Origin of the sequence: Citrobacter sp. R-1.5.2 (assembly GCF_035064245.1) — a bacterium.
In the GTDB taxonomy this organism is placed as follows: domain Bacteria; phylum Pseudomonadota; class Gammaproteobacteria; order Enterobacterales; family Enterobacteriaceae; genus Citrobacter.
The window spans coordinates 287,253-517,938 of sequence record NZ_JASEYC010000002.1 but is presented as its reverse complement, the minus strand read 5'-3'; the positions used below and the strand labels follow the sequence as shown (position 1 = coordinate 517,938).

At 50.0% G+C, this 230,686-nt stretch carries 221 protein-coding genes, 5 tRNA genes, 1 other RNA gene, 3 pseudogenes and 2 riboswitches; of the genes and pseudogenes, 104 read left to right on the top strand and 126 right to left on the bottom strand.

Going from position 1 to position 230,686, the window contains the following annotated elements; genetic code table 11:
* Positions 1-50 precede the first annotated feature (50 nt).
* Genes pgsA through uvrY form a run of 3 tightly spaced genes read right to left on the bottom strand, consistent with a single transcriptional unit; the run spans position 51 to position 3,140 of the window.
* Positions 51-599, bottom strand: a complete 549-nt coding sequence (pgsA, locus tag QMN38_RS06485; RefSeq protein WP_003030490.1) for a CDP-diacylglycerol--glycerol-3-phosphate 3-phosphatidyltransferase — start codon at positions 597-599, stop codon at positions 51-53.
* 55 nt (positions 600-654) lie between these two features.
* Complete coding sequence (gene uvrC, locus QMN38_RS06480) at positions 655-2,487, bottom strand: excinuclease ABC subunit UvrC (protein ID WP_271457146.1); 1,833 nt, start codon at positions 2,485-2,487, stop codon at positions 655-657.
* Positions 2,484-3,140: a UvrY/SirA/GacA family response regulator transcription factor gene (uvrY, locus tag QMN38_RS06475; RefSeq protein WP_137381533.1), complete on the bottom strand. Its 657-nt coding sequence runs from the start codon at positions 3,138-3,140 to the stop codon at positions 2,484-2,486. Before uvrY ends, uvrC begins: the two co-directional genes overlap by 4 nt.
* Positions 3,141-3,533: 393 nt before the next feature.
* Between uvrY and QMN38_RS27195 the strand changes: the two genes are divergently transcribed.
* Entirely contained in the window at positions 3,534-3,581 is a 48-nt protein-coding gene (locus QMN38_RS27195) for a hypothetical protein (protein ID WP_418222342.1), read from the top strand.
* Between the two features lie 19 nt (positions 3,582-3,600).
* Positions 3,601-3,825, top strand: coding sequence for a DUF2594 family protein (locus tag QMN38_RS06465; protein WP_005127733.1), 225 nt, complete (start codon positions 3,601-3,603; stop codon positions 3,823-3,825).
* 66 nt (positions 3,826-3,891) lie between these two features.
* Here the strand turns inward: QMN38_RS06465 and sdiA are convergent, their stop codons facing one another.
* The 9 genes from sdiA to QMN38_RS06420 form a co-directional block, all read right to left on the bottom strand.
* Positions 3,892-4,614, bottom strand: coding sequence for a quorum-sensing transcriptional regulator SdiA (sdiA, locus tag QMN38_RS06460; RefSeq protein WP_137381532.1), 723 nt, complete (start codon positions 4,612-4,614; stop codon positions 3,892-3,894).
* Positions 4,615-4,844: 230 nt separating this feature from the next.
* Positions 4,845-5,597: an L-cystine ABC transporter ATP-binding protein TcyN gene (gene tcyN, locus QMN38_RS06455; RefSeq protein WP_271442797.1), complete on the bottom strand. Its 753-nt coding sequence runs from the start codon at positions 5,595-5,597 to the stop codon at positions 4,845-4,847.
* Entirely contained in the window at positions 5,594-6,262 is a 669-nt protein-coding gene (gene tcyL, locus QMN38_RS06450) for a cystine ABC transporter permease (RefSeq protein ID WP_048211320.1), read from the bottom strand. Before tcyL ends, tcyN begins: the two co-directional genes overlap by 4 nt.
* A gap of 21 nt (positions 6,263-6,283) precedes the next feature.
* Positions 6,284-7,270, bottom strand: coding sequence for a D-cysteine desulfhydrase (gene dcyD, locus QMN38_RS06445; RefSeq protein WP_115643231.1), 987 nt, complete (start codon positions 7,268-7,270; stop codon positions 6,284-6,286).
* Positions 7,271-7,425: 155 nt separating this feature from the next.
* Positions 7,426-8,226, bottom strand: coding sequence for a cystine ABC transporter substrate-binding protein (gene tcyJ / locus QMN38_RS06440; RefSeq protein ID WP_119174357.1), 801 nt, complete (start codon positions 8,224-8,226; stop codon positions 7,426-7,428).
* Positions 8,227-8,440: 214 nt separating this feature from the next.
* Positions 8,441-8,992 carry a flagella biosynthesis regulatory protein FliZ gene (fliZ, locus tag QMN38_RS06435; protein WP_040232441.1) on the bottom strand — a complete coding sequence of 184 codons (552 nt, stop codon included), beginning with the start codon at positions 8,990-8,992 and terminating at the stop codon, positions 8,441-8,443.
* A gap of 57 nt (positions 8,993-9,049) precedes the next feature.
* The gene (fliA, locus tag QMN38_RS06430) at positions 9,050-9,769 is read right to left on the bottom strand and encodes an RNA polymerase sigma factor FliA (RefSeq protein ID WP_005127740.1); all 720 of its coding nucleotides are present in this window, start codon (positions 9,767-9,769) and stop codon (positions 9,050-9,052) included.
* A 195-nt stretch (positions 9,770-9,964) separates the two neighbouring features.
* Positions 9,965-11,161, bottom strand: coding sequence for a flagellin lysine-N-methylase (fliB, locus tag QMN38_RS06425; RefSeq protein ID WP_271450225.1), 1,197 nt, complete (start codon positions 11,159-11,161; stop codon positions 9,965-9,967).
* Between the two features lie 80 nt (positions 11,162-11,241).
* A complete protein-coding gene (locus QMN38_RS06420; protein ID WP_271450224.1) occupies positions 11,242-12,459 on the bottom strand; it encodes a FliC/FljB family flagellin in 1,218 nt (405 codons plus the stop codon).
* 255 nt (positions 12,460-12,714) lie between these two features.
* On the opposite strand from QMN38_RS06420, the gene fliD reads away from it, so the two are divergent.
* From fliD to amyA, 4 genes are all read left to right on the top strand, one after another.
* Positions 12,715-14,115: a flagellar filament capping protein FliD gene (gene fliD, locus QMN38_RS06415; protein ID WP_271450223.1), complete on the top strand. Its 1,401-nt coding sequence runs from the start codon at positions 12,715-12,717 to the stop codon at positions 14,113-14,115.
* Positions 14,116-14,130: 15 nt separating this feature from the next.
* Positions 14,131-14,538 carry a flagellar export chaperone FliS gene (gene fliS / locus QMN38_RS06410; RefSeq protein ID WP_222186500.1) on the top strand — a complete coding sequence of 136 codons (408 nt, stop codon included), beginning with the start codon at positions 14,131-14,133 and terminating at the stop codon, positions 14,536-14,538.
* Complete coding sequence (gene fliT / locus QMN38_RS06405) at positions 14,538-14,909, top strand: flagella biosynthesis regulatory protein FliT (protein ID WP_005127745.1); 372 nt, start codon at positions 14,538-14,540, stop codon at positions 14,907-14,909. Before fliS ends, fliT begins: the two co-directional genes overlap by 1 nt.
* Positions 14,910-14,977: 68 nt before the next feature.
* Entirely contained in the window at positions 14,978-16,465 is a 1,488-nt protein-coding gene (gene amyA, locus QMN38_RS06400; RefSeq protein WP_323604719.1) for an alpha-amylase, read from the top strand.
* Between the two features lie 40 nt (positions 16,466-16,505).
* On the opposite strand, the gene yedD is transcribed toward amyA, so the two are convergent.
* The gene (gene yedD / locus QMN38_RS06395; RefSeq protein ID WP_271450236.1) at positions 16,506-16,919 is read right to left on the bottom strand and encodes a lipoprotein YedD; all 414 of its coding nucleotides are present in this window, start codon (positions 16,917-16,919) and stop codon (positions 16,506-16,508) included.
* Between the two features lie 137 nt (positions 16,920-17,056).
* Between yedD and yedE the strand changes: the two genes are divergently transcribed.
* Together yedE and yedF are read left to right on the top strand one after the other, a co-directional pair.
* Positions 17,057-18,310 carry a selenium metabolism membrane protein YedE/FdhT gene (gene yedE / locus QMN38_RS06390; protein ID WP_323604746.1) on the top strand — a complete coding sequence of 418 codons (1,254 nt, stop codon included), beginning with the start codon at positions 17,057-17,059 and terminating at the stop codon, positions 18,308-18,310.
* On the top strand, positions 18,307-18,540 hold the full coding sequence (gene yedF / locus QMN38_RS06385) for a sulfurtransferase-like selenium metabolism protein YedF (protein WP_000790504.1): 234 nt from the start codon (positions 18,307-18,309) through the stop codon (positions 18,538-18,540). The genes yedE and yedF overlap by 4 nt, the downstream gene beginning before the upstream one ends.
* Positions 18,541-18,594: 54 nt before the next feature.
* Here yedF and fliE read toward each other — a convergent pair whose 3' ends face one another.
* Positions 18,595-18,909 (bottom strand): flagellar hook-basal body complex protein FliE, encoded by a 315-nt coding sequence (gene fliE, locus QMN38_RS06380; RefSeq protein WP_271442390.1) that lies wholly within the window; start codon positions 18,907-18,909, stop codon positions 18,595-18,597.
* A gap of 216 nt (positions 18,910-19,125) precedes the next feature.
* Between fliE and fliF the strand changes: the two genes are divergently transcribed.
* The 14 genes and pseudogenes from fliF to rcsA all read left to right on the top strand — a co-directional run bounded on the left by fliF (position 19,126) and on the right by rcsA (position 30,622).
* Positions 19,126-20,796: a flagellar basal-body MS-ring/collar protein FliF gene (gene fliF / locus QMN38_RS06375; protein WP_271454258.1), complete on the top strand. Its 1,671-nt coding sequence runs from the start codon at positions 19,126-19,128 to the stop codon at positions 20,794-20,796.
* Entirely contained in the window at positions 20,789-21,784 is a 996-nt protein-coding gene (gene fliG, locus QMN38_RS06370; RefSeq protein WP_135322317.1) for a flagellar motor switch protein FliG, read from the top strand. Before fliF ends, fliG begins: the two co-directional genes overlap by 8 nt.
* Entirely contained in the window at positions 21,777-22,484 is a 708-nt protein-coding gene (fliH, locus tag QMN38_RS06365; RefSeq protein WP_271442392.1) for a flagellar assembly protein FliH, read from the top strand. The genes fliG and fliH overlap by 8 nt, the downstream gene beginning before the upstream one ends.
* Positions 22,484-23,854: a flagellar protein export ATPase FliI gene (gene fliI / locus QMN38_RS06360; protein ID WP_005127755.1), complete on the top strand. Its 1,371-nt coding sequence runs from the start codon at positions 22,484-22,486 to the stop codon at positions 23,852-23,854. Before fliH ends, fliI begins: the two co-directional genes overlap by 1 nt.
* Before the next feature lie 21 nt (positions 23,855-23,875).
* Positions 23,876-24,319, top strand: coding sequence for a flagellar export protein FliJ (gene fliJ, locus QMN38_RS06355; RefSeq protein WP_323604718.1), 444 nt, complete (start codon positions 23,876-23,878; stop codon positions 24,317-24,319).
* Entirely contained in the window at positions 24,316-25,533 is a 1,218-nt protein-coding gene (gene fliK, locus QMN38_RS06350; protein ID WP_323604717.1) for a flagellar hook length control protein FliK, read from the top strand. Before fliJ ends, fliK begins: the two co-directional genes overlap by 4 nt.
* Positions 25,534-25,637: 104 nt before the next feature.
* Positions 25,638-26,105 (top strand): flagellar basal body-associated protein FliL, encoded by a 468-nt coding sequence (gene fliL, locus QMN38_RS06345; protein ID WP_048211308.1) that lies wholly within the window; start codon positions 25,638-25,640, stop codon positions 26,103-26,105.
* Between the two features lie 4 nt (positions 26,106-26,109).
* Positions 26,110-27,114, top strand: a complete 1,005-nt coding sequence (gene fliM, locus QMN38_RS06340) for a flagellar motor switch protein FliM (protein WP_003030434.1) — start codon at positions 26,110-26,112, stop codon at positions 27,112-27,114.
* Positions 27,111-27,524, top strand: a complete 414-nt coding sequence (gene fliN, locus QMN38_RS06335) for a flagellar motor switch protein FliN (RefSeq protein WP_005127761.1) — start codon at positions 27,111-27,113, stop codon at positions 27,522-27,524. Before fliM ends, fliN begins: the two co-directional genes overlap by 4 nt.
* A gap of 2 nt (positions 27,525-27,526) precedes the next feature.
* Positions 27,527-27,901 (top strand): flagellar biosynthetic protein FliO, encoded by a 375-nt coding sequence (gene fliO, locus QMN38_RS06330; protein WP_323604716.1) that lies wholly within the window; start codon positions 27,527-27,529, stop codon positions 27,899-27,901.
* The gene (gene fliP, locus QMN38_RS06325; protein WP_323604715.1) at positions 27,901-28,638 is read left to right on the top strand and encodes a flagellar type III secretion system pore protein FliP; all 738 of its coding nucleotides are present in this window, start codon (positions 27,901-27,903) and stop codon (positions 28,636-28,638) included. The genes fliO and fliP overlap by 1 nt, the downstream gene beginning before the upstream one ends.
* Before the next feature lie 9 nt (positions 28,639-28,647).
* Positions 28,648-28,917 carry a flagellar biosynthesis protein FliQ gene (gene fliQ / locus QMN38_RS06320; protein ID WP_003030425.1) on the top strand — a complete coding sequence of 90 codons (270 nt, stop codon included), beginning with the start codon at positions 28,648-28,650 and terminating at the stop codon, positions 28,915-28,917.
* 8 nt (positions 28,918-28,925) lie between these two features.
* Positions 28,926-29,718, top strand: a pseudogene (gene fliR, locus QMN38_RS06315) (flagellar biosynthetic protein FliR); the annotation flags it as partial.
* A 280-nt stretch (positions 29,719-29,998) separates the two neighbouring features.
* Positions 29,999-30,622 carry a transcriptional regulator RcsA gene (gene rcsA, locus QMN38_RS06310; RefSeq protein WP_040232455.1) on the top strand — a complete coding sequence of 208 codons (624 nt, stop codon included), beginning with the start codon at positions 29,999-30,001 and terminating at the stop codon, positions 30,620-30,622.
* A gap of 54 nt (positions 30,623-30,676) precedes the next feature.
* Here rcsA and dsrB read toward each other — a convergent pair whose 3' ends face one another.
* The gene (dsrB, locus tag QMN38_RS06305; RefSeq protein WP_323604714.1) at positions 30,677-30,865 is read right to left on the bottom strand and encodes a protein DsrB; all 189 of its coding nucleotides are present in this window, start codon (positions 30,863-30,865) and stop codon (positions 30,677-30,679) included.
* A gap of 162 nt (positions 30,866-31,027) precedes the next feature.
* On the opposite strand from dsrB, the gene yodD reads away from it, so the two are divergent.
* Positions 31,028-31,255, top strand: coding sequence for a YodD family peroxide/acid resistance protein (gene yodD / locus QMN38_RS06300; protein ID WP_137381521.1), 228 nt, complete (start codon positions 31,028-31,030; stop codon positions 31,253-31,255).
* A gap of 206 nt (positions 31,256-31,461) precedes the next feature.
* On the opposite strand, the gene QMN38_RS06295 is transcribed toward yodD, so the two are convergent.
* Positions 31,462-31,644, bottom strand: coding sequence for a YodC family protein (locus QMN38_RS06295; RefSeq protein ID WP_061068109.1), 183 nt, complete (start codon positions 31,642-31,644; stop codon positions 31,462-31,464).
* 77 nt (positions 31,645-31,721) lie between these two features.
* Positions 31,722-32,633 carry a DUF808 domain-containing protein gene (locus tag QMN38_RS06290; protein ID WP_271450217.1) on the bottom strand — a complete coding sequence of 304 codons (912 nt, stop codon included), beginning with the start codon at positions 32,631-32,633 and terminating at the stop codon, positions 31,722-31,724.
* A gap of 178 nt (positions 32,634-32,811) precedes the next feature.
* Between QMN38_RS06290 and yedA the strand changes: the two genes are divergently transcribed.
* Entirely contained in the window at positions 32,812-33,732 is a 921-nt protein-coding gene (gene yedA / locus QMN38_RS06285) for a drug/metabolite exporter YedA (RefSeq protein WP_323604713.1), read from the top strand.
* Here yedA and QMN38_RS06280 read toward each other — a convergent pair.
* From QMN38_RS06280 to QMN38_RS06270, 3 genes are all read right to left on the bottom strand, one after another.
* The gene (locus tag QMN38_RS06280; protein ID WP_271442397.1) at positions 33,724-34,191 is read right to left on the bottom strand and encodes a very short patch repair endonuclease; all 468 of its coding nucleotides are present in this window, start codon (positions 34,189-34,191) and stop codon (positions 33,724-33,726) included. The genes yedA and QMN38_RS06280 overlap by 9 nt on opposite strands.
* Positions 34,172-35,602: a DNA cytosine methyltransferase gene (locus QMN38_RS06275; RefSeq protein WP_416348254.1), complete on the bottom strand. Its 1,431-nt coding sequence runs from the start codon at positions 35,600-35,602 to the stop codon at positions 34,172-34,174. Before QMN38_RS06275 ends, QMN38_RS06280 begins: the two co-directional genes overlap by 20 nt.
* A gap of 73 nt (positions 35,603-35,675) precedes the next feature.
* Positions 35,676-36,371: a phosphohydrolase gene (locus tag QMN38_RS06270; protein WP_271454264.1), complete on the bottom strand. Its 696-nt coding sequence runs from the start codon at positions 36,369-36,371 to the stop codon at positions 35,676-35,678.
* Between the two features lie 442 nt (positions 36,372-36,813).
* On the opposite strand from QMN38_RS06270, the gene ompC reads away from it, so the two are divergent.
* Positions 36,814-38,025, top strand: coding sequence for a porin OmpC (gene ompC, locus QMN38_RS06265; RefSeq protein WP_323604712.1), 1,212 nt, complete (start codon positions 36,814-36,816; stop codon positions 38,023-38,025).
* 170 nt (positions 38,026-38,195) lie between these two features.
* On the opposite strand, the gene QMN38_RS06260 is transcribed toward ompC, so the two are convergent.
* Positions 38,196-38,285 (bottom strand) — tRNA-Ser (locus QMN38_RS06260).
* Positions 38,286-38,378: 93 nt separating this feature from the next.
* On the opposite strand from QMN38_RS06260, the gene mtfA reads away from it, so the two are divergent.
* Positions 38,379-39,176 (top strand): DgsA anti-repressor MtfA, encoded by a 798-nt coding sequence (mtfA, locus tag QMN38_RS06255; protein WP_121584795.1) that lies wholly within the window; start codon positions 38,379-38,381, stop codon positions 39,174-39,176.
* Positions 39,177-39,275: 99 nt separating this feature from the next.
* Positions 39,276-39,351 (top strand) — tRNA-Asn (locus QMN38_RS06250).
* Between the two features lie 42 nt (positions 39,352-39,393).
* Here the strand turns inward: QMN38_RS06250 and cbl are convergent.
* Complete coding sequence (gene cbl / locus QMN38_RS06245) at positions 39,394-40,344, bottom strand: HTH-type transcriptional regulator Cbl (protein ID WP_005127780.1); 951 nt, start codon at positions 40,342-40,344, stop codon at positions 39,394-39,396.
* 101 nt (positions 40,345-40,445) lie between these two features.
* Positions 40,446-41,363, bottom strand: a complete 918-nt coding sequence (nac, locus tag QMN38_RS06240; protein ID WP_271441749.1) for a nitrogen assimilation transcriptional regulator NAC — start codon at positions 41,361-41,363, stop codon at positions 40,446-40,448.
* Positions 41,364-41,689: 326 nt separating this feature from the next.
* On the opposite strand from nac, the gene QMN38_RS06235 reads away from it, so the two are divergent.
* The 4 genes from QMN38_RS06235 to QMN38_RS06220 all read left to right on the top strand — a co-directional run bounded on the left by QMN38_RS06235 (position 41,690) and on the right by QMN38_RS06220 (position 46,663).
* Positions 41,690-41,765 (top strand) — tRNA-Asn (locus tag QMN38_RS06235).
* Positions 41,766-41,979: 214 nt separating this feature from the next.
* Complete coding sequence (shiA, locus tag QMN38_RS06230; protein WP_271454559.1) at positions 41,980-43,296, top strand: shikimate transporter; 1,317 nt, start codon at positions 41,980-41,982, stop codon at positions 43,294-43,296.
* Positions 43,297-43,414: 118 nt separating this feature from the next.
* A complete protein-coding gene (locus tag QMN38_RS06225; protein WP_323604711.1) occupies positions 43,415-44,869 on the top strand; it encodes an AMP nucleosidase in 1,455 nt (484 codons plus the stop codon).
* Positions 44,870-44,884: 15 nt separating this feature from the next.
* The gene (locus tag QMN38_RS06220; protein ID WP_323604710.1) at positions 44,885-46,663 is read left to right on the top strand and encodes an aminopeptidase P family protein; all 1,779 of its coding nucleotides are present in this window, start codon (positions 44,885-44,887) and stop codon (positions 46,661-46,663) included.
* Positions 46,664-46,717: 54 nt separating this feature from the next.
* Here the strand turns inward: QMN38_RS06220 and ptsG are convergent, their stop codons facing one another.
* The 14 genes from ptsG to yceD all read right to left on the bottom strand — a co-directional run bounded on the left by ptsG (position 46,718) and on the right by yceD (position 59,335).
* Positions 46,718-48,151 carry a PTS glucose transporter subunit IIBC gene (ptsG, locus tag QMN38_RS06215; RefSeq protein ID WP_137383018.1) on the bottom strand — a complete coding sequence of 478 codons (1,434 nt, stop codon included), beginning with the start codon at positions 48,149-48,151 and terminating at the stop codon, positions 46,718-46,720.
* 421 nt (positions 48,152-48,572) lie between these two features.
* Positions 48,573-49,370 carry a metal-dependent hydrolase gene (locus QMN38_RS06210; protein ID WP_323604709.1) on the bottom strand — a complete coding sequence of 266 codons (798 nt, stop codon included), beginning with the start codon at positions 49,368-49,370 and terminating at the stop codon, positions 48,573-48,575.
* Positions 49,371-49,380: 10 nt separating this feature from the next.
* Positions 49,381-50,385: a DNA polymerase III subunit delta' gene (holB, locus tag QMN38_RS06205; RefSeq protein WP_271450144.1), complete on the bottom strand. Its 1,005-nt coding sequence runs from the start codon at positions 50,383-50,385 to the stop codon at positions 49,381-49,383.
* On the bottom strand, positions 50,382-51,023 hold the full coding sequence (gene tmk / locus QMN38_RS06200; RefSeq protein ID WP_271441744.1) for a dTMP kinase: 642 nt from the start codon (positions 51,021-51,023) through the stop codon (positions 50,382-50,384). Before tmk ends, holB begins: the two co-directional genes overlap by 4 nt.
* Positions 51,013-52,035 (bottom strand): cell division protein YceG, encoded by a 1,023-nt coding sequence (yceG, locus tag QMN38_RS06195; RefSeq protein ID WP_271456772.1) that lies wholly within the window; start codon positions 52,033-52,035, stop codon positions 51,013-51,015. Before yceG ends, tmk begins: the two co-directional genes overlap by 11 nt.
* Positions 52,036-52,037: 2 nt before the next feature.
* Positions 52,038-52,847: an aminodeoxychorismate lyase gene (gene pabC / locus QMN38_RS06190; RefSeq protein WP_271441742.1), complete on the bottom strand. Its 810-nt coding sequence runs from the start codon at positions 52,845-52,847 to the stop codon at positions 52,038-52,040.
* A 130-nt stretch (positions 52,848-52,977) separates the two neighbouring features.
* A complete protein-coding gene (gene fabF / locus QMN38_RS06185; protein ID WP_005129014.1) occupies positions 52,978-54,219 on the bottom strand; it encodes a beta-ketoacyl-ACP synthase II in 1,242 nt (413 codons plus the stop codon).
* A gap of 86 nt (positions 54,220-54,305) precedes the next feature.
* Positions 54,306-54,542: an acyl carrier protein gene (acpP, locus tag QMN38_RS06180; RefSeq protein ID WP_000103754.1), complete on the bottom strand. Its 237-nt coding sequence runs from the start codon at positions 54,540-54,542 to the stop codon at positions 54,306-54,308.
* Positions 54,543-54,697: 155 nt separating this feature from the next.
* Positions 54,698-55,432 (bottom strand): 3-oxoacyl-ACP reductase FabG, encoded by a 735-nt coding sequence (gene fabG / locus QMN38_RS06175; protein ID WP_003036255.1) that lies wholly within the window; start codon positions 55,430-55,432, stop codon positions 54,698-54,700.
* Between the two features lie 12 nt (positions 55,433-55,444).
* Positions 55,445-56,374 (bottom strand): ACP S-malonyltransferase, encoded by a 930-nt coding sequence (fabD, locus tag QMN38_RS06170; RefSeq protein WP_286629218.1) that lies wholly within the window; start codon positions 56,372-56,374, stop codon positions 55,445-55,447.
* A 15-nt stretch (positions 56,375-56,389) separates the two neighbouring features.
* Complete coding sequence (fabH, locus tag QMN38_RS06165) at positions 56,390-57,343, bottom strand: beta-ketoacyl-ACP synthase III (protein WP_271441740.1); 954 nt, start codon at positions 57,341-57,343, stop codon at positions 56,390-56,392.
* A gap of 78 nt (positions 57,344-57,421) precedes the next feature.
* A complete protein-coding gene (plsX, locus tag QMN38_RS06160) occupies positions 57,422-58,501 on the bottom strand; it encodes a phosphate acyltransferase PlsX (protein ID WP_271441739.1) in 1,080 nt (359 codons plus the stop codon).
* 122 nt (positions 58,502-58,623) lie between these two features.
* The gene (gene rpmF, locus QMN38_RS06155) at positions 58,624-58,797 is read right to left on the bottom strand and encodes a 50S ribosomal protein L32 (protein WP_003036242.1); all 174 of its coding nucleotides are present in this window, start codon (positions 58,795-58,797) and stop codon (positions 58,624-58,626) included.
* Between the two features lie 16 nt (positions 58,798-58,813).
* Entirely contained in the window at positions 58,814-59,335 is a 522-nt protein-coding gene (gene yceD, locus QMN38_RS06150; RefSeq protein WP_003036239.1) for a 23S rRNA accumulation protein YceD, read from the bottom strand.
* Between the two features lie 197 nt (positions 59,336-59,532).
* Here yceD and QMN38_RS06145 point away from each other — a divergent pair, with 197 nt between their 5' ends.
* Positions 59,533-60,117, top strand: a complete 585-nt coding sequence (locus QMN38_RS06145) for a Maf family protein (RefSeq protein WP_271441738.1) — start codon at positions 59,533-59,535, stop codon at positions 60,115-60,117.
* An 82-nt stretch (positions 60,118-60,199) separates the two neighbouring features.
* Here the strand turns inward: QMN38_RS06145 and rluC are convergent, their stop codons facing one another.
* Entirely contained in the window at positions 60,200-61,153 is a 954-nt protein-coding gene (gene rluC / locus QMN38_RS06140; protein WP_170974373.1) for a 23S rRNA pseudouridine(955/2504/2580) synthase RluC, read from the bottom strand.
* Between the two features lie 698 nt (positions 61,154-61,851).
* On the opposite strand from rluC, the gene rne reads away from it, so the two are divergent.
* Positions 61,852-65,094 carry a ribonuclease E gene (gene rne, locus QMN38_RS06135; protein WP_323604708.1) on the top strand — a complete coding sequence of 1,081 codons (3,243 nt, stop codon included), beginning with the start codon at positions 61,852-61,854 and terminating at the stop codon, positions 65,092-65,094.
* A 41-nt stretch (positions 65,095-65,135) separates the two neighbouring features.
* Here the strand turns inward: rne and QMN38_RS06130 are convergent, their stop codons facing one another.
* On the bottom strand, positions 65,136-66,071 hold the full coding sequence (locus QMN38_RS06130) for a LysR family transcriptional regulator (RefSeq protein ID WP_323604707.1): 936 nt from the start codon (positions 66,069-66,071) through the stop codon (positions 65,136-65,138).
* 111 nt (positions 66,072-66,182) lie between these two features.
* Here QMN38_RS06130 and QMN38_RS06125 point away from each other — a divergent pair, with 111 nt between their 5' ends.
* Entirely contained in the window at positions 66,183-67,382 is a 1,200-nt protein-coding gene (locus QMN38_RS06125; RefSeq protein ID WP_271441734.1) for an MFS transporter, read from the top strand.
* Between the two features lie 78 nt (positions 67,383-67,460).
* Here the strand turns inward: QMN38_RS06125 and flgL are convergent, their stop codons facing one another.
* The 11 genes from flgL to flgB all read right to left on the bottom strand — a co-directional run bounded on the left by flgL (position 67,461) and on the right by flgB (position 77,312).
* A complete protein-coding gene (gene flgL, locus QMN38_RS06120) occupies positions 67,461-68,414 on the bottom strand; it encodes a flagellar hook-associated protein FlgL (protein WP_271441733.1) in 954 nt (317 codons plus the stop codon).
* A gap of 14 nt (positions 68,415-68,428) precedes the next feature.
* On the bottom strand, positions 68,429-70,087 hold the full coding sequence (gene flgK, locus QMN38_RS06115) for a flagellar hook-associated protein FlgK (protein WP_271441732.1): 1,659 nt from the start codon (positions 70,085-70,087) through the stop codon (positions 68,429-68,431).
* 64 nt (positions 70,088-70,151) lie between these two features.
* Positions 70,152-71,102 (bottom strand): flagellar assembly peptidoglycan hydrolase FlgJ, encoded by a 951-nt coding sequence (gene flgJ / locus QMN38_RS06110; protein ID WP_271441731.1) that lies wholly within the window; start codon positions 71,100-71,102, stop codon positions 70,152-70,154.
* The gene (locus QMN38_RS06105; protein WP_137383046.1) at positions 71,102-72,178 is read right to left on the bottom strand and encodes a flagellar basal body P-ring protein FlgI; all 1,077 of its coding nucleotides are present in this window, start codon (positions 72,176-72,178) and stop codon (positions 71,102-71,104) included. Before QMN38_RS06105 ends, flgJ begins: the two co-directional genes overlap by 1 nt.
* 33 nt (positions 72,179-72,211) lie before the next feature.
* Complete coding sequence (flgH, locus tag QMN38_RS06100; protein ID WP_003836756.1) at positions 72,212-72,910, bottom strand: flagellar basal body L-ring protein FlgH; 699 nt, start codon at positions 72,908-72,910, stop codon at positions 72,212-72,214.
* A gap of 57 nt (positions 72,911-72,967) precedes the next feature.
* The gene (gene flgG / locus QMN38_RS06095; protein WP_005129045.1) at positions 72,968-73,750 is read right to left on the bottom strand and encodes a flagellar basal-body rod protein FlgG; all 783 of its coding nucleotides are present in this window, start codon (positions 73,748-73,750) and stop codon (positions 72,968-72,970) included.
* A gap of 13 nt (positions 73,751-73,763) precedes the next feature.
* Complete coding sequence (locus QMN38_RS06090) at positions 73,764-74,519, bottom strand: flagellar basal body rod protein FlgF (protein ID WP_045441661.1); 756 nt, start codon at positions 74,517-74,519, stop codon at positions 73,764-73,766.
* Between the two features lie 20 nt (positions 74,520-74,539).
* Positions 74,540-75,751: a flagellar hook protein FlgE gene (gene flgE, locus QMN38_RS06085; protein WP_323604706.1), complete on the bottom strand. Its 1,212-nt coding sequence runs from the start codon at positions 75,749-75,751 to the stop codon at positions 74,540-74,542.
* A 26-nt stretch (positions 75,752-75,777) separates the two neighbouring features.
* Positions 75,778-76,476: a flagellar hook assembly protein FlgD gene (gene flgD, locus QMN38_RS06080; protein WP_271441729.1), complete on the bottom strand. Its 699-nt coding sequence runs from the start codon at positions 76,474-76,476 to the stop codon at positions 75,778-75,780.
* An 11-nt stretch (positions 76,477-76,487) separates the two neighbouring features.
* Positions 76,488-76,892 carry a flagellar basal body rod protein FlgC gene (gene flgC, locus QMN38_RS06075; protein WP_045441655.1) on the bottom strand — a complete coding sequence of 135 codons (405 nt, stop codon included), beginning with the start codon at positions 76,890-76,892 and terminating at the stop codon, positions 76,488-76,490.
* A 3-nt stretch (positions 76,893-76,895) separates the two neighbouring features.
* Complete coding sequence (gene flgB, locus QMN38_RS06070; protein WP_003036189.1) at positions 76,896-77,312, bottom strand: flagellar basal body rod protein FlgB; 417 nt, start codon at positions 77,310-77,312, stop codon at positions 76,896-76,898.
* Positions 77,313-77,469: 157 nt separating this feature from the next.
* Between flgB and flgA the strand changes: the two genes are divergently transcribed.
* The 3 genes from flgA (at position 77,470) to flgN (ending at position 78,942) form a co-directional block, all read left to right on the top strand.
* Entirely contained in the window at positions 77,470-78,129 is a 660-nt protein-coding gene (flgA, locus tag QMN38_RS06065; protein ID WP_061068834.1) for a flagellar basal body P-ring formation chaperone FlgA, read from the top strand.
* Positions 78,130-78,222: 93 nt separating this feature from the next.
* The gene (gene flgM / locus QMN38_RS06060; protein ID WP_005129057.1) at positions 78,223-78,516 is read left to right on the top strand and encodes a flagellar biosynthesis anti-sigma factor FlgM; all 294 of its coding nucleotides are present in this window, start codon (positions 78,223-78,225) and stop codon (positions 78,514-78,516) included.
* A gap of 3 nt (positions 78,517-78,519) precedes the next feature.
* Positions 78,520-78,942, top strand: coding sequence for a flagella biosynthesis chaperone FlgN (gene flgN / locus QMN38_RS06055; RefSeq protein WP_271441727.1), 423 nt, complete (start codon positions 78,520-78,522; stop codon positions 78,940-78,942).
* 88 nt (positions 78,943-79,030) lie between these two features.
* Here flgN and murJ read toward each other — a convergent pair whose 3' ends face one another.
* From murJ to rimJ, 4 genes are all read right to left on the bottom strand, one after another.
* Positions 79,031-80,566, bottom strand: a complete 1,536-nt coding sequence (murJ, locus tag QMN38_RS06050; protein ID WP_271441726.1) for a murein biosynthesis integral membrane protein MurJ — start codon at positions 80,564-80,566, stop codon at positions 79,031-79,033.
* 221 nt (positions 80,567-80,787) lie between these two features.
* On the bottom strand, positions 80,788-81,711 hold the full coding sequence (locus QMN38_RS06045; protein ID WP_271450133.1) for a Gfo/Idh/MocA family protein: 924 nt from the start codon (positions 81,709-81,711) through the stop codon (positions 80,788-80,790).
* A gap of 1 nt (position 81,712) precedes the next feature.
* Positions 81,713-82,360 (bottom strand): YceH family protein, encoded by a 648-nt coding sequence (locus QMN38_RS06040; protein WP_323604705.1) that lies wholly within the window; start codon positions 82,358-82,360, stop codon positions 81,713-81,715.
* A gap of 35 nt (positions 82,361-82,395) precedes the next feature.
* The gene (rimJ, locus tag QMN38_RS06035; RefSeq protein WP_005129064.1) at positions 82,396-82,980 is read right to left on the bottom strand and encodes a ribosomal protein S5-alanine N-acetyltransferase; all 585 of its coding nucleotides are present in this window, start codon (positions 82,978-82,980) and stop codon (positions 82,396-82,398) included.
* Positions 82,981-83,240: 260 nt separating this feature from the next.
* Here rimJ and mdtH point away from each other — a divergent pair, with 260 nt between their 5' ends.
* The 9 genes from mdtH (at position 83,241) to QMN38_RS05990 (ending at position 90,128) form a co-directional block, all read left to right on the top strand.
* On the top strand, positions 83,241-84,449 hold the full coding sequence (mdtH, locus tag QMN38_RS06030; protein WP_323604704.1) for a multidrug efflux MFS transporter MdtH: 1,209 nt from the start codon (positions 83,241-83,243) through the stop codon (positions 84,447-84,449).
* Between the two features lie 116 nt (positions 84,450-84,565).
* Positions 84,566-85,126 (top strand): lipoprotein, encoded by a 561-nt coding sequence (locus QMN38_RS06025; protein WP_061068127.1) that lies wholly within the window; start codon positions 84,566-84,568, stop codon positions 85,124-85,126.
* A 105-nt stretch (positions 85,127-85,231) separates the two neighbouring features.
* Positions 85,232-86,278 (top strand): dihydroorotase, encoded by a 1,047-nt coding sequence (gene pyrC, locus QMN38_RS06020; protein WP_323604703.1) that lies wholly within the window; start codon positions 85,232-85,234, stop codon positions 86,276-86,278.
* 74 nt (positions 86,279-86,352) lie between these two features.
* Positions 86,353-86,598, top strand: a complete 246-nt coding sequence (gene dinI, locus QMN38_RS06015; RefSeq protein WP_323604702.1) for a DNA damage-inducible protein I — start codon at positions 86,353-86,355, stop codon at positions 86,596-86,598.
* A 339-nt stretch (positions 86,599-86,937) separates the two neighbouring features.
* Positions 86,938-87,192: a biofilm formation regulator BssS gene (gene bssS, locus QMN38_RS06010; protein ID WP_003036154.1), complete on the top strand. Its 255-nt coding sequence runs from the start codon at positions 86,938-86,940 to the stop codon at positions 87,190-87,192.
* Positions 87,193-87,438: 246 nt separating this feature from the next.
* On the top strand, positions 87,439-88,557 hold the full coding sequence (gene solA, locus QMN38_RS06005) for an N-methyl-L-tryptophan oxidase (protein WP_323604701.1): 1,119 nt from the start codon (positions 87,439-87,441) through the stop codon (positions 88,555-88,557).
* Positions 88,558-88,609: 52 nt separating this feature from the next.
* Entirely contained in the window at positions 88,610-88,723 is a 114-nt protein-coding gene (locus QMN38_RS06000; RefSeq protein ID WP_003846814.1) for a YceO family protein, read from the top strand.
* A gap of 261 nt (positions 88,724-88,984) precedes the next feature.
* The gene (locus QMN38_RS05995; RefSeq protein WP_271442812.1) at positions 88,985-89,551 is read left to right on the top strand and encodes a cytochrome b; all 567 of its coding nucleotides are present in this window, start codon (positions 88,985-88,987) and stop codon (positions 89,549-89,551) included.
* Between the two features lies 1 nt (position 89,552).
* Positions 89,553-90,128 carry a YceI family protein gene (locus QMN38_RS05990; RefSeq protein WP_061068131.1) on the top strand — a complete coding sequence of 192 codons (576 nt, stop codon included), beginning with the start codon at positions 89,553-89,555 and terminating at the stop codon, positions 90,126-90,128.
* Between the two features lie 47 nt (positions 90,129-90,175).
* On the opposite strand, the gene trhO is transcribed toward QMN38_RS05990, so the two are convergent.
* The gene (gene trhO / locus QMN38_RS05985; RefSeq protein ID WP_271442813.1) at positions 90,176-91,228 is read right to left on the bottom strand and encodes an oxygen-dependent tRNA uridine(34) hydroxylase TrhO; all 1,053 of its coding nucleotides are present in this window, start codon (positions 91,226-91,228) and stop codon (positions 90,176-90,178) included.
* 219 nt (positions 91,229-91,447) lie between these two features.
* Here trhO and QMN38_RS05980 point away from each other — a divergent pair, with 219 nt between their 5' ends.
* Positions 91,448-92,368, top strand: coding sequence for a Kdo(2)-lipid IV(A) acyltransferase (locus QMN38_RS05980; protein ID WP_005129093.1), 921 nt, complete (start codon positions 91,448-91,450; stop codon positions 92,366-92,368).
* A gap of 154 nt (positions 92,369-92,522) precedes the next feature.
* A complete protein-coding gene (gene mdtG / locus QMN38_RS05975) occupies positions 92,523-93,743 on the top strand; it encodes a multidrug efflux MFS transporter MdtG (RefSeq protein WP_323604700.1) in 1,221 nt (406 codons plus the stop codon).
* 145 nt (positions 93,744-93,888) lie between these two features.
* Here mdtG and QMN38_RS05970 read toward each other — a convergent pair whose 3' ends face one another.
* On the bottom strand, positions 93,889-95,220 hold the full coding sequence (locus QMN38_RS05970; protein ID WP_323604699.1) for a sensor domain-containing diguanylate cyclase: 1,332 nt from the start codon (positions 95,218-95,220) through the stop codon (positions 93,889-93,891).
* A gap of 674 nt (positions 95,221-95,894) precedes the next feature.
* Between QMN38_RS05970 and QMN38_RS05965 the strand changes: the two genes are divergently transcribed.
* On the top strand, positions 95,895-96,275 hold the full coding sequence (locus QMN38_RS05965; RefSeq protein ID WP_323604698.1) for a MysB family protein: 381 nt from the start codon (positions 95,895-95,897) through the stop codon (positions 96,273-96,275).
* On the opposite strand, the gene QMN38_RS05960 is transcribed toward QMN38_RS05965, so the two are convergent.
* The 3 genes from QMN38_RS05960 to mdoG all read right to left on the bottom strand — a co-directional run bounded on the left by QMN38_RS05960 (position 96,276) and on the right by mdoG (position 100,634).
* The gene (locus QMN38_RS05960; protein WP_202927478.1) at positions 96,276-96,515 is read right to left on the bottom strand and encodes a YceK/YidQ family lipoprotein; all 240 of its coding nucleotides are present in this window, start codon (positions 96,513-96,515) and stop codon (positions 96,276-96,278) included. It abuts the gene before it with no gap.
* A gap of 62 nt (positions 96,516-96,577) precedes the next feature.
* The gene (gene mdoH, locus QMN38_RS05955) at positions 96,578-99,106 is read right to left on the bottom strand and encodes a glucans biosynthesis glucosyltransferase MdoH (protein ID WP_137383209.1); all 2,529 of its coding nucleotides are present in this window, start codon (positions 99,104-99,106) and stop codon (positions 96,578-96,580) included.
* Positions 99,099-100,634 (bottom strand): glucans biosynthesis protein MdoG, encoded by a 1,536-nt coding sequence (gene mdoG / locus QMN38_RS05950; RefSeq protein ID WP_137383216.1) that lies wholly within the window; start codon positions 100,632-100,634, stop codon positions 99,099-99,101. The genes mdoH and mdoG overlap by 8 nt, the downstream gene beginning before the upstream one ends.
* 271 nt (positions 100,635-100,905) lie before the next feature.
* Here mdoG and mdoC point away from each other — a divergent pair, with 271 nt between their 5' ends.
* Positions 100,906-102,066, top strand: a complete 1,161-nt coding sequence (gene mdoC, locus QMN38_RS05945; protein ID WP_323604697.1) for a glucans biosynthesis protein MdoC — start codon at positions 100,906-100,908, stop codon at positions 102,064-102,066.
* A gap of 20 nt (positions 102,067-102,086) precedes the next feature.
* Here mdoC and QMN38_RS05940 read toward each other — a convergent pair whose 3' ends face one another.
* The 6 genes from QMN38_RS05940 to csgB form a co-directional block, all read right to left on the bottom strand.
* Complete coding sequence (locus QMN38_RS05940; RefSeq protein WP_323604696.1) at positions 102,087-103,574, bottom strand: phospholipase D family protein; 1,488 nt, start codon at positions 103,572-103,574, stop codon at positions 102,087-102,089.
* Positions 103,510-104,052, bottom strand: coding sequence for an O-acetyl-ADP-ribose deacetylase (gene ymdB / locus QMN38_RS05935; protein WP_271442730.1), 543 nt, complete (start codon positions 104,050-104,052; stop codon positions 103,510-103,512). The genes QMN38_RS05940 and ymdB overlap by 65 nt, the downstream gene beginning before the upstream one ends.
* A gap of 100 nt (positions 104,053-104,152) precedes the next feature.
* Positions 104,153-104,473, bottom strand: a complete 321-nt coding sequence (locus tag QMN38_RS05930) for a type 1 fimbrial protein (RefSeq protein ID WP_271442729.1) — start codon at positions 104,471-104,473, stop codon at positions 104,153-104,155.
* 151 nt (positions 104,474-104,624) lie between these two features.
* Positions 104,625-104,957: a curli assembly chaperone CsgC gene (gene csgC / locus QMN38_RS05925; protein WP_137383204.1), complete on the bottom strand. Its 333-nt coding sequence runs from the start codon at positions 104,955-104,957 to the stop codon at positions 104,625-104,627.
* A 60-nt stretch (positions 104,958-105,017) separates the two neighbouring features.
* The gene (gene csgA / locus QMN38_RS05920) at positions 105,018-105,470 is read right to left on the bottom strand and encodes a curli major subunit CsgA (protein ID WP_137383203.1); all 453 of its coding nucleotides are present in this window, start codon (positions 105,468-105,470) and stop codon (positions 105,018-105,020) included.
* 41 nt (positions 105,471-105,511) lie between these two features.
* Positions 105,512-105,967, bottom strand: a complete 456-nt coding sequence (gene csgB, locus QMN38_RS05915; protein ID WP_048211206.1) for a curli minor subunit CsgB — start codon at positions 105,965-105,967, stop codon at positions 105,512-105,514.
* Between the two features lie 760 nt (positions 105,968-106,727).
* On the opposite strand from csgB, the gene csgD reads away from it, so the two are divergent.
* From csgD to csgG, 4 genes are read left to right on the top strand one after another with little or no spacing between them, the layout of a single operon-like run.
* Positions 106,728-107,378 (top strand): biofilm master transcriptional regulator CsgD, encoded by a 651-nt coding sequence (gene csgD, locus QMN38_RS05910; protein WP_005129125.1) that lies wholly within the window; start codon positions 106,728-106,730, stop codon positions 107,376-107,378.
* 4 nt (positions 107,379-107,382) lie between these two features.
* Positions 107,383-107,781, top strand: coding sequence for a curli production assembly/transport protein CsgE (gene csgE / locus QMN38_RS05905; RefSeq protein WP_271442620.1), 399 nt, complete (start codon positions 107,383-107,385; stop codon positions 107,779-107,781).
* Positions 107,782-107,806: 25 nt separating this feature from the next.
* A complete protein-coding gene (gene csgF, locus QMN38_RS05900) occupies positions 107,807-108,220 on the top strand; it encodes a curli production assembly/transport protein CsgF (RefSeq protein WP_005129126.1) in 414 nt (137 codons plus the stop codon).
* A gap of 25 nt (positions 108,221-108,245) precedes the next feature.
* Complete coding sequence (gene csgG / locus QMN38_RS05895) at positions 108,246-109,079, top strand: curli production assembly/transport protein CsgG (protein ID WP_005129128.1); 834 nt, start codon at positions 108,246-108,248, stop codon at positions 109,077-109,079.
* A gap of 45 nt (positions 109,080-109,124) precedes the next feature.
* On the opposite strand, the gene QMN38_RS05890 is transcribed toward csgG, so the two are convergent.
* The 4 genes from QMN38_RS05890 to ghrA form a co-directional block, all read right to left on the bottom strand.
* Entirely contained in the window at positions 109,125-109,607 is a 483-nt protein-coding gene (locus tag QMN38_RS05890; RefSeq protein ID WP_271450548.1) for a DUF1097 domain-containing protein, read from the bottom strand.
* A 101-nt stretch (positions 109,608-109,708) separates the two neighbouring features.
* Positions 109,709-110,263, bottom strand: coding sequence for a TorD/DmsD family molecular chaperone (locus QMN38_RS05885; protein WP_005129133.1), 555 nt, complete (start codon positions 110,261-110,263; stop codon positions 109,709-109,711).
* A 23-nt stretch (positions 110,264-110,286) separates the two neighbouring features.
* Entirely contained in the window at positions 110,287-111,024 is a 738-nt protein-coding gene (locus tag QMN38_RS05880) for a phosphatase (RefSeq protein ID WP_271450547.1), read from the bottom strand.
* Positions 111,025-111,140: 116 nt separating this feature from the next.
* Entirely contained in the window at positions 111,141-112,079 is a 939-nt protein-coding gene (gene ghrA, locus QMN38_RS05875) for a glyoxylate/hydroxypyruvate reductase GhrA (protein ID WP_323604695.1), read from the bottom strand.
* A 236-nt stretch (positions 112,080-112,315) separates the two neighbouring features.
* Here ghrA and QMN38_RS05870 point away from each other — a divergent pair.
* The 3 genes from QMN38_RS05870 to yegS all read left to right on the top strand — a co-directional run bounded on the left by QMN38_RS05870 (position 112,316) and on the right by yegS (position 113,768).
* Positions 112,316-112,403, top strand: a tRNA-Ser gene (locus tag QMN38_RS05870).
* A gap of 44 nt (positions 112,404-112,447) precedes the next feature.
* Positions 112,448-112,586: non-coding RNA, RtT sRNA (locus QMN38_RS05865), on the top strand.
* A 282-nt stretch (positions 112,587-112,868) separates the two neighbouring features.
* The gene (yegS, locus tag QMN38_RS05860; protein ID WP_271442616.1) at positions 112,869-113,768 is read left to right on the top strand and encodes a lipid kinase YegS; all 900 of its coding nucleotides are present in this window, start codon (positions 112,869-112,871) and stop codon (positions 113,766-113,768) included.
* A gap of 21 nt (positions 113,769-113,789) precedes the next feature.
* Here the strand turns inward: yegS and fbaB are convergent, their stop codons facing one another.
* Complete coding sequence (gene fbaB, locus QMN38_RS05855) at positions 113,790-114,842, bottom strand: class I fructose-bisphosphate aldolase (protein ID WP_271450544.1); 1,053 nt, start codon at positions 114,840-114,842, stop codon at positions 113,790-113,792.
* A 252-nt stretch (positions 114,843-115,094) separates the two neighbouring features.
* Here fbaB and QMN38_RS05850 point away from each other — a divergent pair, with 252 nt between their 5' ends.
* The 3 genes from QMN38_RS05850 to QMN38_RS05840 are packed head-to-tail and all read left to right on the top strand — an operon-like array spanning position 115,095 to position 118,335.
* Positions 115,095-116,372 carry a nucleoside permease gene (locus tag QMN38_RS05850; RefSeq protein WP_323604694.1) on the top strand — a complete coding sequence of 426 codons (1,278 nt, stop codon included), beginning with the start codon at positions 115,095-115,097 and terminating at the stop codon, positions 116,370-116,372.
* The gene (locus QMN38_RS05845) at positions 116,369-117,373 is read left to right on the top strand and encodes an ADP-ribosylglycohydrolase family protein (RefSeq protein ID WP_323604693.1); all 1,005 of its coding nucleotides are present in this window, start codon (positions 116,369-116,371) and stop codon (positions 117,371-117,373) included. The genes QMN38_RS05850 and QMN38_RS05845 overlap by 4 nt, the downstream gene beginning before the upstream one ends.
* Complete coding sequence (locus QMN38_RS05840) at positions 117,370-118,335, top strand: PfkB family carbohydrate kinase (protein ID WP_323604692.1); 966 nt, start codon at positions 117,370-117,372, stop codon at positions 118,333-118,335. Before QMN38_RS05845 ends, QMN38_RS05840 begins: the two co-directional genes overlap by 4 nt.
* Here QMN38_RS05840 and QMN38_RS05835 read toward each other — a convergent pair.
* The 5 genes from QMN38_RS05835 to QMN38_RS05815 form a co-directional block, all read right to left on the bottom strand.
* On the bottom strand, positions 118,309-119,055 hold the full coding sequence (locus QMN38_RS05835) for a GntR family transcriptional regulator (RefSeq protein ID WP_271450541.1): 747 nt from the start codon (positions 119,053-119,055) through the stop codon (positions 118,309-118,311). The two genes, QMN38_RS05840 and QMN38_RS05835, sit on opposite strands and share 27 nt — an antisense overlap.
* A gap of 51 nt (positions 119,056-119,106) precedes the next feature.
* Complete coding sequence (thiD, locus tag QMN38_RS05830; protein WP_323604691.1) at positions 119,107-119,907, bottom strand: bifunctional hydroxymethylpyrimidine kinase/phosphomethylpyrimidine kinase; 801 nt, start codon at positions 119,905-119,907, stop codon at positions 119,107-119,109.
* Positions 119,904-120,692, bottom strand: a complete 789-nt coding sequence (thiM, locus tag QMN38_RS05825) for a hydroxyethylthiazole kinase (protein ID WP_323604690.1) — start codon at positions 120,690-120,692, stop codon at positions 119,904-119,906. The genes thiD and thiM overlap by 4 nt, the downstream gene beginning before the upstream one ends.
* 31 nt (positions 120,693-120,723) lie before the next feature.
* Positions 120,724-120,820: riboswitch (TPP riboswitch) on the bottom strand.
* Between the two features lie 277 nt (positions 120,821-121,097).
* On the bottom strand, positions 121,098-122,558 hold the full coding sequence (locus tag QMN38_RS05820; protein ID WP_048221071.1) for a DEAD/DEAH box helicase family protein: 1,461 nt from the start codon (positions 122,556-122,558) through the stop codon (positions 121,098-121,100).
* Positions 122,559-122,659: 101 nt separating this feature from the next.
* Complete coding sequence (locus QMN38_RS05815; protein ID WP_008324553.1) at positions 122,660-122,866, bottom strand: hypothetical protein; 207 nt, start codon at positions 122,864-122,866, stop codon at positions 122,660-122,662.
* Positions 122,867-123,125: 259 nt separating this feature from the next.
* On the opposite strand from QMN38_RS05815, the gene QMN38_RS05810 reads away from it, so the two are divergent.
* Entirely contained in the window at positions 123,126-123,629 is a 504-nt protein-coding gene (locus tag QMN38_RS05810; protein WP_323604689.1) for a hypothetical protein, read from the top strand.
* 764 nt (positions 123,630-124,393) lie between these two features.
* Here the strand turns inward: QMN38_RS05810 and QMN38_RS05805 are convergent.
* Positions 124,394-124,618, bottom strand: a complete 225-nt coding sequence (locus QMN38_RS05805; protein ID WP_046275908.1) for a hypothetical protein — start codon at positions 124,616-124,618, stop codon at positions 124,394-124,396.
* 171 nt (positions 124,619-124,789) lie between these two features.
* On the opposite strand from QMN38_RS05805, the gene QMN38_RS05800 reads away from it, so the two are divergent.
* From QMN38_RS05800 to QMN38_RS05785, 4 genes are all read left to right on the top strand, one after another.
* Positions 124,790-125,137 (top strand): hypothetical protein, encoded by a 348-nt coding sequence (locus QMN38_RS05800; RefSeq protein ID WP_008324549.1) that lies wholly within the window; start codon positions 124,790-124,792, stop codon positions 125,135-125,137.
* 9 nt (positions 125,138-125,146) lie between these two features.
* Complete coding sequence (locus QMN38_RS05795) at positions 125,147-125,461, top strand: hypothetical protein (protein ID WP_046275909.1); 315 nt, start codon at positions 125,147-125,149, stop codon at positions 125,459-125,461.
* Positions 125,462-125,676: 215 nt separating this feature from the next.
* Positions 125,677-126,249: a recombinase family protein gene (locus tag QMN38_RS05790; RefSeq protein WP_180836850.1), complete on the top strand. Its 573-nt coding sequence runs from the start codon at positions 125,677-125,679 to the stop codon at positions 126,247-126,249.
* 238 nt (positions 126,250-126,487) lie between these two features.
* A complete protein-coding gene (locus QMN38_RS05785) occupies positions 126,488-128,227 on the top strand; it encodes a DUF262 domain-containing protein (RefSeq protein WP_323604688.1) in 1,740 nt (579 codons plus the stop codon).
* Positions 128,228-128,546: 319 nt separating this feature from the next.
* Here the strand turns inward: QMN38_RS05785 and QMN38_RS05780 are convergent, their stop codons facing one another.
* From QMN38_RS05780 to QMN38_RS05770, 3 genes are all read right to left on the bottom strand, one after another.
* Entirely contained in the window at positions 128,547-129,362 is an 816-nt protein-coding gene (locus QMN38_RS05780) for a hypothetical protein (protein ID WP_180836856.1), read from the bottom strand.
* Positions 129,359-130,084, bottom strand: coding sequence for a hypothetical protein (locus QMN38_RS05775; protein WP_323604687.1), 726 nt, complete (start codon positions 130,082-130,084; stop codon positions 129,359-129,361). The genes QMN38_RS05780 and QMN38_RS05775 overlap by 4 nt, the downstream gene beginning before the upstream one ends.
* Positions 130,085-130,165: 81 nt before the next feature.
* Positions 130,166-131,467, bottom strand: coding sequence for a tyrosine-type recombinase/integrase (locus QMN38_RS05770; protein WP_180836860.1), 1,302 nt, complete (start codon positions 131,465-131,467; stop codon positions 130,166-130,168).
* Between the two features lie 68 nt (positions 131,468-131,535).
* Positions 131,536-131,629, bottom strand: a riboswitch (TPP riboswitch).
* Between the two features lie 235 nt (positions 131,630-131,864).
* Between QMN38_RS05770 and QMN38_RS05765 the strand changes: the two genes are divergently transcribed.
* A complete protein-coding gene (locus tag QMN38_RS05765; protein ID WP_137382311.1) occupies positions 131,865-132,197 on the top strand; it encodes an RcnB family protein in 333 nt (110 codons plus the stop codon).
* Positions 132,198-132,253: 56 nt separating this feature from the next.
* On the opposite strand, the gene QMN38_RS05760 is transcribed toward QMN38_RS05765, so the two are convergent.
* From QMN38_RS05760 to apbC, 6 genes are all read right to left on the bottom strand, one after another.
* Positions 132,254-133,219 carry a fimbrial protein gene (locus tag QMN38_RS05760; protein ID WP_271457479.1) on the bottom strand — a complete coding sequence of 322 codons (966 nt, stop codon included), beginning with the start codon at positions 133,217-133,219 and terminating at the stop codon, positions 132,254-132,256.
* A gap of 13 nt (positions 133,220-133,232) precedes the next feature.
* Positions 133,233-135,719 carry a fimbrial biogenesis outer membrane usher protein gene (locus tag QMN38_RS05755; RefSeq protein WP_323604686.1) on the bottom strand — a complete coding sequence of 829 codons (2,487 nt, stop codon included), beginning with the start codon at positions 135,717-135,719 and terminating at the stop codon, positions 133,233-133,235.
* Positions 135,720-135,733: 14 nt separating this feature from the next.
* A complete protein-coding gene (locus QMN38_RS05750) occupies positions 135,734-136,417 on the bottom strand; it encodes a fimbria/pilus periplasmic chaperone (protein ID WP_271455815.1) in 684 nt (227 codons plus the stop codon).
* Between the two features lie 63 nt (positions 136,418-136,480).
* The gene (locus QMN38_RS05745) at positions 136,481-137,068 is read right to left on the bottom strand and encodes a fimbrial protein (protein WP_323604685.1); all 588 of its coding nucleotides are present in this window, start codon (positions 137,066-137,068) and stop codon (positions 136,481-136,483) included.
* A gap of 268 nt (positions 137,069-137,336) precedes the next feature.
* Positions 137,337-137,621: a DUF2574 family protein gene (locus QMN38_RS05740; RefSeq protein WP_271455266.1), complete on the bottom strand. Its 285-nt coding sequence runs from the start codon at positions 137,619-137,621 to the stop codon at positions 137,337-137,339.
* A gap of 276 nt (positions 137,622-137,897) precedes the next feature.
* Positions 137,898-139,007, bottom strand: coding sequence for an iron-sulfur cluster carrier protein ApbC (gene apbC, locus QMN38_RS05735; protein ID WP_040230634.1), 1,110 nt, complete (start codon positions 139,005-139,007; stop codon positions 137,898-137,900).
* Positions 139,008-139,171: 164 nt separating this feature from the next.
* Between apbC and metG the strand changes: the two genes are divergently transcribed.
* Positions 139,172-141,205, top strand: a complete 2,034-nt coding sequence (gene metG / locus QMN38_RS05730; RefSeq protein WP_323604684.1) for a methionine--tRNA ligase — start codon at positions 139,172-139,174, stop codon at positions 141,203-141,205.
* Positions 141,206-141,321: 116 nt separating this feature from the next.
* On the opposite strand, the gene QMN38_RS05725 is transcribed toward metG, so the two are convergent.
* The 3 genes from QMN38_RS05725 to QMN38_RS05715 are packed head-to-tail and all read right to left on the bottom strand — an operon-like array spanning position 141,322 to position 144,240.
* Complete coding sequence (locus QMN38_RS05725) at positions 141,322-141,792, bottom strand: YehS family protein (RefSeq protein ID WP_323604683.1); 471 nt, start codon at positions 141,790-141,792, stop codon at positions 141,322-141,324.
* 46 nt (positions 141,793-141,838) lie between these two features.
* Positions 141,839-142,558 carry a two-component system response regulator BtsR gene (gene btsR, locus QMN38_RS05720; protein WP_005129174.1) on the bottom strand — a complete coding sequence of 240 codons (720 nt, stop codon included), beginning with the start codon at positions 142,556-142,558 and terminating at the stop codon, positions 141,839-141,841.
* The gene (locus tag QMN38_RS05715) at positions 142,555-144,240 is read right to left on the bottom strand and encodes a sensor histidine kinase (RefSeq protein ID WP_286629167.1); all 1,686 of its coding nucleotides are present in this window, start codon (positions 144,238-144,240) and stop codon (positions 142,555-142,557) included. The genes btsR and QMN38_RS05715 overlap by 4 nt, the downstream gene beginning before the upstream one ends.
* 225 nt (positions 144,241-144,465) lie before the next feature.
* On the opposite strand from QMN38_RS05715, the gene mlrA reads away from it, so the two are divergent.
* Both mlrA and QMN38_RS05705 read left to right on the top strand, forming a co-directional pair.
* Positions 144,466-145,197: an HTH-type transcriptional regulator MlrA gene (gene mlrA, locus QMN38_RS05710; protein WP_271440051.1), complete on the top strand. Its 732-nt coding sequence runs from the start codon at positions 144,466-144,468 to the stop codon at positions 145,195-145,197.
* A 51-nt stretch (positions 145,198-145,248) separates the two neighbouring features.
* The gene (locus QMN38_RS05705; protein WP_003027354.1) at positions 145,249-145,356 is read left to right on the top strand and encodes a protein YohO; all 108 of its coding nucleotides are present in this window, start codon (positions 145,249-145,251) and stop codon (positions 145,354-145,356) included.
* On the opposite strand, the gene QMN38_RS05700 is transcribed toward QMN38_RS05705, so the two are convergent.
* The 5 genes from QMN38_RS05700 to bglX form a co-directional block, all read right to left on the bottom strand.
* Positions 145,337-146,068, bottom strand: coding sequence for an ABC transporter permease (locus tag QMN38_RS05700; protein ID WP_271440052.1), 732 nt, complete (start codon positions 146,066-146,068; stop codon positions 145,337-145,339). The genes QMN38_RS05705 and QMN38_RS05700 overlap by 20 nt on opposite strands.
* Positions 146,052-146,999 carry an ABC transporter ATP-binding protein gene (locus QMN38_RS05695; RefSeq protein ID WP_271449631.1) on the bottom strand — a complete coding sequence of 316 codons (948 nt, stop codon included), beginning with the start codon at positions 146,997-146,999 and terminating at the stop codon, positions 146,052-146,054. The genes QMN38_RS05700 and QMN38_RS05695 overlap by 17 nt, the downstream gene beginning before the upstream one ends.
* Positions 146,992-148,185 carry an ABC transporter permease gene (locus QMN38_RS05690; protein ID WP_271455269.1) on the bottom strand — a complete coding sequence of 398 codons (1,194 nt, stop codon included), beginning with the start codon at positions 148,183-148,185 and terminating at the stop codon, positions 146,992-146,994. The genes QMN38_RS05695 and QMN38_RS05690 overlap by 8 nt, the downstream gene beginning before the upstream one ends.
* Complete coding sequence (gene osmF, locus QMN38_RS05685) at positions 148,173-149,090, bottom strand: glycine betaine ABC transporter substrate-binding protein OsmF (RefSeq protein WP_323604682.1); 918 nt, start codon at positions 149,088-149,090, stop codon at positions 148,173-148,175. Before osmF ends, QMN38_RS05690 begins: the two co-directional genes overlap by 13 nt.
* 231 nt (positions 149,091-149,321) lie before the next feature.
* A complete protein-coding gene (gene bglX, locus QMN38_RS05680) occupies positions 149,322-151,619 on the bottom strand; it encodes a beta-glucosidase BglX (protein ID WP_271440056.1) in 2,298 nt (765 codons plus the stop codon).
* A gap of 232 nt (positions 151,620-151,851) precedes the next feature.
* On the opposite strand from bglX, the gene dld reads away from it, so the two are divergent.
* Positions 151,852-153,564 carry a D-lactate dehydrogenase gene (gene dld / locus QMN38_RS05675; RefSeq protein ID WP_137382297.1) on the top strand — a complete coding sequence of 571 codons (1,713 nt, stop codon included), beginning with the start codon at positions 151,852-151,854 and terminating at the stop codon, positions 153,562-153,564.
* 64 nt (positions 153,565-153,628) lie between these two features.
* Here the strand turns inward: dld and pbpG are convergent, their stop codons facing one another.
* Positions 153,629-154,576, bottom strand: a complete 948-nt coding sequence (pbpG, locus tag QMN38_RS05670; RefSeq protein WP_048211180.1) for a D-alanyl-D-alanine endopeptidase — start codon at positions 154,574-154,576, stop codon at positions 153,629-153,631.
* 179 nt (positions 154,577-154,755) lie between these two features.
* Positions 154,756-155,343, bottom strand: coding sequence for a Yip1 family protein (locus QMN38_RS05665; protein WP_005129189.1), 588 nt, complete (start codon positions 155,341-155,343; stop codon positions 154,756-154,758).
* Positions 155,344-155,505: 162 nt separating this feature from the next.
* Here QMN38_RS05665 and QMN38_RS05660 point away from each other — a divergent pair, with 162 nt between their 5' ends.
* Entirely contained in the window at positions 155,506-156,081 is a 576-nt protein-coding gene (locus QMN38_RS05660; protein WP_271440058.1) for a DedA family protein, read from the top strand.
* Positions 156,082-156,111: 30 nt separating this feature from the next.
* Here QMN38_RS05660 and mdtQ read toward each other — a convergent pair whose 3' ends face one another.
* Together mdtQ and dusC (QMN38_RS05650) are read right to left on the bottom strand one after the other, a co-directional pair.
* A complete protein-coding gene (gene mdtQ / locus QMN38_RS05655) occupies positions 156,112-157,545 on the bottom strand; it encodes a multidrug resistance outer membrane protein MdtQ (RefSeq protein ID WP_323604681.1) in 1,434 nt (477 codons plus the stop codon).
* 241 nt (positions 157,546-157,786) lie between these two features.
* A pseudogene (gene dusC, locus QMN38_RS05650) lies at positions 157,787-158,452 on the bottom strand (tRNA dihydrouridine(16) synthase DusC); the annotation flags it as partial.
* A gap of 118 nt (positions 158,453-158,570) precedes the next feature.
* On the opposite strand from dusC (QMN38_RS05650), the gene QMN38_RS05645 reads away from it, so the two are divergent.
* Positions 158,571-160,799 (top strand): retron Eco8 family effector endonuclease, encoded by a 2,229-nt coding sequence (locus tag QMN38_RS05645; protein WP_323604680.1) that lies wholly within the window; start codon positions 158,571-158,573, stop codon positions 160,797-160,799.
* A 159-nt stretch (positions 160,800-160,958) separates the two neighbouring features.
* A complete protein-coding gene (locus tag QMN38_RS05640) occupies positions 160,959-162,032 on the top strand; it encodes a reverse transcriptase domain-containing protein (RefSeq protein ID WP_323604679.1) in 1,074 nt (357 codons plus the stop codon).
* A gap of 288 nt (positions 162,033-162,320) precedes the next feature.
* Here the strand turns inward: QMN38_RS05640 and QMN38_RS05635 are convergent.
* From QMN38_RS05635 to QMN38_RS05620, 4 genes and pseudogenes are all read right to left on the bottom strand, one after another.
* A protein-coding gene (locus tag QMN38_RS05635) for an IS3 family transposase (RefSeq protein WP_323604678.1) occupies positions 162,321-163,432 on the bottom strand; the annotation gives its coding sequence in 2 pieces (ribosomal slippage) (positions 162,321-163,171 and positions 163,171-163,432; 1,113 coding nt in all).
* A gap of 171 nt (positions 163,433-163,603) precedes the next feature.
* Positions 163,604-164,542, bottom strand: a complete 939-nt coding sequence (gene dusC / locus QMN38_RS05630; RefSeq protein WP_323604677.1) for a tRNA dihydrouridine(16) synthase DusC — start codon at positions 164,540-164,542, stop codon at positions 163,604-163,606.
* 49 nt (positions 164,543-164,591) lie between these two features.
* Positions 164,592-165,452 (bottom strand): hypothetical protein, encoded by an 861-nt coding sequence (locus QMN38_RS05625; protein ID WP_323604676.1) that lies wholly within the window; start codon positions 165,450-165,452, stop codon positions 164,592-164,594.
* A 133-nt stretch (positions 165,453-165,585) separates the two neighbouring features.
* Positions 165,586-165,876: pseudogene (locus QMN38_RS05620) on the bottom strand (tRNA-dihydrouridine synthase); the annotation flags it as partial.
* Positions 165,877-166,090: 214 nt separating this feature from the next.
* Here QMN38_RS05620 and QMN38_RS05615 point away from each other — a divergent pair.
* From QMN38_RS05615 to preA, 7 genes are all read left to right on the top strand, one after another.
* Entirely contained in the window at positions 166,091-166,489 is a 399-nt protein-coding gene (locus tag QMN38_RS05615; protein ID WP_005129194.1) for a CidA/LrgA family protein, read from the top strand.
* Positions 166,486-167,181, top strand: coding sequence for a CidB/LrgB family autolysis modulator (locus QMN38_RS05610; protein ID WP_202038276.1), 696 nt, complete (start codon positions 166,486-166,488; stop codon positions 167,179-167,181). Before QMN38_RS05615 ends, QMN38_RS05610 begins: the two co-directional genes overlap by 4 nt.
* Positions 167,182-167,329: 148 nt before the next feature.
* Positions 167,330-168,214 carry a cytidine deaminase gene (gene cdd / locus QMN38_RS05605; RefSeq protein WP_137382291.1) on the top strand — a complete coding sequence of 295 codons (885 nt, stop codon included), beginning with the start codon at positions 167,330-167,332 and terminating at the stop codon, positions 168,212-168,214.
* Positions 168,215-168,400: 186 nt separating this feature from the next.
* A complete protein-coding gene (gene sanA / locus QMN38_RS05600; RefSeq protein ID WP_137382290.1) occupies positions 168,401-169,120 on the top strand; it encodes an outer membrane permeability protein SanA in 720 nt (239 codons plus the stop codon).
* Between the two features lie 2 nt (positions 169,121-169,122).
* Positions 169,123-169,362, top strand: a complete 240-nt coding sequence (locus QMN38_RS05595) for a DUF2542 family protein (RefSeq protein WP_137382289.1) — start codon at positions 169,123-169,125, stop codon at positions 169,360-169,362.
* A gap of 233 nt (positions 169,363-169,595) precedes the next feature.
* Entirely contained in the window at positions 169,596-170,837 is a 1,242-nt protein-coding gene (locus QMN38_RS05590) for an NAD(P)-dependent oxidoreductase (RefSeq protein ID WP_323604675.1), read from the top strand.
* Positions 170,831-172,066 carry an NAD-dependent dihydropyrimidine dehydrogenase subunit PreA gene (preA, locus tag QMN38_RS05585; protein WP_323604674.1) on the top strand — a complete coding sequence of 412 codons (1,236 nt, stop codon included), beginning with the start codon at positions 170,831-170,833 and terminating at the stop codon, positions 172,064-172,066. The genes QMN38_RS05590 and preA overlap by 7 nt, the downstream gene beginning before the upstream one ends.
* Before the next feature lie 58 nt (positions 172,067-172,124).
* Here the strand turns inward: preA and mglC are convergent, their stop codons facing one another.
* The 6 genes from mglC to folE all read right to left on the bottom strand — a co-directional run bounded on the left by mglC (position 172,125) and on the right by folE (position 179,044).
* Positions 172,125-173,135 (bottom strand): galactose/methyl galactoside ABC transporter permease MglC, encoded by a 1,011-nt coding sequence (mglC, locus tag QMN38_RS05580; protein WP_005129205.1) that lies wholly within the window; start codon positions 173,133-173,135, stop codon positions 172,125-172,127.
* Positions 173,136-173,150: 15 nt separating this feature from the next.
* Positions 173,151-174,671 carry a galactose/methyl galactoside ABC transporter ATP-binding protein MglA gene (mglA, locus tag QMN38_RS05575; RefSeq protein ID WP_048211171.1) on the bottom strand — a complete coding sequence of 507 codons (1,521 nt, stop codon included), beginning with the start codon at positions 174,669-174,671 and terminating at the stop codon, positions 173,151-173,153.
* Positions 174,672-174,742: 71 nt separating this feature from the next.
* Positions 174,743-175,741 carry a galactose/glucose ABC transporter substrate-binding protein MglB gene (gene mglB, locus QMN38_RS05570; protein WP_043016958.1) on the bottom strand — a complete coding sequence of 333 codons (999 nt, stop codon included), beginning with the start codon at positions 175,739-175,741 and terminating at the stop codon, positions 174,743-174,745.
* A 295-nt stretch (positions 175,742-176,036) separates the two neighbouring features.
* A complete protein-coding gene (galS, locus tag QMN38_RS05565) occupies positions 176,037-177,059 on the bottom strand; it encodes an HTH-type transcriptional regulator GalS (protein WP_271440065.1) in 1,023 nt (340 codons plus the stop codon).
* 144 nt (positions 177,060-177,203) lie between these two features.
* Positions 177,204-178,361: a DUF418 domain-containing protein YeiB gene (yeiB, locus tag QMN38_RS05560; protein WP_323604673.1), complete on the bottom strand. Its 1,158-nt coding sequence runs from the start codon at positions 178,359-178,361 to the stop codon at positions 177,204-177,206.
* A gap of 14 nt (positions 178,362-178,375) precedes the next feature.
* On the bottom strand, positions 178,376-179,044 hold the full coding sequence (gene folE, locus QMN38_RS05555) for a GTP cyclohydrolase I FolE (RefSeq protein ID WP_003027410.1): 669 nt from the start codon (positions 179,042-179,044) through the stop codon (positions 178,376-178,378).
* A gap of 321 nt (positions 179,045-179,365) precedes the next feature.
* Here folE and fghA point away from each other — a divergent pair, with 321 nt between their 5' ends.
* Both fghA and QMN38_RS05545 read left to right on the top strand, forming a co-directional pair.
* Positions 179,366-180,202, top strand: a complete 837-nt coding sequence (gene fghA / locus QMN38_RS05550; protein ID WP_323604672.1) for an S-formylglutathione hydrolase — start codon at positions 179,366-179,368, stop codon at positions 180,200-180,202.
* Between the two features lie 274 nt (positions 180,203-180,476).
* Entirely contained in the window at positions 180,477-182,462 is a 1,986-nt protein-coding gene (locus QMN38_RS05545) for a ligand-gated channel protein (protein ID WP_323604671.1), read from the top strand.
* A 710-nt stretch (positions 182,463-183,172) separates the two neighbouring features.
* Here QMN38_RS05545 and lysP read toward each other — a convergent pair.
* Together lysP and yieE are read right to left on the bottom strand one after the other, a co-directional pair.
* Entirely contained in the window at positions 183,173-184,642 is a 1,470-nt protein-coding gene (gene lysP, locus QMN38_RS05540; RefSeq protein WP_137383673.1) for a lysine-specific permease, read from the bottom strand.
* A gap of 195 nt (positions 184,643-184,837) precedes the next feature.
* Complete coding sequence (gene yieE / locus QMN38_RS05535; protein WP_048211165.1) at positions 184,838-185,719, bottom strand: DNA-binding transcriptional regulator YeiE; 882 nt, start codon at positions 185,717-185,719, stop codon at positions 184,838-184,840.
* Between the two features lie 133 nt (positions 185,720-185,852).
* Here yieE and QMN38_RS05530 point away from each other — a divergent pair, with 133 nt between their 5' ends.
* The 3 genes from QMN38_RS05530 to QMN38_RS05520 all read left to right on the top strand — a co-directional run bounded on the left by QMN38_RS05530 (position 185,853) and on the right by QMN38_RS05520 (position 189,110).
* Entirely contained in the window at positions 185,853-186,902 is a 1,050-nt protein-coding gene (locus QMN38_RS05530) for a YeiH family protein (protein WP_137383674.1), read from the top strand.
* Positions 186,903-187,161: 259 nt separating this feature from the next.
* Complete coding sequence (gene nfo / locus QMN38_RS05525) at positions 187,162-188,019, top strand: deoxyribonuclease IV (RefSeq protein ID WP_323604670.1); 858 nt, start codon at positions 187,162-187,164, stop codon at positions 188,017-188,019.
* Positions 188,020-188,021: 2 nt separating this feature from the next.
* Positions 188,022-189,110, top strand: a complete 1,089-nt coding sequence (locus QMN38_RS05520) for a sugar kinase (RefSeq protein WP_323604669.1) — start codon at positions 188,022-188,024, stop codon at positions 189,108-189,110.
* 129 nt (positions 189,111-189,239) lie between these two features.
* Here the strand turns inward: QMN38_RS05520 and QMN38_RS05515 are convergent, their stop codons facing one another.
* From QMN38_RS05515 to hypT, 4 genes are all read right to left on the bottom strand, one after another.
* Positions 189,240-190,490, bottom strand: coding sequence for a NupC/NupG family nucleoside CNT transporter (locus QMN38_RS05515; protein ID WP_040230612.1), 1,251 nt, complete (start codon positions 190,488-190,490; stop codon positions 189,240-189,242).
* 95 nt (positions 190,491-190,585) lie between these two features.
* On the bottom strand, positions 190,586-191,521 hold the full coding sequence (locus QMN38_RS05510) for a pseudouridine-5'-phosphate glycosidase (protein WP_048211160.1): 936 nt from the start codon (positions 191,519-191,521) through the stop codon (positions 190,586-190,588).
* On the bottom strand, positions 191,509-192,450 hold the full coding sequence (locus tag QMN38_RS05505; protein ID WP_271449617.1) for a pseudouridine kinase: 942 nt from the start codon (positions 192,448-192,450) through the stop codon (positions 191,509-191,511). Before QMN38_RS05505 ends, QMN38_RS05510 begins: the two co-directional genes overlap by 13 nt.
* 301 nt (positions 192,451-192,751) lie before the next feature.
* Positions 192,752-193,663: a hypochlorite stress DNA-binding transcriptional regulator HypT gene (hypT, locus tag QMN38_RS05500; RefSeq protein WP_323604668.1), complete on the bottom strand. Its 912-nt coding sequence runs from the start codon at positions 193,661-193,663 to the stop codon at positions 192,752-192,754.
* Positions 193,664-194,015: 352 nt separating this feature from the next.
* Between hypT and cuyB the strand changes: the two genes are divergently transcribed.
* Entirely contained in the window at positions 194,016-194,735 is a 720-nt protein-coding gene (cuyB, locus tag QMN38_RS05495) for a cysteate racemase (RefSeq protein ID WP_323604667.1), read from the top strand.
* Between the two features lie 76 nt (positions 194,736-194,811).
* Complete coding sequence (locus tag QMN38_RS05490; protein ID WP_271440072.1) at positions 194,812-196,110, top strand: anaerobic C4-dicarboxylate transporter; 1,299 nt, start codon at positions 194,812-194,814, stop codon at positions 196,108-196,110.
* A 68-nt stretch (positions 196,111-196,178) separates the two neighbouring features.
* Here QMN38_RS05490 and QMN38_RS05485 read toward each other — a convergent pair whose 3' ends face one another.
* From QMN38_RS05485 to fruB, 4 genes are all read right to left on the bottom strand, one after another.
* Positions 196,179-196,415, bottom strand: coding sequence for a YgdI/YgdR family lipoprotein (locus QMN38_RS05485; protein ID WP_323604666.1), 237 nt, complete (start codon positions 196,413-196,415; stop codon positions 196,179-196,181).
* A 145-nt stretch (positions 196,416-196,560) separates the two neighbouring features.
* Positions 196,561-198,249 (bottom strand): PTS fructose transporter subunit IIBC, encoded by a 1,689-nt coding sequence (fruA, locus tag QMN38_RS05480; RefSeq protein ID WP_323604665.1) that lies wholly within the window; start codon positions 198,247-198,249, stop codon positions 196,561-196,563.
* 16 nt (positions 198,250-198,265) lie between these two features.
* Complete coding sequence (gene fruK, locus QMN38_RS05475) at positions 198,266-199,204, bottom strand: 1-phosphofructokinase (protein WP_003834544.1); 939 nt, start codon at positions 199,202-199,204, stop codon at positions 198,266-198,268.
* On the bottom strand, positions 199,204-200,334 hold the full coding sequence (gene fruB, locus QMN38_RS05470; protein ID WP_323604664.1) for a fused PTS fructose transporter subunit IIA/HPr protein: 1,131 nt from the start codon (positions 200,332-200,334) through the stop codon (positions 199,204-199,206). The genes fruK and fruB overlap by 1 nt, the downstream gene beginning before the upstream one ends.
* Positions 200,335-200,702: 368 nt before the next feature.
* On the opposite strand from fruB, the gene setB reads away from it, so the two are divergent.
* Positions 200,703-201,884 carry a sugar efflux transporter SetB gene (setB, locus tag QMN38_RS05465; protein ID WP_323604663.1) on the top strand — a complete coding sequence of 394 codons (1,182 nt, stop codon included), beginning with the start codon at positions 200,703-200,705 and terminating at the stop codon, positions 201,882-201,884.
* Here the strand turns inward: setB and QMN38_RS05460 are convergent.
* Positions 201,881-202,135: a YkgJ family cysteine cluster protein gene (locus tag QMN38_RS05460; protein WP_005129254.1), complete on the bottom strand. Its 255-nt coding sequence runs from the start codon at positions 202,133-202,135 to the stop codon at positions 201,881-201,883. The genes setB and QMN38_RS05460 overlap by 4 nt on opposite strands.
* A gap of 235 nt (positions 202,136-202,370) precedes the next feature.
* Here QMN38_RS05460 and yeiP point away from each other — a divergent pair, with 235 nt between their 5' ends.
* Positions 202,371-202,943, top strand: a complete 573-nt coding sequence (gene yeiP / locus QMN38_RS05455; protein WP_005129255.1) for an elongation factor P-like protein YeiP — start codon at positions 202,371-202,373, stop codon at positions 202,941-202,943.
* A 55-nt stretch (positions 202,944-202,998) separates the two neighbouring features.
* On the opposite strand, the gene torD is transcribed toward yeiP, so the two are convergent.
* Genes torD through torC form a run of 3 tightly spaced genes read right to left on the bottom strand, consistent with a single transcriptional unit; the run spans position 202,999 to position 207,262 of the window.
* A complete protein-coding gene (gene torD, locus QMN38_RS05450) occupies positions 202,999-203,631 on the bottom strand; it encodes a molecular chaperone TorD (protein WP_323604662.1) in 633 nt (210 codons plus the stop codon).
* Positions 203,621-206,119: a trimethylamine-N-oxide reductase TorA gene (gene torA, locus QMN38_RS05445; protein WP_271449610.1), complete on the bottom strand. Its 2,499-nt coding sequence runs from the start codon at positions 206,117-206,119 to the stop codon at positions 203,621-203,623. The genes torD and torA overlap by 11 nt, the downstream gene beginning before the upstream one ends.
* A 12-nt stretch (positions 206,120-206,131) precedes the next feature.
* A complete protein-coding gene (gene torC / locus QMN38_RS05440; protein WP_271449609.1) occupies positions 206,132-207,262 on the bottom strand; it encodes a pentaheme c-type cytochrome TorC in 1,131 nt (376 codons plus the stop codon).
* Positions 207,263-207,429: 167 nt separating this feature from the next.
* On the opposite strand from torC, the gene pdxR reads away from it, so the two are divergent.
* A complete protein-coding gene (gene pdxR / locus QMN38_RS05435) occupies positions 207,430-208,911 on the top strand; it encodes a MocR-like pyridoxine biosynthesis transcription factor PdxR (protein WP_323604661.1) in 1,482 nt (493 codons plus the stop codon).
* Between the two features lie 70 nt (positions 208,912-208,981).
* Here the strand turns inward: pdxR and uxuA are convergent, their stop codons facing one another.
* Positions 208,982-210,172, bottom strand: coding sequence for a mannonate dehydratase (gene uxuA / locus QMN38_RS05430; protein WP_271440082.1), 1,191 nt, complete (start codon positions 210,170-210,172; stop codon positions 208,982-208,984).
* A 202-nt stretch (positions 210,173-210,374) separates the two neighbouring features.
* Between uxuA and QMN38_RS05425 the strand changes: the two genes are divergently transcribed.
* The 9 genes from QMN38_RS05425 to yejF all read left to right on the top strand — a co-directional run bounded on the left by QMN38_RS05425 (position 210,375) and on the right by yejF (position 222,046).
* Positions 210,375-211,841, top strand: coding sequence for a mannitol dehydrogenase family protein (locus tag QMN38_RS05425; RefSeq protein WP_323604660.1), 1,467 nt, complete (start codon positions 210,375-210,377; stop codon positions 211,839-211,841).
* A 119-nt stretch (positions 211,842-211,960) separates the two neighbouring features.
* On the top strand, positions 211,961-212,947 hold the full coding sequence (locus QMN38_RS05420) for a CobW family GTP-binding protein (protein WP_271440084.1): 987 nt from the start codon (positions 211,961-211,963) through the stop codon (positions 212,945-212,947).
* Between the two features lie 34 nt (positions 212,948-212,981).
* Positions 212,982-213,695, top strand: coding sequence for a phosphatase PAP2 family protein (locus tag QMN38_RS05415; RefSeq protein WP_271440085.1), 714 nt, complete (start codon positions 212,982-212,984; stop codon positions 213,693-213,695).
* A 413-nt stretch (positions 213,696-214,108) separates the two neighbouring features.
* The gene (gene mepS / locus QMN38_RS05410; RefSeq protein WP_121584825.1) at positions 214,109-214,678 is read left to right on the top strand and encodes a bifunctional murein DD-endopeptidase/murein LD-carboxypeptidase; all 570 of its coding nucleotides are present in this window, start codon (positions 214,109-214,111) and stop codon (positions 214,676-214,678) included.
* Between the two features lie 182 nt (positions 214,679-214,860).
* Positions 214,861-216,420, top strand: a complete 1,560-nt coding sequence (locus QMN38_RS05405; RefSeq protein WP_323604659.1) for a cyclic di-GMP phosphodiesterase — start codon at positions 214,861-214,863, stop codon at positions 216,418-216,420.
* Positions 216,421-216,520: 100 nt separating this feature from the next.
* Positions 216,521-218,335: an extracellular solute-binding protein gene (locus QMN38_RS05400; protein ID WP_323604658.1), complete on the top strand. Its 1,815-nt coding sequence runs from the start codon at positions 216,521-216,523 to the stop codon at positions 218,333-218,335.
* Entirely contained in the window at positions 218,336-219,430 is a 1,095-nt protein-coding gene (locus tag QMN38_RS05395) for a microcin C ABC transporter permease YejB (protein ID WP_323604657.1), read from the top strand.
* The gene (locus QMN38_RS05390; RefSeq protein ID WP_323604656.1) at positions 219,430-220,455 is read left to right on the top strand and encodes an ABC transporter permease; all 1,026 of its coding nucleotides are present in this window, start codon (positions 219,430-219,432) and stop codon (positions 220,453-220,455) included. The genes QMN38_RS05395 and QMN38_RS05390 overlap by 1 nt, the downstream gene beginning before the upstream one ends.
* Position 220,456: 1 nt before the next feature.
* Entirely contained in the window at positions 220,457-222,046 is a 1,590-nt protein-coding gene (yejF, locus tag QMN38_RS05385) for a microcin C ABC transporter ATP-binding protein YejF (RefSeq protein WP_323604655.1), read from the top strand.
* Between the two features lie 3 nt (positions 222,047-222,049).
* Here yejF and QMN38_RS05380 read toward each other — a convergent pair whose 3' ends face one another.
* The 3 genes from QMN38_RS05380 to rsuA all read right to left on the bottom strand — a co-directional run bounded on the left by QMN38_RS05380 (position 222,050) and on the right by rsuA (position 224,641).
* On the bottom strand, positions 222,050-222,394 hold the full coding sequence (locus QMN38_RS05380; RefSeq protein ID WP_137384093.1) for a YejG family protein: 345 nt from the start codon (positions 222,392-222,394) through the stop codon (positions 222,050-222,052).
* Positions 222,395-222,727: 333 nt separating this feature from the next.
* Complete coding sequence (locus QMN38_RS05375) at positions 222,728-223,918, bottom strand: Bcr/CflA family multidrug efflux MFS transporter (RefSeq protein WP_271440090.1); 1,191 nt, start codon at positions 223,916-223,918, stop codon at positions 222,728-222,730.
* Between the two features lie 15 nt (positions 223,919-223,933).
* Positions 223,934-224,641, bottom strand: a complete 708-nt coding sequence (rsuA, locus tag QMN38_RS05370) for a 16S rRNA pseudouridine(516) synthase RsuA (RefSeq protein WP_137384095.1) — start codon at positions 224,639-224,641, stop codon at positions 223,934-223,936.
* A gap of 151 nt (positions 224,642-224,792) precedes the next feature.
* Between rsuA and radD the strand changes: the two genes are divergently transcribed.
* Together radD and rplY are read left to right on the top strand one after the other, a co-directional pair.
* Positions 224,793-226,553: a DNA repair helicase RadD gene (gene radD, locus QMN38_RS05365; RefSeq protein ID WP_323604654.1), complete on the top strand. Its 1,761-nt coding sequence runs from the start codon at positions 224,793-224,795 to the stop codon at positions 226,551-226,553.
* 124 nt (positions 226,554-226,677) lie between these two features.
* Positions 226,678-226,962 (top strand): 50S ribosomal protein L25, encoded by a 285-nt coding sequence (gene rplY, locus QMN38_RS05360; RefSeq protein ID WP_137384097.1) that lies wholly within the window; start codon positions 226,678-226,680, stop codon positions 226,960-226,962.
* A 119-nt stretch (positions 226,963-227,081) separates the two neighbouring features.
* Here rplY and yejK read toward each other — a convergent pair whose 3' ends face one another.
* Entirely contained in the window at positions 227,082-228,089 is a 1,008-nt protein-coding gene (gene yejK / locus QMN38_RS05355) for a nucleoid-associated protein YejK (RefSeq protein WP_271440092.1), read from the bottom strand.
* Between the two features lie 134 nt (positions 228,090-228,223).
* Between yejK and QMN38_RS05350 the strand changes: the two genes are divergently transcribed.
* From QMN38_RS05350 to QMN38_RS05340, 3 genes are all read left to right on the top strand, one after another.
* On the top strand, positions 228,224-228,451 hold the full coding sequence (locus QMN38_RS05350; protein WP_003027506.1) for a YejL family protein: 228 nt from the start codon (positions 228,224-228,226) through the stop codon (positions 228,449-228,451).
* Between the two features lie 31 nt (positions 228,452-228,482).
* Complete coding sequence (gene yejM, locus QMN38_RS05345) at positions 228,483-230,243, top strand: LPS biosynthesis-modulating metalloenzyme YejM (protein ID WP_271440093.1); 1,761 nt, start codon at positions 228,483-228,485, stop codon at positions 230,241-230,243.
* A 75-nt stretch (positions 230,244-230,318) separates the two neighbouring features.
* Positions 230,319-230,395, top strand: a tRNA-Pro gene (locus QMN38_RS05340).
* Positions 230,396-230,686 lie beyond the last annotated feature (291 nt).

The following is a 230,686-nucleotide window of genomic DNA, read 5'->3' as shown; positions in this document are numbered from 1 at the left end:
CGATATTTTTCACCACTGACGATCGTTTGCTGAAATTTGCGGCGAAACGATCACTGATCAAGCAAATCTCCCCGTGCAGCGCTCAAATACTGGAACATTGACCATAAAGTCAGAATCGCGGCGACAAAGAAAAGTGCAATCCCGGCATACTCTACCCAGATATTTGGACGCCACAGCAGCCATGCCAGTGCCGCCATTTGCGATGTCGTTTTGACTTTACCGATCCACGACACCGCCACGCTACTACGCTTGCCAAGTTCTGCCATCCATTCACGCAGTGCTGAAATGATAATTTCACGCGCGATCATCGTGGCGGCAGGCAATGTCACCCACCAGCTGTGGTAGTGCTCCGTCACCAGCACCATCGCGATAGCCACCAGGACCTTATCTGCCACCGGATCGAGGAACGCCCCGAAACGTGTGCTTTGGTTCCAGCGGCGCGCCAGAAAACCGTCAAACCAGTCGGTAACGGCTGCGATACAGAAAATCAGCGCACAAACGAAGGGAGCCCAGGTGAATGGCAGATAAAACGCCAATACAAAGAATGGGATCAGAATGACGCGAAACAGCGTGAGCAATGTAGGGATATTAAATTGCATATGACGGATAACTATCTGTTGTCAGTGAAATTACCCCTATGTTGCTACAGAGGGCCTAATGTTTCAACGAGTAGAAGATCTTTTCTGCCAGAGCTTGCGAAATACCCGGCACTTTTGCAATTTCTTCGACACTGGCGTTACGAAGCCCTTGCAAACCCCCCATATACTTCAGCAACATTTGTCGGCGCTTAGGTCCAACGCCTTCGATGGTTTCCAGCGTGCTGGTGCTTTTCACCTTCGCCCGTTTTTTACGGTGTCCACTGATGGCGTGATCGTGAGACTCATCGCGGATATGCTGAATCACGTGCAACGCAGGGGAATCCGGCGGCAGGCTAAACCCCTCACCTTCCGGTTCAAAGAACAGAGTTTCCAGGCCGGCTTTGCGATCTGCCCCTTTTGCCACCCCCAGCAACAGAGGGTGCTGTTTATCCCAGGACACGTCCAGTTCAGCAAAAACAGCTTTCGCCTGCCCTAGCTGGCCTTTACCACCGTCGATCAAAATAACATCCGGGATCTTACTTTCTTCTATTACCTTACCGTAACGCCGACGTAGTACCTGGTTCATCGCCGCGTAATCATCACCCGGCGTAATACCCGTAATGTTATAGCGACGATACTCTGCGCGCAGCGGCCCGTTAGCGTCAAAAACCACGCAGGAGGCAACGGTCTGCTCCCCCATCGTGTGGCTAATGTCAAAACACTCCATGCGTTTCACCGCAGGCAGTTTCAGCACGGATGCCAGCGCCGTCAGACGTTGGGTAATCGTGGACTGCTGGGAAAGTTTGGTGGTTAACGCCGTAGCCGCATTAGTACGCGCCAGCTTCAGATATCGGGCGCGATCGCCTCGCGGCTTCGTCTGGACGTTAATCTTCCTCCCGGCCAGCTCAGACAAAGAGTCAGCCAACAGCGTCTTATCGCTAAGATTGAAATCAAGCAGGATCTCACCAGGCAAGGTACGCACCTGGCTACCCTGTAAATAGAACTGCCCAACGAAGGTTTCAACCACCTCGCCCAGCTCCGTTCCCCCGGGCACTTTAGGAAAATAGCTGCGACTGCCTAACACTTTGCCCTGACGAATGAACAATACATGTACGCAGGCCATCCCGGCATCAAATGCCACGCCGATGACATCCAGATCATCGCCAGTATTGGAAACAAACTGTTTTTCAGTGACACGGCGAACCGCCTGAATTTGGTCGCGGATACGCGCGGCCTCTTCAAACTCAAGGTTCTGACTGGCCTTCTCCATCCGGGCGATCAGTTGCGTTAACACCTGATCGTCTTTGCCGGATAAAAACAGCCGTACATAGTCAACCTGCTGCGCGTACTCTTCTTCACTCACCAGGCCGGCGACGCATGGCCCAAGGCAACGGCCAATCTGATATTGCAAACAGGGGCGTGAACGGTTGCGATAAACGCTATTTTCGCACTGACGTATTGGGAAAATTTTCTGCAACAGCGCCAGTGTTTCACGGACGGCATAACCGTTAGGAAATGGTCCAAAGTATTCACCTTTAGCATGCTTCGCACCGCGATGCGTCGCCAGACGCGGATGGGTATCGCCACTCAGGAAAATAAAGGGATAGGATTTATCGTCGCGCAGTAATACGTTATAGCGCGGTTGATACAGCTTGATGTAATTGTGCTCAAGCAATAATGCTTCAGTTTCGGTGTGTGTCACCGTGACATCAATCTGCTGAATTTGTGCCACCAGCGCTTCGGTTTTACGCGACGCGAGGTTGCTGCGGAAATAGCTGGAGAGCCGTTTTTTCAGGTCTTTCGCTTTACCGACATAGATAACCGTCCCGGCGGTATCGTACATACGATAGACGCCAGGCTGGCTGGTCACAGTTTTCAGAAACGCTTTAGCATCGAACTGATCGGTCACAGGCTTGTTAATGTCTCCGCATTACACAGGCCATGGCGAATTGCCAGGTGAGTCAGCTCCACATCACCATGAATGTTTAATTTACTGAACATTCGATAGCGATAGCTGTTCACTGTTTTGGGACTAAGATTCAGTTGCTCTGAGATCTCATTGACCTTCTGGCCTTTGGTGATCATCAGCATAATCTGCAACTCGCGTTCAGACAAACTGGCAAACGGGGTTTCCGTTTTCTCTGGCTCAATCTGGCTAAGCGCCATTTGTTGAGCAATATCGGAAGCAATGTAGCGCTGTCCGGAAAAAACCGAACGAATCGCACTCACGACTTCCTGAGGGGCTGCCCCCTTACTGAGATAGCCCGCGGCTCCCGCCTGCATAACTTTTGCCGGCAGCGGGTTTTCGGTATGAACAGTCAACATGATCACTTTAATGTCAGCCGAGGAACGCGCAATTTTGCGGGTTGCCTCCAGACCGCCAATACCGGGCATATTCATGTCCATCAGCACAACATCGACGGCGTTAGCGCGGCACCATTTGACCGCATCTTCGCCGCAGCACGCCTCGCCGACAACTTTAATGCCTTTTATATCTTCCAGAATGCGTCGTATCCCTGCGCGCACCAGTTCGTGGTCATCAACAAGAAAAACGTTGATCAAAGGAATATCTCCAGAATAGGGATAACGCTACCGATAGTTAATCGGTCCTATGTTAACGGGTTTTATCTCAACTTTGAAATCTAAAAAACACCCGACTTTCGATTTTGCTCTCGTTTTTGGAAATTAGATTGTACGAACCGTGGAAACTTTCATGGCTGAAGGGCTTTTGCCAGCGGTTATATCTGCATAGCTGTTTCAGAATAGTGACAAAAAATTCATATTCTTACGCCGAATGCTAAATAGGAAGGTAAGCTTGTAACAATAATTAACGAGTAAAATACTCGGAATAAACAAAGAGTGGAGAAAATATATGCACTGCAACATCTTGTTTATTTTAATCTCATTGGGTTTTGTTTGCGCAAAAAACAACCTCAGATATTTTTAGCCGAGCTTATGGTATACTCCGCCGCCTTGACGTTTGCCATCGCACTTTTTCATTGAAACATAACGAGGAAAATAAATGAGTACGCCTGATTTTTCCACTGCTGAGAATAATCAAGAACTGGCTAATGAAGTCACCTGCCTGAAGGCCATGTTAACGCTGATGCTGCAGGCAATGGGACAAGCCGATGCAGGACGCGTGATTCTTAAAATGGAAAAACAGATCGCGCTGATTGAGGACGAAACACAGGCCGCGGTATTTACCAGCACTGTTAAACAAATTAAACAGGCCTATCGTCAGTGATAAGAAACCGGCTGACAGCGATGCTCTCAGCCGGTTTTGCGTCTGACACTCAGAACGACATTTTATTCAGATAAGCCCCGTTGCGGCGGCATAACAGGCAATCTGTGTTTTGTTTGGTGCGTTAAACTTCTTCTGCATATTCTTCTGATGAAAGTTAACGGTATTTTCAGAGATCGACAGAATCATTGCTATCTCGGAAGAGGTTTTCCCCTCAGCGGTCCATTTCAGAATCTCTTTTTCGCGCTTACTAAAACGCATCTCCGGCGCCATGACCATGTCATCTTCCAGCCGCATAAGTACTGACAGACTTTCTCGTACCAGCAGTTGCATCCTGAGCTCGACTTCATCCTGCGCAAAGCGGCCATTACGCAAACTTGCGCGAGACACAGACAAAAAGCCTAGTGCCCGGTTTGGCAACATCAAGCACTGCGTCATCCCCTTGCGCAGACCGTGATTACGCGCGGCGTCCCACAACGGCTGTGCGTCACGGAACAAGGTATCATCCCACGGTAAGTGGCCCTGACTGAAGTTTTCGGGTTTCAGTACCGGATCGATAGCGAAATAATTTTCTGATTGATAATGTGCGACCCATGCTTTGGGATACGTCGTATGAAGTACCGTTTTAGGTCGGGTAAAGGGTACGGGATGACGGACACAGAGCGCATAAAAGTCGAACTCTAAGTGCTGCGTCTGATGTTGTAATTCGTTATAGACATCCTCTGCCGCCGCCATTTCCTGAAAGCGTAACAGCATGCTCCGTCGCCAGGTGAAGAAATCATGATCCTGCATACTAAGTGGTAATGCCCCTGAGATTGATAATCATCCAAATGTATGAAACAAGCTAACACATAAATGTATTTTATATATGCAAATTATCGGACAAATAAGAAATTACTTGAGTGTAACGTAACAGCCCACAATGCTGGCAGGATGAAGCAATAATAATAAAGCAGTAATTATAAATAGTTATGCAATGAGCACTCACCAAAAAACTATTTCGATGAGTGCTCTCTAACCTTTTATTGCATCAGGAACTTTTCAAGAAACTGACGGGTTCGCGGTTGCTGCGGATGAGTAAATAAGGATTTTGCAGGCCCCTGCTCCACTATCTTGCCCTGATCCATAAATATCGCCCGGTCAGCAACGTCACGCGCAAAGCTCATTTCATGTGTCACAATGACCATGGTGCGTTTTTCCTGCGCCAGCTGACGAATTGTATTAAGTACTTCGCCAACCAGTTCCGGGTCAAGTGCGGAGGTAGGTTCATCAAAAAGAATCACTTCCGGACGCATAGCCAGCGCCCGGGCAATGGCGACACGCTGCTGCTGACCGCCCGATAACCGCCGTGGATAGCTGCTCTCTTTACCCGCAAGCCCAACCTTTGTCAGAAGTTCACGCGCGCGCGCTGTCGCTTCCGCCTTCGGTTCTCCCTTCACAATGACCGGACCTTCAATAATGTTTTCCAGTACTGTGCGATGTGGAAATAAATTAAAGTTCTGGAACACAAACCCCACATGCTGGCGCAACTGGCGAATCAGTCCTTTCTGCTGGCTTAAGGAACGTGCGGTATCAATGGTAATGTCTCCGACCTTGATGGTGCCCGCCTCTGGTTGTTCCAGCAAATTAATACTGCGCAGCAACGTAGTTTTGCCTGAACCGCTCGGCCCAATAATCGCCACAACTTCACCAGGCTTAACGTCCAGATCAATGCCGTGCAGTACCGTTTGCCCGTGAAATTTTTTCACCAGGTTTCTGACTTCAATAGCACTCATTTCGGATCTCTCTCCTGGCGGTTGAGCTGTTCTTCAAAATAGTTCTGCAGCGCAGAAAGCACCGTCGCCATGACCCAGTAAATCAGCGAGGCTGCCAGATACATGGTAAACACCTCCAGCGTGCGTGAAGTAATCAGCTGCGCCTGGCGGAACAGTTCCGGTACCTGGATGGTCGCGGCCAGTGAGGTGTCTTTCACCAGACTGATAAAACTGTTGCTCAGCGGCGGCAATGCCACGCGTGCCGCCTGCGGTAGAATCGCCCTGCGCATCGTCTGCCACGGTGTCATACCGATACTCGCCCCAGCTTCCCACTGCCCTTTGTCAATGGAGGAGATGGCCGCACGCAGCGTTTCTGCCGCGTAAGCCGCGGTATTCAGCGACAGACCGATCATTGCAGCCGGGATCGGGTCCAGCTCAATACCAAACTGCGGCAGACCGTAGTAGATCATAAACAGCTGGGCAATTAACGGCGTACCGCGAAAGACCGAGATATAAAAGCGCGCCAGCCAGCGCACAGGTAACAGTGATGACAAACGCATTAGCGCCAGGATGAACCCCAGCACCAGGCCAAAAAACATCCCGCCGATACTCAGTTGGAGCGTAAATACCGCCCCTTTCAGCAGATACGGCAGCGAATCAATGACCAGTTGGATACTTTCTTGCATTAGTATTTTTCTACCTGGTTGTCATACATGTGGATGGTAGGCAAATAACGCAGGTGCCCCACCGGTATGAATAAAGAGGATTGGCCCTTCATCTTTAAAGCGTTTCTGGCTGATACCGTCAATCAGGCCTGCCATCGCTTTACCGGTATACACCGGGTCCAACAAGATGCCTTCCAGACGTGCCAACAGTTTTACCGCCTCCATGCCTTCTTCATTTGGCGTACCGTAACCCGGCGCAAAATAATCATCCCACAGTAAAATATCTGCCGCCGCGGTCAGTTCCAGCTCACTGGCAATCGCCTGCTGAAGCGCAACGACTTTTGGTTTTTGGTCAGCAACGCTACGTGAAACGGTGACACCGATAAGCTCAACGTTCGGCATCAATTGTTCCAGCCCTACTGCCAACCCGGCGTGCGTTCCTGCGCTGCCCGACGCCACCACGACGGATGAAAGTTCTACTGCACCTTCACACTGCTGAGCAATTTCCAGCGCGCTTTCGACATAACCCAATGCGCCCAACGCGTTAGAACCGCCAACCGGGATCACATACGGGCGGAACCCCTGCGCTTCAATCCGTGTCGCCAGTTCCTGAAGCTGCGCATTCGGATCGGTCAGCGCATCACACATTTCAATCTGGGTATTGAACAGATCGAGCAGCAGGCGGTTACCGTTACTGAGGTAATTTTCCGCAGTCGTGCCGATCGGGTTTTCCAACAGCGCCACACAGTGAAGCCCCAGCTTCGCCGCGACCGCCGCCGTCTGACGCACGTGGTTCGACTGGATAGCCCCTGCGGTGATCAGTGTGTCTGCGCCTTCACGCAGTGCATCCGCCGCCAGGAATTCCAGTTTGCGCAGTTTATTGCCGCCCATCGCCATCGGCGTGACGTCATCACGTTTAATAAAAATATCGCGACCGAGATAATCAGAGAAACGCGGGAGATATTCGAGCGGCGTTGGCGCACCAATAAATTCCAGACGGGGAAAGCGCGTTAAGTTATGCAGTGGCATAGAGCCTCCGGTGTTTACTCATCATCCTGTGGGCGACAAGCAGCCCAAAAGCCTGAGAGTAGAAGTTGTTGTGATGTTCTTTTTATTATGCACGTTCAGGCGCAATGGAATAAAAAAAGGCGCTGTTAAAGGCGCCTTTTTTATCCGAATGATGATTATTTCGTCACATCCGCTCCAAACCATTTTTCGGACAGGGCTTTCAGCGTACCGTCTTTTTGCATCTCGGCAATGGCGGCATCCACAGCTTTCAGCAGATCTTCATTGCCTTTACGCAGCGCCACACCAGATTCCTGGCGGGAGAAAGCTTCACCGGTCACGGCCAGTGTGTCTTTGGTTTTCTTCACCAGATCCAACGCGGCCAGACGGTCAACCAGAATGGCATCGATACGGCCTACGCGCAGATCCTGGTATTTGGTCGGGTCATCATCATAGGTACGAATATCTACGCCCTGCACGTTCTGACGCAGCCACTCTTCGTAGTTGGTCCCCAGACCAACACCGACTTTTTTACCTTTCAGGTCCGCGGCGGTCTTAATCACGCCTTCGTTACCTTTCTTCACCAGCGCCTGGATACCAGAAACCGTATATGGGGTAGAGAAATCGTATTTCTTCTTACGTTCGTCAGAAATGGTTACCTGGTTTATCACCACATCGATACGTTTGGAATCTAACGACGCCAGCATACCGTCCCATTTGGTCGGCTTGAGCGAGGCTTTCACACCCAGATGTTTAGCCAGCTCCTCGGCAAATTCCACTTCAAAACCGGTCAGTTTGCCGTCGTCACCCTGGAAACTAAACGGGGGATAAGTCCCTTCCAGCCCCACCAGCAGCGTGCCGCGCTCTTTCACTTTATTTAGCAGACCTTCGTCCGCAAATGTTTTTGCGCTCATACCCGCGACAAGTGCAACAGCCATTACACCCATCAGCGCCTGACGTCCCAGAAGTGCTAATTTCATAGTTACCCCGAATATTGTCATTAGTGACTGCTATTTATCCACAAAATCATTCGAGTTGCATCAAGGCGGCAAGCGAGTAAGTCCCCAGGAGCTTACTAAAGTAAGTAACTGGGGCGCCAACGCAGAGACAGCTTGAAGGATGACGTGTGTATGAGCGTAGTGTAGAACGTTCGCCGTAATTCACAAACACGACTCTGTTACACCTTATTCGTTTTTAATATATATCAGAACTGGCTGTCCAGGCGGATTTCTGCATATGCCCCATATGTGTATGGGCTTTAAACTGCTCATACTTACGTAGCGCAATGCGGTAGTTATTGGTGCTGGTTTCTGGCAGCCACGGAGCGAGGTTTTCGTCGAGGAACCCTTCCTGCAGCAGGTCGTGGGAAATTTTTTGTTCGGTCAGATGATTGCCAAGCCGACGCAGGCGAACAACATATTCGCGCACCGTACCGTGGCTCATTTCGGTTTGCTCAAACAAAAATTGTTTAAAGCCGATAATGTCAAAGAAGTCGCTTTGCTCTTTGCAATGCAAATCACCGCAGAAACGGCACAACGCCACCCACTCTTTTTTCTCTTGCGCCCATTCAGCATCATCAAGCAACGTGTCCAGGCGGGAGATGGCTATCTTATTCACAATCTGCCCGCGACGAACCAGCGTGATCCTGTCGAGCAACTTAAAGCAATGGGCGCAATGCGTCTGGCTGTGTTTGAAATCTTTGAGGTAGCGGCTTAGTGGCCGTCTTTTTGATTGCTGCACCGTCATGAGAACTCCTGGTAGTCAATACGTTATGCGGCATTGTTCAGGGGCAAAGATTACCCCTTATAGCTTACCCAGCTTGGTGCGTAGACGTTTGATAGCCTGGCTGTGCAACTGACTGACCCGTGATTCGCCCACTTCCAGAACAGCACCAATCTCTTTCAGATTCAGCTCTTCCTGATAGTACAGCGTCAATACCAGCTTCTCGCGCTCCGGCAATGCATCAATAGCATCCATCACGCGCTGACGGAGGTTCCCCTCAAGAAGCTGTTGTAACGGGTTTTCTTGCTGATGTTCTTCTGTCACCAGCTCAATACTATCGCCATGCTCTTCCCGCCACTCGTCGTATGAGAAGAGTTGGCTGTTATTGGTATCAAGCAACATCTGACGATACTCTTGTACAGGGATCCCCAGACGCTCCGCCACTTCTGTTTCCGTCGCGTTGCGCCCTAATTCCTGCTCCAGTTGCCCCATCGCCTGTGCCACTTCGCGGGCATTGCGCCGAACGCTACGCGGCACCCAGTCCCGGCTGCGTAGTTCATCCAGCATAGCCCCACGAATACGCTGCACTGCGTAAGTGGTAAATGCCGTTCCTTGCAAAGCGTCATATCGGTCAACTGCATTCAATAACCCGATGCCGCCCGCTTGTAGCAGGTCATCCAGTTCCACGCTCGCCGGCAAGCGCACCTGAAGGCGCAATGCTTCGTGACGCACCAACGGTACATAACGCTGCCACAGCGAGTGTTTATCCATTACACCTTCAGCGGTATACAGTGAATTCACGATAAACAGCCCTGCGTTAAATGAGTTATCGGCATGATTATCCGTTTCTGCAGGGGGTTCTATCGGAGGAATAAGGCTATAAAAGAAGGGTTATTTGACTTTTGTAACGCTACAAACAAAGCCCAGGAATGCAAAACCATTAAAAATCAAACGATTAAGCCGAGAAGCTTCTGTCTAATGCTTCCCGGCAACATGCTATACCAGCAAAGAGACCAGAGACAAATCATCTCCCATTCTCACATTCTCAATGTAGCGATAAAAGTCCTCTGTCACTGACTTGTTATGCTGGCTTGAAGAGTGAAAGCTATAAATGACGTTGATCAGATCATCCAAATGCACCGCCCCCTGCTCTTTGGCATGGCCCGCCACCAGCAGTTTGATGAAATAATATTCCGCCACGATAATATACAGGCTGCGCAGCGGTGTTCCCGAGGTCATATCAGGAAAATCATTTTGCCAGAATTTGTAAAGTATATAGTTTTTAAGCGCAAACTGTGTTTTCCCTAATTCGGGCAGAACAATATTTCTCCACACCTGTTCGAGACTGGCAGTTTTTTCTTCAAACGTCAGCGTATTGTCTGCCGCCAATACCCTCAGCAGAGAATCAATATATTGTGTTAATACTTTTCCACCACGAGAAAGACGTTTCGTACGGAAATAATTTTGCATCAGAACGGTCATCGACGCTTTAACACGATAATCGCCCGTAATATCGCCCATCATCTCGCCATTTTGCAATTGTTGTACCAGTTGTGCATGAACAGATTCAATCTGCCCAATTGTTGATTCATCAACCGTTTCAACTTTTTCCAGGAACAGCAGGAACTTCACCACGGCGAAAAGTGCGGGTTCAACCTCAACTTCGGCCCGTCCAATCAGATCCAGGCAAAACAGGCTCAGTACCCGGTGCACTGCCGAAAGCGGTTTCGCGGCATTGGACTTTTGTTGCAACGTAAGGCGCTCATTAAATTTCATCGCATCCGGTTCACTGAGCAATAACCTGACCACTTCCGGGCATGAAATATTCAGTGAATGGTGTACATCATTCTTATAGGTACGATAAAAACGGGGATAAATAGCGCAGGTTTTACTCAGTGCATTCGCCCCTAACCGTTTATGCACCATACATAGCTTATCATCACCAAAATATGGACAGTTGTCGGATTCAGGTGGAAATACCATCTTTCCCCAGTTGAGCGAATCCTTTTTTACCAGTTGGATGCTTTCTTTCGCAATGGTCTGGATTAATAGATCTTTATTCGTTAGATATTTTTTTACCGTTGGCTTATCAACTGCGATTTCCCACTCTTTACAGCAATGGTCGCGACAATCGCTTCCCACACAATTGAACGCCGCGACAAAGGCAGGTTCAGTAATTATAATTTCTTTCATTACGTTTGCTCCGGTAAAAAAAATCAAGGTGACTTTCGCCACCTTGATTGTACTCACTGACTTGAAAAGCTATCGTCAGATTAACGCAGTAAAGAGAGCACGTTTTGCGTGGTCTGGTTAGCCTGGGCCAGAACGGAGGTACCCGCCTGCTGCAGGATCTGCGCACGAGACATGTTAGACACTTCGGTCGCGTAGTCGGAGTCTTCGATACGGCTACGAGCGGCGGACAGGTTGTTTACTGTATTACCGAGGTTGGTGATTGCAGATTCAAAACGGTTTTGTACCGCACCCAATGAGCTACGCTGTTTGTCAACCTCAGCCAGCGCCTTATCAATTGCTTTCAGTGGGTCTGCTGTACTACCAGTTTTCATGGTCTTAGCATCAAGGTTTGCACCATCAAGGGTAAATGTTGCTTTTCCTGTAGTCATATCAACGACTGCATCTGAAGGATTCAATGCAATATAAACTTTCTGCGCTTTACCTTCCTCAAGCGTTAAACCGTTCTTCGCAGCAGCCTCTACATCTGCTTTAGTTAAGCCAGCCTTAAACGAAACCTCTGCGAACAAATTACCATTTTTGTCTACAACTGCTTTTGACGCTGCTGCCGACGGGTCATCAATATTAGCAACAGCTACGCCCGTTGCTTTTGCTACTTGAGCATCAGACAAACCTTTAATTTCAGTATCTGCGACTTTAGTTGTTTTACCCCAAATATCAGCGTATCCAGCATAATCAGCAGTGCCAATAGCGGCTGTATCACCGTTCGGGCCAGAGACGTTAAAACCAGCCAGTTTCAATGTACTTGCTGTAACTTCGCTCAGTTTGATATCAATGGTTTCATTATCATTAGCACCAACCTGAATCGACAGGGTCTGGTTTTTCGACAGAACATTGGTACCGTTGAACTGGGTTTGAGCAGAAACGCGGTCAATTTCAGCCAGACGCTGTTTGATTTCATCCTGAATGGAGGACAGGTCAGAACTGGAGTTGGTGCCGTTCTGAGACTGCACAGTCAGTTCACGCACACGCTGAAGGTTGTTGTTGATTTCGTTCAGAGCGCCTTCAGTGGTCTGCGCGATAGAAATACCGTCGTTGGCATTACGGGATGCCTGAGTCAGACCTTTGATGTTAGCGGTGAAACGGTTGGCAATCGCCTGGCCAGCAGCATCGTCTTTCGCGCTGTTGATACGCAGACCAGAGGACAGACGTTCGATAGCGGAGCCCAGAGCGGACTGAGATTTGTTCAGGTTGTTTTGGGTCAACAGCGACAGGCTGTTTGTATTGATGACTTGTGCCATGATCTTTTCCTTATCAATTACAACTCGATGTTATTGGGCTGTTGCCCACGGTTTCTGACCGTAACCCATGTATCGGCACCGTAAATTCGAACTTTAGAAAATTTTTAGTTTCTGTCGTTTTTTTTCTTAGCCCGCGAAATACCCTCTATATGCACCACTATTCTGCGCATTATTTTCACCAAACTATCATTAAACTTTGCGCGCAGATTGCCGATAACCCGCATAACAATTGTTTGCAATTACAAGGAATCGGGCATGGCTTCATTTACATCATTGGGCGTAGGCTCAGGCTTACCACTGGATACGTTGCTAAACAACCTGACTATTGCTGAGAAAAAACGTTTAAATCCAATTACTCAGCAACAGAGCGATAATAACGCCCGCCTGACGGCCTACGGTACGTTAAAGAGTGCGCTGGAAAAATTCCAGACGGCCAATACGGCATTAAATAAACCGGAACTGTTCAGAAGCAGTAATGTCACCAGCAGCACCGAAGACCTGAAAGTCACTACAGAAGCCGGCGCGGCTCCAGGTATTTATACCATCAGCGTTACACAGCTGGCGCAGGCACAATCTTTAAGTACTGCAACGGTTGACTCAAGCAAAGACGCTCTCGGTGACGGTTCTGCCACCCGTACCATTAAAATTGAGCAGCCGGGCCGCAAAGAGCCGCTTGAAATTAAACTGTCGCAGGACAAAACCACGCTGGACGATATCAGTAAGGCGATCAACGATTCCGATAGCGGTATCTCTGCCAGTATCGTCAAGGTGAAAGACGGCGAGTTTAAACTGGTACTGACCGCCGCCGAAGGTCTGGACAGTAAGATGACCATCTCGGTAGACGGCGACAGCAAGCTTAGCGACCTGCTGGCTTATGACAGCAATACCGGTACCGGTAAAATGAGCGAGTTAGTAGTCGCGCAAAACGCTCTGTTAACAATGAACGGGATCCCGATTGAGCGTCAGAGCAACAAAGTGACCGATGCGCCGCAGGGCGTGACGCTGCAATTGACCAAAAAGGTCACTGATGCCCGCGTAACCGTGACCAAAAGCAATGACAAAGCGACAGAAGCCATTAAAGGCTGGGTTGATGCTTATAACTCGCTGATTGATACCTTTAATTCGTTGACCAAGTATAAGGCAGTCGATGCCGGGGCTGAAGGTCAGGATAAAGATAACGGCGCGCTGGTGGGCGATAGCGTGGTACGTACCATTCAGACCGGTATTCGCGCTCAGTTTGCCAACTCCGGTAGCGAAGGGGCCTTTAAAACCCTGAATGAAATCGGCATCAAGCAAGATGGCACAACCGGCAAGATGACCATCGATAATACCAAGCTGAAAAAAGCACTGGACGAAAATACCGCTTCAGTACGTGAACTGTTGGCGGGCGACGGTAAAGAAACCGGTATTACCACCAAGATTGCCGCTGAAGTGAAAAGTTATCTGGCTGATGACGGTATTATCGACAGCGCACAAGACAGCATTAATGCCACGCTGAAAAAACTGACCAAACAGTACCTGTCCGTGAGCGCCAGTATCGACGACATGGTTGCGCGTTACACCGCCCAGTTTACCCAGCTGGATAGCATGATGAGCAAGCTGAATAACACCAGTACCTATCTGGGTCAGCAATTTACTGCGATGAATAAATCCTGATAACACGAGGTAAGCATGTATACCGCGAGCGGTACCAAAGCCTATGCACAGGTCAGTGTGGAGAGCGCCGTAATGAGCGCCAACCCGCATCAGCTGATCGAAATGTTGTTTGATGGCGCGAACAGCGCCCTGGTGCGCGCTCGCCTGTTTATGCAACAGGGCGATATTGTCGCCAAGGGTGAAGCCCTCAGCAAAGCTATTAACATTATTGATAATGGTCTTAAAGCGGGCCTGGATCAGGAAAATGGTGGTGAAATCGCCACTAATCTGTCATCGCTGTATGACTATATGATCCGCCGTCTGCTGCAAGCGAATTTGCGTAATGATTGTCAGGCGATTGAAGAAGTCGAAGGGTTACTCGGAAACATTGCGGATGCCTGGAAACAGATCTCACCAAAAGCGTCGTCCCAGGAGTCCCGTTAATGACCTCAGCCGTGGAGTTTATCAACCGTTGGCAGCGCATTGCGCTGCTCAGTCACTCGCTGCTGGAACTGGCACAGCGAGGTGAATGGGACCTTTTACTGGAACAGGAAGTTACCTATCTGCAAAGTATTGAAGTGGTCATGGAAGAACAAACTCCATCAGGCATTACGCGAAGCGTTCAGGATTTGATTGCCGGGTATATTAAACAGACGCTGGATAACGAACAGTTGCTCAAAGCATTACTGCAGCAGCGTCTGGATGAACTCAGCACACTGATCGGTCAGTCAACCCGCCAGAAGACGCTAAATAACGCCTACGGCCGGCTTTCCGGTATGTTGCTGGTTCCGGATGCCCCAACTGCCCCACAATAATTTCCCGTTACGTCTGAATAATCTTCCATACTCCAGAGGTCGGCCAAACGGCTTCTGGAGCACGGAAGATGAAAAATCCCACCCTATTGCAGTACTTCCACTGGTATTACCCTGATGGCGGCCAGCTCTGGCCGGAACTCGCCGCACGCGCGGACGGACTTAATGATATCGGCATCAATATGGTATGGCTGCCTCCCGCCTATAAAGGTGCGTCCGGCGGGTACTCCGTTGGCTATGACTCCTACGATCTGTTTGATTTAGGCGAATTCGACCAGAAAGGTACTATTGCCACCAAATACGGCGATAAAAATCAGTTACTGGCGGCAATCGACGCGTTAAAGCACAACGATATCGCGGTACTGCTGGATGTGGTGGTCAACCACAAAATGGGTGCGGATGAGAAAGAGCACATTCAGGTTCAGCGCGTCAACGCCGATGACCGCACGCAGATTGACGATGAGATCGTCGAATGCGAGGCCTGGACCCGCTACACCTTCCCCGCCCGTGCGGGTCAGTACTCTCAATTCATTTGGGATTACAAATGCTTCAGCGGCATCGATCATATTGAAAATCCCACCGAGGACGGCATTTTTAAAATCGTTAATGATTATACTGGCGAAGGCTGGAACGACCAGGTCGATGACGAACTGGGCAACTTTGACTACCTGATGGGCGAAAATATCGATTTTCGCAATCATGCCGTCACCGAAGAGCTCAAATACTGGGCACGCTGGGCGATGGATCAAACCCATTGCGATGGTTTTCGCCTGGATGCCGTCAAACACATCCCGGCATGGTTCTATAAAGAGTGGATCGAGCACGTCCAGGAAGTCGCCCCGAAGCCGCTGTTTATCGTGGCGGAATACTGGTCCCATGAGGTCGATAAACTGCAAACCTATATTAACCAGGTCGAGGGGAAAACCATGCTGTTTGATGCCCCTTTGCAAATGAAGTTTCACGAAGCGTCCCGCCAGGGGCGCGATTATGACATGAGCCAGATTTTCACCGATACGCTGGTGGAGGCCGATCCCTTTCATGCGGTGACGCTGGTTGCGAACCATGACACCCAGCCGTTACAGGCGCTGGAAGCCCCGGTCGAGGCATGGTTTAAGCCGCTGGCCTACGCGCTGATCCTGCTGCGCGAAAACGGCGTGCCGTCGGTATTCTACCCCGATCTCTACGGTGCACATTATGAAGATACTGGCAGTGATGGCAAAACCTACACCATTGATATGCCGATTATTGAACAACTTGATGAATTGATCCTGGCCCGCCAACGCTTCGCCCACGGTGTACAAACGCTCTATTTTGATCATCCAAACTGTATCGCCTTTAGTCGCAGCGGTACGGATGACGATCCCGGGTGCGTCGTCGTGCTGTCCAATGGCGATGATGGTGAAAAGAGCATCGCGCTTGGCACAAATTACGGCAATAAAACCTGGCGTGACTATCTGGGTAATCGTGAAGAAAGTGTAGTGACCGATGAAAACGGCGTGGCGACGTTTTTCTGTGATGGCGGCAGCGTTAGTGTGTGGGTGATTGAAGACGTGTTGTAGCACTTAACCCCGGTAGCGACAGGCTACCGGGGCGCAACGCTTATGGCAGTGGGGTGGCTAACGGCGTTTTCTTTAACACCTCGGCACACTCCAGCGTCGGGCGATCTACCCGTTGCAGCGTCATACCGTCATAATCCAGCGTATTGCCATCGCGATCAATTTCATACAGCTCACGTTTCACCGTCACGTTGGTGAGATCACCAGAGAGCATGGTCAATTTCCCGGGGACGGCAATCACTCGCTGCCACTGACGGCAATCCAGCGTATCCCCCTCTTTGGTGACAATCAGACTGGCGATCGCTTCCGGGCTCACCAGCGCGCGCTGCGGACCTTTCGACTGCCAGTAACCTGCCAGACCGGCAGGGGCTGGTGTTTTCACCACGTCATTATAATTTTGTACTTCGGCGCAGCCGGCAAGCACCAACAATGCACCAACGATTGCTAATTTTTTCATCATTCATCCTGCATGCGAAGAAAAGGGGATTGTGGCATTAAAGCCCTGATGTCGCCAGCCTTTCGGCAGCCCGGAGAAAGATTGATCCAGACGGTGTTACCTCTTATTACTCATAGTCAAAAATTCTGACAGGTGTAATATCCACGCTTCTTGTTACATACCTTCTGAGTTCAGAGGCACAACGCATGTCATGGCAACACTTCAAACAGGCCTGGTTAATTAAATTTTGGGCCCCTGCCCCTGCGGTTATCGCAGCGGGTATTCTCTCCACTTACTATTTCGGCATTACGGGAACCTTCTGGGCCGTTACCGGCGAATTTACCCGCTGGGGTGGGCAAATCCTGCAACTGTTTGGCGTGCACGCCGAAGAGTGGGGATACTATAAACTGATCCACCTCGAAGGCTCGCCCCTGACCCGTATCGACGGGATGATGATCCTCGGTATGTTCGGCGGCTGTTTCGCTGCCGCGCTGTGGGCCAACAACGTCAAATTACGTATGCCGCGCAGTCGGATCCGCATTCTGCAGGCGGTGGTCGGCGGGATGATCGCCGGTTTCGGCGCCCGTCTGGCAATGGGCTGTAACCTGGCCGCGTTTTTTACCGGCATTCCACAGTTCTCGCTGCATGCCTGGTTCTTCGCGCTGGCAACGGCAATGGGCTCATGGTTTGGCGCCCGCTTTACCCTGCTGCCAATGTTTCGTATTCCGGTCAAAATGCAGAAAGTTTCCGCCGCCTCCCCGCTGACGCAAAAACCGGAACAAGCGCGTCGTCGTTTCCGCCTCGGTATGCTGGTATTTATCGGTATGATCGGCTGGGCGCTACTGACCGCAATGGACAAGCCGAAGCTGGGTCTGGCCATGTTGTTTGGCGTTGGGTTCGGCCTGCTGATTGAACGGGCGCAAATCTGCTTTACCTCAGCCTTCCGCGATCTGTGGATTTCCGGGCGTACCCATATGGCAAAAGCCATCATCTTCGGCATGGCGGTGAGCGCCATTGGTATCTTTAGCTATGTGCAACTGGGCGTTGAGCCGAAGATTATGTGGGCCGGTCCAAATGCAGTGATCGGCGGCTTACTGTTTGGTTTCGGTATCGTGCTAGCGGGCGGGTGTGAGACCGGCTGGATGTACCGTGCGGTTGAGGGCCAGGTGCATTACTGGTGGGTGGGACTGGGTAACGTTATCGGTTCGACCATTCTGGCGTACTACTGGGATGACTTTGCCCCTGCCCTGGCTACTCGTTGGGATAAAGTGAATCTGCTCGACACCTTTGGGCCGCTCGGCGGGCTACTGGTGACTTATCTGCTGTTGTTTATCGCGTTGATGCTCATCATCGGTTGGGAAAAGCGTTTCTTCCGCCGGGCCGGGCTGACGCCAGCTAAGGAATCCGCATGAAAAATATCGTCCCTGATTATCGCCTCGACATGGTCGGTGAACCGTGTCCTTACCCGGCTGTTGCCACGCTGGAAGCCATGCCGCAGTTGAAGAAAGGTGAAATTCTGGAAGTGGTCAGCGATTGCCCGCAGTCAATCAACAATATTCCGCTGGATGCGCGTAACCATGGATATACGGTGCTGGATATTCAGCAGGATGGGCCAACTATTCGCTATCTGATTCAAAAATAAGTGTAAGCCGGATAGCGCTGCGCTTATCCGGCAAACATTCTTTGCACGTTACACCTACACCTGCATCGACATGACTTCCTGGTAGGCTGATACCAGTTTGTTACGCACCTGAATGCCCATCTGCATCGAAACCGACGCTTTCTGCATATCGGTCATCACGTCATTTAGCGCAATGCCTGGCTCACCCAGGGTAAATTTTTCAGCCTGAACGCGAGAGGCGGTTTGCACCTCGCTGATTCTGTCCAATGCCGCGTGCAGCTGTCCGGCAAAACTCACGGTCGATTGTGGCTGCACATCCTGCATTTTTGCTGACATCGCCGTGGCCTGTAGCTGGCTGATAACCCCTTCAATCCCCTGTATTGCCGACATTCTGATCCCCTGGATGATTTTTTACTTAGCAGAGATTACCAGTTCGTCAATAAGATAAAGGCGCTAAATAACGATAAAAAACCTCGGTTTTTAACGCATAGAAAAATTCGAAACCGCAAATAATGAGACCGTCAATTTTTCGAGTTTGCTGACCCGGGAGTGAGTCTTGTTCCACTTTGCAAAAAACGCCGTCCACGATAAGCCACGAGGTGCGAGATGAGTGCGACAGCATCGACTGCAACCCAACTGAAACCTCTCGAGTGGTTAAATCGCCTGCGCGCGAATCCCAAAATCCCTCTGATTGTGGCAGGTGCCGCTGCCGTCGCTATCATCGTTGCGATGGTCCTGTGGGCCAAAACACCTGACTACCGCACACTGTTCAGCAACCTATCCGATCAGGACGGTGGCGCGATTGTCACGCAGCTGACGCAGATGAACGTTCCTTATCGTTTCACTGAGGGAAGCGGTGCCATTGAAGTCCCTGCAGATAAAGTTCACGAACTGCGTTTACGTCTGGCACAGCAAGGGCTACCGAAAGGTGGCGCGGTAGGCTTTGAGTTACTGGACCAGGAAAAGTTTGGCATCAGCCAGTTTAGCGAGCAGGTCAATTACCAGCGAGCTCTGGAAGGTGAATTAGCCCGTACCATTGAAACCCTGGGGCCGGTAAAACGCGCCCGTGTCCATCTTGCGATGCCCAAGCCGTCACTGTTCGTACGTGAACAAAAGGCCCCTTCTGCCTCCGTCACGGTAAACCTGGAACCGGGTCGAGCACTGGACGAAGGTCAGATTAGCGCGGTAACGCATCTGGTCTCCAGCGCTGTCGCAGGCTTGCCGCCGGGCAACGTGACGCTGGTCGATCAGGCAGGACATCTGTTAACCCAGTCGAACACCAGCAGCCGCGACCTGAACGATGCGCAACTGAAATATGCCAGCGATGTTGAAGGTCGCGTTCAGCGCCGTATTGAATCAATCCTGTCGCCAATTGTCGGTAACGGCAACGTACATGCGCAGGTTACTGCACAGCTGGATTTCGCCAACAAAGAGCAAACCGAAGAGAAGTACAGCCCAAATGGCGACGATTCACAGGCTGTACTGCGTTCACGCCAGCTTAACGTGAGCGAGCAGATAGGAAGCGGAGCGCCTGGCGGCGTACCGGGCGCACTGTCTAACCAGCCCGCCCCGGCGAATACAGCCCCGATTAATACGCCCCCGGCAAATCAGCAGAATGCGCAAACCACGCAAACGGCGAATAACGCCAATACCGGCCCGCGCAGCACGCAGCGTAATGAAACCAGCAACTATGAAGTTGACCGTACCATTCGTCACACCAAGATGAATGTGGGTGATGTACAGCGCCTGTCGGTGGCGGTAGTGGTCAACTATAAAACGTTACCGGATGGCAAACCGCTGCCATTAACCGCTGACCAAATGAAACAAATTGAGGACCTGACCCGCGAGGCCATGGGCTTCTCTGAAAAACGCGGCGATACCCTGAATGTCGTGAACTCACCCTTCACCGCAAGTGATGACACGGGTGGAGAGCTTCCGTTCTGGCAACAGCAGTCCTTTATTGAACAGCTGATGGTAGCCGGTCGTTGGTTATTGGTTCTGCTGGTGGCCTGGATCCTGTGGCGTAAAGCGGTGCGTCCACAGTTGATGCGTCGCAGCGAAGAGGTCAAAGCCGCTCAAGAACAAACACGTATTCGCCAGGAAACGGAAGAAGCAGTTGAAGTTCGCCTCAGCAAAGACGAGCAGACCCAGCAGCGCCGTAACAACCAGCGTCTGGGTGCTGAAGTCATGAGCCAGCGTATCCGTGAAATGTCTGATAACGATCCGCGCGTCGTGGCGCTGGTCATTCGCCAGTGGATAAATAACGAACATGAGTAATCTTAGCGGCACCGATAAAAGCGTCATCTTGTTGATGACCATTGGCGAAGATCGCGCGGCGGAGGTCTTTAAGCACCTTTCCACGCGCGAAGTGCAGACCCTCAGTACGGCAATGGCTAACGTGCGTCAGATTTCCAACAAGCAGTTGACGGAGGTTCTGGCCGAATTTGAACAAGAAGCCGAGCAGTTTGCCGCACTGAACATCAACGCCAACGAATACCTGCGCTCCGTGCTGGTAAAAGCGCTGGGCGAAGAACGTGCCTCCAGCCTGCTGGAAGACATTCTGGAAACCCGCGATACCACCAGCGGCATTGAAACGCTCAACTTTATGGAGCCACAGAGCGCCGCCGATCTTATTCGCGACGAGCACCCGCAGATTATCGCTACCATTCTGGTTCACCTCAAACGGGGCCAGGCGGCCGATATTCTGGCGCTGTTCGACGAGCGTTTACGCCACGATGTCATGCTGCGTATTGCTACTTTCGGCGGCGTACAGCCTGCCGCGCTGGCAGAACTGACCGAAGTGCTGAACGGATTGCTCGACGGCCAGAACCTCAAGCGCAGCAAAATGGGCGGCGTGAGAACAGCAGCAGAAATTATCAACCTGATGAAGACGCAGCAGGAAGAAGCGGTTATTACCGCAGTGCGCGAATTCGACGGCGAGCTGGCGCAGAAAATTATCGACGAGATGTTCCTGTTCGAAAATCTGGTGGATGTCGACGATCGCAGCATCCAGCGTCTGTTGCAGGAAGTGGATTCCGAATCGCTGCTGATAGCCCTGAAAGGTGCCGAGCAACCATTGCGCGAGAAGTTCCTGCGCAACATGTCGCAGCGTGCCGCCGATATCCTGCGCGACGACCTTGCCAACCGCGGTCCGGTACGTTTGTCGCAGGTGGAAAACGAACAGAAAGCGATTCTGCTTATCGTACGTCGTCTGGCCGAAACCGGCGAGATGGTGATCGGCAGCGGCGAGGATACCTATGTCTAACGATCTGCCATGGAAAGTCTGGACGCCTGACGACCTCGCCCCGCCAATGGCGGAGTTCGTACTGGCCGATCATACCGACGATCAGCCGTCCGACGAGACAGAAGAGCCACAGCTATCTGCTGAACAGCAGCTTGAGCAGCAGCTGGCACAACTGCAGCTCCAGGCCCATGAGCAAGGATATAACGCCGGCCTGGCTGAAGGTCGGCAAAAAGGACACGAACAAGGTTATCAGGACGGACTGGCCCAGGGACTGGAACAAGGCCAGAACCAGGCTCGCGCCCAACATGCGCCGATTCATGCCCGCATGCAGCAACTGGTCAGTGAGTTTCAGAATACACTGGATGCCCTGGACAGCGTCATTGCATCGCGCCTGATGCAAATGGCACTGGAAGCGGCGCGCCAGGTTATCGGCCAGACACCCATCGTGGATAATGCTGCACTCATTAAGCAAATCCAACAGCTGTTGCAACAGGAACCGCTGTTTAGCGGTAAACCGCAGTTGCGCGTCCATCCGGACGATCTTCAACGAGTGGAAGAGATGCTGGGGGCGACCCTCAGCCTGCACGGCTGGCGACTGCGCGGCGATCCAACGCTGCATCATGGTGGCTGTAAAGTCTCTGCTGACGAAGGCGATCTGGACGCCAGTGTTGCCACCCGCTGGCAAGAGCTCTGCCGTCTGGCAGCGCCGGGAGTCGTGTAATGACCACTCGCCTGACTCGCTGGCTCAACACGCTGGACAACTTCGAAGAGAAAATGTCGCTGCTGCCTGCGGTGCGCCGTTACGGGCGTCTGACCCGCGCCACCGGGCTGGTCCTTGAAGCCACGGGCCTGCAGTTACCGTTGGGTGCCACCTGCGTTATTGAGCGTCAGGATGGCAACGAAACCCAGGAAGTCGAAAGCGAAGTGGTTGGCTTTAATGGTCAACGCCTGTTTCTGATGCCGCTCGAAGAGGTCGAAGGCGTGCTGCCAGGTGCGCGCGTTTACGCGAAAAACATCGCCGGCGAAGGGCTGCAAAGCGGGAAACAATTACCGCTGGGCCCTGCCCTGCTGGGGCGTGTTCTCGATGGCAGCGGGAAGCCGCTTGATGGGCTGCCTGCTCCCGACACCACAGAAACAGGGGCACTAATCACACCGCCGTTTAACCCCCTGCAACGAACCCCGATTGAACACGTACTGGATACTGGCGTACGGCCTATCAATGCGCTGTTAACCGTCGGTCGCGGTCAGCGAATGGGTCTTTTCGCCGGTTCCGGTGTGGGTAAAAGCGTTCTGCTCGGTATGATGGCACGCTATACCCAGGCTGACGTCATTGTTGTCGGTCTGATTGGCGAGCGTGGGCGCGAAGTTAAAGATTTTATTGAAAATATTCTTGGCGCCGAGGGACGTGCACGCTCGGTAGTGATTGCCGCCCCGGCGGACGTTTCCCCGCTGTTGCGTATGCAGGGTGCCGCCTACGCCACGCGCATCGCCGAAGATTTTCGCGACCGCGGTCAGCACGTGCTGCTGATTATGGACTCCCTCACCCGTTATGCGATGGCGCAGCGTGAAATTGCACTGGCGATCGGCGAACCTCCTGCAACGAAAGGCTATCCGCCGTCGGTGTTTGCTAAATTACCCGCACTGGTTGAACGGGCCGGCAACGGTATTCATGGCGGCGGTTCCGTGACCGCATTTTATACCGTACTGACCGAAGGCGATGACCAACAGGACCCTATTGCTGACTCCGCCCGCGCCATTCTCGACGGCCACATAGTCCTGTCCCGTCATCTGGCAGAAGCGGGTCACTATCCAGCCATTGATATTGAAGCCTCAATCAGCCGCGCAATGACCGCCTTAATCAGCGAGAAACATTATGCGCGGGTACGCAACTTTAAGCAGCTACTGTCCAGTTTCCAGCGTAACCGCGATCTGGTCAGCGTAGGCGCCTACGCCAAAGGCAGCGATCCCATGTTGGATAAAGCCATTGCCTTATGGCCACAGCTGGAAGCATTTTTACAGCAAGGCATCTTTGAACGAGCCGACTGGGAAGACTCCCTGCAGGCTTTGGATCTGATTTTCCCTGGTGTGTGATTAAGCAGGAGAGCATAGGTCATGGCACAACATGGTGCGCTGGCAACACTTAAAGACCTGGCTGAAAAAGAAGTCGATGATGCGGCAATCTTATTAGGCGAGATGCGCCGCGGATGTCAGCAGGCGGAAGAGCAGTTGAAGATGCTGATCGATTATCAGCATGAATATCGCAACAACCTTAATAGCGATATGGGTCAGGGTATTACCAGTAATCGCTGGATTAACTATCAACAATTTATTCAGACGCTGGAAAAAGCGATTGAGCAACATCGCCAACAACTCAACCAATGGACGCAGAAAGTAGACCTGGCGTTGAGCAGTTGGCGCGATAAAAAGCAGCGACTGCAGGCATGGCAGACTCTGCAGGACAGGCAAACAACAGCCGCTTTACTGGCTGAAAACCGTCTGGATCAGAAAAAAATGGATGAATTTGCTCAGCGTGCAGCTATGAGGAAACCCGAATGATTACGTTACCCCAACTGATTACCACCGACACCGACGTAGCCGCAGGTCTTCAGTCAGGCAAAGCGGTAGATTCCCCTGAGGATTTTTTAGCGTTGCTGGCAGGTGCATTAGGTGCAGGCGATGCACAGGGTAAAGGTGCCCCGCTATCGCTGGCCGATTTACAGGCGGCTGGTAGCAAACTGCAAAAAGGGTTATTGCAAAAGAATGGTGATACCGCGCAGACGGTAAAATTAGCCGATCTGCTGGCACAAAAAGAGGTCCAAACCGAGGCGTCGCTAGCCGACCTGACTGATGCACAACAGTTGCTGTCTGCGCTCACGCCCTCACTGAAGGTTAATGCCCTGACGACACTGGGCAAAACCGCACAGCAGGATGAAAAAATAGCCCATCTGAGCGATGACGATCTCGCTAACCTGAGTGCGCTGTTCGCTATGCTGCCGGGGCAACAGGTAACCACTCCGGCTGTTGATGCTACTCCAGCACCGGCGGATGCGACTCTGTCGGTACTGTTACGTGGTAATACCGCCAACACGACCGCCGATAGCGCCAGTGAATTACTGACCGGTGAAGGGAAAAAAGGTAAAGCAGATGCCGCGATGCATGCCAGTGGCGCGGATCAGACCAACAATGCGGGTTTAACCCCATTAACCGCAGCGGCAGCCACGCGTGCGGAGATTGAAAGTTCACCGTCCCCAACCAGTGTTGGCGCAACAATAGCTCCGCTGGCTGGCACACAGACACATGCGCAGCCGTTACCAACTGCCGCGGCACCGGTATTGAGCGCCCCGCTGGGAAGCCATGAATGGCAGCAATCACTGAGTCAGCACGTCACGCTGTTCACCCGTCAGGGTCAGCAAAGTGCGGAACTGCGCTTGCATCCGCAGGATCTGGGGCAAGTGCAGATTTCCCTCAAGCTCGATGACAACATGGCGCAACTGCAGATGGTCTCGCCTCATAGCCACGTTCGCGCGGCGCTGGAAGCGGCATTACCCATGCTGCGCACGCAGTTGGCTGAAAGCGGGATCCAACTGGGGCAAAGCAGTATCAGTAGCGAAAGCTTCGCGGGTCAGCAACAGTCGTCTTCACAGCAACAACAGGCTGGGCGTGCGCATGGACAAGATATTTTTGCTCCCGAAGATGATGCTGTTCTGGTCACACCTGCTGCACTGCAAGCCGTGGCTCGCGGTGATGGTGCAGTAGACATCTTCGCCTAACGCCAGAGGTAGCATGATTATCCGCGTCTTTTCCACGCTTTGTCGTGGCCAGGACACGGGATAATCAGCCTATAAGCTGTACCGAAACAGGAAGCCCGTATCTGATGACTGACTCCGCGATTAACAAAAAGAGTAAACGCGCTATTTGGATCCCTCTGCTGGTGTTAATTACGCTCGCCGCCCTCGCTACTGCGGGCTATAGCTACTGGCGCATGCAACAGCAGCCGTCCGCCAGCGTAAAAGCGGAACCGGCTCCACCACCAGCCCCAGTGTTCTTTGCACTGGATACGTTTACCGTCAATTTAGGTGATGCGGATCGCGTGCTGTATATCGGTATCACTCTGCGCATGAAGGACGAGGCGACACGCTCGCGTCTTAACGAATATCTGCCAGAAGTGCGCAGCCGTCTGCTGTTATTGTTCTCTCGCCAGAACGCCGCCACGCTCGCAACAGAAGAAGGCAAACAGCAACTGATTGCCGCTATCAAAGAGACGCTCGCGACTCCGCTCGTTGTCGGGCAGCCGAAACAGGTTGTCACCGACGTTCTTTATACAGCTTTTATTCTGCGGTAAAGACATGGGCGACAGTATTCTTTCTCAGGCTGAAATCGACGCATTGCTTAACGGCGATAGCGAAACTAAAGACGAACCCATTTCCGGTATCGCAAAAGAAAGCGATATTCGTCCTTATGATCCCAACACTCAGCGCCGCGTCGTTCGTGAGCGTTTGCAGGCGCTGGAGATCATTAACGAACGCTTTGCGCGCCAGTTCCGTATGGGGTTATTTAACCTGCTACGCCGCAGCCCGGATATTACCGTGGGCGCGATCCGTATCCAGCCATACCACGAGTTTGCGCGTAACTTACCGGTTCCGACCAACCTGAACTTAATCCACCTGAAACCGCTACGCGGGACAGGTCTGGTGGTGTTCTCACCGAGTCTGGTGTTTATCGCCGTTGATAACCTGTTCGGCGGTGATGGTCGTTTTCCGACGAAAGTCGAAGGCCGTGAATTTACGCACACTGAACAACGCGTGATCAACCGCATGCTGAAACTGGCGCTGGAAAGCTACAGCGACGCGTGGAAGGCTATCAACCCGCTGGAAGTGGAATATGTCCGTTCCGAGATGCAGGTGAAGTTTACCAATATCACCACTTCCCCGAACGACATCGTGGTGAACACCCCATTCCACGTTGAAATCGGCAACCTGACCGGTGAATTTAACATCTGTCTGCCATTCAGCATGATTGAACCGTTGCGCGAACTGCTGGTAAACCCACCGCTGGAAAACTCGCGTAATGAAGATCAAAACTGGCGCAATAATCTGGTGCGTCAGGTTCAGCATTCTGAGCTGGAACTGGTAGCAAACTTTGCTGACATTCCGTTGCGGCTGTCCCAGATTTTGAAGCTGAAACCCGGCGATGTACTGCCGATTGAAAAACCCGACCGCATTATTGCTCATGTGGACGGCGTACCTGTGCTGACCAGCCAATATGGCACCGTAAATGGTCAGTATGCGTTACGCGTAGAACATTTGATAAACCCGATTTTGAATTCGCTGAATGAGGAACAGCCCAAATGAGTGACATGAATAATCCGTCCGATGAAAACACTGGTGCATTGGACGATCTGTGGGCTGACGCGTTAAACGAGCAAAAAACAACGACCACCAAAAGTGCGGCCGATGCGGTATTCCAGCAGCTAGGTGGCGGCGACGTCAGCGGTGCGCTGCAGGATATCGACCTGATCATGGATATTCCGGTCAAGCTGACCGTTGAATTGGGCCGCACCCGCATGACCATCAAAGAACTGCTGCGCCTGACGCAGGGTTCGGTCGTCGCGCTGGACGGTCTGGCGGGCGAGCCGCTGGATATTCTGATCAACGGTTATTTGATTGCTCAGGGTGAAGTTGTGGTAGTCGCAGATAAATACGGTGTCCGTATTACCGACATTATTACCCCATCTGAACGTATGCGCCGTCTGAGCCGTTAACGATGAATACCCAGGCCACCGTCTCTCAGCCCGCTGCTGTACCCGGTTCACCGTTAGTGCAGGTCAGCGGCGCGCTGCTGGGGATTATTGTGTTGATCCTGGGAGCCGCCTGGCTGGTTAAGCGCCTGGGATTTGCCCCCAAAAGCGTCAGTACGCGTGGACTGAAAGTTTCGGCCAGTACCTCATTAGGTCCACGTGAGCGGGTGGTGATTGTTGAGGTCGAAGACGCGCGTCTGGTGCTGGGCGTTACAGCGTCGCAGATCAACGTCCTGCATACCCTCCCCCCGGCACCTGCCAGTGCAGAAGAAAAAGCGGCCTCCCCTGCGGATTTCCAGGCCATGATGAAGAGTTTGCTGAAGCGTCCTGGGAGATCCTGATGCGCCGTTTGTTATCCCTCACGCTGACGGGTCTGTGGCTTTTCAGCCCAGCCGCCCTGGCCCAACTACCGGGTCTGGTTAGCCAACCGCTACCCGGTGGCGGACAAAGCTGGACGTTGCCCGTCCAAACGCTGGTATTTATCACCTCGCTGACGTTCCTGCCGGCTATTTTGCTGATGATGACCAGCTTCACCCGCATCATCATCGTTTTTGGTCTGTTACGTAATGCGCTGGGAACACCGTCAGCACCGCCGAACCAGGTTTTACTTGGACTGGCGCTGTTTTTGACTTTCTTCATCATGTCGCCGGTGATCGACAAAATCTACGTTGATGCGTATCAACCCTTCAGCGAAGAGAAGATTTCCATGCAGGAAGCCATGGAGAAAGGCGCACAGCCGTTGCGTGAGTTTATGCTGCGCCAGACCCGCGAAGCCGATCTGGCCCTGTTCTCCCGCCTGGCAAACAGCGGCCCGTTACAGGGACCTGAAGCAGTGCCGATGCGCATTTTGCTGCCGGCTTATGTCACCAGTGAGTTGAAAACGGCATTCCAGATAGGTTTTACCATTTTTATTCCATTTCTGATAATCGATCTGGTCATCGCCAGCGTCCTGATGGCGCTCGGGATGATGATGGTGCCACCAGCTACCATTGCACTCCCATTCAAGCTGATGCTGTTTGTGCTGGTTGACGGCTGGCAGCTGCTTGTCGGCTCGCTTGCACAAAGCTTTTACAGTTAGAGGCGCGAAATGACTCCTGAATCGGTCATGATGATGGGCACTGAGGCGATGAAAGTTGCCCTTGCCCTTGCCGCACCTTTGTTGCTGGTTGCCCTCGTCACGGGTCTTATCATCAGTATCCTGCAGGCAGCAACCCAGATTAACGAAATGACGCTGTCCTTCATTCCGAAAATTGTCGCGGTCTTTATTGCCATCATCGTTGCCGGTCCGTGGATGCTTAACTTGCTGCTCGACTACGTGCGTACGCTGTTCAGCAATATCCCCTACATCATCGGGTAAACGACGCTATGTTGCAGGTGACCAGCGTTGATTGGCTCCACTGGCTGAATCTTTACTTCTGGCCCCTACTGCGCATACTGGCGCTCATTTCAACGGCGCCGATACTCAGCGAACGCGCCATCCCCAAGCGAGTAAAACTGGGGCTGGGGTTGATGATTACCATGGTTATCGCGCCGCTGCTTCCTCCCGTAAACGTGCCTATCTTTTCTGTCGGTGCGATATGGCAGGCGATGCAGCAAATCCTGATCGGCATCGCGTTAGGGTTCACCATGCAATTTGCGTTTGCCGCAGTGCGTACCGCCGGGGAAATCATCGGGCTGCAAATGGGTCTCTCCTTCGCAACTTTCTTCGACCCGGGCAGCCGCCTGAATATGCCCGTTCTGGCACGTCTGATAGATTTGCTGGCGATGCTGCTGTTCCTCACCTTTAATGGCCACTTGTGGCTTATCTCGCTGTTGGTGGATACCTTCCATACTCTGCCTATCGGTGGCCATCCGGTGAATAGCAATGCCTTTCTCGCACTGGCGCGGGCGGGCGGGCTCATCTTCCTCAATGGCCTGATGCTGGCTCTGCCGGTGATGACGCTGCTGCTCACACTCAACCTCGCACTCGGTTTGTTAAACCGTATGGCGCCACAGCTATCGATATTTGTCATTGGTTTCCCACTCACCCTGACCGTGGGTATTTCATTAATGGCTGCGCTCATGCCATTAATTGCCCCCTTCTGTGAGCGTTTATTCAGTGAGATTTTTAATTTGTTGGCTGACATCATCAGTGAAATGCCTTCAAAATAATAACCCTTATTTTTTATCCTGTTTTACTAAGGATTGTCCTAAATTCAAATACAGGCAACATCCACCAGGATAACGCTGTCGCGGTTTATTTGTTTTTGCCTCACTCACATAACGCAACATTTACTTTACTTTAAGATGTTTCCTGGCAAATTATACGCAACTTTACGGGATAGTAAATTCGCCTGAAAACAGCGAAAGCGTCATATTGGGTCGTTATTATTCCGTTTAGTTGTGATGAAATAATCAGGTAAGGGGAATTATCGTTACGCATTGAGTGAGGGTATGCCATGTCAACGATTATTATGGATTTATGCAGTTACACCCGGCTAGGGTTGACCGGATATCTGGTAAGTCGGGGGGTGAAGAAAAGGGAAATCAACGATATTTCAAGCGTTGATGAACTCAGCATCGCCTGTGTCTCACTGCAGCCGTCTGTGGTGTTTATTAATGAAGACTGCTTTATTCACGATCCGGATAACAGCCAGAGAATTAAGCAAATCATTAATCAACATCCCAGTACTTTATTTATTGTATTTATGGCAATTGCCAATGTCCATTTTGATGAGTATCTCTTAGTAAGAAAAAATTTATTAATCAGCTCTAAGTCGATTAAACCAGATTCACTGGATGAACTTCTTGGCGATATTCTGAAAAAGGAAGTGGATATTGTCATTGATGTGAACCTGCCAACACTATCATTAAGCCGTACCGAATCCAGCATGCTACGTATGTGGATGGCCGGTCAGGGAACAATACAGATATCCGATCAAATGAATATCAAGGCGAAGACAGTCTCATCCCATAAGGGGAATATAAAACGAAAGATCAAGACACATAATAAGCAAGTTATCTATCACGTTGTACGACTCACAGATAACGTCACCAATGGTATCTTTGTGAATATGCGTTAGGACGTTCTGACTGGTGGGTTCGCCACCAGTCAGAATCAGCACCTGGAACCTGGATTACTCCACTTTCTCCACAAAGATACCATCCTGATGGCCTGACTCATTAAAGAACCAGATACCGAGCGGGTAGTCTTCCAGAGAAACCAGGTACATGGTGCCTTCACTAAACTCTTCAATCGCCAGTACCAGGCCTGGCCGACGCGGCCCGCCGTCCGTTTTGACTGTAACCCGATCATTCACCTTCATCGTTTTCCTCCTGTGGCTTTGTGCCAGTGTAGAACAAATTCCTTTTCCTGGCAGCGCCCTGCGCGCGTGATTGCAGGTTTTCTCGACGGTCTATACTTAACTTGTACGCATCAGAGATTCTGATACGTGCCCCGGTATCCTTAACGGTTGAGAGGTATGAGGATGAAAACCGCGAAAGAGTACAGCGATACGGCCAAACGTGAAGTCAGCGTCGATGTGGACGCGCTATTGAAAGCTATCAACGAAATCTGCGAGAGCGAAATTCACCGCAGCCATGATGACCCCGATCGCGTCAGCGTTGATGGCCGGGATTATCATACATGGCATGAGCTGGCCGACGCGTTCGAGCTTGATATCCATGATTTTAGCGTGACGGAGATCAATCGCTGACTTTGGGCGAAAAAAATCCCGGCCCTTATCGGGTCGGGATCAAGCTTGCTTATGCAAGAAGCACTTGAAAATTCGTTACACCAGGAAATCTGATGCGAAACCAACCTTATCTGCAATTTTTTTGCCTGACAAGTAAATAATTCTCACCAAAATGATAAATATAACTAATGGTTGAGAGATCACCAGGTTACGCCAGCCAGTGATATTCAGGCATCCTGGCGTAGCGGACTGCGTTCGCCAGGAACCAGTTCATCTTCACGAAATGCCTCCCGTTTGACGCCAAAACCGTCATACCAGCGGCACTCCACCATTCCGCTGGCATACCCGGTAACGATCATGCGTGGGCCACCCTCTTTCGCGGTGACTTCCTCACTGACAGAAAAGACCATACCTGCCTCCTGTATCAAGAGAAACCTTTTCACCTTAGACGACAAAGAGACGTTTTGCGTAATCTACCACGCGACAATTAGTGCGAAACTCCGCGTAATCTGGCAACCATGTTTACCAGCATTACCACGATCCCACCGATAATAAAGCCGAGCACCAGATTAAGCAGGGTCGGAAGCATGAAGGCAATGAATGAACTCTGTTGCTGGGCAAAGTGCTCAATCGCATGATGCAGGGGTGCAATGCCATGTACCACAATGCCGCCGCCAACTAAAAACATCGCCAGCGTACCAACCACGGAAAGTGATTTCATGAGCCAGGGAGCCACCACCAGCAATCCCTTACCCAGCGCCTGAGCAAGTGCGCTGCGCTTTTCTGCCAGCCAGTAGCCAATATCGTCGAGCTTCACAATAATACCGACCAGACCATACACACCAACGGTCACCACCAAAGCAATACCCGACAAAACCAGTACCTGATTCAACAACGGCGCATCCGCCACAATACCCAACGTAATGGCCACAATCTCCGCAGATAAAATAAAGTCGGTACGTACCGCCCCTTTGATTTTATCTTTCTCAAACGTCAGCGGGTCCTGTGCGGCAAGAGATGTCAGACGCTGCTGTCGTTCTTCCGGTGTTTCCTGGTGTTTTCGCGCTTCCAGGGTGTGAAGCACTTTTTCCACGCCCTCAAAACAGAGGAATGCCCCACCAATCATTAATAAGGGCGTGATCGCCCATGGAATGAAGGCGCTGATCAATAGCGCCAGCGGCACCAGGATAACTTTGTTGACGAAAGATCCTTTGGCCACACTCCAGACCACCGGAAGCTCGCGGTTCGCCCGCACGCCCGACACCTGTTGCGCGTTAAGCGACAAATCGTCTCCCAGCACACCCGCCGTTTTTTTCGCGGCCAGTTTTCCCATCACTGAGATATCGTCCAGAAGCGTGGCGATGTCATCAAGCAAGGTGAGTAAGCTACTTCCTGCCAAAATTTTAATCCTCAATATTATTTTTTTGCAGTCATAAGTATGAAGTAAAACACGCCATGCTGAAACTGACCTTTCTGGTCAACAAATATTTAACAACGGCAGGCAATTATAAATCTCGCCAGCATGATAGTTTTGACGTTTACTATGTTGCACCTTTTTATTTCCACCGTGAGGGATTATGCGTTTCAGGCAATTGTTACCACTTTTCAGTGCGCTCTTCGCGCTGTACATCATCTGGGGTTCCACGTACTTCGTTATTCGCATTGGTGTTGAAAGTTGGCCGCCGTTGATGATGGCTGGCGTGCGCTTTCTCTCTGCAGGCATTTTATTAACCGCATTCTTACTTATTCGCGGACATAAGCTGCCACCACTGCGCCCGCTCCTGAATGCTGCACTGATTGGTATCCTGCTATTGGCGGTAGGCAATGGCCTCGTTACCGTCGCAGAACATCAAAACGTCCCTTCCGGCATTGCCGCTGTGGTGGTTGCTACCGTCCCGCTGTTTACCCTGTGCTTTAGTCACTTTTTTGGCATCAAAACACGCAAACTGGAATGGATAGGGATCGCAATTGGGCTCGCCGGGATCATCATGCTTAACAGCGGGAGTAACTTAAGTGGTAATCCCTGGGGGGCGGTACTAATCCTGATTGGTTCAATGAGCTGGGCGTTTGGCTCCGTGTACGGCTCACGCATTACCTTGCCCGTTGGCATGATGGCCGGTGCTATTGAAATGTTAGCCGCGGGTATTGTGCTGATGTGCGCATCGCTGCTCTGTGGAGAAAAGCTGACCGCGATGCCAACCTTCTCCGGTTTTATGGCGGTGGCATACCTCGCTCTGTTCGGCTCAATTATTGCGATTAACGCTTATATGTTCCTTATTCGTAATGTAAGCCCGGCTTTGGCCACCAGCTATGCCTACGTCAACCCGGTGGTGGCGGTTCTGTTAGGTACGGGCCTGGGAGGTGAAAGCCTGGCGTTGATTGAGTGGCTGGCACTCGGGGTCATTGTTTTTGCCGTGGTATTGGTGACGCTAGGAAAATACTTATTCCCTGTTAAAGCGGACGCGGTCGCAACCCCATCGGAAAAATCATTACAGTAAATGAATGCCCTGAGAGTCGATCTGCGCGGTGGCTCCGCCGCCGCAGATCCATTCGATAACCCGCTCAGACAGTGCCTCGTCACCCAGTTTCTCACGCCCACGCAGGGCGCATTCCCAGACAATCAAGACTCGCCATCCCAACGACTGCAATTTTTCGCAGTCCCGCTTATCACGTACCACGTTTTTTCCTATCTTCTCCAGCCAGAACGCCGTGCGGGTTGCCGGAACTTTAAAGAGGTAACAATTGTGCTGATGCCAGAAACAGCCGTGGGTAAAGAGAACACAGCGATAATCATCCACCACAAAATCGGGTCGACCGGGCAACGTTGCATCCTGCACGCGAAACGTTACCCCCTGCTCCGTCAGGATGTCGGCCAGGCGTTTTTCGATCGCCGTATCGCGGGTCCCTATCGCCCGCATATTTTTACTGCGTGTCGCCTTATCGTGAACGTCTGCCATGCTGCTGTTCTTTCTCGCGTAGCGCAACAGCCTGTTTGATCTTCGGCTCCAGCAGTTTGGCTACCGCCGCAAATGCCGGGACGACCACCGAATTACCGAACTGGCGGTAAGCCTGGGTATCGGATACCGGAATGCGAAACTGGTAACCCTGAGGAGACTCAAACCCCATCAGGCGCGCACACTCTCTTGGTGTTAATCGACGAGGGCGATGTCGCTGATTGGCAGGATCATCGAAATCCTGTTCACCCAGCGCCATATCCCAGCCACGGTCTATCAAAATTTCTGCCCCATCCTTATAGTAACGTGCGGATAATGTGCGCGTTACGCTATCGGGGTTGCCGGGATAGACCATACCGTAACCAAATCCATTGCCCCGTGCCTGATGCTTTTTCGCATAACGATACAGGTATTTCCACAGAACCGGTGTCAGCACATATTTTGCATCAACGGTCGGTTCAAGCAGCTCTGCGAGCGTTGTTCGGCGATGAGGGTAGCGGCTGACAATATCACGCAACGTAAAGTCTGACTTCAGGTTCAGATCCCGCCGAAAACCGACGAGCACAATACGTTCACGATGCTGGGGTAAAAAATGTTGCCCATCGATAATCTTCGGGTCATCCGGGCCATTATCTGCTGCATCTGCCACGTCGTAGCCCAGTTCATCCAGCGTTTGCATGATGATACGAAAGGTTTTTCCCTGGTCATGACTCTTCAGATTTTTGACGTTTTCGAGCACAAATATAGCCGGTCGCCGCGCGTCGATAATTCGCACCACGTCAAAAAAAAGTGTGCCTTGCGTATCGCAGGCAAAACCGTGGGCGCGTCCTAACGCGTTTTTCTTTGATACCCCCGCCAGAGAAAATGGCTGGCAAGGGAAGCCGGCCAGCAGGACATCATGCTCGGGAACGTGTTGACGAATATGCTCAGCAGCCTGCTCGTCACTCACCCCCTCATGATGGCTGAGGGTGATATCGCGAATATCTTCATTAAAATGGTGCTGCTCAGGAGAGCAATAATTGTTCGCTTTATAGGTGCGAACAGCATGTTTGTTCCATTCACTGGTGAACACGCACTGCCCACCTATCGCTTCGAAACCACGGCGAATCCCGCCTATTCCGGCAAAAAGGTCGATAAACCGAAAGGCATAATGCGGATGGTGTGCAGGCGGCGTCGGGAGTAAAGAATACAGGTGAGCAAACTCACGATCGCTAAGGCGATGCCATGTTTCATTGGCGACCACACGCTTAAAGATGGCCGGGCTCCAGTGGTTTTCGCCGACGCCATTGAGATGAGCAACCAGCGTTTTCACATCATATATTTCAAGCAACTTAGCCAAAATCACCTGAACGGTAACTCCGGTATCATCTGTCATTGGTTTCATGGAGCCTGCTACTGAAAAATTATCCTGCATACGTTTAACCGGCCGAAATGGATAGTCGACAGGTTAACATAAATTGGTGCAATTGACGTTTCAGCAATGACGACTACTGATATGCTTTAAGGGGTTGAATCGCCGCAAAATCCAACATCTCATATTCTCCTTTTAATTCTGCGCTGAGTTTCGCCATATACGTCAGTAAGAAGTCAGCATTATGCTGCGCCAGATGCCGCCCTTGTTCGGTTTGCATTGTCAGTGGCAACGTCAGCAGTTTGGTCTGGAAATGATCGAGCGCGTACTGTTTATCATCCAGGTTGCGCTGCCGGGCAAACGGATCCTCCGCGTCAAACAATGCCACACCCAGCGAGCCAGAAACGGCAAACACACGCGCCAGACCGATGGCACCGAGCGCCTCAAGTCGATCGGCATCCTGAACGATTTTGGCTTCAAGGGTCGTGGGCGTAATTTTTGCGCTAAAACTATGCGCAGCGATAGCATGACTCACCGCATGTAGCCGATCCTGAGGAAATTCAGGAAAGTCCTGTGACAGTACGCGACAGGTTTCCTGTGCGGCCAGTACCGATGAACGATGACGTTCCGGATGATTTTTCGGTAAGCTGACAAGATCGTGGAAATAACACGCAGTCAGTACGACCAGCCAGTCAATACCTGCAGCAGTGCTCAGCTTTTGCGATGTCATCCACACGCGGCGAAAATGAAAGATGTCATGGGCGGCATCTTGCCCTGAATGCTTCTCACGCAGCCATGCTTCAAATTGTGACTGCCAGTATTGTAGTTTCACGCTTATTCTCTGTGCAGAAAGAGAACCACCTTAGCAACAATTTTCATCACAGACCACTGCCAGTCTCAGATTCACCATTATTATAAATGTTTCAATCTCTTTTGATATAAGAGTCCGTCAGTTGTCAATTCAAACAACCAAACCACCCGTTAATTACACACACCATCCAAAACACATAAATTACGCCAATTTAATATATTTATATGTATATATAAGCAAAATCCATAAAGTGATGATAAACATACATTTATAATAAAAATGAAATTTAATTAATCATACTCACTGCATTATAAAAAGCCGTTATAGAAACATTTTGAAATTCTTTATATATAATTGTTACACGTTATATTTAAAATTAAATGAACTTCATAGATAGTATCAAAATGTAGTTTTTTGGATGCACTACATATTCATATAAATTATTATCATAAGGAAATACATAATGAAAAGAAAAGTACTGGCAATTATTGTCCCCGCCTTATTAGCGGCCGGCGCTGCAAATGCAGCTGAAATCTATAATAAGAACGGCAATAAATTAGATCTGTACGGTAAAGTAGATGGCTTACATTATTTCTCTGATGACGCGAGCAATGATGGCGACCAGACTTACGTTCGTGTTGGCTTCAAAGGCGAAACTCAGATCAATAACATGCTGACGGGTTACGGCCAGTGGGAATATAACGTTCAGGCCAACAGCACCGAAGGTGAAGGCGCAAACTCCTGGACTCGTCTGGGCTTCGCTGGTTTAGGCTTTGGCGAATATGGCACCTTCGATTACGGTCGTAACTATGGCGTGGTATACGATGTAGAAGCGTGGACCGATATGCTGCCAGAATTCGGTGGCGATACCTACACCCAGACCGACGTTTATATGACAGGCCGTACCAACGGTGTTGCCACTTATCGTAACCACGGCTTCTTTGGTCTGGTTGACGGTCTGAACTTCGCTCTGCAGTACCAGGGTAATAATGAAAATGAAGGTGACATCTGGAGCAATCAGGAGGGTACTGGTAATAGTGCAAACCGTAAACTGGCTCGTGAAAACGGCGACGGGTTCGGTATGTCCACCTCCTATGACTTCGACTTCGGTTTAAGCCTGGGTGCGGCGTATTCTTCATCTGACCGTACCGATAATCAGGTCGCCCGCGGTTACAACGATGGCATTAATAGCCGTAACAGCTATGCTGGCGGTGACAAAGCTGATGCCTGGACCATCGGTGCGAAATATGATGCCAATGATATCTACCTGGCTGCGATGTATGCAGAAACCCGCAATATGACTGCATACGGCAAAGGTACTTATAAAAATGCTGCTGGTGACGATGTTGATAAAGGCGGTATCGCAAACAAAACGCAAAACTTTGAAGTTGTGGCTCAGTACCAGTTCGATTACGGTCTGCGTCCGTCCGTATCTTATCTGCAGTCCAAAGGCAGTGATTTAGGCGGTCAGAGAGTCAGCCATGGTAATTGGCGTTACGTTGACAAAGACCTGGTAAAATATGTTGATGTCGGTGTGACTTATTACTTCAACAAAAATATGTCCACCTACGTTGATTACAAAATCAACCTGCTGGATGAAGATGACAGCTTCTATGAAAGCAATGGCATCGCAACCGACGATATTGTTGCCGTTGGTTTAGTCTACCAGTTCTAATTTTGCACAAGACGTATCAGGCCTGCTTCATATGAAGCGGGCTTTTTGTTTATTTGAAGCGGATTTTTATGTCGCGAAGGCAATAGACTGACAAACTTGTGAGGATACTCAAAGAAAAAAACATCTGTAGCTGCTGACGTTGAAAGCAAGGCGTGCAAGTGTTTGAATAGTGGCGGAGAGAGGGGGATTTGAACCCCCGGTAGAGTTGCCCCTACTCCGGTTTTCGAGACCGGTCCATTCAGCCGCTCTGGCATCTCTCCGTTCTGGTGGTTGCCATGATGCCAGGTAATTTGGCATTTTAACAGACCCAGTTCCGTCAATTTCGTTCAAGTGACGAGTTTGCGAGCAAAACGATGATTAAGTGGCCCTGGAAAGAGCAAGAAACAGCCCGGAATGATGACTGGCCCTGGGATGATGCCCTGGCAATTCCTCTTCTGGTGAATCTTACTGAACAAGAACAAGCCAGGCTTATTGCCCTGGCCGAGCGTTTTTTACAGCAAAAAAGATTGGTTGCACTACAAGGATTTGAACTGGACGCACTAAAAAGTGCACGAATTGCTCTGCTTTTCTGTTTGCCTGTTCTGGAATTAGGCATCGAGTGGCTTGATGGTTTTCATGAAGTCCTCATTTACCCTGCCCCGTTTGTCGTGGATGACGAATGGGAAGATGATATTGGGCTGGTGCACAATCAACGGATTATTCAGTCAGGCCAAAGCTGGCAACAGGGTCCTGTGATCCTGAACTGGCTTGATATACAGGACTCCTTCGATGCTTCCGGCTTTAATCTGATTATTCATGAAGTGGCACATAAACTTGATATGCGTAATGGCGATCGCGCCAGCGGCGTTCCGGCTATCCCGCTGAGGGAAATTGCGAACTGGGAGCACGATCTCCATGCCGCGATGAACAATATCCAGGATGAAATCGATCTAGTGGGTGAAACGGCCTGCAGTATAGATGCCTACGCAGCAACCGATCCTGCAGAATGCTTTGCGGTATTATCCGAGTATTTCTTCAGCGCCCCCGAGTTGTTTGCACCACGTTTCCCGGCATTGTGGCAACGCTTTTTCCAGTTCTATCGCCAGAACCCAATGCTTCGGTTGCGCGATAGCCAGGAAGAAGACCATTTTCGCTCATCAAATGTGCATTAATACTGAATTTGAAGATTAATTAACCAATTGATATGGCGTGTTAATTTTACTGTTGACACGTCATGGTGAGGTCAGTAATATGCGCCTCGTTCACACGATTCCTCTGTAGTTCAGTCGGTAGAACGGCGGACTGTTAATCCGTATGTCACTGGTTCGAGTCCAGTCAGAGGAGCCAAATTTAAAAAGCCTGCTTAGGAAACTAAGCAGGCTTTTTGCTTTATATCTGATAATCAATCATCACTTCATCAGGCTCCATTGCCTGGCGTTTAATCTCTTCCACAGATAAACCTGCGTTGCATAGCTCGATGAATCGCCAGACGTAATTGCGCTGCAACTGACCACGTTTGAGCCCCAGCCAAACGGTGTTCGCATCAAATAAATGCCGGGTATCAAGGCGAGTTAACGTCCCCTCCTCCTGCTCGCCACTGGATTGCTCCGCCACCAGCCCGATTCCCAGCCCCAGCGCTACATACGTTTTAATCACATCCGAGTCCTGTGCACTGAGGATAATATCCGGCACCAACCCTTTACGCGCAAATGCCTCATCAATACGTGAGCGCCCCGTAATACCCTGCCGATAGGTAATGAGCGGCCAGTGAGCAATAGACTCAAGCGTAAGCGGGGAAGCCTTAACTAATGGATGATCATGTGGAACGAGCAGGCTGTGCTGCCAACGAAACCAGGGAAACGCCACCAACAGCGGATCGCTGCTGAGTCGTTCACTGGCAATACCAATGTCAGCGCCACCATTTTGCAGAAGAACGTCAATTTCTTGCGGTGTCCCCTGGATAAGCTCCAGGCGAACCTCCGGGAAGAGTTCACGAAATGCTTTGATCACCGCAGGCAGGCTATAGCGGGCCTGTGTGTGTGTGGTCGCAATGGTCAGCACACCAGACGTGTCATTGGTAAACAGGTCCGCCAGTCGGCGAACATTGCTGGCTTCATTAAGAATACGTTCAGCGATCACCAGCAGCGCCTTCCCCGGTTCGGTCATGCCAAGTAAACGCTTACCACGGCGAATAAAAATTTCGATGCCAAGTTCATCTTCAAGTTCGCGAATATGCCGACTTACCCCCGACTGCGAGGTATAAAGAATATTCGCGACTTCCGTCAGGTTGTAATCCTGGCGGGCCGCCTCGCGGATTATTTTAAGTTGCTGGAAATTCACTTTTCGCTCCGGGTACATCAGACATTACGCTATTGTTAAAGTCTGATGCCCGGCATAACAAATAATAAAAACCTGCATCTTATTCCTGGCTGGAATAAGGTTTAACTCACCAACTGTAGCTCACGATTGTCCAGAGCCGGACGGCTAACCAGCGACAACAGAATTTCTTTCACCGCCTGAGCCTGTGGTGTCAAACTGCCTCTGGCTGACATATTAAGCGAGAGGGGCAGATTCATTGAGGGCGTTGTAATCCGCGCCATCCAGCCATTCGCTGCATGACATAATGCCCGGGCTGCTGATTCAGGCAAAACCGTCACCCCCATACCGCTGGCAATCGCGGCCGTTAGGGTAGAGATAGAATCAATTTCACCTATTACTTTGGCCGTTAAGCGGCGCAGTGAGAAGGCTTCGTCAACACGGAGGCGAACCGCACTGTAATCCCGTGGCAGAAACAAATTCATCTGCGCGACTGCCGTTAAATCGACACTTGGCCCAGGACATTCACGCGTCCCCACCAGGAAAAGATCCTCTTTGAGTAACGGTTGACTGGAAATACCCGCGATCGGCGAGCGCTCGTAGAGCACCGCCATATCTAATTGACCACTGAGCAATTTATCGTTCAGCACCGCCCCGCTGTTTTCATGCAAATAGACCAGTACATCGGGCAGCTCGGCGCGAACGGTCTGTAATAACGGCATGGTAATTGATGATGCTGCAGTGCCAGGTGCCAGGCCAATAGAGACGTGTCCACTCAGGGTCTGCCCTACATTATTGACCGCAAGCTGTGCCTGTTCACACTGACGTAATATCGTCCGGGCGTGCGTATACAACACTTTCCCCGCCTCCGTCGGCGTCACCCCGCGTTTAGTGCGGATCAACAACTGTTGATCCAGTTCCCCCTCCAGCGTAGCAACCTGCTGGCTCAGCGCGGGCTGAGCGATATGCAATACTTCCGCTGCCTGGGTCAGGCTACCAATATCGACGATTTTCACGAAGTATTTCAGTCGTCTGAAGTTCATTTTGCCTCCTGTCGGAATACCAGAACCCATGCTGGCAGTCATGAAACTCAGGATTGCAAGATACTTGCCAGTTTCATCTGTAGACGAGTATTTAATGTTAAGCTCCCGTTAAGTAAGGGATGGCGCAGGAAAGGGATAGCCTCTCCTGATTCCGCCTTTTCCCGGACTGCCCCACAAGAGGTAGACACGCACCAGAATGGGGCAAATGCCTAAAAAGCATGAAAGATCGCCGCTTTGTTGAATTTGTCAGCAAACGAACACACAATTTCATTTACCCCTTTGACAACCCCCATCGCCCCCGCTAATATGCGCCTCGTTCACACGATTCCTCTGTAGTTCAGTCGGTAGAACGGCGGACTGTTAATCCGTATGTCACTGGTTCGAGTCCAGTCAGAGGAGCCAAATTTAAGAAGCCTGCTTAGGAAACTAAGCAGGCTTTTTGCTTATTAATTTCTTCAATCGTCTTATTTTTCATCTTGCCCTCTTGTAAGGGATAAAATCGTTTTATCTTCTCGTCTGTCGCGGTAGTCTCATTACAATCGTTTATATCTCGACTGCAATGTGCGTAACCTAACTCCAATACTAATAATTAAAAAACAGTACAGACAGGATAACTATGGATTCCACCCTCACCTCCACGGGTCCCCAGCAGGACACCTCATCGCTTAACCGTGCCCGACGCGCCGCACTCGGCAGCTTCGCGGGTGCCGTGGTCGACTGGTATGACTTTCTGCTTTATGGCATCACCGCCGCGCTGGTATTCAACCGCGAATTTTTTCCGCAGGTTAGCCCAGCAATGGGGACGCTCGCTGCCTTCGCCACCTTTGGTGTCGGGTTTCTGTTCCGCCCACTAGGCGGAATCATCTTCGGCCACTTTGGCGATCGCCTGGGCCGCAAACGAATGTTGATGCTTACCGTCTGGATGATGGGGATTGCAACTGCACTGATTGGTATCATTCCCTCTTTCGACACCATCGGCTGGTGGGCACCTGTCCTGCTGGTGACGCTACGTGCCATTCAGGGTTTCGCCGTCGGCGGCGAGTGGGGTGGCGCGGCGTTACTCTCTGTTGAAAGTGCCCCGAAAAATAAAAAAGCTTTCTACAGTAGCGGCGTTCAGGTCGGTTACGGCGTCGGGCTACTGCTCTCTACGGGGCTGGTCTCGTTGATTAGCTCGCAAACAACCGATGAGCAGTTCCTGAGCTGGGGCTGGCGTATTCCGTTCCTGTTCAGCATTGTGCTGGTTCTGGGCGCGCTGTGGATGCGCAACAGAATGGATGAATCGGCTGAATTTGAACAGCAAAAACAGGAACCCCAACCGGTGAAAAAGCGACTGCCGGTTATCGAGGCACTCACCCGTCACCCAGGGGCATTTCTGAAAATTATCGCCCTGCGTCTGTGTGAGCTCCTGACGATGTACATCGTCACCGCGTTTGCTCTCAACTACTCCACACAAAACCTGGGGCTGCCGCGCGAACTGTTTCTGAATATCGGGTTACTGGTTGGTGGGCTGAGTTGTTTGACCATCCCCTGCTTTGCCTGGCTTGCCGATCGCTTTGGCCGTCGGCGCGTTTATATTACCGGAGCACTGGTCGGTACACTCAGCGCCTTCCCGTTCTTCATGGCCCTGGAAGCGCAGTCCATCTTCTGGATAGTGTTCTTCGCGATTATGTTGGCCAACATTGCGCACGATATGGTGGTCTGCGTACAGCAGCCTATGTTTACCGGCCTGTTTGGCGCAAGCTATCGCTACAGTGGCGCGGGCGTGGGCTATCAGGTTGCCAGCGTTGTCGGCGGTGGTTTTACGCCTTTTATTGCCGCTGCATTAGTGACTTTCTCCGGCGGCGACTGGCACAGCGTTGCCATTTACCTGATGGCCGGATGCCTTATTTCGGCCGTCACCGCAATGCTGATGAGAGATAAGCAACACGCGTAAACCTTTATGCGAAGGCCATCGGGTCTTCGCATAATCTTCCTCAACGTCTGACTTTTGTTTCACATTCCTGTGACATACTATCGGGAGAGCAGTACATTTGTGGAACAAGGAGACAGACATGAACAATAAGGGCTCCAGCCTGACACCCGCTCAGGCACTGGATAAACTGGACGCGCTGTATGAGCAGTCGGTAAAGGCTCTGCGTAGTGCCATTGGTAAGTATATTGAAACAGGGACGCTCCCTGACGACACCGCCCGCCAAAACGGTCTTTTTGTTTACCCATCGCTTTGTGTCACCTGGGATGGCAGTGCCACAAACCCACCGAAAACGCGCGCATACGGACGTTTTACCCATGCAGGCTGCTATACCACGACCATCACCCGCCCGTCGCTTTTTCGCCCTTATCTTGAAGAACAACTGACGCTGCTGTATCAGGATTATGATGCGCATATTTCCGTCGAGCCATCACAGCATGAAATCCCCTATCCGTATGTAATTGACGGTTCTGAACTCACGCTCGACCGCTCGATGAGTGCCGGGTTAACGCGCCATTTCCCTACTACCGAACTCTCACAAATTGGTGACGAAACGGCAGATGGTACCTACCATCCGGCAGAGTTTTCTCCGCTGTCGCACTTCGACGCCCGTCGGGTCGATTTTTCTCTGGCGCGCCTGCGTCATTACACAGGAACACCGGTTGAGCATTTTCAGCCCTTCGTGCTGTTCACCAACTACACCCGCTACGTGGATGAATTCGTCCGTTGGGGCTGTAGTCAAATCCTTGACCCGGACAGTCCCTATATTGCGCTGTCATGCGCAGGGGGGATCTGGATCACTGCAGAAACTGAAGCACCGGAAGAGGCCATCTCCGATCTGGCGTGGAAAAAACACCAGATGCCTGCCTGGAATTTAATTACCGCCGACGGTCAGGGGATCACGCTGGTTAATATCGGCGTCGGCCCCTCTAACGCCAAAACCATTTGCGATCATCTGGCCGTGCTACGTCCTGACGTCTGGTTGATGATTGGCCACTGTGGTGGCCTGCGCGAAAGTCAGGCAATTGGTGATTATGTTCTGGCTCATGCCTATCTGCGCGACGACCATGTACTGGATGCCGTGCTGCCGCCGGATATTCCGATTCCCAGCATCGCCGAAGTTCAGCGCGCACTGTATGACGCCACCAAAGAAGTCAGCGGCATGTCGGGTGAAGAGGTTAAACAGCGGCTACGTACCGGCACCGTCGTCACCACCGACGATCGTAACTGGGAATTACGCTATTCCGCTTCTGCGCTGCGTTTTAACCTCAGTCGTGCCGTCGCTATTGATATGGAGAGTGCCACCATTGCAGCCCAGGGCTACCGCTTCCGCGTCCCTTATGGCACGTTGCTGTGTGTTTCCGACAAGCCACTGCATGGCGAGATCAAACTGCCAGGTCAGGCCAACCGTTTTTATGAAGGGGCTATTTCTGAGCACTTGCAAATTGGCATCCGGGCTATCGACCGACTGCGTGCTGAAGGCGACCGGCTGCATTCCCGCAAATTACGTACATTCAACGAACCGCCGTTCCGTTAAGGCCTGAAGGTAACTATGCACAACTCAACTCCCCTTTCCGCCCTGCGCAGTCTGCTATTAGCTCAGGGACTGGATGGCATGATTGTCCCCCGTGCCGATGCTCATCAGAGCGAAGATTGCACACTGCACGACAATAAACTGGCCTGGCTCACCGGCTTTAGCGGTTCCGCTGGTCTTGCATTGGTACTTCGCGATCGCGCGCTGATGTTTGTCGATGGGCGCTATCAGGTCCAGGTGCGTAACGAAGTCTCTCTCGATGATTTTGAAATCCATCATTTGCACGATGAACCTCTGGCCGACTATCTGCAGGCTTACGTCACCTCTGGTGCGCGTATCGGCTTTGAACCTCTGCTGATGGTCAACAGTCAATTTGAAGCACTGTCGGCTACTCACTGCAAACTGGTTCCGATGGAACGCGATCCCTTCGACCAGATCTGGCTCGACCGTCCAGCTGCCCCCTGTGGTGTTATTCGTGAAATGCCCATTGAGATAAGCGGTGAAAGTAGCGCGCATAAGCGCGTACGAATAGTGGAGCAACTGACTCAGCATCAGGCCGACGTGCTGGCGATCACGCTACCGGATAACATCGCATGGCTACTCAATGTACGTGGAGCCGATCTTGCGATGGTTCCGGTTCCTTTTTCGTTTGCCCTGCTCCATCGCAGCGGCGAACTGGAGTGGTTTGTTGATAATAATAAGACGCAGCAACTGCCTGCATCATTGCTGGAGACGGTCACGCTGGCCCCACAAGAGAACTTTCTCCCACGCTGCCAGCAACTTGCCCAAGGTAAGCGTTTCCTGGTTGATAAAGACTATGCGCCAGTCGCGCTGCGGTTCGCCATTGAGCAAAACGGGGGAGAGGTTCTCTGGGCCCCCGATCCCATCACATTAATTAAAGCGCATAAAAATGATGTTGAACTGTCAGGGTATCGGGAATGCCATGAACAGGATGGTGCCGCATGGGTAAACTTTCTGGCCTGGCTGGCGCATGAGGTCCCGCTGCGCGAGGCAGCAGGTAATCCTGTCACTGAACTGGAAGCACAGGCCAAACAGCTGGCGTTTCGCCAGCAGCAGCCAGGATTTATAGAACAAAGTTTCAGTACTATTTCCGCCTCTGCCAGCAATGCGGCGATGTGCCATTACCATTCCAGTGAGAAAACAAATACGCCCATCACCACACAGGCAATGTATCTGAATGATTCCGGCGGCCAGTATAAAAATGGTACTACGGATACAACAAGAACACTCGCCTTTGGTCCACAGGATCCGCAGCGACGACTGCATTACACCGCCGTGCTGAAAGGGTTTTTATCACTGATCTCATTGCAATTCCCCAGCGGCACGCAGGGTCATCAATTGGATGCGTTTAGCCGCCGGGCGCTTTGGGAGTTGGGTCTGGATTTTGACCACGGCACAGGACACGGTGTAGGCCACCAGCTACTGATCCATGAACAACCCCATCGAATTGCAAAAAAAGTAAATCCCTGGCCTTTGGTGGCGGGTAACATTATCACCATCGAACCCGGTTATTATCTGGCTGGACAATATGGCATCCGCATTGAAAATCAGGTGGAGATTATCAATAGCCGACCCGGTTTTTGCCGCTTCTCTACCTTGACACTGGTCCCCATCGATCTGAACCTTGTGGAATTGCATCTGCTGAGTGATGCAGAGAAACAGTGGATTGATGATTATCATCAACAGGTAAGAGAAACGCTATCGCCACGCGTGGGCAGCGACGCGCGCCCATGGCTGTTCGCTGCAACGGCGCCGATTCGCGTTCAAGCTAATTAAAACATAAAAAAGGCAGCCCGCAGGCTGCCTTAGTTCTCCCCAACTTCTTACTGCTTAGCTGTTACGGATGTACTCATCCATTTCAGTTTTCAGGTTATCGGACTTGGTACCGAAAATCGCCTGAACACCAGAGCCCGCAACCACAACGCCTGCCGCACCCAGTTTCTTCAGGCCAGCCTGATCCACTTTGGCAACGTCAGCAACGCTGACGCGCAGACGCGTGATGCACGCATCGAGGTTAGTGATGTTTTCTTTACCACCGAACGCGGCAACCAGGGCCGGAGCCATTTCGCCAGTCGCGCCCGCTTTGTTGTCTTCAGTCGCATCTTCACGACCCGGAGTTTTCAGGTCCAGCGCTTTAATCAACACACGGAAAATGGTGTAGTACACGATCGCATAACCGATACCGACAATCGGGAACAACCACAACTTGCTGCTGTTACCGGACAGAACGATAAAGTCGATCAGACCGTGGGAGAACGATGTACCGTCGCGCATACCCAGCAGAATACAGATTGGGAATGCCAGACCAGCCAGAATCGCGTGGATGATGTACAGGATCGGTGCCACGAACATGAAGGAGAACTCGATCGGCTCGGTAATACCGGTCAGGAACGAGGTCAACGCAGCGGAGATCATGATACCGCCCACTTTCGCGCGGTTTTCCGGTTTAGCAGAGTGCCAGATTGCAATAGCAGCAGCAGGCAGACCGTACATTTTAAACAGGAAGCCACCAGACAGTTTGCCCGCAGTTGGGTCACCTGCCATATAGCGAGGGATGTCGCCGTGGAATACCTGACCCGCAGCGTTGGTGTATTCACCGATCTGCATCTGGAATGGAACGTTCCAGATATGGTGCAGACCAAACGGCACCAGGCAGCGTTCGATGAAACCATAGATACCGAATGCGACAACTGGGTTCTGGTACGCCGCCCACTGGGAGAACGTCTGAATAGCAGTACCGATCGGCGGCCAAATGAAGGACAGGACCACACCGGTGAAGATGGCGGCCAGACCAGAAATAATAGGAACGAAGCGCTTACCGGCAAAGAAGCCGAGGTACTCAGGCAATTTGATTCGGTAGAAGCGGTTGAACATATACGCTGCGATCGCACCGGAGATAATCCCCCCGAGAACACCCGTATCTGCCAGGTGTTTCGCTGTGATCTCTTCAGCAGGTAAATGCAGAACCAACGGCGCAACAACAGCCATGGTCTTGACCATGATGCCGTAGGCAACAACTGATGCCAGAGCAGATACGCCGTCGTTGTTGGTGAAGCCTAACGCAACACCGATAGCGAAAATCAGCGGCATGTTCGCAAAAACAGAACCGCCTGCTTCTGCCATTACGTGCGATACAACGGCTGGCAGCCAGCTGAAGTTAGCGGAACCGACACCCAGCAGGATACCTGCAATCGGGAGTACGGATACCGGCAGCATCAGCGATTTACCGACCTTTTGCAGGTTAGCAAATGCATTCTTAAACATAATTAGGAGTGCTCCTGAGTATTTGTGCTTTTATACACTTCATCCTGCAAGCCGCCTCGGCGCTGGCTGCGTTCATTTACCCCAGTGGCTTACCCACGTAAGCTCCTGGCGATTCACTCACTTGCCGTCTTGACGCAAGCTTGCATGATATTGTGTATTTCTACGTTCTCACGCATTGGCGAGGGGGGAGAACCTCGCCGTGGACAGGGCATCTAAGTACCCTTTATTTATTACACAGAGTAAAATAATTCAGTTCATTTTTGTTTGACGGCTATCACAATTCAGCTGTGGATGGCCGAAAAACTCGCACATTCTGATAAAATGAGTATCTGAATGTTTCCAACTGGTTATTCACCGCCCATTTTGTGGCGGTGAACTTTACTCGCTTTATTTATTAATTACGAGCTTTAAAAAAACTCAGTTAGCGGACTGATTGCAGGCGAGAAGCGTCGATGTGAAACAGGCGGGCAAAGTTATCTGTGGTGATTTGCGCCAGTTCTTCAACGGCAACACCTTTCAATACGGCCATGTACTCTGCGACATCACGAACCATGGCGGGCTGATTCTCTTTTCCGCGATGCGGTACAGGCGCAAGGTATGGGGAATCAGTCTCAACCAACAAACGATCCAGAGGAACATAACGCGCGGCATCACGGAGCTGTTCGGCATTGCGGAACGTGACGATGCCAGAAAATGAAATATAAAATCCGAGATCCAGCAATTTACCCGCAGTTTCCCTGTCCTCTGTAAAACAGTGTAGTACGCCGCCACAATCCGTCACTTTTTCTTCGCGCAGAATCGACAGCGTATCGGCACGCGCATCGCGGGTATGAACGATAACTGGCTTGTGTAACTCACGGCCAATCTGGATATGGTGGATGAATGATTCCTGCTGGCGAACTTTAGTTTCCGGAGTGTAAAAATAGTCTAACCCCGTTTCACCCATCGCAACGACGCCCTCTTCGGCGGCAAAACGACGCAAATCCTCGACCTCATAGGTTTCATCCTGGTTTAGCGGATGAACACCACATGAGAAAACCACATTGTCACGCTCACCAACCAGTTCGCGCATACTGCGGTATCCTGGTAGTGTGGTGGCAACAGCAAGACAGAACTTCACATCACGCGCGGCCGCTTTCGCCAGCACGTCATCCACGTCCTTATGCAGAGATTGATAATCCAGACCATCAAGATGGCAGTGTGAGTCGACTAAGAACATAATGTCTCTCTCAAAGATGGGGAACAGGCAGTATGGTGCCTGGTTGCAGATAATGCTCAGTACGGAGAATAAGATCGGTTAATACCAGTTCACGGTTTACGCCGGTCACATTTAGCAATTGCTGACGACAGTGACAAACATCACCGAGTATCGCCTGTATCTGCGCAACGGATAACCGCTCAGCGATTGACGATATCAACGCCAGAGCGTCAGGATTGGTTAAATGGGCCACACCATACGGGCGTTTGAGGGCATCTGTAAACAACGTTGCCAGCCAGTGTAAACGGGTCGCAGCTTGCTCATGATTAAGTGCCGCCAACAGGATATACCAGTCGCCGGATTGCAATGTGTTCGCCAGTGCCACACAGAAGTCAGTCCGGTGCGCCCAGCTTTCAGCTTGTAGCAACGTTAATGCCGCTCCGGGCGACCCGGCACTCAGCCGTAATGCGCTCAGTAGCGCCTCCTGAGATGCCGTCACTTCGCGGGCAAGCCAGGAAATGGCATACGATTCAGGCGGGGGAGCAAGATGATGTAACCGACAGCGGCTGCGTAGCGTCGCCAATAATCTTGCCGGCTCTGTGCTGGCGAGGAAAAACCAGGTCTGTGCCGGTGGCTCTTCCAGCGTTTTCAGCAAAGCATTGGCTGCCGCATCGGTCAACTGAGCAGCATCGGGGATCCATACCACCTTTGCCCCTCCCAGCCGTGAGTGCTCGTAGAGCTTCTCACTGACTTCACGTACCGCATCAACACCCAGCGTACTTTTTCCTTTTTCTGGCAGCAGCGAATAGTAGTCAGGGTGTGTACCTGCCTGCATCAACTGACAGCCACGGCAGTGCCCGCAGCTTTTGTGTCCTTCCGGCTGCTGGCACATTAAATAGCGGCTAAGAGCGTAAATCAGCGCGTCGTCACCCATTCCGGGTAACGCCTGAATCAGTAGCGCATGGTGACCACGACCCGCCTGGTAGCTGGCTACCAGTTTTTCAAAATCTGGTCGTAACCATGGATACCATTTCATGCGCCCTGCTCCTTCACCCACTCGGTGATGGTATTGCGGATATCCTCCATCACGACATCAAGCGGCTGTGTTGCATCAATCGTACGAATACTGGCGTCTTTGGCAGCCAGTTCAAGGTAGCGTGCGCGGGTGCGATTGAAGAAATCGAAAGACTCCTGTTCAATACGATCCAGTTCACCACGTGCTCGAGCACGTTTTAACCCTACCTCGGGTGTCACATCCAGATACAGGGTCAGGTCAGGGCGAAAATCGCCGAGCACGGCATCACGCAGTGTTGCCAGCATGTTTTGATCGATGCCACGGCCGCCGCCCTGATAGGCCTGAGTCGACAGATCGTGACGATCGCCAATAACCCAGCGGCCTTTTGCCAGCGCTGGCTTAATCACGGTTTCAACCAGCTGTACGCGCGCGGCATAAAACATCAGGACTTCGGCTTTATCGGTAATCACTTCATCGCCGACCGATTTGATGTCCAGCACCAGACTTCTTAATTTCTCCGCAAGCTGGGTCCCACCGGGTTCGCGGGTAAATACCATGTCGCGAATCCCAAGCTGCTCAAGTGTCTCGACCACTACGTCACGCGCAGTGGTTTTTCCGGCACCTTCCAGGCCCTCGATGACGATGTAATTACTGCCCATTTTTTTCCTTAAGCACTTTCAGATAATCCTGCACGGAGCGGTTGTGGCTGACAAGATTAGTGTTAAACGTGTGCCCGCCTTTACCGTCAGCCACGAAATAGAGATACGGGGTCTTTGCCGGATGTGCGGCCGCCTGCAGCGAAGCCTCACCAGGCATGGCAATCGGACCCGGCGGCAAACCTGTGATGGTATAAGTGTTATAGGCGGTCGGCATTTCCAGATCTGCACGCGACAATTTACCATTATACCGTGCCCCCATACCGTAAATCACGGTCGGATCGGTCTGTAAGCGCATACCGATACGTAAGCGGTTAATAAAGACTGAGGCCACCTGGTCACGCTCGCTGGCAACAGCGGTCTCTTTCTCAATAATTGAGGCCATCGTCACCAGTTGATTTTTGTCTTTATACGGCAGGCCATCAGCGCGCCCTTCCCAGACCGTATCCACGGCTTTAACCATCTTTTGATTCGCACGCTTCAGCAACGCCACATCGGTAGTATTCGCGGTATACATCCAGGTATCTGGCCAGAACCAGCCTTCCACCCATTCCGGGTTTTCCAGCTTCAATGCCCTGGCGACGGTTTCGTAGCTATCATCGCTCAGCGTATGCTTGATATACGGCGCATCGCGCAATTGTTTCAGGTAATCGCTCAGGCGCATCCCCTCGACCAGACGTAACGGAAACTGTGCTTCTTTGCCGCTTTCCAGCAATTGCAGCATCTCGCGTACGGTCATATCAGGCGTTAAACGGTAGGTTCCGGCTTTAAAATGCGAAAGATCGGGTTCAACACGTAACAACCACTGGAATACCCGCGGACGATTAATAACCTTGTCCGTATACAGTTGTTCCCCCAGCGCCAGACGGCCCGTCCCCGCTTTTAGCGTAAAAATAGTCTCTTCTTTGATCAATAACTTACTGTCCGCCAGATGGCGAACTTTCCACATTCCCACTCCCGCGGCAATGCCCAGCACAACCAGCAATAACAGGACAACGAGTAACAATTTTTTCATGACTAATTTGGGTGCTCACAAAGTGGGGCTAAAAAATTGAATAACAAACGTGAAGACAACGGCCTGTCATCACAGGTACGCACGGGGAGAACAGGCATTAATGCATTGCAGACGACGATTTCTTCAGCCTGCATAACCTCCTCCAACCCGGCATACACTTCGACAACCCTGAAAGGCGATTGTGCCAGCATACGTATACAGAATTGTCGCATAATGCCATTCACACCAGCCTGATCCAGCCGCGGCGTATAAACCACGTCGTCTTTTCGCCAGAACAAATTAGCCGCACAGCATTCCGTAACCCATCCCTCGCTGTCAAGCACCAGCGCTTCATCGGCATCCGTCTGTTCAAGATGAGAGCGGATCAGCACCTGCTCCAGCCGATTCAGGTGTTTAAGCCCGGCAAGCATCGGATTGCGTCCCAGACGAACAGGACTTAACGCCAGCACGATGCCTTGCTTTCGCCAGCTATCATAATGTGCAGGGTAAACAGAAACGGAGAGGATACGAGTCGGCTCAAGACAGCTTGCCCCACTGTAACCACGACCGCCACTGCCACGACTGATAATCACTTTCAGTACGCCACGTGCATGGCCTGCAGCCAGTTTTTCCATTTCAGCTTGCAGTTCTGACCACTTATCGAAGGGGATAAACAATGCTTGGCATGCGTCCTGTAAACGCTGGAGATGCGCTGCAAAAAAACAAATTTTTCCGTCGGTAATACGCGCAGTGGTAAAGCATCCATCACCAAACTGCGTCGCCCGATCGCTGGCAGCCAGCATTTCCTGCTCACGGCCATTAATTAAGAACATAGTGGCTCCTTATTCGTGGTCCGCTAGTTTGGCAGGATGAGTCACCCAGGACAAGGACTGAAAATTGAATAAAAAAAGGCCCGACAAGCGGGCCTTTTCTCTTAGAGCCTGGTAGGTCACCTTCGGGTACTTAGATCTTTTTGAAGATCACAGAACCGTTGGTACCACCGAAGCCGAAGGAGTTGCACAGTGCATATTCCATACCGCTAACCTGACGCGCCTCGTGCGGAACGAAGTCCAGGTCACAACCTTCATCCGGGTTATCCAGGTTGATGGTTGGCGGAACTGCCTGATCGCGCAGCGCCAGAATAGAGAAAATAGACTCTACCGCGCCCGCAGCACCCAACAGGTGTCCGGTCATGGATTTGGTTGAACTGACCATCACGCTACGTGCAGCATCACCAAACACCGATTTCACGGCCTGGGTTTCTGCTTTATCACCTGCTGGTGTGGACGTACCATGCGCATTGACATAGCCAATACGTCCAGGTTCAATCGCCGCATCGCGCAGTGCATTGACCATCGCCAGTGCAGCACCTGCACCGTTTTCCGGAGGTGATGTCATATGGTAAGCATCGCTGCTCATACCAAAGCCAACCACTTCAGCATAGATTTTTGCGCCACGTGCTTTCGCATGCTCGTACTCTTCCAGTACCACCATACCTGCGCCGTCGCCCAGCACAAAACCGTCACGCTCTTTGTCCCACGGACGGCTTGCCGCTTGCGGGTTATCGTTACGCGTAGACAGCGCACGTGCTGCGCCAAAGCCACCCACACCCAGCGGCGTACTGGCTTTTTCTGCTCCACCCGCAACCATCGCGTCTGCATCGCCGTATGCAATGATACGCGCGGCATGACCGATGTTGTGCACGCCTGAAGTACAGGCCGTGGCGATGGAGATGCTTGGCCCTTGCAGGCCGTACATGATGGTCAGATGACCCGCCACCATGTTAACAATCGTCGACGGAACGAAGAACGGGCTGATCTTACGCGGTCCACCATTTACCAGAGAGGTATGGTTTTCTTCGATAAGACCGAGACCGCCAATACCGGAGCCGATAGCGGCGCCAACACGGTGAGCGTTCTCTTCCGTAATTTCGAGGCCAGAATCCTGCATGGCCTGAACGCCAGCGACAATTCCATATTGAATGAAGGCATCCATCTTGCGCTGTTCTTTGCGCGAGATAATGTCGTCACAGTTAAAATCCTTTACTAAGCCAGCAAATTTCGTTGCATAGGCGCTAGTATCGAAATGGTCGATCAGGCTGATGCCACTCTGACCGGCAAGGAGAGCTTTCCAGGTAGACTCTACGGTATTGCCGACAGGAGACAACATGCCCAGTCCGGTCACAACTACACGACGCTTAGACACGGTTGTCCTCCAGGGAGGGAAAAATAATTCAAGTGGGAAAAAAAGATAAAACTCAGGCGGTCGAATGACCGCCTGGAGATGTTCACTTACGCCTGGTGGCCGTTGATGTAATCAATGGCAGCCTGAACGGTAGTGATTTTCTCAGCTTCTTCGTCCGGAATCTCAGTATCAAACTCTTCTTCCAGAGCCATTACCAGCTCAACGGTGTCAAGAGAATCCGCGCCCAGGTCTTCAACGAAGGAAGCATTGTTGGTAACTTCTTCCTGCTTAACGCCAAGCTGTTCGCCGATAATTTTCTTAACGCGTTCTTCGATAGTGCTCATACTCTTAAATTTCCTATCAAAACTCGCTTTCGCGATGGTTTTCGTAGTGTATAAAATGTTGAAAAATTTGCAACTAAATCCCGGCAGGTCTTACCACGATTTTACGTTATTTTGAGGCCATTCGCCCTAATAACGCAAATATTTTTCAATCGTGGTTAAACCATGTACATCCCGCCGTTGACGTGCAAAGTCTCACCAGTGATGTAACTTGCTTCGTCGGAAGCTAAAAATGCAACCGCGCTGGCGATTTCCTGAGCGCCACCAAGGCGACCCGCAGGAACCTGCGCCAGAATACCCGCACGCTGATCATCAGACAGCGCACGCGTCATGTCCGTTTCAATAAAGCCCGGAGCAACAACGTTTACAGTAATACCACGGGACGCGACTTCACGCGCCAGTGATTTACTGAAGCCAATCAGACCCGCTTTCGCCGCAGCGTAGTTAGCCTGACCCGCATTTCCCATGGTACCAACCACAGAACCGATAGTGATAATACGACCATGACGCTTTTTCATCATAGCTCGCATTACCGCTTTTGACAGACGGAAAACAGATGACAGGTTGGTTTCGATGATATCGTTCCACTCGTCATCTTTCATGCGCATTAACAGGTTATCACGAGTAATCCCGGCATTATTGACCAGGATATCGACTTCACCAAATTCTGCACGAATATTTTCCAGAACAGATTCGATAGATGCAGGATCGGTCACATTCAACATCAGACCTTTACCATTTGCACCTAAGTAATCGCTAATGGCCTGCGCGCCGCTTTCGCTTGTTGCAGTACCGATCACTTTCGCGCCACGGGCAACGAGTGTCTCAGCAATTGCGCGGCCAATGCCACGGCTTGCACCGGTAACCAGCGCGATTTTTCCTTCAAAACTCATGGTTTTCCTCTTTTATTGCTCTAGCGCCGCAGACAACGCCGCCGGCTCATTCAGTGCCGAAGCAGTCAGGGTGTCAACAATACGTTTCGTCAAACCGGTGAGGACTTTACCCGGACCGACTTCATACAGGTGCTCTACGCCCTGAGATGCCATAAATTCAACGGTCTTAGTCCACTGAACCGGGCTGTAAAGCTGACGAACCAGCGCATCGCGAATAGCATCGGCTGTGGTTTCGCACTTCACGTCAACGTTGTTCACAACGGAAACAGTCGGCGTGTTAAAGGTAATTTTCTGCAGTTCAATAGCCAGTTTCTCGGCTGCAGGCTTCATTAGCGCGCAGTGAGATGGAACACTCACTGGCAGCGGTAACGCACGCTTAGCACCAGCAGCTTTACAGGCCGCGCCTGCACGCTCTACAGCTTCTTTGTGCCCGGCGATAACTACCTGACCCGGTGAGTTAAAGTTTACCGGTGAAACCACCTGACCTTCAGCAGACTCTTCGCACGCTTTCGCGATAGCGGCATCATCCAGACCGATGATAGCAGACATGCCACCTGTGCCTTCCGGAACAGCTTCCTGCATAAATTTGCCGCGCAGTTCAACCAGGCGCACGGCATCAGCAAAATTGATAACACCTGCACACACCAGCGCAGAGTATTCACCCAGACTGTGACCCGCCATCAGCGCAGGCGTTTTACCACCCTGCTGCTGCCATACGCGATACAACGCGACAGATGCCGTCAACAGTGCTGGCTGCGTCTGCCAGGTTTTATTCAGTTCTTCTGCCGGACCTTGTTGAGTCAGAGCCCAAAGATCATAGCCCAGCGCCGCTGAAGCTTCAGCAAAAGTTTCTTCAACAATTGGGTAGCTTGCTGCCATATCCGACAACATTCCAACGGTTTGAGAACCCTGACCTGGGAACACAAATGCAAATTGCGTCATGTTAAAATCCTTATACTAGAAACGAACCAGCGCGGAGCCCCAGGTGAATCCACCTCCGAAGGCTTCAAGCAATACCAACTGCCCTGCTTTAATTCGCCCGTCGCGGACGGCTTCGTCCAACGCGCACGGTACGGAAGCAGCTGACGTATTGCCGTGTCTGTCCAGCGTGACGACGACATTATCCATCGACATACCCAGCTTTTTCGCTGTCGCGCTGATAATGCGAAGGTTTGCCTGATGTGGCACCAGCCAGTCCAGCGCAGAACGGTCGAGATTATTTGCTTCCAGCGTTTCATCAACGATATGAGCAAGTTCGGTAACCGCAACTTTAAATACTTCGTTACCCGCCATCGTCAGGTGAATCGGGTTTTCCGGATTCACGCGATCTGCATTTGGCAGCGTCAGCAGTTCGCCATAGCTACCATCAGCATGCAGATGGGTGGAGATAATACCCGGCTCTTCTGATGCGCTCAGTACAACCGCACCGGCGCCATCACCAAAAATAATGATCGTCCCGCGATCGGTTGGATCACACGTGCGCGCCAGCACATCCGATCCGACAACCAGCGCATGTTTGACCGCGCCAGATTTTACATACTGATCGGCAACGCTAAGTGCATAGGTAAAACCAGCACAGGCTGCTGCAACATCAAACGCTGGACAGCCTTTGATCCCCAGCATACTTTGGATCTGGCACGCCGCGCTTGGAAATGCGTGGGTTGATGACGTGGTAGCAACCACAATCAGACCAATTTGCTCTTTGTCGATGCCGGCCATTTCAAGTGCACGGTTAGCGGCAGCAAAGCCCATCGTCGCAACTGTTTCATTTGGCCCAGCAATATGGCGCTCGCGGATACCTGTACGAGTGACGATCCACTCATCAGACGTCTCGACCATTTTTTCCAAATCGGCGTTAGTACGCACTTGTTCAGGCAGATAGCTGCCAGTACCAATAATCTTCGTATACATGTACGCTCAGTCACTTTTTGGTTATATACCGCCACGAGCAAATCACTGGTACGTTGACAGCACCCTCAGCCGGCACTGTTACCTGTGCACTCGTGAGTTGATACTTTCGCCACCGTCCAGCAGTTCGAATCCAGCTGGGTATACAGATTCCAGGCGAGCGGCAATTCGCTGAGGAACTTGTCGCTGCACCGCCTGCACTGCCTGTTCAATCGCGACTTCAAATGCTCGCTGATTGGCAGCACCATGACTCTTAATCACCGTGCCGCGCAATCCTAACAGACAGGCGCCATTATACTGGTCGGGGTTGAGGTGACTAAATCGCCTTGTCAGGCTTTTTTGTAACCAACGTTTTAATAACAGCAGCCACCACGACCGTTTTTTGCCCTCACCCTGAGATTTCAGCAGTGAAAGGAACATTCTGACAACACCTTCCATCGTCTTTAATGTGACATTACCTGTAAAGCCGTCGCAGACCAACACATCAGTTTTGCCAGTCAGCAACTCATTGGCTTCAAGATAGCCGATATAATTGATGGAAGGGATTGTTTTTAGCACAGCAGAAGCATCCCGAATACTGTCGAGACCCTTAGTTTCTTCTTCACCGATATTGAGTAACGCAACGCGAGGATTGGCAATCCCAACCACCTCTTCTGCCAACACGGAACCCATGACGGCAAATTGCACCAACATCGTACTGTCGCAATCCACGTTGGCACCCAAGTCCAGTACCACCGTTTTGCCCTTTTGCTGATGCGGTAAAACCGTGACCAGCGCAGGACGCTCAATACCCTCAAGGGGTTTGAGCAAGAGTTTCGCAAGCCCCATTAGTGCGCCCGTATTACCAGCGCTGACACAGGCTTGCGCTCGACCTTCTTTCACGAGCTCCAGGGCGACACGCATTGAGCTTCCACGACTGGCGCGGATTGCTTGCGAGGGCCGGGCATCACTGGCAATAACTGACTGAGCAGGGATAATCTGCAGACGTGAACGTTGTTCGAAGTCAGCTTTGGCAAGTAATGGCGTGATTGTATCGGGATCCCCGACTAAAAGAAGAGTGAGTTGCGAATTAGAATTCAGTGCCTGCAATGCTGCAGGCACTGTCACGGTAGGGCCAAAATCTCCCCCCATGACATCTAACGCCAGGGTTAGACGTGTCAAGGTATCGTCGCTGCCCGGTTAGGTATTTCCCCAGTTACCCGGGGAAAGCCTCACTAAGCTTCATCACGCGTGTGCTCTCTGTCTTTCTCACCGAAGTGGGAAATCCATTGAGCCATGCGTGATTACTTAGCGATTACCTTACGGCCACGGTAGAAACCGTCGGCAGTGATGTGGTGACGCAGGTGTTGTTCACCAGAAGTTTTGTCTACAGACAGGCTGGTGACTGCGGTCAGAGCGTCATGAGAACGACGCATGCCACGTTTGGAACGGGTTGGTTTATTCTGTTGTACGGCCATGGACCTTACTCCTCAATTACTTACGCTTTAAGCTGGCTAATACGGCAAATGGGTTTGGTTTTTGCGCTTCATCAGGCAATTCGCCAAAGACCATGTCCGCCTCGGACACTTCACAGTGTTCAGAATCATGCACCGGAACTACCGGCAAGGAGAGGATAATCTCATCTTCAACCATTGCAAGCAGATCGATTTCACCGAATTCGTTTACCTCAATCGGCTCATACGCTTCCGGGAGTGCTTCAGCCTGCTCGTCAGAACGGACAGGACTAAAACAATATGTTGTGTGAACATGAAGTGGGAACGGTTTCCCGCAACGCTGACACTCGAGCGTGACCGAAACCTTCGCATCACCGGTTATAACGGCAAGGCGCTGGTTATCGATAGCGAACGACATGGAGCATTCCACATCACTGTCCACACTGACTACAGAATCGGCGACGCGCTCAACCAGATCAGAAGTATAGATACCTTCATAATCGAGGCGTTTTTGAGCCGTACGAACCGGATCAAGAGTCAGGGGTAATTTTACCTTTTGCATAGGGCGCGCATATTAACTTTGTAACGTCATATAGTCAAAGAAAAAGGCAGCCTGTGGTTGCCTTTTGCCAATAATTCGCACACATTGCGGGTCATCGACTTAAAATCGATCACGACAAGCCATCGCAGCCAGCTTGAAGGACGAAGTCCATAGTTTAAAATGGCTCTCATCATTACGCTATATGCGGGGGAAAAAATATGCCTCAACTTATTCTTGCGTCCACCTCTCCCTGGCGTCGCGCTTTGCTCGAAAAATTGGCCATCCCGTTTGAATGCGCAGCCCCAGAGGTTGATGAAACCCCCTTACCTGGCGAAACACCTCGGCATTTAGTGTTACGCCTGGCACAGGAAAAAGCGCAATCCCTTGCCCATCGGTTTCCATCACATTTGATAATTGGGTCTGATCAAATTTGTGTTCTTGATGGCGAAATAACCGGTAAGCCATTAACAGAAGAAAATGCCAGACGACAATTAACCAAAGCCAGTGGAAATATTGTCACTTTTTACACAGGACTGGCGCTTTATAATTCAGCTAACGGTCATCTACAAACCGAAGTTGAACCGTTCGACGTCCATTTCCGCCATTTAAGTGAAATGGAAATTGAAGATTACGTGCGTAAAGAACGCCCGTTACATTGCGCAGGTAGCTTTAAAAGTGAAGGATTAGGTATAGCGCTCTTTGAGCGTCTGGAGGGCCGCGACCCTAACACACTGATTGGCTTGCCGCTGATCGCGTTGTGTCAGATGCTGCGCCGGGAAGACATGAACCCGTTAAAAGCCTAGTTAATCTACCTGATGGCGACGCGGTGCGTCTTATCAGGCCTACGGCGCATTGCGCGGTTGTAGGCCTGATAAGCAACGCGTATCAGGCTTTGCTGCGCAATACCTCAAGGCAGCGTTTCAGCTGATTATCCATCGGCGCTTCAATACGCATAACCTCACCCGTACCGGGATGAGTAAACTTCAGCGCAGCAGCATGCAGGAACAGCCGGTTCAACCCCGTACCCGCCAGTTGCTTATCAAACTCACGGTCACCATAGCGGTCATCAAAAGCAATCGGATGCCCGGCAAATTGCGTATGAACACGGATCTGGTGAGTACGACCGGTTACCGGGCTACAGCGTACCAGCGTGGCAAACGCATAGCGCTCTTCCACTTTAAAACGGGTTTCCGACGGTTTCCCTTCCTGATTCACCCGCACGATACGCTCACCGCTTTGCAGAATGTTCTTTAGCAAAGGTGCCTGCACAGTTTTGACATGCGATTGCCACTGACCCCTTACCAGCGCCAGGTAGTCTTTTTGCATCCCTTTTTCACGCAATTGTTCATGCAGTGAACGCAGCGCCGAGCGCTTTTTGGCGACCAGCAACACACCGGAGGTATCACGGTCCAAACGATGCACCAGTTCAAGGAAACGCGCTTCCGGACGTAAGGCGCGTAAACCTTCGATCACCCCAAAGCTTAATCCGCTGCCACCATGAACGGCAGTGCCAGAAGGTTTGTTGAGCACCAGAATATGGTCATCTTCATACAAAATGACATCAGTCAGCGCAGCGACCTTCTGCAAATTCGGAGAAATCGCTTCTTCTTCACGCTCAGCGACACGCACAGGCGGAATACGCACAATATCCCCGTCTTCGAGTTTGTACTCGGGTTTGATGCGTTTTTTATTCACCCGCACTTCGCCTTTACGCAAAATGCGATAAATCATACTTTTCGGCACGCCTTTGAGCTGGGTGCGCAAAAAGTTGTCGATGCGTTGCCCTGCTTCATCGGCAGTAATGGCAACTATTTTTACGGCTGGAGTCTCTGTTTTCATGGGGGCCGATTTTAAATAGCCATCAAGATTCGCGCCACACATTTTTCTATGCTTATATTAACTGCTATACCCTATTACTTAAGTTTGACATAACCGATTTGGTGGTTATTAAAGCAATCACCAGGCGGAAGTGTAAAAACTGTGAGTAACCGGGTGATAAATGGCAAAAGTCATCTTGCTATAACAAGGTTAGCAGTGGAATAATGAGCTTGTTTCCGTGTTGAATCTTGTTAAAACAAGAACTTTTCCGGAATGACCCAATTTTGCCCGACCGATCATCAACGCAGCAATGGCGTAAGACGTATTGATCTTTCAGGCAGTTAGCGGGCTGCGGGTTGCAGTCCTTACCGGTAAGTGCTCTATGGATTTCGCGTTGTAGGAAGGCGGCAAGTCTGGAATTCCCAGCAGCTTACTCCCGTAAGTAGCTGGGGTTAGAAGATGAAGCCAACGCACCAACAGCGTGAAAGACGACAAGCACAATGGAAGCTTCTCTGGAGAGTAATACCCAGACTGTTCCCCTGATAATTGCGCTGTGTTTCCGTATGAAATACAGGCAACCGACACTCTGCGCCTCTTTGAGCTGACGATAACCGTGAGGTTGGCGACGCGAATAGACACGAGGCCATCGGTTCACACCCGGAAAGGCATTTCTCTGCCCGCAGCTTAGTCGTCAATGTAAGAATAATGAGTAAGTTACGATGAAAAGAATGTTAATTAACGCGACTCAGCAGGAAGAGTTGCGTGTCGCCCTTGTAGATGGGCAACGTCTGTACGATCTGGATATCGAAAGTCCTGGACACGAGCAGAAAAAAGCCAACATCTATAAAGGTAAAATTACCCGTATTGAACCGAGTCTGGAAGCTGCTTTCGTTGATTACGGCGCTGAACGTCACGGTTTCCTCCCGTTAAAAGAAATTGCCCGCGAATATTTTCCTGCAAACTACAGTTCCCATGGCCGTCCCAACATTAAAGATGTGTTGCGTGAAGGTCAGGAAGTTATCGTTCAGATAGATAAAGAAGAGCGCGGAAATAAAGGCGCAGCACTGACAACCTTTATCAGTCTGGCAGGCAGCTATCTCGTTTTGATGCCAAACAACCCGCGTGCGGGCGGCATCTCTCGTCGCATTGAAGGCGACGACCGTACCGAATTAAAAGAAGCGCTGGCAAGCCTTGAACTGCCTGATGGCATGGGGCTTATTGTACGTACCGCGGGTGTCGGCAAATCCGCCGAGGCGCTGCAGTGGGACCTGAGCTTCCGTCTGAAACACTGGGAAGCCATTCAAAAAGCGGCTGAAAGCCGCCCTGCTCCGTTCCTGATCCACCAGGAAAGCAACGTCATCGTTCGTGCTTTCCGTGACTATTTACGTCAGGATATTGGTGAAATCCTTATCGATAACCCGAAAGTGATGGAGATGGCGCGTCAGCACATCGCTGCGCTGGGGCGTCCGGATTTCAGCAGCAAAATCAAACTGTACACTGGCGAAATCCCGCTATTCAGCCACTACCAAATTGAATCCCAGATTGAATCTGCCTTCCAACGTGAAGTGCGTCTGCCTTCCGGCGGGTCAATCGTTATCGACAGCACTGAAGCGCTGACTGCTATCGATATCAACTCCGCACGCGCAACCCGCGGCGGTGATATTGAAGAAACGGCGTTTAACACCAACCTCGAAGCTGCCGATGAAATTGCACGTCAGTTGCGTCTGCGTGACCTTGGCGGCCTGATCGTCATCGACTTTATCGATATGACCCCGGTTCGCCACCAGCGTGCGGTAGAAAACCGTCTGCGTGAAGCCGTTCGCCAGGACAGAGCGCGTATTCAGATCAGCCATATTTCTCGCTTCGGTCTGCTGGAAATGTCCCGTCAGCGTCTGAGCCCGTCCCTGGGTGAATCCAGTCACCACGTCTGCCCGCGTTGCTCCGGCACCGGTACCGTGCGTGACAACGAATCGCTGTCGCTCTCCATTCTGCGTCTGATCGAAGAAGAAGCGCTGAAAGAGAATACACAGGAAGTTCACGCGATCGTCCCGGTACCCATTGCGTCTTATCTGCTCAACGAAAAACGTACTGCAGTCAATGCCATTGAGACACGTCAGAATGGTGTGCGCTGTGTGATCGTGCCAAACGATCAGATGGAAACGCCGCACTATTCCGTACTGCGTGTACGCAAAGGGGAAGAGACGCCAACCCTGAGCTATCTGCTGCCGAAACTGCACGAAGAAGCAATGGCATTACCGACGGAAGAAGAATACGTCGAGCGTAAGCAACCTGAGCAACCGGCACTTGCAACGTTTGCGATGCCTGATGTTCCGCCTGCCCCGGCGCTACAAGAACCTGTTGCTAAACCTTCCGTTGCGCCAAAAGTTGCCGCAACAACTGCCGCAACAGCCGCACAGCCTGGTTTGATTAGCCGTTTCTTCGGCGCGCTGAAGTCTATCTTTAGTGGCAGCGAAGAAGTGAAACCAGTGGAGCAACCTGCACCGAAAGCCGAAGAAAAGACTGAACGCCAGCAGGATCGTCGTAAGCCGCGCCAAAACAATCGTCGCGACCGCAACGAACGCCGTGATAACCGCGACAACCGTGGCGATCGTGACAACCGCAACGAACGTTCTGAAAATGGCGAAAACCGCGATGAAAATCGTCGTAACCGTCGTCAGGCGCAACAGCAGAATGCTGAAACTCGTGACAACCGCCAGCAATCCAGCGATGTTGCAGATAAAGCGAAATCCGGCGACGAGCAGCAGGCTCCACGTCGCGAGCGCAACCGCCGTCGCAACGATGATAAGCGTCAGGCGCAGCAGGAAGTTAAAGAGCTGAACCTGGCTGAACAGCCTGCACAGGATTCCGAGCAGGAAGAACGCGTGCGTCAGCCGCAGACTCGTCGTAAACAGCGTCAGTTGAATCAGAAAGTTCGATTCACCGACAGTGCGCCGGTTGAAGCCGAAGTGGCCACTGCAACCATCGTTGCTGAAACCGCCGTTGCTCAACCTGTTGAACAGTCCGCACCGGCTCAACGTACCGAACTGGCTAAAGTCGATTTACCTGCAGTTGTTGCACCAGAGCAAGAAGACAACAACGAAGCACGTGATAACAACGGTATGCCTCGTCGCTCGCGTCGTTCTCCTCGCCATCTGCGTGTAAGCGGGCAGCGTCGTCGTCGCTATCGTGACGAACGTTATCCGGTTCAGTCGCCGATGCCGTTAACGGTCGCCTGTGCTTCTCCTGAATTAGCATCCGGCAAAGTCTGGATTAGCTACCCTGTTGCCCGTACTCAGGACATGCAGGTTGAAGAACAGCGCGAACAGAAACTGGATCAGGAACAAAACACGCCTGTGGCAGTAGAGCCTCAAGTCGCTGCTGCTGTCGTTGAGCACATTGCGGATATCCCTGTACAGGAAAACGTCGTGCAACCTGATGTTAGCGTAGAGGAAACGCAGACTGTTGTGGCTGAAACAGCACATCCGGAAGTGATTGCCACTCCGGTTGCTGAACAACCGCAGATTATCGCCGTCGCTGATGCACCTGTTGCCGAAGAGATTGCCGCACAAGCTGAGCCTGTTGCTGAAGCTGCACAAACAGCAGTAGTCGAAGAGCCTGTTGAAACCGTGGTTTCCCAGCCAGAAGTGGTTGAAGAGGTTATTGAGGTTGCACCGGTTGTTGAGACAGCCCCCATTGTTGAAGCGCCGAAGGATGTGATGAGTGCCGTAGTGCCAGTCACAGTGGCCGACGTTGCGACAGCCAGTGTGGACGCTGAACTGATTCACAGCCATGCGACCGCGCCGATGACTCGTGCACCAGCACCGGAATATGTACCAGAAGCGCCGCGTCATAGCGACTGGCAGCGTCCTGCTTTTGCCTTTGAGGGTAAAGGTGCGGCAGGCGGACACAGTGCCAGCCATCAGGCAACCGCGCCAGCAACACGCCCGCAGCCTGTTGAGTAAATCATAAGCAATGAAAAAGCCGACCTCTGGGTCGGCTTTTTTTATACGTCGTGAACGCCCCTCATCCCCGTTACCTGTGGCATAACCTCTTTCATTAATGCCAGAAATTTGCGCAAGCGGGTTGGGTAATAACGAGCCCAGGGATAAACCAAATGCACAGGCAATGACGCCGCATGCCAGTCAGGTAATAGCGTAATCAATCTTCCGCAGGCGATATCGTCTTCCACCATCCAGCTTGAGACAAGGGTAACCCCCAGCCCCGCAAGTGCAGCATTTCTGGCGACGTAAATACTGTCGGTACTTAATCTGGGAGAAATATTCAGCGTGATAGCTTCTTTACGCCTGTGGTGAAGTAACGACACGCTGTGCTGATAAAATGTATTTACCGCGATCCAGGGCAGCGCCGATAACTGTTCAGGGTGAGTCAAAATCCCAAATTGCGCGAGAAGCTCGGGACTGGCCACCATACTTCGCGGGACTTCAGCTAACAATACCGAAACCGTTGCCGGATCGACCTCAGCCCCAACCCGGATAGCGCAGTCGATATTGTCGCTGAGAAAATCAACGGTCTTATCATTCAGCATCCACTCAACGGATAACTGTGGATAGCGGGAAAGAAATTGCAGAAGTGGTTCAAGGAGTTGCTGTTGGCCGAACGCATGCGGTGCCCGAACCCGCAACGTCCCCACTGGCTCATCCTCCGTGACGTTCAACCCGTCCTCCAGCGCCAGCCAGGCATCGATAATGTGTTTGGCGTGCTGATACCCCCGTTCACCATCATCAGTCAGTTTCATTGCATGGGTGGTACGCATAATCAGCTTAACGCCCAACAGCGTCTCAAGGGATTGCAGTCGTCGACTGACGGTTGCCTGAGTGGTGCCCATTTGCTTTGCCGCCGCTGAAAGCGAACCAGCCTCAACGATGCGCACAAACGTGCGCATCAACTCCACCCTATCTATACGTTCAGTTTTTATCATTTAGTCATTATTCATACGTGTAGCGTATAACTGTTTTACCACTGCGCTCGCTACCGTGCCACCGGTTGAAGGATAAAAATAGCCGCACATCCCGTGATTGAGGAATCATTTGTGAACACACACACCGCACTTTCCCGTTGGGTTATTTTTGTTCTGGCACTGGGCGCTGGGTTCAGCGTTGCAGCAATCTATTATGCCCAGCCTCTTTTACCATTAATGGGCCAGGACCTGGCCTTAAGCATCACCGGCATGGGTCTGGTGCCAACGCTCACCCAGGCAGGATACGCACTGGGCATTTTATTTTTGTTGCCGTTGGGCGACCGTTATGACCGTCGGACATTAATCCTGCTAAAAAGCGTCTCTCTTGCCGCACTGCTGTTGGCCTGCAGTTTTACCGGGCAGCTACATTCGCTACTGCTGGTTAGCTTAATGATGGGAATGGCAGCGACCATGGCTCAGGATATCGTGCCGGCCGCAGCCATCCTGGCGCCTGAAGGCAAACAGGGAAAAACGGTGGGTACCGTCATGACCGGTCTTCTACTGGGGATCTTACTCTCACGGACCATCAGCGGGCTGGTAGGTGAAGCCTATGGCTGGCGGGAAATGTATCAACTTGCCGCCGTCAGTATTGCCGTGATTACCGTGCTGATGTGGAAAATGCTGCCCCGCTTTACGGTCCATTCCACGCTGAGTTATCCGGCATTAATGCTGTCCATGGCGCAACTGTGGCGACGTTATCCTCCACTGCGCCGGGCGGCGTGGGCACAGGGCTTCCTGTCTGTTGCCTTCAGTGCCTTCTGGTCAACACTGGCGGTTATGCTCTCTGAACATTACCACATGGGCAGCGCGATGGCGGGAGCATTTGGTATTGCAGGGGCAGCCGGAGCGCTGGCAGCCCCTATGGCAGGTCATCTGGCAGATAAAGTAGGTGCCGGACGGGTAACACAGTTGGGTGCGCTGTTAGTCACGCTTTCTTTTGCACTTATGTTCTTGCTTCCAGCCCTGCCAGTACAGGGGCAGTGGCTGCTGATTGCCCTGTCGGCGATAGGCTTTGATCTCGGGCTGCAATCCAGCCTGGTCGCCCACCAAAACCTGGTTTATAGCCTGGAGCCTCAGGCAAGAGGTCGTCTGAATGCGTTGCTATTTACCATGGTGTTTATCGGCATGGCGCTGGGTTCCGTACTCGGAAGTCAGGTCTATGCGCTGGCAAACTGGGAAGGCGTGGTGACGCTGGCCACTTTCTGCGGTGTTGTTGCACTGGTAATTAGACTGACCGGTAAATTGCCTGTTAGCCAGACAACTGCAGCCTAAAAAAATGCCCGCTCCGGGGTGTATGTGGAGCGGGCAGACAAACATATCCAGTTTCATGATATGTTTCAAAAAGGGTCGTTACCGGTTGAGCTGGAACAGTGACATTCCCTGCATATCGGTAAACGTTTTATACGATGCCTGTAGCGCAGCCTGCTGCATAACATACGAAGAAATCGCCGCATTCCAGTCAACGTCAACCAGATTGCTCATCTGCTGGGTTTGGCCTAATGCGCGATCGGCACCCAGTGAATCAAGCGAGCTTAATTCACTAAGCTGCGTACCTAGTTCTGCACGGACGCTCAAAACATTATTGAGTGAATTCTTTAAACCTCGGTTGGTTTTATCAATGGCAGCAGCGGCGGTAGCTTTTGCCACGTCATCACCCTCAATAGGGGTTTTGAGCGCATCAATAGCAGTATCCAGCATTTTAAACAGGTTCTTTTCCTGAGTACCGCCACCCGGTTCCGGCACGGCATTGCTGGTGACGTTGGCAAACACCTTATCCCCAGTATGACCAATAACCATAGTGCGCGAGGCATCGACCTGTTGGGTAACGTTTGTTGTACCGCCACTGTAAGCGCCATCTGCCTGGGCAAACGGTGCCGATTCTGTTTTATATCCACCGAAAATATAGCGACCATTACCATCGGTACTATTTGCCAGGTTCATCAGCTGATCGCGAATCCCCTGCAGATCGGTGGCCAGCGATGCACGGTCGTCATCGCTTAACGTTCCGTTCCCGGCATAAACAATTTTTTCCTGCGCAGCCTGAATTGCCGTCGTCACCTGGCTCAATACGTTCTCTTCCAGCGAGACTTTTTGCGTTGCAAACGAGCGTGCCAGCGTATATTGCGTGTTCTGTGCCTGAGCCTGCGAAAGGACCACGGCCTGTGATGCGGCAATCGGATCGTCAGACGGGTTGTTCACGCGTTTCCCCGTTGACATCTGCTCGCCAAATTTCATCCATTCAGCCTGAGAGTTGGTGATGCCACGCATGTTCTGCTGGTACATCATCTGAGTACTGATACGCATTGAGTTCCTCTCCCTTAGCGAATATTCAGCAGTGCATCAAAGAGCGAATTCGCCGTTTGCAGCACCTGAGCGTTGGCCAGGTAATACTGCTGATAACGCTGCAAATTCCCGTACTCTTCGTCGAGGTTAACCCCGGAAATAGACTGTTGCTGATTTGAAAGCTGCGTGACCACGTTGTTTTGCGTAGTGCTGCTGGTTTTTAAGGTCGCCGTTTTGTTGCCGACATCGCTCACCAGCGTAGCGTAAGCATCGTTAAAGGTTTTATTCCCGATGGTTGCCTTGGTTTGCAGATCCAGCAGTTTCTGGCCGTTACGGTTATCGCTTTTTCCTTTATCAACATTGGGATCAGCGTCATTTTTGGACACTTCAGCCATGGCGATTTTCGACTCATCGGTCACCGCCACTTTCATATTAATAATGGCGTCCCCCACGGGTTTCACCGTAAAGCTGTCATTTGCCACCGCACCATTTTTGACGGTGATTTCCAGCCCATCAAACGACATTTTTCCGCCAGTGACCGTCGGCTTAAAGCTGGTATTGTCAGCCAGACGGGTCACCTGCCAGTCAGTACCATCAAACGTAATTTTATAGTCTGTGGCTTGTACCGACGAGCTATCCGTCATTTTTACATCAAGCGCACCGGTCCCTTTATTCTTCGTATTGCTAAGGACTGCCGGGCCACCAATATCGAAAAAGTTTTTGCCCGGGTCGCCGTTGGCATCAAAACCTTCTTTGTGCTGCGTGTTAAACGCATCAGCAAAAGCGAGAGCCAACTGACCAAGGGTATTACGCGTTTGGTCGAGTTCCTGCGAACGGAACGTCAACAGCCCGCCCAGCGAACCGGTCGTGATCAACTTTTCCGGGATGGCAACTTCTCCGGCCACACCGTCAACATAAGCGACAGTCGTGCGAGAGGGATCATCGCTGGAAGGTACAGCGGCCAGTTGGCGAGCATTGCTGCCTTGCACCAGCGAATAGCCATTCGCCATGGTCACGTTATAGGTGCCGCCGTCCTGAATACTGACTTCCACGCCGACAATCTTGTTCAGCTCACTCACCAGTTGATCGCGCTGATCGAGCAGATCGTTAGGTGATGCACCCGCGCCAACGCCCGTCAAACGGGAGATTTGGTCGTTAAGGCTGGCAATTTGCTTCGAATAGTTGTTGATTTGATCGACGCTGGCTTTAATCGCAATATTGACCTGCTTATCCTGATCGCGCAGATATTGGTCCGTCGTTCTGAACTGATTGACTAAGCCATCAGCTTTACCGATAAGTGCCTGACGTGCCGCCGGATCTTCTGCGTTACTCACCAACGTCTGCAGACTGGTAAAGAAACCCTGCATCGACGTTGAGATCGAACTGGTTTTGCTGGCGAGCAGGTTGTCGATTTTTGACATTTGCTCATAACGTGTCGTCAGACCGCTGCTCTGGTTCTGCGCCGCACGTAACTGATTAGTGATAAATGAGTCATACTCACGCTGTACGCCAGAAACATAGACACCATTGCCGACCCAGCCCCCCGCACCCAGCGTGCTGTTCGCTTGCGCCATAATTGTCGTTTGTCGGGTATATCCGGCAACGTTATAGCTGGAGATGTTATTACTGGCAGTGTTCAACGCGGCCTGCGCTGCGCTGAGTCCACTCATCGCGTTATTAATCAAGCTGGACATGGAGGTTCCTTGTAATCCTTCAATACTCGGTATTATCGGCAGCAGGTCAGCAGACTTGAGCTATTTAAAAGAGATTATCGAGATTCGTACTGTAGGTTTTACTCACCTTTTCGCTCATCGATTTTAGCTGCTGGATCATGCTGGTTAATTTACGCGCATAGTTAGGGTCAGTGGCGTAACCGGCATTCTGCAATGCCTGGGCACCCTGCTCAGCGGTCGCAGCACCGGTCACTGCGGCGTAACGCGGATTGCGAGATATCAGACCGACATAATCCGACAGAGCTTCAAGATAGGAGCTATAAACACGGAATTTCGCTTTCACTTTTTTCGCCTCACCGTTTTCGTATTCGGTGGTGGTGATTTCAGTGGTCGGCCCTTTCCAGCTTCCCGAGGCTTTTACCCCAAAAATGTTAAAGCTCGGCTCGCCGTTCTCTCGTCGAATTTGTCGTTGCCCCCATCCGGACTCCAGCGCAGCCTGCGCCAGAATCAGATGATGAGGAACCCCACTCTGTTGACTGGCCAGTTTTGCCGGCAACGAAAGTTGAGCGAGGAAGTCTTTGCTGTCACCCGACAGCGGTTCATCACTGCTTTCTGTGGTTCTGGGCATCGCTTTACGCACCAGTTGCGTCAGCGTCTGATTTTGATAGCTGGTCACCGTTTCCAGCGAGAACTTCATCGGCACCTGCGGCGCATCATCCGCAGGTTGCCCCTGTCCTTGCGTCATCTGCTTGACCATCATTTCTGCCAGTCCCAGTCCTTTTCCTGCCGTCATCTGCTGGGCGATCTGTTGGTCATACATGCTGGTGTATAAACGCGTGGAGTCGCTGCTAAACACACCGTCTTTGGGTAGCGCCTCGCGCATGCTTTTCAACATCATCTGCACGAACATCCCTTCAACCTGGCGGGCGACCGGGCGGATATTGGCCGCCGGGTCCTGACCCGCTTTCGCTTTCAGTTCGTTCAGTGATTGTGCATCCCAGGCTGCGCTGGTCAGCAGTTTGCTATCACCAATCATCAGATGATTTCCAGTTTGGCGCGCAGACAACCTGCACTTTGCATGGACTGCAGGATAGACATCAGATCCATCGGTGTTGCCCCCAGCGCATTCAATGCTCGTACGACGTTGTTCAGGTTGGCACTGGAACGAACGCTCTGCAACGAACCACCGCTCTGGCGCAGATCAATCTGCGTTTGTGGCGTCACCACGGTTTGTCCACCACCAAACGGTGTATCCGGCTGGCTGACATTCGCCTGGCGGTTAACCGTAATCGACAGGTTGCCTTGTGCTACAGCGCAACTATCCAGTGTCACTTCACGGTTCATTACCACCGATCCCGTACGGGAGTTAATAATCACCTTCGCGTCCTGCGGTGTGACGTTCACTTCCATATTCTGGATATCTGCGAGGAAACGTACCTGCGAGCTATTACCACTCGGGACACGTACCTGAATCGTGCGTGCATCCAGCGCAGTCGCACTGCCAAATCCGCGAGAACGGTTGATGGTGTCGGTTATCTGCTGTGCCATGGTGAAATCTTCATTATTCAGCTGCAGATTAATGGTATTACCACCACCAAACTGGGTGGGTAGCTCACGTTCAATAATGGCACCGTTGGTGATACGTCCACCATTGAGCTGGTTCACCTGGACACTACTTCCACCCGCTGCGGCACCTGCACCACCGACCAGAATATTCCCCTGCGCCAACGCATATACCTGGCTATCGACCCCTTTCAGCGGCGTCATCAGCAACGTCCCGCCACGCAGGCTTTTGGCGTTCCCCATTGAAGAGACCACCACATCGATGGTTTGTCCCTGACGGCCAAACGCCGGGAATGACGCAGTCACCATCACCGCCGCCACGTTTTTCAACTGCATATTGGTGCCCGTCGGCACGGTGATCCCCAGCTGAGAGAGCATGTTATTCAGCGTTTGCGTAGTAAACGGTGTCTGGGTAGTCTGGTCACCCGTACCGTCCAGCCCCACCACCAGCCCGTAGCCTATCAGTGAGTTTTCACGCACCCCCTGAACACTGGTCAGATCACGAATGCGATCGGCATGCGCAAAAGTGGTAGCCAGGACCAGTACCATTCCAACAAGAGTTTTAAACACTGGATACCTCGCTTACATCGGCGATAAATTAAGGAAGAAACGCTGCAACCAGCCCATATTCTGTGCTTCATTGATATAGCCGTTACCGACATATTCAATACGCGCATCCGCAACCTGCGTTGACGGTACAGAGTTGCTGCCGCTAATGGTGCGCGGGTTAACAACCCCAGAGAAGCGAATGAATTCAGTGCCCTGGTTAATGGCGATCTGTTTTTCACCCACGACATGTAAATTGCCATTCACCAGTACCTGATCAACCGTCACGGTCAACGTACCACTGAAGGTGTTTCTGGCGTTCGCGCCGCCTTTACCGTTAAACGAGTTGCCGCCAGAAGCCTCTACGTCGGCACGCTCGTTGCCAAACAGCCCCTGCAGGTAACGGGGTACCGTGTCAAAACCAAAGTTAGTTTTGCCATCACGACTGGCATTCGCCGAGGAGCTTTTGCTCGCACTGACGTTTTCCTGCAATACGATAGTCAGCGTATCGCCAATATTGCGCGGACGGCGGTCTTCAAATAACGGCTGGTAGCCATAATTAATCGGCTGCGCAGACTGAAATATTGATCCATTCGCCACCGGCGTCGGGCCTGGAACTGGCTGGGCAGTCGTCGCGCCCTGCACGAGCGGAGTAGCCGGGATCCAGGCACATCCTGTCAGTGAAACCACCAGCAGGGCCAAAATCGGGTATGGGTGAAGCGCGTATTTTCGCATTGCCTTCATCTTCAAAATCAGTGCGCCGGTGAGGCTTTCACCCCACCGGACGTCACTTTAGAGTTGCGTCAGTTTCTGCAGCATCTGATCGGTGGTCGATACCGCTTTACTGTTGATTTCATAAGCACGTTGAACCTGGATCATGTTAACCAGTTCTTCCGCCACGTTGACGTTAGAGGTTTCCACATAACCCTGGTACAACAGGCCCGCGCCGTTCAGCCCCGGCGTGCTTTCGTTCGGTGCGCCGGACGATTGCGTTTCGGTGTACAAATTCTCACCAATACTTTCCAGACCGGTATCATTCATGAAGGTCGTCAGGTTGAGCTGTCCCACCTGAACAGGCGCAGCCTGGCCCTGCTGAGTCACACTGACAATACCGTCTCGTCCAATGGTGATGCTCAGCGAGTTAGCCGGGATAGTGATTGCAGGCTGCACCTGAAAACCACCCGCCGTGACCAGCTGACCGTTCTGATCCACCTGGAAAGAGCCATCACGTGTATAGGCTGACGTCCCATCCGGTAACATGACCTGGAAAAAACCCTGGCCTTTAATCGCCACATCTTTGCTGTTATTGGTCTGCGACAGGTTACCCTGGCTGTGCAAACGTTCGGTCGCAACCGGACGCACACCAGTACCAATCTGCAAACCAGACGGCAGCGTTGTCTGTTCAGAAGACTGAGCTCCCGGTTGACGAATTGTCTGGTACAGCAGATCTTCAAACACCGCACGCTGGCGTTTAAAACCATTCGTACTGACGTTTGCCAGGTTGTTGGCAATCACATCCATGTTGGTTTGCTGCGCGTCCAGGCCGGTTTTGGCGATCCATAATGAATTGATCATAAAATGTCCTGTATTAACTCATCGACAGCAGTTGGTTGGCGCGGCCCGCGTTATCATCCACGCTACTGATAATCTTCATCTGCATTTCGAAGCGGCGAGCGCTGGCAATCATATCGCTCATCGCCGCAACTGGTTTGACGTTACTGCCTTCCAGTACGCCCGACATCACGCGGATGCTGGGGTCGGCTTGCAGTGTCGGCCCGCGGGTAGCCTGCGCTGCCGCATTCAGACGGAACATCCCGTCATCACCACGTTGCACTTCACTTCCCGTCGCTTTAACCAGCTTCAGACGTCCTACTGGCGCCACCGTATTTGCGGGATCGCCTGGGTTGAGCGCCGAAATCGTTCCGTCAGCGGCGATAGTCACTTCCGACCCTTCCGGTACCGCTATCGGCCCAGCTTCGCCGATCACCGGATGTCCCTGAATAGTCAGCTCACCGGTTGGACTCACCTGAATAGCGCCATTGCGGGTGTATCCTTCGCTGCCATCAGCGGTCTGCACAGCTAACCAGCCATCCTGCTGCAAGGCCACATCCAGCGGACGGGAGGTATAATCCATCTGGCCTGGCGTCATATCGGCCCCAGGCGTGGAAGCAACTACCAGCGTACGCGTCGGTAGTGAAAGCCCTTCTACGGGAACCGCACGCAGCGCGTTGAGCTGAGCACGAAAACCCGGTGTGGAGGCATTTGCCAGGTTGCTGGCCGTCACCGCTTGTTGATTCAACGTCTGACTGGCCGCGCCCATGGCGGTATATATTGCGTGATCCATTAAGCCATCCCGTCAGGCGCTTAGCGCAGGTTGACCAGTGTGTTAAGGATCTGATCCTGGGTTTTGATGGTCTGCGCATTCGACTGATAGTTACGCTGAGCGACGATCATATTCACCAGTTCTTTACTCAAATCCACGTTAGAGGCTTCCAACGCACCGTTGGTCAGCTTGCCGAAGTTACCCGTACCCGCGGTACCCAGCAGCGCCACACCGGAGGCCTGAGTTGCCGCCCAGACGTTATCGCCCTGAGATGCCAGACCTTCGTTGTTGGCAAAGTTTGCCAGCACGATCTGTCCCAGAACCTGTTTCTGTTCGTTGGAGTAGTTACCGACTACGGTACCGTCATTGTTAATTTGGTAGCTCACCAGATCGCCTGGTTTGTAGCCGTCCTGGTTAGTGGCAACAATGTTGTTTGCACCGGTGTTCTGCTGCATGGAGTTCTGGAAACTCATTGCGAAGGTGACGGCCGGGGCGCCATTGAGCGCGGCGGTAGTGATATCGAATGTACCGCCGCCGATTAACGCCCCATTGGTATCAAATTCCAGCGTGGACGTCGGTGCGGTTGGCACAGCAGCCTTAGGATCGCTGCTATCAATGGTATAGACAGCCCATTTGTTATCAGGCTGTTTTACAAAATAGGCGTTAACTTCGTGGGCATTGCCCAGGCTGTCATAAACGGTGACTGGGCCTTTTTTGTTATAGCTGTCAGCATCTTTCGGATCGAACGTTGTCGTTGTCGGGATTTTATCCGATGAGTTCAGGTTGATCTGCATTGAGGCCTTGCTGGTTGCCTGTGCCGCCATCAATGTATTAGGGATCGTGATCGGCCCTGGGTTCGCACCCTGCTGAACGGTCGGCGGCGTACCGGTTGCCGGATAGCCCGTCAGTTTCAGTCCCTGCATGTTAACGATGTTGCGGTTTTCATCGAGTTTGAACTGACCGTTACGGCTGAAGAAAACGGAACCATTGCTGTCAACCATACGGAAAAAACCGTTCTGGCTGATAGCCACATCCAGCCCACGTCCGGTGTTGGTGGTGGTACCATCGGTAAAGTCCTGGGTAATACCCGCAACTTTAACGCCCAGACCCACTTTAGAACCGGCGAACATATCGGCAAAGGATGCCGTACCGGATTTAAAACCGTAGGTGGCGGAGTTGGCGATGTTGTTACCAATGACATCGAGGTTGGTCGCTGCAGCGTTCAGACCGCTGACCGCTTGTGAAAAGGCCATGACTTACTCCTGATAAGTGTGAAGGCTTAGATTATCTGCCGTACTTCGTCGAGGGTGGTGGTTCCATAGGTGCCCAGATCCAGCGTGTTACCTCCGTTACTGCGGATAACACCCTGCACCAGCGCAAACTGTAGAGGCTGCGCCACAAGCTGCGTTCCGCCATTACTGGCCGCAATCGAGACATTATACGAACCGCTCGGTGCATCCGTGCCGTCCGTCATCGTGCCGTCCCAGGTAAAGGTATGCACACCCGCTTTCAACCCGCCAATATCGATGGTGCGTACCACCTTGCCGTCTTTATCGGTAATGGTTGCGGTAACCTTATCTGCCGGTTGCTGCAGCTCAACGCCAAACGGTGTCGTGGTCGTCGTTGCCCCTTCTTCCGCACCCTTACCGGTCAGAATGGTGGTCCCCGGGATCATGACGCCATGGCCAATCAGCGTACTGGCCTGCAACGACTGGCTGCTATCGATCTGTCCGGAGATCGATCCCAGCGTGGTATTCAATTTTTCAATGCCGCTTACGGTACTGATTTGCGCTAACTGGGTAGTCAACTCATTGTTTTGCAGCGGGTTGGTCGGGTCCTGGTTTTTTAACTGCGCAACCAGAAGCGTCAAAAAGCTGCTTTGCAGATCAGCCGCGTTGCTCCCTGTCAGCGAACTGTTGCCAGTGGCAGCATTAACACCCGACGTACTCGGGTCATTCATTTTTACAGCAACGGACATATGCGCCTCCTTTACTGGCCCAGCGTCAGCGTTTTAAGCATCAAGCTTTTCACGGTATTGAGCACTTCAACGTTTGCCTGATAGCTGCGTGAAGCTGACATGGTGTTAACCATCTCGCCAACCACGTCGACATTCGGCATTTTTACGTAGCCATTCGCATCCGCCAGCGGATTGCCCGGTTCATAAACCAGCTTGTCCGGTGCCTGACTTTCAATGACGTCAGCAACTTTTACGCCACCGGTTGCTGCGCCTGGTGCTGCATCAACCTGAAAAACAACCTGCTTTGCGCGATACGGCTGACCATCAGGTCCGGTCACGCTATCGGCGTTCGCCATGTTGCTGGCAGCCACGTTCAGACGCTGAGACTGAGCCGTCAGCGCAGAACCTGCGATATCAAAAATATTGAGCAACGCCACGGGTTAGTTCCCTCCTTGCAGCACGTTCATCATGCCCTTGATTTGCCCACCTAACGCGGTAAGCCCCATCTGGTACTTCAGGCTGTTATCCGCAAACTGCGTACGCTCCCTGTCCATATCCACCGTGTTGCCATCCAGAGACGGCTGGTCAGGAATGCGATAGAGCAACTCCGTCGAAGGAGCCGAGACAGTCTGGGCAGGAATGTGTTGTGCAGAGGTCAGCGTCAACGAAACACCGCCTGTTTCTTCCCGCCCTCGCACCATGACTTTTTTTAATTCACTGGCGAAATCCAGGTCGCGCGCCTGATACCCCGGCGTGTCGGCATTGGCAATGTTGGCCGCTAATATTTCCTGGCGTTGGGCGCGCAAATTCAGCGCTTCCTGTTGAAAACGTAAGGCGGCATCGAGCTTATCGAGCATATCTCCTCCGCAAATGACAAAATTCAGCCGACAGCTTAAATCCCATCACGCGCGCGTTATCGCCGGAATAAACGCAAAATGCGTCGCTATTTGTTGCGTTGATGACTGCGTCACACAGGTAGAATCCTGCCACTACCTGAAAAAGCGCGAGGTTTTGATGCAAACGTTTAAACGTGGAATAGTCGTGGCAGCACTGCTGTTCAGCCCTATGACGCTGGCACAAGACCTGAATTCGCAGTTAACCGCGTGGTTTTCCCAGCGCCTGGCCGGGTTTAGCGATGAGGTGGTCGTCACTGTCCGTACGCCGCCAAACTTGCAGCCCAGCTGCGATCAGCCTGCGCTGAGCGTGTCCGGCAGTGCGAAACTGTGGGGTAACGTGAACGTGCTGGCCCGCTGCGCCAATGAAAAACGCTATCTGCAGGTCACTGTGCAAGCCACCGGCAACTATGTTGTCGCAGCGGCCCCTGTTGCCCGCGGAAGCGCACTGAACGCGGCCAGCGTAACGCTAAAACGTGGTCGTCTGGATCAACTGCCGCCACGCGCCGTACTGGACATTAACCAGGTTCAGGATGCCGTGAGCCTGCGCGACCTGGTTCCCGGTCAGCCAATCCAGCTCACAATGTTGCGCCAGGCGTGGCGGATAAAAGCGGGTCAACGCGTGATGGTTATCGCCAACGGAGACGGCTTTCGGGTCAATGCCGAAGGTAAAGCGCTCAACAATGCAGCCGTCGCGCAAAACGCCCGAGTGCGGATGATTTCTGGCCAGGTGGTGAGTGGAATCGTCGATTCTGATGGGAATATTCTTATTAACCTATAATAGGTTAAAGATTTTTTAGCGAGTGCCGATAGATAATCAACCAATGATTAAAGCGGGCCGCTATAGCGTAACCCCTCGATGAGGATAGAAAAAATGAGTATTGATCGTACCTCACCATTGAAGCCAGTAAGCACTGTCCAGCCACGCGAAACCAGCGACTCGCCGGTACAAAAAGCGCGGAAGGAAAAAACAGCGACGACAAACAGCACCAGCGTAATGCTGAGTGACGCTCAGGCCAAATTGATGCAGCCCGGCACCAATGACATCAATATGGAACGTGTCGAAGCGCTGAAAACCGCGATCCGCAACGGCGAGCTGAAAATGGATACCGGAAAAATTGCCGACTCGCTGATCCGCGAGGCACAGAGCTACCTACAGAGTAAATAAAGTATGACTCGTTTGTCAGAAATACTTGATCAGATGACGACCGTCCTCAATGACCTAAAAACGGTGATGGATGCTGAGCAGCATCAGCTTTCTGCAGGGCAGATCAACGGTAGCCAGCTACAGCGAATTACAGAAGAAAAAAGTTCTTTGCTGGCCACCCTCGATTATCTGGAACAGCAGCGCCGCCTGGAGAATGACGCCACGCGCAGCGCCAACGATGAGATTGCCGAGCGCTGGCAGACAATCACGAAGAAAACACAGCATTTGCGCGATCTCAACCAGCACAATGGTTGGCTGCTGGAAGGGCAAATCGAACGCAATCAACAGGCAATTCAAGTGCTGAAACCGCACCAGGAGCCGACGCTGTATGGCGCGAACGGCCACACATCTGCGGCACATCGCGGCGGGAAAAAATTCTCTATTTGATCATTGCCTGATGGCATTGTGCTTATCAGGCAACGCTATTCTGCTGGCCGGATGCGGCGTGGTACCGCCATCCGGCATAGGATGTCCATTACGCCGTCCGGCGAACGAACTCTTTCACTTTAAAGCCCAGCGCAGCAAGAGCGGCGAAGTAGGCCACGATTCCCACGACCACCACCGCCAGCAAACGCATCACACGCCACACCATTGTCCCTTGTGACCAGTCCGGCATCATGTAAAGCATCCCTACCAGCGCAGCAGACATCACCAGCACTGAAATCACCAGACGCGTCAGGAACCAGGCCCATCCTGCCTGTGGGGTGAATATTTTCTGTTTGCGCAGTTGCCAATAGAGCAGTGAAGCATTCAGACACGCCGCCAAACCGATCGACAACGACAGTCCGGCATGCTTCAACGGCCCGATAAACGCCAGGTTCATCACCTGGGTCAGAATCAGCGTCACAATGGCAATTTTTACCGGCGTTTTAATATCCTGACGCGAGTAAAAACCAGGCGCCAATACTTTCACGATGATAATGCCAATCAGACCGACCGAATACGCCACCAGCGCACGCTGGGTCATCGCCGCATCAAACGCGGTAAATTTTCCATACTGGAACAGCGACACCGTCAGCGGTTTCGCCAGGATACCCAACGCCACGGCACTGGGTAACGCCAGCAGAAAACACAGGCGCAGCCCCCAGTCCATCAGGCGACAATACTCATCATGATTACCGCTGGAAAAACTTTTGGACAGTGACGGCAGCAGGATTGTCCCCAGCGCCACCCCCAAAACACCGGAGGGAAACTCCATCAGACGGTCGGCATAGTACATCCATGACACTGAGCCGGAGGCCAGAAACGAGGCAAAAATCGTGTTAATAATCATTGAAACCTGGCTGACGGAAACCCCAAGGATCGCCGGCCCCATTTGCTTCACGACGCGCATCGCACCTTCATCACGAAAGTTGACTCGCGGCAGTACCAGCATGCCAATTTTCTTCAAATGCGGAAGCTGATAAACCAGTTGCAGCACACCGCCCACGGTGACAGCCCACGCCAGCGCCAGCACCGGCGGATGGAAATAAGGCGCGGCAAACAGCGCAAAACCAATCATGCTGATATTCAGAAACGTCGGCGCAAACGCGGGAATGGAGAAGCGATTCCATGTGTTAAGGATTGCACCTGCCAGTGAGGCCAGCGAAATCAGCAGAATATAAGGAAAAGTTATCCGCAGCAGTTGGGTAGTCAGTGTGAACTTATCTGCAGTATCAGCAAACCCTGGTGCGGTGACCATTATCACCCACGGCGCAGCAAGCATCCCGGCCACCGTGACGACGGCCAGCGCCAGCGTCAATAGACCAGAAACATAGGCGACAAACACGCGGGTGGCGTCTTCGCCCTGCTTACTTTTGTATTCGGCAAGAATCGGTACGAACGCCTGAGAGAACGCGCCCTCAGCAAAAATGCGGCGCAGCAGGTTAGGAAGTTTGAATGCCACAAAAAAGGCGTCGGTCGCCATCCCTGCGCCAAAGATTCTGGCGACAATCGCGTCACGCGCAAAACCCAGCACACGTGAGAACATCGTCATCGAGCTGACGGCTGCCAGCGATTTTAATAAATTCATCTATGTTGTATTCCAGACTCTGAGGCAGAACCCCGTATAGCCAGTCCATTGGCCGGAGAAGGCGTTGAGTCCTCATCCGGCAATGTCGCAGAGCCTGATGCCGACGCTAAAGCGTCTTATCAGGCCGACAAACTGGTCTATAGCTTGAAAAGAGGTGTTTTTTGAGTGGGCATATAGTACCTGGATTACCGTGAATTACTACCGCCAGATGTTACAGGGGGTTATTCCTCCATCGCCTCCCGCCACAGTTTTTCAACCACACGCTGCGCCAGAATCGCCTGCTCGCCCGCCGTCTCAGGAACCGTCTGATTTTGTACGCAGGCTATAAAATGACGTGCGCATCCGGCAAACCCACGTTGTTCTAACGTCGTTTGCCATCCTGCAATGGGCTTATGTACCACACCCTGCCCGCGTTCCTCGCGCCATTCCCGCATATCCGTCACATCAATCAAGCCCCCTTCCGTCACGGCCTGGATACACTCGCGCTGGCTACCTGCACGGCGGTGCATACTGGTGGTTATCTGTAGCTGGTCGGCAGAAAAATGATGTTCAGCATATAGCATCTCACCAGTGTCATTTGTTAACAGCGTGCCGCCATTAAGTTGAACCTGTCCTCCTGCCAGCCACAGCGCGGTGTCTACCACGTGCAGATAATCATCCAGCAACGTAAAACGCAGATCGTGCGGCCCGACGCTGTCCGTACGGTGCTTGTCCATACGAACAGACGCCGCATTACGCAACTGCGCCTTTAGATCCTGATACAGCGGCGCAAAGCGACGATTAAACCCAACCATTAGTGTCAGTTTTTTCCGCGCCGCCAGCTCCACCAGTTGTTCAGCTTCGCGCAGATTTTCTGCCAGCGGCTTGTCCACGCAAACATGAACGCCGGCATTCAGCAACTCACTCACTACAGCGTAGTGGGTGGCAGTACTGGAATGAACGAAAACGGCATCGCAGGTTGCCGCTAAATTCTGTACGGAATCAACGTATGGCATTCGCCAGGTTTCACAAATACGCAGCGCTTTTTCCCGCGAGGGCGACCATGCACCCTGCAGCGTCCAGTCTGCAGATGCGCCCAACACAGGCAACCATGCCTTTTGCGCGATACCCCCTAACCCGACCACGCCAATACGCAATTTTCCCACGTCAGTCTCCCAGGTGTGCCAATAATGAATCGAGCCGCTGTTTCAATTCTGCCACTTCGGTTTCCAGCGCTTCAACGCGCGCCTGCAAATCTCCAGACGCCGCCTGCGGTTCATCTGCCGCAGCGAGTGACTCATCAACCTCGCCACAAAACAGGTGCATATAACGACTTTCTCGTTTTCCAGGTTCACGCGCCAGGCGGACCACATAAGGGCCATCTTCCCGGGTAGCCAGTTTCTCCAGCGTCGACTCTACTTCCGCCATATCGCTGAACTCATACATTCGGGATGCGCGGCTACGCAATTCGCCCGGTGTTTGAGCGCCACGGAGTAACAGCGTGGTGATCAATGCCACTTCACCCGCGCTAAGCTTAAGATTGCCAAACTCTGAATTACAGAACCGCTGTTCGTATTTGGTCACGCGATTACCAAAGCCGCTCACCGTCCGCAGAAAATGCCTTTTTACCAGGTTATCAAGCAGGTCCTGCACGTCGGCTTCCGACAGATTCATCACCGGTTCACGGTTGGTTTTTTGATTACACGCGGTCACCACACCATTCACGGAAAGGGGATATTGTTCCGGTGTAGTAACCTGTTTTTCTAATAAGCAGCCAATCACTCGGGCTTCAGTGGCGGTTAATTCGTATTTCATCGTCTTCTCCATTATTCAGGCCGCGCGCCTGAAACTTAGCGACCGGGGGTCCATTCTGATGTTGTCAACGCCGTCAGCACATGATCGCGCCACTGCCCATCAATCAGCAGATAGTCTTTTGCATACCCTTCTTTCTCAAAGCCGAGTCGCGCCAGCAAATCGCCGCTACGCTTATTGTGTGGCATGTAGTTCGCCATAATGCGGTGAATATGTTGCGTCCGCTGTACATAACGAATTGCGGCGGTCAGGGCTTCGTACATCAGCCCCTGCCCTTGCCACTTCTGCGCAATGGAATAACCGAGATAACAGGCGTGGAAAGATCCGCGCACCACGTTCGAGAAGTTCGCAACGCCGATAATTTCTTTTTCGTCGGGATCGAGCAGCGCGAAATACCAGGCTGTACCTTGTTTATGGAATTCAGAGATCATGCTCAGACGCGCCTGCCAGCCAGAGGGGTAGCAGTGGCTTTCATCGCGGATAGGTTCCCAGGGCTTTAAGAAATGACGATTCTCTGCGTAATAATCTGCCAGACGCCAGGCATCACGCTCATGCACCAAACGCACGACCAGGCGGTCCGTGGTTAAGCGCACTTTTGGCACGTTACTGCGATAGCCAAACATTCTATACCTACTCCTTCCCGTAACGTCTTCAATACGCAATTCGCATTACTATACCTGTGCAAATACACCCTGTGAAAAGAGCAAAATGCCATTTTTTGAATTATTCACACATTTTGATGAAAACTCTCTATCAAGACGGACTTTTGATAAAAAAATATTGTCCCGCCAAGGGTGGGAAAAGCGCAAACGACACCGCAGAATAGAAGGTGCTTATCTTTTAAACTCTCCACCGAGTGACGAGTTTTTTCCCTGGAGGGGAAATGTCGCAAGTCTCGCAGGCAAGGAACCTGGGTAAATATTTCCTGCTCATCGATAATATGCTGGTCGTGCTGGGTTTCTTTGTCGTTTTCCCACTGATCTCTATCCGTTTTGTCGACCAAATGGGCTGGGCCGCCGTGATGGTCGGTATCGCACTTGGATTGCGCCAATTTATTCAGCAAGGTCTGGGGATTTTTGGCGGCGCAATTGCTGACCGCTTTGGTGCCAAACCCATGATTGTGACCGGCATGCTGATGCGTGCCACCGGGTTCGCCACGATGGGGATTGCGCACGAACCCTGGCTATTGTGGTTTTCCTGTTTCCTCTCCGGCTTAGGCGGTACATTATTCGACCCGCCCCGTTCGGCACTGGTGGTCAAACTGATCCGCCCGGAAAAGCGCGGGCGCTTTTTCTCCATCCTGATGATGCAGGACAGTGCCGGTGCCGTTGTTGGCGCATTACTCGGCAGTTGGCTGTTACAGTACGATTTCCGTCTGGTCTGCGCTACGGGTGCGATTTTGTTCGTTTTGTGCGCTGCGTTTAACGCCTGGCTGCTTCCGGCATGGAAGCTGTCCACCGTGAAAATTCCCGTGCGCGAAGGCATGAGCCATGTGATGCATGACAAACGATTTGTCACCTATGTCCTGACGCTGGCGGGGTATTACATGTTGGCGGTACAGGTTATGTTGATGCTGCCAATTATGGTTAATGACATTGCCGGTTCGCCGGCCGCCGTGAAGTGGATGTATGCCATCGAGGCGTGTCTCTCTTTAACGCTGCTCTACCCTATCGCCCGCTGGAGTGAGAAACGTTTTCGTCTTGAGCATCGGCTGATGGCAGGCCTGCTGATCATGTCTCTTAGCATGATGCCCATCGGTCTGGTCGGAAATTTACAGCAGCTTTTCACCCTGATTTGCACCTTCTATATCGGTTCTATCATTGCGGAACCGGCACGCGAAACGCTGAGCGCATCGTTGGCAAATGCGCGTGCACGGGGCAGTTACATGGGCTTTAGCCGTCTCGGGTTAGCCATCGGCGGTGCCATCGGTTATATCGGTGGCGGCTGGCTGTTTGACATGGGTAAAGCATTGTCACAGCCAGAACTCCCGTGGATGATGCTCGGCATTATCGGCTTTATCACCTTCCTCGCGCTGGGCTGGCAGTTTAGCCATAAACGCCCGTCACGCGGCATGCTGGAACCTGATGCCTGATAGCTGACCAGACGTCCCGGACTCAATTTCAGTTTTTTCTGCTGGTGTCCGGGTCGCTGGTGCTTGATGCTGCTTTGTGTCACGATTACGCCACAAGCATCATGTTGAGGAACCCCATGAAAAAGATTTTTTTTGCTGCTGCACTGATTGTCAGCGGCCTGTTGGTTGGTTGTAATCAACTCACACAATACACGGTTAGCGAGCAAGAGATTAATCAGGCACTGGCTAAGCATAACGACTTCTCGAAAGATATTGGTCTGCCTGGCGTTGCTGAAGCCCACATCGTACTGACCAATCTCGCCAGCCAGATTGGTCGCGAAGAACCGAATAAAGTGACGCTGACAGGCGATGCCAATCTGGATATGAATTCCCTTTTTGGTAGCCAGAAAGCGACCATGAAATTGAAGTTAAAAGCATTGCCAGTCTTCAATAAAGAAAAAGGCGCGATTTATCTACAAGAAATGGAAGTGGTCGATGCGACCGTCACACCAGAGAAAATGCAATCAGTGCTGCAAACGCTGATGCCCTACTTAAATCAGTCGCTGCGCAATTACTTTAACCAGCAACCGGCCTATATTCTGCGTGAAGACAGCAGCAAAGGCGAAGCGCTGGCGAAAAAACTGGCGAAAGGGATTGAGGTTAAACCGGGCGAAATCATTATCCCATTTACCGATTAATCAACATCAGGGCGCGAATGCGCCCTTTTTTTTCGTGCAAACGAAAACGTTTCCGCTTATCCTTTGTTTCCGGCAAAAAAGACTATCCTCAGCCGGAGCATATTGATGACTGCACCATCCCAGGTTTTAAAGATCCGCCGCCCAGACGACTGGCACCTTCACCTTCGCGATGGCGACATGTTGAAAACTGTCGTGCCTTATACCAGTGAAACTTATGGTCGCGCGATTGTTATGCCAAACCTCGCTCCGCCGGTCACTACCGTTGATGCGGCCATTGCGTACCGTCAGCGCATTCTGGACGCTGTACCCGCCGGACATCACTTTACGCCGTTGATGACCTGCTACTTAACGGACACGCTGGATCCTAATGAACTTGAGCGTGGATTCAACGAAGGCGTCTTCACCGCCGCGAAACTTTATCCCGCCAATGCAACAACCAACTCTACACACGGTGTAACCTCGGTCGATGCCATTATGCCGGTACTGGAGCGCATGGAAAAATTGGGGATGCCACTGTTGGTGCATGGTGAAGTGACGCACGCTGAGATCGATATTTTCGATCGCGAAGCACGTTTCATCGAAACGGTGATGGACCCCTTACGTCAGCGTTTAACCGCGCTAAAAGTGGTGTTTGAACATATCACAACCAAAGATGCCGCCGACTACGTTCGCGAGGGCAACGAGCTTCTTGCCGCAACCATCACACCGCAGCATTTAATGTTTAACCGCAACCATATGCTGGTCGGCGGAATTCGTCCGCATCTGTACTGTTTGCCGATACTCAAACGTAATGTTCACCAGCAGGCGCTGCGTGAACTGGTTGCCAGTGGATTCAGTCGTGCATTCCTTGGCACCGACTCCGCACCGCATGCGCGTCATCGTAAGGAGTCCAGTTGCGGCTGTGCGGGCTGCTTTAATGCGCCGACCGCGCTGGGCAGCTATGCTACCGTGTTTGAAGAGATGAACGCTCTGGACCATTTCGAAGCCTTCTGCTCACTCAATGGCCCGCAGTTCTATGGTTTGCCGGTGAATGAGACCTTTATTGAGCTGGAACGCGTGGAGCACCAGGTCCCGGAGAGCATTGCGCTGGAAAACGATACGCTGGTGCCTTTCCTTGGCGGTGAAACGGTACGCTGGTCAGTAAAACGCTAAAAAAGTGTAGCCCACTGTTGTCAACTGGCGCAGTTAACTGTATAAATAACCAGTATATCCAACAGGGGGCTATTATGCGTATTGAAGTCACTATTGCCAAAACTTCACCTTTACCAGCCGGTGCTATCGACGCGCTGGCAGGTGAACTCTCCCGCCGTATTCATCATCATTTTCCGGATAACGAAGGTAACGTTACCGTTCGTTATGCCAGGGCCAACAATCTGTCGGTTATTGGCGCATCAAAAGAGGACAAAGAACGCATCAGCGAAATCCTACAGGAAACCTGGGAAAGCGCGGATGACTGGTTCATCAACGAATAAAAAATGATATGCAGTGATGTTTGTTTGCCGGGTCGCCCCGGCTTTTTTATACGTGAATCCTTTAAATCAATCTTGCATTCACCACGCTGGCAGATAATTTATATTAAACACCTTGATTATCTTTTAATCAAATCACCAAAATAATTGCACAACATGCTAAAAAAAAATGAATAACATGTTGTTTTATTAGTCAGATAACACTGAAAACAAAAAATTTATGCGCTGCCCTCTTTAAATTTTCAATGAATACCCTTATTTATTGATATACTGAAGTTGCTTCAGAAAAAAACGCATTGAACCTCGAAAACCGTTGTCTAGTAACACGAATTAGGGGGCATGATGGAAAAGAATAATGAAGTCATTCAGACTCATCCGCTTGTAGGGTGGGACATCAGCACTGTTGATAGCTACGATGCGCTGATGCTGCGTTTGCACTACCAGACCCCGAATCGTCCGGACCCGGATGGGACTGAAGTCGGTCAAACGCTCTGGTTAACCACTGATGTTGCCAGGCAATTTATTTCGATATTAGAAGCCGGAATCGCCAAAATTGAATCTGGCGATTACCAGGTAAATGAGTATCAGCGACATTAAACCTGATACATCACACCATCAAAAGGCACCTTCGCGGTGCCTTTCTTATTTGCAGGTTGAATATTCCGGTTCAGTTATTTACCCTGCTATACCTGTCTTACTTCAAGTTGCATGTGCGTTGGCTTTACTCGGCCTTTGGCCTCGCCCCTTTGGGGCCAGCGTAAGCGCTGTTCAAAACCGCCAGGGCGTTTTGTCCTGCAACTCGAATTATTTAACGTATGCTATCGCGATTGCAGAGAGAAGCGGATGAAATACGACTTAATCATTATTGGCAGCGGTTCCGTGGGCGCCGCAGCCGGATACTACGCCACTCGCGCTGGTCTCAACGTTTTGATGATCGATGCGCATATGCCACCGCATCAACAGGGCAGCCATCACGGCGATACACGATTAATTCGTCATGCGTATGGCGAAGGTGAAAAATACGTTCCACTGGTGCTACGTGCGCAAACATTGTGGGATGAACTTTCCGCACAAAATGAAGAGCCTGTTTTTGTTCGCTCTGGCGTTATCAACCTGGGCCCAGCAGATTCAACCTTCTTAGCGACCGTGGCGCAAAGTGCCAAACAGTGGCAGCTCAATGTCGAACAGCTGGATGCAGCAGCCATCATGGCTCGCTGGCCAGAAATTCGCGTGCCTGAAAACTATATCGGGCTGTTTGAAGCCGAATCCGGTTTTTTACGCAGTGAGTTAGCCATTAAAACCTGGATTCGCCTGGCTGAAGAGGCGGGTTGTGCACAGCTGTTTAAATGCCCCGTCACGGCGATTCATCACCACGATGATGGCGTAACGGTTGCAACAGCCGATGGTGACTACCACGCGAAAAAAGTCGTCGTTAGCGCCGGTACCTGGGTCAAGGCATTGCTGCCGGAACTGCCGATACAACCGGTGCGTAAAGTATTCGCATGGTATCAGGCTGACGGGCGCTACAGTGTCAAAAACAAATTCCCGGCATTTACCGGTGAACTGCCTAATGGCGATCAATACTATGGTTTTCCGGCTGAAAATGACGAGTTAAAAATTGGCAGGCATAACGGCGGACAGGTCATTCATTCACCTGAAGAACGTAAACCGTTTGCCGCTGTCGCCAGCGATGGTTCTGAGGCGTTCCCATTCCTGCGCACTATTTTGCCTGGCATTGGCTGTTGTCTGCATGGCGCATCCTGTACTTACGATAACTCGCCAGATGAAGACTTCATTATCGATACGTTGCCAGACCATGACAACACGCTGGTGATTACCGGACTCAGCGGACACGGTTTTAAGTTTGCTTCCGTACTGGGCGAAATTGCGACTGATTTTGCCCAAGGTAAACCGTCAGCCTTTGACCTGACGCCATTCAGGCTGTCCCGTTTTAAGCGATAATTGATCAATGGCCTCGTTGGTGAGGCCATTTTTAATGACAGGAATAACATTGATGCGCCGCATCTTTCACTATCTGGTTAATAATATTCGCGAGCATTTCATGCTCTACATTATTTTATGGTCGCTGCTGGCGATTATGGACGTCATATATATTATGTTCTTCTAATCGATATGCGCTGACATTAATTGACAAAAACTGATAATTACTTAATTTCATTGCAATAAACTGAATAACATAATTCTCATCCCTCCTTGTTTTCAAGCCCTTCTCCTTGTTCACTCACACTAACGATTTGATGATTGCGCCTTTAATTAATCAATTTTATTGAAATAAGAATAAATATCATCACCATTGTTATTTATTAGTTGCATTAATGTCTTTTACACGCCATTTTCATTCACTTCTGAAATATCTAACGGTGTGTTTATGCAATTCAATAATAGTCCACAGCGCTATGGCGTGGTGTCTGCCGCATTACACTGGCTGGTCGCTATTGCCGTCTATGGCATGTTTGCTCTGGGTTTATGGATGGTAACACTCAGTTATTACGATGGTTGGTATCACCAGGCGCCTGAACTGCATAAAAGTATCGGTGTGTTGCTGATGATGGGACTGGTTGTCCGCATTGTCTGGCGGGTTGTTTCCCCTCCCCCTGCCGCGCTGAAAAGCTATTCCCGTCTAACCCGCATTGCGGCGGCATTGGGCCACCTCACGCTATATACCCTGCTTTTTTCTATTGTCATCAGCGGCTATCTGATCTCTACCGCAGACGGTAAAGCAATCAGCGTATTTGGTTGGTTCGATGTTCCCGCCACGTTTGCCAACGCAGGCGTACAAGCCGACATCGCCGGTAACGTGCACTTATGGCTCGCCTGGACCGTGGTGGTTTTATCACTTCTGCATGGGCTAATGGCCCTGAAACATCACTTTATCGATAACGACGATACCCTTAATCGCATGTTGGGAAAATCGTCATCTGACTATGGAGCTTAAAATGAAAAAAAACCTGCTGGGACTCACACTCGCCTCTTTATTATTCACGACCGGCTCTGCCATCGCGGCGGATTACAAAATTGACAAAGAGGGACAGCATGCCTTTGTTAATTTCCGCATTCAGCATCTGGGATACAGCTGGCTGTACGGCACATTTAAAGATTTCGACGGTACATTTACCTTTGACGAGAAAAATCCGGCTGCCGATAAAGTCAATGTCACCATCAACACCAACAGTGTTGATACCAATCATGCCGAGCGTGACAAACACCTGCGTAGTGCAGAATTCCTCAATGTGAGCAAGTTCCCGCAGGCCACCTTTACGTCCACCAGCGTGAAGAAAGAGGGCAACGATTTGGATATCACCGGTAACCTGACCCTGAACGGTGTCACCAAACCGGTAACATTGGACGCGAAGCTGATGGGTCAGGGTGGCGATCCATGGGGTGGCACACGCGCCGGTTTTGAAGCTCAAGGGAAAATAAAGCTGAAGGATTTCAACATTACCACCGATCTCGGTCCCGCTTCTCAGGAAGTTGAATTAATTATCTCGGTGGAAGGCGTACAGCAGAAATAACGTCCTATTGATGCCGGATGAGGCTTTTGCCACCATCCGGCATCGTGTTATTGCGCAGGATCGGGAATACCGAGCTTAGTATTTAAACGCCCCCGCGATTTATTAAAGATCTTATTGCCGTTCTCACGCCCGGCGCGACGACGACGCTGCTCTTCTTCTGGCAGTTCGCTCTCTTCACAACACAGTTCGCTACAGCAGCCTTTATACTTTTGCGCACAGGCTGGACACTGAATAAACAACAGATGGCAGCCATCGTTTTTGCAATTAGTATGGCTGTCACATGCAGTACCGCACTGGTGACAATGCGAAATCACATCGTCAGAGATCCTCTCCCCCATGCGTTCATCGAAAACAAAATTTTTGCCGATAAAACGCACAGGCAACCCCTGCTCGCGCGCTTTGCGGGCATACTCAATAATGCCGCCTTCGATGTGCCAGACTTTGCTAAATCCGTTATGTTTCATCCATGCACTGGCTTTCTCACAACGAATCCCCCCAGTACAATACATAACGATTTTTTTATCCTTATGCTCCTGCATCATTTCTACCGCTTTCGGCAGCTGATCGCGGAAGGTGTCTGCCGGGATCTCCAGTGCATTTTCGAAGTGACCCACTTCATATTCGTAGTGGTTGCGCATATCAATAAACACCGCATCCGGATCGTCCAGCATAGCATTCACTTCAGCAGCTTTCAGATAATCACCCACGTTGCTGGCGTCAAAATCAGGATCATCAATGCCATCCGCGACAATTCGCTCACGGACCTTCATGCGCAGAACCCAGAATGATTTGCCGTCATCATCTAATGCAATATTGAGACGCAACCCGGATAATGCAGGATCAAATGCGTATAACTGTTGGCGAAACGCATCAACGTGACTTTGCGGTACACTGATTTGTGCGTTAATGCCTTCCCGTGCAAGATATACGCGGCCAAACACATTCAGTGTAGTGAACAGTTGATACAGTGCATCACGCGTTTGCTGAGGATCAGCGATGGTAAAATATTTATAGAATGAAATCGTCGTACGCGGCTCAGATTCCGCCAGCATTTTAGCTTTGAGCGCGTCATTCGAAATGCGGTTGTGTAACACTGGCATGGTGTACGTATCCTGCAATCAGTAAAAATGAAAATCGGCCGGCATGATAAAGCAAACATCGCCAATTTACATCCACACATTTTACGCTACATTTCATACTTCACGATAAAAACGCAACAACAATTGATGGTTTAATCACCGTTCTCCCGTCGTAAATTTTAGATACGCGCAAAAAAATGCGACAATACAGGGAATTGGTCGTTAGAAGACAGGATAGACATGACGAATTTACCCAAGTTTTCGGCTGCACTACTGCATCCGCGTTATTGGTTAACCTGGCTGGGTATTGGCATCCTTTGGTTAATCGTGCAGTTACCCTACCCAGTGCTCTATAAATTGGGATGTGCACTAGGCCGTCTGGCATTGCGTTTGATGAAACGTCGGGCAAAGATTGTTTCCCGCAATCTGGAACTGTGCTTCCCGCAAATGAGCGAGCAGGAACGCCAGCAGATGATGGTAAAGAACTTTGAGTCTGTCGGTATGGGCGTAATGGAAACCGGCATGGCCTGGTTTTGGTCTGACAGGCGAATATCACGCTGGACTGAAGTTATCGGAATGGAGCATATCCGGGACGTTCAGGCACAAAAGCGTGGGATCCTGTTAGTTGGTCTGCACTTTTTGACGCTCGAGTTGGGCGCACGCCAGTTTGGCTTACAAGAGCCGGGAATTGGTGTGTATCGTCCTAACGACAATCCGCTGCTCGACTGGCTACAAACCTGGGGGCGTATGCGCTCCAATAAATCAATGCTCGATCGTAAAGACCTGAAAGGGATGATTAAGGCGTTGAAAAAAGGTGAAGTGGTGTGGTACGCGCCGGATCACGACTACGGCCCTCGCGCCAGTGTATTTGTGCCTTTGTTCGCCGTTGAACAGGCTGCAACGACGTCCGGAACCTGGATGCTGTCACGAATGTCGAATGCCTGTCTGGTGCCATTTGTTCCCCGCCGTAAACCTGACGGCAAGGGGTATCAATTGATTATGCTGCCACCGGAGTGTTCACCACCGCTGGACAATGCTGAAACAACGGCGGCCTGGATGAACAAAATCGTTGAAAAATGCATCATGATGGCCCCCGAGCAATACATGTGGCTACATCGCCGCTTTAAGACACGTCCTGAAGGCTCCCCCTCTTTGTACTGAGTCTTTGTTGCAGTCCTGTGGACTGCAACACCTTCTCTCCCCTTTTAGGTTTAACTGCTATCCGCATTGCAGCAACTATCAACCAGGCGCATAATTAGCCTGCTTATTTATATTTAATCGATAGCGCAAACAGCGCATCACACTGCGGATCGCTATGTCACCCTCTGATGCCCCCATAAACTGGAAACGCAACCTTACCGTTGCCTGGCTGGGCTGTTTTTTAACCGGTGCAGCATTTAGCCTGGTCATGCCATTTTTACCCCTTTACGTCGAGAGTCTTGGCGTGACGGGTCACAGCGCCCTGAATATGTGGTCAGGGCTGGTATTCAGCATCACTTTCCTGTTTTCAGCGATTGCCTCGCCTTTCTGGGGTGGGCTGGCCGACCGTAAAGGCCGGAAAATTATGCTCTTACGCTCGGCGCTGGGCATGGCCATCGTCATGCTGCTGATGGGGCTGGCGCAAAATATCTGGCAGTTCTTGATCCTGCGCGCCCTGCTGGGTTTGCTCGGTGGATTTATTCCTAATGCCAACGCACTGATCGCAACCCAGGTGCCACGCAATAAAAGCGGCTGGGCGTTGGGGACACTTTCCACTGGCGGCGTCAGCGGTGCTTTACTTGGGCCATTGGCGGGCGGGTTACTCGCCGATCAGTATGGTCTGCGCCCCGTATTTTTCATCACAGCCCTGGTGCTGTTGATCTGTTTTATTCTGACACTCTTTTTTATCCGTGAACGCTTCCAGCCAGTGAGTAAGAAAGAGATGCTGCACGTTCGCGAAGTCGTGACGTCGTTAAAGAATCCAAAGCTGGTGCTGAGCTTGTTTGTCACTACCCTGATAATTCAGGTTGCAACCGGCTCCATTGCGCCAATCCTGACGCTGTATGTACGGGAGCTTGCGGGCAATGTCAGTAATATCGCGTTTATCAGCGGGATGATTGCCTCTGTACCCGGCGTTGCGGCCTTAATCAGCGCACCAAGGCTCGGCAAATTGGGCGACAGGATTGGTCCGGAGAAGATCCTGATCGTGGCATTGGTTATCTCCGTACTGTTGTTGATCCCAATGTCATTCGTCCAGACACCCTGGCAGCTAGGCGTGCTGCGCTTTTTACTGGGTGCCGCTGATGGTGCATTGCTGCCTGCCGTACAGACCTTGCTGGTGTATAACTCAACCAACCAAATCGCCGGGCGCATCTTTAGTTACAACCAGTCATTTCGTGATATCGGCAACGTGACTGGGCCGTTAATGGGAGCTGCTATATCGGCAAATTATGGCTTCCGTGCCGTCTTCTGCGTCACCGCGGGTGTTGTGTTATTCAACGCGATCTACTCATGGAACAGTCTGCGCCGCCGCCGGGGATCTCAGGTCCCGGGATGATTTGCGTACTCATTCTCAATGGTCCCCCAACATATCGATTGGCTTAATGTGGGGGGATACGCAGAGTGAACTCAATTACAATTCTGATCGTACTGGCTACACACTTTTTTAAACGTCATAACACGCAATAACGCTTAATATTATTCTAGCTGTTATAGTAAACCACTTTATTTCTACCTGAGTTTTTCGCTTCATACAACGCAGCATCAGCATATGATACGACTTTATCAGCAGAATAATCATCAGATTTACTACAATATACACCGATGCTGATTGTCATTTTCTCTTTCAAGCCATATATATTAGGTACCGCTGTTTCAGTCTCAACATTTTTTCTTATTCTTTCCGCAACAAACATTACTTCAGCTTTATCTTTACACTTAATCAGGATCCCAAACTCTTCCCCACCAATTCTCGCAAAGATATCGGAGTCCCTGATCGATTTATTGACAATATCAACAATACTCTTTATAACGCGATCGCCTTCCTGATGGCCATAAGTATCATTGATGCGTTTGAATTTATCTATATCCAGTATCATTATACAAACAGCACCTTTTACTAAAGATGACTTCAGTGCCTTATAGAATAATTTTCGATTATATATCTTAGTCATCGCATCTTTTATTGCTGAATCCGTCTCTCTCTTAAGAATAATGAACGTATTGTACATTAATATAGATATGATACATAAGGCACTGATAACTTCGATTCCCCTACTGACATACCAAATATACATACTATATTCATCCAGACTTAACAGCAGAACATTCGTCAGGATTGCAGAACAACACAGTAACGCGATGCTTTTCCATAAGATACTGTGCAGTTTGGTTTTCACTGCCAGATACAATAAGACCGTTCCCCATGCGATAATCAGTGAATATATGTAGCCAATATGCCAGTGCATCGTTTTATTGTCAGCTTTGAGACTGGTAATTTCAATCGTGACATCAGTATTATAACTGGATAAGTTATGCGAAATGAATGCAATTGCCAGCATAATCAGCAATGCTATAATGATGTAACATGGTTCTCTTTCTTTAGTCTCAATAACGGTGGAAGTCGCTTTATACGCTGTCAATGATACAAAAAGCAATACAATAAAACTCACCTGCCTAAAATAATAGAAGATAGCGATATCATTTGTACGTTTTTCTATCAAAACACTATCGTTAATTAAATTCTGAACGATATATATGGTTTCTATAAAATAGAAATTATTACTGAGAAATGCCATTCCTAATATCATCAGATATGTTAGATCTTTCCTGCAAAGGTATTGAAATAACATAAAGAGAAAAATAGTGCCGTACAGAAAAAACAACCCAACGATGATAATTAAATATGTTGTTTGAGGTACACTCTGCACTTCTAACTGATACTGAGAAAGGCACACGCCAGCAAGAAGATAGCTGACTAAGCAAACTATGTAATAACGCATCAACCTGCTATTGTTTGAATTACTATTATCCATAACAGCCCTGGCAAGAATCCCTTTTAGCATTTTATATATTAAGTTATTACTTTTTGCAAATTAATAATTCAACCCATAACACAACATTATTTATTCATCTTTTAATGATAAATAGCTTATCTATAACTTCTGTTATTATTCATTAAATATGATGAATTCATTTTTATGCAAACCAGGAGTTTACATACGAGTTACAAATTAAATGATTGGCGATATTATCCACATTACTAAATGTTGATGATTTCAGATGTTATCTATATCTGCTTCTTGATATCATTCTCCTTTAATTTCATGCCGTTAATTAATGTTTATCTCATCTGCCCATTGTGTTTTTTTCATTGTAAGCTGTCGCAAGCTTGCTATTCAATCACCCCCTTTAAACTATAATATCCTCACGTATTGTGCTCCAGTCATAACCGCTTGAGTTTAATACATTACACCCCATTCTTAGATACTTAAGGTTTATTGTTCATGAATCGTATTGGCGGCAGAGTTCAACCCGTATTTTTGTTGTTCCAGGAAGCACCACAACCGTGTGGTTAGGGTGAGAAACACCCGATGCTTCAAGTCGTTGCATACCTGAAACTTCGCGATAAACGAATGCTTTGACAGTTTTCACCACACCACCTATATCTTTTTATTAAGCCAATCACCCATGCGATCAGGATGCGAATATGAATGCCTTGTACCCCACCCTTGAAGAAGCCATTGATGCAGCCCGTGAAGAGTTTCTGGCCGATAATTCAGGCCTTGAATCTGCCGAAGCCAGTGTCCAGCAACTGAACGTACAAAAGTACGTGCTACAGGATGGCGATATCATGTGGCAAGCTGAGTTCTTTGCCGACGAAGATGATGGTGAAGGCGAATGTTTGCCCATGCTGAGCGGTGAAGCGGCACAAAGCGTTTTTGATGGTGACTATGATGAGATTGATATTCGCCAGGAGTGGCAGGAGGAAAATACGCTCCACGAATGGGATGAGGGTGAATTTCAACTGGAGCCTCCCCTTGACACAGAGGAAGGCCAGACCGCAGCCGATGAATGGGATGAACGATAGTTATTCGTAAGGCCCATGATGTATATCGAGCGGTAATAGCAACGTATCAAACACCAGCGAAAACGGCAGATCCAGGATGGTGACATAACGCCACGCAGAGTCCCGGACATCCCACTGCACGCCGGGATAGTATTGATTTCCGTGTCCTTGTCCGGGGATCGTCCGGCTAATAATGCTGCCGCATCCGCTCAGAAGAAAGACCATCATTCCCACAGCCAGTATTCGCACTGGATACCTCATGACTTTTATATTCAGTATAAAAAAATACCGGCTCCAGGCCGGTATTTTTACGTTTCACACGCTTATTTTTTCCTGAGCGCCAGTGGGTTCAGGGTTATCCCCTGATAATAATTAACCCATGAGGAATACTTATCTGGTGAATTCCAGACGCGATAATGTAAACGCGCCATGGTCACCGGGTCGCTCAACAGAACCAGGCGGCGATCGCGATTCAGTTTCTCCGGCGTTTCATTCAGCGCCTGCTCGACATGGCGATCGCGTGCGATTTCAAGCACGTTACTCGCACGATGGCGCGCAGTAGCCATTGCCGTTGCCAGCGCGTTAAACGACGGGTTAAACACGGCGTGCATGAAACCGTCATCCAGCGAACGATTACGGTTCAGCTCCAGATAGTTATCCGTGTCCACCAGCACCTTCGGCGGAGAATACTCTTCCGGGATCAGGAACAGTTTCCAGCGTTTGGTACGTAACCCAACCGTTGAGCGGCTGGAAATGACGGAAACAAACGGCGACAGGATTAGTGAAAAGACAATCGGAGCCAGCCAGAACAGGAAACGCAGATCCAGCCAGGCCATCCCTACTGCCCACACCAGACCCAGCAACAGCTGAGAGCCGTGACGCATAAACGCCTCGCCCCACGGAGTGGAGTCGTCATCGCGTTGCGGCGAGTTCCACACCACCTCCCATCCGAGGAAGGCACTCACTACGAAAACAGTGTGGAACAGCATACGCACCGGCGCCAGCAGCACGGAGAACAGAACCTCCAGCAGCAGCGACAGCGTGACGCGAATAAATCCACCGTACTCTTTCGTGCCTTTGCACCAGATAAGCAAAATACTTAGCAGCTTCGGCAGGAACAGCAGCACCATCGTTGAGGCAAACAACGCGATAGCCAGCTCAGGACGCCACTGCGGCCAGACCGGGAACAGCTGACGTGGTTGCAGGAAGTACTGCGGTTCCGTCAGCGCATGGACCACCTGTAAGGCAGTAGAAAGTGCAAGGAACATGAACCATAACGGTGCTGACAGATAGGACATCACACCGGTCAGGAACACCGCGCGATGAACCGGGTGCATTCCTTTAACCAGGAACAGACGGAAGTTCATCAGGTTACCGTGGCACCAGCGGCGGTCACGCTTGAGCTCATCCAGCAGGTTCGGTGGCAGCTCTTCATACGAGCCCGGCAGATCGTAGGCAATCCACACGCCCCAGCCCGCACGACGCATCAATGCCGCTTCCACGAAGTCATGGGAGAGGATCGATCCCGCAAACGAGCCTTCGCCCGGTAGCGGTGCAAGCGCACAGTGCTCAATAAACGGTTTCACACGAATAATCGCGTTATGACCCCAGTAGTGCGACTCACCCAACTGCCAGAAGTGAAGTCCGGCGGTAAACAGTGGTCCATAAACGCGGGTAGCAAACTGCTGGCAGCGCGCGTACAGGGTGTCCATACCAGACGCTTTCGGTGAAGACTGGATAATCCCGGCATTCGGATTCGCTTCCATCAGGCGTACCAGACCAGTCAGACAATCTCCACTCATCACGGAGTCAGCGTCCAGTACCACCATATAGCTGTACTGGTTGCCCCAGCGACGGCAGAAGTCATCGATGTTACCGCTTTTACGCTTCACACGGCGACGGCGGCGACGGTAGAAAATCTGTCCTTCGCCCTGCACTTCAGCAATCAGCTCCATCCACGCCTTTTGTTCCGCGACGCAGATATCGGGGTTGTAGCTGTCACTCAGAATGTAAACATCGAAATGCTCCGCATTCCCCGTGGCTTTAACCGACTCCCACGTAGCGCGCAGGCCCGCAAATACGCGGTCAACGTCCTCGTTACAGATAGGCATGATTAGCGCGGTACGATGCTCGGGATTCAGCGGTTCATCCCCTACCGTTGAGGCAGAAATACTGTACTTGTCACGCCCAATCAGCAACTGCAGGAAGCCCATCAGTGCGGTCCAGAAACCGGCTGATACCCAACAAAAAAGCACGGCAAACAAAATGAGGATACCGGTCTGTAGCACATAAGGCAGCAACTGCATAAAGGAAACCCACAGGTTCTGCCCCATCATATCCGCCGGATTAATGAACGCCCATCCCTGATAAGGGAGGATCGTCTTCATATACCAGGTCGCTACGACCGTTTGCGCCAACGTTAAGATCAACAGCGTATAACGGCGGATCGTGCCAACGGTACGCCATTTCTGCTCACTCTCTTGTTCTTCTTTCGTCAAACGAGAAAGATAACGCGGTGTGACATCGCGCCCGCGCAGGCGATCCCAAAAACGACCAACCGGGTTAGTACGCCAGGGATCGGGAAACATTGAGGTACGTGTTGCTTTCGGCATTGCCTGCAGCTGGTCACGCCCTTCATCATCCTTTATCAACTGATCTTTGGCCAGAGAGTCTGGCCAGGCTTGCTCAAGGCGAGCTTTTACAGAACCCTGCGGTGAATCATCTTCGCGCGAGTAAGTACGGTGCTCGGCATCCAGCGCCTGATGAACGGCGCGGATGTCAGTTTTCGGCAGTGCCGCTTTTTCGATATCCGAAAGCGGCATTGCGTCAATATACTCAGTTGTCTTATTCATTGGCAGGTAACTGGTAGCTCCAGGTTTCACTCAACGGCTGATCGGCATTGGCCAACGCAGCACGCATTTCAGTGGTTTTCTTCGCATCTTTCACTTTCACGCGCAGCATCAAACGCCAACCTTTCGTAACCGGGTTGTAACGCACAGTGCTTTCCACGATTTCACCGTTGTCGCCAATGCTGGTTTGCGCGGTAATCGGGGTGTCCTGCGGCAGCTTTTTCATCTCGGTGCCGGTGAAATCCACCACAAACGCGATAGTGCCGTCAGGCTGGCGAATGAGATTGGATTGTTTGACATCCCCTGTGGAACGGCGAGTCTGCTGCACCCAGGCATTTTCTGGCGCATGAAGCTTATCTTCATCACGCGTAAACGTCAGTGTGTACTTAAAGTTCATCTCTTTGCCTGCTTCCGGCAGTTGATCCGGCGTCCAGTAGGCAACGATGTTATCGTTTGTTTCGTCGTTAGTGGGGATCTCAACTAATTCAATTTTGCCTTTACCCCAGTCACCTTTTGGCGTGATCCAGGCACTTGGGCGCAGGTCATAACGATCGTCGATATCTTCGAAACGGGAGAACTGACGTCCACGTTGCAGCAGGCCGAATCCCTGCGGGTTTTCCATCGCAAAGCTGCTCACCGCGAGATGTTTCGGGTTATTCAGCGGACGCCAAATCCACTCGCCGTTACCAGCATGGATAGACAATCCGTTTGAGTCGTGCAGCTCAGGACGATAATTTGTCGTCGGAGAAGGCTGGTTCGGCCCGAACAGGAACATACTGGTTAACGGAGCTACGCCCAGTTTGCCCACTTTATCGCGCAGATAGACTTTGGACTGAACATCCACAACCGTGTCACGGCCAGGAATAATCACAAAGCGATACGCCCCGGTCGCGCGCGGGGAATCCAGCAAAGCATAAATGGTTAAACGTTTATCAGTTGGTTTTGGACGTTCGATCCAAAACTCACGGAAGCGGGGAAATTCTTCGCCAGAAGGCAGAGCGGTATCTATCGCGAGACCGCGCGCAGACAGACCATAGACCTGGCCTGCACCAAGTACGCGGAAATAGCTGGCACCGAGCATGCTGACGATTTCGTCGTTTTTATCTTTGCTGTTGATCGGATACAGCACTTTGAACCCGGCGAAACCGAGATCTTTTACCGTGTCTTTATCATGCTGAACATCGCCAAAATTAAAGTAATCCGGGCTGTATTTGATTCTTTTCACCGCAGTGGCGGTGACTTCGTTAATCTTGACCGGCGTGTCGAAGTACATACCCTGGTGGTAGAATTCGAGCTTAAATGGGGTCTTGAGATTGCTCCAGTATGCTTTGTCGCGATTAAACTGGATCTGCTGATAATCCGCATATTTCATGTCGCGGAAAACGGAGGGCAAGTTACTTTTTGGCGCCTCGTAGCCTTTATCGGCTAAGGATTGAGCTTGCTTTGCAACATCATCAATACTGAACGCCCAGCTCGATGATGTGTACAGCGTTAACATTACTGCTGCACCCAACCAACGCATTTTCATCATTTGTAGTTTATGTTTCATAATTAGTAAGCACTTCCCCCTTTGTGTGCTTATATTGATCCGATCCATTTTAATGGATAATCGGGTATTCCGACAACTGAATCCCTGTATTGTTCGCGTGCTGGCTCATGGTTTAAGCAGGTTCGCCTACCTGTTTTCACTTTGAGTGCTTATCCTGGAGACAGGTTGTTGGACTTCGTGTAGGGTTGCCTTCGAATGTAACCATAATTCGTCTTAGGGATAAGACGAAAAGTCTGAGAATACGTAACTGTCTATGAGCTCTGTATCTCCACCGCGTGAATATTTCCTGGATTCCATCCGTGCCTGGCTGATGTTGTTGGGAATTCCCTTCCATATCTCGCTGATCTACTCCACACATACCTGGCATGTGAACAGCGCGGAACCGTCATGGATATTGACCCTCTTTAACGACTTTATTCATGCATTTCGCATGCAGGTCTTCTTTGTTATTTCGGGTTATTTTTCATACATGCTGTTTTTGCGCTACCCCTTAAAGCGGTGGTGGAAAGTGCGTGTTGAACGCGTGGGGATCCCTATGCTGACCGCGATCCCGCTACTCACGCTGCCGCAATTTATCATGCTGCAATATGTGAAAGGCAAAGCCGACAGCTGGCATACTCTCAGCGGATACGATAAATACAACGCTCTGGCATGGGAGCTGATTTCTCATCTGTGGTTTTTACTCGTCCTTGTCGTTTTAACAACCGTGAGTATGTGGGTGTTTAGCCAAATGAAACACCGGTTGACGAGCCCCGATGGCGCCAGCACTTCCACGGTATCGATGACGAAACTGACGTTGATATTTTTGTTGCTTGGCGTCGGATATGCCGCCGTCAGAAGAACAATTTTTATCGTCTACCCTTCTATTCTCAGCGATGGCATGTTTAATTTCATCGTCATGCAAACACTGTTCTATGTGCCGTTCTTTATGCTCGGCGCACTGGCGTTTATCAATCCGAAGCTGAAAGCACTGTTCACAACGCCCTCGCGCGGCTGCACGTTCGGCGCGGCATTCGCTTTTGTGGCTTATCTGCTCAATCAACGCTATGGAAACGGCGATGCCTGGATGTATGAAACCGAATACGTGATAACGATGGTGATGGGACTGTGGATGGTTAACGTCGTCTTCTCGCTCGGCCACCGTTTATTGAATTTCCAGTCAGCCCGCGTCACCTATTTTGTCAATGCATCACTGTTTATCTATCTGGTGCATCATCCGTTAACGCTGTTTTTCGGTGCCTATATCACACCGCACATCACATCAAATCTGCTGGGTTTTCTCTGTGGGCTTCTGTTTGTGGTCGGGATTGCGGTAATATTGTACGAAATCCACTTGCGGATACCGGTGCTGAAGTTCCTCTTTTCCGGGAAACCCATCGCTAAGCAGGATAAAAACAAAGCCATTGCCGGATAGCAGGGCTGTGATTGCATGGTTCAAAGCAGCCATTCAATCGGTAATACAGAGGCAAGCCTCACCAAAACCCGCTTCCAGAATCCTGTGGCGGGTTCTTTTTTCACTACCCGTTCACAGCCGCCAGGACAATCTACCCAGTTTATCCGGCCCCAGCGATCCAGGCGCAATTGCCAGGCCACATCACGCTGACTTTGCATAAAGCGTTTATGAATCAATGACGCCAGCACTTCACTCTCAATCACAAATCCCATTTCCGTGTTGAGCAACGTTGAGCGCGGATCAAAATTAAGCGAGCCGATGAAGACTTTGCGGCCATCAATACTGAAGGTTTTCGCATGCAGGCTGGAGCCTGAATTCCCGGTCAACCCGCGATCGTGCACCACTGCACCGCGATCGCGGGTTGGTTTTAGCTCATACAGTTCTACACCATAGCGCAGTAATTTTTTCCGCCAGCGCGCATATCCTGCATGCACAATTGCCACATCATTCGCTGCCAACGAGTTAGTTAAAATAGCAATCTTTACCCCTTTTCTGACCAGGCGCAGGAGCTGTGCGACTCCGGCACGTGTCGGCACAAAGTAAGCAGAAATTATATCAATGCGCTCAGTGGGTGAACCCATGATGTCAAACAAACGCTGCGGTAATAGCGAGTGACGCGGAGCCTTCCCCTCTCCTTTTGCTGGATCGTCACTGAGCAGTCGCGTTTTGGCCCAAATCAGCGACAGTGATCCCTGATCGAGATGCGTCATAAACTGGCTGGTCTCCAGTTTGTGCAAATAGCGTCGGGTAATATCGTCGTTATACCAGGATTCAGGCAGTTCAATGCGTTGGAGCGTTTCTGACTCAGACAACGCCAGGACTTTTTGTAACGTTGAAACTGACTGACATTGCCAGTATCGCTCAAAATCGTCCGCGACCTCTTTCACCACCGGTCCGATGGCCATCACGTCAAGATCGGAAAACAACGGTTCTTCACCCGCACCAAAATAGGCATCTCCGATATTACGCCCACCAACCAGCGTCACTACACCGTCCGCGGTATAACTTTTATTGTGCATGCGGCGATTGAGCCGGGCAAAATCGGTTAAATACCCCACCGCGCGAAGGATGCGAAATGAGAAGGGATTAAACAGGCGGACTTCAATATTCGGATGGTTATCCAGCAGACGCAGCGTGTCATCAAGGCCCGGCGTGTTGTTATCATCCAACAGCAAACGAACCCGTACCCCACGTTTTGCTGCTGCCAGCAGAACAGAAAACAGCAGCAGCCCGGACATGTCGTTTTCCCAGATGTAATACTGCACATCCAGCGTTCGTTCCGCCATTTCTGTCAGCCGATAACGGGCTGCGAAAGCATCCAGACTGTCATCCAGTGCCAGAATGCCGCACTGGTCAGGATGGCTTACGCACAATGGGGTAATGGCACGCTCAAGTCGCGTCATATCAGGCCGTGTTATCATCGCCTTGTTGGGTGAGTAATCTCTTGTATAGTCTGGCATTTTCCTCATCAAAACACACGAAGTAGATTTGATCAGGTAGCGCACGGCGGATGATAAATTTCAGCACCGTATTCACCGCTATCTCCGCCGCCGCCGCACGTGGATATCCATAGGCTCCGGTGCTGATAGCCGGAAACGCAATAGATTGATAACCATTGGCCAGTGCCAGTTGTAATGAATTGAGATAGGCCTCTTCAAGGCGTTCAGCTTCATGATGATTGCCGCCCTGCCAGACCGGCCCAACAGTGTGGATCACCGCTTTGGCGGGAAGATTTCCCGCCAGGGTGATAACCGCATGACCGGTTGGGCATTCGCCCTGTTGCTGTAATACCTGCTTGCAGGCTTCCAACAGTGCAGGTCCAGCTGCGCGATGAATCGCTCCATCAACGCCGCCGCCGCCCAGCAGCGAGGAGTTGGCTGCATTGACAATCACATCAACGGCGATTGTCGTAATGTCGCCCTGTAAAACATGAACACGCGATTGCATAAGTTCCCCCTGACAAAACACTCTCTGTTAAGTGTACAGCAGGGTTTTCTATGAAATCTCACTTTTTAACCATACAGGTGCATATCTACTCCAGAACGATTCATTTATATTCAATATTAAGAATCGCCAGATTTTTCTGTTCATTAAGGTACTGCATTTTCACACTGGCAATCTGCTGGAGGCTTTGAGGGGCCATCGCTATCTGTTGTGTGTTATAGCGACTACTCCGTAACTTGCCGTCACGTATACATGACAATTCAATCTGTTGTTGTTGCGAGTTCACCTCGCAAGGTGATTCAACTATTGCGCCACGGAAATGGATAATTCCGCCAGGTGTGATTTGCTGCGCCGTTGCGGAGAACATAAAAAAAGAAGTAACACATAAACTGGTACTTAAAATACGTTTTAATAAGGTGCTCATAAGGGTTCCTCAATGATAAACCATCCTTGAGGGATCGAAGTGATCCTTCACCGCTGCGATTAATGACCAAATAAAAACGTTTTCACGTCTCTATATTCATAGAACAGCACCGCTGTCCCAGCCACACCCTTAAAGCAAATACAGTAAAAAATCATGAACGACTGCTTGAATCAGGCCACTGCTGGGACAGATGCAATGACTGCCCATCCGAAACGGTAACAACAATGTTGACCGTATCCTCAGGTGAAATATTAAAGCTCAGTTTTGTTAATTCAATCGGCCGATTAGCAGGGATCGACAGGCTTGTTTTCTGTTGTGTTTGGCTTTGTCCCCCCGACCCTTTACGTATGGCAAGAACTTGAACCTGACACACGCAGGGTTGAGATAACGTCACCTGCGGAATAATGGTATACATCTCACCTTGCTGGGTTGTATTAAAGGTTATTTGATTTGAAAGCGCGGCAATAAGTAATAGCGTATGCATAATATGCTCCCGAAAAAAAACAGGGCTTTCGCCCTGTTTATTATCAGTCATAAAACTGAATTAGTGCTGGTTAGCTGTCGCATTGTTGCCATAACCAACCTGCTGAATCAGAACATTCGAGTCAGATGCAGTCTGATTAACCACCGCACCGTTACGACCACCGAACTGAGTTACACTAATGTCAGCATTTTTTGCATTCCACTGATTAATATCAGCGCTGTTCTGGAAGCCAGTCTGTTTCAGGCTAATGGTACTGTCATCAGCACCTTGCCCGACGGTAGCACCGTTACCATGTCCGTGTTGTGTGATGGTCACGTCTGATTTACGTGCATCACTTTGCAGCGCATTCGCAACGTTACTTGACCCATATTGGTAAATACTCAATGAAGAGTCCGGGCCATAATTACTGCCACCGTTATGGTGACCATTGCTGTTCAATTGCGGAACAAGGCCTGCCAGAGCACTGCCAGAAACTACGATTGCTGCGAATGCTGCCACTTTTAAAAGTTTCATGGTAAAACCCCCATCGGATTGATTTAAACGTCGTTCACGGATTAGCGTTGAGTAACGCGAATTGCCATTTGCGACTGTCTCTGCACCACAACTGCTGTTTTTTGTGTACCGTACTGGGTAATATTTGCTTTATTACCAGAACCTTTCTGGATAATCATCGCTGTATTACCGTAAGAACTTTGTTTAATACTCGCATCATTGGAGCTGCCCGTTTGATCAATATATGCAAAATTATATGATCCTGTCTGATCTGTTCTCGCCCGGTTACCTGAACCTTCTTGCGAAATGACCGACAATAACTTGCTGCCCTCCTGGCGAGTATTTGCACTGTTAGCAGTGCCAACCTGACCAATAATGGCTGCCTGATTAAATGAAGACTTACTTAATTCATTTACCGCAAAGTTATATTCTGAATTAGCTAAATCATAACTGGTTGCGGATGCAATCCCAGGCACACCCAGTATTGTAAACATCATAAATAACAACTTGTTTTTCATGCTGTCACCCTGGAACTGGTCGTACATGAAGTTAAATTAATTACCACTCAAATTGTTGTTAACATGACTTACATTTGTTAACGCCACGTTACGATGAAGAGTATGTCCGTTGAAACATTTTAAATAACTCACCCGCGAGTGGTATTTTTATATCCAGATTCACACCAAAGTACTAATTAACAGTGAATAACACCGCTACAGGTATAGGTTTTATTTTTATTTCACCATTGGGGATGAATTTCTATGCAGTCGCTAACAACGTGCACTTTCCACGATTTCAGGGCTTCGCAGCACCGCGTCGCGATAGTCATCGATGCAAGTCGTGACAAAGGTCAGTTTTTTCCGCCTAAAATTGTCCAACGTAAAGTGGGACAAAGAATTTTGAATTCATTAGAAATCTAAAACTCGATGATTATAAATTAAAACATTATAAATCAATGAATTACTATAATTTGTATGATTTTTTAAATCTATGCAGCAACGGTAAAATGTACAACTTTCCTATCAAATCTAAACTCCAACAAAACCCAAAAATCACATTTAAATATATAATTTTACATCTTGTTACATGTTTAACACTTGCTTTAAGATTTGTAATAGCTAGATTGAAATCAGTTGAAGTCCATTTGTTTTAATATTTTCACCCCTTTGGGTCGATATTTTATTTCTACGCAGCAGTGCAACATCTGTCAGTACTTCTGGTGCCTCTATTTTAGTAGAGACAGCTGTCAGGTGTGCGACTAAAAAGTGGAGTTTCATCATGTTTAATGAAGTCCATAGCATTCATGGTCATACATTATTGTTGATCACGAAACCTTCTTTGCAGGCAACTGCATTATTACAACATTTAAAACAATCACTGGCGCTAACCGGAAAACTACATAATATTCAACGTTCTCTGGATGATATTTCCTCCAGCTGCATTGTTTTACTGGATATGATGGAGGCAGATAAAAAACTGATCCATTACTGGCAAGATAATTTGAGCAGAAAAAACAACAATATAAAGACGTTATTGTTGAACACTCCTGATGACTACCCTTATCGGGATATCGAAAACTGGCCACATATCAATGGCGTGTTTTACGCAACTGAAGACGAACAGCGTGTCGTTAGCGGCTTGCAGGGTGTCTTACGCGGTGAATGTTACTTCACGCAAAAGCTTGCCAGTTATCTGATCACGCATTCTGGAAATTATCGTTATAACAGCACGGAGTCGGCGTTACTGACACACCGTGAAAAAGAAATACTTAATAAATTGCGTATCGGCGCCTCAAATATTGAAATCGCCCGCTCACTATTTATCAGTGAAAATACGGTAAAAACGCATCTTTATAATCTTTTCAAAAAGATAGCTGTCAAAAATCGTACGCAGGCGGTCTCATGGGCCAATGATAACCTCAGGCGATAAAGCCATGAAACGCTATTTGACCTGGATTGTGGCAGCAAATTTATTCTTTGCTGTCGGGAATCTGCACGCAGCTACAAGCGTAGAGGTGGAGGTTCCCGGACTGTTAACTGATCACACTGTCTCTTCAATCGGGCATGATTTTTATCGTGCATTTAGTGACAAGTGGGAAAGTGAGTACACAGGAAATTTAACTATCAATGAAAGACCCAGTGCGCGTTGGGGAAGTTGGATCACCATAACGGTCAATCAGGACGTTATCTTCCAGACTTTTTTATTCCCCACGAAAAGAGACTTCGACAAAATTGTCGTCTTCGCATTGGCACAAACTGAGGAAGCATTAAATCGCCGGCAAATAGATCAAACACTATTAAGCACGAGCGATTTAGCGCGCGATGAATTCTAAAACATGATTTTGTCCGGAGGCTTTCATGCGTGTCAAACATGCAGTGGTTTTGCTCATGCTAATTTCACCATTAAGTTGGGCCGGAAACATGACGTTCCAGTTCCGAAACCCAAACTTTGGTGGCAACCCGAATAACGGGGCTTTTTTGTTGAACAGCGCTCAGGCGCAGAACTCCTATAAAGATCCGAGCTATAGCGATTACGGAATTGAAACACCGTCAGCGCTGGATAACTTTACTCAGGCGATTCAGTCACAAATTCTCGGCGGCCTGCTCACCAACATTAATACCGGTAAGCCGGGAAGAATGGTGACCAATGATTTTATCATTGATATCGCTAACCGGGACGGGCAGCTGCAATTGAATGTTACCGACAGGAAATCGGGAAAAACATCGACGATCGAAGTGTCGGGTTTACAAACACAGTCAACCGATTTCTAAGCCATAGCCACGAAAGGAAAAAATCATGCAGCGCTTACTTATAATGGTTGCAGTATTTTTACTCAGCGGATGCTTAACGTCCCCACCGCAAGAAGCCGCTAAACCGACATTAATGCCTCGCGCCCAAAGTTACAAAGACTTGACGCATCTCCCGATGCCTACGGGTAAAATCTTTGTATCGGTTTACAATATCCAAGATGAAACGGGTCAGTTTAAACCTTATCCGGCAAGTAACTTCTCCACTGCCGTACCGCAAAGTGCCACGGCAATGCTGGTTACCGCACTGAAAGATTCGCGTTGGTTCATCCCGCTGGAGCGTCAGGGATTACAGAACTTACTGAACGAGAGGAAAATCATCCGTGCGGCACAGGAAAACGGCACGGTTGCCATTAACAACCGAATTCCGCTGCAATCATTAACCGCGGCTAACGTAATGGTTGAAGGTTCAATCATCGGCTATGAAAGCAACGTTAAATCAGGTGGTGTCGGCGCGCGTTATTTCGGTATTGGTGCAGATACGCAATACCAACTCGATCAGATTGCGGTAAACCTGCGTGTGGTTAACGTCAGTACCGGTGAGATCCTTTCTTCGGTAAACACCAGTAAAACCATCCTGTCTTATGAAGTGCAGGCAGGGGTATTCCGTTTCATTGACTACCAACGGCTTCTGGAAGGGGAAATTGGTTATACCTCTAACGAACCGGTCATGCTTTGCCTGATGTCAGCCATTGAAACTGGCGTTATCTTCCTGATAAATGACGGTATCGATCGCGGCTTGTGGGATTTGCAGGATAAGAAACAAGTTGATAACGACATTCTGGTCAAATACCGCCATATGTCGGTACCTCCAGAGTCCTGATAATAAACCGAGAGAAAAAAGCGTGAGGGAAGCCTCACGCTTTTTTTATTTACTGGTCAGTGTGGATGAAGCCGGGTTTTCGCGACGTGATGCCAGCCACAGCCCACTGTTTTTCATCGCATAACCAAACACCAAGCCCAGCCCCAGAGAAGGCAGAACCAACTGCCAGTCTCCCTGCCCTGCAAATGTTGCACATGCCCCCATAAATGTGCCCGGGACAAATGAAAGCAACCATTGCTTTGCCTGGATACACATCATAAATGCGACAATTCCCGTTATGACATAACCAAGGATGTCCATATGCGGAGCAAGTGCACTACCATTAATAATCACCAACGCCCACACCACGCCGCTTAGCAGCGTACACGCCGAGATCCACAGCCCTTTCAGTCCACCTTGCGGGCAGGCAAAATAAGCCGTACAGCCCAGGAAGCCAGCCCAACTGAGTAAACCAAGAGAAACGGCCACCCATCCCCAGAGTCCGGAGAGAATGCCCGTTGTGATTGCAATAGAGAGAAGTATGTTCATGCCGCGCATCTTAGCAGAAAAACGGCATAGTAATGAGATCGTGCACACAATTTATGCAAGATGATAAATTGTGTTGCAGTATATAGTGATCTAAATCACATTTATTCGTCGGTATCTTCCTGCAATTCGTCCCACATTGCGCTAATGGCATCGCGCGTCAGCGGTGCCATAGTTCGCCAGAAAGCGGTATTCGCATGCGCCTCAACTTTACCAAGGAACGTGTCGCACCAGGGAAGCAGGTAGTCAACAAACAAGGTTTCCAGTGCTTCACTCTCATCTTCTGCGGACTGGTCTTCAAGCCAGGATGCCGCCAGCAACAAGGTACCAATATGATCGGCTGGTGTATCCGCCAGCGGCATTCCACGTGCTGAAAGGAATGCACGAACATCTGCTTCCTTCGCCCCTTCTACCCAGGCGCTACGATAAGGCGGCACGGAACACTCTTTCCCGACAAACAGCGCGTTGTAATCTGCAGCAAGCTGGGGCATATCACAGCTTTTCTGCAAACGGGCCAACAGCTCATCCTGTTCCAGTGGCCAGTTAGCAGACAGTTTACCTTCGCTAATCAGGGTAAACAGGGGAACCAGTAAAGGGTCCTGCGGTTGGCGGTAAAACAGCGAGCCCAGTACACGGCACAGGATAGAAAACTCGTTCATTGATATATTCCAGTTAGTAACAATTAAAGTTCAGCAAATTCCGCGATAGGCTCCATGCCCCGCGATTCCAGAAACGTCAGCAAGCGTTTTGGTGAAACGTTCAGAATTCGGTCTTCCGGGAAGCCCACATCATCCAGAATCTTACGGCATTCACCGAACTCTCCCAACGTAAATGCGGTATGGGAATCTGAACCCAGGGCAACCCAGCCACCAGCATCACGTACTGCAGCAGCGACAGCGCGACAGTTATCTTCACTGCCCTTACGCGAATGCAAAAATGAGGAATTATTGATTTCCAGTGCGACCTGATATTTTGCCGCCGCCTGTGCAATTGCGGTGATATCGACGGGATATTTGGGATTTCCTGGGTGGCTGATAATATGTACATTGCCACTCGCCATCGTGGCGATCATCGCCTGAGTATTGGTTTCTTTATCGTGAGGGGCAAAAACCGGCTCATGGAAGCCCGCAATAATCAAATCAAGTGAGTCAAACATCGGCCCTGAACAGTCGATCTCACCTTCAATATTCTTAATGTTTGCTTCTATCCCGCGCAGGATCCCCACGCCGTTCACCACGCGCGGCCAAATACGCATGTTAATAAAATGCCAGTGGTGTGGCGCATCCGCCATGTCCGGTCCATGATCGGTGATGGCAAACAGTTTGATACCTTTGCGATGGGCTTCAGCGATATAATCACTCAAAGTGCTGTAAGCGTGGGTGCTGGCAACGGTATGCATATGCAGGTCAACGGGATACATAACTCTCTCCTGTAGTCGTTTTCCGTCAAGGATAGCAGGTATCGCCGCCTTTAATACCCTAAATAATTCGGGGTGTATTGAGTCGAAACCCGGCGCGGGCCGGGTTGATATTGATATCAATAGCCCCGAACGCGATCGACCTGACCGGTAACCGCTTTTCCATTTTCCAGGCTAAGGATTGTACGAGAGATATAATCCACCGCTTCCGCCGGGCGCGTTACCGCTGCAATGTGCGGCGTCATAGCCACACGCGGGTGTTTCCACAATGGGCTGTCTTCCGGTAGCGGTTCTCGGCTATAAACATCCAGCATCGCACCTTTCAGTTTTCCGCTATTCAACGATGCCAGAAGATCGTCTTCATTGAGATGAACGCCACGCGCCAGGTTAAGCACATAGGCGCCATCCTGTAATTGATTCAACAGCCCGGCATTAATAATGCCCACCGTTTCTGCCGTATTGGGCAGAAGATTAATCAGCACACGCGTCTGGCTTAAAAACGCACTCAACTCTTCGGTGCCTGCAAAACTTTCCACACCAGGCCAGGATTTATGAGTACGGCTCCAACAGCGTAACGGGAAGCCCCATGCCTGCAGACTCTCTGCCACTTTAGCCCCTAATACACCAGCGCCCATGATTCCGATGGTAAATTCATCACGGGTATACTCTTGCAACGGCTGCCACTTCGCCTGGGTTTTTAATGCCTGATAGTCATCAAAGCGGCGGAACCAGTGCAACACCTGACTCACCGCATACTCCTGCATTTGCAGACCCATACCGGTATCTTCCAGACGGAAAAGTGGAATCGAGGTATCCAGCATCTCCGGGTGCGCTTTTAGCTTACTGAGGATGGAGTCCACTCCGGCTCCTAATGCAAAGACGGCTTTCAATTTTCGTCCTGCCAGCATTTCAACCGGCGGATGCCAGACCAGCGCATAGTCGGCATGGGCGTTATCACCCGCTTTCCACTCGCGAACGTTAGCGCCAGGGATGGCTTTCGCCAGCGCCTTTAACCACCAGGCCGTATCAAATGTAGGGTGATAGAAAATTATTTCCATATTGTCTCCTGAATATTGTTATGCGGAACGTTCTCGCACTTATTATCATCATTTTCCGAGGGAATATCAGATTAGCAAATTTTAGGATGCTGGCAAAAAAAACAATTCCCGCTCATTTAAGCCCCATGTTGCTTGAAGTTTGTGTAAATGCACGTTTTTTTGAAAAAGTAGATTGACGCCGGGGCGGTATTTCCCCTACATTAGCGCCCGTTCCAGCAATACAGGAACAACAATATGGTGAGGTGTCCGAGTGGCTGAAGGAGCACGCCTGGAAAGTGTGTATACGGCAACGTATCGGGGGTTCGAATCCCCCCCTCACCGCCATATTCGGGAAAGAGCTCGTACGCAAGTACGGGCTTTTTTTTCGCATATTGCACACCTCCGGGGGGATGAGAAGCCCCGACCGGGGTTCGACTGCTGGCGTTGCCAGCTGGACAGACCGAGAGCATCGCGAACGGGCTGCCCCGTAGGGGCGAGCAAAGCGAGTCAATCCCCCCCTCACCGCCATATTCGGGAAAGAGCTCGTACGCAAGTACGGGCTTTTTTTTCGCATGTTGCACATCTCCGGGGGGATGAGAAACCCCCGACCGGGGTTCGACTACTGGCGCAGCCAGTTGGACAGACCGGGAGCGCAGCGAACGGGCTGCCCCGCAGGGGCGAGCAAAGCGAGTCAATCCCCCCCATATCTCCCTCAGAACCCGTCGATGGGTCTTCGCTTTCAGTCAGTTCCTACGCCATAAACGCATTCCTGGCATACACTAGTTAAAACGATAAAAGTGAGGCAACAGGATGATAGCATTCCCGGCCAGCTTACTGATCCTGAATGGGAAAAGTGCTGATAACCTTCCCCTGCGTGACGCTATTGCTCAACTGCGCAACGAAAGTGTCGAAATCCATGTTCGCGTGACCTGGGAAAAAGGTGACGCGCAACGTTACGTTGATGAAGCGCTCCGATTGGGCGTGGCAACGGTGATTGCCGGCGGTGGTGACGGTACCATCAACGAAGTATCCACAGCGCTGATCCACTGCCAGGGGGAGAATGTTCCCGCACTCGGGATTTTGCCATTGGGAACGGCAAATGATTTTGCTACCAGCGTTGGCATTCCTGAAGCGCTGGACAAGGCATTAAAGCTGGCTATTGCCGGGAACTCGGTAGAGATTGATATGGCGCAGGTCAACGATAAAACCTGCTTTATCAATATGGCGACCGGAGGGTTCGGTACGCGGATCACCAGCGAAACACCGGAGAAACTCAAAGCCGCCCTGGGCGGTGTGTCGTACTTTATTCACGGGTTAATGCGCATGGATACGCTGAAGCCAGACAGTTGCGACATTCGCGGCGAAAACTTTCACTGGCAGGGGGATGCGCTGGTGATTGGTATTGGCAACGGGCGTCAGGCCGGTGGCGGACAGCAACTTTGCCCGACCGCGCTCATTAATGACGGTCTGCTGCAACTGCGAATCTTTACCGGTGAGGAGCTGATTCCGGCACTGCTATCGGCGATAACTCAGTCCGAAGACAATCCGAATATCATCGATGGCGCATCATCATGGTTTGATATCCGTGCGCCACATGAAATTACCTTCAATCTGGATGGTGAACCGCTCAGCGGGCAAGAGTTTCATGTTGAAATCCTGCCCGCAGCCCTGCGTTGCAGGCTACCGCCGGGTTGCCCATTATTGCGCTAATCCGACGGTACTCTACTGACATCAGGCAATCGTGACTTTGTTATCCAGATAAACATCCTGCACGGCGTTAATCAGCTTCACGCCGTCAGCCATGGTTTTCTTGAACGCTTTACGTCCAAGAATTAACCCCATACCACCGGCTCGTTTATTAATCACCGCTGTACGCACCGCATCGCTGAGATCGGTTTCTCCACCAGCCGCCCCCCCGGAGTTAATGAGTCCGGCGCGTCCCATATAGCAGTTCGCCAGTTGATAACGCACCAGATCAATCGGGTTATCACTGGTCAGCTTGGTATAGACACGATCGTCGGTGTAGCCGAAGTTAACCGCTTTATACCCGCCGTTATTCTCTGCCATTTTCTGTTTAACGATATCCGCGCCGATAGTCGCCGCCAGATGGTTTGCCTGCCCGGTCAAATCAGCCGAAACATGATAATCCACACCGTCTTTCTTAAACGCAGAGTTGCGCAAATAGGCCCAAAGTACCGTCACCATGCCCAACTCATGGGCACGTTCAAAGGCCGCAGAAATCTCTTCAATCTGGCGGCGAGACTCCTCAGAACCGAAATAAATGGTTGCCCCCACCGCGACCGCGCCCATATTGAACGCTTGCTCCACGCTGGCATACAGCGTCTGGTCAAAGGTATTCGGGTAGCTGAGCGTTTCGTTATGGTTAATTTTCACAAGGAATGGAATGCGATGAGCATAACGACGCGAAACAGACGCCAGCACGCCATAGGTTGACGCGACGCAGTTGCAGCCCGCTTCAATTGCCAGCTCAACAATATTTTTGGGATCAAAATACAGCGGGTTTGCGGCAAACGATGCCCCAGCAGAATGTTCCACCCCCTGGTCTACAGGCAGAATCGACAAATAACCGGTCCCGGCGAGCCGTCCGGTGTTGTACAGCGTCTGCATATTACGCAGCACGGCGGGTGGACGGTTATTGTCAACCATCACGCGGTCGACGTAATCATGTCCTGGCAGGTAAAGTTGGTCAGAAGGAATGGTCATACAACGATGCTGTAAAAGGTTGTCGGCATCTTTGCCAAGCAACTGCGCAATATCAGTCATAGCTATGCTCCCGTAAGTTCCGATTTGATATCGGAAGTGGATTGTCCTGACCCGCCTGGTTGCGGGCAGCAATAAGCCTGGTACTGACTGCGTATTTTTTCCATCTTTAGCGCACTTTTCAGCGATTTCCGCTGGCTCGATTCAGGCATCAAAAAATGATACAACGGTCAAATTCAGAGCATAAAGGTATTTAAAAGGTATTATCAGATGGTACTATCCAGCCGTACCTTACCTGTCATGAAGGATTTAAAGATGAAAACTACAGTTAAGCTGTCGTTCATGATGTTTGTAGAGTGGTTTATCTGGGGCGCCTGGTTTGTACCGCTGTGGCTGTGGCTGAGTAAAAGCGGCTTTAGCGCCGGGGAGATCGGCTGGTCCTATGCCTGTACCGCCATTGCGGCGATCCTGTCGCCCATTCTGGTCGGTTCAATCACTGACCGCTTTTACTCCGCGCAAAAAGTGCTGGCGGTGTTGATGTTCGTCGGCGCTATTCTGATGTACTTCGCCGCCCAGCAAACCACCTTCAGCGGATTCTTCCCGCTGTTACTGGCCTATTCGTTGACCTATATGCCGACGATTGCGCTGACCAACAGTATCGCTTTTGCCAACGTACCGGACGTTGAGCGTGATTTCCCACGCATCCGCGTGATGGGGACGATTGGCTGGATCGCCTCTGGTTTAGCCTGCGGTTTCTTACCGCAAATGCTGGGCTATAGCGATATCTCACCGACTAATATTCCCTTGCTGATCACGGCCGGAAGCTCCGCGCTGTTGGGCATCTTTGCTTTCTTTTTACCAGATACGCCGCCGAAAAGTACCGGCAAGATGGATTTCAAAGTCATGCTGGGTCTGGATGCGCTGATCCTGCTGCGTGATAAGAACTTCCTGGTCTTTTTCTTCTGCTCTTTTCTGTTTGCCATGCCGCTGGCGTTCTATTACATCTTCGCCAACGGCTACCTGACAGAAGTTGGGATGAAAAATGCGACCGGCTGGATGACGCTGGGCCAGTTCTCTGAAATTTTCTTCATGCTGGCACTGCCGTTCTTCACCAAACGCTTTGGCATTAAAAAGGTATTGTTGCTTGGTCTTATCACTGCCGCGATCCGTTACGGATTTTTTGTTTACGGCGGCGCGGAAGAATATTTCACCTACGCCCTGCTATTTCTCGGCATTCTGCTACATGGCGTTAGCTACGATTTCTACTACGTTACGGCCTACATCTATGTCGATAAAAAAGCGCCTGTGCACATGCGCACCGCGGCGCAGGGGTTAATCACTCTCTGCTGTCAGGGATTCGGCAGCCTGCTCGGCTACCGCCTGGGTGGGGTGATGATGGAAAAAATGTTTGCTTATAAAGAGCCGGTTGATGGTCTCACCTTTAACTGGGCTGGCATGTGGGGATTTGGCGCGATCATGATTGCCGTCATCGCCGTGCTGTTTATGATTTTCTTTCGCGAGTCAGACAAAGAAATCACCGCCATTAAGGTGGACGATCGCGATATCGCATTGCAACAAGGGGAAGTAAAATGAAAGCAGAACGTATTCTCGGTGCTCTTTATGGGCAGGCGTTAGGGGATGCGATGGGTATGCCGTCGGAACTGTGGCCAAGAACCCGCGTTAAGGCACACTTTGGTTGGATCGATCGCTTTTTACCGGGCCCTGAAGAAAATAATGCAGCGTGTTACTTTAATCAGGCTGAGTTTACTGATGACACCTCCATGGCACTGTGTCTGGCTGATGCTCTGTTAGAGTGCGATGGAGAGATTGTTCCGGACGTTATTGGCCGCAATATCCTCGCCTGGGCTGAACGTTTTGATGCTTTCAATAAAAACGTGCTGGGGCCCACCTCAAAGATTGCGCTCAACGCCATCCGCGACGGTAAGTCTGTTGCTGAGCTGGAAAACAACGGTGTCACCAATGGGGCTGCTATGCGTGTGTCGCCGTTGGGATGCCTGCTACCGACAGGGAATCTTGATGCGTTTATTGACGACATCGCGTTGGCCTCTAGTCCGACACATAAGTCGGATTTAGCGATTGCGGGCGCGGTGGTCATCGCCTGGGCGGTGTCTCGTGCTATCGACGGAAGAACATGGCCTGAGATTGTCGGCGCACTTCCCGCGATTGCCCTCCACGCTCAGCAAAAACGGATCACTACGTTTAGCGCATCGCTTGCAGCCCGCCTCGAACTGGCATTGAAAATCGTTCGCGAGGCCAACGGTGCGGAATCTGCCAGCGAGCAGCTGTATCAGGTGATTGGCGCCGGGACCAGCACCATCGAATCCGTGCCCTGCGCCATCGCGATGGTCGAACTGGCACAAACCGATCCTAACCGCTGTGCCGTACTGTGTGCGAACCTCGGCGGCGACACTGACACCATCGGGGCAATGGCAACCGCTATTTGTGGTGCGCTACACGGCGTAAGCGCGATTAATCCGACGTTAAAACAGGAACTGGATGCGGTGAATAAGCTCGATTTCACCCGCTATGCCAGTGCGCTAGTGCGACTGCGCGAGCAACGGGAGGCGCTATGAGTGCTACGCGTCTGCAAATGCTTCTCCCACAGTTGCACAGCCAGCGACCGGTAACGGTAGTCGGTGCGGCGGTTATTGATGTGATTGCCGATGCGTATGCTCTTCCCTGGCGCGGCTGTGATATTGAGCTTAAGCAGCAGGGCGTGAACGTGGGCGGTTGTGCGCTCAACATTGCCGTCGCTCTGAAGCGTCTGGGCATCGAGGCCAGTAATGCTTTACCGCTGGGTCAGGGCGTGTGGGCCGATATTATCCGCAACCGTATGGCGAAAGAAGGATTGCACAGCCTGATCGACAATGCCGAAGGCGATAACGGCTGGTGTCTGGCATTGGTAGAGCCGGACGGTGAACGCACATTTATGTCCTTTAGTGGCGTCGAAAATCAGTGGAATGCCGACTGGCTGGCACAGCTGAATATCCCGCACGAGAGTTACGTCTACCTTTCCGGCTACCAGTTGGCCTCGCCCTGTGGTGAATTGCTGGTGCAATGGCTGGAAGGTCTGGAAGAGGTGACGCCATTCATCGATTTTGGTCCGCGAATTGGTGATATTCCCGATGCTCTGATGGCGCGGATCATGGCCTGCCGTCCGCTGGTGTCACTTAATCGCCAGGAGGCGGAAATTGCCGCCGAGCGGTTTGCATTAAGCCATGATGTAGAAGGTTTTGGCGCAGAATGGGTACAACGCTTCGCCGCGCCGGTAGTGGTACGTCACGATAAAGATGGGGCATGGTATTTTACTGAGCATTCATCCGGTTGCGTGCCCGCCTTTCCGACCTCAGTCGTTGATACCATCGGTGCGGGAGACAGTCACGCAGGCGGTATGCTGGCCGGGCTGGCATCGGGCTGGTCGCTGGGCGATGCCGTCCTGCTTGGGAATGCGGTAGCATCCTGGGTGGTGGGTCACCGCGGCGGCGACTGCGCCCCCTCACGCGAGGCGTTACTCCTCGCACACAAAGACGTATAGGTCGCTTCGACAGTAACTGATACTGTATTCAATAGGCCGTTGCTGCTGATCAAGCGCTACCTGCTTGATCACCAGTACCGGTACTTTGCTGTCCATCTGAATATGTGACTGGAACTCTGCGTCCGGCATCCGCGCACTGACGCGTGAGCGTGTACGCTGTGGAAAGATATGCTGGCTGCGTAAATACTCGTACAGTGAAACGCCAATGGCATCCACGTCATGGATAAGATGGGCGGGTACCCATGATTCTTCAATAGACACAGCATCTTCATCAACATAGCGAATGCGCTTAAGCAGGAAGACCTCACTGCCGACAGCAATGGCCAACTGCTGAGCCACCTCTTCCGGGCAGGGCACCACGCGTTTATTCACCCACAGCGTATCCGGCTTTTTACCGCGTAACACCACCTGTTGTGAAAAACCGCGCGCTTCTTTGAGCGAATACTCGAAGATGTTATTGATTTGCGTCCCGTAGCCACGCGCACGCGTCACCACCCCCTCTTCTTCCAGCGCCTGCATCGCTTTTCGCACCGTAATGCGTGAAACGCCAGTCAACTGGCTGAGGTCGCGCTCGCCAGGCAGGATATTACCATGCTCCAGGATCCCACTGCGCACAGCGTTCTTAACCGTTTGAGCGAATTTCATATACAGCGGCGTGTTGTCCGCCGCTGAAATACGTTCATTCAGTTGCGCGATAAGCTGGGTATGCGCTTGTTCCATTTATCTTTTTCCTGGCAGCCGTTTCTGTAGCCAGTATACCATTTCTGCTCATCACCACCACGCGTGGAAATGATGCACCGGACCAATCCCCTCGCCCACTTCCAGTGTATCCGCCTGCGCCAGCGCCGCAGAGAGCCACGACTTAGCTTCCTGTACCGTATCAGCCCAGTTAACATGACGTGGACGCAGTGCCGCCAGCGCCGCCGACAGCGTACAACCTGTTCCGTGCGTATTTTTGGTTGCCACTCTTGGCGCGGTGAAGCGCTGTTCGCCATCACGGGTAAAGAGCCAGTCAGGGCTTTGTGCATCATCCAGATGACCGCCCTTCATCAACACTGCCTCGCAGCCCAGCGCCCGTAGCGCCCTTCCCTGCTCTAACATCTCCTGCTCAGTCTGCGCATGCGATGCCCCGAGCAGTGCAGCAGCTTCGGGTAAATTAGGGGTGATAATCGAAACCTGCGGCAGCAAACGGGTACGCAGTGTTTCTACCGCCGAGGGCGATAGCAACGGATCGCCGCTCTTCGCCAGCATCACCGTATCCAGTACGACATTTTGCACCCGATGGCGACGCAAACGTTCGGCGACCGCTTCAACAATATCGGTTTCTGCCAGCATGCCGATTTTGGTGGTATCGATGCGCACATCATTGAACACAGAATCCAACTGCGCGGCGACAAAATCAGGTTCAATGCGATACACCGACTGCACCCCACGCGTATTTTGTGCCACCAACGCCGTGATAACGGAACAGCCGTAAGCGCCCAGCGCCGAGAAGGTTTTTAAGTCGGCCTGAATTCCTGCGCCACCGCTCGGATCGGTTCCGGCAATGGTTAAGGCGTTAATCCGTTTCATGCGTGCTCCTGGGGGTTCAGATTATAGAGGGCGTCGAGAAATGCCGGGACAAAACTGCCCGGTCCGGTTGATTGTTGTGTGGCTGTTTGCCCGGCCTGTTTCATCCAGCTACAGGCGGAAGCGACGTTATCAAGCCGGTCACCGGGCAGTGCGCAACTGGCGGCGACTACCGCTGACAGTGCGCATCCGGTGCCCACCACGCGAGTCATCAACGGGTCACCACCGTCTACGCAAACGGTACGCTGACCATCGGTGACGTAATCCACTTCGCCGGTAACCACGACAATGGTCCCAATCTGACGAGCCAGCGCCTGCGCTGCCGGAAGCGCAGCGACAGCCGTATCGGTTGTATCCACGCCGCGTCCCCCACCGTTCATGCCGGCCAGAGCAAGTATTTCCGAAGCGTTGCCACGAATAGCCGCAGGCTGTAGTGACAATAATTCCAGGCAGAAGCGGCGGCGAAACTCAAGCGCGCCTACGGCAACGGGATCGAGCGTCCACGGGGTTTTAGCATGATGAGCCTGCTCAACTGCGGCACGCATCGCCGTGGCCCGTTCCCGAGTTAAGGTGCCGACATTAACCAGCAATGCACTGGCAATAGCGGCGAATTGGCTGGCTTCCTCAGGTTCAATCACCATCGCAGGGGATGCCCCTAAAGCCAGTAGCGTATTGGCGGTAAAACTCTGCACAACGTCATTAGTCATACAGTGTGTCAGTGGGGAAAGCGTTCTAAATTGCTGTAAGGTGTGAGCCGCAAGGGTACGGCTGTGCAGGTCAGGCTGCATGGTTCAACTCCTGCCCGCGTGAAGAAGGGACACGAGCAGTGTCAGACTTCCCTACGCTGGCATTATCCAGATCAGGTGGTACGGGTATTTCTCAGCCCATCAGCGATGGGGCACCCCGAGTCATGAAAATTGAATCTCTATACTTTTTGCCAGCTTAGGGGAAGTTGCTTGCTGAAGCAAGCCCGCCCTTCCGGTTATCGCTTCTTCACGCTGTACCCCAGCTTGTACCTCAGTTTGTACCCCACCACAGAAACAAAAAAAGGAGCCGTTAAGCTCCTTTGTGACATAACCCAAGATCTCATGGATTCCGAGATTCAGTTTTGCGTTCTGTTTTTCTACGTCGTTCAAAGGTGCGGATTACACCCCAGATAAACAGGAACAGCACATACCAGTAAAGCGCGGTGATCATACGCGAGTGTCCTGGTTCCAGTAGGTTGCTACCGTCCTCAGAGACACCGCCATTTCTTCCGCAGCCTTTTTCTGAGTTAGTCCTTGCGCCTTGTATTCCAGAACCTTCAAACGCGTTTCATGCTGCTTTCCAGCTTTCTTGATTCCAAGGCATTCGATGGTTGAGCCAGGGAAGTAATGGTTTTTGAGGTATTCCGCTGCCGCCATGTCGGGAACGACAAACACGAGAGGGTGATCGGTATCAGTGTTGCGAATGGATGTTCGGCTAAGAAACTGGTAGCACCGTTCAAAATACATTGCCTGCCGCTTCTTCTCCATCACCGTTTCAAAATCCCAACCGATACGTTCGCAATAGTCTGCCCATCGCTTACGGTCTTTATCGCCCAGATTTGCACATCCGAGGAACACGGCACAATGAATGCTCTGATAGCTGTTTATCCCGTAGCTGGACATTGAAACGTCAACACCACCCATGCGATCACCAAGTTCAGTGAGTCCAATGGTCTTAAAATCGCAGATAGCTTTGTCGTTGTTGGTTGCAAAGATAAAATCCTTTCCGACGATTTGGCGTATTTCCCTCAAGTGGTTGTTAAAGATATTAGCGAGTTCTGACTGCCCCGCTCTTTTGATATCTTCTGAGAGGACAGCAACGATTTTGATAGGCACGTTTTTATGTTTGCGTCTCTCGGGATCAGGCTGAAGGTGTTCACCCGCTTCCTGAACCGCCATCTGAGCGACGTTCTCTGCCATCCAGACAAACCCACTGCGATTCACGCCAGCGCCGAGCACAGTGAAGCTCTTCGCCCATGTTGCGGCCTTCAGTATCGGATTATAGGTGTAGGCAAAGAAGCTGTATGACGAATCACATTCGGTGTGCATCACACCACAACCGTCGAGCGCCACGTAAAGAACCTTCTTCAAGTTATCACTGTTAGCGTGCTTCTCGTGGTAATACTTGTACAGATTGTCGTAGTGCTCTTCGCGCAGGTACAGAAGCCCGTTTCGTTCTTCCAGCCATTCCAGGAATGGGAAGTTTTCTGCCGTCCTGTCAGCATGACGGATCGTTGCTTCTGCTCCAAACCAGCCATCAGGGATCTCGTCAATCACCACATTGTGTTCTGCCAGTAGAGAACGCATCTCAAGATTGAACGTAGCGAGGTGGCAGTAGTTGGTGAAACATTCATGGGTTGTTATCACAACATTTATCTGGAAGCTATCAGCCAAAGTACTTTTCAGGTTGAGAGTCGCCCCTTCAACGAAAATGTGATGGTTTGAGATTCTAAAATGATTCAGATCTTGCTTGAACTGATCGGCTAAAGCGTGGGTTGGTACTACGATTAAGAACTTTTCTGGGACAGCTTCGTTCTTGAAGCTCAGGATGTACTCTTTCAGACGGTGGCTCTTTCCTGAGCCGCAAATCGCATTAACGAAGTTTACTACTGGTTTCTTTTCGGTCATTCGGTTCCTCTCGGTTTAGGACTGCTGTTATTAATTCACTCACCAGCGCAGCGGCTGACTTGTCTTCACGGTTGGCACGTTCAACAAGCGCCTTGTGGGTTTCATCGGTGAATCGGATGTTCATTCGGTTGTTCCTCGTTACGTAAACTCTCTTGAAGCTGCTCAATGCGGTAGCTGATCAAGGCCACCCTGAACATCTTGCGTCGTTCGTCGGAGAGATTTTTGTTGTGGGAGTATTGCTGGCAAATCTTGGGAAGGAGCTTTCCGCTACGCAGAGCTTCGAGCACATCAGTTTTCGTTTGGTACATGTACCTCCTTATTATTACGATTGTTAACTACCTACTATTCATTGTACATCAAATCGGTTGCAAAGTCAACTATTTTATGATCATTTTCAACACGTTAATAAAACAAGCACGATTTGAGATTGCATTTAACATAAATAAATGTTAGTTTCGCCAACCTTTATTTGAACGCTTCTTTTTAAAAAAACAAGCAAATAAAAAATGAACGTTAACAACTCAACTATGAGGATTTATTGACTACAAAACATACAGGAGGATTAATATGACAGATAACCAGGGACTTTCCCCAACCGAAGTTGAAGCACTCTTCACAGAGACATTTACCACCCACTCCAGCACTACCCCAACGCTAGTAACGAACACCATCGAACAGATGTTTGATAGTCTCGTGCCGTATTTCACCGAAGTAACGCATCCACAGAAACGCAGCAGACACCCCAAGGTGCTGACTTTCACCACCGATCATAAACAGATGTGGGCATACCTCAGAAGCCAACAGAGCGAGATAGCCGGATGTGTGATGTTCGACCTAAGTTGTGCGGCCCGTGACCTCGGTATGACGCAAAAACGAGTGATTACCGTCATTGGCGATCTGGAAAATGCGGGCTGGATAATCTGTCGGGACATTGGCAACCCCGGCACTGGAACCTATCAGATCACCATCCAGGACATTGAAACCATCGTTTCATTATGTAGCTCCATTACTTACGCCCAGCCGACTACCCTAACGATGGATGCGTTAAGAGGCGCTCGCCTGCTCCATTAAGTCGCTAACGCGGCGGCAGCTCCGATAATGTTAGCAATGAGATTTCCGGCTTATTATGCAAGTAAGCCGATCTTATGGCTATGCCATTTGCACAAGTAACCTGATACAGAGGGTGCAGAAAAGTCTAAAGTCTCTTTAGAGTTATTTGCATCTTCGGTAAAAGTGAAGGCTTACAATGGAACACTATCGGTGTGGAGTGGTTGCATAAACTCATTTTTTTAAGCGTATCTTGCACAGTTAACGCATGGGCGAGTTGTACGAGCACATAAAATGGAATCAATAACTGTTTATTATTTAAACAGTAGTTAGCGGTTTTGTTGGTTTTAATGTTCATTATGTGAGCAATGCGAGCATAGCAGATTACTTTTACAGGAGAATCACTCCTTAAAATCGCTTCTGGTGCAAAGGTTGCTCTCCTGTAATTGATATCTTTCATGCTCCGCATTACATGCTACTCATGCAGCATACTTTTCATGGTCGCAGTGCTCACCATGAAACAACTCTCCATAGAGCCGGAAAAGTTGACTAAATTACAAGCGATAATCAACTAATAAATGATGATTATTAATAGGTTTAATCTATGCTAATTCTACTCATATTAACCAGTCTATAACACTCTTACAGCGCTTTAACCTATTGATGAAAATCCCTCCTCCCCTTATTCTATAAGGGTTTCAGCACAATCGAAGAAAAAAACATGATTCTTTTGCTAAGCAACTCCACCTAACTTGGAAATTTAAACAAACCTATATTTTAAGCCCCCTTCACTCTGAATCTACAGTATCAAACGTCTTCGCATACGGGCATTTTCCTTTGGTAACGTAGGTGAACAGATAGATGCTGTTTTCGTAGGTGCAAAGCGTCTTACCATTCTCGGTCGTATCCTGCTGGGGATCGGTCATTGTGATCTGTCCTGCTGCTGCCATCTGTGAAACCAGTAACCCAAATATCACTATCAGTGCTCTTCTCACTGCATTTCTCCTGTGCATGCTCTTTCGTCTATCAAGACTCATCCATAGCGAAGAACTGTGCAAGACATTATAGTTTCAACATTGATCAATTTTATCGATCGATAAATGATAAACCGATCGTTTTTATCAATTGATGGTTTTATACTGATTCCCGATGAATGTCTAACACCAATCGAAAAAAGGAACGCTATGAAGGGGATAACTCTTGCTGCACTCTTACTGCTGCCTCTGTCAACTTATGCAAGCTCCTATCAATGTGAAGCTCTTCAGCAAGGGCAACTGGGTAGCAATGGGAAGACAGTCACAGCACAATCCAGCATTGAAATTGATGGTTCTCAGATGCACTTCAGTTTAAATAACGCAAGCTGGGATCTCTCGTACATCGGGGAGAAGCAAATTGCCAAGCTCTATAGCACCGACAACGGCAGTGTCGCCGTGTCTTTCATTGACGGCAACCCGCTCATTTTTGTTCTGCATCTGGTTAATGATGACGGTAGAAAAGGCACTTACAACCTCAGCGAATGCTCTGAGCTATAAGGGGCGGTAATGAAAAAACTATTCGCAGCCGCCATATTTTTGTCAGTGATACCGAACGCTTATGCATTGAGTCATGGAGATACCGCCACCCTAAAAGAAGGAACATTTAACTGTAAGAAGCTGACCGACTTTTACGAGATGATCAGTTACATCCAGGACAAAGACCAACAGGGTATGATGGGCCTCATCACTTCCGGTAAATGCCGTCTCCTAAAAGAATCGATGACAGTTGAGATTCAGAACGTAGACGATAAGGGGTTTGTTTTCTTCATTACCCCAGGTGGTCATGGTGGATGGTCAGCCACACAGTTCTTCAAAGAATAATCATCTCATGCAACGACTGGCGTGTGTGATCACGCCATTTTCATCTTCGCTCGTCAAAACGAATTCAACTCCTCGTTTCAAGTCTCAAAACCATCTCCTTTTAAGACCACACCGACGCAACGAAAGAATGCGGCTTCGCCTTGTCTCAAAAGGTTGATATTTAATTTTGGGACAGCTATTATTTTGATACTACCTTTTGAGACTTAGAGAACATCATGACAACTGTGATCGGATATGTGCGAGTTTCCACCAGCGACCAAAACGTTGAAAACCAGAAGCAACAGATAGCCGATGCTGGTTATAGCGTTACTCGCTGGTTCAGTGATGAAGCGGTGAGTGGTGCAATCAAGGCGGGAGAGCGTCCAGGGTTTGGTGAACTACTCAGTTATGTACGAGAAGGCGATACATTGATCGTGATTGCTATAGACCGCCTGGGGCGTAACACGATTGATGTTCTTTCCACCGTGGAAAAGTTGCAGACGAAAGGCGTGAAAGTTGTCAGCTTGCGTGAAGGGTTCGACCTGTCAACGCCAGTTGGTAAAGCGATGCTCACTATGATGGCAGGACTTGCCAGCCTGGAAAAAGATCTGATCGCAGAGCGTAGAGCAGCAGGTATCAAGCGTGCTCAGTCTGAAGGTAAGCATTGCGGCAGACCTATCAAAGCAACTATGGAACAGGTACGAGAATTGTTAGCGCAAGGTTTAGCACCAGCAGAAGTTCAGGATAGGTTAGAGATCAGCAAAGCAACTTTCTACCGACTAAAACATCTGAGCTTCTTTGATATTTGAAGATTCCGGCTCCTCAGAGAGTAGGGACAGAAAAAATTAGCGCTTAAAGGTTCAACCAACCGCGCTCCAAGAGGCACACATCACAATTGTATCATGATGCGTTAGACACTTGGTCAAATGTTGCAGATCATGGTATATCCCCCTGATTCTCCGTGATTAATGAGTGACAAACAACGCGTATATGAAGTAACGTTAATCAAAGCCAATATAACATTACCGTACTGAACTCGAGGTTTCCATGGAACTACACGCGTATACCAGAACCATTTCCGAATTACTTTCAGTCAATAGAAAATATGTTGTTCCAAGATTCCAAAGAGAATATTCCTGGATGAAAGAACAAATTAATGAACTTTGGTATGATATCATTTCCAACATTGAATCTAATGAACACGGAGAATATAAAAACAATGAATATTTTATTGGTTCTTTAGTTCTTGTAGGTGATGAAACAGGTAAAGAAATGCAAATTGTTGACGGGCAACAACGCTTGACTACCATTACAATTTTCCTCTCTGTGTTGTGTGACCGATTTTTGTTTATTGGGAAACCAGACCTCGCAAATGCCATTTTCGAAAATTATATAGAAGGCAAAGATGATGATGGACAAAAGTTTTTCAAGTTAATAAATGAAACACCAAAACCATATTTCCAAAGAAACATACAGTATCTAAACAAAGAAGAAGAAACACCCAACACGCCCGAAGAAAAAAACCTTCTCGCCGCATATAAAGAAATAAGTGTTCTCGCTACGCAAGAGCGGCTAAACAAACATTTCTCGAATTCAATCCAAAGCAATGATGAGTATGAAGCATGTTTAAAATCTATACGCGATCAAGTTCTACGCTATCTGAAAATAATATTTATAACGGTAAGTGAAGAGGACGAAGCTTATACCATATTCGAAACATTAAATGCGAGAGGTATGAATTTAAGTTATGTGGATTTGATAAAAAACAAACTTTTCAAATCCCTAAATGGAGATCATCCAAGCGATGTAGCTAAAGATAACTGGAGACAAATAAGAACTATAATCTCTCAACGTCAAGGCGTTGGAACTATTGAGAATTTCATTCGCCACTGGTGGGTATCAAAATACGCATATGTGAGTGGTGAAAATCTATATAAGTCATTTATATCGAAATGGCGTAAGGGTGAGATTGAGCCTAAATCGTTCATAAAAGAAATCAGAGAAGACGCTCAGCTATATGCTCTCATTTCTGCACCGAACGAGAGCGAATTTCCTCAGATGCAGGATAAGCCCATTTATCATTCCTTGAATGCTATACGTCTTTTTGGCATCACCCAATGTCGACCATTCTTGTTAGCATTATTAAAAGCTCATAACAATGGCAAGGTTCGACATGCTGATTTATTAAAAGCATTACGAATAGTTGAAAGATTTCACTTTGTATTTAATGCCATTTGTTCTCTCAGGCCATCAGGTATTGAAGGTGCCTACTCTAAAGCTGCAAGACTAATAAGTGTAGATAGTTCAACTAAACAAAGCAATGGCAAAGCCATTGATCAGTTATGTGATATACTGGTTAACAGGAAGCCTGAAATAAGTATTTTCATTGAGAAGTTTAGAGATGTGACATTTACTAATGAACAGACCAAACAGAAAAAATTAATTCAGTATATACTTGGCGAGTTTGAAATGTCTCGCCACAATACAATGGATTTTAAACCAGATCAGATAACCTTGGAGCATATAAAAAGCCAAAGTTCAGGGACATGTCGAGAGATAGGAATGATTGGTAATTTGTTGCCATTATCTAAAGAAACAAATGAAAAAGCCGGGAATAAATCTATTGATGACAAGATAGCTGTTTATGAAACATCAGAATTTAAACTTACAGAAGAATTTATTCATGCATTTCACCATGAATATGGATCAAACTGGAATGAAAGTACTATTTTAGACAGGACAGACAGAATGGCTGGCGAAGCATATTCTTCAATTTGGGAGATTTAGCTCAGACTTCCTATCTATAATATCAAAAGCAAAAGGGTAACATCAGCTGCCCTTTTAGAAGTTTCAACACATTTTTATTTCGCATAGAAGTCATAATACTTCCGCTTAAACCTTAAATTGTATCTACTAACTCAACAAACCATGAACCATGAACTCCTTTCCTATATCATTTATATGTATGTGACGTGTTCGAGTGTCAAATCGCGTGAGAGGTAAATTGTCAGGGAAACCATTTCACTTAACATTACGTCAGCGTATTAATTAACAAATAATATTCAAGTAAAACAACATGACAATTACTGTTATCTACTTAATCCAATCAATCTTTCAACGGAATTAATTTCTTCCCTGTATCTTCAAAAAATCTGTATTCATCCCAATAGACTGTATATAACCGCATTATACCATTTGGTTTTCGATCAAGAATACTTTTTAAATATGATTTTGTTTTTTTATCTTGAGGGTAATCAGAATTATAAATTACGATACAACGTGCATTTATCCCTCCGCCACCTCTCATGAAGAGTGATAGATCTTTAAACGTTAACGAATTGAAATGAGCACAATTTTCCACATCATTATCTAATTTAACCACTATTCCCTTTAGCTTATCATATAAACAAATCATTTCATTAAACAATCCATTATTTGCCAAGTTAGCATTTCTTTCATTTATTGCTTTTACGTAAAGTTCATCTTTTATCACCCCTATCGGATACCTGGCTTGCTGTACTATATCTTGAGACAAAAGACCCAATAGATTCAAATCGTAATCAGACAAAGACAACTCTAAATCCTGAATCATTGATTGCAAATCATGACCATAGAACTTGAATTTTTGTGCGATTGTATTTTTTGTAGCGCCGTAGTTCATAAGTAACACTGCTGATTTCAATAGCAATTCAAAAGCATATCCCAATAAAAGACGGCTACTTTTATCCGTTGCGACAGAAATATCAATTAAATCATAGGCATATTTTTCTGTTTTGTTTACATTAGAGAATGCTTTTTTACTCTCATCACCTTGGCTACGTAGCAATTTTGCAGACAAATAAAGACTTTTGGATTCCTTGATCCATTCATCTCGTTTAAAAATTCCTTTTCCTTTTTTATTCGTCACCACTGAATTAGTCATTTATTATTTTCCTCGGAATAAATGAATTCAATTTCGTAATACATACTTATAATATTTGTAATGATGAAAATCAATTTCACGACATCCACTTGGGAGGCATAGTATTGTTGTCTTCCATGGGCAAATGCGTGCCTATTTAATAAGTTGAATGTTTCAAAATCAACACTGATAAAGTATTTATCTAAAAACTTTCTTATTAAATAACAACTCTGCACAAACTGATAAGGCATTTCGTTATCAGTTTCAATGAATTTATCATCCCTGTCATTTTCAACCCAAACTTTTCTTGCCAAGCCCATGCCATATCTAATATTATTTAAATCGCCATCATTGGAAAGGTCAGCCAAATACCTTTCTAAAACTGCGAACAATGAAGGAATACAGATCTGATAAAGTTCTTGTTTGTATGCTTGAAAAATCTCTAACAACGTTCGATGGATAAAAGGATTTTGTTCCACTTCAAGATTTATTATTTTTAAAAATATACTTTCAAAATTACACTCGAAAAACTCCATGAACCCTATTTCGATTTCGGTGTCGGTTAATTCCGATGAGGGACATCGAAAATAATCGTAACAATCAAAAGCTAATGGCGGAACCCATCCATTTTCAGATAAGCGATTGATAAAATCCCATGAGCGATAATCATCATCCATTAATCTCTCAAGAATACTATCCATTAGCGCATGAAATTTTTCAGCCGTTATCTGATCTAAAAACACCTAAAACCTCAAAAATTAGACGTCCACAGGTAAATCATCATCTCTGAAAAAACAATGTTATACAAGCTAATAACCCAGGGATCATTGCCAATCAATCCCATCAATCACATAAGAAATTGAAGACAAGGGAAACATGTGCAAATAGCGCTTGGTAATCCCACCGCTCTTCTCATGTCCGACCGTCTGTTGCAGATGTAGGATGTTTGATACCCAACCAGCCATTGCCGCAGAACAGACCGAGTGACGGATGGAATGCAACAATCGCCGTTGCCCATAGTCATCAAGATATGGAATACCAAGCTGATCACGCAGATCCGCAAACACTTTGCCGATCTTTGTCATGTTCGTACCTGCCACTTCTGAGAATATCCGCTCTTTCCACTGGCGATCAACGTACTCCATGAAACCCCATTCGATTAACTTCGGGTGGATGACTACCTGCCTTGTAGCGTTCTCAGTTTTCCCCTGCCCTCCTTCGGCAATCAAGAAATAGTAACGCTGACTATCTTCGTCGAATTTGATTTGTGACTTCTCCAACTTTCCTATCTCGCCTCTTCTTGCCCCCGTGTATGCCAGTAACAACGTGATCCATTTTTGCCAGCTATCGGGCTGCTTAAGCGCCCACCCTACAAATTTTTTCATCTCTGCTGTGCTGTAAGCACCGAATCTCGCTTTTGAAGGTGCAGCCACTACGCCATCAGTTGGCGACTTAGACAAAATGTCTTTGCTTTCTGTGAGGAAGGTTTTGAAGAGTGATTTATACAGCTTGAGATGCTTATGGATGGCCTCAACGCCTACCAGTTGATCCGGTGGAACATCATCACACTCAATCAGTTGCTGGATGGTCATTGAGCGGTAAGGCTGAACAACGCGCTTAGGGAGATTTTCAACCACTTCCATCACCTGCTTAATGTCCTGCTTGGTGATCGCCGCTACATCAGTCTCCCCTCTCAAAACAGTTAGCAACACTTCCATGTAGCGCTCATTCGCCATTGAGATCGATTTCGTCCAGTTTCTCCCCTTTTCGGCTTTGTACATAGCCCACGCATCCGAGAGGGTTAGCACTTTTCCCGGTTCGGCTGGCGGTTGAGATTCCACGATTTCAACAGGAGTAGCTATCTGCTGGTGGGGCAAAAGTGGATTTCTCGCAGCCTTACGTTCTGACGTAATCAGATTAGACACAAATGATTCGAACAAGAGGATCGGCGTAGCTAATGATTTAACAAAAGGAATATGCGGAGTAACACCAATCATCAAAGCAGATGCCTCACGATAGCTGTCAGTGAGGAGGGATTTCTTATATATCCTGCCATTGGAAAGCCGGATTTGCAGGTAGTAGTTGCCGTTTCGCTGAAACGTGTATGGAAGAGTTTTGTACCCCATGAATACACCCTTTTTGTACCTCAAGTGCATTACGCACCGACAAAAAGAGAGTCAATCTCATGATAAGCAGGCCGAATTTAGGCCCCCTACGCTGGCATTATCCAGATCAGGTGGTACGGGTATTTCTCAGCCTTCACCAGAAGGGCACCCCGAGTCGTTGAAACACAAATATGATATTCAGGTTTCGGCAACAGGATACTGCCTGCGATTAACGATGTAAATTGGTGCGGAACAGGCTTTGGCGGTGAAACCGCTGGGTCACGGTTGCCGGATTTCTGCACTTTCATTTACACTTTTTACGAAATGACTGGAGTAATCACAAAATAGTGCTTGTCAGATGTCCTGTTAGCCAGGAATCATACAGGGCTAATTTTGATGACCCGAACAGGTAGAGAGGATGGGTATGAAGAAGAAAATGTTGCTGGGTGCACTACTGCTCGCAAGCAGTGCGGTCTGGGCCGCGCCGGCTGCAACCGCAGCTCCCACAGGTATTGATAAATATGAGTTGAGCAGTTTCATTGCCGACTTTACCCATTTCAAGCCCGGTGACAAGGTTCCACCACTGTATCTCACCGAAGAATACACCATTAAGCAGTGGAATCTGCGCAACCTGCCCGCACCAACGGCAGGCACCCACTGGACCTATATGGGCGGCGCGTATGTGCTGGTCAACGATGCCGATGCTAAGATCATTAAAGCCTACGACGGCGAGATTTTTTATCACCGGTAAAAAAAACGCACCCAGTATGTTATTGGGTGCGTAAGCTTCATGCCGAACTTCTCTTTTTAGTTGTAATCTACAACGACTTTTACCCGACTCATTGTCTCCCCAGCGGTGACTTTGCCTGCATACGTTCTGGTACGAGCATAGATATTAATCGGCACTATATTCCCTGTCACAGCATCAGATTGATACAGGTTACTCCTGCCATACCCAATACTGGTCGAACCATTCATTGATAACTGAAATCCTACCGACCCTGCGCTATTTGCCGCTGTACCGTAGTCATTGGTCAGGGTCATCGAATCCTCCGCCAACGGACTCATCGGTTCAAAGTAAAATAACAGATTATCAGGTGTAAATTTTAGGCTCCCGGCACCACTGGCCTGGCAGGTGAATTTTACCGGATGAAGTTCAAATGCTTTCTTATCCAGATCATTAATATTTATCACCCCCAGATCAATTTCCTGATTACCAAAATAGCAGGTTGTGATATCGACCATAATCGTGACATTTAGATTATAATTGAATTTTTTAAAACTACAGTTTTTCTCATTTCCCTGACAGTACTCAAGATTCAGCTCAGTAACGAGGGGGATCGTTGCACCAGGGGCGATAATCGTTGCCGCCCCAGGGTCTGATGCCTCAACAATGGAATAATTCAGTGCTAATCCTGCCATATTAAAAAAATCTGATAACGTATATTCTGCTTTATTTGCAACAGTACCTTTTTCCTCGTAACTAACGGAGAAAGAAACAATATAATATTTACTGCCGACCTTAAAAGCATATTTATTGCTATGCAGGAAGGCCATTGCCGCCTTCAACCATACTTGTTCCTGTGCACTACATTTCAGTACAGCAGCACCATCCAGGCCAGAAGCAAAAATACCACCAGTAAGCGTACCGGACATTGCATCGGGAGTGAAAGAATATGCGCCCATAATATTTTCTGAGGGAACAGAATTACATTTATCTGCCTGCGCCGCAAACGAGCAGAATGTTAATAGTGTTAAGAGTAACCATCTCATCATCATTATCCTTTTACTGGCAAGCGTATGTCTTACTTACATCAATTCCCTTACTGAAAGAGATTGTGCAGTAACGTCCTTGTTGTTTATCAATGGCAACTTTGATTTTTGCAGGTACATCATTGGTACGAATAAACAACATACTGCCCTGCCCAACCAGGCCAATATTTTCGCCCTGCTCGCTTTCCACTTCATAACCAAAGGTTAATGGGGAACCATCCGGACGCAGTGCTTTAAAATACCAGGGTTTGCGTTGGTCTGTATCAAAGCGTGCCTTGACCACAGCTCCGCGGTATGGCGCAACACTTTTACGGTTACCTTGTAACTCCGTTTCACTGTGCGAATTAGACACATCCAGGGTCAGCATATTCTCGCGATACGGTGTCATGCCGTCATATACCACGGTGCCTTTGCTGTTTGTTACCCGATATTTTTGTCCATTGATATATGCGCCTTCAAGTCCAGGGGCCTCCACTATCGCAATAGTATCCGAGAGTGTATTTGCCAGATTAATCCCTCCAGACCACGCCACAATCCCGCCAGACAGGCTTCCGCTGCTCTGTTTATATTTTGACGATTGGCTATAACTCCCATTGACCGTTGCCACTGGTGCTCGCCATGTCAGATTTGCTCCGGCCGTTGTCTCGCTATCCTGGCGCTGGTGACTCAGGTTGACGCCATAATTGAATTGATCGCGATCGCCCGCTATACCAGTGATACCCGTATTATTTGACGCAAAACCATCATCATCAAACGTGGTCGAATTTGATAGATACATTTGTCGCCGTGGAGCAGATATACCATCTCCCCAATTAAACGGTATGGAAATAAAGATGTTGAAACGTTTATCTTCATTATGATCTTCATCATAAGTCTGGCTGGCCGACAGTGTATAGCTAATACGCTGCCAGCTATTGGTATAGCTCAACTGATAGTCTTTACTGTTACCGCTACGTCCCCAGTAATCTCGCCATAACGTGCTTAGCGATACGGATCCCCAGCCATCCGGTAGCGATTGATTAATATTGGCTGAGAAACTATTTTTGCGGCCAAAATCATACTGGTAATAATCAGCAATATCGTAGACATCATTTTCATCACGATGATACGAGTTTTTATTATTCGCCCAAACGTGATCGTTAAATGTACGATAATCACGGGACGAATAACGATATGCCGCTAAACCAAAACGTGTTCCGGTTTGCGTGAGAAATTTACTCCATGCAAGCTGGTAGCTCTGACCATCAAAGACATCGCCATTATCCTGTTTACTATGGGACTGGGTCGCATCGAATGAAACCGCGCCGATGCGCGTATTCCAGCCGGTTCCCAGCGTAAAGGCGTTGTAGTTATCCCCTAGCATTGTGCCGCCATACAGCGTTAAAAGATTATTAAAACCATATTGATAGCTGGCCTGAACAAAGTCACTTTGGTTACTGGCGCCTTCAATATGGCTACGACCGGCAGCAAAATCATACTTTGATACTCCGGGCTGAAGCATATTGGGAACCGAAGAATAGGGAACCAGATAGGTTGTGACACTGCCATCCGCTTCTTTCACGCTAACGTCAAGGTCAGCACCGCCACCAGCCAGTTGCAAATCAGCAATGGAGAATGGCCCCGGCGGGACCTGTTTTTGATACACCACGAAACCATTTTGCTCGATAGTGACCAACGCGTTACTTTGCGCAATCCCCTGCACCAACGGCGTAAAATTCTGTTTGGAGTTTGGCAACATCTGCATATCACGGTACAGACGCACTCCGCGAAAGCGAACGGTGTCAAAAATATCTGATGATGTGTACATATCACCCGCCCGTAGCGTACCCAAAATCTCCGGGATCCCACGCTCCAGATACAGAGTATTACTTTTCCACTCACCACTACTGTCATCCGTTTTATTGTAACTGGCATCAGAGTGCAGTTGCCAACCCAGCAAATTTAACCCGCTGTTAAAGCGAACGAAGGTATTCTTACTGGTACCGGAGTTTTTATAATCGCTATAATATTGGCTCGCATAATAGGATGTATACAACGCGCTAATTCCGCGATCCCAGTTTTCTGGCTCAACGTAACCGTGTTCCAGTTCGTTGACAAAAGCCTGTGGTACGTTGAGATCAAGACGAAATCGACTCATATCAAATGTTGACGTCCCGCCCTGCAATGCCGCTTTTAGCGGGACACACTGCGCATCTTTATCAGCGTTAATCCCTTCAGACTTAATACCCAAACGGTGAACGAGATCCCAGCTTAAGCAGGTCTCATCAGGTTCATCCTTCACATTCAGCTCATACTTACCACGCCATTGATTGTTTAGATAAAGATCTAAATCATAGGTACCAGGTAACGGTTTTTCACCGTCGAAACTGAAGTTGCTAATTTTTTCTCCCTTCAATCCACCCATCATAAAATGGGTATCAAAGGTTTCCTCTTCAGCAAATAACTGACCTGAAAACAGCAACAAAAAGATCGCAGAAGCAAGTGGAGTTATCCTTAACATAGCCACACCTCATATTATTTAACGCTGACCGTATCGCTAACGTAATTCCCACGATCATCAATAATGGTGACAACATATTGACTGCTACCATTGTTTCTCAACTGGAGTATCTGGCTGGACAACGGTGGCAATAAAATTGTTTTACCATTTAGTTGTACTTTATTTGCCTCAATTTTTGGCACTGTAATCCAGTTAGCCGTAGCGTTTTGTAAATTTAAACCACGACTATTGCGAGAAAAGGTTAATTTTTTAATACTGTTTTGCGTAACAGCCTCAACGCCTTTTGGCCGATACAGCATTTTCAACCTGTTTTGCATGGCAAATTTAAGTGTGTTTTTCCCATCTTGATCTTTTGCATTAGGTGGGATATCCAACACATTAAAATAAAAAATACTTTCTTTATTATCTGGTAACGCATTAGCCATTTTCTTTATTTTTATTTGCTGACCTGAATTGCCTTTAACACGAACAACGGGTGGTGAAAGCAAAAAGGGTACGTTAATCTTCTCAGGTGGTAATGACGTATCGCCATCATCAATCCAGCTTTGCACCAGAGATGGTCTACTACTCTGGTTCATTAACTGAACGACAATTTCTTTTTTCTCCGCCGGATAAATAACACGGGTGCCATAAATCACAATATCAGCGTGTGCTGGGAGCGTCAGCGCTATCAGGGCTGCAAGTAAAATCCGTTTCATAATACACTACCTTAGTGATAGCGCTATATTGCCGGCGACGCCCGGCAATATAGCCATTGAGAATTAATCTGTTTCGACAGTAAATTTAATAGTGGATTTTACATCACCTGCTTTAACAACCTGAGCCAGACGGGCCCATTGCGCATCAAATTTCAACGTGTATTTAACGCCGTTAGCGCCATTATCCACACCTTTCAACTGGCTAACATCTACAATTTTATCTTTTGAATCAATATTTACTGTGGTCGAGTCACTGTTATGAAAATCAACAGAGAAACCAACGCCAGTGGCATCGCCATTATCATCTTGTAACAATGTTGGGTATGTACCAGAAAAATTTGTCGGGTCAAAAATAATGGTTTTTAACGCAACAGAAGATGGACAGATAATTTCAATTAAATCAGTGTCATTATTCCATTTAGTAGGATTGACTTCACCAACATCAATCTTATAGACGTCGGAAGTTGATATCGTATTCATGTCGATAATTGCAGAACTTCCGCTTTCTGAACTGAAATGACATGAAGAACCTTGTACAGTTGCTTTAATAATCAACTGCCCATCTTCAGTGATAACGTTACCGTCTGCTGCATGCACTACTCCGACGAATAAGAATGGAACCAATGCCGAAAAAACAATCGATCTTTTCATATGTCATTCCTTATGATTTTTGAAAAACATCCATTTAACAATCTCGAAATCAAAGTGTCACGAGAGTAACTTTGACGCAATGTGAAATAATATTTTATTTGATTTAACGCAAATTTCATTAGGCATTATTTATGCCATTAGATAATACTAATTTATAAATTCACAATAATAATAAATAACGGAAATTAAATATAATAAAAAAAGAATAAAAAAACAGCAGCATTACAGTGAGTAAAGCTGCTGTTTAAAGAAGTAAATTTTGTCGTGGTTAATCGTAGGTATTGAGTACGATTTGTCGTTTTGTATCACCCGGCAACATAACACGTTGGGTACTGACCCCCAGGTAGTTTGGCCTTTCACTTCCTGCCGTAACCCGCGATCCGGTATCCTGACAATCATTTCGGGGTTTTTCGCCAGACATGTCCACACGGCATGTAGGCTCGACAACATGTGCAACGATTGTTAATTTTCCGTCAAGTGAATCGGAAGCAAATGCCTGCAAACTCATTCCATAAGCCAGTGTGATAATTCCCAAGAATAAACTAATTTTCATGTGTTCATTATTCCTGTAAGGGGTCAGAAACAGCATGCAAGCTGCTTGTCCGTTGAATTATGAGATAACTTCCCTGCTAAAACCAATTGAAATTGTAGATTGATGAGATTGGTATGATCAATTTGAATGATGCATTAAGAGGAATTATTCGGAAAAGAACACGAATTATAGTGGCATGATGAATAATATTGGGCAGTTTGTTCACTCAATATATTCACCGTATCAATATATCATTAATACGGTGAATACGTACAACACCTTTCGCATCAGAAAAAATTACACCGCGCGGAAAGCAATTTCCCCAGGAATAACCTCTCCCTGCCAGTAGAGCTGGGCGGCGACACGACCGGCCAGATCGCGGTAAATCGCGGTGAATTCACTGTCAGGACGACTGATAACCGTCGGCATACCGCGGTCGAGATCTTCACGCAAGGAAATATGCAGCGGCATCTGTCCCAGCAGTTGGGTGTGATATTGCTCAGCCAGCTTTTGTGCGCCACCCGTGCCGAAAATCGGTTCATGATGACCGCAGTTGCTGCAAATATGCATGCTCATATTTTCAACAATGCCCAGCACCGGTACTTCCACTTTTTCGAACATCACGATGCCTTTTTTCGCATCGATAAGCGCAATGTCCTGCGGCGTGGTGACCACGACCGCGCCCGTTACCGGAATGTTCTGCGCCAGCGTCAGCTGAATGTCACCGGTGCCCGGCGGCATATCCAAAACCAGGTAATCAAGATCCGGCCATAAGGTTTCTTGCAGCATTTGTAACAACGCTTTGCTGGCCATTGGACCACGCCACACCATCGCATTGTCGTCAGTTACCAGATACCCAATGGAATTGGTTGCCAGGCCATGAGACATAATCGGCGCCATATGGGTGCCATCTGGCGAGGTTGGACGCTGATTTTCCGCACCGAGCATGGTCGGAATGGACGGACCATAAATGTCGGCGTCCAGAATGCCTACTTTCGCCCCTTCGGCTGCCAGCGCCAGAGCCAGGTTCACCGCAGTAGAGGATTTACCCACACCACCTTTGCCGGAACTCACGGCAATGATGTTTTTCACACCATTAATACCCGGCTGGTTTTTCACACGCTTCAGCGTCGCAATGTTATGCGACAGCTTCCAGTCAATGGCTTTAGCACCGGTAATACGCAGTAAATCGGCACTGCATTGCTCTTTTAATGCTTCAAACGCGCTGTGCCATACGAATGGCATGACCAGCTCAACGTGCAACGTGTCGTCCATCCAGGCGACATGATGCAACGCTTTCAGCGTCGTCAGATTATGCTTCAGGGTTGAATGCTGAAAATTCGCCAGCGTCCCAGCGACCATGGCGCGCAGGGTTTCTGGTGATTTGGCCTGGGATTGTGCGTTCATCCCGACTCCTTTTTGTTGTTCTGAAAGTACAATAGTCACCAGGTAGTTTACTCCAACCGCAACAATTATTCATTTACGGATAAATGCCCTTATCGCTTGGCGCAGTAATTACCATTTTGGTACTATCAAAGCCCTTTTCACTACAAAAGAAGTAATTGCCCACTATGACTCAAGTCGCGAAGAAAATTCTGGTAACGTGCGCGCTGCCGTACGCCAACGGCTCAATCCACCTCGGCCATATGCTGGAGCACATCCAGGCTGATGTCTGGGTCCGTTACCAGCGAATGCGCGGCCACCAGGTTAACTTCATCTGCGCGGACGACGCACACGGTACGCCAATCATGCTGAAAGCACAGCAGCTTGGGATCACACCAGAGCAGATGATCGGTGAAATGAGTCAGGAGCATCAGACTGATTTTGCGGGTTTCGACATCAGCTATGACAACTATCACTCAACACACAGCGAAGAGAACCGTGAACTGTCTGAACTGATTTACACGCGCCTGAAGGAAAACGGTTTTATTAAGAACCGCACCATCTCCCAGCTTTACGATCCGGAAAAAGGCATGTTCCTGCCGGATCGTTTTGTCAAAGGCACCTGCCCGAAATGTAAGTCTCCGGACCAGTACGGCGATAACTGTGAAGTGTGCGGCGCAACCTACAGCCCGACCGAACTTATCGAGCCGAAATCCGTTGTTTCCGGTGCGACACCGGTAATGCGTGACTCCGAGCACTTCTTCTTCGATCTGCCGTCGTTCAGCGAAATGCTGCAGGCGTGGACGCGCAGCGGCGCATTGCAGGAGCAGGTTGCCAACAAAATGCAGGAGTGGTTTGAATCCGGCCTGCAGCAGTGGGATATTTCCCGCGATTCACCGTACTTCGGTTTTGAAATTCCGAATGCGCCGGGTAAGTATTTTTATGTCTGGCTGGATGCGCCAATTGGTTATATGGGTTCTTTCAAAAACCTGTGTGACAAACGTGGCGACACCGCCAGCTTTGATGAGTACTGGAAGAAAGACTCCGATGCTGAGCTGTATCACTTCATCGGTAAAGATATCGTCTACTTCCACAGCCTGTTCTGGCCTGCCATGCTGGAAGGCAGCAACTTCCGCAAACCGACTAACCTGTTCGTTCACGGGTATGTCACAGTAAACGGCGCGAAGATGTCCAAGTCTCGCGGTACCTTCATTAAAGCCAGCACCTGGCTGAAACACTTTGATGCCGACAGCCTGCGTTACTACTACACCGCGAAACTCTCTTCGCGCATTGATGATATCGACCTGAACCTGGAAGATTTTGTTCAGCGTGTTAACGCCGATATCGTCAACAAAGTAGTGAACCTGGCTTCCCGTAACGCAGGATTTATTGCGAAACGCTTTGACGGCATTCTTGCCGCCGAACTGGCCGATCCGGCACTGTACAAAACCTTTACCGACGCAGCTGCAGTCATCGGCGAAGCGTGGGAAAGCCGCGAATTCGGTAAAGCAATCCGCGAAATTATGGCGCTGGCCGACGTAGCGAATCGCTATGTTGACGAACAGGCACCATGGGTTGTGGCTAAACAGGAAGGCCGTGACGCCGACCTGCAGGCAATTTGCTCCATGGGTATTAACCTGTTCCGCGTCCTGATGACGTACCTGAAACCGGTACTGCCGACGCTGGCTGAACGTGTTGAGGCATTCCTGAACAGTGACCTGTCCTGGGATGCCATTGAGCAACCGCTGCTCGGTCACAAGGTCAACACCTTTAAGGCGCTCTACAACCGTATCGACATGAAACAGGTTGAAGCGCTGGTGGAAGCGTCCAAAGAAGAAGTGAAAGCCGCAGCCGCTCCGGTGACCGGCCCGTTAGCGGATGACCCTATCCAGGACACCATCACCTTTGACGATTTCGCCAAAGTTGATCTGCGCGTGGCGCTGATTGAAAACGCCGAGTTCGTGGAAGGTTCCGACAAACTGCTGCGTCTGACGTTGGATCTCGGTGGTGAGAAACGTAACGTCTTCTCCGGTATTCGCTCTGCCTACCCGGACCCGCAAGCCCTGATTGGCCGCCAGACTATTATGGTGGCGAACCTGGCTCCGCGTAAGATGCGTTTCGGTATCTCTGAAGGGATGGTAATGGCAGCAGGCCCTGGCGGAAAAGATATCTTCCTGTTAAGCCCGGATGACGGTGCTAAACCTGGTCAGCAGGTGAAATAACAATAAAGCCGGAGATAATCTCCGGCTTTTTTTTGCTTTTTTTCCGGCTGGCGGCTTCGCCTTACCCGGCCTTCAAATCCCGTAGGCCCTGCAAACGCAGCGCCACTGGACAAAAATCACGACTTCGCGTTATGCACTCGTGCAGTTAAACCACGCAAGAAATAGCGCAAGAATTGATCGCCACATTCGCGATAGTTCTTATGATCCGGTGCACGCATCATCGCGGTGATTTCCGGCATTGATACGCGAAATTTCTGTTCGGTCATGATGGCCAGAATATCATCAGTTTTCAGTGAAAACGCAATACGCAGTTTTTTCAGTACCGTATTGTTGTTAACACGACGTTCAATCGCCAGTTCCGGCGCAGAATCATCTTTGCCACGCAGATGGTAGATAAGACCGTTCAGGAAACCGGAGAGGATGATATCCGGGCAGCGAACAAAGCCGTCTTCATCTTCTTTTGTCATCCAGGTGTCAAAACCTGCCGAGGTGGCTTCCATCTCAGCAAGCGCAAGAATGCGCACCATGTCGTTATTGTTCGCTTTCAGGGTGTAGCGCAGGCTACGAAGAATATCGTTACTTAGCATAGAGCCTTCAACTGTCGGTGATGCAATGGCGCGCAGTGTACCAGTTTTACAGGCCAATCGCCTCTTTTAGACTTTTGAGGTAACGACGGCTCACCGGGACAGTCAGTCCGTTACGCAAAATCAGCTCAGCCTGGCCATTATCTTCCAGACGGATTTCCTGCAAATGGGCCATGTTGACCAGGTATTGTCGGTGGCAGCGCAGCAGCGGAGTACGGCTCTCCAGTGTTCTAAGCGTCAGCTCGGTGAATCCTTCTTTGCCATCACTACTGGTCACATAAACACCACTCATACGACTGCTGACAAACGCCACATCATCCATTTGCAGCAGATAGATTCGGCTATGACCACTACAGGGAATGAACTTAAGCGCCTGCTGATGTTCCGGCAGTAACGACACATCCTGCTTCGTGCGCTCCTGACGTAAACGGATCAGCGTTTTCTCCAGCCGCGTTTCTTCAATCGGCTTAAGCAGATAATCAAAGGCATGCTCTTCAAAGGCTTTCACGGCATATTCATCAAAAGCGGTGAGAAAAACGATATATGGGCGATGCTCGGGGTCAAGCATACCCACCATTTCCAATCCGCTAATACGCGGCATCTGAATATCGAGGAACAGCACATCCGGGCGTAGTTTATGTACTGCACCAATGGCCTCTACCGCATTCGAACACTCTCCGACTATCTCGATGTCGCTTTGCTCCTGTAACAGGATCCGCAGATTCTCCCGCGCTAACGGTTCATCATCGACAATCAGCACTTTGATCATGCCAGTTCCTCCAGGGGAAGTCGTAAAGTAATTCGGGTAAAGAGGTCAGGCTCACAGGCTACGCTGATACCAAAATCATCGCCAAACCGTTCCCGCAGGCGTTTGTCCACCAGACTCATTCCAAGCCCACTGGACTCCGTCGTGGGCTGATACAGCCCGGCATTATCTTCAATATCCAGCATCAGATACTGCCCTTCCTGACGAGCAGTGATAGAGACTTCTCCGGTATCAAGTAGCTGGGAAGTGCCATGCTTAATCGCATTCTCGACTATCGGTTGCAGAGTAAACGCAGGCAATTGCTGATGCGAAAGCGCTTCCGGGACCGTTAAGGTCACCTGCAGGCGGGACTGGAATCGTGCCTTTTCAATTTGTAGATAGGCATTTACGTGTTCTATTTCATCAGCCAGCGTCACAATTTCCGACGGGCGTTTTAAATTCTTACGAAAGAAAGTCGAGAGATATTGCACCAATTGGCTGGCCTGTTCGCTGTCACGACGGATCACGGCTTTGATCGTATTCAACGCGTTAAACAGAAAATGGGGATTAACCTGAGCGTGCAGAAGTTTGATTTCTGACTGCGTCAGCATCGCTTTTTGTCGCTCGTATTGGCCGGCCAGGATTTGCGCGGAAAGCAACTGGGCGATCCCTTCCCCCAGCGTGCGGTTAATTGAGCTAAAGAGACGGTTTTTGGCTTCATACAGTTTAATCGTCCCCATCACCCGCTGGTTTTCACCACGCAACGGGATCACCAGCGTCGACCCTAATTTGCATTGCGGATGCAGTGAACAGCGATAAGGCACTTCGTTACCGTCGGCATACACGACTTCTCCGGTTTCAATCGCCCGTTGGGTGTATGAAGAGGATATGGGCTTGCCTGGCAGGTGATGGTCATCACCAATGCCAGTAAAGGCCAGCAACTTCTCGCGGTCAGTAATCGCCACCGCACCGATATCCAACTCTTCATACAGCACCTGAGCAACCTTCATGCTGTTAACCTCATTAAATCCCTGTCGCAGAATCCCCTCCGTAGAGGCGGCAACTTTTAGCGCAGTGGCAGAAAACGCCGAGGTGTATTTTTCAAACATCGCACGTTTGTCGAGCAGAATACGCATAAACAACGCAGCACCAACGGTATTGGTCACCATCATCGGTGCGGCAATGTTACTGACCAGGTGCAATGCATTCTCAAAGGGACGCGCAATCAGCAAAATGATGAGCATCTGCACCAGTTCGGCAACAAAGGTAATCGCGCCAGCCGTCAGCGGACTAAACACTTTATCAGTACGGCCCCGTCGAGTAAGTACACTGTGTACCAGCCCTCCAAGCAGGCCTTCCACTATGGTCGAAATCATGCAACTGAGTGCCGTCATGCCCCCCATCGAATAGCGATGAAGACCGCCGGTCAGGCCAACCAGTCCCCCAACAACAGGCCCGCCAAGTAGCCCGCCCATCACCGCGCCGATGGCACGGGTGTTTGCAATGGAGTCTTCAATATGCAGCCCAAAGTAGGTGCCCATAATGCAAAAGATGGAGAAGGTGACGTAACACAGAAGTTTGTGCGGCAGTCGGATAGTGACCTGCATCAGCGGGATAAACAGGCGCGTCTTGCTCATTAACCACGCGATAACGAGAAACACGCACATCTGCTGAAGCAGCAGCAACACCAGATTAAACTCGTACATACCCGCCAACCACACATTTCTTAAAAGCGCGTAACATACATGGGCTACGCGTAACTTTCTTTGAACTGTTGCAAAAAAACAGGAATTTGTGAGAACGATCACTCGAAAGCGCGAGTATGGCGACAATCTCACCCATCTTCTGATCAAAAAACAGACAAAACTACCTGGTTCGCAAAAGAGCGTCTAAAGTAAAACTGGGACCTCGCGAGCAAGAGTGAGACAACGATGGCGCTTTACACGATAGGTGAAGTGGCTTTGCTTTGTGATATCAACCCTGTCACTTTACGTGCATGGCAGAGGCGTTACGGATTACTAAAACCTCAGCGTACAGACGGGGGGCATCGCCTGTTTAACGATGCGGACATTGACAGGATCCGTGAGATAAAACGCTGGATAAATAATGGCGTTCAGGTCAGTAAAGTTAAAATGTTACTCAGCAATGAGAACATTGATGTGCATAACGGCTGGCGTGAACAACAAGAAACGCTATTGAGCTATTTGCAAAGTAACAATTTGCACAGCCTCAGGCTGTGGATCAAAGAGCGTGGTCAGGATTACCCTGCGCAAACGCTCAATACGCATTTGTTCATTCCCTTGCGCCGACGTCTGCAATGCCAACAGCCCATTCTTCAGGCGCTATTGGGGATCCTTGACGGTGTGCTCATCAATTATATTGCGATTTGCCTTGCCTCGGCGCGTAAAAAACAAGGTAAAGATGCCCTGGTGGTCGGCTGGAATATCCACGATACCACCCGCTTATGGCTGGAAGGTTGGGTCGCCAGCCAGCAAGGATGGCGTGTTGATGTACTGGCCCACTCGCTCAATCAGCTACGGCCTGAGCTGTTTGAAGGGCGCACCCTACTCGTCTGGTGTGGTGAGAACCAAACCCCTGCACAACACCAACAACTGGAAGAGTGGCGCGCGTTAGGTCACGATATTTATCCACTCGGTATTTAATATTTTATTAACAAACGTGTACAATCCTTATATTCACATAAGGAGTACAAAATGAGCGCAGCTAAAATCGGTGTTATAACCCTCTTCCTGCTGATGGCTATCGGTGGTATCGGCGGCGTAATGCTGGCAGGTTATACTTTTATTTTACGTGCCGGGTAAGGTAGTACGCTAATCGCTCAAACCCGCGATCGATAATGACTGCGGCCAATGCGACCAGCAGCGCCCCCTGGATCACATAGGCGGTATTAAACCCGCTTAACCCAATGATAATCGGTGTTCCCAGCGTATTCGCACCAACGGTAGAAGCTATCGTTGCGGTGCCAATATTAATAATCACTGACGTGCGAATCCCGGCCAGAATAACCGGTGCCGCGAGCGGAAGTTCGACTTTACGTAGCCGCTGCCCATGACTCATGCCCATCCCGCTGGCAATATCTATTACGCTGGCAGAGATCCCTCCCAGCCCTGCCAGCGTTGCCTGTAAGATCGGTAATACCCCATACAGGATCAGCGCGATAATCGCAGGCTCCGGGCCAAACCCCATCACCGGCACGGCGATCGCCAGCACCGCGACCGGCGGAAAAGTTTGTCCCACTGCTGCAATTGTTTCGACCAAAGGTCTGAACTCTACTCCCCATGAGCGGGTTACCGCTACACCTGCCCCAACCCCAATAATGACAGCAATCAGGCTTGAAATACCCACCAGCGTGAAATGCGCCAACGCCAGCGCCGTAAAGCTCTCTTGCTGATAAACAGGACGCGGCAATTGGGGAAACAACGCGCTGAACAGTGCCTGGCTGTGGGGCAATCCCACCAGCAACACCAGGAACAGCGCAATGAGCCACAGCAGAGGATCAAGCAGATGTTTCACAGTGCGGTGCCTCCGAAAGCAGATCGTGAAAATGCAGCGTACCGCGGGCCGCACCCTGAGCATTAACTACCGGCAACACATCACAGCCCCGGGCGACAAAAACAGATAGCGCATCACGTAACGTCATCTCGTCCACCAACGGCTCACCAGCCAACTGTTCACCACGGCGGGTAAAATCCCCCACCGTGCGCAGTGACAGCAGTCTTACACCCAGTTCACTGTGGCCAAAAAAGGTCTGCACGAAATCATTAGCAGGCGCAGTCAACATCGACAGCGGCGTGCCTTGCTGTACCACCTTGCCCGCATCCATTAACACCAGGTGCTCCGCCAGTCTCAGCGCTTCATCAATATCATGCGTCACCAACACGATGGTTCGACCCAACAGACGATGGATACGGGTCATCTCCTGCTGTAGCGCACTGCGTGTTACCGGGTCCAGCGCGCCAAAAGGTTCGTCCATCAGCAGTACCTGAGGGTCAGCCGCCAGCGCACGAGCCACACCGACTCGCTGCTGTTGACCACCGGAAAGCTGATGCGGATAACGGTGACGCAAATCCGCTTCCAGCCCCAGTAACGCCATCAGTTCTTCTGTTCGGTCATCAATACGCGCACGTGACCACTTTTGCAGCTGTGGTACGGTGGCAATGTTCTGGGCGACAGTCCAGTGTGGAAACAAACCAATCGACTGGATGGCATAGCCCATGCGTCGTCTTAATTCCAGCACCGGCAGGCTACGGATCTCTTCCCCGGCAAAACGGATCTGACCACTGTCATGCTCGACCAGCCGGTTGATCATTTTCAGCGTGGTGGACTTCCCCGAACCGGAGGTCCCGATTAATACCGAAAAGCTCCCTTCGCCTAAATGCAGATTGAGATCGCTCACGGCCTGTTGCTGGTTATAGGTTTTATTGACATGGCTAAATTCAATCATCGTTTGTCACCTTCAGCAGCGCTAAGCCTAAATCAAACAGCGCATCAATCAGCACTGCCAGTACCACCACCGGAATCACGCCCAGTAGCACTAAATCAACGGCGCTACTGAGCAGTCCCTGAAAGACCAGCGCGCCAAACCCGCCTGCACCAATCAATGCGGCAATGACCGCCATCCCCACCGTCTGAACCATCATCACCCGCAAACTGCGCAGGAAAATGGGTAGCGCTAACGGAAGTTGCACCGAAATAAAACGCTGACGCGCACTCATCCCCATAGCACGCGCACTTTCCAGCACATCACGCGGAACCTGATTCAGCCCGGCCACCACGCCACGAACCAATGGCAATAATGCATACAGCACCAGCGCAATCAGTGCGGGCGTCAGCCCCGTTCCCGCTACACCGAGCGAGCTAAGCCACGGGAAATGCTTAACCAGTCCGGCAAGCGGCGCTATCAACAAGCCAAACAATGCGACGGAGGGGATCGTCTGGATGATATTCAGCACGGCAAATATTGGCCCCTGACGCGCAGCAGAAAAGGTGCACCATATACCCAGCGGCACGCCAATACACAGCGCAGGCACCACAGTACCGAACAGAATAGTCAGGTGCTGCGCCAGAGCATCATCAAAGACATCCTGGCGGTTGGCATATTCTTTGAGCAAAGAAAGATCGTTAAGGGTACCGGACAGCAGCAGCACCACTGGCACAATGACAATTTGCGCATGCAGTACCCAGCGCCACAGCGGCTGAGCGGTGATACGCCGAATGGCGTCACTGCCAGCCAGCAACAGCACCCCTACCCCAAGCCAGAAACCGCTCCCCAGGCTGGTTCTGGCGACAGCAGTTCCCGTCTGAGCCAGATGCGTTGCCGTTTTCCCGGCCATAAACAACGCCGCAATCACCAGTAACTGGACAACAACCAGCGTCAATACATTGCCGGATTTACCGGGTATGAAGCATAGAACCACGAGCAGTAAAAATGTCGCCGCCAGTCCCCACACCATGTGGGGCCAGACCTCCCAGAGTTGGCGACCTTCACCGGAAACCAGACGATTAGGGGCATAGCTGATGAAAGGAAGCGCGGCTGCGGCCGCGGTCAGAACCACCAGCAGCAACAGCACCCAATTAACTGATATCTTTGACACAACACTCACCTGCTGCAAATCCGTTACTTCACCCATCCTTTTTGCTTCAGGTAATCTGCAGCGACTTTTTTCGCATCCAGCCCCTCAACGGCGATACTGGCGTTGAGCTGCTGCAGCGTTTTTTCATCCAGACTGGCAAAGACCGGCTGTAGCCATTCCCCCATTTGCGGGTACGCCTTGAGTACCACGTCACGCACGACGGGCGCAGGTGCGTAAATGGGCTGAACCCCTTTGGGATCGCTTAATGTTTGCAGCCCCAGCGCAGCAACAGGGCCATCGGTTCCGTAAGCCATTGCGGCATTAACGCCGGAGGTCTGCTGCGCCGCAGCTTTAATCGTCACCGCAGTATCGCCCCCTGCCAGCGACAACAATTGGTTCTGATTGAGCTTGAAGTCATACGCTTTTTCAAAGGCGGGCAGCGCGTCTGCACGTTCAATAAACTCGGCGGAAGCCGCCAGTTTGAACGTTCCCCCCTCTTTCAGGTAGCGGCCTAAATCCGCAAGAGAGACAAGTTTGTTTTTTTCAGCGATATCCTGACGTACTGCAATAGTCCAGGTATTGTTGGCTGGCGCAGGCGTAAGCCAGATCAGTTTATTTTGCTCAGCGTCCAGTTTTTTCACTTTCTCGAAACCTGCCTGCGCATTTTTCCACGCGGGGTCGTTTTCATCTTTAAAAAAGAACGCGCCATTGCCGGTATATTCCGGATAAATATCCAGCTCACCGGAAGTGATGGCCCCACGCACCACGGGCGTCGTGCCCAGTTGAACTTTATTGACCGTTTTCACGCCGTGGCTTTCAAGCACCTGCAAAATAATATTGCCGAGCAGCGCCCCTTCGGTATCAATTTTTGACCCCACAGTGACGGGTGACGCGGCCTGTAAAGGCAAGCTTATCGTGGCCAGCAACGCCAGCGAACCCACCCATACCTTTGAGATTATCATGCTGCTCTCCTCATCCTTTTGCTGCCCTTTTCAGAGACTTGAGGAAAAAGCATAGTTGAAAAATCCAGTCTTAACCTGGCTATTGGGGGGTAACACTGAGAGTTATTAGCGGTACGGCGAGCACAAAATAATAAAATCCGGTAAACCCAACGTGAATTTACCGGATGATACGATTTCGCAGGCCTGATAAGCGTAGCGCTATCAGGCACTGTCGGTGGCTTTATTCACCCATTACAGCAGTTCAAACTCGCCCTGCTTCACTCTGGCAGAGTCCACGCCGATAAAGACGTTAAATTTGCCCGGTTCCGCATCGTACTTCATCTGCTGGTTCCAGAACTTCAGCGCGTCAATATCAATGGGGAAACTGACGGTCTGGGTTTCACCTGGCTTGAGGTTCACTTTCTCAAAGCCTTTCAGCTGTTTGACCGGCCGACTCATTGAGGCCGTCACATCCTGTAAATACATCTGAATGACTGTCGCCCCTTCACGCTTGCCGGTGTTGGTTACCTGCACGCTGGCAGTCACTGTTCCGTCACGTTTCATTGTCGGTGCAGAGAGCTTCACATCAGACACGGTAAACGTGGTGTAGCTCAGACCATAGCCAAAGGGATACAACGGACCATTCGCTTCATCAAAGTAGCGCGATGTATATTTGTTCGGCTTATCGGCGTTATACGGGCGACCGGTATTAAGATGGCTGTAATAGACCGGGATCTGCCCCACCGATCGTGGGAAAGACATCGGTAGCTTACCTGACGGGTTATAATCGCCAAACAGCACATCAGCAATGGCGTTACCCCCTTCGGTCCCGGCAAACCAGGTCTCGAGGATCGCATCAGCCTGCTGATCTTCCTTCACCAGCGCCAGTGGACGACCGTTCATCAGCACCAGCACCAGCGGTTTCCCGGTTGCTTTCAGCGCAGCAATCAGATCACGCTGGCTTTGCGGGATAGTGATATCGGTTCGACTAGAGGCTTCATGCGCCATCCCCTGCGCTTCACCCACTACCGCAACAACCACGTCAGACTGTTTCGCCGCGTTAACGGCTTCATCAATCATCGCCTGCGGCGAGCGTGGGTCAACTTTCACCGCCTCTTCGTACAGGTTAAGGAAGTCAACAATACCTTTATCGTTGGTGATATTCGCCCCTTTGGCGTAGACCACTTTACCTTTATCACCCAGGGCATTTTTAATGCCTGTCAGCACCGTGACAGACTGTTCGGCAACACCCGCCGCAGACCAGCTACCCATGACATCACGTTTGCTGTCTGCTAACGGTCCGACAACTGCCACGGTTGCTGTTTTTTTCAGTGGCAATGTTTCCAGACGGTTTTTCAGCAATACCAGGCTTTCACGCGCCACGTCACGGGCTTCTTTGCGATGCAAACGGCTTTCAGCATTGGTATCTTGTGGGTCAGAGTCTTTCGACCCCAGGTGGCTGTACGGGTCGTTAAACAGACCCATATCATATTTTACATTCAGTACATGGCGCGCGGCATCGTCGAGCTCCGCCATCGTAACCTTGCCCGACTTAATCAGTCCCGGCAGATACTTACTGTAATATTCATCGCTCATGCTCATGTTAATACCGGACGTGATCGCCACGCGCACAGCATCTTCAGGGTCGGACGCGGTTCCATGCTTAATCAATTCTTTAATTGCGCCGTGATCGGAAACCGTTATGCCTTTAAAGCCCCACTTATCGCGCAGCACGTCTTTGAGCAGCCAGGCATCAGAGGTGGCAGGCGTCCCATTCAGTGAATTAAGCCCCACCATCACCGCACCGCTACCGGCATCCAGTCCGGCCTTGTACGGCGGCATGTAGTCGTTAAATAAACGCTGCGGACTCATATCCACAGTGTTGTACTCTTTACCGCCCTCAACGGCGCCATAAGCAGCGAAGTGCTTGACGCTGGTCATCACTGAATAGCGATCGGCCGGGCTTTTCCCCTGCATCGCTTCCACCATGGTTTTGCCCATGATGGCAGTTAAATACGTATCTTCACCAAAACCTTCGGACGCACGGCCCCAACGCGGATCGCGGGAGACATCAACCATCGGCGCCCAGGTCATATTCAGACCATCGTCTGCGGCTTCATACGCAGAAATTCGGCCAACTGTTCTGACCGCATCAAGGTTAAAAGAGGATGCCAGGCCAAGGCTTATCGGAAACACGGTACGTTGACCGTGAAGCACGTCATAGGCGAAAAAGAGAGGGATTTTCAGGCGGCTGAGTTCCATAACCTGATCCTGCATCTTACGGATATCCTGGCGCGTGACGGTGTTAAAAATCGCCCCTACCTGTCCGTCTTTGATCATCTCACGGATGGCTTCTTTCGGGTTATCAGGTCCGACGCTTATCAAACGCAATTGCCCAATTTTCTCATCCACGGTCATCTGTTTGAGTAAATCGGTCACAAACGCATCCCGCGCTTCAGGCGTCAGTGGATGGTTACCAAACAAGGTGTCCGCCAGCGCTGGTTGCAACGCCAGGCCCACCGCGACACCTACAGAACATAGCCATTTCATGTTGATTCTCTCTTAATTTCTACCCGACGAGGCAGCGAAAATATAACAAAAACCGCAGCTTGCCGTAAGCCTAAACGGGAGCGGGGAAGAAAGCTAAGGATATTCTCTGAATTTTCAAAACCAGCATGAATCAGTGGGATACAACACAGAGACAATGCGAATGAGAAAGCGTATTGTCATACATAGCGCTATGCTTGTTCCTGATATTGAGTCCCACCACAAGGAGTGGAGAATGTCTTCCATTACAACAACTGATAATAAAGCGTTTCTGACTGAATTGACCCGACTGGTCGGCCATTCACACCTGCTCACCGAACCGGCCAAAACTGCCCGTTATCGTAAAGGCTTCCGCTCGGGCCAGGGCGATGCGCTCGCCGTCGTTTTCCCTGGATCGCTATTAGAACTGTGGCGTGTCCTCAGCGCCTGCGTCTCGGCTGACAAAATAATCCTGATGCAAGCCGCCAATACCGGTCTGACCGAAGGCTCTACGCCTAGCGGCAATGATTACGATCGCGACATCGTTATCATCAGTACTCTGCGCCTCGATAAGCTGCACGTCATCGGCAACGGTGAACAGGTGCTGGCTTATCCCGGTACGACACTGTATTCACTGGAAAAGGCGCTCAAACCTTTTGGCCGTGAACCGCATTCGGTGATCGGCTCTTCCTGTATCGGTGCTTCCGTGATCGGCGGTATCTGCAACAACTCTGGCGGCTCGCTGGTACAACGTGGTCCGGCATACACAGAAATGTCGCTCTTTGCACGTATTGATGAGCAGGGCAAGTTACAGCTGGTCAACCATCTGGGTATCGAGCTGGGTCAAACGCCGGAGCAGATCCTCAGTAAACTCGACGACGAGCGGATCAAAGATGATGATGTCCAGCACGATGGGCGTCACGCACACGATCATGATTACGTCACCCGCGTCAGAGATATTGAGGCCGATACGCCGGCACGCTATAACGCAGACCCTGAGCGTTTGTTTGAGTCTTCTGGTTGCGCCGGAAAGCTTGCGGTTTTCGCCGTGCGCCTGGATACCTTTGAGGCTGAGAAAAACCAACAGGTCTTTTATATCGGTACTAACCAGCCAGAAGTGCTGACAGAAATCCGTCGTCATATTCTGGCCAAATTTGAACATCTGCCGGTCGCGGGTGAATATATGCACCGCGATATCTATGACATCGCCGAAACTTATGGCAAAGATACGTTTCTGATGATCGACAAACTCGGCACTGACAAAATGCCGTTTTTCTTTACGCTGAAAGGCCGCACCGATGCGATGCTGGAAAAAGTGAAAATTTTCCGCCCGCACTTTACCGACCGGGCGATGCAGAAGTTTGGTCATTTATTCCCCAGCCATTTACCGGCACGGATGAAAAGCTGGCGTGATAAATACGAACATCACCTGCTGTTAAAAATGGCCGGTGGCGGTGTAGCGGAAGCACAGAGTTGGCTGACTGAGTTTTTCAAAACCGCAGAAGGTGATTTCTTTGCCTGTACGCCGGAAGAAGGTAGCAAGGCCTTTTTGCACCGCTTCGCAGCGGCGGGTGCGGCCATCCGATATCAGGCCGTCCATGCGGATGAAGTGGAAGATATTCTGGCGCTGGATATTGCGCTGCGCCGTAACGATACCGAATGGTATGAGCACCTGCCGCCGGAAATAGACAGCAAGCTGGTGCACAAGCTCTATTACGGCCACTTTATGTGCTATGTCTTCCATCAGGATTACATCGTGAAGAAAGGTGTGGATGCTCACGAGCTGAAAGAGCAAATGCTGGTGTTACTGCGTGAGCGCGGGGCACAATACCCTGCAGAACATAACGTGGGGCATCTGTATAAAGCGCCAGAAACATTGACGCGTTTTTATCGCGAGAACGACCCGACCAACAGTATGAATCCAGGTATTGGTAAAACCAGTAAGCAGAAGTACTGGAAAGAGTCGTAGGCCCGAGAAGCGTAAGCGCCATCGGGCACGTTGCCGATGGCGCTTCGCTTGCCCGGCCTACGGTTTAATCGTTTTGCGCGGTTTGCTCACCTGTCGCTGAACCCGCTGCCGCCATCTGGGCGGCTTTTTGCTTTTTATAACTCAGCGCCGCGGCCGGAACAGGCATCACCTTACCGGTTTCAATCCAGGTGCGTAAACGACTGGCATCAGCAAAGTGGGTATATTTGCCAAAGGCATCCATAACCACCAGCGCTACCGGCTTGTTATTAATGACCGTACGCATCACCAGGCAGTGACCGGCGGCATTAGTAAACCCCGTTTTGGTGAGCTGAATGTTCCAGTTATCGCGGTACACCAGATGGTTGGTGTTACGGAACGGCAGCGTATAAGCCGGATTAGCAAAGGTCGCCATGTCTTCACGCGTCGTACTCAACTGACCAATCAGCGGATACTGCTTGCTGGCAATTAGCAGTTTAGTGAGATCACGCGCCGTCGAGACGTTATGAATCGATAACCCGGTCGGTTCCACGAAGCGCGTCTGGGTCATTCCCAACGACTTCGCCTTCGCATTCATCGCCTTGATAAATGCGTTGTAACCGCCCGGATAGTGGTGCGCCAGGCTTGCCGCTGCGCGGTTTTCTGAGGACATCAGCGCCAGTAGCAGCATATTCTTACGACTGATCTCACTGTTCAGGCGCACACGAGAGTAGATGCCTTTCATTTCCGGTGTCTGGCTGATATCAACTTTCAGTTTTTCATCCAGCGGCAGTCGTGCATCAAGCACCACCATCGCCGTCATTAATTTGGTAATCGACGCAATCGGACGCACGAGGTCCGGGTGGTTCGAATAGATAACTTTGTTGGTATTCAGATCAACTATCATCGCACTACCAGAAGCAATCTCAGGTTGAGATGCCGCTGCAGTAGTCGCCGTTTTCGCTACGGCTTGGGGTGCAAAAGGAACGGCCAGCACCAGGGCAAGACTTAATAATGAAACTCGGAATTTCAGCATGATGAGGTTTCTGATAATGGTTCACGCACGTCACAACGCACACCGCCTGAAATAAGGATTATCTCAGGCTAGCTCTGGCATCATAGCGATCCGGCAGGTTTGCCGCTACAGAAGAATCATCTCGAAATGCTGCGTTGCTGACTTTTACGTCAACAACGCAGCGCAGACAGGTTGTACACCTAGAACAATCGGTACCCGTAGCCCCACAGGATCACCGTAATCGCCAGCAGAACCTCCAGCACCAGCACACCGATCGCCAGCGTTGAACTGGAAAAGCTCAGCCCTTCTTCTTTCGTGATATTCAGGAACGTTGGAATACCGAGATAGAGTAAATAGCCGGTGTAAAAAAGCGCGATGGTTCCCACGAGCGCACACAGCCAGACCAGCGGATACAGCGCCACCAGCCCGCTTAAAAACAGCGGCGTGGCAACATATCCGGCAAAGACCATACAATGCGCCAGCGACGGGCGTCGCGAGTAATTCCGCGCCATCCACCAGATCACTCTGCCCATAATGGCCACACCCGCCAGCATCACACCGTAAAACAGAATTGCCATCGCAAATCCGGTAAACAGGGATAACTTCAGTATATTGCCATCGCCAAAATTCCAGCCAATTTGCGTGGTGCCAATAAACGCACAAATCACCGGGATTGCCGCCATCAGCAGGACATGGTGGGTATAGTGATGCGAAACACTTTCGTTTTCGCTGTTGATCACGTGCATTTCACGATCGGGATGGGAAAACAGCCCCCAGACATGGTTCATACCGCCCCCTTCTTGTCAGCTCCGGACCTCAACACTTCAAGTATAATTCAGCTTTTGATTATTTTATGTACACATGAAAAATACCGATGCGCTGAATTACTGCTTTTCCGGCATGAACAATTCACTGGGTGTATGCTATGGAGCGTGGAGGTCATACAACGTATGGATATAACGCATTATGTTGAGCAATACGGCTATGCGGCGCTGATTATTGGCAGCCTTGCCGAAGGCGAAACCATTACCTTGCTAGGCGGTGTTGCTGCGCATCAGGGAATTCTTAAATTTCCGCTGGTGGTACTCTCCGTCGCGTTGGGCGGGATGATTGGCGATCAGTTGCTCTTTTTACTTGGGCGTCGTTATGGCGGCAAAATTTTACGTCGTTTCTCGCGTCATCGGGCAAAAATCCACTACGCGCAGAAGATGATCCAACGGCGTCCCTATCTGTTTGTGGTCGGCACGCGCTTTATGTACGGCTTTCGCGTCATTGGTCCGTTGCTGATTGGAGCCAGCCACCTGCCGCCGAAGATTTTCATCCCACTGAATATCCTGGGGGCGTTTGTCTGGGCTTTGCTGTTTACCACGCTCGGCTATGTGGGTGGTGAAGTGATTGCCCCATGGTTGCATAGCCTCGACCAGCATATTAAACATGGGATCTGGTTGGTTTTGGTTATCGGCGTTGTAGTGGCTGCCCGCTGGTGGATGAAACGGCGAAGTAAACGCAAAGAACAGGCAAATTGACCCGACAGCGGCTTCTGCCGGGTCAGACTATCAGGAGGCGCGGTAACCGCCGCCCAGTGCGCTGGTCAGCTGTATAGACGCATCCAGCCACTGTCCCTGTAGAACCAGACCATTAAGCTGTTCGCGTAATGCCGGAATTTTGGCCTCGCTAACCCGGGAACCCGCAATGATACCGGCGCTATATCGTGCCTGTGCAAGCCCCACGACGCGCTGTGCGTCATGTTCAATTTGCTGCTGGTGCTGGTTCTTCTGCGCCAGCGTTTCTACCTGTGATGCCGCACGCGCCACGTCATTCACCGCATCGACCACGGCCTTGTTGTAATTTGCCACCGTCAGATTGCTCTGCGCTTTCGTGATATCGAGATTCGCATTCAGTCTGCCGCTATCAAAAATAGGCAGCGTCAGTCCAGCCGTCACGCCCATCTGCTGTGCGGAATGGCGGAACAAATCGCTCAGATGCAGCGCATCCTGCTGTAAAAACGCCATCAGGTTAACGTCCGGATAGAATGCCGCTTTTGCCGCATCGATGCTGCTCAGCGATGACTCGATGTACCAATGTGCGGCCTGTAAATCAGGGCGGCGAGCCAGCAGCGAATAACCAAGCTGGGACGGTAGCTGGCTTTCTACCGCCGGTAACGTCGTCGCTTTAAGCTTCATGACGGAAGATTGCGAGTTGGTCAGTGCGCTCAGCCGCGCCTCTATCACCTTCATTTTGCCGCTGACATCGTTCAGTTGCTGCTCCGTTTTACTGGAATCGATATCCGTTTCAACGCCTTCGACAGAAGAGGTAATCCCGTTTTGATACAGTTGACGATCGACGGTGATGACGTTCTGCTGCTCGTTTTTAATCTGCGTCAGCACGGTTTTAAGCGCCGCCTGCGTCTGCCACTCCCAGTACAAACGCGATACACCGCTCGCCAGTAACTGCCGAGTTTGCTCACGCTCAGCCTCACGCGCTTTCACCTCACCAATACGCGCCGCCACTTCAGCCCGGTTTTTACCCCACAGATCCAGATTCCAGCCAGCGGTTAAACCAAAGGTGCCGTTGGTGTACCATGGCCCTGTATTTCCATCCAAATCGGTAGCAAACGGTCCCATCAGCCCTTCAGCTGACATTCTCTGGCGCTCAACGTTCGCGGAGAAATCGATCTCCGGGCCATCCTGCGCCTTAACCGCTTTAGCCTGGGCTTCTGCCAGTTGAATGCGCTGTTCTGCTACCTGCATATCTGGAGAATTCTTGAGGGTACTGTCAATCAACGCATTCAGCTGTGGATCGTGATACGCCTTCCACCATTGGCTATCCGGCCAACCATTTTTTAATGCCGCAGGCAACGCGGAGTCAACGTTCACAGCGGGCGTCTGCTGTGACAGCGATTGGCGATTGTCATGCATAGGTGCACAACCGACCATCAAAATAAGCAGCGGCAAACATGCCGTTGCAACAAGAACAGAGTTACGATTCATGGGAATATACAGGTGAGAAAAGATGTACAGAGAGTACGACTTACCGCATTCTCTTTTTTAGTTACGCGTGGCAATACATCTTTTGAAATAGAATCACATAATTAAGAAACATATACATAACAAATGATTCTGTCAAAATAATTCCACTGAATTATAAATGGAGGCGTAATGTCACAAACGCTTATCAGGCCTACGAATTACGCGTCCGTTCCGTAGGCCGGATAAGGCGGTTACGCCGCCATCAGGCGATAATAGGGATGGCCTGAATCGCGCGTGCAATATCCGGTGAATTATTCAACGCCCTAATTTCCTGAAACAGTTCTGTCGCTTCAACATATTCTTTACGAAGATAGCCCAGCCACTGTTTGATACGCGCCACATGATACAGCCCGGTATCACCCTGTTTTTCCAGTCGGGTATATTTTTGTAGTAACGTCACAACTTCAGGCCATGGCATACGCGGTTCGTTATATTTCACCACGCGACTCAAATTCGGGATATTAAGCGCACCGCGCCCGATCATGACGGCATCGCATCCGCTGATAGCCATACAGTCCTGTGCGCTTTGCCAGCCCCAGATCTCACCATTCGCGATAACCGGGATATTGAGACGCTGGCGGATCTCGCCAATTGCCTGCCAGTTAATGTGCTCAGCCTTATAACCTTGCTCTTTCGTTCGCCCGTGCACCACCAACTCGCTGGCTCCGGCCTGCTGGACGGCATCAGCGATTTCGAACTGCCTGTCACTGCTGTCCCAGCCCAGACGCACTTTTACCGTCACCGGTAAATGGGCCGGAACCGCATCACGCATGGCCTTCGCGCCACGGTAAATCAGCTCAGGGTCCTTCAGTAACGTTGCGCCACCGCCGCTGCCATTCACCAGCTTCGACGGGCAGGCAAAGTTTATAAAGAGTAAACATTATTGATGTGTATAAACTCATGCAATCTACTAACATACTAAAACACTTATCGAAAACTTTTAAAAAGGATATAATCCCCTACAACAAATAAAAAAGGATGAACACATGGGTATTAAATCAATAAAAATAAAAAATTTACTTTCATATGATGAAATTCACATCTCTGATATTAAAGATATAAACTGCATAATTGGAAGAAATAACACAGGAAAATCTAACCTGTTAAAATTGATAAGATTCTTTTATACAAAATTAGAACGACGAGATGCACTTCCACCTAAATTGAATAACAATTACAGCTCCTATGGTGAAATATCAATTGAATATGACATAACCAGAATATCTAAAATAGTGAGAGGACACAAAAACAACAATAATAAATTCTTTAAACAAATTGCAAGCACTCTTTTAAAACAAGCATACTATGAAAGATTGTCATTTTTTCTAACCGAATCAAAAAATGATAAAACCTTCACTTTAAGTCTAAAAATAAAAAATGATGAATCAGTGCAATGGTCGACAAAGGACACTAAAACCCTAAATATAATAAATCATCTATTCCCTTATTTCGACATTGAAACTCGTCATGTTGACTTATATGATTGGGATAAATTGTGGGTATTAATTAGCAAACTAAAATCATTTAACACAGAGAAAATATCTAATGAAGAGATAGTTGCTTTTTTTGATAGCAAAATAGGTGAGAATAGCAAGTCGTACTCTGATTACATTAATAAAATAAAAGAAATCACTAAAACATCTAAGTATGGATATAAAGAGAAAGTTCTAAACTATGTTAAAGTAGGGTTAGATGGTCAAACATTTCAGATCGATGGTAAAAAACTAGAAATTCAATCAGATGGAACAAATTCTTTCAAATACATTGAAATATTTCTATCCCTGTTGATATCCCTTACAAGAAGAGACTATATAACACCAATAGTATTCATTGATGAACCTGAAATAGGATTGCATCCAAAAAAAAGCGAGCAATTAATAGAAAACCTCTATGAAATATATATGTCATTTAAAAAAAGTAAAGAAGGAATAGAGCAAAACAAATATGCAACACCATATCCAAACATTTTCATGTCTACACATTCGCCTAATATATTAAAATCTGTTGTTAAAGAATTCGGCATAAACCAGCAGGTATTACATTTTTCTATGTTAAATGAAAATACTAACATAAGGAAAATGAATTCAACATATGATGACCATCGCTTTTTAAATATATTCAATGATAATGAAGCAAGACTGTTTTTTAGTGAATTTATATTCTTCGTTGAAGGTGTAACCGAGCAAGAGCTTTTCTCTAATAAATTGCTCACTAACAAATTTCAGCATTTAAAAAACATTGATATATATGCCACAAGCGATGTTGCATTAAAATATATAAATCCTTCCTATTCAAACACTGCAATTCCATATATTGTCTTATATGACGCCGATCATTTATTTTCATTTGATAATCAAAATAAAAAATTCACATTAAAGACTGGCAAATTAAGTATTGCTCAAGTTAGAAACAAATACAAGTATTCATATATAGGCTCTAGCAACTTTCAAGCAAAAAGAAACATAGATATGTTCCTTAAAGGATTAAATAACACAACTATTCAGACGGACAGCAATAATATCAATATAACCAACATTGATTGGCATGGATTAATTAATCGCATTAATAAGTTCATACTTTCAAAAGAAAACTACTGGATCACATCCACAACAATTGAAGGCTGTTTAATTAATGAAAAGAGCTTAATTTTATTTAAAAAATGGATGCTTAGTGAAGTGTTGGGAAATTTAAATCCAAAAAACATTGGGAATATAGATGAAATAATAAACTCAGCTCGGCTTAGCCCATACTTAAATGATACGCAGCTTTTACAAACCTGTGAATCAGTCTTAAGCAACAATCCTGCCATTCAAACACTTAGTGATCAAAATAGATTATTCATAAGAAAATTGAAAAGTGACTTAGTTAAATTACTTAGTAGACGATTAAATGCAGTTTTCCCTGACGACAAAATTCAATCCATTGTACTCAGGCTATTATTCTGTGGAAAGACTGAAACACTAACAGCCACTTTTAATAAAAATTTCAAAAAAATTGTACCCGTTCATTTTGCGACCGAAATATCAAATTTTAGAAATGACTTTACAATGTTGGGCTATTTAACAGAAAAGACTAGTGGATGGGTTACCAAGTTTGTTGATTTTTCAATCAACGAAATTGAGAAAAACTCAGCAGACATTAAAGGATTTCACGACGAGTTTAGGTTGATTTTCTCAGAACTAAGTAGTATTTTAGATAGACTTCGGTTCCGATAGATAAATGGGCCATAGAAGTTTATGGCGAACGCTTGACGTTCCTATGATCAGATTTGATCTGATCAGCCTATTATTTACTAGCCGGTCTCACTAGTCTTAATTAGACTTTGTAAGCCACTGAAGTGAAAGTCTGTTCATTGTATCGGAACCGAAGTAATCATGAATAAGATCACAAGAAAAATCCTCATAGAAAAAATTCTTTTACTAAAGAAAGATGAAATTGATGAATTTTATCAAACTGCAATACCTGATTCCCATGTAGTTGAAAAAAAATATAAAAATAAGTTCATGTATTCACTGAACTACAGTAGCACATTTAGAAAAATACAATCAAATATAAACACTGTATTAAATCCATTATTAGATTTAAATAATTCCGCGATAGCATATAGGACAGGATTCTCATATTTTGATTTTCTAGAACCTCATGCTAAAAACTATCATTTTCTTAGAATGGATATTAGCTCGTTCTTTCATTCCTTGAACGTGGATGACGTTAAAGAAACAATTAGCCAATATATTGATGATGATGTAGTAAATACAAAACACAATCAAAAATTAATAGACGTAATTATAAAATGCATTACCTATACAATCCCTACTAAGTTTGAAAATAAAAATTTTCACGACAAAGCAATTCTCCCAATGGGCTTCAGCTCATCCCCTATAATATCTAACATTTCATTCAGAAAAATAGATATTTTAATACAAAAACTATGCGTGAAACTTAATATTACTTATACAAGATATGCCGATGACATGCTTTTCTCCTCCCCAAGAAACAAAAAAATAATCCATTCAGAGTTCTTTCTTAAAGAAATAAAAATATTAGTATCTTTATTAGGATTGAAAATAAACAACAAGAAGACGATAATAAAATCTCATACAATTTCCTTGAATGGATATATTATACAGAACCAGATCAGACTTACTGGTTTTGCAGGTCTTTTCTCTCCTCTTTCTCCATCAGAAATAAGACTATCGAATAAAAAAACAGTCATAATTGACAAACTTTTACACCATATTCTTGTTAAGAAAAATAGTAATGAAGAAATCCTCAAAAAGCTATTTAAACAAGATGTGAGAAAAATGATGCGTTATGGCAACAGAGAAAAATATGTCAAAGCTTATTCTCTAGACCAAATACTAAACAAACTGACTGGATATCGTTCATTTTTATTATCAATAATCTCTCATAACACAAATTTAAATCAACTTCCGATGAAACCATAGAAAAATATAAAATACAAATTAATAAAATTGAAAAATGCATTAACATCCTCGATAAGAAAAAAATCCACACCTGAGTATGTACTCTTCCTTAGAAAATAGTTAAAATTTTTTAGGGAGGAGATTATGCTTTGTTATTCATATGTTAGATTCAGTACACCAGACCAAGCTAAAGGTGATAGTTATCGTCGCTAAATGGAGTTTGCCAGTAACTATTGCAAGCTCCATAATCTAACTCTAGTTGAAGATCTCAGCTTCAAAGATCTTGGTGTAAGTGTAAATAGACCCGTTTTAGTTCCAGGCATTTTTTGAGATCCCGGCCAAATGATTGTGTTGCCGATATTCCTCAGGCGTCATATTGTTCAGTGATTCATGCGGGCGTTCACAGTTATATTCTGACACCCATCTTTCCGTGATTTCCCGCACTTCATTCAGCGTTCTGAACAGATAAAAATCGAGTATTTCTGTACGGTATGTTCGGTTAAAGCGCTCAATAAAAGCGTTCTGCGTCGGCTTACCCGGCTGAATAAATTCCAGTTTTACTGCATGTTGCTCTGCCCATTCAGCCAGTGCAAGTGAGATAAATTCCGGACCATTATCCATGCGTAGCATGACCGGATAGCCGCGATTTGCCGCGATCCTGTCGAGTACACGGACCACGCGCAAAGCTGGCAGATTCAGATCGATTTCAATCGACAATGCCTCACGGTTAAAGTCATCAACGACATTGAACGTGCGAAAACGACGACCACAGACCAGAGCATCATGCATAAAATCGACAGACCAGCTCTGGTTCAGCGCTTCTGGTGTGGCCAGCGGCGAGGGATTACGCACCGGCAACCGTTGTTTGCCTTTACGGCGAAAATTCAGCTTCAGCAGACAATAAATACGATGGATCCTTTTGTGATTCCACGGGTATCCCTGCCGCCGCAGAACCTGGAAAAGTTTTGGAAAACCGTACCGTGGGTATCGCTCTGCCACTGCCTGCAACACGACAATAACGGGTTCGTCACGCGTGGTATCCGGACGGTAATGGTAAACCGTTCTGCTCAGGTTAAGACTCCGGCAGGCCTGACGGATACTGAGCCCAAATGTCGTTATCAGATGAGTGACCAGCTCACGCTTAAAGGCTGGTTTTAAAGCTTTTTTTCGATAACGTCTTTCAGCGCCCGGTTCTCAAGGCTCAGGTCGGCAAACATCTGTTTGAGACGCCGATTCTCGTCCTCAAGATCTTTGATCTTTTTAATATCAGAAGCCTCCATGCCGCCGTATCTGGACTTCCAGTTGTAGTAGGTGGCTTCAGATATACCGGCCTCCCGGCAGACATCTTTAACAGTTCGTCCGGCTTCAACCGATTTAATTACGGCAATGATCTGATGCTCAGTAAAACGGGCTTTACGCATAGCGATCTCCTTTGTTGGCAGAGTGATTATGCCGGAGGATCTCTAAATGTGAATGGCACGATTATGCGGGATACTTACAAAATCATTTCGTATCTTTCTTGCGTGATTTTTTTCGAAGTCATCATCTATCTCCATTAGTGTTTTAACATACGTTTTAAAACTTAACTCTAATTATTTTCCTAATTTATTAATTGCAAAGGAAATATCTGTTGAGTGCTTCATTGTTCGAATCATTGTAAAGAGCTCAGTGGCCTCAACATATTCTTTACGCAAATATCCTAGCCATTGTTTGATGCGTGCAACGTGATACAAACCTGTATCGCCCTGTTTTTCAAGCTGACTATATTTTTTCAGAATTTCCACTACATCCGCCCATGGCATACGAGGGGCGTTGAATTTAATTACGTGGCTTAAGTTTGGGATATTTAGCGCACCACGTCCGACCATCACTGCATCACAGCCCGTTGCCGTCATACAATCTTGCGCACTTTGCCAATCCCATATTTCGCCGTTAGCAATCACCGGAATCGATAACCGTTTGCGGATTTCACCAATCGCTTGCCAGTTAATACGCTCCGCTTTATAGCCATCCTCTTTGGTACGTCCATGCACCACCAGCTCGGTGGCACCAGCCTGCTGGACAGCATCCGCAATCTCAAACTGCCGCGCGTCGCTGTCCCAACCGAGTCGAATTTTAACGGTTACGGGGAAGTGAGCAGGCACCGCCTCACGCATGGCCTTCGCGCCGCGATAGATGAGCTCAGGATCTTTTAACAGCGTCGCCCCGCCGCCACTGCCGTTAACGAGCTTTGAAGGACATCCGCAATTAAGGTCGACACCATGTGAACCCAGCTCAACAGCACGAACAGCATTCTCCGCAAGCCACCCCGGGTGCTGCCCTAGCAGTTGGATACGGACTAAAGTGTCGGATTTAGTGCGGCTTTGATTATGTAATTCAGGACATAATCGATAAAAGGATTTTTCCGGCAATAACTGGTCTACTACACGTAAAAACTCTGTAATGCAATGATCGTAGTCGTTTACTTCAGTTAAAAGCTCTCGCACTAACGAGTCGAGAACACCTTCCATCGGAGCTAGTAATACTCGCATGTATTTCCTGAAAAATTCAAAATGGACATTATTACTCTAGAAGCTGGTGCTATAATTCCTGATCAGATTTATACCTTCTAAGTACAACATAGCTAAGATCGCCGCACCATAGAATCGGTTTACCAGTTGTTGCATACAAACATTTACCAATAATTAGAGCATGACAGCCATCCAACTCGTCTAGACTGTTGACTACCTTAAATTGTTCTCTGAAAGCACTAGCTATATCTTGCTGAATACAAACACTTAAACCTGATTTAATATTACCCGCGTTTAACCAAATTTTCCCATCATTCGTTTGCCCGACATCACTGATGAATCCCCAAAAGATCCTCCGTGCTCCATCCATCCATGGCTTAACATTTGCAAATTCAACAAATAGTTCAGCACCATTCTCTGGTAAATCACTAAAATCCTGACCTTTGAAGCCAATCTTCTTTTCTAAATAACATTGCCCTTTTGATTGTACTAATTTGTAGAGCAATCGTTTCAAAGTAAAATGTGCTGGATATTTTACACTGCTACCGTCGTTAGATTTTTCACCCGTAAACCTCTGTCCTACAGGTGTAGCTGCGGAGGTTTGTTCAGCCAGTTTCACGTCAATATCATAGCTTTGAGTTAAATCGAGATCTATAACCAAGCCACTATCAGTATCTGATACTGGTAATGCCTTATCATTGCTACCCTCGCCCACTGCTTCATATGAAGTACCTAATGAGCAGTTTTCCTGGTGATGGGCACAAAAATGCGGTGCATCATTTCCATAACTAGACCGTCTAAACCATGCATCTCCACTACATTCGGTACACAGTAAACTACGTCTTTTTGATTGAATTTCAGCAGTGGGCAGCGCGTAAAATGCCTCAGCCGTCCATTCCTGCTCATCAATAGTACAAAAGGCTTTATCCACCGAGCTTCCCTCCACTGACCTTTTTTTTCATCATACCATTACGCATATAGAACATTGAGATAGCGGCGATGATCTAGTTCAAATTATTGGATGAAGCTATTGTACTAAGTTGATCCTTCATAAACTTAGTCCAGCCACAGTTTAGATCGACGCCATACGAACCCAGCTCAACCGCGCGGGCTGCATTTTCTGCCAGCCACTGCGGATACTGCCCCAGCAGTTGTATACGCACCGGCGTACCGGATGTCGTGCGGCTGGCGTTAAGCAGCTCTGGGCAAATGCGGTGAAAGACTTTTACCGGCAGCAGTTGATCCACCACGCGAACAAATTCGGTGATACAGAGATCATAATCATTCACTTCAGTCAGCAGCTCGCGCACCAGCGAGTCGAGCACGCCTTCCATCGGTGCCAGTAAAACACGCATATTGTTACCCGCAAAAAAGAGAGGCGCTATGGTAACGTCTCTATGCTGGAGATTAAAGCGTCTCAGCCCAGGCACAGGTTTGGTTATGCTGATTGGGGGCATTGCCTGATGTTCCAGATATCTATTTCCACTATGCTTAGAATTCATGATGTGATCGGTAGCACGTTTTAAAGTTTAATTGTATGATGAATCAGTCTCGTCAAGGGTTTCAAATATGAGCAAGTCACTGAACATTATCTGGCAATATTTACGCGCATTCGTCCTCATTTATGCCTGCCTCTATGCAGGTATTTTTCTTGCCTCACTGCTGCCAATCACGATTCCGGGCAGCATTATCGGCATGCTGATTCTGTTTGTATTACTGGCATTACAGATCTTACCGGCAAAATGGGTAAACCCGGGTTGCTACGTACTGATCCGTTACATGGCCCTGCTGTTTGTCCCGATTGGCGTGGGGATCATGCAGTACTTTGACTTGCTACGCGCACAATTTGGTCCGGTCGTGGTGTCCTGCACCATCAGTACACTGGTCGTATTCCTGGTAGTGAGCTGGAGCTCGCACATTGTTCACGGCGAACGCAAAATCGTTGGTCAAAAAGGGTCTAAACAATGATGTCGTATATCTGGTGGTCGTTACCCCTCACCCTGGCGGTATTTTTTGCTGCACGTAAGCTGGCAGCGCGATGTAAACTGCCGCTGCTAAATCCGCTGCTCGTCGCGATGGTAGTGATTATTCCCTTTCTGATGCTGACCGGTATCCCCTACGATCACTACTTCAAAGGCAGCGAAGTGCTGAACGATTTATTGCAACCTGCTGTCGTCGCTCTGGCCTATCCGTTATATGAACAGCTGCACCAAATCCGTGCCCGCTGGAAATCCATTATCGCAATCTGTTTTGCCGGCAGTGTCGTGGCCATGGTCACAGGCACATCTATTGCCCTGCTGATGGGGGCTTCACCAGAGATTGCCGCCTCTATTATGCCTAAATCGGTAACCACACCTATCGCTATGGCTGTGGGCGGGAGTATTGGTGGTATCCCGGCAATCAGCGCAGTGTGCGTTATTTTTGTCGGTATCCTCGGTGCCGTATTTGGCCATACCCTGCTGAATGCAATGCGCATTCGCACTAAAGCAGCACGTGGGCTGGCAATGGGTACGGCTTCACACGCCCTGGGCACGGCTCGCTGTGCTGAACTGGACTACCAGGAAGGCGCATTTAGCTCACTGGCGCTGGTGATTTGCGGGATTATCACCTCATTGGTTGCCCCCTTCCTGTTCCCGGTTATCCTGGCAGTGGTAGGCTAATCTGCATTTTTAAGCTGTTTATTTGCGATGCGTTGCACATTTTTAATTTAAGTTTCATAAGTTGCATACACAATGAGATTTAGATCACATATAAAGCCCTGTCAGGCCCGTAAACTACGGTTCCATTACATTGTTATGAGGCAACGCCATGCATCCACGTTTTCAAACTGCTTTTGCCCAACTCGCGGATAACTTGCAATCAGCCCTGGCCCCTATTCTGGCGGATGTACATTTCCCCGCCATGCTGACGGCTGAGCAGGTATCTTTGCTAAAACGCGAATCGGGACTGGACGAAGACGCGCTGGCATTCGCTCTGCTGCCTTTAGCTGCGGCCTGCGCACGCACTCCGCTGTCCAACTTCAACGTTGGCGCGATCTCACGTGGTATCAGCGGAACCTGGTATTTCGGTGGGAACATGGAGTTTCTTGGTGCCACAATGCAGCAAACCGTTCACGCCGAGCAGAGCGCTATTAGCCATGCCTGGTTACGTGGCGAAAAAGGACTCGCCGCGATTACCGTCAACTACACCCCTTGCGGGCACTGCCGTCAGTTTATGAATGAGCTGAACAGCGGACTGGATTTGCGTATTCACCTGCCTGGGCGTGAACCACACGCACTACGCGACTATCTGCCGGACGCTTTTGGGCCAAAAGATCTCGACATCAAGACGCTGTTGATGGACGACCAGGATCACGGCTTCGCGCTGCAAGGCGATGCGCTGACCCAGGCGGCGATTGCCGCAGCAAACAGATGCCATATGCCCTACAGCAACTCCCCGAGCGGCGTGGCGCTGGAGTGTAAAGATGGACAGATTTTCAGCGGTAGTTATGCTGAAAACGCCGCCTTCAACCCAACACTGCCACCGTTGCAGGGTGCATTAAACCTGTTGAGTCTTAACGGTTACGACTATCCGGACATTCAACGTGCGGTGCTGGCAGAAAAAGCGGATGCGGCGCTTATCCAGTGGGATGCGACGTCTGCCACGCTGAACGCGCTGGGTTGCGACAATATCGAGCGCGTACTACTCGGTTAAGTCGTGACGCCCGGTGGCGCTGCGCTTACCGGGCCTAAAAGCCAACCGTACAGTATGTTGGCCCGATAACGCCGCGTCATCGGGCAACAGTGACTAAAATCCCCTCAATCAGACTGCTGTTTCTTGCGCTCCGCCGTTGGGTACAGTAGCCTGATTGAAATTCCATCCAATTATCGAGTTTTCTGCATGTTAAAGCGCGTGTTTTACAGCTTGTTAGTCCTGGTAGGCTTGCTGCTGTTGACAGTGCTTGGGCTCGACAGATGGATGAGCTGGAAGACGGCCCCCTACATCTATGACGAATTACAGGATCTCCCCTACCGTCAGGTTGGTGTTGTCCTGGGCACGGCAAAATACTACCGTACCGGCGTCATCAATCAGTATTACCGCTACCGCATTCAGGGCGCATTAAATGCGTATAACAGCGGCAAAGTAAACTATCTGCTCCTTAGCGGCGACAACGCACAGCAAAGCTATAACGAACCGATGACGATGCGTAAAGACTTGATTGCCGCGGGCGTCGATCCCGCTGACATCGTGCTCGATTACGCAGGGTTCCGTACGCTTGATTCGATTGTACGCACCCGCAAAGTATTCGATACCAACGATTTCATCATCATTACTCAGCGATTCCACTGTGAGCGCGCATTGTTTATTGCGCTACATATGGGCATTCAGGCTCAGTGCTATGCGGTACCCTCGCCAAAAGATATGCTTACCGTGCGGGTACGCGAATTTGGCGCTCGCTTTGGTGCGCTGGCCGATCTCTACCTTTTTAAACGCGAGCCACGTTTTTTAGGTCCGCTGGTACCCATCCCGACCATGCATCAGGTACCCGATGATGCTCAGGGATATCCGGCAGTCACTCCGGAACAATTACTCGAATTACAAAAGAAACAAGGAAAATAAGCATGGATGTACAAACTCTCTTCGTCGTATTGGCCTTTCTGCTCATTCCCCTCTTTTGTTTCCGGGAAGCCTGGAAAGGATGGCGCTCCGGAGCCGTAGATAAAATTAAGAAGAATGCGCGCGAACCGGTTTATGCTTATCGCTCGCAAGAGCCTTTGCAATTTTGGTCCTATGTGCTGGTTTATGCCGGATGCGGATGTTTATCATTGGGTATGGTTGTTTATTTGGTATTTTATCGTTAACGATATTGTCTTTATATTAGATGTTGAGAATAACTAATATTATGATAACGGTTACCATTTCAATATAAGGGATTCATGCTGCCCGTCAGCATTTCCCTCACACCTTCTTCTATTTGTGAATCCTTTCACAGAATACTCTTCCTGCAGTGCTTAGCCTTAAGAATAGCCTTTCACTTTTTATATTTTGTTATTAACGGTTTGCCTTAATTTACTCAAGCATTAAGGAAGAAAATATGCCACAACAAAATTATCTGGATGAGCTCACGCCGGCTTTCACCCCATTATTAGCAATAAAAGAGGCTTCTCGTTGTTTATTATGTCACGATGCCCCCTGTAGTCAGGATTGCCCGGCGCAAACCGACCCAGGGAAATTTATTCGCTCCATTTATTTCCGCAATTTTAAAGGCGCGGCTGAAACTATTCGGGAAAATAATGCGCTCGGTGCGGTGTGCGCCCGGGTATGCCCAACCGAAAAATTATGCCAGCGCGGATGTACGCGTTCAGGAATTGATAAACCTATCGATATTGCGCGTCTGCAGCGATTTATTACCGATTTTGAACAGCAGACCGCAATGAAAATCTATCAGCCCGCAACAAAAACGCTGGGCAAGGTCGCCATCATCGGTGCAGGTCCGGCCGGATTACAGGCCAGCGTAACGCTGAGTAATCTTGGCTATGACGTCACCCTCTTCGAAAAGCAGGCCCAGCCAGGCGGCTGGTTGCGTTATGGCATTCCAGAGTTTCGTCTGCCGCAGACGGTTTTAGATAATGAGATTGCCCGTATCGTGGAAATGGGCGTGACCATCAGATGCAATTGTGAAGTGGGTAATGCCCTCTCCCTTGAGCAACTCAAAACAGAATACCGCGCCGTACTGGTGACCGTAGGGATGTCTTACGGTTCTACGTTGCCTCTGTTTGACCACGCGAATAATGTCGAAATTGCCGTCGACTTCCTGCAACGGGCCCGACAGTCAGGCGGCAATATTAGTGTCGCGCAAAGCGCATTGATCATCGGCGGTGGCGATGTGGCAATGGATGTCGCCAGTACACTGAAACTGCTGGGCTGCCCGTCCGTCACCTGTGTCGCACGTGAGGAACTGGCCGAATTCCCTGCCAGCAACAAAGAGTTCAACAGCACCCAGGCGTTAGGGGTATCGATTATTGACGGTTTCACGCCTGTGGCGGTTAGTGGAAATCGCGTCACCTTTAAGCATGTACGCCTGCCGGGAGAACTCTCGCTTGAAGCCGAACATATTATTCTTGCCGTCGGTCAACATGCGCAGCTTGATGATTTCGCCGCGTTAAAACCACAGCGCAATCTTATCGATACGCACAATTACCAAACCGCCGATCCGGTTATGTTTGCCGCGGGCGATATTGTTAAAGGCGATAAAACCGTTGTATACGCCGTGAAAACCGGAAAAGAAGCCGCTCAGGCCATTCATCACTATTTAGAGGGAGCTTGCTCATGTTAACGAAAGATCTTTCTATTACTTTTTGCGGCGTCAAATTTCCCAACCCGTTCTGCCTCTCTTCTTCTCCGGTGGGCAACTGCTATGAGATGTGTGCCAAAGCCTACGATACCGGCTGGGGCGGTATTGTTTTTAAGACAATCGGTTTCTTTATTGCCAATGAAGTCTCCCCACGCTTTGACCATCTGACCAAAGAAGATACCGGCTTTATCGGCTTCAAAAACATGGAGCAAATTGCCGAGCATCCGCTGGAGGAGAATCTGGCTGCAATTCGCCGACTGAAACAGGACTACCCAAACAACGTCCTGATTGCGTCGATCATGGGTGAAAACGAAGAACAGTGGCAGGAGCTCGCTCGTCTGGTTGAAGAGGCAGGTGCAGACATGATCGAATGCAACTTCTCCTGCCCGCAAATGACCTCACATGCCATGGGCAGCGATGTCGGGCAAAGCCCTGAGCTGGTCGAAAAGTATTGTCGGGCGGTTAAACGCGGCTCCGCCTTACCAATGCTGGCTAAAATGACACCAAATATTGGTGATATGTGCGAGGTGGCGCTGGCAGCTAAGCGCGGAGGTGCTGACGGTATCGCGACCATCAATACGGTTAAATCCATCACCAATATCGACCTGAAGCGCAAAATCGGGATGCCAGTCGTCAACGGTAAATCCAGTATTTCTGGTTACTCCGGCAAGGCCGTGAAACCTATCGCTCTGCGCTTTATTCAGCAACTGCGTATGCACCCTGAACTGCGCGATTTCCCGATTAGCGGTATTGGGGGGATTGAAACCTGGGAGGATGCCGCCGAGTTTCTGCTGTTGGGTGCTGCCACGCTGCAGGTAACCACCGGGATTATGCAGTATGGCTACCGAATCGTGGAGGACATGACCAGCGGGCTGTCGCATTACCTCGCCGATCAAGGATTTGACTCGCTGGAAGAGATGGTTGGTCTCGCTAACGCCAATATCATCCCCGCAGAGGAACTTGATCGTAGCTACATCGTCTATCCACATATCAATCTCGCAAAATGTGTGGGCTGTGGCCGCTGCTACATCTCCTGCTATGACGGTGGGCACCAGGCGATGGAATGGAATGAGGAAACCCGTACACCACACTGCAACACGGAAAAATGCGTGGGCTGCCTGCTGTGCGGTCACGTTTGCCCGGTAGCCTGTATCGATCTCGGTGAGGTGAAATTTAAAACCGGCGAGAAAGCGCATACGTTAACGTTGTAACACTCACAAAAAAGCCCGGTGCAGATTGCGCTGCGCCGGGCTTTTAGCGTTTTAATCGTTACTTCTTACGTGCGTATTTCAGTGAATCCAGCGCGACGGCGAAGATGATGATGCCGCCCTTAATAATGTACTGCCAGTAAGGGTTCACGCCGATGTAGGTCAGACCGTAGTTGATGACGGTGAAGATAATCACACCGGTCACCACGCCGAAAACCGTCCCCACGCCACCGCTGAACGACACGCCGCCAACCACGCATGCCGCAATGGCATCCAGCTCGTACATAAAGCCGAGGTTGTTGGTCGCAGAACCGATACGCCCTGCTTCCAGCAATCCACCGAAGGCATAGAACACACCAGACAGCGCATAGATAATCAGCAGGTTCAGCGCCACGTTTACACCGGACACTTTCGCCGCTTCAGGGTTACCGCCGATAGCGAAAATATTTTTACCAAAACGGGTCTTGTTCCACAGCACCCAAACAAAGGCCACGGCAATCAAGGCATAGAAAGTAATGTAGGAGAGTCGGAAACTACCCAGCGCAATAAAGCCCTGCGCAAAGGTTGAGAACCCGCTGTCAAAGCCAGAAATTGGCGATGCTCCAACAAAGTCGTAATACAGGGAGTTAATACCGTAGACGATAATCATCGTACCGAGGGTGGTAATAAAGGGCGTCACATTCAGATAAGCAATGATGATACCGTTTACCAGACCGATGACAGCACCGATAACGCAGACAATCAGCACGACCACAATAATGGGCATCGTCGCCATTTCCGGGAACACCTTGTTGGCGTTCTCCATCGACTGCAGCAAGGTTGCTGCAACGACCGCCGCCAGGCCAACCTGGCGCCCTGCTGACAGGTCCGTCCCTTGCGTAACAATCAGCCCGGCAACACCCAGCGCGATAATAATACGCACGGAGGATTGCGTCAGAATATTACTCAAGTTCAGTAAACTTAAGAAAGTGGGATCCTGGAAAATAATAATTGCCAGCAAAACCAAAAGAACAACGTAAATTCCGCCTTCTTTCAGGTAAGTAAGAAAACTTTTCTTATTTAACGCACTCATGAGGAGCCCCTAATCTTAAAGGTGCAAAGACGCAAGACGGAGGATTTCGTTTTGCGTTGTGGTTTTGGTTTCAACAATTCCCGCGACGAGGCCATTGCTCATCACCAGAATACGATCGGTTATACCTAGCAATTCTGGCATTTCAGAGGAAATAATAATGATCCCCTTTCCTTTTTTCGCCAGTTCAGCAATCAACTGATAAATCTCAAATTTTGCACCAACATCGATACCGCGTGTAGGTTCATCCAGCATCAGGATTTCAGGCTGCGTTAACAACCAACGGCCAATGACCACCTTTTGCTGATTACCACCAGAAAGCGAACCAATTTGCGTACGATGCCCTGGTGTTTTTACCCTCATCGAGTCAATTACCCACTGGGTATCGCTCTTCATGCGGGAGTTATCCAGCAGGCCGACTTTATTTTTATAGTTTTGGATATTGGAAATTAACGAGTTAAAACCAATGTCCAGATAGGCATAAATACCGGTAGAGCGACGCTCTTCGGTGACCAGCGCAAAACCATGGTTAATCGCTTCATTCGCGCTGTGGTTATTGATTTTTTTGCCGTGGAGCGTAATCGTGCCCGATGATTTCTCACGAATGCCAAACAACGTTTCAACGATATCGGTGCGTTTCGCGCCAACCAGACCGGCAATGCCGAGAATCTCCCCTTTATGGAGATCAAAAGAGATATCACGAATCGACGGCTGACGCAGAGAAGTCAGGTTACGCACTTCCAGAATCACTTCTCCCGGCTTATTCTCTTTATCCGGGAAACGTTGGTTCAATGAACGTCCGACCATCATGGCGATGATCTTATCCATGTCCAGCCCTTCCAGCGGCTGGGTCGCAATCCATTGACCGTCGCGCAGCACGGTAATTTCATCACACAGTTGAAAGATTTCTTCCATTTTGTGAGAAATATACACAATCCCGCACCCACGCTCTTTCAGCTTACGGATGATGGTAAACAGATGATTAACCTCTTTCTCGGTTAACGATGAGGTCGGTTCATCCATAATGACGATTTTGGCGTCATACGAAAATGCTTTGGCAATTTCAATCATCTGCATTTGCGAAACAGATAATGTTCCGACACGCGCACGCGGATCGATATCAATATCCAGTTCATCGAAAATCGCTTTGGTATCGCGGTACATTTTTTCCTGATCGACAAACATACCTTTGGTGGGATAGCGCCCCAGCCACATGTTGTCCATTACAGAACGTTGTAATACCAGGTTTAATTCCTGGTGTACCATTGAAATACCATTCTCAAGCGCTTCTTTAGCAGAATGAAAATCGATTTCTTTACCCTGAAATAAAATACTACCGGAATCTTTTTGATAGATCCCAAAAAGACATTTTAATAATGTTGACTTTCCTGCGCCATTCTCGCCCATCAGAGCATGAATAGAATGTGGGCGGACTTTTAAATTGACATTATCAAGAGCCTTAACGCCGGGAAAGGACTTGTTGATGCCGCTCATTTCCAACAAGTATTCGCCTGACGACTGAGTATTAGTGCTGACCATAATTATACCTTGTTGGCCTTGCAGAGTGCGTAATTAAGGGCGCAATGAAATTGCGCCCACAGACGGAGTATTTATTTGTTGGTGAACTCTGCCAGATTATCTTTATCGACACCTACATATGGAACGCGAACAATTTTGTTCTCAATTTTCCAGTTGGTGCCGTCTGCCGCGCCTTTGCCATCAGCCAGGTTTCTCGCCAGATCGAAGGTCGCTTTCGCCTGGTTGTTTGCATCGTTCAGCACGGTACCGGCCATGGCACCAGATTTCACCAGAGCCAGTGCTTCAGGCAGCGCATCGACGCCAAATACCGGGACGCTGGTTTTGTTGTGCGCTTTCAGCGCTTCAACTGCGCCCATCGCCATGGCGTCATTGTTGGCGATAACCACTTCAATTTTGTTTGCGTTAGGACCAGACATCCACGCATCCATTTTATCTTTCGCCTGGGCGGTATCCCACATTGCGGTATCTAACTGCAACTGCTCAGTTTTAATGCCTTTATCATTCAGCTCTTTAATCACGTAGGTCGTACGCGCTTCGGCATCCGGATGTCCCGGTTCGCCTTTCAGCAGTACAAACTGAATTTTGCCGTCTTTATTCAGATCCCAGTTCGGGTTAGCGGCCCAGTGCTTGGCAATCAAATCACCCTGAATAATCCCGGACTCTTTGGAGTCAGTACCGACGTAATAGGCTTTGTCATAGCTGTCCAGCGCTTTACGGGAAGGCTCTTTGTTGAAGAATACAATCGGTACGTTCTGACCACGTGCTTTTTCAATTACCGTTCCTGCTGCTGCCGGGTCAACCAGGTTGATGGCCAGTGCTTTAACGCCTTTTGCCAACAACACATCAATCTGATCGTTCTGTTTGGACTGATCGTTTTGCGAGTCATTCATCAGCAACTGTACATCCGGTGCCGCTTTGGCATCTTTTTCAATAGCCTTACGTACCACAGACATAAAGTTATCGTCATATTTATAGATAGTCACACCAATGCGGGTATCAGCAGCGTGCGCAGCCGCGCCGAATAACATGCTTGCCATTACAGCAGACAGGGTCAACACCTTCTTATTCATGGTATCTCCGGTTTTATTATGCAGGGTAGTGCTTGAGATAAATGCTCGGCAGGCAGAACGTTACTGAAGTGTTACTGAACGCCGAAGCTCACTTTTAAAAATATTTCTTCCGTGTCTGGCAACGCTCCAAAAACAGGCTTTAATTTTTGTTTAAGACGCCTATACCTCGATGAAAGTGATTATTCACCGTTACATAGTAGTTACAGCGCAGCAAACAGTGTCATCATAGCTATCGCATTGTTAAGATACTGTGAATTTACTCACATATTGAAAGCGGTTACATAGCCCGACATTATCAGTTAGTGATCGGTGCCGCATTCTGCCGCAAAGCCACAGAATGGCGCCGCACCAGTGTCGGCATAAAGCAATGAGTTGCATCAGGATCCAGCGTTCCCGCCGCGCCTTGTAGCGCAAGCTCGGTGGCCATTTTTGCCATAGAAGCAATGGGATAGCGCACTGTTGTCAGCTGCGGGTCGGTGTAACGTGCGATGGGAATATCGTCGAAACCAATGATAGACAGATGTAATGGAATGGCGATGCCGTTGTCTTTTAGCGCCGTTAGCGCGCCAGCGGCCATATTGTCGTTGTAAGCGAAGACAGCCGTCAGTTGCAGGTTGCGTCCCAGCAGTTCCACCATTGCGGACTCTCCGCCCTGCATATCCGGTGAACCAGTACCTATCCAGCTGTCGGCAGGAGTAACACCCTGTTCTTTCAGGGCACTTAGCCACCCTTCTTTACGCATTGCGTCGTCCTCAATGCGGTGACTTGATGCCAGGTAACCAATACGTTGATGCCCATTATTCAACAGCATGCGGGTTGCCATTTTGGCGCCGCTAATATTATCCAGACAGACGCAACGATGCGCATAGCCCGGCACAATGCGGTTGATCAGCACCATACCGGGGATCTGATCCATAAACTCCGCCAGCTCGCGATCGCTCAACGCTTTCGAGTGAACAATCAGTGCGTTACAACGCTGACGAATCAGTACCTCAATGGCGTGACGTTCTTTTTCAGCTTCGTGGTAGCTGTTGCCTATCAGGACGTACTTCTGATGCTGCTGGGCAACCAGGTCCACGGCTTTGACCAGCGCGCCAAAAAATGCGTCTGAAACATCCATCACCACGACACCAATCGTGTCGCTCACCTGCGTCGCCAGCGCTTGTGCATTGGCGTTTGGGCGATAGCCGAGCTGAGTCACTGCTTTCATTACCGCTTCACGCGTGTCAGGACTCACCAGCGCGCTGTTGTTGAGTACGCGGGAAACAGTCGCTACAGAAACGCCAGACTGCCGTGCCACATCACGTATGGTTACCATATTCACTGCCCTGTTTTAGATTGCGGCTGCCCGCAGACACCCCAGGCTGTGTATTTTGTCAGCACAACGAAACGGACTGCGTGAGTGATGTCACAGGAATGAAAGCGCTTACATCCATTTTGTTAATGAATGTGATCCAGATCGTTATCTGGATGTTCGCGGTAATGATGTCCCTGACGCACGCAGGGTTAATTGACGCCATAGCCATTCTACCGGGCCTTGCCGGTAAAAATGCAACCAAATGACGGAGAAAAGCAGGTTAACGGCCCAGACCGGAATGACAAATAACATCAGCGTCAGTCGGTCATATTTCATAAATAAGCCGAATTGATAAAACAGCGTGGTACAAATTAAGGTTTGTAACAGATAGTTAGTCAGTGCCATGCGTCCAACGCAGGCTATCGCAACAACCCATTTTAAACGGCTAAGCTGCGGCCAGAAACCAAACAGCAACGCGGCATAGCCAATTGTCTGAAACGGCGCGCCCAGCTCACGCGGAGCCTGCAACAGAAAAGCGCACCAGCGATATGCCCAATCCAGATGCCACTGCGCAACGATAGCAGGCAGGTTAATCGCAATGCCAATAATGACCAATAACGCGCCGGTACGTCGATAGTGCTGCAAACTGTACTGCCCTTTCAGCCAACCGCTGCGCATCAATGCCGCGCCCAGCAGCATCATCCCCGCCAACTGCCAGCCGTACTGTGCGCCCAGCGCCAGTAAGCTATTCGACAGCATATCCACACGATTACTGACCGCTTCCATCCCGCCGTTAATTTTCCAGTATTTCTCATACAGCAACGCAGAAGCATCCGGTGTCCAGGCCCGACTGGTCTCACTTCCGGAGATAAACCCCAGCAGCAACAGCACGCCAACGCCCACCAGATAGAGCAACACGCCGGTATTAAACAGACTTTTGACGGAAGGGGCATCGCGAACCAACCGCCAGCAAATCAGCCCGGTGAGACCATACGCCAGCAGGATATCGCCATCCCAGAACAGCAAACCGTGAATAAACCCCAGCAGGACCAGCAAAGTGAGTCGCGACTGGATCCAACGTTTGCCTCGCGGTAGCAGCATCTGCAAACCCGCGCCAAACAACAGCGCAAACAGCGTGAGGAATTTCACCTGCGCAAAGAGATCAAGCACAGCCCAGGTCCAGGCATCTGACGGGGTAATGCTGCCGTACCAGGCAGGATTCAGATAGGCCGCCTTTGGCAGACCAAAGGCGCTAATATTGAGAAGCAGGATGCCGAGGATGGCGACGCCACGAATAAAATCCAGCGTGACATTACGCTCCATGGCCCCTGCCCTGATCAGTTGTGGTGACGCACGGCGCGCAGGAATTCCTGACGCGTATTCTGGCTGGACTTAAACAATCCGCCAAGCGAGGTCGTGGTGGTGGCGCTGGTCGCATCACGGATACCACGCGCTTTCACGCAGTAATGCACAGCATCAATTGACACCGCCACATTATTCGTCCCGAGCAGCGTTTGCAGCGCGGTGAGTATTTGCTGAGTCAACCGTTCCTGGACCTGTGGGCGCTGGGCGAAGAACTGCACAATGCGGTTAATCTTCGACAGACCGATAACCGAATCTTTCGGAATATAGGCCACCGTCGCTTTGCCATCAATCGTGACGAAGTGATGTTCGCAGGTGCTGGTCAGCGTGATATCGCGAACCGTGACCATCTCATCCACTTTCATCTTATTTTCAATGACGGTGATTTTAGGGAAATTGGCGTAATCGAGGCCGGAGAAAATCTCATCGACATACATTTTTGCGATGCGATGTGGCGTTTCCATCAGACTGTCATCGCTCAAATCAAGATTGAGCAATTGCATAATCTCGGTCATATGACCGGAGATAAGACGTTTGCGCGTTTCATTATCCATCTCTTGCACGGGCGGGCGTAGCGGTGTTTCAAGACCACGCGCGACCAGCGCTTCATGAACCAGGGCCGCTTCTTTACTGAGTGATGACATTTCTTTTTCTCCTGCAGGTGGGGCGCCTCTGCCCTGCGTGGGGCAAAGTTTTTAGGCTGTGTCACAGCCAGAACATTGTGCGTGAGGCGGCGCACATAATCCAGTATTCGCCGCGATAATTATTGAAATTGGTGCTGCCTTTTAGCACACAGATTTCAAACGTCGTTCAACCGGGTGAATTCGAGTGTTAATGTAAAGTTATATAGATGATGAAGTATGTTTGCTCAATGCGGAAGTGAAAGTTACTCACAGTGCAATGAATAATCTGTATTATGGTGAGTTCGCAAACACATTCAGGTTCAACACAACAAGGAGCCACGCATGGAAATGCTTGAAGAGCACCGCTGTTTTGAAGGCTGGCAGCAACGCTGGCGTCACGACTCCATCACGTTAAATTGCACCATGACCTTCAGTATTTTTCTTCCACCTCCCCGGGATAACACCCCGCCTCCGGTGCTGTACTGGCTGTCAGGTTTGACCTGCAATGATGAAAACTTCACCACTAAAGCCGGAGCACAACGTATTGCGGCTGAACTGGGCATCGTTCTGGTGATGCCTGATACCAGCCCGCGTGGGGAACAGGTCGCCAATGATGAAGGCTACGATTTAGGCCAGGGTGCCGGATTTTATCTCAATGCCACGCAACAACCGTGGGCCTCACATTTCCGCATGTATGACTATATGCGTGATGAGCTGCCAGCACTCATTCAGTCACAGTTTAACGTCAGCGATCGCTGCGCCATCAGTGGGCACTCAATGGGGGGGCATGGTGCACTGATCATGGCACTGAAAAATCCTGGCAAATACACCAGCGTTTCTGCCTTCGCCCCCATCGTCAATCCATGTCGCGTACCGTGGGGTGAGAAAGCCTTTAGCGCCTATCTGGGTGAAGATAAATCACGGTGGGCGGAATGGGACAGCTCTGCACTGATGCTGGACAGCAAACCAGAAGATGCGATCCCAACGCTTATTGATCAGGGGGATAGCGATCAGTTTCTCGCCGATCAGCTGCAACCCGCAGTCCTGGCCGAAACCGCCCGTCAGACTGCATGGCCGATGACATTACGCATTCAGCCTGGCTATGATCATAGCTATTACTTCATTGCATCTTTTATTGAAGATCACCTGCGTTTCCACGCCCAATATTTGCTGAAGTAGACTTCGAGGGCGCAAGCCCTCTTGGTTTCTCCATTATTCCTTCACTTTTTATCCATTTTTATTTCGCCGCTATCTCATTGATTTTATAAATACTTCCCCAAATTTCATGTCAAACACAAATGATTTCTATTATCATTTGTGTTTACAAAAATTCATACTTTTGTACAATCCCCCCGCTTCTTTACTGAAAAGAGTCCTTAAAAGACAAATACATACAATTGTCATGGCCTTTCACATGACACGCAGTTAGATTCATTTAAATGGAATGATACAAATGACTATACCTCACGTTAAGGCTGTAGCCGCCGCAGTATGCGTCGCGAGTCTCCCATCACTCGTTTATGCCGCCGACCAGGATACCGTGGTCGTTACCGCCACCGGGTTTGAGCAAAAAATTCAGGATGCCCCCGCCTCCATTTCGGTTATTACTAAGCAGCAGATCGAAGATAAAGCGTATCGCGATGTGACCGATGCACTGAAAGACGTCCCTGGTGTTGTTGTGACCGGCGGCGGTAGCAGCAGTGATATCAGCATCCGCGGTATGGCCTCGCAATACACGCTCTTCCTGGTTAACGGCAAACGTATCAGCACACGCGGTACGCGCCCGAACAGCGACAACGCGGGTATTGAGCAAGGCTGGCTGCCGCCACTGGAATCCATCGAACGTATCGAAGTGATCCGCGGCCCGATGTCGTCTCTGTACGGCTCTGACGCCATGGGCGGCGTGATTAACGTGATCACCAAAAAAGTCTCGAATACCAAAGCCTGGACCGGCTCCCTACATGGTGATGCTACCCTCCAGGAAGATCGGGACTCCGGTGACCTTTACCAGACAAATGCCTACGCGTCCGGACCACTGATCGACGGGCTACTCGGCGCAAAAGTGACCGGGCTGTTCTCCCATCGCGGAGAAGATAAGATAGTCAATGGTTACAATGAACAGCGCTTGCGCAACGGCGGACTCACCCTCAACTTCACCCCGGATGATAAAAATGACATCGACTTCGATGTCGCGCATGAACTCCAGGATCGCAACAGCACGCCGGGCGAATCGATGGCGGCAGAAAACTGCCGTAACGGTGTTTGTAAGCCAAACAGCAAAAGCTACAACCGTTATGAACACACAACGTATTCATTAACCCACAGCGGTTATTACGACGATTTCAACAGCACCAGCTATGTTCAGCAGGAAGAGACCAAAAACCCTGGTCGTCAGATGAAATCCTACAATACGATCTTCAATAACCAGAACCAGGTCTTCCTCGGGGCGCACACCCTGACAGTTGGCGGGCAATACCGTTATGAAAAACTCCGCGATAACGGCAACCAACTGCAAGCAGCTGACGGTCTGAACAAATTGACCCGCTGGAGCTGGGCGCTGTTTGCCGAAGATGAATGGGCGGTTACCGATACTTTCACGCTGACCGGTGGTCTGCGTATGGATAAAGATGAAAACTACGGTGACAACTGGACGCCGCGCGGCTATGGCGTATGGCACCTGAGCGATCAGTGGACCTTAAAAGGCGGTGTTTCTGCGGGCTATCGTGCACCGGACCTGCGCCAGTCATCCGCAAGCTGGGGGCAAGTGACCGGTGGCGGTCGTCTGAACGGTATCATCGTCGGCAACCCGGATCTGAAACCAGAAAAAAGCCTGAGCGAAGAGATCGGTTTACTGTGGGATAACGGCAATGACCTCAATGCGGGCGTCACGCTGTTCAATACCGACTTCAAAAACAAAATCACCGAAGTGCGTCGCTGTAACAGCAGCGCCGATCCGGCTTGTACTATTGGCAGCACCCATTACGACTTTGTCAGCGATCGGGTTAACGTTGATAAAGCCAATATGCGCGGCGTCGAATCCACCTTCGGTTGGAAGATGACCTCCGACATCAACTGGACAGCGAACTATACCTACACTGAATCTGAACAGAAAAGCGGCCAGTTCTCGGGTCAGCCGTTAAACAAAATGCCAAAGCATATGTTTAACACCACACTGGACTGGCAGGCAACGCAGGACATCGGTTTCTGGAGCCGTTTGAATCTGCGTGGCAAAACATCAGAATACCTGAGCCGTACCTCCATGGCGCAAGGCACCCCTTCCTATACCCAGGTCGATGTCGGTATGCGTTACTACGCGACCAAAGATGTACTGCTTACTGCGGGCGTGTATAACGTGCTGGATAAACAGATTGATTACGATACCTATGACACCGTGCTTGATGGTCGTCGCTACACTGTTGGCCTGACTTACAACTTCTAAAGTTTGGACAATAAAAACCCCGGCAAGGTGAATGTCTAATGCCTGTTAGTTAAGCATGTATGGAGAACATTTTATTCCGCTACGGGGTTCCGTTCACTTCAACGGTATCACTTCTTTGAATCACAGATACCCGTGAACGTGCAAGGGAGGCTCACCGCCGCCTCCCTTGCAACCCAGGCTCCCGGCACGGAAAATCGTCGCTGCGCGAGCTATTCGTCTTATGCCGTCTGCCTGTCGGGTCGGGGTCGAGCCTGCGTCCCTGCAGGCCGTCCCCTCTGCCCGCATCCCTGCGGGCAGCCCCGGTCAGCCGTCAACGCCTCATCGATTTTCAGCCGGACCAGGGTGTCGCTTCAACTCTCTGACTTTCAGTTAAATCTGTTTTGCTGTTCAAACATGTTCAAATAAAAATACAGGTGGTCAGGCGTGCCGGGAGCCGGGATTGTTAAGGGTGCGCGATAGCCCCCTTAACACGTTCACCGGCGTTCAAGGTGCAGAAAAGCGATGAACATGAGGTGAACGGAACCCTTTCTCAGAGAGAGCATGTTCATTACCCCGCCAACACATGTTGATGCTTTCTGAAACTAAAATGTTAACTGAACAGGGTGAGTGCCGGAGGAGGGTTATTGTCTGCCGGATGGCAACACGGAGGCCTTACCCGACCTACACTATTTTACGTAGGCCGGATAAGCGCGGTACCATCAGGTACAAGATTACTTCTTCACACGTTTCGGAAAGTGCATTTCGCTGTAACGCACGAAACGGGTTCCTTTGGTCAGCTTATAGCCAAACCAGATGATCAGGAACAGCGGGATACCAATGTAGGTTGCCATTACGCCACCCCAGTCAATGGTATCTTTCAGGAACGCTTCGTAGTTTTGACCCAGGGTGATTATCAGGCACAGAACAAAGGCAAAAATCGGCCCCAGAGGGAAGAAGCCAGAACGATACGGCAGATCCTTAATATCATGGCCCTGCAACACATAGCCACGACGGAAACGATAGTGGCTAATTGCAATTCCCAGCCAGGCGATAAAGCCCGTCATCCCGGAGGTGTTCAACAGCCACAGGTACACAGTCTGGTTACCAAACATGGATGTCAGGAAGCACAGACCTGCCACGACAGTCGTTGCATACAGCGCGTTACGCGGTACACCGCCACGAGACAGTTTAGAGAAAATACGCGGCGCTTTACCGTCACATGCCAGGGTGTAGAGCATACGTGTTGATGCATACATGCCGGAGTTACCCGCCGACAGCACCGCCGTCAGGATAACGGCGTTCATCACCGCCGCCGCAGACAGCAGACCCGCGTGCTGGAATACCAGCGTGAACGGGCTGACGCTGATATCTTTTACATCATTGCGCAGCAGGCTCGGATCGGTATACGGGATAATCAGGCTAATAATCAAAATCGCGAACACATAAAACAGCAGGATTCGCCAGAATACCTGGCGCACCGCGCGCGGAATGTTCTTCTCTGGATCTTCAGATTCGCCCGCGGCGATACCAATCAACTCGGTCCCCTGGAAGGAGAAGCCGACGATCATCGCCACACCAATCATGGCGGCAAAACCGCCAGCAAAGGGTGCATCACCTGTCGTCCAGTTACTCCAACCCACCGGTTGAGCACCTTTGAAGATACCGATAATCATCATCACGCCAACCACGATGAAGATAATCACGGTGGTAACTTTGATCAGTGAGAACCAATACTCTGCTTCGCCAAATCCACGTACCGAAATGTAGTTCAGCAGGAAGATAACGCCAAGGAACAGCGCACTCCAGATCCAGCCTGGCGTATCCGGGAACCACCAGCTCATGACCAATTGTGCGGCCACCAGGTCCACGGCGATAGTTACCGCCCAGTTGTACCAGTAGTTCCAGCCGAGCGCGAAGCCAAAGCCTTCTTCTACATAGTTCTGACCGTAGGTAGAGAACGAACCGGAAACCGGCATATAGGCTGCCAGCTCACCGAGACTGGTCATCAGGAAGTACACCATCAGGCCAATCAGAATATAGGAAAACAGCGCGCCGCCAGGACCCGCCGCAGAAATAGTTGCACCAGATGCAACGAAAAGACCCGTACCGATGGAACCGCCAATGGCGATCATCGTCAGGTGACGCGCCTTCAGTTCACGGCGTAGCGTGGGCGCTTCTGTGGTTTTAGTTTCGGAAACCATGTGAAAATGCTATCCATCCAAAAAATGAGGCGCGATTGTAGCAGACGAAATGGCATTCTTCCGGCACAAATGCGCAGTTATAAGAGACCTTCATGACTGGCCGCGGATTATAAGTAAAGCAGAAACTGGGCAACGTATGACGATCGCCCTCAGTTGAAGATGAGGTGTTCATTGCAGGTGCGACGCATCAGCGTCTTATTCAACCTGCTCTACCTGGTCGCTATAACGTAAAAAACGCAGCAGCGAGTTTGAAAGATGTTTTTGGCGATGATGGACGCGCCAAAGCGTGCGGACCAGACGCGGCAACGGCACAGGAACTTCGCTTAACGTTCCTGCCTGCAGTTGTTCTGCAATAACCCGACGTGACAAGCAGCTGATCCCCAGTCCATGGCGAACAGCATGTTTAATGGCCTCAGAGTTACCCAACTCCATTGCCATCTGAAATCTCGGTAGATGAGACAGCAACAGATAATCCACCAGCTCGCGAGTACCGGACCCACGTTCGCGCAGGATCCAGGGCGAAGCCGCAAGTTGCTCCAGCGTCACGGGACCCGTGGTTAGCGGCGATGACGGCGCAGCAAATACCACCAGCTCATCTTCCAGCCACGGTTCAGAGATGATCTCCGTACTGTGACATGGCCCTTCGATAAGCCCGATGTCGACCCGAAAATCCAGCACAGCATTGATAACATCCTGGCTGTTGCCCACGCTGAGTTCCAACGGCAAGTCGGGGAAATCACGCCGGTAACCTGCAATCATGGCAGGTAAAATATAGTTGCCGATGGTGCTACTGGCATAGACGCGAATCGCGCCATTATCTTCACGAAAAAGCTGTTCGATTTCTGTCGTTTGCTCGAGCAAGGCCAACGCACGCGGATAGAGTAAGCGCCCGTGCTCATTGACGACCAGCCGCTTGCCCACGCGGTCAAACAGTTGTACGCCAAGTTGCCCTTCTAAATCGGTAAGCGCAGCACTCACCGCCGACTGCGACAATGACAACATGACAGATGCCTGAGTCGTCGAGCCGCTTTTCAGTACCTCAGCAAACACTTCAAGTTGTCGCAGGGTGATATGCATAGTCGTTTTCCACCGGGTAGCCCGTGCTTACCACTTATAAAGATTAATTATAAATATATAATCAATTTTATTTTTAAGCCACTTCACCTTACAATTTTTGCCAAGAAATCATTCAAATTGTTCAGGAGGGGTTATGACTGAACTCGCCCTACAGAATCATCGTCGTACAGTGTGGCATTTTATTCCGGGGCTTGCCCTGAGTGCAGTTATCACCGGGGCCGCCTTATGGGGAGGTTCCATTCCCGCCGTCGCAGGTGCCGGGTTCAGCGCCCTCACCTTAGCCATCTTATTCGGGATGGTTATCGGCAACACCGTGTATCCACAAATCTGGAAAAGCTGTGACGGTGGCGTGCTGTTTGCCAAGCAACATTTACTGCGTCTGGGGATCATCCTGTATGGTTTCCGCCTCACCTTCGCCCAAATAGCCGACGTTGGTGTCAGCGGTATCGTCATTGATGTCCTGACGCTCAGCAGCACCTTTATGCTGGCCTGTTTCCTCGGACAGAAAGTATTTGGTCTGGACAAACACACCAGTTGGTTGATTGGTGCGGGGAGCAGCATTTGTGGTGCCGCCGCGGTATTAGCCACTGAGCCGGTGGTGAAAGCAGAAGCCAGTAAGGTAACGGTCGCCGTTGCTACCGTGGTTATCTTCGGGACCATTGCTATCTTCCTGTACCCGGCAATGTATCCGCTACTGGCGCACTGGTTTAGCCCGGAAACCTACGGGATTTATATTGGCTCCACGATGCATGAAGTTGCACAGGTTGTTGCCGCCGGGCATGCAATCACCCCGGAAGCTGAAAACGCAGCCGTCATTGCTAAAATGCTGCGCGTCATGATGCTGGCTCCGTTCCTCATCATCCTGGCAGCACGTGTTAAACAACTGTCTCCGGCGACCGGCGGAGAGAAAAGTAAAATCACTATTCCGTGGTTTGCCATCCTGTTTATTGTGGTCGCGATTTTTAACTCGTTCCACCTGCTGCCACAGTCAGTGGTGAACATGCTGGTTACGCTGGACACCGTGTTGCTGGCTATGGCGATGGCAGCACTGGGGTTAACCACTCACGTGAGTGCACTGAAAAAAGCCGGTGCAAAACCTCTGCTGATGGCACTGGTGCTGTTTGTCTGGCTGATTGTGGGCGGTGGCGCGATTAACGTTGCCATCCACGCGCTGATGGCATAATCGATCACGACTCACCTCCATTAACCCGCTATACTCTTCCCTTTTGAGTATGGCGGGTTTTTCCCGTCATATTTCAAGTTGCAGGCGCGTTGGCTGCGCTCGTTCACCCCAGTCACGTACTGAAGTACGCTCCCGGGGATTAATGAGGGACATCCATGTCCCTCACCAGAGGCCAGCCTTTGGCTGGTCAAATTCGTTCCTGACGAATTTGTCTCTCTCTTGCCACCTTCCTGCAACTCGAACTATTTAGGGAATCATTATGAAATACATCGGAGCGCATGTAAGCGCCGCTGGCGGTCTGGCTAACGCTGCTATTCGAGCTGCAGAAATCGAAGCGACCGCATTCGCCCTGTTCACCAAAAATCAGCGCCAGTGGCGCGCTGCACCATTGACCACTGAAGTCATTGATGACTTCAAGGCAGCCTGCGAGAAATATCACTTTTCCTCCGCACAAATCCTGCCACATGACAGCTACCTGATTAACCTCGGCCATCCCGTCAGCGAGGCGCTGGAAAAATCACGCGATGCTTTTCTTGATGAAATGCAGCGCTGCGAGCAGCTTGGTTTATCCCTGCTTAACTTTCACCCGGGCAGCCACTTAATGCAGATCCCGGAAGATGAATGCCTGGCGCGTATTGCGGAATCAATCAACATTGTCCTTGCTCAGACTCAGGGCGTGACGGCAGTCATTGAAAACACTGCCGGGCAAGGCAGTAATCTTGGTTTTAAGTTCGAGCATCTGGCGGCAATCATCGACGGCGTCGAGGATAAATCCCGTGTAGGTGTCTGCATCGACACCTGCCACGCCTTCGCGGCCGGTTACGATTTGCGTTCCGCTGACGAGTGTGAAAAGACATTCGCTGAATTTGAACGTATTGTCGGCTTTAACTATTTACGCGGTATGCACCTGAACGATGCCAAGAGCGCATTTGGCAGCCGCGTTGACCGCCACCATAGCTTAGGGGAAGGCAATATCGGTCATGATGCATTCCGCTGGATCATGCAGGACAGCCGTTTTGACGGCATCCCACTGGTACTGGAAACCATCAACCCTGATATCTGGGCCGAAGAAATTGCATGGCTGAAAGCGCAGCAAACTGAAAAGGCGGTTGCATAATCATGAACGACAGGGAAAAGCAGATCCTTAAGATCCTGCGTCGCAATCCGCTAATACAGCAAAATGAAATCGCCGATATTTTGCAGATCAGCCGTTCGCGCGTCGCCGCACATATTATGGATTTGATGCGCAAAGGAATGATCAAAGGTAAAGGTTATATCCTTACCGAACAAGATTATTGCGTCGTCGTCGGGGCAATAAACATGGATATTCGTGGTGTCGCTGACATCCACTATCCTCAAGCCGCATCTAACCCCGGCAGCATCCACTGTTCTGCTGGTGGCGTGGGACGAAACATCGCCCACAACCTGGCACTACTGGGCCGTGACGTGCATTTAATTTCCGCGGTTGGCAGCGATTTCTATGGCGAAACGCTGCTGGAACAGACCCGTCAGGCTGGTGTTAACGTTTCCAACTGTATTCGTCTGCATGGACATAACACCTCCACCTATTTGTCGATCGCGAATCAGCAGGAAGAGACCGTACTGGCGATTAACGATACCCACATTCTGCAACAGCTAACGCCGCAGTTGCTGAACGGTTCACGGGATCTTATCCGCCATTCCGGCGTCGTGCTGGCAGATTGCAACCTGACGGCTGAAGCCATCGAGTGGGTATTTACTATTGCTGATGACATTCCGGTATTTATTGATACCGTTTCAGAGTTCAAAGCAGCAAAAATGAAGACCTGGTTTACACGTATTCATACGCTCAAACCCACGCAGAAAGAGCTTGGCATTTTATGGGGTAAGCCTGTCCAGTCGGATGGGGACCGCGTGCAGGCCGTCAACGACCTCCATCAACAGGGGGTAAAACGCATCTTTGTATGTCTGGAAGACGAATCCGTTTTTTGCAGCGAAAAGGACGGAGAGCAATTTTTACTGACACCGCCGAAGCATACAGTGATAGACAGCTTCGGTGCCGATGACGCATTTATGGCGGGATTGTTATACAGCTTTCTGGAAGGCAGTGCGTTCCGCGAAAGCGCGCAGTTTGCAATGGCCTGTGCAGCATTATCACGCGCCAGCGTCAGTATTAACAACCCGACGCTCTCCGCCGATAATGCCCTGTATTTGCTGAAAACCACTTAGATATAATGCCGGATGGCGCTACGCTTATCCGGCCTACAAACAACGACACTTCCTCGCAAACTGCCACCACCCGGCCTACAAGCAACAACTCTTCCTCGTAGGCTGGATAAGGCGTTAGCCGTCATCCGGCTATGCTAAACCAATAAAGAAACCGGCTATTGTGGCGCTCATCAGGTTAGAAAGCGTTGCCGCAGCCAGTGCTCTCATCCCAAGCTGTGCGATTTCCGGTGCGCGCTGTGGCGCAATGGCTGAAAACGCACCGACGACGACACCAATCGAACCAAAGTTTGCAAAACCACACAGGGCAAACGAAATAATCGCAATGGTCTTCACATCCAACGTCCCACCCGTTTGCAGGTACGGTGAGAAGTTGAGATAAGCGACAAACTCATTAATCGCCAGCTTCTGCCCGATCAGGCTCCCCGCCAGCGTTGCATCGCTCCAGTCCACCCCCATAATCCATGCCAGCGGAGCCAGGATATAGCCAAAAATGCCTTCCAGGGTCGCGTGACCGAAGCCAAACCAGCCGCCAACGCCACCAATAATGCCGTTAATTAACGCAATAATAGCGACAAATGCCATTACCACCGTCGCAACGCCTGCGGCAATCTTCAGCCCGGTCATCGCCCCGCTCGCCGCCGCTTCGATGATGCTTTTCGGTGGTGTCTCAGTAAACGACAGATTCTCGAAGGTAACGCGAGATTCTTCTGTTGCCGGGCTCAACATACGCGCGAACAAAATCCCGCCAGGAATTGCCATCAATGATGCCGCCAACAAATAATCGATGGGGACCCCCATTCCGGCATAACCAATCATCATTGAACCCGCAATAGACGCCATCCCGCTACAAATTGCAGTAAACAGCTCATTGCGATTCAGGCGATCAATAAAGGGTTTCACGATTGCCGGAATTTCGTTTTGCCCGAGAAAAATCGTCGTCACCGCAACAAATGATTCGATTTTACTGATGTTCAGCGCTTTCTGGAAAATACCACCGAGAATACGGATCAACAGTCCCATTACGCCAATGTAGTAAAGCAGGCTTATCAGCGCGGTAACAAAAATGATGGCAGGGAGAACCCGGAAGGCAAAGATAAAACCGGCACCGTCAAACAGCACATCCATTTTAGGACCGACCAACGAGCCAAAAATAAATGCACTTCCTGCATCGCTATATGACATGACCTTGTGGACGCCGAGTGCCGCCTGTTCAACCAGCCATTTCCCCGGAGGGAAATACAACATGATACCGCCAATGGCGATTTGCAGAACCAACGCAGCACCAACGGTACGCAGGCTAATACGTTTTTTATTTACTGACAGCAGAAACGCGATGGCCAGTAATACCACCATACCCACAACACTTCTCATTATATCCATAATGAAATCCCTTCATGCCAGGAAACCCGGCGCTAACGCCAGGTTTTGGTAGGTTTGATATTCACGGGCGACCACTTTCTGCCCGGTAAATTCGGTCAGGCGAGGCGTTGATATTCCTTCGCAATCTCGCAAGCCAGTACGGCGTTGTTGAACACCAACTGAATGTTAGATTTCAGACTGTCGCCTCCGGTCAGTTCTGCAACCCGTGCCAGAAGGAACGGCGTGCTATCTTTGCCCACAACGCCCTGCTCTTCAGCTTCCTTCACTGCCCTATCGATTGCCGCGTTAATTTTTTCCTCTGCCATTGCAAACTGTTCAGGGATTGGGTTTGCGACAACCAGACCGCCGTTCAGGCCGGTTTGCCATTTCACCGCCATCGCACGGGCAATTTCTTTTGCGCTGTCCAGACGAATACTGACGTCAAACGGGCTGGTGCGGCAGAAAAACGCTGGCAGTGATGTTGTCTGATAACCAATGAGCGGCACACCGAAGGTTTCTAAATATTCGGTTGTTAATCCGAGATCGAGAATAGATTTTGCCCCTGCGCAAATAACCGTGACATTGGTATGTGCCAGTTCTTGCAGATCCGCAGAAATATCAAATGTATGCTCAGCCCCACGGTGAACACCACCGATACCCCCGGTTGCAAATACTTTAATTCCCGCCATAGCGGCAATAATCATGGTAGAGGCAACGGTAGTTGCGCCATTTTTCCCGGCGGCGACAACAAACGGTAAATCTCGACGACTTACTTTAGCAACGTTATGCCCTTCACGTCCCAAAAGCTCAATTTCGTCTTTACTCAAGCCAACTTTCATTACTCCGCCAATAATGGCAATGGTTGCAGGCACAGCACCATGTTTGCGAATAGTTTCTTCTACTTCAATTGCTGTCTGCGCATTCTGTGGAAATGGCATGCCATGGGAAATAATGGTTGATTCAAGTGCAACAATAGGTTTTTTACTGTTTAATGCTTCCTGAACTTCTGGAGATATTTGTAATAATTCAGAGGAAAGAGTTAATTCAGACATTCTGTGTTCTCCACTATTGAGCTAACATTCGCAACAGACAAATCAGGGTTATTGGTATATTCACAGGCCAGCGCCATAGATGAGCAACCCTGCGCAAATCGAACCGAATCAATAAAGGGCAAACCGTCTACCCAGCAGGATGCCAGTCCTGCCATCATGGCATCACCCGCCCCCGTAACATTAATGACGTGAGTTTTAATGGGCAGCGACCAGCCGCTACTCCCTGAGATATCACTATAATAAACACCGTCCCCCCCCATGCTGAGCACCAGACGGTTTAGGCCGCGTTCATGAAACCACGTGGCAACTTTACCAACATCCTCTCGCCCGGAGAGTGCAATACCACTCAGGGTTTCAGCTTCAAGTCGATTAGGTTTTAAGGTGTGGATTTTGCCGAGTTGTTCGCGAATTTTAACGCACTTCCATGCCGATACCGGGTCAACAAACACCGGTACCTCACCCGCGTTTTCCAACACCCATGTCAGCGCGTCTTCGCTGATATTACAGTCAGCAACAATAACTTTTGCTGCACGAATAAAATCACGATGTTGCGACAAAAAATCCGCTGAAATGTGGTCAGTAATACTCATATCATTAATGGCAACCAGCATCTCACCGGTATTATCAAGCAGCGACAAATAGCTTGATGTATTTTCTCCAGCAACAATCAGGCATTTTTCGACATGAACACCAGATTGATTAGTTTGCGCCAGCAGTGATTGCCCATAGAAATCGTTACCAACGGCAGTCAGTAACCATGAATCTTTCCCCAGCAGCGCCAAATTATGAGCGATATTGCGTCCCACGCCGCCTGGCGTAAATTTTATTTTTCCCGGATTCGAGTCCGCATAATTCAGAGAAGCATGCGAATACCCGGCGACATCCATATTGGCCGAGCCAATGGTTACTATGTATTCCTTTTCACGCATAGCACGTCCCCTGGCAATATAATTACCACTAATAAGTTCGTCAGAAATAACCCTTACCACCAAAAGGATTATTAGAGCACATGTTCACTATCAAACACGTGTTCATGTTAGCCAGGTTTTTTGTAAAGTAAATCCATCCGCAAGATCTAAAATAAATAGATATGAACAGAGTCACAATTTTTTATAGATACAGTTTGCAAGGGAGAGAAAAAATGAGAGACAGAACACAAATTGAACAATCCAGAAAAAAAACCTCCGGATAACCGGAGGTTTTTCAGATGCGCCAGGCGGACTGCGTGCATTAACTGAGCGAAACCAGATCCTCCGGCATGTGGTTGTACAAAATCCGCCAGAAGTGCTCAGCCGTTTTATTCAGGCGGGTGTCCATCCGGTAAATATAGGCCTGAATAGGCACCATCAGTTCCGGCGTCTGCAGACAAACCAGCCGCTTGTCGCGCAGTTCGTTTACGATAGTCCACGCCGGTAGCCAGGCGATACCATGCCCATCTAATGCCATATTTTTCAATAACTCACTCATCGAAGACATAAACAGAGTACGAGCAGAAATGCCCCCCACTTCCGCCAGATGACGGTTTACCAATCTTCCCATGTAGGATGTGCTGGTATAGTTCAGAATCGGCACCTGCGGCTGATAGATATCAAACAACGCCTTCCCCTGCGCGTCAGTCGCACAGACGGGATACAGCTCAGACTCAAAAACCTTCAAACCGCAGAAAGGTGACTGCATTAAATCTTCATCCCGAAAGGAGATAATAAAATCACTTTTCCCTTCACGCAGGGTATTCACCGCTTGCACCACATCAATCGCCTCGACGTGATAAACAAACTCTTCCCCCCAGGCCGCCATTGAGTGCACTAAGCGGGGCAACATCGTCAGCGACAGAGAATGTGCCGCCGCTATTTTGATATTGGGTACCCCAAGCAGGTTGTGCCCACTTAGCTCATCCAGATTGCATTCCAGCTGTTGCAGCAGACTACGGGTTTGCGAATGGAATAACTTACCCTCCTCCGTGAGTTGCAGTGGGCTCGTCGTGCGATCAAAAAGCTGTACCCCCACGGCTGATTCGAGCGCCTTGATCCGCCTGCTAAATGCCGGTTGGGATATATTGCGTTCCTCGGCCGCTTGGGAAAAATGACGACACGCCTCCAGCGTCAGGAAATCATATAACCATTTTGTCTCAATATTTTTCATGCCTGTCACGCGGATGTTTAAATATGCCAATTGGCTTTAAGCATCATGCCTGAATATTTCCAGAGATGAAATTCATCATCGCCACCTGGTGATTCGTTTTTTGCATCAAGCCTTCGTTTTCAACATTACCATGCCTCACTCCCCCTCGGCCACGACCGCTCGCCTGCCGCGTATTGTCGGACCTCAGGCTGAATATCGGCCTGCTGAGATGACAAACGAAGCCACATCCATGCGGTTTTTGCATTGAACAAAACATTATTGCATTTCTCCTCACGCCTCACTGCTGTTAAACATAACCAGCAGATACAACGTAGCTCTGAATATTAATCATCGGTGAATTGAGGTATATATCGTGAAAGGTTTAATTGGTGTACTTGGTGGTATGGGGCCAGCGGCAACCGTCGATCTCTTTAATAAATTCGTCACCTTTACCGCGGCACAACGTGACCAGGAACATATCCCATTAATTATTTCATCTATTCCTGACATTCCTGACCGAACTGACGCATTAATGCATCATGGTAATTCCCCACTCCCGGCAATGCGTGATTATATGCATAAACTCGAAGATGCTGGCGCGGAGTGTATTGTGATCCCCTGTAATACCGCCCACTTTTGGTTTAATGAATTAAAAGAGTGCTGTCACACAGAGTTGCTCAGTATCGTTGAAACGACCATCAACGAGGTCAATAACTGTGGAAAATCACGTATTGGACTGCTCGCCACCAACGCCACGTTATACATGGGTCTCTATCAGAAAGGCATTGAATCGCTTGGGCTAACCTGCATCAGTCCTGACTCTGCCAGTCAGGAAAAAGTGATGAAAAGCATCTATTGCTTAAAAGCCGGTGATGCTAAGCGGGCACAAATGCTGATGAATGAACAGGCTCAAGCACTCTTTTCTCGTGGCGCACAAGTTATCGTCCTGGGATGTACGGAAGTCCCCGTCATCCTTGCTGAGGCTGTCAAAACATCACCTGAAAAATATATTGATTCAACCGGTTCGTTGGTTCGCGCCGGTATTAAATGGTACGAGAAACGCGTTGGTAAAAATCACCTTTTGGTGCAATGAAAATCTATACCTGGCTAATTGTTGCATTAAATAAACACCCATTTTAATAACCAATTATTCTCTGGCGGAGGCCATCATGATTTGGCTGGAAATTATCGTAGTGTTAGGGGCAATATTCTTTGGCATCCGCCTTGGCGGAATTGGTATCGGTTTATGTGGCGGGCTGGGGCTGGCTATATTAACGCTGGGATTTGGGCTGCAAATTGGTTCGCCGCCCGTGGACGTTATTCTTATTATTATGACGGTTGTCGTGGCAGCATCGGCGCTACAGGCCGCCGGAGGTATGGATTATCTGGTACGTGTTGCCGGGAACTTTATGCGGCGTAACCCTAAATATATCAATATTATTGCGCCTATTATTACCTGGTCGATGACCATTATGGCGGGGACCGGGTTTATTGTTTTTTCTACCCTACCGGTCATTGCCGAAGTCGCAAAAGAGTCTGGTATCCGCCCCTCACGCACACTCGCAGGGTCCGTCGTCGCCTCTCAGGTGGCAATATCCGGCTCACCGATCAGTGCTGCAATGGCTGCAATGCTGACCATCATGGAAGGAAACGGCGTCAGCTTTATACAGGTCATGGCGGTATGCCTGCCCGCCTCGTTCGTTGCCGCCATGGTGGCCGCATTCATCGCTTCACGCCAGGGGTGCGAGCTACAGGATGACGAAGTGTATCTGCAACGCCTGCAAAAAGGTCTGGTCCGTAAATATGAAAGCCAGAGTAGTACGACGCCGGGTGCCGTGCTTTCCGTCGCTCTGTTTATGCTGGCAACCATCGTCATCGTCATCCTTGCTGCCTGCCCTCAGCTACGTCCGGGATTCGACGTCGGTAGTCCGATGAATACGCGGGATATCATTATTATCTGCATGTTATCTGCCGCTTGCCTGATGGTCGTGTTATGCAAAACATCTACAGATGCCATTGTACTGACATCCACTTTTCGAGCAGGGATGAGTTCGCTGGCCGTCATTCTCGGCATTGTTACACTGGGAACCACATTCATTGACGCACACTTAGCGGAAATTAAAGACATCGCGGGTAATATTCTACAGGCCTACCCGATGCTGTTGGCTCTGGTACTGTTTGGGACCTGCGCGCTGCTCTATTCGCAGGGAGCCACCACGCCGCTGATTATCCCGCTTGCCGTCGCGCTCGGCGTACCCACCTGGGCCATTCTGGCTTCCTATGTGGCAGTGACTGGTGTGTTTGTTCTCCCCACATACCCCACTTCACTGGCGGCAATGGAGTTCGACACCACCGGGACAACACGCGTGGGCAAGTACGTCTTAAACCATCCGTTTATGTTACCAGGACTTGGTGGGATCATCGCGGGCGTTGCCTTTGGTTTTATCATCGCGCCAATGATTGCCTGACCCGTTTTATTCTGGGGGGCCGAAAGCGATATCGCCCCCTGAATGCTTCGCGACTTACCTGACCGGGTTCACCATAGCAATACCGTCTTACCTTTATCTATTTGCTTCACCTCGCTGCTTTTAATCACGCGGTGATAGCCATAGGTATCAGCATATTTTGTCAATCCTGTCCCGGAATCCTGCTCAGGTTTTCCTTGCGTCTCTATCGTTGTCCCTGATGTTGTTGTCATCACATAAGTGGTTGAGCACCCTGTAAGCAACAGCGTAGCGAGTGACAGAGAGGCAAAAATGCGCGTTTTTTTCATATTCGATTTCCGTGATGAGTTTGATTTAAGGGCACTTTATCGAATTTGGTTAAGGCAGGATGGATTATTGTGGCGGTGCCGCAACTGTCGGGATCAAAGAATAAAAAAGGGCAGAGAAATCTCTGCCCTGGGAAGTAAAGAAGGGTTAGGCTACTTTCGCAACGGCGTCCACTTCCGGGCGCTTCAGCACCGCGTAGGAGAGACCTGCCACCAGCGTACCAGCAACAATCGCCAGCAGGTAACCAAGTACAGGGGTAATGGCACCAGGGATCAGCAGTACAAACAGACCGCCGTGTGGCGCCATCAACTTCGCCCCCACAGCCATTGAGATTGCTCCCGTCACCGCGCCACCGACGATACAGCATGGCAGAACGCGCATCGGATCGCGTGCCGCGAACGGAATTGCCCCTTCGGTGATAAAGCACAAACCCAGAACCAGTGCCGCTTTGCCACCTTCTTGTTGTGCTTTGTCGAACTTACGACGCGCAACCAGCGTTGCCAGACCCAGAGCCAACGGTGGCACCATACCTGCCGCCATAATGGCTGCCATCGGTGCATAAGTTTGCGTACTCAGCAGACCCACCCCAAAAGCGTAGGCCGCTTTGTTCACTGGACCGCCCATGTCGGTACACATCATGCCACCAAGAATAGCGCCAAGCAGAACCGCATTCGCCGTCCCCATGGTTTGCAGCCAGTGAGTCAGGCCTTCCAGAATGCCCGCAACCGGTTTACCAATCAGGTAAATCATTGCCAGACCAACGACCAGGCTCGAAAGCAGCGGAATAATCAGAATCGGTTTCAGCGCTTCCATACTCTGTGGGAGTTTCAACTTCGTGCTGATGAGCTTCGCCACATAACCGGCAAGGAAACCGGCGATAATCCCACCGATAAAGCCAGAACCGGTGCTTACCGCCAGCATACCGCCGATAAGACCCGGCGTCAGACCGGGACGGTCAGCGATAGAAAATGCAATGTAACCTGCCAGAACGGGCACCATCAGTGCGAAGGCTGAGCCCCCACCAATCTGCATCAGTGCTGCTGCCAGCGTACCTTGCTCTTTGAATGCTTCAATACCAAAAGCGAATGACAGCGCAATACACAGACCACCCGCAACCACCATCGGCAGCATGTAAGACACACCGGTCAGCAGGTGACGATACGCGCCCGCGCCCTCTTTTTTTCCTTCGGTGGCCGCAGTCTGATTCTTCCCGGCAGGCTGGTACAGGGTCGCTTCATCCAGCGCTTTATCCAGTTCCTGCTTCGTTTTCTTCAGCGCCAGGCCCGTAGACGTGCGATACATCGGTTTTCCAGCGAATTTCGCCAGATCAACCTCAATATCAGCCGCCACAATCACCAGATCAGCCTCGGCAACCTCTTCCGGCGTAATGGCATTACCTGCCCCTACAGAGCCACGGGTTTCCACTTTCACCCACCAGCCGCGTTTTTTCGCTTCGGTTTCAATGGCTTCAGCAGCCATAAACGTATGTGCGACACCTGTTGGACAAGCTGTCACTGCCACCACACGTTTTGGACCATTGCTTGCCACTGGTGTTGCCACAACCGGCGCGCTATATGGCTGCGCATGGCCTTTTGCTTCACTGAGAAAAAGCTCGGGATGCGCAACCGCACGACCGATGTCACCCAGCCAGACCTTTTTGCCGTTCAGCGAATTGTCGACAGGCAGCTTATCGCCCAGGACAATCGCCAGCTCTGCATCATTTGGATTATCGATGATCTCCAGATGCGCTTTCTGTGCCGCCGCTCCAAGCAGGGTTTTCGCCATATAGGCGCGAGCCTGGCCGAGATTAGCGTCAATAATCAGCAGCGTTTTCATTATGCCTCTCCTGCTGTCAGTTAAACGGTTTTAAGTCGACACGCGCCATCATTGCGGCCAACTGAGGACGATCGGTAATGCCCACATTGCTTTGGCTTACCGCCAGGGCGGCAACAGCCGTCGCCAGACGCAGGGTATGTTCGCTGGATTCACGCATCAGCAGGCCGTAAATCAGACCGCCAACCATTGAATCACCCGCGCCTACGGTGCTGACCACCTCAACTGACGGCGGTTTAGCAATCCATTCACCCGAAGCGTTAACCCATAAAGCGCCTTCCGCACCGAGTGAAATCACCACGTGCGCAATGCCTTGTTCACGCAGAGCATGTGCCGCTTCAATCACATCTTTCATTTCCGGCAGCTTACGGCCTGCCCAGATTTCCAGTTCACGACGGTTTGGTTTCACCAGCCACGGTGCCGCTTTCAGACCCGCCACCAGCGCTTCACGACTACTATCAAAGATAATGCATGGACACTGACTGCGCAGGCGCGTCATCCAGTCAGTGAATGCTTCAGGGCTCACGCCGGTCGGCAAGCTGCCGCTGACGCACACCATATCGAATTGCCCCAGCCAGCTCAGTGAGTCATTCACAAAGCGTTCCCAGTCAGCCGGCGTGACTTCAAAGCCGGAAAAATTGAAGTCAGAAACTTCACCATCTTTTTCAGTCAGCTTGACATTAATACGGGTACGCCCCTGCACCACTTGAAAACGGTTAGCGATGCCCAGTTCACTGAACAATTGCTGAAAACCATCCTGGTTGTCCTTACCCAGAAAGCCGCCGACCGTCACGTCAATCCCCAAATCCTTAAGCACTTTTGCGACGTTAATCCCTTTTCCCGCGGCATGCAGACCGGTCGTTTTCACCAGATTGACTTCACCGCGTTCAATTTCAGGGCAAAAACCGACCAGATCATAAGCCGGGTTCAGGGTGATAGTTGCAACACGTCTGCTCATTATGCGCCCTCCCCAAGACCTGCCGCGATGGCATCGCCAATGGCTTTCAGCGCCTGTTCAGCATCTTCACCCTGTGCGGTAAAGCGCAGGTGGTGTCCTTTTTTCACGCCCAATGCCACCACTTTCATCAAACTGCGTCCATTTGCCGGTTTTCCGGTTCCATCAAGATTCGTCACGGTTATTTCACTATTAAATTGTTTAATCGTATTCACCAGCATGGTGCCCGGACGGGCGTGTAAACCATGCTCATTACGCACTACAAACTCGGCACTCAGCACATCATCAGTTAATGCATCATCACTGGTCAGCAGCGCCAACACCGTTGCAGCATCCGCCTTCAGCAAACGGTCAGCTTTATTGCTCAGCAACAGATCGCCAAGACGCTTCAGCACCGCAACGGGCTGGTCATCATTCATCGCGACAGTAACCAGCAGCGCAGCAGCTTCTCCCTGCACGTCAAATGCGCTTGCCGCACGACTGACCGCGACGGCGCTGCGTACATTGCCTTCAGCACAGTCATTCAGCCAGATGCCCTGACCAAGATTCATTGGTTGCTCGTTAATCGCTCTGGCCACAAAGGTGGCATCCACTGCACCGGCTTCTTTCAGACGTGCGGCGTTCAGCGCCTGCAGCGTCACCAGTGAATTGGCGACGACGTCCAACGACAGCGTTTCGTTATCAAGCTTCAGCAGCTCGCTCTGCTTTTCGCCCATCAGCAATGCACGCAACTCTTCTGCCGTGGTGGCGGATTTCAACTGTTCCGCAACCGAGTCATCACTCAATACATGAGTCAGCTGACGCAGCAACCCAAGGTGTTCATCTGAGCTGGCTGCAATGCCGATTGCCACATACGCAACCTGACCTTCGCCCCACGTCACACCTTGCGGAAACTGAAACACCTGAACCCCGGTTTTCAGCACCTGATCGCGTGTATCTGTCGTACCGTGAGGAATGGCAATACCATTGCCGAGAAACGTCGATGTTTGTTGTTCGCGTGCCAGCATGCCATTGACATAGCCGTCCGCAACGTTGCCCGCTTGCACCAGGGCTGCGGCAACCTGGCGAATAGCCTCTTCTTTGTTCCCGGCCTGTTCGCCCGGGTGAATATCCTGAACAGATAACTGGAACATGATTCTCCTCTCCTGCTGAATTGAAACGATTCAGCTAACATGAGAAAAAAGGCGCCACCCGACTCCATCAGTTAAGGCAAGATGACGCTGAAACGTTTCAAGGAGTCTGGATCTTTCTGCTTCAGCACGCAAGGAAAGTTAACAATTAACTTGCTGAATTTAGATGTACCGCACATTTTCTCGGCGTTTCTTTGAAACAAGCTGACGCAAAAACGCGTTCAGCTTCTCAACTTCAGCATCGTCAGCATGTGGACTGATCAGACTGAAATGACATTTTGATTTTCCATATCGATTTTGATTTAGTGCCCTGTTTATTTTCTGGCGAGCAGCGTAAACTCCGCCTCTCTTCACTCCACTGATAGCTAAACATGCATAACACCCCCGTAGCCGCCACACCCAAGGCGTTTGATTTAACGTCTTCGGCGTTCCTGCTTGTCGCTTTTCTCACGGGTATCGCCGGGGCATTGCAGACACCTACGCTCAGCCTTTTTCTGACCGATGAAGTCCATGCTCGTCCGGGAATGGTGGGCTTCTTTTTTACCGGGAGCGCCGTCATCGGCATTTTGGTAAGTCAGTTTCTGGCCGGACGCTCTGACAAAAAAGGCGATCGTAAAAACCTGATCGTTTTTTGCTGCGTACTTGGCATGCTGGCCTGCGTGCTGTTTGCCTGGAACCGAAACTATTATATTTTGCTGTTTGTCGGTGTATTCCTCAGTAGCTTTGGCTCCACCGCCAACCCGCAAATGTTTGCTCTCGCCCGTGAACATGCCGATCGCACTGGCCGGGAAGCCGTCATGTTCAGCTCTATTTTACGTGCTCAGGTTTCACTGGCCTGGGTGATCGGCCCACCGTTGGCTTACGCGCTGGCCATGGGGTTCAGCTTTACGGTGATGTATCTCAGCGCCGCAGTGGCATTTGTTGTCTGCGGCGTGATGGTTTGGTTTTTCTTACCGTCAATGAACAAAAGCGTACCTCTCGCGACAGGTGCGGTTGAGGCTCCACGCCGTAATCGTCGTGATACGCTGCTGCTTTTTGCTATCTGTACATTAATGTGGGGCACCAACAGCCTCTATATCATTAATATGCCGCTGTTTATCATCAACGAACTGCATCTACCTGAAAAACTCGCCGGTATCATGATGGGCACCGCCGCAGGGTTGGAAATCCCAACCATGCTGATTGCCGGATATTTTGCGAAACGTCTGGGCAAACGTCTGTTGATGAGAATTGCCGCCATCGCCGGGTTCTTTTTTTATGCGGGCATGCTGTTGGCACATTCGCCGGCGGTTTTGCTCGGCTTACAGTTGCTGAACGCAATTTATATCGGCATCCTCGGCGGAATTGGCATGCTTTATTTTCAGGATTTAATGCCGGGACAGGCGGGATCAGCCACAACGTTGTACACCAATACCATCCGCGTCGGCTGGATTATTGCCGGGTCGTTGGCGGGTATTGCCGCAGAAATCTGGAATTACCACGCCGTATTCTGGTTTGCGCTGGTGATGATCGTCGCGACGGTTGTGTGTCTGGTGCGCATCAAAGACGTTTAAGGCGCAGTCAACGCTTCCAGCTCAATAAGGTACAGCATGGCCTGGTGTGTCGTTTTACCGCACATTTCCGCACTGGGTTGCAAACCGGCACACACTTTGGGGCGCAACGGAGACGCAAAAATCTTACAGCGCAGGGATTCATCTAGCTGAACGCATGGCGTATTGGCGGGCTTGCCATCAGGCATGCCAGGGATAGGGCTGGAGATAGAAGGCGCAGTGCAACATGCGCCACAATCCGGACGGCATTCCATACAGTATTCTCTTTAGGGTAAACCATCGGATTGTTCAGGTAGCGAACAGTATACACAAATTCATTCGGCGTACCTCAAGATGGCATGCACACAGCCAACAACGAGGTAACCAGAAGGACGGAGTGTATACCACCTTTTTTGCACCAGCAAAAGTGTGAATTCCGCTTGCCTGAATGCCCCGGCGCGAGTAGTTTGACGCGATATTTTAGACACTCCTCACTACAGGATTTTTTCGATGCCAAGAGCGAACGAAATTAAAAAAGGTATGGTACTGAATTACAACGGCAAGCTGCTGATTGTAAAAGATATCGATATTCAATCACCGTCCGCACGTGGTGCAGCTACGCTGTACAAAATGCGTTTTTCCGATGTCCGTACCGGTCTGAAAGTTGAAGAGCGCTTCAAAGGCGACGATATCGTGGATACCGTCACCCTGAGCCGCCGCGGGGTTGATTTCTCCTACGTCGATGGCAACGAATATGTCTTTATGGATAAAGAAGACTATACCCCGTATACCTTCACCAAAGACCAGATCGAAGAAGAGCTGCTGTTCATCCCGGAAGGCGGGATGCCGGACATGCAGGTACTGACCTGGGACGGCCAATTACTGGCGCTTGAACTGCCGCAGACCGTAGACCTGGAAATCGTTGAAACCTCACCGGGTATTAAAGGTGCTTCAGCGAGTGCGCGCAACAAGCCAGCAACCCTGAGCACCGGTCTGGTTATCCAGGTTCCTGAGTATCTGAGTGCGGGTGAGAAAATCCGTATTCATATCGAAGAACGCCGCTATATGGGTCGCGCAGACTAATATCTCTGCCACACATTGACATTCAGGGACAGCACAGGCTGTCCCTTTGTCATTTTCAGCGTTGACTACTGAGATAAAAATCATCCATTAACAGTGATTCCAGATACTGCTCATCTTCCCGTATAAAACCCACAATTACGCTAATTGCCCGCGCATAAAATCCCTTCTCATCACGCTGCTGGCAGCTATCACGAAACAAGGGTACCCAACACATAATGTGATGATGCAGAAAGTAATATTGTGCAGATAGCGTTTCCTCTTTGGCTACCATCCTCGCCATCAAAGCCAGCTGTATAGCGATATGATCGGAGGGCTCATTTTCCTGAGCAGACAGCCCATGTTCAACCAACAGTACATTCATTTGTCGACGTTCTTCGGCCGCTGTTGTGTGCGGATAATGTCCCGCATACGGGGAAACACCGCCAGGCGGCGGCAGCAGAAATAATGTTGCAAAATCTGCGGCCAGCTCCAGTTGTCGGCTTTCACGACGCAGAACCTGCGTCAGGCTACGCTCCAGTTTTTTGACATCCAGCGAAAGCCCGGGAATACCCGCCAGCGACGCCAGCCACTGTCGGGTATCCTCGCTTTCAAGACGAGCGAGTTGTTTCTGGTCCAGCTCACGAAACAGCAATTGTGAAAACCACTGATAGACCGCGGCGCGTTGCTGGAAAATAAGGCTATGCTGCATTGTCCCCCTCCTCTTTCACTATCTCCGGCCCACCAAATCCCGTGACCGGTGGAACATGTTGCTGATAGCGTTCGACATCCACCAGCACGGTATGCGCTGAAGGCCCTTGTGCCAGTTGAGACGTACCAATATCCGCGCTCAGGACATTAGGATCGCCATAGGTACATAGCGTCCCGGCTTTGCCTCCTTCCTGTGGGGAATACCATGCCCCTTCATGAATGCGGATCACGCCTGGGGTAAAATCAGGGCTAATCACCACCCCCGCCAGCACCTGACCGCGCGCGTTAAAGACCCGCGCAATATCCCCGGCTTTTAACCCCCGCGCGGCAGCATCTTGCTCACTGATGTAAAGCGGTTCTCTTCCCGCTACCGCATACGTGCTGCGAAACGCATCGCTTGAGCACAACTGGGAGTGCAGGCGTTTATCCGGGTGACAGGATTGCAGGTGCAGTGGATATTTGTCTTTCCTGCCCTGATGACTACGTTCAAACGGCTCCATCCACACCGGATGCCCAGGGCAATCGTCATACTGAAAACCGGCGATCGTTTTGCTGTAAATTTCAATCAGACCTGATGGTGTACCCAGAGGATTAAGATCGGGCTGATCGCGAAATTCGCCATGACGAACCCACGGTTGTCCCGCGGGATATTCAACATACCCTTCACCTTTCCAGAAGGTGTCAAAGTCTGGCAACGTAACACCGAGCGAGGCACCCATTTTGACCCCTTCGTCATAGAGCGCTTGTACCCACTGCATTTCATCGCGGTTTTCCCGGTATACCGACTCCTTGTCAAAACGTTTACAGAGTCCGGCAAACACGTCGAAATCATGCCGCGCTTCATATTGCGGTTTGACGACCTGATGCAGCGCCATCAGTCCCTTATTTGAATGGGTACCAAACTGCTCAATATCGTTGCGTTCAAAGCGTGTGGTAACAGGCAGGACGATATCGGCAAAACGACAGGATGCAGTCCATTGGTGATCTAACACCACCACGGTCTCCAGTTTCTTCCACGCCTCGATCATTCGGTTGCGATCCTGCTGGGCGTGGAACGGGTTCGCCGCGCTGAAGATCGCCATTTTGATGTCAGGGTAGATTAACGTCTCACCGTTAAAGGCGATCTTTTTGCCCGGTTCCAGCAGGCAATCAACAATACGTGAGGTAGGAATATGCTCGGATACGCCGCGAAAATCCGGTTTATACTTCGCCTCTGGCGGATTGTTAATGCTCCCCAGACCAGAAAGTACCGGCCCGGCTGACGTTACCGTCCCTCCGCCGTTGTAGTGCCAGCCGAACCCCACACCACCGCCCGGTAACCCAATTTGACCGACCATACTGGCCAGCACCACCAGCATCCAGGGATACTGCTCGCCGTGGTGCATACGCTGTACGCACCAGCCGCCCATAAACTGCGTCCGGCCTTTCACCAGCAGCCGGGCAAAATCACGGATCTGATCCGCCGTCAGCCCACAGATTTCCGCAGCCCACTCGGCGTTTTTCGGTTGCTTGTCTGTTTCTCCCATCAGGTAGGGTAAAAACTGCTCGAAGCCGACGGTGTAGTCGTTAATGAATGCCGTGTCGTACAGTTTTTCTTCATACAGGGTATGTGCGAGTGCCAGCAGTAACGCAACATCGGTTTGTGGTCGTAACGCCAGCTGTTCACACCCCAGAAAATTTTGTGATTTGCTCCGCACCGGATCAACGCTGATGACGCGCATTTTGCCCTGGGCGACGGCCTCTTTGATCTGCTGCCAGTAGCCAAACGCGTCGTGATCGGGAACCAAAAATTCAATCTGCAAATTCTTAATGGGATCACAGCCCCACAGTACGATGGTATTGCTGTTCTCGATAACCAGCGGCAGCGAGGTTTGCTGTTCATAGACTTCAAGCGAACCAATTACATGCGGCAAGATAACCTGCGCTGCAGCCGCTGAGTAGTCGCCTACGGTCGTCACATAGCTACCATGTAAACCTAGCCCTCTGTCCATTGCGCCGCCAGCCTTATGGTATTTGCCCACCATTTGCCAATCCGCCAGCCCGGTAAAGACGCCGGATGAACCATAGGTTTTTTGCACCCGTTCAAGCTCTTCATAAAACAGGTCCAACGCCTGATCCCAGCTAACCCGCACAAAACGATTATCTCCCCGCTGGCTACGATCAGATTTCTCACGCTTGCGTAACCAGTCCAGTCGAACCATCGGATAACGAACCCGTGAAGGGTTGTAGACGATTTCACGTACCGCATTGAGCATATCGCACGGGTATTTATCATGTTTGAACGGACGCGTTTCCGTCCACTCGCCGTTAACCACTTTGGCTTCAAAAGCACCATAATGTGAGCCGGACTGGATCCATTGTTCGGGGTTTTCCCCCGCCGCCCATACTTTTGAGATCAGCGGATTAGGCGCCAGCGCACTGGCCGCGCCAACCGCCAGCATTCCGGTCAGGAAACGACGGCGGGACGGATTAAAGTCATGAATATCCATATCTTATCCTTATTATTTGTTGGGTTCAGACACATCGCTGGCGTGGGTCTGGAGGTATTTCAGCAACGTACGTTCTTCCACCGGATTGAGTCGATAATACGTCGACATCGCTTTCAGTCCGGCAATCCAGCCGTTGGCGGTGTATCGGGTAGCTGGCGGCGTGCTGTGACAGGCGCTACACGTCGATTGCAGCATCTGATCCGAGTACTCCCACACCGGAGTAATGCTATCGATGAGTCCCTGCGCGGAGGTCCATGCGGTCACGCTCACCTGCTGCCATTCCTGATGTGAACCTGGGTCAGTCTGGGTTTGCAGGACTTTCACATTTTCCATCAGTGAAGCATCAAGGACCGCTGAGAATACGCGTTTGCCCATATACTGGGTGATCACCCGCCCACGCCCCTTGCTTTCACGCCAGCCCGTCACTTCCAACTGGACGTTGCTCCCCTCTTTTTGCAGCACCTTGACCTGGGTCGCCGGAAATAACAGCGCTTTCCCTGCTGGCGCCCCCGCCGTGGCTGTCAGTGTTTTTTCGCTTAACGAAAACAGCGTCGTCGCAGTTGATGGTTTTTCTCCCTGCTGTTGTAGCTGCTTGTAGCGATCGCGAAAGCCACTGCTCATGTCCGGTTTGTGGTGCGCGATCCCTTTGTGACAGTCAATGCAATTGCTGTCCTTCGCCGCTGCCGCCGTCATCTGTGCCGCGGCATTGGCGGATTGTTTTCCATGATCCATCGCTTCATAGCTGTGACACGATTTACAGGCTGCCGAATTGTTGGCACTCATCCGCGCCCACTCTCGCTGGGCGAGCTCAGCCCGTTTGGCATTGAACTTTTCCGGGGTATCAATCGAAGGTGAGATAAAGGTGTGGTAGAGATCGTTTAAGGCTTCGGTTTTACGCACAAGCGTCGGGACGACTCCCGGGGGAATGTGGCAATCCTTACACTCCGCTCGTACACCAGAGGCATTACGAAAATGCACACTGGTTTTATACTCCTCTCCTGGTGTGCGCATCGAGTGGCACGATAAACAAAACTCCGTAGTGCTGGTGTAATGGACTCCTTGCCATGTTCCCCAAATAACAATGGCCATTACGACTGCGCCACCTAACGCACACCAAAGCGCGTTCTTTTTTATCCACGACATACCTGCCTCCATTTTTTTAATAGCATCACGCTAAGGGATATTAAAAAGCAAAAATAGAGACAGCGATTTCAGATTATAGGAACAGCCTTAACTCTATGAGGCGTGTCAAAATAACAATATGCTGAAACGTGTAATATGCCTTTATTGTTTAAACAAGGAATTTCCTCATGCTGACACTGTCTCTCAATAGGGAAAGTCGCACCCCGCTACAATTGCAGATCTTTCAATTTTACTTTCAGGCAATTCAGCAAGGCGATTTGCTTTGCGGGGATAAACTGCCTTCTATCCGCGAGCAGGCACAGACGCTAAACGTGGCCAAAATCACGGTGGTGATGGCGTATGAAAAACTGATGGCGGCCGGTTTTATCAAGAGCAGGCAGGGTATCGGCTATGAAGTCACATTTACGGCACCTATGCGTAGTCCCCCGGTACACGTGCCATCTGCGGAAGGCTCACCGCCGATAAAGCCGAAGCCTGCCGGTGTTTCTACCGATGTTTACGGTGAAATGGGGCGTGAGTGCTATTGCCGGATGGGTGTCCCTGACCCCAATGCGTTTCCCTGGTCAAGCTGGCGTAAATGGAATAATGCCCCCAGCGTACTTAAAGAGCAGCTACTGACCCGATATCATTCACCAAACGGATTATTTTCCTTGCGTGAGCAAATTGTCAGATACCTTAATTTATCCCGCGGCATTAATACCAGTGCACAAAACATCATCATTACTGATGGAATTCAGGAAGGGTTATCACTGCTCAGTCAAATATTTATTATTCATCATACACTAAGCCAGAATAAAAAATGTCACGTGGTCGCCGAATCACCTTGTTATTCTGGTGCATGGCATCTGTTTAATTATTATGGTGCCGATATTACGTCTATTGCCGTGGATAATCACGGGCTGTGCACCGATAATTTACCTGAGGTTGAAACCCAGCTTTGTTATGTGACACCCGCTCATCAGTATCCAATGGGCAGTGTTCTGTCACTTGAACGACGCAAGTCATTACTCACGTGGGCACAACGAGTAGGCGCCTGGATTATTGAAGACGATTACGACGCCGTATTTACGTATGGTGAGAATCCCCTTCCGGCACTGAAAGCCATGGATTACCACAACCGGGTTATCTATATGGGGACCTTCTCAAAAACGCTGGGACCGGGGGCACGTCTCGGTTACCTCGTTTGCCCTGATGAACTGCTGCCCGCCGTTCAAAATATGAAAGCGCTGAACAACAATGGTAGCCAGTGGTTATTGCAGCAGTTTTTAGCCGAGTTAATGCAAAACCAGGTGTTTTATACTCATCTCGGCAAGCTAGCCAGCAACTACGCAGCACGCCTCGCATTACTGCGTGATGGCTTATCAGCCCTGTTCCCTGAAGGAAAGATCGATGGTGCCTCGGCAGGGTTACATCTCTCATTACGCATTAACTGGTCGCCTGACGTCATCGCAAAACTACGCCAACGCTGCCTGCAGGCAGGGGTACGCTTTGATACATTACAGGAAATTGAAAACGGTTCAGAAACAGCCTGGCGGCAAAAAAATTCCGATGCGGTGATGTTCTTTGGTTTTGGCGGGTTGCAGGTGCCGCACCTCAGAAAGGTATTAAATGTACTGGAGCAGGAGATGTGTGCGTTATTACAGCAATAACAACGCACCTGAGTATTGCCGGGGGCGGTACAAGCGCCATCCGGCAATTTATGGCCTCGTGTTGAACGAATTACAGCAGATCGCGGAACTGCGTTTTTTTCAGCGCCAGCTCCACGCCGCGAACTTCTGCCAGCCCTTTCAGGCGACCAATCGCAGAGTAGCCCGGATTCGTTTTCTTGTGCAGATCGTCAAGCATCTGATGTCCATGATCCGGGCGCATTGGGATCGGACGCAAATCACCCGCTTTCTTACGGCGTTGCTCTTCGCTCAAAATGGCTGCCACCACCGATACCATATCCACGTCGCCCTGCAAGTGTGCACCTTCGTGGAAGGTTTTCGGGTTTTCTTCACGGCAGGTTGAACGCAAGTGTGTGAAGTGAATACGATCGCCAAAGGTCTCAATCATTTTTACCAGATCGTTATCGGCGCGCACGCCGTACGAGCCGGTACACATGGTGAAGCCATTATTGATGCTATCTACCGTTTCTTTCAGCCATTGCATATCTTCAATGGTCGACACGATACGTGGCAGACCGAGGATTGGCCGTGGCGGATCATCAGGATGCACTGCCAGACGTACGCCAACTTCCTCAGCAACAGGCACAATCGCCCGCAGGAATACAGCCATGTTATTGCGCAGATCGTCTTTGCTGATCCCATCATATTCCGCCAGGCGCGCACGGAATTGATCCAGCGTATAACCTTCTTCGGCACCCGGCAGACCAGCAATAATGTTGCGGGTCAGCTTTTCAATGTCGGCAGCGGTCATTGCATTGAAATAATCCAGCGCCTGACGCTGCTCTTCAGCGGTGTAATCGGCTTCGGCCCCCGGACGTTGCAGAATGTGCAATTCAAAAGCCGCAAACGCAATCTGGTCGAAACGCAGCGCTTTGGACCCATCCGGTAGCTGATATTCAAGGTCGGTACGCGTCCAGTCCAGGATCGGCATGAAGTTGTAGCACACGGTATCAATGCCGCAGGTCGCCAGGTTTCGAATACTTTGCTGGTAGTTTGCAATCCACGTCTGATATTGGCCGGACTGTGTTTTGATGTCTTCGTGGACAGGGATACTTTCCACCACCGACCAGGTCAGCCCTTTTTCGGCCAGAATCGCCTGGCGCTTTTGAATTTCTTCTACGGGCCATACTTCACCGTTTGGAATGTGGTGCAAGGCGGTCACAACACCCGTTGCGCCAGCCTGACGCACATCATCAAGCGATACTGGATCGTTTGGTCCGTACCAACGCCAGGTTTGTTCCATTGCTTCACCTCACAAGTTGTTATACCAAATTAAACGACTTTTATGACGACTACCATACAGGCATCCGGTATACGATCAACACATCGCCCATCATTGATTGATCCAGCTCACATTACCAGGATAAATGAGGCACACCAATTCAATTTGTTGTCATATAACTTTATACTGCCATTGTTAATTAATGGTTAATCAGGTGTATTTAATGAAGACTATTGCCTCAGCATCTCTTGCGGAAAATGTCGTAATGCCTCAGTACGATCGCCAACAGCTAAAAACGCGGATCGTACATTTTGGTTTCGGTGCATTTCATCGTGCCCATCAGGCGTTATTGACCGACCGGGTGCTAAATTCGCAGGGCGGAGACTGGGGGATTTGTGAGATCAGCCTGTTCAGCGGCGACCAACTGATGAGTCAGCTACGCGAGCAGGATCATTTATTTACCGTGCTGGAAAAAGGTGCGGCCGGTAACCAGCCAATTATCGTCGGGGCCGTCAACGAGTGCCTGAATGCAAAACTGGATTCGCTGGCTGCTATTATTGAGAAATTCTGCGAGCCTCAGGTCGCGATTGTCTCGTTAACCATTACGGAAAAAGGCTACTGTATCGATCCTGCCACCGGGTCACTCGATATCACTAACCCGCGTATTATTCACGATCTGCAAGTACCGGATGAACCCCACTCTGCACCGGGTATTATTGTTGAGGCACTGCACCGCCGACGTCAACGTGGGCTGCAACCGTTTACTGTCCTCTCCTGTGATAACATCCCGGACAATGGTCATGTGGTAAAAAACGCCGTACTGGGAATGGCGGAGAAACGCTCGCCTGAGTTGGCTAACTGGATACAGGAGCACGTCAGTTTCCCGGGAACCATGGTAGACCGGATTGTCCCGGCAGCGACTGAAGAATCACTGGATGAAATTGCCCGCGAATTAGGCGTGGCAGACCCTTGCGCAATCAGCTGCGAGCCGTTTATTCAGTGGGTCATTGAAGACCATTTTGTCAGCGGCCGTCCGCAATGGGAAACGGCCGGTGTACAGATGGTTGATGACGTTTTGCCGTGGGAGCAGATGAAACTGCGGATGCTGAACGGCAGCCATTCGTTTCTCGCTTACCTCGGTTATCTGGCGGGATTCCAGCATATCAGCGACTGTATGCAGGACCGCGCATTTCGCGAAGCGGCTCACCGCCTGATGCTCAGCGAACAAGCCCCGACGCTGCGCATCACCAATGTCGATTTAGACCAGTATGCCGACAGCCTGCTGGAACGCTTTGCCAATCCGGCGCTAAAACATAAAACCTGGCAAATCGCGATGGATGGCAGCCAAAAATTACCCCAACGTATGCTGGACGGGATTCGCGTTCATTTAGCACGTCAAAGCGAGTGGCCGCTGCTGGCACTCGGCATTGCGGGCTGGATGCGCTACGTAAGCGGAATTGATGATTCAGGTGCAATTATTGATATTCGTGACCCGATGAGTGACAAAATCCGCACTATCGTCGAACAGAGTACGGAATCAGAACGCGTCAGCGCGCTGCTTTCACTGCATGAAATCTTCGACACAGACCTCGCACAGAACCCACACTTCGTCGATACCGTGGAACGCGCCTGGCAACGTATCGCCCAGTACGGTGCACATCAGGCTGTCATCGAGACGTTAAAAAGTTAACGATTTCTGCCATTAAACAGGACGAAGTTCGTCTTCGTCCTCTCTGCCCTTCTCTTTTCCCCCGTTTTTCGCCAGGATTGTTAAAAGCCATTACGGTAATTTATGATTCTGGAGTAAACGTGACTAAAACCAATCTCATCACGGGTTTTCTCGGCAGTGGCAAAACCACCTCTATTCTTCATCTATTGGCCAACAAAGACCCCGCAGAGAAGTGGGCCGTTCTGGTCAATGAGTTTGGCGAAGTGGGTATCGACGGCGCACTGCTCGCTGATAGCGGCGCATTGCTCAAAGAGATCCCCGGTGGCTGTATGTGCTGCGTTAATGGTTTGCCCATGCAGGTTGGCCTCAATACGCTGTTACGTCAGGGAAAACCGGATCGGCTTCTGATTGAGCCCACCGGTCTCGGACATCCCAAACAGATTCTGGATTTACTGACCGCGCCGGTTTACGAACCGTGGATCGACTTGCGCGCAACGATTTGTATCCTTGATCCGCGCCTGTTGCTGGATGAAAAAAGCGTAGCGAATGAGAATTTCCGCGATCAGTTGGCATCTGCCGATATCATCGTTGCCAATAAATCCGATCGTGCCACGACAGAAAGCGAAATTGCGCTGCAAACCTGGTGGCAACACTACGGCGGCAACCGCCAGTTAGTTCACGCCGATCATGGGCAAATCGACGGACAATTACTGGATTTGCCCCGGCTGAATCTGACGGAGCTTCCTTCCAGCGCGGCACATACTCACCAGCATGCTGATAAAAAAGGGCTGGCAGCCCTAAGCCTGCCTGCGCAGCAACGCTGGCGTCGCAGTCTGAACAGCGGTCAGGGACATCAGGCCTGCGGCTGGATTTTTGACGCTGATACGGTGTTCGATACCATCGGCCTGTTGGAATGGTCACGTCTCGCCCCTGTTGGGCGTGTGAAGGGAGTGATGCGTATTAAAGAGGGGCTGGTGCGTATCAATCGTCAGGGTGAGGACTGGCATATTGAGACGCAAAACGTCGCTCCTCCTGATAGCCGTATTGAACTCATCTCCGATACCGAGACCGACTGGAATGCATTACAGAGTGCATTGTTGAGGCTTCGTTTAGACGTTGGCGCGTAAGGTTGCCTCCGTTTTATGGCAATGGTAAACGACGATGAAAACCCGATACCCACAAATACTCCTGCTTAATATTGCTGGTCTGGCGCTATTTCTGTCCTGGTACCTTCCACACGGGCATGGGTTCTGGTTTTCTCTTGATTCGGGCATCTTCCACTTCTTCAATCATAAGCTGGTTGAGAGCCCACTCTTTCTGTGGATTGTCGCTGTCACCAATAACCGGGCATTTGACGGCTGTTCATTATTGGCGATGGGTACATTAATGCTGAGTTTTTGGCTAAAAGAAACGCAGGAAGGTCGTCGCCGTATTGTGGCAATTGGGCTGGTGATGCTGCTAACTGCGGTGATATTAAACCAGTTGGGCCAGGCGCTTATTCCGGTTAAGCGCGCCAGCCCCACTCTCACATTCGATAATATTAATCGCGTCAGCGAGCTGCTGCATATTTCAACAAAAGATGCGTCCAGAGACAGTTTTCCTGGCGATCACGGTATGATGCTGCTTATTTTTTCCGCATTTATGCTGCGTTATTTCGGAAAAGTCGCAGGAATAATCGGCCTTATTATCACTGTGGTTTTTGCCTTTCCACGCGTAATGATCGGCGCGCATTGGCTCACAGATATCGTGGTAGGTTCAATGACCGTCGTATTGATTGGCTTGCCCTGGTGGTTAATGACGCCATTAAGCGATCGCCTGGTTATGCTGTTTGCCCATTATCTTCCCGGTAAAAACAAACAATTTTTAAACAAATAACGCAGAGTAATTAACATCATCAGGGATGCTTCTGATTTCCTGATGATATCTGCCGGGAATTTATCATTCTGACTGTCATTCTCCTGTCATATTATTCCTGTTTAAAATGAATGAATTGCGTGTTTTTTACTCTATCTGTTCTTAATTTAGCCAATGCAGTTTATTCACTTTCTGTATCACTTTTTCTTATAAGAAATCACATAAAATCACTCGCAATGACCGGAGCGATCGGGTAATCTCGGACTCGTTTTGCCTCGCGGGATAATTATTCACTATAAGAATAAATTTGTGCGTTCTGCCACAGATTTGACCTTAAAGAATTGTCTCATCATGCGTTGGTAATTAGTCTCGTCACGTTTGGCATTTTTTATAACGATATTTATCGTTAAGGACTTCAAGGGAAAACAAACAAAATGGTCAAATCTCAACCGATTTTGAGATATATCTTGCGGGGGATTCCCGCGATAGCAGTTGCGGTTCTGCTTTCTGCATGTAGCACAACGAACACCGCGAAGAATATGCATTCTGAGACGCATGCTGTGGGTAATGGAGATAACTCTTCACTGCAAGCCTCTCAGGATGAATTTGAAAGTATGGTACGTAATATCGATGTTAAATCACGTATTATGGATCAATACGCTGACTGGAAAGGCGTGCGTTACCGCCTTGGCGGCAGCACTAAAAAAGGTATTGATTGTTCAAGCTTCGTACAGCGTACGTTCCGCGAGCAATTTGGTTTAGAGCTTCCGCGCTCAACCTACGAGCAACAGGAAACGGGCAAATCCGTTTCGCGCACTAATCTGCGCACAGGCGATCTGGTTCTGTTCCGTGCGGGTTCCACCGGCCGTCACGTCGGTATCTATATCGGCAATAACCAGTTTGTACATGCCTCGACCAGCAGTGGCGTTATCATTTCCAGCATGAACGAGCCTTACTGGAAAAAACGTTACAACGAAGCTCGCCGGGTCCTGAGCCGCAGTTAATTTCGTTTGGCAGCTATCCCTTGGCTATCCTGATGAGACTTATCAAAAGCACTGCTTCGGCAGTGCTTTTTGCGTTGCGCTATGTTTAAGAAAAATCTCACTATACGAATCAATCCAGGTTATAGTTTTACAGATCAAGCCGTTTAATAATAAGCAGATACCCCAGGTAAACATAAGGAACTATGTTCAGACGTCCTTCATCTTCCAGTCGAAATGTCCTTTTTACCTGTATTTTTACGGGGGTAGTCGTCGCGGTACTTGTCAGCACCCTGCAGTTTTTTGCCACCTGGCACAAACGAGATGTTAAGTACGAAACGCTTCTTTCCGATATCGAATATTACATCAGCAGTTACCTCTCAGACCTCAAAAGCACAACAGATGCCCTGCAACCGCTGGTCTCATACAATTGCCAACAAGTTGCCGCCAAGCTGACCGCCAGCGCAGCGTTTAACCTCAATGTACGCGCTTTTTTGTTGGTAAAAGAGGGTATTGCTTTCTGCTCCTCCGCAACTGGCGCGATGGATTCGCCTATTCTGTCGCTGATTCCGAAGCTGGATATCCACAAAGATGTCGATGTGGAATTGCTGTCCGGTACCCCGATGATGCCTGACAAACCGGCGATCATGATTTGGCACCGGAATCCTTCATTTAATAATAGTGGCGTGTTTTCCTCACTGAATATCAATCTGGCACCTTACCTGCTCTATACCGCCCGAGAAGATGATTTTGACGGTATTGCGATTATTGTCGGTGATACCGCTATCACGACATTTTCATCCCAACTGATAGACGTCTCCGCACTTCCGGATACCACCTGGCGTCAGACGACGCTGAAAGGGATCCCCATGAAGATTCGGCTATACGCACAAGAGTGGACGTACACTGACGTCTGGTATGCCGTCATGTTGGGATGTATGGCCGGGATCATGACTGGGTTGCTTTTGTGGTACTACATCTACGCCATTCGTTTACGCCCGGGAAAAGATATTCTCAACGCCATCAAACACGATCAGTTTTATGTGGTCTACCAACCGGTCGTTGAAATGCAGACGCTGGAAGTAAAAGGCGTAGAAGTATTGTTACGCTGGCGCCACCCGACAACAGGTGAGATCCCGCCAGATGCTTTTATTCACTACGCTGAATCACAACAAATGATTGTGCCGCTGACGCAGCATCTGTTCAAACTGGTGGCCCGTGATGCCCCTGCATTAAAAAAAGTGTTACCGCAAGGTGCAAAACTCGGGCTCAACATCGCGCCAACGCACCTGCATGGTGAGGGCTTTAAAGATGATATACAGCACCTGAATGCCTCCCTGCCGCCACACCATTTTCAGGTTGTACTGGAAATCACCGAACGCGATATGCTCAATCAGCACGAGGCATCAAAGCTTTTTGAATGGCTACACTCTGCCGGATTCGAAATTGCCATTGATGATTTCGGCACTGGCCACAGCGCACTCATTTATCTGGAACGCTTCACCGTTGACTATCTGAAAATCGACCGAGGATTTATCAACGCCATTGGGACAGAAACGCTAACGTCTCCGGTACTGGATGCGGTGTTGACACTGTCTAAGCGTCTTAATATGCTGACGGTTGCTGAAGGGGTAGAAACGCCAGAGCAAGCCCGATGGCTACGCGATCGCGGGGTTCATTTCTTCCAGGGATACTGGATCAGCCGCCCATTAATGCTTGATGATTTTGTGCGTTGGATGGCGCAACCCGATAAGCCAACGTGGTGATCGCACCAGGCGATTCATATATTTTCGCTCGCCACCCCAACCGCTATTTCTCAGGCAAGAGGCCTGTCGGGTTGTGGCAGGACAAGGAAACCTCTGTGATATGATGCCTCGCGTACTGCTTCTGTTTATCACCCTTATCGGGTTTAGCGTTCATGCCCAATCCATCAAAGAAAGCTACGCCTTTGCCGTGTTGGGCGAACCCAAGTACGCATTTAATTTTAATCACTTTGATTATGTTAACCCTGCGGCCCCCAAAGGCGGGCAGCTCACCCTCTCCTCCATTGGTACCTTTGACAACTTCAACCGCTACTCGATGCGCGGCAACCCTGGCGCACGCACCGAAACGCTCTACGATACACTGTTTACCACCTCGGATGATGAACCCGGCAGCTACTACCCGCTCATCGCTGACAGAGCGCGTTACGCCGATGATTACTCATGGGTAGAAATCGCGATTAATCCGCGGGCCCGTTTCCACGATGGTTCCCCCATTACCGCACGCGATGTCGAATTCACCTTCCATAAATTTATGACCGAAGGCGTACCGCAGTTTCGTTTGGTCTACAAAGGAACAACGGTAAAGGCAATTGCCCCGTTAACAGTGCGAATTGAACTCGCCAAACCGGGCAAAGAGGATATGCTCAGCCTGTTTTCCTTACCCGTTATGCCCGAAAAGTACTGGAAAGATCACAAGCTCAGCGACCCCTTGTCATCTCCACCACTTGCCAGCGGCCCTTATCGCATCAGTCAATGGAAAATGGGACAGTACATTGTTTATTCGCGCGTTAAAGATTATTGGGCGGCAAACCTGCCCGTCAATCGCGGGCGCTGGAACTTTGATACCATCCGCTACGATTACTATTTAGATGATAACGTCGCTTTTGAAGCGTTTAAGGCTGGAGCATTCGACCTGCGACTTGAAAACGATGCAAAAAATTGGGCAACCCGTTATACCGGTAAGAATTTCGCGAATCATTACATTGTCAAAGACGAACAAAAGAATGAGTCCGCACAGGACACACGATGGTTAGCCTTTAATATTCAACGTCCAATGTTTAGTGACCGACGAGTACGGGAAGCGATTACGCTGGCCTTCGATTTTGAATGGATGAATAAGGCCCTGTTTTATAATGCCTGGAGTCGGACAAACAGTTATTTCCAGAACACCGAGTATGCAGCCAGAAGTTATCCCGATGCGGATGAACTGGTGATCCTTGCGCCAATGAAAAAAGATCTGCCACCGGAAGTTTTCAGTCAAATCTATCAACCGCCGATGTCGAAAGGCGATGGCTACGATCGTGAAAACCTGTTGAAAGCCGATACGTTACTCCAACAGGCGGGATGGATACTGAAAGGGCAACAACGGATAAATAGCACCAGCGGTAAACCGCTGACCTTCGAGTTATTACTCCCGGCAGGCAGCAACAGCCAGTGGGTATTGCCATTCCAGCATAACCTACAGCGGTTAGGTATTACGATGAATATCCGCCAGGTCGATAACTCGCAAATCACTAACCGTTTGCGCAGCCGTGACTATGACATGATGCCCAGGCTCTATCGCGCAATGCCGTGGCCAAGCTCAGACCTGCAAATTCTCTGGGCCTCTGAATATATAGATTCCAGCTATAACGCGCCCGGTGTGCAAAGCCCGGTCATTGATAAACTGATTAGCCAGATCATTGCCGCACAAGGGAATAAAGCCAAACTGATCCCGTTGGGGCGGGCACTGGACCGGGTATTAACCTGGAACTACTACATGTTGCCGATGTGGTATATGGCAGAGGATCGTATAGCCTGGTGGGATAAGTTTTCGCATCCGGCTATCCGCCCGATTTATACCATTGGCATCGACAACTGGTGGTATGACGTCAACAAAGCGGCGAAACTTCCCGCAGCCAGACGACAGGGAGAGTAAATGGGCGCTTATCTGATTCGACGTCTGCTGCTGGTGATCCCCACGCTCTGGGCCATCATTACTATCAACTTTTTTATCGTACAGATTGCACCTGGCGGTCCTGTTGAGCAGGCTGTCGCCGCCATTGAGTTCGGACAAAGCGGTGCGTTGCCCGGTGCGGGCAGTGAAGGTGTGCGTGCCAGCCACGCGCAAACCGGTGTTGGGAATATCAGCGACAGTAACTACCGTGGCGGCCGGGGCCTTGACCCGGAGGTTATTGCGGAAATAACCCGTCGCTACGGATTCGATAAACCCATCCATGAACGCTATTTCAAGATGCTCTGCGACTATATCCGTTTTGATTTTGGCGACAGTCTGTTTCGCAGCGCCTCTGTTCTTACGCTAATCAAAGACAGCCTGCCGGTGTCCGTGACTTTGGGGCTCTGGAGTACACTCATCATCTATCTGGTGTCGATTCCACTTGGTATCCGCAAAGCGGTCCACAACGGTAGTCGTTTTGACGTCTGGAGCAGTGCTTTCATTATTATCGGCTACGCCATCCCCGCATTCCTGTTCGCGATTTTGCTGATCGTCTTTTTTGCCGGGGGCAGCTATTACGACCTGTTCCCGCTACGTGGACTGGTGTCCGCTAATTTTGACGCCCTGCCCTGGTATCAAAAAATTACCGATTATCTGTGGCACATTACCCTGCCGGTGCTGGCAACCGTGGTGGGTGGGTTCGCCGCGCTGACCATGCTGACTAAAAACTCATTTCTGGATGAGGTACGTAAGCAATATGTCGTTACTGCGCGTGCCAAAGGCGTTAGTGAGAAAAATATTCTATGGAAGCATGTGTTCCGCAATGCCATGTTGCTGGTAATCGCAGGATTTCCCGCCACATTTATCAGCATGTTTTTCACCGGTTCGCTGCTGATCGAAGTGATGTTTTCGCTTAATGGTCTGGGATTACTGGGATATGAATCTACCGTATCGCGCGACTACCCGGTGATGTTCGGCACACTCTACATCTTCACCCTGATCGGCCTGTTGCTCAATATCCTCAGTGATATCAGCTATACGTTGGTCGATCCTCGTATTGATTTCGAGGGACGCTAATGTCGCGATTAAGCCCCGTCAATCAGGCCCGCTGGGCGCGTTTTCGTCATAACCGCCGTGGTTACTGGTCATTATGGATTTTTTTGGTGTTGTTTGGCCTGAGCATGTGTTCCGAGCTGATCGCGAATGATAAGCCGCTGTTGGTACGCTATGACGGCAGCTGGTATTTCCCTCTGGTTAAAAACTACAGTGAGAGCGATTTCGGCGGTCCATTAGCAACAAAGGCTGATTACCAGGATCCGTGGCTGCAACACCGTCTGGAGAGCCAGGGTTGGATACTATGGGCCCCCATCCGGTTCGGCGCTACCAGCATCAACTTTGCCACCGATAAGCCCTTCCCCTCTCCGCCCTCGGCGCAAAACTGGCTGGGTACTGACGCAAATGGTGGTGACGTGCTGGCGCGTATTCTTTACGGCACCCGCATCTCAATTCTGTTTGGCTTGATGCTGACCCTGTGTTCCAGCGTTATGGGGGTGATGGCCGGCGCACTACAGGGATATTACGGCGGTAAGGTAGACCTGTGGGGACAACGGTTCATCGAAGTGTGGTCCGGTATGCCAACGCTGTTTCTGATTATTTTGCTCTCCAGCGTCGTTCAGCCTAACTTCTGGTGGCTATTAGCTATCACCGTGCTGTTTGGCTGGATGAGCCTGGTTGGCGTGGTACGTGCGGAATTTCTGCGCACCCGAAACTTTGATTACATTCGCGCAGCGCAAGCGCTCGGGGTTAGCGATCGCAGTATTATTTTGCGTCATATGTTGCCGAATGCGATGGTTGCCGCCCTGACCTTTTTACCGTTTATTTTATGCGCCTCAATCACCACGCTCACCTCGCTGGATTTTCTCGGGTTCGGATTACCGCTCGGCTCTCCATCACTAGGAGAATTGCTGTTGCAGGGTAAAAATAACCTTCAGGCCCCGTGGCTTGGGATCACCGCGTTTGTCTCCGTTGCCCTCTTATTATCGCTACTGATTTTTATTGGTGAAGCGGTACGCGACGCATTTGATCCCAATAAGGCGATTTAAGATGACACAACCTCTGTTAGCCATTGAGAATTTATCCGTCGGTTTTCGTCAACAAGATACCGTACGCACTGTAGTCAACACACTCTCTTTGCGCGTTGATGCCGGGCAAACACTGGCGCTGGTGGGTGAATCTGGTTCAGGTAAGAGCGTCACCGCGCTTTCGGTGTTGCGTCTGTTGCCCACGCCGCCTGCGGTGTACCTCTCCGGTGATATCCGCTTTCACGGTGAATCATTACTTCACGCTAACGAGCAGACACTTCGCGGTGTACGGGGAAATAAAATCGCCATGATTTTCCAGGAGCCAATGGTATCGTTAAACCCATTGCATAACCTTGAAAAACAGCTCTATGAAGTCCTGTCGTTGCATAGGGGAATGCGTCGGGAAGCCGCACGGGCAGAAATTCTGACCTGTCTGGATCGTGTAGGCATTCGCCATGCAGCAAAACGCCTTACAGATTATCCGCACCAGCTTTCCGGCGGTGAGCGCCAGCGCGTAATGATTGCTATGGCGCTGTTAACCCGCCCGGAGCTGTTGATTGCCGACGAACCCACAACTGCGCTGGATGTCTCTGTGCAGGCGCAAATTCTGCAACTGCTGCGAGAATTGCAGCGTGAGCTGAACATGGGATTGCTGTTCATCACTCATAATCTTAGCATCGTAAGAAAGCTGGCCGATTCCATTGCCGTCATGCAGAACGGTCAATGCGTTGAACAAAACCGTGCCGAGCCACTGCTTGCTGCACCAACCCATACCTACACGCAGAAACTGTTAAATAGCGAACCCTCCGGCGATCCAGTCCCTTTACCCGCCGGACAACCACCATTACTGGAAGTGAATGGGCTCAGCGTCGCCTTTCCTGTACGTAAGGGTATCCTCAAGCGCGTGGTGGATCATAACGTGGTGGTTAACAACGTCAGTTTTGCCCTCAGGCCCGGTGAAACGCTGGGGCTGGTGGGCGAATCAGGATCCGGGAAAAGTACCACTGGTTTGGCGCTGCTGCGATTAATCACATCGCAAGGCAGTATTGTGTTCGATGGTCTGGCGCTGCATACCTTAAATCGTCGCCAACTGTTGCCAGTACGTCACCGCATTCAGGTTGTCTTTCAGGACCCTAACTCGTCACTGAATCCGCGTTTGAGCGTATTACAAATTATTGAAGAGGGATTGCGCGTTCACCAGCCAACGCTTTCCGCTGAACAGCGTGAAGCGCAGGTAAAAGCCGTGATGGCTGAAGTCGGACTCGATAGCGAAACCCGCCATCGTTATCCTGCAGAGTTTTCCGGTGGTCAACGCCAACGCATAGCCATTGCCAGGGCATTGATTCTCAAACCCTCACTGATCATTCTGGATGAGCCGACATCCTCGCTCGACAGAACCGTGCAGGCGCAAATCCTCACACTGTTAAAGTCCTTACAGGAAAAGCATCGTCTGGCCTATATCTTTATCAGCCATGATTTGCATGTCGTACGTGCGTTATGCCATCAGGTTATTGTGTTGCGGCAGGGAGAAGTCGTGGAACAGGGGCAATGCGAGCACGTATTTAACGCGCCACAACAGGCCTATACGCGTCAGCTGCTCGCGCTAAGCTGACGCTCAAAATGGATTGTTATTTGAAAAAGGTTCTGCGATGGCCACGCCGAAATTTTTCAGCCTGCAGGTCGCGGCAAACTCATCCTGGCGATTCACAAACAGGCACGGTTCCCCTTCACATTCCAGTACGGAACAAGGAACTTCAATATCGCTAAGCGCCTGACTGAGTTTATGCATGACCGACCACGCACTGTCGCCATCGGGACTGAGTAATTTTAGCGCTACCAGGCTGTTTTCTGTACTTTGGCCGTTTTGCGGAATCGGTTCAACTTTTGAGCCTGCGAAACCCACCGACCAACGATAGCACTGCGGCAGACGATGAACGATTGAGAGTTGTAATGTCATCACTTTCTTTCCCTGGAAGCACAGTCACTTCACAATTATTTTACATCAATATTAACACATCATTGACAATACGTCTTTAGACAGTTGGTAAACGTTTACACCCTGTCCTTAAGCCGCTTTCCGAACCCCGTATTTAAATTTATTCAATGGGTACGGCATGTTTCCGCGCTATATGTACGCGTTTCTGCGATCTAACTCAACCTTTTTAACTACAATGATGTGACTTTTTACATAAATTGATTTTACATAAAATAAACATTACTGGGGGGAATGATGGATTTGCGGTTGATATGCATCAACTCCGGAGGCGTTATAGCCCCCAGGTTGTGTATTAGATCACCGTTTTTTGCTGCGACTGGCGTAGAGATAGAAGAGAATTGAGCTGGTGGCGCAAAACGCAATCGACCAAATCATTGGCCAGGCTGAGTTAAAGGTCGCCAGTGACAAGAGCGCGCCAACAACAGCGCCGATACCAAAACGAAACGTCCCCGCCAACGATGAGGCTGTCCCGGCCATGTGCGGAAACTCATCCAGAATGACCGCCATCGCATTTGATGACACCATCGACACGCAACCTACAAACGCCGCAACACCGACAACCAGAGCCCAGAATCCAACGCCGAACAGTGCGCTGAATACCATCCAGCCCGCCATCACAAACTGGATCCACAGCCCGGTACGGAACATATTTAGTGCACCAACCCGACGAACAAAGCGACTGTTAATGATTGTCATCACAAACAGGAAAACGATGTTCAGTGCAAAGTAATAACCGAAGTGCTGTGGTGAAACATGGTTGATTTCAATGTAGACAAAGGGGCCTGCACTCAGGAAAGAAAACATCCCTGCAAAGCTAAACCCACTGGCCAGCATGTAACTCAGGACGCGCTTGTGGCGAAACAGCGAGGCAAAGTTGCCCAGAGTAGTACGCAAGCGAAACGGCTGACGGCGCTCAACGGGCAAGGTCTCTTTGATCAGCGTAAAGATCATCACCGAGGCCAGAATCGCCGCCACAGCGAGGATCCAGAAGATATAGTGCCAACTCAGCCATACCAGCACCCAACCGCCCACAATAGGTGCCATCAGTGGTGCAATCGTCGTCACCAGCATGACAAATGACATCATGCGCGAGAATTCTTCCTTCGGATAGATGTCGCGCATCAGGGCATTGATGACCACGCTTGCCGCCGCGGCCGCCAGACCGTGGAAGAAACGCATAGTGATCAACTGATCGATAGTTTGCGCCAACGCACAGGCGACCGCTGCCGCCGCAAACACCAGGGTCCCTCCCAGTATCACCGGTTTACGCCCGATGCTGTCGGCCATCGGCCCATAGATCAACTGCCCCACCGCGAACCCCAGAATATAGGTACTGAGGGTCATTTGCGCGCTGCCCGCCGGTACGCCAAATTGAGCAGAGATCACCGGCAGCGCCGGAAGATACATATCGATCGACAACGGCATCAACATGGCCAACAAGCCAAGGATAAAAACAATGGCAATTGAAGAGTTCTGCCGGGTGGTCACATTTAGCTCCTGATATTAACGCGGGGTTAAGTTAACGCTGGCGATTTCTTCTTCGGTCAATGGACGGTATTCACCGGGCTCCAGATCCTCATCAAGCTTGATGGCACCGATGCGTTCACGATGCAGTTCCACAACGTGATTCCCGACAGCGGCAAACATGCGTTTAACCTGATGATAGCGCCCTTCACTGATGGTCAAACGTACCTGAGTCGGCGTGATCACTTCCAGCACTGCCGGCTTCGTCAGATCTTTCTCGTTATGCAATTGCACACCACGGGCAAACTGCTCAGCGGTATCGTCTGCCACCGGTGATTCCAGCGTCACCCGATAAGTCTTCTCACAATGGTGACGCGGAGAGGTAATGCGATGCGACCACTGACCGTCGTCGGTCATTAACACCAGTCCGGTGGTGTCGATATCCAGACGTCCTGCCGCATGCAGTTTGTGCGCGACAGGTTCATCGAGAAAATAGAGCACTGTCGGGTGATCCGGATCATCCGTGGAGCAAACATAGCCCTGAGGCTTATTCAGCATAAAATAGCGTGGACCCGTCTGTTGAACCAAAGAATTGCCGTCATATTCAACGTCATGTTCTGGCAGCAGCTTAAAGGCGCTATTTCTGACGATTTCGCCGTCGACGGTAACACGGTTACCACGGATCTCACGCCCGGCAATAGCGCGGCTGACGCCGAGTTGCTGAGCGATAAATTTATCAAGTCGCATGAGTGTGATTTTGCCTGTAACAATACGGAAATCGGGCGTTATGCCCGAAAAGTGGAGCCGTTTTCCGCTCAGTATAACGAGCTAACAACTTCCCTCAAGGGAAAAAGATTCGTGGCATACTATACGCGAGACTGTTACATATTGTGAGCCCATGATTTTTACTCTTCGTCCTTACCAAAAAGAAGCCGTGGATGCCACGCTCAACCATTTTCGTCATCACCGCACGCCGGCAGTTATCGTCCTCCCCACAGGTGCAGGCAAAAGCCTGGTGATTGCTGAACTGGCGCGGGTTGCGCGTGGGCGCGTATTGGTGCTGGCACATGTCAAAGAGCTGGTTGCGCAGAATCATGCCAAGTACTGCGCTCTGGGGTTGGAAGCCGATATCTTTGCCGCCGGGTTAAAGCGCAAAGAGAGCCACGGGAAAGTGGTTTTTGGCAGCGTTCAGTCGGTGGCACGTAATCTGGACGCCTTCCAGGGAGAATTCTCCCTGCTCATCGTCGATGAATGCCATCGCATTGGTGATGATGAAGAGAGCCAGTATCAACAGATCCTGACACACCTGACAAACGTAAATCCTCATCTACGCCTGCTCGGGCTCACCGCCACGCCTTTTCGCCTGGGCAAAGGCTGGATTTATCATTTCCATTATCACGGTATGGTACGCGGCGATGAAAAAGCGTTATTTCGCGACTGCATTTATGAATTGCCGCTGCGCTACATGATAAAGCACGGTTATCTGACGCCGCCGGAACGCCTCGATATGCCGGTCGTACAATATGATTTCAGTCGCCTGCAGGCGCAGAGTAATGGCCTGTTCAGTGAAGCAGACCTTAATCGGGAGCTGAAAAAACAACAACGAATAACACCGCATATCATCAGTCAGATTATTGAGTTTGCTCAGACGCGCAAAGGGGTAATGATTTTCGCCGCTACCGTTGAGCACGCCAAAGAGATTGTCGGCCTGCTCCCTGCTGATGATGCGGCGCTTATCACCGGAGAGACACCGGGATCGGAACGTGATGTATTAATCGAAGACTTCAAATCACAGCGCTTTCGCTATCTGGTTAACGTTGCGGTCTTAACCACCGGATTTGACGCCCCACATGTTGATCTGATAGCCATCCTGCGTCCAACCGAGTCGGTCAGCTTGTACCAACAAATCGTTGGACGCGGGTTGCGCCTGGCTCCGGGGAAAACGGACTGTCTAATCCTTGATTACGCCGGGAATCCGCACGATCTGTACGCCCCGGAAGTGGGTGCGCCCAAAGGGAAAAGTGACAACGTTCCGGTGCAGGTATTCTGCCCTGCCTGCGGATTTGCTAACACGTTCTGGGGGAAAACAACCGCTGATGGCACACTGATCGAACACTTTGGCCGTCGCTGCCAGGGATGGTTTGAAGATGATGACGGTCATCGCGAGCAGTGCGATTTCCGCTTTCGTTTTAAAAACTGTCCGCAGTGTAATGCGGAAAATGATATTGCCGCTCGCCGCTGTCGCGAGTGCGATACGGTACTGGTCGATCCGGATGATATGCTGAAAGCCGCGCTCAGACTCAAAGATGCACTGGTTCTGCGCTGTAGCGGCATGGTGTTACAAAACGGCCAGGATGAAAAAGGTGAATGGCTGAAAATCACCTATTACGATGAAGATGGTGCCGACGTCAGCGAGCGTTTTCGCTTACACACGCCCGCGCAGCGAACGGCCTTTGAACAGCTGTTTATTCGCCCACATACCCGTACCCCCGGCGTGCCCTTACGCTGGATAACCGCCGCCGATATCCTCGCCCAACAGGCCCTGCTGCGACATCCTGATTTTGTGGTGGCACGCATGAAAGGCCAGTACTGGCAGGTACGTGAAAAGGTCTTCGACTATGAAGGTCGTTTCCGGCGGGCACATGAATTACGCGGTTAATCGTACTTTTGATTGATGTACCCGCCGTTTGAGTATAGAATCTCGCCCGCTTTTGCATACGCAAAGCAGATCACTTACCTGTTGCTGGGTCGCCTGTAGCAGGAATTATTAAAGAGAGATTTAAATGTTTACTATCAACGCTGAAGTACGTAAAGAGCAGGGTAAGGGTGCGAGCCGCCGCCTGCGTGCCGCTAACAAGTTCCCGGCAATCATCTACGGTGGCGCAGAAGCCCCGGTTGCTATCGAACTGGATCACGATGCAGTTATGAACATGCAAGCTAAAGCTGAATTTTACAGCGAAGTTCTGACCCTCGTTGTTGACGGTAAAGAAGTTAAAGTTAAAGCTCAGGCTGTACAGCGTCACCCGTTCAAGCCGAAGCTGTCTCACATCGACTTCGTTCGCGCGTAATCGCCAACAAGTTGAAGAAAAACCCCGCCCTGGCGGGGTTTTTTTATGGGGTTTTGTTGGCGGTAAAGAGGAATCACGCAGGCCGGATAGGCGTTAACTCGCTTATCCGGCAAATGGCTCTATTTCCCGCCTGATGTGCGACGCTGCAGTTGGTCACGCAGGTTCGGCGGCGTACCTTTAATGGTCAACGTGTCTGTCGCCGGGTCCCAGAAAATACGCTCGCCCAATAGCATGGCATCGAAGTTAATCGTCAATCCACCGCCGCTTCCGGCAAATTTCGTTAACTGACGCAGCGTACTGCGATCTGCCGGGAAGCTTTCTTCCAGCTCATACCCTTTATCCGCGGTAAACTCACTAAAGCTGACTTCACTGACGCCGGAAAGCTCTTTGGATAGCGACTCCAGTTCGATCTCTTCACCTGCCTGCAACTGCTCGTTACAGTAACTGTAGACCTGCTGGCGCACGTTCTGACGCTCAGTCTTATCGAGCTGCGCCTCAGCGGTAAAGTCGTCCACGGCCTGCAGCAGGCCACGGTTTTGCGCTTTGGCATTCAGACCTTCGCTGGCACCGAGGAAATCCATAAAGAAATCGGCAACTTTACGCCCGACCCGCCCTTTCAGGAACGTCAGGTAGCGCGTGGACTCCGGGTTGGTTTCCCACTCGGTTAAATCAATACGCGCGACGATGTCCGCATGATTGATATCCAGATAGTGTGTCGGATTGATATCCAGATTTTCATTGACGCGCATGCTGCTTAAATTATTCAGCACCGCGACCAGAAGATACTCTACCGCCAGATAGCGATAATGGCAGAACAGTACGACACCACCGTCGGCAAAAGGATATTTCGCCAGTTCGTCGCGCAGACGTCCCGTCGCAGCACGACTAAAAGCCAGAAAATCCTCTTCACCCTGGCGCTGTAAGCGCAGCGTTTGCGCCAGCTCGCTCTCTTCGCTAAAGAGGCCATAGGCTTTATTCTTGGCGCTATACACCCGGTGCAACTCAGCCATCATCTCGACAACCGTCGCTGTCGGTTCCAGTAATGAATCGCGCAAGACCAGCTCAAGATTCTGCTCGTCACGTTTGATAAGCTGGTGCAGGGCAATCTGGTTGATATCCAGACTCATGATAAACTCTCCTTTTAGACCGGGCGGTATTCAACCACCTGCCGGGCAGTGACGCAATAGAAGATAAAAAAGCAGAAAAAAAACTGTCTCTACGGTAATATGTTGCCCTTTCATGAACAGACTGATTTCGATTTATGCCACAAATTTCCCGCTATAGTGACGAACACGTTGAACAATTACTAAATGAGATGCTCAACGTACTGGAAAAACATAAGGCACCAACCGATCTTTCCCTGATGGTTTTGGGAAATATGGTGACTAACCTTATCAATACAAGCATCGCACCGGCCCAGCGCCAGGCGATTGCGAACTCTTTTGCACGCGCATTGCAGTCTTCGGTAAACGACGACCAAGCGCACTAAGAGCCTGCTCCGGGGAAACGAACAACAGTTTATGGTAACTCATCATCAGCGCTACCGTGAGAAAGTCTCCCAGATGGTTAGCTGGGGGCACTGGTTTGCCCTGTTCAACATGTTGTTGGCCATGGTACTCGGTAGCCGTTACCTGTTTGTCGCCGACTGGCCGACAACGCTTGCAGGACGTGTTTATTCTTACCTGAGCGTTGTCGGGCATTTTAGCTTCCTGGTGTTTGCCACCTATCTGCTAATCCTGTTTCCTCTGACGTTCATCGTCATGTCCCAGAGGCTGATGCGATTCTTATCAGCCATTCTGGCGACAGCAGGTATGACGCTGTTGTTGATTGACAGCGAAGTGTTCACACGCTTCCACCTGCATCTCAACCCCATAGTTTGGGAGCTGGTCATTAACCCTGACCAGAATGAAGCGGCCCGAGACTGGCAGTTGATGTTTATCAGCGTGCCAATCATTCTGCTAATCGAAATGCTGTTTGCAACCTGGAGCTGGCAGAAACTGCGCAGCCTGACGCGTCGCCGCCATTTTGCCAAACCGTTAGCAGCATTCTTTTTCGTTTCATTTATCGCCTCACATGTGGTGTATATCTGGGCTGATGCCAACTTCTATCGCCCGATTACCATGCAACGTGCAAACCTGCCACTTTCCTATCCTATGACCGCACGTAAGTTTCTGGAAAAACATGGTCTATTGGATGCACAAGAGTATCAGCGCCGCCTGATTGAACAGGGTAATCCGGAAGCAGTCTCAGTCCAGTATCCGCTCAGTGAGCTGCGTTACCGTGATATGGGAACGGGTCAGAATGTCCTGCTGATCACCGTTGACGGTCTGAATTACTCGCGCTTTGAACAGCAGATGCCTGCTCTGGCTGAATTTGCCGGGCAGAATATCTCCTTTACGCGTCACATGAGTTCGGGAAATACCGCAGACAACGGGATTTTTGGCCTGTTTTATGGCGTATCTCCAAGCTACATGGACGGCATTTTGTCGACACGAACGCCTGCCGCGCTAATCTCTGCGCTGAATCAACAAGGTTATCAGTTAGGATTGTTCTCCTCTGATGGCTTCACTAGCCCACTGTATCGCCAGGCATTGCTGTCCGACTTTTCGATGCCAAACGTGCAAACGCAATCTGATCAACAAACTGCAAGCCAGTGGATCAACTGGCTGGGTCGCTATGCGCAAGATGATAACCGTTGGTTCTCATGGGTTTCCTTTAACGGAACGAACCTTGATGACAGCAACCAGAAGAATTTTGCCAAACGCTACGCCAGCGCGGCGCAAGATGTGGATGCAAACATCAACCGTATACTCAGCGCACTGCGTGATTCCGGGAAACTGAACAATACGGTGGTCATTATTACCGCAGGCCGGGGCGTGCCGCTGACGCAGGAAGAGAATAACTTCGCCTGGTCGCGTGGCCATCTACAGGTGCCTCTGGTTATTCACTGGCCGGGAACACCGGCGCAGCGTATTAATAGCCTGACCGATCATACTGACCTGATGACAACGCTGATGCAGCGTCTGCTCCACGTCAGTACCCCAGCAAGCGAGTACTCACAGGGTCAGGATTTGTTTAATGCAACACGCCGCCATTACTGGGTCACGGCAGCTGACAGCAGCACAATGGCCATTACCACACCAGAGATGACGCTGGTGCTTAATAACAACGGTAATTACCAGACCTATAATTTACGCGGCGAGAAAATTAAAGATCAGAAACCGCAGCTGAGTTTGCTGCTGCAAGTGCTGACGGATGAGAAACGATTTATCGCTAACTGATTAATTATAAATCAGTTAGCAGTCCATCCTCTTGCATTCGTGGTGGAAAGCAGTAGTATTAGCAGCCATAAGTGTCGGCACGTAGCGCAGCCTGGTAGCGCACTGTCATGGGGTGTCAGGGGTCGGAGGTTCAAATCCTCTCGTGCCGACCAAAAATTCCCAAAAAAACCAACCCTTGTGGTTGGTTTTTTTATGCCTGTTTTCTGTACGGGAAAGCAATGGGGAATTATCGGGGAAAAACCCCGGTGCACAGTACGCAACCCAAAAAAAGAAGCCAAGGAATGCTAACCTTCGGAACAAATTCATTGCTTTTTCTCCCGCTTGTCTAACTCATCTTTTACAGCTTGTCCTGTAAGTTCGGAAGCAGTAGAACCTGTAACGGCACTAATAACATCCTTTGTTACTTGATCCGTTACCGGAGACAATGAATCAACAACTTTTCC

Coding starts and splice junctions, on each gene's coding strand:
- QMN38_RS05590 (WP_323604675.1), top strand. CDS start 169,596: ATGCCACAACAAAATTATCTGGATGAGCTCACGCCGGCTTTCACCCCA.
- QMN38_RS05490 (WP_271440072.1), top strand. CDS start 194,812: ATGATTTGGCTGGAAATTATCGTAGTGTTAGGGGCAATATTCTTTGGC.
- QMN38_RS05595 (WP_137382289.1), top strand. CDS start 169,123: ATGGATGTACAAACTCTCTTCGTCGTATTGGCCTTTCTGCTCATTCCC.
- mdtG (WP_323604700.1), top strand. CDS start 92,523: ATGTCACCCTCTGATGCCCCCATAAACTGGAAACGCAACCTTACCGTT.
- QMN38_RS05610 (WP_202038276.1), top strand. CDS start 166,486: ATGATGTCGTATATCTGGTGGTCGTTACCCCTCACCCTGGCGGTATTT.
- dld (WP_137382297.1), top strand. CDS start 151,852: ATGTCTTCCATTACAACAACTGATAATAAAGCGTTTCTGACTGAATTG.
- mepS (WP_121584825.1), top strand. CDS start 214,109: ATGGTCAAATCTCAACCGATTTTGAGATATATCTTGCGGGGGATTCCC.
- pdxR (WP_323604661.1), top strand. CDS start 207,430: ATGCTGACACTGTCTCTCAATAGGGAAAGTCGCACCCCGCTACAATTG.
- yejK (WP_271440092.1), bottom strand. CDS start 228,089: ATGAGTCTGGATATCAACCAGATTGCCCTGCACCAGCTTATCAAACGT.
- cdd (WP_137382291.1), top strand. CDS start 167,330: ATGCATCCACGTTTTCAAACTGCTTTTGCCCAACTCGCGGATAACTTG.
- fliD (WP_271450223.1), top strand. CDS start 12,715: ATGGCTTCATTTACATCATTGGGCGTAGGCTCAGGCTTACCACTGGAT.
- QMN38_RS05940 (WP_323604696.1), bottom strand. CDS start 103,574: ATGAGGAAAATGCCAGACTATACAAGAGATTACTCACCCAACAAGGCG.
- fliL (WP_048211308.1), top strand. CDS start 25,638: ATGACTGACTCCGCGATTAACAAAAAGAGTAAACGCGCTATTTGGATC.
- QMN38_RS05520 (WP_323604669.1), top strand. CDS start 188,022: ATGAACGACAGGGAAAAGCAGATCCTTAAGATCCTGCGTCGCAATCCG.
- tcyN (WP_271442797.1), bottom strand. CDS start 5,597: ATGAGTGCTATTGAAGTCAGAAACCTGGTGAAAAAATTTCACGGGCAA.
- nfo (WP_323604670.1), top strand. CDS start 187,162: ATGAAATACATCGGAGCGCATGTAAGCGCCGCTGGCGGTCTGGCTAAC.
- QMN38_RS05995 (WP_271442812.1), top strand. CDS start 88,985: ATGCAATTCAATAATAGTCCACAGCGCTATGGCGTGGTGTCTGCCGCA.
- QMN38_RS06105 (WP_137383046.1), bottom strand. CDS start 72,178: ATGGTACTGGTCCTGGCTACCACTTTTGCGCATGCCGATCGCATTCGT.
- rpmF (WP_003036242.1), bottom strand. CDS start 58,797: ATGGCCGTACAACAGAATAAACCAACCCGTTCCAAACGTGGCATGCGT.
- dinI (WP_323604702.1), top strand. CDS start 86,353: ATGCGTATTGAAGTCACTATTGCCAAAACTTCACCTTTACCAGCCGGT.
- QMN38_RS05460 (WP_005129254.1), bottom strand. CDS start 202,135: ATGGAATGCCGTCCGGATTGTGGCGCATGTTGCACTGCGCCTTCTATC.
- rcsA (WP_040232455.1), top strand. CDS start 29,999: ATGTCAACGATTATTATGGATTTATGCAGTTACACCCGGCTAGGGTTG.
- mdtQ (WP_323604681.1), bottom strand. CDS start 157,545: ATGAATCGTAACTCTGTTCTTGTTGCAACGGCATGTTTGCCGCTGCTT.
- QMN38_RS05770 (WP_180836860.1), bottom strand. CDS start 131,467: ATGGGGTACAAAACTCTTCCATACACGTTTCAGCGAAACGGCAACTAC.
- QMN38_RS05800 (WP_008324549.1), top strand. CDS start 124,790: ATGAAGGGGATAACTCTTGCTGCACTCTTACTGCTGCCTCTGTCAACT.
- bglX (WP_271440056.1), bottom strand. CDS start 151,619: ATGAAATGGCTATGTTCTGTAGGTGTCGCGGTGGGCCTGGCGTTGCAA.
- QMN38_RS05705 (WP_003027354.1), top strand. CDS start 145,249: ATGAGCGCAGCTAAAATCGGTGTTATAACCCTCTTCCTGCTGATGGCT.
- fliS (WP_222186500.1), top strand. CDS start 14,131: ATGTATACCGCGAGCGGTACCAAAGCCTATGCACAGGTCAGTGTGGAG.
- torD (WP_323604662.1), bottom strand. CDS start 203,631: ATGCAGCATAGCCTTATTTTCCAGCAACGCGCCGCGGTCTATCAGTGG.
- sdiA (WP_137381532.1), bottom strand. CDS start 4,614: ATGCAGGATCATGATTTCTTCACCTGGCGACGGAGCATGCTGTTACGC.
- dcyD (WP_115643231.1), bottom strand. CDS start 7,270: ATGCCACTGCATAACTTAACGCGCTTTCCCCGTCTGGAATTTATTGGT.
- rimJ (WP_005129064.1), bottom strand. CDS start 82,980: ATGTTTGGCTATCGCAGTAACGTGCCAAAAGTGCGCTTAACCACGGAC.
- ghrA (WP_323604695.1), bottom strand. CDS start 112,079: ATGGAAATAATTTTCTATCACCCTACATTTGATACGGCCTGGTGGTTA.
- fliP (WP_323604715.1), top strand. CDS start 27,901: ATGCGCCGTTTGTTATCCCTCACGCTGACGGGTCTGTGGCTTTTCAGC.
- QMN38_RS05615 (WP_005129194.1), top strand. CDS start 166,091: ATGAGCAAGTCACTGAACATTATCTGGCAATATTTACGCGCATTCGTC.
- fabD (WP_286629218.1), bottom strand. CDS start 56,374: ATGACGCAATTTGCATTTGTGTTCCCAGGTCAGGGTTCTCAAACCGTT.
- torC (WP_271449609.1), bottom strand. CDS start 207,262: ATGTCGTGGATAAAAAAGAACGCGCTTTGGTGTGCGTTAGGTGGCGCA.
- QMN38_RS06145 (WP_271441738.1), top strand. CDS start 59,533: ATGCCTCAACTTATTCTTGCGTCCACCTCTCCCTGGCGTCGCGCTTTG.
- yedA (WP_323604713.1), top strand. CDS start 32,812: ATGCGTTTCAGGCAATTGTTACCACTTTTCAGTGCGCTCTTCGCGCTG.
- flgE (WP_323604706.1), bottom strand. CDS start 75,751: ATGGCCTTTTCACAAGCGGTCAGCGGTCTGAACGCTGCAGCGACCAAC.
- QMN38_RS05640 (WP_323604679.1), top strand. CDS start 160,959: ATGAATAAGATCACAAGAAAAATCCTCATAGAAAAAATTCTTTTACTA.
- mdoG (WP_137383216.1), bottom strand. CDS start 100,634: ATGATGAAAATGCGTTGGTTGGGTGCAGCAGTAATGTTAACGCTGTAC.
- QMN38_RS05785 (WP_323604688.1), top strand. CDS start 126,488: ATGGAACTACACGCGTATACCAGAACCATTTCCGAATTACTTTCAGTC.
- solA (WP_323604701.1), top strand. CDS start 87,439: ATGAAATACGACTTAATCATTATTGGCAGCGGTTCCGTGGGCGCCGCA.
- fliK (WP_323604717.1), top strand. CDS start 24,316: ATGATTACGTTACCCCAACTGATTACCACCGACACCGACGTAGCCGCA.
- QMN38_RS06275 (WP_416348254.1), bottom strand. CDS start 35,602: ATGCAGGATAATTTTTCAGTAGCAGGCTCCATGAAACCAATGACAGAT.
- fabH (WP_271441740.1), bottom strand. CDS start 57,343: ATGTATACGAAGATTATTGGTACTGGCAGCTATCTGCCTGAACAAGTG.
- fliE (WP_271442390.1), bottom strand. CDS start 18,909: ATGTCGGCAATACAGGGGATTGAAGGGGTTATCAGCCAGCTACAGGCC.
- QMN38_RS05930 (WP_271442729.1), bottom strand. CDS start 104,473: ATGAGCACCTTATTAAAACGTATTTTAAGTACCAGTTTATGTGTTACT.
- flgH (WP_003836756.1), bottom strand. CDS start 72,910: ATGCGAAAATACGCGCTTCACCCATACCCGATTTTGGCCCTGCTGGTG.
- sanA (WP_137382290.1), top strand. CDS start 168,401: ATGTTAAAGCGCGTGTTTTACAGCTTGTTAGTCCTGGTAGGCTTGCTG.
- torA (WP_271449610.1), bottom strand. CDS start 206,119: ATGGATATTCATGACTTTAATCCGTCCCGCCGTCGTTTCCTGACCGGA.
- csgC (WP_137383204.1), bottom strand. CDS start 104,957: ATGCATACGCTATTACTTATTGCCGCGCTTTCAAATCAAATAACCTTT.
- bssS (WP_003036154.1), top strand. CDS start 86,938: ATGGAAAAGAATAATGAAGTCATTCAGACTCATCCGCTTGTAGGGTGG.
- QMN38_RS06000 (WP_003846814.1), top strand. CDS start 88,610: ATGCGCCGCATCTTTCACTATCTGGTTAATAATATTCGCGAGCATTTC.
- flgJ (WP_271441731.1), bottom strand. CDS start 71,102: ATGATTGGTGATAGCAAACTGCTGACCAGCGCAGCCTGGGATGCACAA.
- fabG (WP_003036255.1), bottom strand. CDS start 55,432: ATGAGTTTTGAAGGAAAAATCGCGCTGGTTACCGGTGCAAGCCGTGGC.
- QMN38_RS05790 (WP_180836850.1), top strand. CDS start 125,677: ATGACAACTGTGATCGGATATGTGCGAGTTTCCACCAGCGACCAAAAC.
- yeiP (WP_005129255.1), top strand. CDS start 202,371: ATGCCAAGAGCGAACGAAATTAAAAAAGGTATGGTACTGAATTACAAC.
- QMN38_RS05810 (WP_323604689.1), top strand. CDS start 123,126: ATGACAGATAACCAGGGACTTTCCCCAACCGAAGTTGAAGCACTCTTC.
- QMN38_RS05765 (WP_137382311.1), top strand. CDS start 131,865: ATGGGTATGAAGAAGAAAATGTTGCTGGGTGCACTACTGCTCGCAAGC.
- QMN38_RS06420 (WP_271450224.1), bottom strand. CDS start 12,459: ATGGCACAAGTCATCAATACAAACAGCCTGTCGCTGTTGACCCAAAAC.
- fliI (WP_005127755.1), top strand. CDS start 22,484: ATGACCACTCGCCTGACTCGCTGGCTCAACACGCTGGACAACTTCGAA.
- QMN38_RS05505 (WP_271449617.1), bottom strand. CDS start 192,450: ATGCGTGAAAAGGAATACATAGTAACCATTGGCTCGGCCAATATGGAT.
- QMN38_RS05425 (WP_323604660.1), top strand. CDS start 210,375: ATGAAGACTATTGCCTCAGCATCTCTTGCGGAAAATGTCGTAATGCCT.
- mdoH (WP_137383209.1), bottom strand. CDS start 99,106: ATGAATAAGACAACTGAGTATATTGACGCAATGCCGCTTTCGGATATC.
- dusC (WP_323604677.1), bottom strand. CDS start 164,542: ATGCGAGTATTACTAGCTCCGATGGAAGGTGTTCTCGACTCGTTAGTG.
- shiA (WP_271454559.1), top strand. CDS start 41,980: ATGGATTCCACCCTCACCTCCACGGGTCCCCAGCAGGACACCTCATCG.
- QMN38_RS06130 (WP_323604707.1), bottom strand. CDS start 66,071: ATGATAAAAACTGAACGTATAGATAGGGTGGAGTTGATGCGCACGTTT.
- mtfA (WP_121584795.1), top strand. CDS start 38,379: ATGATTAAGTGGCCCTGGAAAGAGCAAGAAACAGCCCGGAATGATGAC.
- mglA (WP_048211171.1), bottom strand. CDS start 174,671: ATGGTCAGCACTAATACTCAGTCGTCAGGCGAATACTTGTTGGAAATG.
- QMN38_RS05690 (WP_271455269.1), bottom strand. CDS start 148,185: ATGGGTGAAGTAACGGATTTGCAGCAGGTGAGTGTTGTGTCAAAGATA.
- QMN38_RS06225 (WP_323604711.1), top strand. CDS start 43,415: ATGAACAATAAGGGCTCCAGCCTGACACCCGCTCAGGCACTGGATAAA.
- acpP (WP_000103754.1), bottom strand. CDS start 54,542: ATGAGCACTATCGAAGAACGCGTTAAGAAAATTATCGGCGAACAGCTT.
- QMN38_RS06090 (WP_045441661.1), bottom strand. CDS start 74,519: ATGGATCACGCAATATATACCGCCATGGGCGCGGCCAGTCAGACGTTG.
- QMN38_RS05815 (WP_008324553.1), bottom strand. CDS start 122,866: ATGTACCAAACGAAAACTGATGTGCTCGAAGCTCTGCGTAGCGGAAAG.
- QMN38_RS06210 (WP_323604709.1), bottom strand. CDS start 49,370: ATGTTCTTAGTCGACTCACACTGCCATCTTGATGGTCTGGATTATCAA.
- rne (WP_323604708.1), top strand. CDS start 61,852: ATGAAAAGAATGTTAATTAACGCGACTCAGCAGGAAGAGTTGCGTGTC.
- pabC (WP_271441742.1), bottom strand. CDS start 52,847: ATGTTCTTAATTAATGGCCGTGAGCAGGAAATGCTGGCTGCCAGCGAT.
- pbpG (WP_048211180.1), bottom strand. CDS start 154,576: ATGCTGAAATTCCGAGTTTCATTATTAAGTCTTGCCCTGGTGCTGGCC.
- flgD (WP_271441729.1), bottom strand. CDS start 76,476: ATGTCCGTTGCTGTAAAAATGAATGACCCGAGTACGTCGGGTGTTAAT.
- yeiB (WP_323604673.1), bottom strand. CDS start 178,361: ATGGAGCGTAATGTCACGCTGGATTTTATTCGTGGCGTCGCCATCCTC.
- QMN38_RS05515 (WP_040230612.1), bottom strand. CDS start 190,490: ATGGATATAATGAGAAGTGTTGTGGGTATGGTGGTATTACTGGCCATC.
- mglB (WP_043016958.1), bottom strand. CDS start 175,741: ATGAATAAGAAGGTGTTGACCCTGTCTGCTGTAATGGCAAGCATGTTA.
- QMN38_RS05990 (WP_061068131.1), top strand. CDS start 89,553: ATGAAAAAAAACCTGCTGGGACTCACACTCGCCTCTTTATTATTCACG.
- yieE (WP_048211165.1), bottom strand. CDS start 185,719: ATGCATATCACCCTGCGACAACTTGAAGTGTTTGCTGAGGTACTGAAA.
- fliN (WP_005127761.1), top strand. CDS start 27,111: ATGAGTGACATGAATAATCCGTCCGATGAAAACACTGGTGCATTGGAC.
- fliF (WP_271454258.1), top strand. CDS start 19,126: ATGAGTGCGACAGCATCGACTGCAACCCAACTGAAACCTCTCGAGTGG.
- flgB (WP_003036189.1), bottom strand. CDS start 77,312: ATGCTCGATAAGCTCGATGCCGCCTTACGTTTTCAACAGGAAGCGCTG.
- csgB (WP_048211206.1), bottom strand. CDS start 105,967: ATGAAAAACAAGTTGTTATTTATGATGTTTACAATACTGGGTGTGCCT.
- yejF (WP_323604655.1), top strand. CDS start 220,457: ATGACACAACCTCTGTTAGCCATTGAGAATTTATCCGTCGGTTTTCGT.
- QMN38_RS06280 (WP_271442397.1), bottom strand. CDS start 34,191: ATGGCAGACGTTCACGATAAGGCGACACGCAGTAAAAATATGCGGGCG.
- yegS (WP_271442616.1), top strand. CDS start 112,869: ATGATAGCATTCCCGGCCAGCTTACTGATCCTGAATGGGAAAAGTGCT.
- QMN38_RS06465 (WP_005127733.1), top strand. CDS start 3,601: ATGAGTACGCCTGATTTTTCCACTGCTGAGAATAATCAAGAACTGGCT.
- fliM (WP_003030434.1), top strand. CDS start 26,110: ATGGGCGACAGTATTCTTTCTCAGGCTGAAATCGACGCATTGCTTAAC.
- apbC (WP_040230634.1), bottom strand. CDS start 139,007: ATGAACGCACAATCCCAGGCCAAATCACCAGAAACCCTGCGCGCCATG.
- QMN38_RS05740 (WP_271455266.1), bottom strand. CDS start 137,621: ATGAAAATTAGTTTATTCTTGGGAATTATCACACTGGCTTATGGAATG.
- QMN38_RS05530 (WP_137383674.1), top strand. CDS start 185,853: ATGACTGAACTCGCCCTACAGAATCATCGTCGTACAGTGTGGCATTTT.
- QMN38_RS05885 (WP_005129133.1), bottom strand. CDS start 110,263: ATGAACGAGTTTTCTATCCTGTGCCGTGTACTGGGCTCGCTGTTTTAC.
- fghA (WP_323604672.1), top strand. CDS start 179,366: ATGGAAATGCTTGAAGAGCACCGCTGTTTTGAAGGCTGGCAGCAACGC.
- radD (WP_323604654.1), top strand. CDS start 224,793: ATGATTTTTACTCTTCGTCCTTACCAAAAAGAAGCCGTGGATGCCACG.
- flgG (WP_005129045.1), bottom strand. CDS start 73,750: ATGATCAATTCATTATGGATCGCCAAAACCGGCCTGGACGCGCAGCAA.
- mglC (WP_005129205.1), bottom strand. CDS start 173,135: ATGAGTGCGTTAAATAAGAAAAGTTTTCTTACTTACCTGAAAGAAGGC.
- tcyJ (WP_119174357.1), bottom strand. CDS start 8,226: ATGAAATTAGCACTTCTGGGACGTCAGGCGCTGATGGGTGTAATGGCT.
- mlrA (WP_271440051.1), top strand. CDS start 144,466: ATGGCGCTTTACACGATAGGTGAAGTGGCTTTGCTTTGTGATATCAAC.
- QMN38_RS05390 (WP_323604656.1), top strand. CDS start 219,430: ATGTCGCGATTAAGCCCCGTCAATCAGGCCCGCTGGGCGCGTTTTCGT.
- csgD (WP_005129125.1), top strand. CDS start 106,728: ATGTTTAATGAAGTCCATAGCATTCATGGTCATACATTATTGTTGATC.
- QMN38_RS05960 (WP_202927478.1), bottom strand. CDS start 96,515: ATGAGGTATCCAGTGCGAATACTGGCTGTGGGAATGATGGTCTTTCTT.
- murJ (WP_271441726.1), bottom strand. CDS start 80,566: ATGAATTTATTAAAATCGCTGGCAGCCGTCAGCTCGATGACGATGTTC.
- pyrC (WP_323604703.1), top strand. CDS start 85,232: ATGACTGCACCATCCCAGGTTTTAAAGATCCGCCGCCCAGACGACTGG.
- QMN38_RS05755 (WP_323604686.1), bottom strand. CDS start 135,719: ATGTTAAGGATAACTCCACTTGCTTCTGCGATCTTTTTGTTGCTGTTT.
- fliQ (WP_003030425.1), top strand. CDS start 28,648: ATGACTCCTGAATCGGTCATGATGATGGGCACTGAGGCGATGAAAGTT.
- galS (WP_271440065.1), bottom strand. CDS start 177,059: ATGGTAACCATACGTGATGTGGCACGGCAGTCTGGCGTTTCTGTAGCG.
- QMN38_RS05850 (WP_323604694.1), top strand. CDS start 115,095: ATGAAAACTACAGTTAAGCTGTCGTTCATGATGTTTGTAGAGTGGTTT.
- yodD (WP_137381521.1), top strand. CDS start 31,028: ATGAAAACCGCGAAAGAGTACAGCGATACGGCCAAACGTGAAGTCAGC.
- fliO (WP_323604716.1), top strand. CDS start 27,527: ATGAATACCCAGGCCACCGTCTCTCAGCCCGCTGCTGTACCCGGTTCA.
- flgL (WP_271441733.1), bottom strand. CDS start 68,414: ATGCGTATCAGTACTCAGATGATGTACCAGCAGAACATGCGTGGCATC.
- ptsG (WP_137383018.1), bottom strand. CDS start 48,151: ATGTTTAAGAATGCATTTGCTAACCTGCAAAAGGTCGGTAAATCGCTG.
- QMN38_RS05840 (WP_323604692.1), top strand. CDS start 117,370: ATGAGTGCTACGCGTCTGCAAATGCTTCTCCCACAGTTGCACAGCCAG.
- lysP (WP_137383673.1), bottom strand. CDS start 184,642: ATGGTTTCCGAAACTAAAACCACAGAAGCGCCCACGCTACGCCGTGAA.
- QMN38_RS05745 (WP_323604685.1), bottom strand. CDS start 137,068: ATGAAAAGATCGATTGTTTTTTCGGCATTGGTTCCATTCTTATTCGTC.
- QMN38_RS05405 (WP_323604659.1), top strand. CDS start 214,861: ATGTTCAGACGTCCTTCATCTTCCAGTCGAAATGTCCTTTTTACCTGT.
- yedD (WP_271450236.1), bottom strand. CDS start 16,919: ATGAAAAAATTAGCAATCGTTGGTGCATTGTTGGTGCTTGCCGGCTGC.
- osmF (WP_323604682.1), bottom strand. CDS start 149,090: ATGATAATCTCAAAGGTATGGGTGGGTTCGCTGGCGTTGCTGGCCACG.
- fruB (WP_323604664.1), bottom strand. CDS start 200,334: ATGTTCCAGTTATCTGTTCAGGATATTCACCCGGGCGAACAGGCCGGG.
- rplY (WP_137384097.1), top strand. CDS start 226,678: ATGTTTACTATCAACGCTGAAGTACGTAAAGAGCAGGGTAAGGGTGCG.
- fliT (WP_005127745.1), top strand. CDS start 14,538: ATGACCTCAGCCGTGGAGTTTATCAACCGTTGGCAGCGCATTGCGCTG.
- QMN38_RS05805 (WP_046275908.1), bottom strand. CDS start 124,618: ATGCACAGGAGAAATGCAGTGAGAAGAGCACTGATAGTGATATTTGGG.
- tmk (WP_271441744.1), bottom strand. CDS start 51,023: ATGGGCAGTAATTACATCGTCATCGAGGGCCTGGAAGGTGCCGGAAAA.
- flgA (WP_061068834.1), top strand. CDS start 77,470: ATGCAAACGTTTAAACGTGGAATAGTCGTGGCAGCACTGCTGTTCAGC.
- fliG (WP_135322317.1), top strand. CDS start 20,789: ATGAGTAATCTTAGCGGCACCGATAAAAGCGTCATCTTGTTGATGACC.
- QMN38_RS05750 (WP_271455815.1), bottom strand. CDS start 136,417: ATGAAACGGATTTTACTTGCAGCCCTGATAGCGCTGACGCTCCCAGCA.
- fliB (WP_271450225.1), bottom strand. CDS start 11,161: ATGAAAGAAATTATAATTACTGAACCTGCCTTTGTCGCGGCGTTCAAT.
- QMN38_RS05415 (WP_271440085.1), top strand. CDS start 212,982: ATGAAAACCCGATACCCACAAATACTCCTGCTTAATATTGCTGGTCTG.
- fruA (WP_323604665.1), bottom strand. CDS start 198,249: ATGAAAACGCTGCTGATTATTGACGCTAATCTCGGCCAGGCTCGCGCC.
- fruK (WP_003834544.1), bottom strand. CDS start 199,204: ATGAGCAGACGTGTTGCAACTATCACCCTGAACCCGGCTTATGATCTG.
- fliH (WP_271442392.1), top strand. CDS start 21,777: ATGTCTAACGATCTGCCATGGAAAGTCTGGACGCCTGACGACCTCGCC.
- uxuA (WP_271440082.1), bottom strand. CDS start 210,172: ATGGAACAAACCTGGCGTTGGTACGGACCAAACGATCCAGTATCGCTT.
- ompC (WP_323604712.1), top strand. CDS start 36,814: ATGAAAAGAAAAGTACTGGCAATTATTGTCCCCGCCTTATTAGCGGCC.
- QMN38_RS05350 (WP_003027506.1), top strand. CDS start 228,224: ATGCCACAAATTTCCCGCTATAGTGACGAACACGTTGAACAATTACTA.
- QMN38_RS05780 (WP_180836856.1), bottom strand. CDS start 129,362: ATGACTAATTCAGTGGTGACGAATAAAAAAGGAAAAGGAATTTTTAAA.
- btsR (WP_005129174.1), bottom strand. CDS start 142,558: ATGATCAAAGTGCTGATTGTCGATGATGAACCGTTAGCGCGGGAGAAT.
- QMN38_RS05545 (WP_323604671.1), top strand. CDS start 180,477: ATGACTATACCTCACGTTAAGGCTGTAGCCGCCGCAGTATGCGTCGCG.
- yceG (WP_271456772.1), bottom strand. CDS start 52,035: ATGAAAAAATTGTTACTCGTTGTCCTGTTATTGCTGGTTGTGCTGGGC.
- QMN38_RS05695 (WP_271449631.1), bottom strand. CDS start 146,999: ATGATTGAATTTAGCCATGTCAATAAAACCTATAACCAGCAACAGGCC.
- QMN38_RS05880 (WP_271450547.1), bottom strand. CDS start 111,024: ATGTATCCCGTTGACCTGCATATGCATACCGTTGCCAGCACCCACGCT.
- QMN38_RS06025 (WP_061068127.1), top strand. CDS start 84,566: ATGAAAAAGATTTTTTTTGCTGCTGCACTGATTGTCAGCGGCCTGTTG.
- QMN38_RS05760 (WP_271457479.1), bottom strand. CDS start 133,219: ATGAGATGGTTACTCTTAACACTATTAACATTCTGCTCGTTTGCGGCG.
- QMN38_RS05400 (WP_323604658.1), top strand. CDS start 216,521: ATGATGCCTCGCGTACTGCTTCTGTTTATCACCCTTATCGGGTTTAGC.
- QMN38_RS05890 (WP_271450548.1), bottom strand. CDS start 109,607: ATGAACATACTTCTCTCTATTGCAATCACAACGGGCATTCTCTCCGGA.
- rsuA (WP_137384095.1), bottom strand. CDS start 224,641: ATGCGACTTGATAAATTTATCGCTCAGCAACTCGGCGTCAGCCGCGCT.
- flgN (WP_271441727.1), top strand. CDS start 78,520: ATGACTCGTTTGTCAGAAATACTTGATCAGATGACGACCGTCCTCAAT.
- csgG (WP_005129128.1), top strand. CDS start 108,246: ATGCAGCGCTTACTTATAATGGTTGCAGTATTTTTACTCAGCGGATGC.
- QMN38_RS05970 (WP_323604699.1), bottom strand. CDS start 95,220: ATGGATAATAGTAATTCAAACAATAGCAGGTTGATGCGTTATTACATA.
- dsrB (WP_323604714.1), bottom strand. CDS start 30,865: ATGAAGGTGAATGATCGGGTTACAGTCAAAACGGACGGCGGGCCGCGT.
- metG (WP_323604684.1), top strand. CDS start 139,172: ATGACTCAAGTCGCGAAGAAAATTCTGGTAACGTGCGCGCTGCCGTAC.
- QMN38_RS05510 (WP_048211160.1), bottom strand. CDS start 191,521: ATGTCTGAATTAACTCTTTCCTCTGAATTATTACAAATATCTCCAGAA.
- QMN38_RS05665 (WP_005129189.1), bottom strand. CDS start 155,343: ATGAACCATGTCTGGGGGCTGTTTTCCCATCCCGATCGTGAAATGCAC.
- mdtH (WP_323604704.1), top strand. CDS start 83,241: ATGTCGCAAGTCTCGCAGGCAAGGAACCTGGGTAAATATTTCCTGCTC.
- QMN38_RS06295 (WP_061068109.1), bottom strand. CDS start 31,644: ATGGTCTTTTCTGTCAGTGAGGAAGTCACCGCGAAAGAGGGTGGCCCA.
- QMN38_RS05835 (WP_271450541.1), bottom strand. CDS start 119,055: ATGGAACAAGCGCATACCCAGCTTATCGCGCAACTGAATGAACGTATT.
- yedF (WP_000790504.1), top strand. CDS start 18,307: ATGAAAAATATCGTCCCTGATTATCGCCTCGACATGGTCGGTGAACCG.
- hypT (WP_323604668.1), bottom strand. CDS start 193,663: ATGAAAAATATTGAGACAAAATGGTTATATGATTTCCTGACGCTGGAG.
- fliJ (WP_323604718.1), top strand. CDS start 23,876: ATGGCACAACATGGTGCGCTGGCAACACTTAAAGACCTGGCTGAAAAA.
- QMN38_RS05795 (WP_046275909.1), top strand. CDS start 125,147: ATGAAAAAACTATTCGCAGCCGCCATATTTTTGTCAGTGATACCGAAC.
- yejM (WP_271440093.1), top strand. CDS start 228,483: ATGGTAACTCATCATCAGCGCTACCGTGAGAAAGTCTCCCAGATGGTT.
- thiD (WP_323604691.1), bottom strand. CDS start 119,907: ATGAAACGGATTAACGCCTTAACCATTGCCGGAACCGATCCGAGCGGT.
- QMN38_RS05965 (WP_323604698.1), top strand. CDS start 95,895: ATGAATGCCTTGTACCCCACCCTTGAAGAAGCCATTGATGCAGCCCGT.
- tcyL (WP_048211320.1), bottom strand. CDS start 6,262: ATGCAAGAAAGTATCCAACTGGTCATTGATTCGCTGCCGTATCTGCTG.
- setB (WP_323604663.1), top strand. CDS start 200,703: ATGCATAACACCCCCGTAGCCGCCACACCCAAGGCGTTTGATTTAACG.
- QMN38_RS05845 (WP_323604693.1), top strand. CDS start 116,369: ATGAAAGCAGAACGTATTCTCGGTGCTCTTTATGGGCAGGCGTTAGGG.
- QMN38_RS05660 (WP_271440058.1), top strand. CDS start 155,506: ATGGATATAACGCATTATGTTGAGCAATACGGCTATGCGGCGCTGATT.
- QMN38_RS05725 (WP_323604683.1), bottom strand. CDS start 141,792: ATGCTAAGTAACGATATTCTTCGTAGCCTGCGCTACACCCTGAAAGCG.
- QMN38_RS06220 (WP_323604710.1), top strand. CDS start 44,885: ATGCACAACTCAACTCCCCTTTCCGCCCTGCGCAGTCTGCTATTAGCT.
- folE (WP_003027410.1), bottom strand. CDS start 179,044: ATGTCATCACTCAGTAAAGAAGCGGCCCTGGTTCATGAAGCGCTGGTC.
- mdoC (WP_323604697.1), top strand. CDS start 100,906: ATGAGCTCTGTATCTCCACCGCGTGAATATTTCCTGGATTCCATCCGT.
- amyA (WP_323604719.1), top strand. CDS start 14,978: ATGAAAAATCCCACCCTATTGCAGTACTTCCACTGGTATTACCCTGAT.
- rluC (WP_170974373.1), bottom strand. CDS start 61,153: ATGAAAACAGAGACTCCAGCCGTAAAAATAGTTGCCATTACTGCCGAT.
- holB (WP_271450144.1), bottom strand. CDS start 50,385: ATGAAATGGTATCCATGGTTACGACCAGATTTTGAAAAACTGGTAGCC.
- QMN38_RS05395 (WP_323604657.1), top strand. CDS start 218,336: ATGGGCGCTTATCTGATTCGACGTCTGCTGCTGGTGATCCCCACGCTC.
- yceD (WP_003036239.1), bottom strand. CDS start 59,335: ATGCAAAAGGTAAAATTACCCCTGACTCTTGATCCGGTTCGTACGGCT.
- QMN38_RS05980 (WP_005129093.1), top strand. CDS start 91,448: ATGACGAATTTACCCAAGTTTTCGGCTGCACTACTGCATCCGCGTTAT.
- preA (WP_323604674.1), top strand. CDS start 170,831: ATGTTAACGAAAGATCTTTCTATTACTTTTTGCGGCGTCAAATTTCCC.
- fbaB (WP_271450544.1), bottom strand. CDS start 114,842: ATGACTGATATTGCGCAGTTGCTTGGCAAAGATGCCGACAACCTTTTA.
- flgK (WP_271441732.1), bottom strand. CDS start 70,087: ATGTCCAGCTTGATTAATAACGCGATGAGTGGACTCAGCGCAGCGCAG.
- fliZ (WP_040232441.1), bottom strand. CDS start 8,992: ATGACGGTGCAGCAATCAAAAAGACGGCCACTAAGCCGCTACCTCAAA.
- QMN38_RS05485 (WP_323604666.1), bottom strand. CDS start 196,415: ATGAAAAAAACGCGCATTTTTGCCTCTCTGTCACTCGCTACGCTGTTG.
- csgF (WP_005129126.1), top strand. CDS start 107,807: ATGCGTGTCAAACATGCAGTGGTTTTGCTCATGCTAATTTCACCATTA.
- QMN38_RS05645 (WP_323604680.1), top strand. CDS start 158,571: ATGGGTATTAAATCAATAAAAATAAAAAATTTACTTTCATATGATGAA.
- ymdB (WP_271442730.1), bottom strand. CDS start 104,052: ATGCAATCGCGTGTTCATGTTTTACAGGGCGACATTACGACAATCGCC.
- trhO (WP_271442813.1), bottom strand. CDS start 91,228: ATGCCAGTGTTACACAACCGCATTTCGAATGACGCGCTCAAAGCTAAA.
- QMN38_RS06040 (WP_323604705.1), bottom strand. CDS start 82,360: ATGAAATACGAATTAACCGCCACTGAAGCCCGAGTGATTGGCTGCTTA.
- thiM (WP_323604690.1), bottom strand. CDS start 120,692: ATGCAGCCTGACCTGCACAGCCGTACCCTTGCGGCTCACACCTTACAG.
- QMN38_RS05715 (WP_286629167.1), bottom strand. CDS start 144,240: ATGTACGAGTTTAATCTGGTGTTGCTGCTGCTTCAGCAGATGTGCGTG.
- QMN38_RS05820 (WP_048221071.1), bottom strand. CDS start 122,558: ATGACCGAAAAGAAACCAGTAGTAAACTTCGTTAATGCGATTTGCGGC.
- csgA (WP_137383203.1), bottom strand. CDS start 105,470: ATGAAACTTTTAAAAGTGGCAGCATTCGCAGCAATCGTAGTTTCTGGC.
- csgE (WP_271442620.1), top strand. CDS start 107,383: ATGAAACGCTATTTGACCTGGATTGTGGCAGCAAATTTATTCTTTGCT.
- flgM (WP_005129057.1), top strand. CDS start 78,223: ATGAGTATTGATCGTACCTCACCATTGAAGCCAGTAAGCACTGTCCAG.
- nac (WP_271441749.1), bottom strand. CDS start 41,363: ATGAACTTCAGACGACTGAAATACTTCGTGAAAATCGTCGATATTGGT.
- pgsA (WP_003030490.1), bottom strand. CDS start 599: ATGCAATTTAATATCCCTACATTGCTCACGCTGTTTCGCGTCATTCTG.